Annotated in this window: 180 protein-coding genes (2 of these 180 running past the window's edge); 103 read left to right on the top strand and 77 right to left on the bottom strand. The window is 47.7% G+C overall.

Annotated elements, in window-relative coordinates; genetic code table 11:
* Positions 1 to 1,845: the 3' portion of an ATP-binding cassette domain-containing protein gene (locus tag Pan54_RS05090; RefSeq protein WP_146502484.1), read on the top strand. The gene continues 741 nt to the left of window position 1, outside the view; only the last 1,845 of its 2,586 coding nucleotides appear in the window; its start codon lies beyond the left edge, outside the window; its stop codon occupies positions 1,843 to 1,845.
* Positions 1,846 to 1,855: 10 nt separating this feature from the next.
* On the opposite strand, the gene Pan54_RS05085 is transcribed toward Pan54_RS05090, so the two are convergent.
* From Pan54_RS05085 to Pan54_RS05075, 3 genes are all read right to left on the bottom strand, one after another.
* Positions 1,856 to 2,761: a hypothetical protein gene (locus Pan54_RS05085; protein WP_146502483.1), complete on the bottom strand. Its 906-nt coding sequence runs from the start codon at positions 2,759 to 2,761 to the stop codon at positions 1,856 to 1,858.
* Between the two features lie 204 nt (positions 2,762 to 2,965).
* The gene (locus Pan54_RS05080) at positions 2,966 to 3,973 is read right to left on the bottom strand and encodes an aspartate-semialdehyde dehydrogenase (protein ID WP_146502482.1); all 1,008 of its coding nucleotides are present in this window, start codon (positions 3,971 to 3,973) and stop codon (positions 2,966 to 2,968) included.
* Positions 3,974 to 4,650: 677 nt separating this feature from the next.
* Positions 4,651 to 5,892 carry a hypothetical protein gene (locus Pan54_RS05075; protein WP_146502481.1) on the bottom strand — a complete coding sequence of 414 codons (1,242 nt, stop codon included), beginning with the start codon at positions 5,890 to 5,892 and terminating at the stop codon, positions 4,651 to 4,653.
* Between the two features lie 192 nt (positions 5,893 to 6,084).
* Between Pan54_RS05075 and Pan54_RS05070 the strand changes: the two genes are divergently transcribed.
* A complete protein-coding gene (locus Pan54_RS05070; RefSeq protein ID WP_146502480.1) occupies positions 6,085 to 7,731 on the top strand; it encodes a DUF1549 domain-containing protein in 1,647 nt (548 codons plus the stop codon).
* 204 nt (positions 7,732 to 7,935) lie between these two features.
* The gene (locus tag Pan54_RS05065; protein WP_146502479.1) at positions 7,936 to 9,216 is read left to right on the top strand and encodes a DUF1501 domain-containing protein; all 1,281 of its coding nucleotides are present in this window, start codon (positions 7,936 to 7,938) and stop codon (positions 9,214 to 9,216) included.
* A gap of 415 nt (positions 9,217 to 9,631) precedes the next feature.
* On the opposite strand, the gene Pan54_RS05060 is transcribed toward Pan54_RS05065, so the two are convergent.
* Positions 9,632 to 10,240 (bottom strand): hypothetical protein, encoded by a 609-nt coding sequence (locus Pan54_RS05060; RefSeq protein ID WP_146502478.1) that lies wholly within the window; start codon positions 10,238 to 10,240, stop codon positions 9,632 to 9,634.
* Positions 10,241 to 10,630: 390 nt separating this feature from the next.
* On the bottom strand, positions 10,631 to 12,223 hold the full coding sequence (locus Pan54_RS05055; protein ID WP_146502477.1) for a hypothetical protein: 1,593 nt from the start codon (positions 12,221 to 12,223) through the stop codon (positions 10,631 to 10,633).
* A gap of 382 nt (positions 12,224 to 12,605) precedes the next feature.
* Between Pan54_RS05055 and Pan54_RS05050 the strand changes: the two genes are divergently transcribed.
* The 7 genes from Pan54_RS05050 (at position 12,606) to Pan54_RS05020 (ending at position 18,450) form a co-directional block, all read left to right on the top strand.
* Complete coding sequence (locus Pan54_RS05050) at positions 12,606 to 13,238, top strand: 50S ribosomal protein L25 (protein WP_146502476.1); 633 nt, start codon at positions 12,606 to 12,608, stop codon at positions 13,236 to 13,238.
* 258 nt (positions 13,239 to 13,496) lie between these two features.
* Positions 13,497 to 14,066, top strand: coding sequence for an aminoacyl-tRNA hydrolase (gene pth / locus Pan54_RS05045; RefSeq protein ID WP_146502475.1), 570 nt, complete (start codon positions 13,497 to 13,499; stop codon positions 14,064 to 14,066).
* 228 nt (positions 14,067 to 14,294) lie between these two features.
* On the top strand, positions 14,295 to 14,726 hold the full coding sequence (gene rpsF / locus Pan54_RS05040; protein WP_146502474.1) for a 30S ribosomal protein S6: 432 nt from the start codon (positions 14,295 to 14,297) through the stop codon (positions 14,724 to 14,726).
* A 94-nt stretch (positions 14,727 to 14,820) separates the two neighbouring features.
* Positions 14,821 to 15,324, top strand: coding sequence for a single-stranded DNA-binding protein (locus Pan54_RS05035; protein WP_146502473.1), 504 nt, complete (start codon positions 14,821 to 14,823; stop codon positions 15,322 to 15,324).
* A gap of 175 nt (positions 15,325 to 15,499) precedes the next feature.
* Positions 15,500 to 16,009: a 50S ribosomal protein L9 gene (gene rplI, locus Pan54_RS05030; protein ID WP_146502472.1), complete on the top strand. Its 510-nt coding sequence runs from the start codon at positions 15,500 to 15,502 to the stop codon at positions 16,007 to 16,009.
* A gap of 131 nt (positions 16,010 to 16,140) precedes the next feature.
* Positions 16,141 to 17,532, top strand: a complete 1,392-nt coding sequence (gene dnaB, locus Pan54_RS05025) for a replicative DNA helicase (protein WP_146502471.1) — start codon at positions 16,141 to 16,143, stop codon at positions 17,530 to 17,532.
* A gap of 144 nt (positions 17,533 to 17,676) precedes the next feature.
* Positions 17,677 to 18,450, top strand: coding sequence for an SDR family NAD(P)-dependent oxidoreductase (locus tag Pan54_RS05020; protein WP_146502470.1), 774 nt, complete (start codon positions 17,677 to 17,679; stop codon positions 18,448 to 18,450).
* Positions 18,451 to 18,687: 237 nt separating this feature from the next.
* Here Pan54_RS05020 and Pan54_RS05015 read toward each other — a convergent pair whose 3' ends face one another.
* Together Pan54_RS05015 and Pan54_RS05010 are read right to left on the bottom strand one after the other, a co-directional pair.
* A complete protein-coding gene (locus Pan54_RS05015) occupies positions 18,688 to 19,209 on the bottom strand; it encodes a hypothetical protein (RefSeq protein WP_146502469.1) in 522 nt (173 codons plus the stop codon).
* Between the two features lie 229 nt (positions 19,210 to 19,438).
* Complete coding sequence (locus Pan54_RS05010) at positions 19,439 to 19,774, bottom strand: Hpt domain-containing protein (RefSeq protein WP_146502468.1); 336 nt, start codon at positions 19,772 to 19,774, stop codon at positions 19,439 to 19,441.
* A 275-nt stretch (positions 19,775 to 20,049) separates the two neighbouring features.
* Between Pan54_RS05010 and Pan54_RS05005 the strand changes: the two genes are divergently transcribed.
* A complete protein-coding gene (locus tag Pan54_RS05005) occupies positions 20,050 to 21,228 on the top strand; it encodes an LptF/LptG family permease (protein WP_146502467.1) in 1,179 nt (392 codons plus the stop codon).
* A 34-nt stretch (positions 21,229 to 21,262) separates the two neighbouring features.
* Here Pan54_RS05005 and Pan54_RS05000 read toward each other — a convergent pair whose 3' ends face one another.
* Positions 21,263 to 23,323, bottom strand: coding sequence for a glycogen debranching protein (locus tag Pan54_RS05000; protein ID WP_146502466.1), 2,061 nt, complete (start codon positions 23,321 to 23,323; stop codon positions 21,263 to 21,265).
* 175 nt (positions 23,324 to 23,498) lie between these two features.
* Here Pan54_RS05000 and Pan54_RS04995 point away from each other — a divergent pair, with 175 nt between their 5' ends.
* Positions 23,499 to 25,379 carry a sulfatase-like hydrolase/transferase gene (locus tag Pan54_RS04995; protein ID WP_146502465.1) on the top strand — a complete coding sequence of 627 codons (1,881 nt, stop codon included), beginning with the start codon at positions 23,499 to 23,501 and terminating at the stop codon, positions 25,377 to 25,379.
* 143 nt (positions 25,380 to 25,522) lie between these two features.
* On the opposite strand, the gene Pan54_RS04990 is transcribed toward Pan54_RS04995, so the two are convergent.
* The 4 genes from Pan54_RS04990 to Pan54_RS04975 form a co-directional block, all read right to left on the bottom strand.
* Entirely contained in the window at positions 25,523 to 26,545 is a 1,023-nt protein-coding gene (locus tag Pan54_RS04990) for a GspE/PulE/PilB domain-containing protein (RefSeq protein ID WP_146502464.1), read from the bottom strand.
* 226 nt (positions 26,546 to 26,771) lie between these two features.
* Complete coding sequence (locus Pan54_RS04985; protein WP_146502463.1) at positions 26,772 to 28,349, bottom strand: Hsp70 family protein; 1,578 nt, start codon at positions 28,347 to 28,349, stop codon at positions 26,772 to 26,774.
* A gap of 549 nt (positions 28,350 to 28,898) precedes the next feature.
* Positions 28,899 to 29,324: a diacylglycerol kinase gene (locus Pan54_RS04980; protein WP_146502462.1), complete on the bottom strand. Its 426-nt coding sequence runs from the start codon at positions 29,322 to 29,324 to the stop codon at positions 28,899 to 28,901.
* A gap of 104 nt (positions 29,325 to 29,428) precedes the next feature.
* Positions 29,429 to 32,518 carry a hypothetical protein gene (locus Pan54_RS04975; protein ID WP_146502461.1) on the bottom strand — a complete coding sequence of 1,030 codons (3,090 nt, stop codon included), beginning with the start codon at positions 32,516 to 32,518 and terminating at the stop codon, positions 29,429 to 29,431.
* 687 nt (positions 32,519 to 33,205) lie between these two features.
* Between Pan54_RS04975 and Pan54_RS04970 the strand changes: the two genes are divergently transcribed.
* From Pan54_RS04970 to Pan54_RS04960, 3 genes are read left to right on the top strand one after another with little or no spacing between them, the layout of a single operon-like run.
* Positions 33,206 to 33,724: a heme-binding domain-containing protein gene (locus Pan54_RS04970; RefSeq protein ID WP_207310042.1), complete on the top strand. Its 519-nt coding sequence runs from the start codon at positions 33,206 to 33,208 to the stop codon at positions 33,722 to 33,724.
* Positions 33,725 to 33,781: 57 nt separating this feature from the next.
* Complete coding sequence (gene acpS, locus Pan54_RS04965; RefSeq protein WP_146502460.1) at positions 33,782 to 34,165, top strand: holo-ACP synthase; 384 nt, start codon at positions 33,782 to 33,784, stop codon at positions 34,163 to 34,165.
* A gap of 6 nt (positions 34,166 to 34,171) precedes the next feature.
* Positions 34,172 to 34,897, top strand: a complete 726-nt coding sequence (locus Pan54_RS04960) for an ABC transporter ATP-binding protein (protein ID WP_207310041.1) — start codon at positions 34,172 to 34,174, stop codon at positions 34,895 to 34,897.
* Position 34,898: 1 nt separating this feature from the next.
* Here the strand turns inward: Pan54_RS04960 and Pan54_RS04955 are convergent, their stop codons facing one another.
* The 4 genes from Pan54_RS04955 to Pan54_RS04940 form a co-directional block, all read right to left on the bottom strand.
* A complete protein-coding gene (locus Pan54_RS04955) occupies positions 34,899 to 35,759 on the bottom strand; it encodes a metal ABC transporter permease (protein WP_146502458.1) in 861 nt (286 codons plus the stop codon).
* Between the two features lie 456 nt (positions 35,760 to 36,215).
* Positions 36,216 to 37,073, bottom strand: coding sequence for a sigma-70 family RNA polymerase sigma factor (locus Pan54_RS04950; protein WP_207310040.1), 858 nt, complete (start codon positions 37,071 to 37,073; stop codon positions 36,216 to 36,218).
* A 405-nt stretch (positions 37,074 to 37,478) separates the two neighbouring features.
* Positions 37,479 to 38,372, bottom strand: coding sequence for a hypothetical protein (locus tag Pan54_RS04945; RefSeq protein ID WP_146502456.1), 894 nt, complete (start codon positions 38,370 to 38,372; stop codon positions 37,479 to 37,481).
* A 347-nt stretch (positions 38,373 to 38,719) separates the two neighbouring features.
* Positions 38,720 to 39,076: a TraR/DksA family transcriptional regulator gene (locus Pan54_RS04940; protein WP_146502455.1), complete on the bottom strand. Its 357-nt coding sequence runs from the start codon at positions 39,074 to 39,076 to the stop codon at positions 38,720 to 38,722.
* A gap of 371 nt (positions 39,077 to 39,447) precedes the next feature.
* Between Pan54_RS04940 and Pan54_RS04935 the strand changes: the two genes are divergently transcribed.
* The 3 genes from Pan54_RS04935 to Pan54_RS04925 all read left to right on the top strand — a co-directional run bounded on the left by Pan54_RS04935 (position 39,448) and on the right by Pan54_RS04925 (position 44,280).
* On the top strand, positions 39,448 to 41,025 hold the full coding sequence (locus Pan54_RS04935; protein ID WP_390621939.1) for a sulfatase family protein: 1,578 nt from the start codon (positions 39,448 to 39,450) through the stop codon (positions 41,023 to 41,025).
* 28 nt (positions 41,026 to 41,053) lie between these two features.
* Complete coding sequence (locus tag Pan54_RS04930) at positions 41,054 to 42,781, top strand: hypothetical protein (protein ID WP_146502453.1); 1,728 nt, start codon at positions 41,054 to 41,056, stop codon at positions 42,779 to 42,781.
* Between the two features lie 104 nt (positions 42,782 to 42,885).
* On the top strand, positions 42,886 to 44,280 hold the full coding sequence (locus Pan54_RS04925; RefSeq protein WP_146502452.1) for a sulfatase family protein: 1,395 nt from the start codon (positions 42,886 to 42,888) through the stop codon (positions 44,278 to 44,280).
* A 126-nt stretch (positions 44,281 to 44,406) separates the two neighbouring features.
* Here the strand turns inward: Pan54_RS04925 and Pan54_RS04920 are convergent, their stop codons facing one another.
* From Pan54_RS04920 to Pan54_RS04910, 3 genes are all read right to left on the bottom strand, one after another.
* A complete protein-coding gene (locus Pan54_RS04920) occupies positions 44,407 to 49,050 on the bottom strand; it encodes a PVC-type heme-binding CxxCH protein (protein ID WP_146502451.1) in 4,644 nt (1,547 codons plus the stop codon).
* Positions 49,051 to 49,320: 270 nt separating this feature from the next.
* Complete coding sequence (locus Pan54_RS04915) at positions 49,321 to 50,814, bottom strand: OprO/OprP family phosphate-selective porin (protein ID WP_207310039.1); 1,494 nt, start codon at positions 50,812 to 50,814, stop codon at positions 49,321 to 49,323.
* A 304-nt stretch (positions 50,815 to 51,118) separates the two neighbouring features.
* The gene (locus Pan54_RS04910; protein WP_146502450.1) at positions 51,119 to 52,468 is read right to left on the bottom strand and encodes a two-component system sensor histidine kinase NtrB; all 1,350 of its coding nucleotides are present in this window, start codon (positions 52,466 to 52,468) and stop codon (positions 51,119 to 51,121) included.
* A gap of 280 nt (positions 52,469 to 52,748) precedes the next feature.
* Here Pan54_RS04910 and Pan54_RS04905 point away from each other — a divergent pair, with 280 nt between their 5' ends.
* The 4 genes from Pan54_RS04905 to Pan54_RS04890 all read left to right on the top strand — a co-directional run bounded on the left by Pan54_RS04905 (position 52,749) and on the right by Pan54_RS04890 (position 60,858).
* Positions 52,749 to 55,919: a DUF2309 domain-containing protein gene (locus Pan54_RS04905; RefSeq protein WP_146502449.1), complete on the top strand. Its 3,171-nt coding sequence runs from the start codon at positions 52,749 to 52,751 to the stop codon at positions 55,917 to 55,919.
* Positions 55,916 to 57,310 (top strand): proton-conducting transporter transmembrane domain-containing protein, encoded by a 1,395-nt coding sequence (locus tag Pan54_RS04900; protein WP_146502448.1) that lies wholly within the window; start codon positions 55,916 to 55,918, stop codon positions 57,308 to 57,310. The genes Pan54_RS04905 and Pan54_RS04900 overlap by 4 nt, the downstream gene beginning before the upstream one ends.
* Entirely contained in the window at positions 57,310 to 58,767 is a 1,458-nt protein-coding gene (locus Pan54_RS04895) for a proton-conducting transporter transmembrane domain-containing protein (RefSeq protein ID WP_146502447.1), read from the top strand. Before Pan54_RS04900 ends, Pan54_RS04895 begins: the two co-directional genes overlap by 1 nt.
* Positions 58,768 to 58,845: 78 nt before the next feature.
* The gene (locus Pan54_RS04890; RefSeq protein WP_146502446.1) at positions 58,846 to 60,858 is read left to right on the top strand and encodes a SulP family inorganic anion transporter; all 2,013 of its coding nucleotides are present in this window, start codon (positions 58,846 to 58,848) and stop codon (positions 60,856 to 60,858) included.
* A 93-nt stretch (positions 60,859 to 60,951) separates the two neighbouring features.
* Here Pan54_RS04890 and Pan54_RS04885 read toward each other — a convergent pair whose 3' ends face one another.
* Entirely contained in the window at positions 60,952 to 61,995 is a 1,044-nt protein-coding gene (locus tag Pan54_RS04885) for an HD-GYP domain-containing protein (RefSeq protein ID WP_242631220.1), read from the bottom strand.
* 90 nt (positions 61,996 to 62,085) lie between these two features.
* Positions 62,086 to 65,886, bottom strand: a complete 3,801-nt coding sequence (gene amt / locus Pan54_RS04880) for an ammonium transporter (protein WP_146502445.1) — start codon at positions 65,884 to 65,886, stop codon at positions 62,086 to 62,088.
* 300 nt (positions 65,887 to 66,186) lie between these two features.
* On the opposite strand from amt, the gene Pan54_RS04875 reads away from it, so the two are divergent.
* The gene (locus Pan54_RS04875) at positions 66,187 to 67,023 is read left to right on the top strand and encodes an amidohydrolase family protein (RefSeq protein ID WP_207310038.1); all 837 of its coding nucleotides are present in this window, start codon (positions 66,187 to 66,189) and stop codon (positions 67,021 to 67,023) included.
* 147 nt (positions 67,024 to 67,170) lie between these two features.
* Here the strand turns inward: Pan54_RS04875 and Pan54_RS04870 are convergent, their stop codons facing one another.
* The gene (locus tag Pan54_RS04870; RefSeq protein WP_146502443.1) at positions 67,171 to 68,058 is read right to left on the bottom strand and encodes an AraC family transcriptional regulator; all 888 of its coding nucleotides are present in this window, start codon (positions 68,056 to 68,058) and stop codon (positions 67,171 to 67,173) included.
* 125 nt (positions 68,059 to 68,183) lie between these two features.
* Between Pan54_RS04870 and Pan54_RS04865 the strand changes: the two genes are divergently transcribed.
* From Pan54_RS04865 to Pan54_RS04840, 6 genes are all read left to right on the top strand, one after another.
* Complete coding sequence (locus Pan54_RS04865; protein ID WP_146502442.1) at positions 68,184 to 69,116, top strand: aldo/keto reductase; 933 nt, start codon at positions 68,184 to 68,186, stop codon at positions 69,114 to 69,116.
* 104 nt (positions 69,117 to 69,220) lie between these two features.
* The gene (locus Pan54_RS04860) at positions 69,221 to 70,249 is read left to right on the top strand and encodes a zinc-binding alcohol dehydrogenase family protein (protein WP_146502441.1); all 1,029 of its coding nucleotides are present in this window, start codon (positions 69,221 to 69,223) and stop codon (positions 70,247 to 70,249) included.
* A gap of 298 nt (positions 70,250 to 70,547) precedes the next feature.
* The gene (locus Pan54_RS04855) at positions 70,548 to 71,825 is read left to right on the top strand and encodes a tagaturonate epimerase family protein (RefSeq protein WP_146502440.1); all 1,278 of its coding nucleotides are present in this window, start codon (positions 70,548 to 70,550) and stop codon (positions 71,823 to 71,825) included.
* A gap of 91 nt (positions 71,826 to 71,916) precedes the next feature.
* Complete coding sequence (locus Pan54_RS04850; RefSeq protein ID WP_242631219.1) at positions 71,917 to 73,467, top strand: sulfatase-like hydrolase/transferase; 1,551 nt, start codon at positions 71,917 to 71,919, stop codon at positions 73,465 to 73,467.
* A 213-nt stretch (positions 73,468 to 73,680) separates the two neighbouring features.
* On the top strand, positions 73,681 to 74,628 hold the full coding sequence (locus tag Pan54_RS04845; RefSeq protein WP_146502439.1) for a DUF1559 domain-containing protein: 948 nt from the start codon (positions 73,681 to 73,683) through the stop codon (positions 74,626 to 74,628).
* 66 nt (positions 74,629 to 74,694) lie between these two features.
* Complete coding sequence (locus Pan54_RS04840; protein ID WP_146502438.1) at positions 74,695 to 75,024, top strand: ArsR/SmtB family transcription factor; 330 nt, start codon at positions 74,695 to 74,697, stop codon at positions 75,022 to 75,024.
* Between the two features lie 106 nt (positions 75,025 to 75,130).
* Here the strand turns inward: Pan54_RS04840 and Pan54_RS04835 are convergent, their stop codons facing one another.
* A complete protein-coding gene (locus Pan54_RS04835) occupies positions 75,131 to 76,141 on the bottom strand; it encodes a DUF1559 domain-containing protein (protein WP_146502437.1) in 1,011 nt (336 codons plus the stop codon).
* A gap of 525 nt (positions 76,142 to 76,666) precedes the next feature.
* Between Pan54_RS04835 and Pan54_RS04830 the strand changes: the two genes are divergently transcribed.
* Both Pan54_RS04830 and Pan54_RS04825 read left to right on the top strand, forming a co-directional pair.
* Positions 76,667 to 77,200 carry a sigma-70 family RNA polymerase sigma factor gene (locus Pan54_RS04830; protein ID WP_242631218.1) on the top strand — a complete coding sequence of 178 codons (534 nt, stop codon included), beginning with the start codon at positions 76,667 to 76,669 and terminating at the stop codon, positions 77,198 to 77,200.
* Positions 77,193 to 78,980, top strand: a complete 1,788-nt coding sequence (locus tag Pan54_RS04825) for a FecR domain-containing protein (RefSeq protein ID WP_146502436.1) — start codon at positions 77,193 to 77,195, stop codon at positions 78,978 to 78,980. The genes Pan54_RS04830 and Pan54_RS04825 overlap by 8 nt, the downstream gene beginning before the upstream one ends.
* Here the strand turns inward: Pan54_RS04825 and Pan54_RS25725 are convergent.
* Positions 78,977 to 79,177, bottom strand: coding sequence for a hypothetical protein (locus tag Pan54_RS25725; RefSeq protein ID WP_165441491.1), 201 nt, complete (start codon positions 79,175 to 79,177; stop codon positions 78,977 to 78,979). The two genes, Pan54_RS04825 and Pan54_RS25725, sit on opposite strands and share 4 nt — an antisense overlap.
* Between Pan54_RS25725 and Pan54_RS04820 the strand changes: the two genes are divergently transcribed.
* From Pan54_RS04820 to Pan54_RS04810, 3 genes are all read left to right on the top strand, one after another.
* Positions 79,176 to 82,865, top strand: a complete 3,690-nt coding sequence (locus Pan54_RS04820; protein WP_242631217.1) for a DUF1553 domain-containing protein — start codon at positions 79,176 to 79,178, stop codon at positions 82,863 to 82,865. The two genes, Pan54_RS25725 and Pan54_RS04820, sit on opposite strands and share 2 nt — an antisense overlap.
* A 63-nt stretch (positions 82,866 to 82,928) precedes the next feature.
* Entirely contained in the window at positions 82,929 to 84,203 is a 1,275-nt protein-coding gene (locus Pan54_RS04815; RefSeq protein WP_146502435.1) for a DUF1501 domain-containing protein, read from the top strand.
* A gap of 64 nt (positions 84,204 to 84,267) precedes the next feature.
* Entirely contained in the window at positions 84,268 to 85,077 is an 810-nt protein-coding gene (locus Pan54_RS04810) for an HpcH/HpaI aldolase family protein (protein WP_146502434.1), read from the top strand.
* Between the two features lie 179 nt (positions 85,078 to 85,256).
* Here the strand turns inward: Pan54_RS04810 and Pan54_RS04805 are convergent, their stop codons facing one another.
* Positions 85,257 to 85,595 (bottom strand): hypothetical protein, encoded by a 339-nt coding sequence (locus Pan54_RS04805; RefSeq protein WP_146502433.1) that lies wholly within the window; start codon positions 85,593 to 85,595, stop codon positions 85,257 to 85,259.
* Positions 85,596 to 86,143: 548 nt separating this feature from the next.
* Here Pan54_RS04805 and Pan54_RS04800 point away from each other — a divergent pair.
* Genes Pan54_RS04800 through Pan54_RS04775 form a run of 6 tightly spaced genes read left to right on the top strand, consistent with a single transcriptional unit; the run spans position 86,144 to position 94,472 of the window.
* A complete protein-coding gene (locus Pan54_RS04800) occupies positions 86,144 to 86,638 on the top strand; it encodes a sigma-70 family RNA polymerase sigma factor (RefSeq protein ID WP_242631216.1) in 495 nt (164 codons plus the stop codon).
* Complete coding sequence (locus tag Pan54_RS04795) at positions 86,635 to 88,422, top strand: FecR domain-containing protein (RefSeq protein WP_165441587.1); 1,788 nt, start codon at positions 86,635 to 86,637, stop codon at positions 88,420 to 88,422. The genes Pan54_RS04800 and Pan54_RS04795 overlap by 4 nt, the downstream gene beginning before the upstream one ends.
* Positions 88,419 to 91,526: a PSD1 and planctomycete cytochrome C domain-containing protein gene (locus Pan54_RS04790; protein WP_146502430.1), complete on the top strand. Its 3,108-nt coding sequence runs from the start codon at positions 88,419 to 88,421 to the stop codon at positions 91,524 to 91,526. Before Pan54_RS04795 ends, Pan54_RS04790 begins: the two co-directional genes overlap by 4 nt.
* Before the next feature lie 60 nt (positions 91,527 to 91,586).
* Entirely contained in the window at positions 91,587 to 93,005 is a 1,419-nt protein-coding gene (locus Pan54_RS04785) for a DUF1501 domain-containing protein (protein WP_242631215.1), read from the top strand.
* Positions 93,006 to 93,045: 40 nt separating this feature from the next.
* Positions 93,046 to 94,029 (top strand): DUF1559 domain-containing protein, encoded by a 984-nt coding sequence (locus Pan54_RS04780; RefSeq protein ID WP_146502429.1) that lies wholly within the window; start codon positions 93,046 to 93,048, stop codon positions 94,027 to 94,029.
* A 50-nt stretch (positions 94,030 to 94,079) separates the two neighbouring features.
* Positions 94,080 to 94,472 carry a hypothetical protein gene (locus Pan54_RS04775; protein WP_146502428.1) on the top strand — a complete coding sequence of 131 codons (393 nt, stop codon included), beginning with the start codon at positions 94,080 to 94,082 and terminating at the stop codon, positions 94,470 to 94,472.
* Between the two features lie 785 nt (positions 94,473 to 95,257).
* Here the strand turns inward: Pan54_RS04775 and Pan54_RS04770 are convergent.
* Positions 95,258 to 95,953, bottom strand: coding sequence for a TIGR03032 family protein (locus Pan54_RS04770; protein ID WP_146502427.1), 696 nt, complete (start codon positions 95,951 to 95,953; stop codon positions 95,258 to 95,260).
* Positions 95,954 to 96,077: 124 nt separating this feature from the next.
* On the opposite strand from Pan54_RS04770, the gene Pan54_RS04765 reads away from it, so the two are divergent.
* Entirely contained in the window at positions 96,078 to 97,217 is a 1,140-nt protein-coding gene (locus Pan54_RS04765) for a hypothetical protein (RefSeq protein WP_146502426.1), read from the top strand.
* Between the two features lie 398 nt (positions 97,218 to 97,615).
* Here Pan54_RS04765 and Pan54_RS04760 read toward each other — a convergent pair whose 3' ends face one another.
* Positions 97,616 to 97,888: a hypothetical protein gene (locus Pan54_RS04760; RefSeq protein ID WP_146502425.1), complete on the bottom strand. Its 273-nt coding sequence runs from the start codon at positions 97,886 to 97,888 to the stop codon at positions 97,616 to 97,618.
* A 118-nt stretch (positions 97,889 to 98,006) separates the two neighbouring features.
* Between Pan54_RS04760 and Pan54_RS04755 the strand changes: the two genes are divergently transcribed.
* Complete coding sequence (locus Pan54_RS04755; protein WP_146502424.1) at positions 98,007 to 99,512, top strand: sulfatase family protein; 1,506 nt, start codon at positions 98,007 to 98,009, stop codon at positions 99,510 to 99,512.
* 113 nt (positions 99,513 to 99,625) lie between these two features.
* Positions 99,626 to 100,075 (top strand): YiiD C-terminal domain-containing protein, encoded by a 450-nt coding sequence (locus tag Pan54_RS04750; protein WP_146502423.1) that lies wholly within the window; start codon positions 99,626 to 99,628, stop codon positions 100,073 to 100,075.
* Between the two features lie 70 nt (positions 100,076 to 100,145).
* On the opposite strand, the gene Pan54_RS04745 is transcribed toward Pan54_RS04750, so the two are convergent.
* Positions 100,146 to 100,826 (bottom strand): hypothetical protein, encoded by a 681-nt coding sequence (locus Pan54_RS04745; protein ID WP_146502422.1) that lies wholly within the window; start codon positions 100,824 to 100,826, stop codon positions 100,146 to 100,148.
* Between the two features lie 359 nt (positions 100,827 to 101,185).
* Complete coding sequence (gene topA, locus Pan54_RS04740; protein WP_146502421.1) at positions 101,186 to 103,843, bottom strand: type I DNA topoisomerase; 2,658 nt, start codon at positions 103,841 to 103,843, stop codon at positions 101,186 to 101,188.
* A 399-nt stretch (positions 103,844 to 104,242) separates the two neighbouring features.
* Between topA and Pan54_RS04735 the strand changes: the two genes are divergently transcribed.
* Together Pan54_RS04735 and Pan54_RS04730 are read left to right on the top strand one after the other, a co-directional pair.
* Positions 104,243 to 106,894, top strand: coding sequence for a hypothetical protein (locus Pan54_RS04735; protein WP_146502420.1), 2,652 nt, complete (start codon positions 104,243 to 104,245; stop codon positions 106,892 to 106,894).
* A gap of 185 nt (positions 106,895 to 107,079) precedes the next feature.
* On the top strand, positions 107,080 to 107,682 hold the full coding sequence (locus Pan54_RS04730; protein ID WP_146502419.1) for an FHA domain-containing protein: 603 nt from the start codon (positions 107,080 to 107,082) through the stop codon (positions 107,680 to 107,682).
* Between the two features lie 30 nt (positions 107,683 to 107,712).
* Here the strand turns inward: Pan54_RS04730 and Pan54_RS04725 are convergent, their stop codons facing one another.
* The 5 genes from Pan54_RS04725 to Pan54_RS04705 form a co-directional block, all read right to left on the bottom strand.
* On the bottom strand, positions 107,713 to 108,177 hold the full coding sequence (locus tag Pan54_RS04725; RefSeq protein ID WP_146502418.1) for a hypothetical protein: 465 nt from the start codon (positions 108,175 to 108,177) through the stop codon (positions 107,713 to 107,715).
* 118 nt (positions 108,178 to 108,295) lie between these two features.
* Positions 108,296 to 108,514 (bottom strand): hypothetical protein, encoded by a 219-nt coding sequence (locus Pan54_RS04720; RefSeq protein WP_146502417.1) that lies wholly within the window; start codon positions 108,512 to 108,514, stop codon positions 108,296 to 108,298.
* Positions 108,515 to 108,640: 126 nt separating this feature from the next.
* Positions 108,641 to 110,071: a phytoene desaturase family protein gene (locus tag Pan54_RS04715; RefSeq protein WP_242631214.1), complete on the bottom strand. Its 1,431-nt coding sequence runs from the start codon at positions 110,069 to 110,071 to the stop codon at positions 108,641 to 108,643.
* Between the two features lie 131 nt (positions 110,072 to 110,202).
* Positions 110,203 to 110,454 (bottom strand): acyl carrier protein, encoded by a 252-nt coding sequence (locus Pan54_RS04710; protein WP_146502415.1) that lies wholly within the window; start codon positions 110,452 to 110,454, stop codon positions 110,203 to 110,205.
* 96 nt (positions 110,455 to 110,550) lie between these two features.
* Positions 110,551 to 111,801, bottom strand: coding sequence for a beta-ketoacyl-[acyl-carrier-protein] synthase family protein (locus Pan54_RS04705; RefSeq protein WP_146502414.1), 1,251 nt, complete (start codon positions 111,799 to 111,801; stop codon positions 110,551 to 110,553).
* 395 nt (positions 111,802 to 112,196) lie between these two features.
* Between Pan54_RS04705 and Pan54_RS04700 the strand changes: the two genes are divergently transcribed.
* The 7 genes from Pan54_RS04700 (at position 112,197) to Pan54_RS04670 (ending at position 118,629) form a co-directional block, all read left to right on the top strand.
* Positions 112,197 to 112,451: a FeoA family protein gene (locus Pan54_RS04700; protein ID WP_146502413.1), complete on the top strand. Its 255-nt coding sequence runs from the start codon at positions 112,197 to 112,199 to the stop codon at positions 112,449 to 112,451.
* A gap of 30 nt (positions 112,452 to 112,481) precedes the next feature.
* Positions 112,482 to 112,715, top strand: a complete 234-nt coding sequence (locus tag Pan54_RS04695; protein WP_146502412.1) for a FeoA family protein — start codon at positions 112,482 to 112,484, stop codon at positions 112,713 to 112,715.
* 47 nt (positions 112,716 to 112,762) lie between these two features.
* A complete protein-coding gene (feoB, locus tag Pan54_RS04690; protein WP_146502411.1) occupies positions 112,763 to 115,006 on the top strand; it encodes a ferrous iron transport protein B in 2,244 nt (747 codons plus the stop codon).
* Between the two features lies 1 nt (position 115,007).
* Positions 115,008 to 115,199, top strand: a complete 192-nt coding sequence (locus Pan54_RS04685; RefSeq protein ID WP_146502410.1) for a hypothetical protein — start codon at positions 115,008 to 115,010, stop codon at positions 115,197 to 115,199.
* A 147-nt stretch (positions 115,200 to 115,346) separates the two neighbouring features.
* Positions 115,347 to 116,453, top strand: coding sequence for an aminopeptidase (locus tag Pan54_RS04680; protein WP_146502409.1), 1,107 nt, complete (start codon positions 115,347 to 115,349; stop codon positions 116,451 to 116,453).
* 237 nt (positions 116,454 to 116,690) lie between these two features.
* Positions 116,691 to 117,821 carry a glycosyltransferase family 4 protein gene (locus Pan54_RS04675; RefSeq protein ID WP_146502408.1) on the top strand — a complete coding sequence of 377 codons (1,131 nt, stop codon included), beginning with the start codon at positions 116,691 to 116,693 and terminating at the stop codon, positions 117,819 to 117,821.
* A gap of 94 nt (positions 117,822 to 117,915) precedes the next feature.
* Complete coding sequence (locus Pan54_RS04670; RefSeq protein ID WP_146502407.1) at positions 117,916 to 118,629, top strand: class I SAM-dependent methyltransferase; 714 nt, start codon at positions 117,916 to 117,918, stop codon at positions 118,627 to 118,629.
* Between the two features lie 3 nt (positions 118,630 to 118,632).
* Here the strand turns inward: Pan54_RS04670 and Pan54_RS04665 are convergent, their stop codons facing one another.
* Entirely contained in the window at positions 118,633 to 119,271 is a 639-nt protein-coding gene (locus Pan54_RS04665; RefSeq protein WP_165441586.1) for a response regulator transcription factor, read from the bottom strand.
* 495 nt (positions 119,272 to 119,766) lie between these two features.
* Between Pan54_RS04665 and Pan54_RS04660 the strand changes: the two genes are divergently transcribed.
* A complete protein-coding gene (locus Pan54_RS04660) occupies positions 119,767 to 121,743 on the top strand; it encodes a redoxin domain-containing protein (protein WP_146502405.1) in 1,977 nt (658 codons plus the stop codon).
* Positions 121,744 to 122,004: 261 nt separating this feature from the next.
* Here Pan54_RS04660 and Pan54_RS04655 read toward each other — a convergent pair whose 3' ends face one another.
* The 9 genes from Pan54_RS04655 to Pan54_RS04615 all read right to left on the bottom strand — a co-directional run bounded on the left by Pan54_RS04655 (position 122,005) and on the right by Pan54_RS04615 (position 130,801).
* Complete coding sequence (locus tag Pan54_RS04655) at positions 122,005 to 123,144, bottom strand: FAD-binding oxidoreductase (RefSeq protein ID WP_146502404.1); 1,140 nt, start codon at positions 123,142 to 123,144, stop codon at positions 122,005 to 122,007.
* A gap of 226 nt (positions 123,145 to 123,370) precedes the next feature.
* Complete coding sequence (gene ilvD / locus Pan54_RS04650; protein WP_146502403.1) at positions 123,371 to 125,053, bottom strand: dihydroxy-acid dehydratase; 1,683 nt, start codon at positions 125,051 to 125,053, stop codon at positions 123,371 to 123,373.
* Between the two features lie 234 nt (positions 125,054 to 125,287).
* On the bottom strand, positions 125,288 to 125,989 hold the full coding sequence (locus Pan54_RS04645) for a PTS sugar transporter subunit IIA (protein WP_146502402.1): 702 nt from the start codon (positions 125,987 to 125,989) through the stop codon (positions 125,288 to 125,290).
* A 39-nt stretch (positions 125,990 to 126,028) separates the two neighbouring features.
* On the bottom strand, positions 126,029 to 126,964 hold the full coding sequence (locus Pan54_RS04640; protein WP_146502401.1) for a sugar phosphate isomerase/epimerase family protein: 936 nt from the start codon (positions 126,962 to 126,964) through the stop codon (positions 126,029 to 126,031).
* Positions 126,965 to 127,250: 286 nt separating this feature from the next.
* Complete coding sequence (locus Pan54_RS04635; RefSeq protein ID WP_146502400.1) at positions 127,251 to 127,865, bottom strand: hypothetical protein; 615 nt, start codon at positions 127,863 to 127,865, stop codon at positions 127,251 to 127,253.
* A gap of 72 nt (positions 127,866 to 127,937) precedes the next feature.
* Positions 127,938 to 128,951, bottom strand: a complete 1,014-nt coding sequence (gene obgE, locus Pan54_RS04630; protein ID WP_146502399.1) for a GTPase ObgE — start codon at positions 128,949 to 128,951, stop codon at positions 127,938 to 127,940.
* A 66-nt stretch (positions 128,952 to 129,017) separates the two neighbouring features.
* Positions 129,018 to 129,641 carry a hypothetical protein gene (locus Pan54_RS04625; RefSeq protein WP_146502398.1) on the bottom strand — a complete coding sequence of 208 codons (624 nt, stop codon included), beginning with the start codon at positions 129,639 to 129,641 and terminating at the stop codon, positions 129,018 to 129,020.
* A 19-nt stretch (positions 129,642 to 129,660) separates the two neighbouring features.
* The gene (locus Pan54_RS04620) at positions 129,661 to 130,032 is read right to left on the bottom strand and encodes a hypothetical protein (protein ID WP_146502397.1); all 372 of its coding nucleotides are present in this window, start codon (positions 130,030 to 130,032) and stop codon (positions 129,661 to 129,663) included.
* A gap of 61 nt (positions 130,033 to 130,093) precedes the next feature.
* On the bottom strand, positions 130,094 to 130,801 hold the full coding sequence (locus Pan54_RS04615) for a 3-keto-disaccharide hydrolase (RefSeq protein WP_207310037.1): 708 nt from the start codon (positions 130,799 to 130,801) through the stop codon (positions 130,094 to 130,096).
* A 192-nt stretch (positions 130,802 to 130,993) separates the two neighbouring features.
* On the opposite strand from Pan54_RS04615, the gene Pan54_RS04610 reads away from it, so the two are divergent.
* From Pan54_RS04610 to Pan54_RS04585, 6 genes are all read left to right on the top strand, one after another.
* Positions 130,994 to 131,599: a DUF447 domain-containing protein gene (locus Pan54_RS04610; protein ID WP_165441585.1), complete on the top strand. Its 606-nt coding sequence runs from the start codon at positions 130,994 to 130,996 to the stop codon at positions 131,597 to 131,599.
* On the top strand, positions 131,593 to 132,630 hold the full coding sequence (locus tag Pan54_RS04605; RefSeq protein WP_146502394.1) for a hypothetical protein: 1,038 nt from the start codon (positions 131,593 to 131,595) through the stop codon (positions 132,628 to 132,630). Before Pan54_RS04610 ends, Pan54_RS04605 begins: the two co-directional genes overlap by 7 nt.
* A gap of 91 nt (positions 132,631 to 132,721) precedes the next feature.
* The gene (locus Pan54_RS04600) at positions 132,722 to 134,230 is read left to right on the top strand and encodes an AAA family ATPase (protein ID WP_146502393.1); all 1,509 of its coding nucleotides are present in this window, start codon (positions 132,722 to 132,724) and stop codon (positions 134,228 to 134,230) included.
* A gap of 501 nt (positions 134,231 to 134,731) precedes the next feature.
* A complete protein-coding gene (gene aroE, locus Pan54_RS04595; RefSeq protein ID WP_146502392.1) occupies positions 134,732 to 136,222 on the top strand; it encodes a shikimate dehydrogenase in 1,491 nt (496 codons plus the stop codon).
* Between the two features lie 234 nt (positions 136,223 to 136,456).
* Positions 136,457 to 136,780: a YciI family protein gene (locus Pan54_RS04590; protein WP_165441584.1), complete on the top strand. Its 324-nt coding sequence runs from the start codon at positions 136,457 to 136,459 to the stop codon at positions 136,778 to 136,780.
* A gap of 16 nt (positions 136,781 to 136,796) precedes the next feature.
* A complete protein-coding gene (locus Pan54_RS04585) occupies positions 136,797 to 137,213 on the top strand; it encodes a DoxX family protein (protein WP_146502390.1) in 417 nt (138 codons plus the stop codon).
* A gap of 242 nt (positions 137,214 to 137,455) precedes the next feature.
* On the opposite strand, the gene Pan54_RS04580 is transcribed toward Pan54_RS04585, so the two are convergent.
* The 6 genes from Pan54_RS04580 to Pan54_RS04550 form a co-directional block, all read right to left on the bottom strand.
* On the bottom strand, positions 137,456 to 139,180 hold the full coding sequence (locus tag Pan54_RS04580; RefSeq protein ID WP_207310036.1) for a hypothetical protein: 1,725 nt from the start codon (positions 139,178 to 139,180) through the stop codon (positions 137,456 to 137,458).
* Complete coding sequence (locus Pan54_RS04570; protein ID WP_146502388.1) at positions 139,180 to 140,103, bottom strand: YybH family protein; 924 nt, start codon at positions 140,101 to 140,103, stop codon at positions 139,180 to 139,182. Before Pan54_RS04570 ends, Pan54_RS04580 begins: the two co-directional genes overlap by 1 nt.
* 292 nt (positions 140,104 to 140,395) lie before the next feature.
* Positions 140,396 to 141,139, bottom strand: coding sequence for a 1-(5-phosphoribosyl)-5-[(5-phosphoribosylamino)methylideneamino]imidazole-4-carboxamide isomerase (hisA, locus tag Pan54_RS04565; protein ID WP_146502387.1), 744 nt, complete (start codon positions 141,137 to 141,139; stop codon positions 140,396 to 140,398).
* Between the two features lie 83 nt (positions 141,140 to 141,222).
* A complete protein-coding gene (hisH, locus tag Pan54_RS04560) occupies positions 141,223 to 141,831 on the bottom strand; it encodes an imidazole glycerol phosphate synthase subunit HisH (RefSeq protein ID WP_146502386.1) in 609 nt (202 codons plus the stop codon).
* A 57-nt stretch (positions 141,832 to 141,888) separates the two neighbouring features.
* The gene (locus tag Pan54_RS04555) at positions 141,889 to 143,187 is read right to left on the bottom strand and encodes a prepilin peptidase (protein WP_165441582.1); all 1,299 of its coding nucleotides are present in this window, start codon (positions 143,185 to 143,187) and stop codon (positions 141,889 to 141,891) included.
* Entirely contained in the window at positions 143,187 to 143,744 is a 558-nt protein-coding gene (locus Pan54_RS04550) for a shikimate kinase (RefSeq protein WP_146502384.1), read from the bottom strand. Before Pan54_RS04550 ends, Pan54_RS04555 begins: the two co-directional genes overlap by 1 nt.
* A 412-nt stretch (positions 143,745 to 144,156) precedes the next feature.
* Between Pan54_RS04550 and Pan54_RS04545 the strand changes: the two genes are divergently transcribed.
* Positions 144,157 to 145,668 carry an arylsulfatase gene (locus tag Pan54_RS04545; protein WP_146506296.1) on the top strand — a complete coding sequence of 504 codons (1,512 nt, stop codon included), beginning with the start codon at positions 144,157 to 144,159 and terminating at the stop codon, positions 145,666 to 145,668.
* A gap of 34 nt (positions 145,669 to 145,702) precedes the next feature.
* Here the strand turns inward: Pan54_RS04545 and Pan54_RS04540 are convergent, their stop codons facing one another.
* From Pan54_RS04540 to Pan54_RS04515, 6 genes are all read right to left on the bottom strand, one after another.
* Positions 145,703 to 146,146 carry an ATP-binding protein gene (locus Pan54_RS04540; RefSeq protein WP_165441581.1) on the bottom strand — a complete coding sequence of 148 codons (444 nt, stop codon included), beginning with the start codon at positions 146,144 to 146,146 and terminating at the stop codon, positions 145,703 to 145,705.
* Positions 146,147 to 146,469: 323 nt separating this feature from the next.
* Positions 146,470 to 146,910 carry an ATP-binding protein gene (locus Pan54_RS04535; protein WP_146502382.1) on the bottom strand — a complete coding sequence of 147 codons (441 nt, stop codon included), beginning with the start codon at positions 146,908 to 146,910 and terminating at the stop codon, positions 146,470 to 146,472.
* A 298-nt stretch (positions 146,911 to 147,208) separates the two neighbouring features.
* Positions 147,209 to 147,562 carry an STAS domain-containing protein gene (locus Pan54_RS04530; RefSeq protein WP_146502381.1) on the bottom strand — a complete coding sequence of 118 codons (354 nt, stop codon included), beginning with the start codon at positions 147,560 to 147,562 and terminating at the stop codon, positions 147,209 to 147,211.
* Positions 147,563 to 148,007: 445 nt separating this feature from the next.
* On the bottom strand, positions 148,008 to 149,063 hold the full coding sequence (locus tag Pan54_RS04525; RefSeq protein ID WP_146502380.1) for a phosphatidate phosphatase App1 family protein: 1,056 nt from the start codon (positions 149,061 to 149,063) through the stop codon (positions 148,008 to 148,010).
* A 57-nt stretch (positions 149,064 to 149,120) separates the two neighbouring features.
* Positions 149,121 to 150,047: a hydroxypyruvate isomerase family protein gene (locus Pan54_RS04520; protein WP_146502379.1), complete on the bottom strand. Its 927-nt coding sequence runs from the start codon at positions 150,045 to 150,047 to the stop codon at positions 149,121 to 149,123.
* 126 nt (positions 150,048 to 150,173) lie between these two features.
* Entirely contained in the window at positions 150,174 to 151,103 is a 930-nt protein-coding gene (locus Pan54_RS04515) for an aminotransferase class IV (protein ID WP_146502378.1), read from the bottom strand.
* Between the two features lie 356 nt (positions 151,104 to 151,459).
* On the opposite strand from Pan54_RS04515, the gene Pan54_RS04510 reads away from it, so the two are divergent.
* Positions 151,460 to 152,005, top strand: coding sequence for an FHA domain-containing protein (locus tag Pan54_RS04510; protein ID WP_146502377.1), 546 nt, complete (start codon positions 151,460 to 151,462; stop codon positions 152,003 to 152,005).
* Between the two features lie 117 nt (positions 152,006 to 152,122).
* Here the strand turns inward: Pan54_RS04510 and Pan54_RS04505 are convergent, their stop codons facing one another.
* The 4 genes from Pan54_RS04505 to Pan54_RS04490 all read right to left on the bottom strand — a co-directional run bounded on the left by Pan54_RS04505 (position 152,123) and on the right by Pan54_RS04490 (position 157,977).
* Positions 152,123 to 155,137, bottom strand: coding sequence for a M28 family peptidase (locus tag Pan54_RS04505; protein WP_146502376.1), 3,015 nt, complete (start codon positions 155,135 to 155,137; stop codon positions 152,123 to 152,125).
* Positions 155,138 to 155,281: 144 nt separating this feature from the next.
* Positions 155,282 to 156,196 (bottom strand): squalene synthase HpnC, encoded by a 915-nt coding sequence (gene hpnC / locus Pan54_RS04500; protein WP_146502375.1) that lies wholly within the window; start codon positions 156,194 to 156,196, stop codon positions 155,282 to 155,284.
* 35 nt (positions 156,197 to 156,231) lie between these two features.
* Positions 156,232 to 156,681, bottom strand: a complete 450-nt coding sequence (locus Pan54_RS04495) for a TIGR03067 domain-containing protein (protein ID WP_146502374.1) — start codon at positions 156,679 to 156,681, stop codon at positions 156,232 to 156,234.
* A gap of 111 nt (positions 156,682 to 156,792) precedes the next feature.
* Positions 156,793 to 157,977 (bottom strand): poly(ethylene terephthalate) hydrolase family protein, encoded by a 1,185-nt coding sequence (locus Pan54_RS04490; protein WP_165441580.1) that lies wholly within the window; start codon positions 157,975 to 157,977, stop codon positions 156,793 to 156,795.
* Positions 157,978 to 158,209: 232 nt separating this feature from the next.
* Here Pan54_RS04490 and Pan54_RS04485 point away from each other — a divergent pair, with 232 nt between their 5' ends.
* The gene (locus tag Pan54_RS04485) at positions 158,210 to 159,811 is read left to right on the top strand and encodes a sulfatase family protein (protein WP_146502372.1); all 1,602 of its coding nucleotides are present in this window, start codon (positions 158,210 to 158,212) and stop codon (positions 159,809 to 159,811) included.
* A 52-nt stretch (positions 159,812 to 159,863) separates the two neighbouring features.
* Here Pan54_RS04485 and Pan54_RS04480 read toward each other — a convergent pair whose 3' ends face one another.
* Positions 159,864 to 161,957, bottom strand: coding sequence for an ATP-binding protein (locus Pan54_RS04480; RefSeq protein WP_165441579.1), 2,094 nt, complete (start codon positions 161,955 to 161,957; stop codon positions 159,864 to 159,866).
* A gap of 435 nt (positions 161,958 to 162,392) precedes the next feature.
* On the opposite strand from Pan54_RS04480, the gene Pan54_RS04475 reads away from it, so the two are divergent.
* From Pan54_RS04475 to Pan54_RS04450, 6 genes are all read left to right on the top strand, one after another.
* Positions 162,393 to 166,013, top strand: a complete 3,621-nt coding sequence (locus tag Pan54_RS04475; RefSeq protein ID WP_146502370.1) for a class I tRNA ligase family protein — start codon at positions 162,393 to 162,395, stop codon at positions 166,011 to 166,013.
* A 644-nt stretch (positions 166,014 to 166,657) separates the two neighbouring features.
* The gene (gene nusA / locus Pan54_RS04470) at positions 166,658 to 168,130 is read left to right on the top strand and encodes a transcription termination factor NusA (RefSeq protein WP_146502369.1); all 1,473 of its coding nucleotides are present in this window, start codon (positions 166,658 to 166,660) and stop codon (positions 168,128 to 168,130) included.
* Positions 168,131 to 168,269: 139 nt separating this feature from the next.
* Complete coding sequence (infB, locus tag Pan54_RS04465; RefSeq protein WP_146502368.1) at positions 168,270 to 171,059, top strand: translation initiation factor IF-2; 2,790 nt, start codon at positions 168,270 to 168,272, stop codon at positions 171,057 to 171,059.
* 143 nt (positions 171,060 to 171,202) lie between these two features.
* Complete coding sequence (gene rbfA / locus Pan54_RS04460; RefSeq protein ID WP_146502367.1) at positions 171,203 to 171,649, top strand: 30S ribosome-binding factor RbfA; 447 nt, start codon at positions 171,203 to 171,205, stop codon at positions 171,647 to 171,649.
* 75 nt (positions 171,650 to 171,724) lie between these two features.
* On the top strand, positions 171,725 to 172,618 hold the full coding sequence (locus tag Pan54_RS04455) for a hypothetical protein (protein ID WP_146502366.1): 894 nt from the start codon (positions 171,725 to 171,727) through the stop codon (positions 172,616 to 172,618).
* 285 nt (positions 172,619 to 172,903) lie between these two features.
* Positions 172,904 to 175,489 carry a CehA/McbA family metallohydrolase gene (locus Pan54_RS04450; protein ID WP_146502365.1) on the top strand — a complete coding sequence of 862 codons (2,586 nt, stop codon included), beginning with the start codon at positions 172,904 to 172,906 and terminating at the stop codon, positions 175,487 to 175,489.
* 14 nt (positions 175,490 to 175,503) lie between these two features.
* On the opposite strand, the gene Pan54_RS04445 is transcribed toward Pan54_RS04450, so the two are convergent.
* A complete protein-coding gene (locus Pan54_RS04445) occupies positions 175,504 to 176,325 on the bottom strand; it encodes a metallophosphoesterase (RefSeq protein WP_146502364.1) in 822 nt (273 codons plus the stop codon).
* 284 nt (positions 176,326 to 176,609) lie between these two features.
* On the opposite strand from Pan54_RS04445, the gene Pan54_RS04440 reads away from it, so the two are divergent.
* The 3 genes from Pan54_RS04440 to Pan54_RS04430 all read left to right on the top strand — a co-directional run bounded on the left by Pan54_RS04440 (position 176,610) and on the right by Pan54_RS04430 (position 179,201).
* Complete coding sequence (locus tag Pan54_RS04440; protein WP_146502363.1) at positions 176,610 to 177,326, top strand: zinc ribbon domain-containing protein; 717 nt, start codon at positions 176,610 to 176,612, stop codon at positions 177,324 to 177,326.
* Positions 177,327 to 177,340: 14 nt separating this feature from the next.
* Positions 177,341 to 177,712, top strand: a complete 372-nt coding sequence (locus tag Pan54_RS04435; protein WP_146502362.1) for a DUF5658 family protein — start codon at positions 177,341 to 177,343, stop codon at positions 177,710 to 177,712.
* 82 nt (positions 177,713 to 177,794) lie between these two features.
* Positions 177,795 to 179,201: a UTP--glucose-1-phosphate uridylyltransferase gene (locus Pan54_RS04430; protein WP_146502361.1), complete on the top strand. Its 1,407-nt coding sequence runs from the start codon at positions 177,795 to 177,797 to the stop codon at positions 179,199 to 179,201.
* 211 nt (positions 179,202 to 179,412) lie between these two features.
* Here Pan54_RS04430 and Pan54_RS04425 read toward each other — a convergent pair whose 3' ends face one another.
* Together Pan54_RS04425 and Pan54_RS04420 are read right to left on the bottom strand one after the other, a co-directional pair.
* On the bottom strand, positions 179,413 to 179,880 hold the full coding sequence (locus Pan54_RS04425; RefSeq protein WP_146502360.1) for a DinB family protein: 468 nt from the start codon (positions 179,878 to 179,880) through the stop codon (positions 179,413 to 179,415).
* Positions 179,881 to 180,007: 127 nt separating this feature from the next.
* Positions 180,008 to 180,856: an alcohol dehydrogenase catalytic domain-containing protein gene (locus Pan54_RS04420; RefSeq protein WP_165441578.1), complete on the bottom strand. Its 849-nt coding sequence runs from the start codon at positions 180,854 to 180,856 to the stop codon at positions 180,008 to 180,010.
* Positions 180,857 to 181,119: 263 nt separating this feature from the next.
* Between Pan54_RS04420 and Pan54_RS04415 the strand changes: the two genes are divergently transcribed.
* The 8 genes from Pan54_RS04415 to Pan54_RS04380 all read left to right on the top strand — a co-directional run bounded on the left by Pan54_RS04415 (position 181,120) and on the right by Pan54_RS04380 (position 191,387).
* Positions 181,120 to 182,448 carry an O-antigen ligase family protein gene (locus Pan54_RS04415; RefSeq protein ID WP_146502358.1) on the top strand — a complete coding sequence of 443 codons (1,329 nt, stop codon included), beginning with the start codon at positions 181,120 to 181,122 and terminating at the stop codon, positions 182,446 to 182,448.
* Between the two features lie 56 nt (positions 182,449 to 182,504).
* Entirely contained in the window at positions 182,505 to 184,016 is a 1,512-nt protein-coding gene (locus tag Pan54_RS04410; protein WP_146502357.1) for a lipopolysaccharide biosynthesis protein, read from the top strand.
* A gap of 4 nt (positions 184,017 to 184,020) precedes the next feature.
* Positions 184,021 to 185,244: a GNAT family N-acetyltransferase gene (locus Pan54_RS04405; RefSeq protein WP_146502356.1), complete on the top strand. Its 1,224-nt coding sequence runs from the start codon at positions 184,021 to 184,023 to the stop codon at positions 185,242 to 185,244.
* A gap of 218 nt (positions 185,245 to 185,462) precedes the next feature.
* Positions 185,463 to 186,602: a glycosyltransferase gene (locus Pan54_RS04400; protein ID WP_146502355.1), complete on the top strand. Its 1,140-nt coding sequence runs from the start codon at positions 185,463 to 185,465 to the stop codon at positions 186,600 to 186,602.
* Positions 186,603 to 186,878: 276 nt separating this feature from the next.
* Positions 186,879 to 188,078 carry a glycosyltransferase gene (locus Pan54_RS04395; protein ID WP_146502354.1) on the top strand — a complete coding sequence of 400 codons (1,200 nt, stop codon included), beginning with the start codon at positions 186,879 to 186,881 and terminating at the stop codon, positions 188,076 to 188,078.
* A gap of 90 nt (positions 188,079 to 188,168) precedes the next feature.
* The gene (locus tag Pan54_RS04390) at positions 188,169 to 189,620 is read left to right on the top strand and encodes a glycosyltransferase (RefSeq protein ID WP_146502353.1); all 1,452 of its coding nucleotides are present in this window, start codon (positions 188,169 to 188,171) and stop codon (positions 189,618 to 189,620) included.
* Between the two features lie 63 nt (positions 189,621 to 189,683).
* Positions 189,684 to 190,859 (top strand): hypothetical protein, encoded by a 1,176-nt coding sequence (locus Pan54_RS04385; RefSeq protein WP_207310035.1) that lies wholly within the window; start codon positions 189,684 to 189,686, stop codon positions 190,857 to 190,859.
* A gap of 186 nt (positions 190,860 to 191,045) precedes the next feature.
* Entirely contained in the window at positions 191,046 to 191,387 is a 342-nt protein-coding gene (locus Pan54_RS04380; RefSeq protein ID WP_146502352.1) for a hypothetical protein, read from the top strand.
* 62 nt (positions 191,388 to 191,449) lie between these two features.
* Here the strand turns inward: Pan54_RS04380 and Pan54_RS04375 are convergent, their stop codons facing one another.
* Positions 191,450 to 193,246: an aspartate kinase gene (locus Pan54_RS04375; RefSeq protein WP_146502351.1), complete on the bottom strand. Its 1,797-nt coding sequence runs from the start codon at positions 193,244 to 193,246 to the stop codon at positions 191,450 to 191,452.
* A gap of 191 nt (positions 193,247 to 193,437) precedes the next feature.
* Positions 193,438 to 193,716: a ferredoxin family protein gene (locus Pan54_RS04370; RefSeq protein ID WP_146502350.1), complete on the bottom strand. Its 279-nt coding sequence runs from the start codon at positions 193,714 to 193,716 to the stop codon at positions 193,438 to 193,440.
* Positions 193,717 to 194,101: 385 nt separating this feature from the next.
* On the opposite strand from Pan54_RS04370, the gene Pan54_RS04365 reads away from it, so the two are divergent.
* Together Pan54_RS04365 and Pan54_RS04360 are read left to right on the top strand one after the other, a co-directional pair.
* The gene (locus Pan54_RS04365; protein WP_146502349.1) at positions 194,102 to 195,748 is read left to right on the top strand and encodes an NRAMP family divalent metal transporter; all 1,647 of its coding nucleotides are present in this window, start codon (positions 194,102 to 194,104) and stop codon (positions 195,746 to 195,748) included.
* A 153-nt stretch (positions 195,749 to 195,901) separates the two neighbouring features.
* Entirely contained in the window at positions 195,902 to 196,837 is a 936-nt protein-coding gene (locus tag Pan54_RS04360) for a diacylglycerol/lipid kinase family protein (protein ID WP_146502348.1), read from the top strand.
* Between the two features lie 94 nt (positions 196,838 to 196,931).
* Here the strand turns inward: Pan54_RS04360 and Pan54_RS04355 are convergent, their stop codons facing one another.
* Entirely contained in the window at positions 196,932 to 197,501 is a 570-nt protein-coding gene (locus Pan54_RS04355) for a peroxiredoxin (protein WP_146502347.1), read from the bottom strand.
* Between the two features lie 175 nt (positions 197,502 to 197,676).
* On the opposite strand from Pan54_RS04355, the gene Pan54_RS04350 reads away from it, so the two are divergent.
* Complete coding sequence (locus tag Pan54_RS04350) at positions 197,677 to 199,908, top strand: hypothetical protein (protein ID WP_146502346.1); 2,232 nt, start codon at positions 197,677 to 197,679, stop codon at positions 199,906 to 199,908.
* Positions 199,909 to 200,376: 468 nt separating this feature from the next.
* Positions 200,377 to 201,234, top strand: a complete 858-nt coding sequence (locus tag Pan54_RS04345) for a hypothetical protein (RefSeq protein ID WP_146502345.1) — start codon at positions 200,377 to 200,379, stop codon at positions 201,232 to 201,234.
* 4 nt (positions 201,235 to 201,238) lie between these two features.
* On the opposite strand, the gene Pan54_RS04340 is transcribed toward Pan54_RS04345, so the two are convergent.
* The 3 genes from Pan54_RS04340 to Pan54_RS04330 form a co-directional block, all read right to left on the bottom strand.
* Positions 201,239 to 202,246 (bottom strand): hypothetical protein, encoded by a 1,008-nt coding sequence (locus Pan54_RS04340; protein WP_146502344.1) that lies wholly within the window; start codon positions 202,244 to 202,246, stop codon positions 201,239 to 201,241.
* A 149-nt stretch (positions 202,247 to 202,395) separates the two neighbouring features.
* The gene (gene gatC / locus Pan54_RS04335; RefSeq protein WP_146502343.1) at positions 202,396 to 202,695 is read right to left on the bottom strand and encodes an Asp-tRNA(Asn)/Glu-tRNA(Gln) amidotransferase subunit GatC; all 300 of its coding nucleotides are present in this window, start codon (positions 202,693 to 202,695) and stop codon (positions 202,396 to 202,398) included.
* A 105-nt stretch (positions 202,696 to 202,800) separates the two neighbouring features.
* Positions 202,801 to 203,109, bottom strand: coding sequence for a large ribosomal subunit protein bL28 (locus Pan54_RS04330; protein ID WP_146502342.1), 309 nt, complete (start codon positions 203,107 to 203,109; stop codon positions 202,801 to 202,803).
* A 709-nt stretch (positions 203,110 to 203,818) separates the two neighbouring features.
* Between Pan54_RS04330 and Pan54_RS04325 the strand changes: the two genes are divergently transcribed.
* The 10 genes from Pan54_RS04325 to Pan54_RS04280 all read left to right on the top strand — a co-directional run bounded on the left by Pan54_RS04325 (position 203,819) and on the right by Pan54_RS04280 (position 214,777).
* On the top strand, positions 203,819 to 204,133 hold the full coding sequence (locus tag Pan54_RS04325; protein WP_146502341.1) for a carbon storage regulator: 315 nt from the start codon (positions 203,819 to 203,821) through the stop codon (positions 204,131 to 204,133).
* Between the two features lie 599 nt (positions 204,134 to 204,732).
* Positions 204,733 to 205,491 carry a DUF1559 family PulG-like putative transporter gene (locus Pan54_RS04320; protein ID WP_146502340.1) on the top strand — a complete coding sequence of 253 codons (759 nt, stop codon included), beginning with the start codon at positions 204,733 to 204,735 and terminating at the stop codon, positions 205,489 to 205,491.
* Between the two features lie 281 nt (positions 205,492 to 205,772).
* Complete coding sequence (locus Pan54_RS04315; RefSeq protein ID WP_165441576.1) at positions 205,773 to 206,387, top strand: DUF1559 family PulG-like putative transporter; 615 nt, start codon at positions 205,773 to 205,775, stop codon at positions 206,385 to 206,387.
* Positions 206,388 to 206,598: 211 nt separating this feature from the next.
* Positions 206,599 to 208,629, top strand: a complete 2,031-nt coding sequence (locus Pan54_RS04310; protein WP_146502338.1) for an ABC transporter ATP-binding protein — start codon at positions 206,599 to 206,601, stop codon at positions 208,627 to 208,629.
* A gap of 333 nt (positions 208,630 to 208,962) precedes the next feature.
* Positions 208,963 to 209,910 carry a prenyltransferase/squalene oxidase repeat-containing protein gene (locus Pan54_RS04305; RefSeq protein ID WP_146502337.1) on the top strand — a complete coding sequence of 316 codons (948 nt, stop codon included), beginning with the start codon at positions 208,963 to 208,965 and terminating at the stop codon, positions 209,908 to 209,910.
* A 164-nt stretch (positions 209,911 to 210,074) separates the two neighbouring features.
* Positions 210,075 to 210,659 carry a hypothetical protein gene (locus Pan54_RS04300; protein WP_146502336.1) on the top strand — a complete coding sequence of 195 codons (585 nt, stop codon included), beginning with the start codon at positions 210,075 to 210,077 and terminating at the stop codon, positions 210,657 to 210,659.
* Positions 210,660 to 210,752: 93 nt separating this feature from the next.
* Positions 210,753 to 212,027 (top strand): alpha/beta hydrolase family protein, encoded by a 1,275-nt coding sequence (locus tag Pan54_RS04295; protein ID WP_165441575.1) that lies wholly within the window; start codon positions 210,753 to 210,755, stop codon positions 212,025 to 212,027.
* 36 nt (positions 212,028 to 212,063) lie between these two features.
* A complete protein-coding gene (locus tag Pan54_RS04290; RefSeq protein WP_146502334.1) occupies positions 212,064 to 212,855 on the top strand; it encodes an LssY C-terminal domain-containing protein in 792 nt (263 codons plus the stop codon).
* A 284-nt stretch (positions 212,856 to 213,139) separates the two neighbouring features.
* Positions 213,140 to 214,384: a hemolysin family protein gene (locus Pan54_RS04285; protein WP_165441574.1), complete on the top strand. Its 1,245-nt coding sequence runs from the start codon at positions 213,140 to 213,142 to the stop codon at positions 214,382 to 214,384.
* Between the two features lie 39 nt (positions 214,385 to 214,423).
* Positions 214,424 to 214,777, top strand: coding sequence for a hypothetical protein (locus tag Pan54_RS04280; protein ID WP_146502332.1), 354 nt, complete (start codon positions 214,424 to 214,426; stop codon positions 214,775 to 214,777).
* A 181-nt stretch (positions 214,778 to 214,958) separates the two neighbouring features.
* Here the strand turns inward: Pan54_RS04280 and Pan54_RS04275 are convergent, their stop codons facing one another.
* From Pan54_RS04275 to Pan54_RS04250, 6 genes are all read right to left on the bottom strand, one after another.
* Positions 214,959 to 215,246, bottom strand: a complete 288-nt coding sequence (locus Pan54_RS04275; protein WP_146502331.1) for a hypothetical protein — start codon at positions 215,244 to 215,246, stop codon at positions 214,959 to 214,961.
* A gap of 92 nt (positions 215,247 to 215,338) precedes the next feature.
* On the bottom strand, positions 215,339 to 215,527 hold the full coding sequence (locus Pan54_RS04270; protein ID WP_207310034.1) for a Flp family type IVb pilin: 189 nt from the start codon (positions 215,525 to 215,527) through the stop codon (positions 215,339 to 215,341).
* Positions 215,528 to 215,675: 148 nt separating this feature from the next.
* On the bottom strand, positions 215,676 to 216,161 hold the full coding sequence (bcp, locus tag Pan54_RS04265) for a thioredoxin-dependent thiol peroxidase (protein WP_146502330.1): 486 nt from the start codon (positions 216,159 to 216,161) through the stop codon (positions 215,676 to 215,678).
* 100 nt (positions 216,162 to 216,261) lie between these two features.
* Entirely contained in the window at positions 216,262 to 216,588 is a 327-nt protein-coding gene (gene cutA, locus Pan54_RS04260) for a divalent-cation tolerance protein CutA (protein WP_146502329.1), read from the bottom strand.
* A gap of 184 nt (positions 216,589 to 216,772) precedes the next feature.
* Positions 216,773 to 217,531: a response regulator gene (locus tag Pan54_RS04255; protein ID WP_146502328.1), complete on the bottom strand. Its 759-nt coding sequence runs from the start codon at positions 217,529 to 217,531 to the stop codon at positions 216,773 to 216,775.
* A gap of 396 nt (positions 217,532 to 217,927) precedes the next feature.
* Positions 217,928 to 218,491 (bottom strand): helix-turn-helix domain-containing protein, encoded by a 564-nt coding sequence (locus tag Pan54_RS04250; protein WP_146502327.1) that lies wholly within the window; start codon positions 218,489 to 218,491, stop codon positions 217,928 to 217,930.
* Positions 218,492 to 218,920: 429 nt separating this feature from the next.
* Between Pan54_RS04250 and Pan54_RS04245 the strand changes: the two genes are divergently transcribed.
* The 9 genes from Pan54_RS04245 to Pan54_RS04205 all read left to right on the top strand — a co-directional run bounded on the left by Pan54_RS04245 (position 218,921) and on the right by Pan54_RS04205 (position 227,973).
* The gene (locus Pan54_RS04245) at positions 218,921 to 219,865 is read left to right on the top strand and encodes a DUF1559 domain-containing protein (RefSeq protein ID WP_146502326.1); all 945 of its coding nucleotides are present in this window, start codon (positions 218,921 to 218,923) and stop codon (positions 219,863 to 219,865) included.
* Between the two features lie 93 nt (positions 219,866 to 219,958).
* Positions 219,959 to 220,417, top strand: coding sequence for a carboxypeptidase-like regulatory domain-containing protein (locus Pan54_RS04240; protein WP_146502325.1), 459 nt, complete (start codon positions 219,959 to 219,961; stop codon positions 220,415 to 220,417).
* 45 nt (positions 220,418 to 220,462) lie between these two features.
* Positions 220,463 to 221,548, top strand: coding sequence for a DUF1559 domain-containing protein (locus Pan54_RS04235; RefSeq protein ID WP_146502324.1), 1,086 nt, complete (start codon positions 220,463 to 220,465; stop codon positions 221,546 to 221,548).
* Positions 221,549 to 221,588: 40 nt separating this feature from the next.
* Positions 221,589 to 222,671, top strand: a complete 1,083-nt coding sequence (locus tag Pan54_RS04230; protein WP_146502323.1) for a DUF1559 domain-containing protein — start codon at positions 221,589 to 221,591, stop codon at positions 222,669 to 222,671.
* Between the two features lie 168 nt (positions 222,672 to 222,839).
* On the top strand, positions 222,840 to 223,268 hold the full coding sequence (locus Pan54_RS04225; RefSeq protein ID WP_146502322.1) for a hypothetical protein: 429 nt from the start codon (positions 222,840 to 222,842) through the stop codon (positions 223,266 to 223,268).
* A gap of 48 nt (positions 223,269 to 223,316) precedes the next feature.
* On the top strand, positions 223,317 to 224,483 hold the full coding sequence (locus Pan54_RS04220; protein ID WP_146502321.1) for a multiheme c-type cytochrome: 1,167 nt from the start codon (positions 223,317 to 223,319) through the stop codon (positions 224,481 to 224,483).
* Positions 224,483 to 225,523 (top strand): hypothetical protein, encoded by a 1,041-nt coding sequence (locus Pan54_RS04215; RefSeq protein ID WP_146502320.1) that lies wholly within the window; start codon positions 224,483 to 224,485, stop codon positions 225,521 to 225,523. The genes Pan54_RS04220 and Pan54_RS04215 overlap by 1 nt, the downstream gene beginning before the upstream one ends.
* Before the next feature lie 49 nt (positions 225,524 to 225,572).
* Positions 225,573 to 226,739 carry a tetratricopeptide repeat protein gene (locus Pan54_RS04210; protein WP_165441573.1) on the top strand — a complete coding sequence of 389 codons (1,167 nt, stop codon included), beginning with the start codon at positions 225,573 to 225,575 and terminating at the stop codon, positions 226,737 to 226,739.
* Positions 226,740 to 226,890: 151 nt separating this feature from the next.
* Positions 226,891 to 227,973: a hypothetical protein gene (locus Pan54_RS04205; RefSeq protein WP_146502318.1), complete on the top strand. Its 1,083-nt coding sequence runs from the start codon at positions 226,891 to 226,893 to the stop codon at positions 227,971 to 227,973.
* 48 nt (positions 227,974 to 228,021) lie between these two features.
* On the opposite strand, the gene Pan54_RS04200 is transcribed toward Pan54_RS04205, so the two are convergent.
* Positions 228,022 to 229,989 (bottom strand): ABC transporter ATP-binding protein, encoded by a 1,968-nt coding sequence (locus Pan54_RS04200; RefSeq protein WP_146502317.1) that lies wholly within the window; start codon positions 229,987 to 229,989, stop codon positions 228,022 to 228,024.
* A 241-nt stretch (positions 229,990 to 230,230) separates the two neighbouring features.
* Here Pan54_RS04200 and Pan54_RS04195 point away from each other — a divergent pair, with 241 nt between their 5' ends.
* Positions 230,231 to 230,686 carry the 5' portion of a glycosyltransferase family 2 protein gene (locus Pan54_RS04195; RefSeq protein ID WP_207310033.1) on the top strand. 543 nt of this gene lie beyond the right edge of the window, so only the first 456 of its 999 coding nucleotides appear in the window; its start codon is at positions 230,231 to 230,233; its stop codon lies off the right edge, out of view.

The following is a 230,686-nucleotide window of genomic DNA, read 5'->3' as shown; positions in this document are numbered from 1 at the left end:
ATTCAGTATCGCATCCCGATTTCCGATGAACGTGATCGCGAATGGCAAGGATATTTCTTTTCCAGCGAGCCGGAATGTCCCCAGTGTGGCACGATTTATCCGGAACTCGAACCTCAATTGTTTCGGCCGACTTCTCCCATAGGTGCATGTGCTGAATGTTCTGGACGTGGAATCCAGGTGACAAATAAATCGACACATTTGTGCGAGGGGTGCGAGGGATCAGGATTAAGAGAAGTGGCTCGACTGGCCAGATTTCTCCCAGCTGATTCAACGTCAAACAGTCCTTTGACTTATGCAGAAATTCAAAATTTCACGTTGCAGGAGCTCAACGAGAATTTAAATCGAATTGGTTCCCTGAGTTCTTCAATCTCTCAGTCACTGCGAACTGTTCTGCAGAAGAGGATTGCTCTCCTGCTCGAACTCGGTTTAGGCTCACTACAACTCAATAGATTGATTCGCACATTATCGCAAGGAGAATTTCAGCGGGTTGTGCTGATGTCAGCGTTGAATAACGATTTCGTGAACACTCTTTATCTGTTTGATGAACCAACTAACGGACTGCATCCAGCTGATCGGCTTCCCGTTGTCAAGTTTCTCCGTCAGTTAGTTGAGCATGGCAATACAGTCCTGACGATTGAACATCACAGCGATATTCTTGCCAAAGCAGATAGTGTGATTGAACTGGGACCAGCCGCTGGGAAAGAAGGGGGCACGATAACTTATCAGGGAACAGTCGAGCCTTACCTGCAGCAAATCAAGAAAGAATTTCAGGAGAAAGAGGATTCGAACAATTCCGATTTCAGCAATGATCAACCAGATCTCCTGCAGTTGACTGATATTCATTGTCACAATCTCAAAGGAATGGACGTTCAATTTCCGCTCAAGCGACTGACGGCCGTGACCGGAGTTTGTGGTAGCGGAAAATCTACTCTGATCTGCGAAACGCTTTACCCTGCATTGTCTCTGCAAATTGCAGATCGAGGCGAACAGAAAGAAGCCGTCACATTCGAGAACGATCCCTTCCGACCTGCTGGAAAAGTCGCGAGTATTACGGGAGCAGACTCGATTGACGAATGTGTGCTGATGAATGAAACGCAGTTGACGAAATCATCACGCAGCACGCCAGCGACATATCTCAAGGTTTTTGATGACATTCGCAAACTGTTTGCTGAAACAGTTGATGCACAAGCACGCGGTTATACCCCTTCGCGATTCAGTTTCAATTCGAGCCGTGGGGGGCGCTGTTCACATTGCGAAGGTCTTGGTTTCATTGAAATGGACATGCAGTTTCTGGCGAATCTGACACTTCCCTGCCCCGAATGTCATGGTTCCCGTTTTCAGCCGGAGACGCTGAAAGTCAGTTATCGTAATCGTAACATCCACGATGTTCTCTCGATGACAGCCGATGAGGCGTTTGCCTTTTTCAGGAACCATCAAAGCATTCTGCGCAAACTGCAATTGTTGCGAGATGTCGGCCTCGGGTATTTGACACTTGGACAATCGACCGCCACGCTTTCTCGCGGAGAATCCCAGCGACTCAAGCTCGCTTCGTATCTCAATGCAACATCCGGGCTGCATCAATTATTTCTGTTCGATGAACCCGCCAGCGGATTACATCCCCGGGATATTGAAACCCTGCTGCAATCTCTCAAGCGGTTGGTCGAACAGGGACATACTGTCATTGTGATCGAACACGATTCTCGCATCATTCAGGCAGCTGACTGGGTGATCGATCTGGGGATTGATATGGAGACGGGAGAGAGTTCCGCCGTTTATTCTGGATCACCCAGTGGGTTCAGAGATTGCACAGAATCACTGACAGCTCAATATCTCGATCATGTTTGATGTCGAAGACTTACTTGTCACCGACTTTCGTAATCCTGACCACATAATCCAGATTCACCCAGACAATGTTCCATTCTGTAATCGTTTTTTCCCACTCCTCTAATGCTAAACTCAATTCGAGGTCCTCGTTTTCAAAAGCCATGGAAGCGGGCTTTAATATCGATAGATGCTCATCCCTTTCTTTAGGATATTGAATTTGCACCCAATTCGAATGATCCTCATCAATTGAGATTAGTTTGACTGCGTTGACAGTCATACCACCTCGTTTGAGCAGATCGTTCTCTTTCTCAAAATAGAAATTGTACCAGACCCCCGCATCCAGAAATCCGGTCGATTTCTTCGATTGAGCTATTCGATGGCTCTTTATATCTTCCGATCCAAAATTCTCTCCTGCTGTCTTTTCCGTGCTGGCTTTGTCATGTTCCCCAGGAATAATGCGATAAGTCTGAAGTAAATCGGTCAGTCCCACCAATCGATAATCATTGGCTCCGTTTGGGGTTAGTGCGGAAAGTGTGAAATTGATGGAGAGCCATCTTTGCCCATGTTTTGGAGAATCTTTTGGATAGGAACCTGAAATTTTCGTAACGCCGAATGAAGCATCCTCAGGCACCTGCTCCTCTTCCAGCATGGTTTGCAACAACTTGACCAGTTCATGTCGTTCTGGAAGATCGCTTTCTGCAATTTGATCGATCTCTGTTTGCAAAGCTGATCGGAGCCGAGTGATTGTCAGCGGTTGAATTTCCAGAACGGAGTAATCTGACTCAATCTTTTCGTTCAATTTGAGAACAACCTGAGTCAGGCTTTTTGCTTTATCGCTGGAGGAATCTGCATAAGTGACGGACGTCGAAAAGGTGAATAAACAGATTAAAAATAAGGGGAAGTGAACTCTGTTATTCGAACTATTAAATTGAAACATCGACGTCGTCTTCATGATCAACCTCTGTGCATTCTCGAATAATGTTGTTGAATCCCATTCTTTCAAAGTAATGCATCACAAATAGAAATCCAGTTTAATCTGTGAGAGATTGAACTTCTGACATCAAAGAAGAAATAGCGCAAAGAAAAAAGCCACACTGAATGGAATTCAATGCGGCTCTTTTAATAACGATATCGTTCGAATTTATTTGTAATGCTTATTTAGCAGCTCAGCGATCTGCACCGCATTTGTCGCGGCTCCTTTGCGGAGGTTATCGCTCACGCACCAGAAGGTGAGTCCGTTGGGATGTGAAATATCCTTACGGATGCGGCCGACATACACTTCGTCGGAGCCGTCGCTGTTGTAAGGCATCGGGTATTGACCGGTTTCCAAGTCGTCGATGACTTCAATTCCCGGGAAAGCCGCGAAGGCTTCGCGGGCCTGCTCGGGGCTGATCGGTGTTTCCGTTTCAATGGTGATACTTTCGCTGTGACAATTCCAGACGGGAATACGGACACAGGTGGCGTTGATCATAATATTTGGATCGCCGAGAATTTTGCGGGTCTCGTTGACCATCTTCATTTCTTCGCTGGTGTAGCCATCCTGCTTGTGGCTGCCGATTTGCGGAATCGCATTGAAAGCGATTGGCTGTTTGAAGACTTTGTAGTCGTATTCTTCACCTTGCAGACGTGCCTGTGAAGAATGGATGAGGTCTTCAGTTCCTACCAGCCCTGCTCCGCTCGTGGCTTGGTAAGTACTGACAATCACTCGACGGATTGGAGAAATATCGTAAAGCGGCTTCATCGCCAGAACCATTTGTGTGGTTGAGCAATTCGGACTGGCGATTATGCCTTTGGCATTCAATGCGGCTTCCGGATTAATTTCAGGGACGACCAGCGCGACTTCTTCGTGCATCCGCCAGTAGCCAGATTCATCAATGACTTTCGCTCCGGCTTCAACTGCATAGGGAAGAAATTCAGCAGCGGTATCATCAGGAGTCGAGGCAATGACGAGATCGACACCTTTGAAAGAATCTTTCGTCAACTCTTCAAATACATAATCCTGATTCTTGAATACCAGGTCCGTTCCGGCTGAGCGGGCACTCGACAAAAAGCGAAAGGTTTCCGCAGGAAATTCCCTTTCTTCGAGAAGTTCCAGAATAATTCGACCGACAGCCCCGGAGGCACCGACGACAGCAACAGTTTTGAACACAGATTTCTCCATTAATTGAGCGACTCACATCGTTTTTGGAAATTTCGAACTTCCGCAGATTATATCGTTGATCACATTGTCTCAGTGATTTGTCAGATATCTGCGGTGAGGCCGATAGGTCCTGTCCACTTTCAGACAGAAAGTTCACGGTATCGTTCGCAGACTGCATAGTCAAAATGGATATATTGCCAGCAGGTAATATCCAGCTTGTGACTATTATTCGGTAGGGGATTCAGTGAGGGACCGTTTAATCTGCCGACGCTCATTGGCAAATCTAATCGATCAGTCATTGGCTCCCTAGCACGAATCCAAGTGGGAGAGGTCTATTCTTACAGTTCCGAATAAAGGTTCAATGGACTACAAGCAAAAAATGGTGGCTTCCGTAAAATCAATGTCACTTTGCCCATACGATTGCTAAAAGCTTCATTCCAGCGCACACCCCAAGCTCGATCATTATCACTCCGAACTCGCTCGTCTGCAAATTATTGCGTTTCAAAATCAACTTTTCATACAAAAATTTAAAAATTCAACATAAGTAAAAAAATGCACATGCGTATCTGCTTCATAGATCAGATTCAATATTCTCCAAAACTATACTCACAACAGCATGATCAGAATTTGAATAACTTGTTCAGCCGGGGCATACAAAGCAATGGTAAGGAAAACCTGGAAATGGTCTAAAATGGAGAGGGGATCAATAGAAGCGGTTGCTCAAAGAGAACGAGTTTTCCGTTTGCGCCTATATTACGAGTAAAGAAGAGCATAAACACGTAAAACCCGCAAATCGCAAATGAGACCAGACTCCAAAACCAGCGCCAAACCCTCCAGGGTTCATCCATTTTACGACAGGACCGAGAATATACCCAACCGATATAGATGCGGGCCGGGTAGATAATCGCAATGAAGACTGTCGTCAAAAGCCATAGAGCATCCTGAGGTGGAGCAACAATTTTGAACAGATAGAGTACAATCGTCAGGGCATATCCCAATAGAAATGCCAGGGTCCACAAGAGTGGAGTTCTCCTAAAGAGCTGGCGTCCTCGCTGCAGTTGAGTGTAAAGCGAAAAGCGTTCTTCACAGGCATAGCCTGCCTGCAAAACAGGGACCCAACTGCAAACCAGTGTCAGCAAAATACCACCTGCCAGGGTGATTAGAATTTGCGGCCCCTGGGGAGCATCAGCAACGGCATACAAGCCTGTTGGAATGAGTGTCCACATCAGAATCCCTACTGCGCCCCAGAAGCCGAGAAAGAAAGTTTTGCGGAGCTGCAAGCTTTGAAAAAAGTCGGAAACAGCCACGGAACGATCTGAAAAAAATGTTCGCGAACGAAGTTCGGAAAGCAAAGTGCGCGCATTTTTTATTGGTCTGAAAAAACGTACCAGCCTTCCCCCTGCAGCCAACGCCCCAAGCAAATGCAGGAAGATCGCGATCGCTGCCAGAGATGTGAGAATCCGCAGGAAGCGAGTCAGCCCTGAATTGGGATCGACTAACATTGCATCACTTGTGAAGTCCCCCAAATACCTCAACGGCATAAGGCACAGGAAGATGCCCATTATGCAGCCTCCAATGAAGCGAGCTTGATTAAGCATCGGAAATCCCCGCGTTATCTTTCCGCTGCGGGCGACTTCTCCTTCCGCCTGCAGCAGATATCCCAGTGCCAGCAGATTGACGACAGGAATGGCAGCCAGGATCGCCAGTACAATGACCAGACTTACCAATCCAAATAGACTCGAGAATCCCCAGTATAATCCCATCCAGATCCTATTAATCCAAGATCGGTTTTCTTTCTGGGATCCCTGCGCGACCTGGGAATGTTCGTTCGAGGTCAAAGCTGACGCTTCCACGATAACAGTGGCTTGCGAAATGGGATCGGAAACAACGTTTTGAGTCATATTCTTGGAATTTTCATCTTGAGCCATGAAATTCAGGGATTTCAATTTTGAAATATGATCATTAGGAACCTCAATCGTACCCAAATGATTACAAGATGATTACCTGCCAAAACTGTCAATGGTTTTATCGATTTCTGAAACCGACATGCCATTCTTCAAGGTAACTCCTGTAGCTAACTATCAAATTCTAAAATTCTCCATACGATTGAATTTGCTCAGATGCGTTGGAAATCAATAGCTGTGTATCTTCCTGTAACAGCAGTCGTGCTCGGCTTGCTGCTGATCGTGTTCTCAACGGCGTTTCCCCCTGTTCATGCCCGCGTCGATGATTCTGAACAACATCAAGAAAATGCGGAGCTTGCTTCGAGTGTTGCTCAGGTGAATCAGTGGTTCAGGAATGACTGGAAAGAAGCCAATTTATCGCAGGCGACACAAGCGGAGGAGCCGATTGTCTTACGCCGATTATCGCTGGCTCTGCACGGCACGATTCCCTCCCTGGAAGAACTTCGTCGTTTCGAATCCGACGAACGCCCCGATCGACTTCAACAATGGTGCCGGGAAATGCTCGAAGACCCTCGATTCGCTGATTATTTTGCGGAAAGAATCACGCGAGCATTTGTGGGAACTCAGGGCGAGCCATTTCTGGTGTTTCGACGCGATCGATTTCGCAATTGGATTGTCGAACAACTCAATCAAAACCGCCCGTACAATCAGGTCGTGCAGGAGATTATTTCACAGACCGGTCTGTGGACGGGCGAGCCAGCAACAAATTTCATGACCCATGCCGTGCTGAATGGAAAAGTTGATGAAAACAAACTGGCCGGTAAAACGGTTCGAGCGGTTTTAGGACAGCGGATTGATTGTGCTCAGTGCCACGACCATCCTTTTGCCGACTGGAAGCAGCAGGATTTTGAAGGACTGGCTGCCTATTTTGGGCAGGTGCGTCTGTCAGCCTTTGGTGTTGAGGATCGAAAAAATCAGGATTACAAGGTTGAGGATCGAATCACATTGGAAGAGAGAACAGTCCAACCGGAAGTTCCCTTCCAGGAAAATCTGCTTCCCGATTCTGGAACCAGACGGGAGCAACTGGCAATTTGGAGTACACATCCCGACAATCGTCGATTTTCCCGTGCTGCAGTCAACAGAATCTGGGCGTTAATGTTCGGAAAAGCCTTTTCCGAAGGGGCTCCTTATTATGCGAGAGTGGATGATCTCCCCGACCCAGAAGTTGGTGAGGGAACGGGAACCGCTCTCGATCTACTGGCTGAATCCTTCGTCGCCTCGAACTATAACATCAAACAATTGATCGAGACGATTGCAGCCCTGGAAGTTTACCGGCTCGATTCGACTTCTCATGAAATTGACGATACGGTCGTCAAAAGACAAATCGACCACTGGGCCGTTTTTCCACTGATTCGTTTGCGACCGGAACAGGTTGTCGGCTCAATGCTGCAAGCGACTTCTATAAAAACGATTGATCAGAACTCCCATCTTCTTACACGGACATTCAAACTAATTAATGAAAACGACTTCCTCAAAGAGTACGGCGACTTTGGCGCAGATGAACTGGACGAGAGGGCGGGCACAGTTCCTCAAGCTCTGCTCCGAATGAACGGAAATCTGTTTGAAGAGTCGACCAAACCCAATCCATTCAATGCGACACCTCGCATCGCACTGGCATCAGGTAGCCCGGAACAAATTCTCGATACCTGTTTCCTGACTTGCCTGACTCGTCTTCCCTCGCTGGAAGAAAAACAGTTCTTCCTGAATAAATGGGAAGATGATAAATCGCGTCGCTGGCCGCAACGGACTCACGATTTGTACTGGGCGTTAATCAATTCCCCGGAATTTTCCTGGAATCATTGAGGTTTACGTTCCTTCTCCTTGAGAAGAAGGTGGCCGAAGGCCGGATGAGGGGAGACATTAAACGCTCTTAGTGCCTTCGACATCAATTTTCCCTCCCTCAGAGGGAGAGGGGACTATTTCGGCCTGAGGTTTTATATTATTTCTAATAAAATTCTGCGATCTTTATACCCAATGTGGCTTATCGATTTTAAATGCGAGTGAACTATGAGTATCGATCGAATCGGAAATCTGTTTTCAGGATTATCACGCCGTGATCTTCTCAAAGCCTCTACGGCTCTCGGCGTCTCCTTTCTACTTCCGACACTCTCTGCTCGGGCAGCAGAAAAGCGAGGGAACGAGCGGGCAAAGTCCTTCATTACACTCTGGATGAATGGGGGGCCAAGTCAGTTGGAAACCTGGGATCCCCATCCTGGAACGGCTATAGGTGGGCCGACACAGGAAATCAGTACCACATTTTCGGGTGTGAATATCGCTGCAGATTACCCGATGATGGCAGAGCAACTGCAGCATCTTTCGTTGATTCGCTCGCTGGTGAGTAAAGAGGGAGATCACGAGCGAGGCACCTATTTCATGAAAACAGGTTACCGGCCTGACCCGACTGTCATTCATCCTTCCATTGGAGCATTAATTCCTCACCAACTCGAAACGAAAGGGCTGGAAGTTCCGCCCTATGTTTCACTTGGAGATGGGCAGTGGCCTGGTCGGGGTGGATATCTTGGGGATCAGTTCGATGCCTTCCGTGTTTTTGAACCTGGTCGCAGTGTCCAGAATATGCGTGCTCGCGTCGGAGATAAACGACAAACTGACCGACTTGAAGGTCTGGATATCCTGGCAAAATCGTTCCGAAAAGGACGTCAGTATCAGTCGGAGAAATCATTGCATCAGGATACTGTTGAGCGAGCTTTAACGATGATGTCGTCGGATCAACTCAAAGCCTTTGAGATTGAAGATGAGCCTGAATCCATCCGAAATAAATATGGAGACTCCCGATTCGGAAGAGGCTGCCTCGTCGCTCGTCGCTTGATTGAAACCGGCGTTCGTGTCGTTGAAGTCACCCTGAACGGTTTCGATTCTCATGCCAGTAACTTTGAAGCTCACACAAATCGGGCAGCAGATTTGGATAAGGCCTTCGCAATGCTGGTCCAGGAGCTGAGAGATCGAGATCTTTACGATTCGACCATCGTCCTTTGCATTGGCGAATTTGGACGAACACCAAAAATCAACCCTCTCGATGGTCGCGATCACTGGCCGAACGGCTTCTCCACACTTATTGGCGGAGGCGGTTTGCGATCTGGAGTTCTGATTGGAGAAACCGATCCGACTGGCATGGCCACCGATCCGAAAGATCCCATCAAAGTTCAGGATTTGTACGCAACGATCTTAAATCAATTCGCAATTGATCCCGGTGAAGAACTGATGACCCCGATTGGTCGCCCTCTCCACTTATGCGAAGGGACACCGCTGATGCAATTGCTGGATGCCTGACCTCCCCCCCCTGTTAAAAAGTCGTTTCCTGCTTCAATGGTTTGGTGGCACGCCCAGAACGAAGTGATGGACGTGGGAATTACACACGACCACGCACTTCGCTTTGCTCTCTTGTTTTAAAATAAATCACTTCCCTTCTCCTTGGGGAGCGGTTTGGCAGAAGGCTGCATGAGAGGATTACTTCGACGTTCACTTATTGCAATCAAAATCGATTGCCCCTCATCCTGACACTCTCCCAGATGGAGAGGAGACAAAATCTACTGATTTCTATGGAAGGTCCTGTGAAAACCAAATGGAAAGTTAAGTCTGAACAACAGCGTGTTGCTCAGAACTGCCCCCAACACTGAGGCAATTGCCGAAGGCTTCGAGTGATTACTTCGAATTTGACTGACGGGTGTTTGTACATGCACGAAGTTCATGCCGCATGCTGGCGGTAAGTTTCTGCGAGTGACACCATCACCTCCACAAGAAGTTGATCCGCTCGCTGCAGGATATGCCGTGTACTTTTTTCCCCAGCTCCTGCGATCAGCTTTTCCAGAGCTTGCAGATGCAAAGATAAAATATCACCAGGTGAAACACCGCTGATTTCAAACTCACTCAACATCGACAGCAACATCTGCCGACTTCCCGATAGACCTGAAATCACCATGTTCTTCAGAATCTGATCGTACTTCTGCTTTGCGGCTTCATCGAATACACGTGTGCTCGTCAAAGACGTGACTGTTGCGTTCGAACTTCCTGCGGATACAGAAACGATATCGTTCAATAAGCGATGTTGCTGAGAAAGAATCAACGAGGCTTCTTCTCGCGAACGCTGCTGACGTATCCGCAACTCAGTTTTTGCCTGCCTCAATTCTTCCTGAGTTCGATTCGCTTGAATTTCCCGGAAAATCACCAGGCCGATTCCTGTGCTTCTTTTTCGGAAATCTGCTTCCTGGAATTGGCAATTCCATTCCTGACAGATCTCTGCCAGTGAGTCGTTCAGTTCGGCTGCAATGAGAATAACAGGAATCAAAATCCCCATGTCTCTGACTGCTCTGAGATGGATGTGAATTGCATGGAGTTCTGCGGTATCGAATGAATCTTCAATTGCATATAAAAGGCAATCCCAAGGTTCAGTTCTTAAAAAAGGAAGTGCAGATTTCGGACCCGTAACCCATTGAGCCTCATTCAGCGACAGCCCCAAACGTTGCAGACGTGCATGCAGATAATCCCAATCTGGCGGAAATTGACCTACTGCCAGAAGATTGATTATTTTCGTTTTGTGATCCCGTTCAGCAGACATATCTTACGCTATTCAACAATTTTCATAGTCTCTTTGCCATCGCCTGGACACCAAAGGACCAAGATCGCCGAGTTTGCTCTGGCAGAACGATAGTAATCAAATCCTGGAAACGCTCTCAACGGACAATCCTCACGGAACGGGAGCGAATGTCGGTCCCAAGACAGGTGGTTGAGGAGCGATTAAAGGAGCTTCGGGAATTGGCTTCAACTGAGGTTTGGAGATTTCCAATTTCACAATCAGCCACCCCTTTCCGGAGTCCAAATCGGCCAGCTTGATTTCAGTTCCTTGAAATTTATCGTAGGGAAGTGGTGTGCTGCGGCGAAGACGAATCGGCTTGAGTTGGGAGCGAAGTTGAGTTGCAATGGCTGTTTGTGTCAACCCGGGAGTTCGAGTCGACCCCATCGAATCCTCTTCCAGAACCTCGACATTAACTGTCTTAAACAGCACACTGTCACTCTCAATCAGGGCAGTAATTTTCAGGTTAATTTGCTGCAACTCGGTACTCGGAAGATTGCCCGCCTTGAATTTCCCACGCATCTGCAGATTCAAAAAGCCCTCTTCAAAACGTGCCTGCAGAGGATTTTCCTCTGCGAAAACAAAATCAATTGCAATTGGTAATGCCGGGCTCGGCTCTGTGATTTCCTCGGCAAACAGAGAAAGCAGTTGATCGGTCGCTGCCTGGATTTCATTGATCGAAACCAACTTTCCAGCCAGTGAACGTCTACTTGCGACTGTTGCGAATAAACTTTCATGGATATGAATTTCTACGTCATCGGAAATTGGAGCTGTGATTTGTGGATCAATTGACTGAGAAAGATCGGGCAGGAGTGGTTGATCGGGATACGGAATGTTTGTGCTTCCGATTTGATAATCCCAGTAGAGTCGATCAGCCGAAGACATTGTTTTTTTCTGATGCGGTTCAATATTCCAGTCTCGCAGTCGCGCCCAAACCTGTTGATTGAGAAGTTGATTCGTTTGCGCGAGATTTTTGTCGATCTCGCCATCGAGTTCCGGCTGCAGACGATTGAGCATTTTCTGCCCGGCAGCAACGTTTGATTGTGGTGTCCGATTCACCGCAATATTAAATGCGAGTTGATCAGCCAACCGGCCAAAAATCGGCATGCGGCCTTGAAGAGAACGGGCATTGAGCACGCGTTGATTGGGCATCACCTGAATAATCGCTTTGGAAGTGAGAATCTGCTCGCCATTAAGCATGACAGACTTAGTCGCCTGAAATGGCGACATCCCCTCTTGCAAAATTTCAGCCTGGGCAGTGCGGGCAGTGGTCGTCGATTCAACGTTTCCTGAAATCACAAAGTTGAACTTGGCGTTCTGCTGGTCAGGCTGGACATCGACATCGATCTTGGTTTGTGTCGTTTGTGTTCCATTCACAGTGGCTCCCTGTATGAAATCCTGGACTGGGCCACTGCTGACACTTTCCCTGGCCAGTAGTAATTTCAATGCATTCTCGGCAATTTCCAGGTGGAGTTCCCCCTGATAGCTGTCGCGACAATTGATCACTGGCGCAGCCGCCGGCGGAACGAAATTGGGAGCAAACGGTTGTGCGACTGGCCCCTGAGGCATTCCTCTGGGAGCAATCGGAGGAAGAGGATTGAAGGGAGGCTGTGCTTCGCAAATGAACTGACCAACGAAAATCAGTACAATGCCAGCCGAAAATCTCTGCATCAGTTGGGCCAGAGTGATTTTTCGGTTTTCCAACATGAGAATCCTCAACCCACAATATTTTGCGTATATTTTTGTTAGTCTGGAGAGAAATTCTCCAATATTGACTGGTAGATGCTCCTGAATCCCCTTAACGGGGCGATCAGAACTAAAATCTCAGTTTGATTTGGCCAACATGAGCACTGAAAGGCTTGAACAAACAGAAGAACATCCTTATGCTCTCGAATTCCTTGCTTGGTCAGTAAGTTTAACTCCGCTACAGATGGCGTCGAGATCAATTTACTGATTTGGCCTAGGAATGCTTTCTTACGACTGCGGTATTGGAAACGCAGTCAAATCAGTGAATGGCTCAAATTTGAGCCTCTATGCTGATTGAATTTTGTACACAACGCGTAGATTTTTTGTCAGAAGTAATCGAATCATGTCAGATGATCCCAAATTGACAGCTCAGAGACGTGAATCTCTGGGAACCTCAACTTCCCGTCGCATGCGAAAAGCCGGCCAAATCCCCGGTTGCATCTATGGACACAAGCAGGAAGCCATTTCTTTTGCCGTCAGCGCTGAGGAATTGAATCCGATCATTGCTTCTGGTCACAAAGTTGTCGACTTCGATATCGATGGCAGTGTCGACAAGGCTTTGATTCAGGAAGTTCAGTGGAATACGTTTTCTACATACGTTCAGCATATCGATTTATTGCGAGTTGATGCCAACGAGCGTGTCAGCACGAGCGTCGAAATCGTTGTCCGGGGTATTTCTCCTGGCGTTCTGGCTGGTGGAATTCTGGAACAGACCCATCATGAATTGCCGATTGAGTGCCCTGTCATTCGACTACCAGAACAAATTGTGATTCGCGTAAGCGACCTCAAAATGGGCGGAGCCATTCATGTTAGCGACTTAAAGTTGCCAACGGATTGCACGACAACATTACCACCAGAAGAAGTTCTGGTTCATGTGGTCGAGCCACGCAAAGCACCTGAACCAACAGATGAAGAATTGGCAGCTTCTGCTGAGCCGGAAGTTGTTGGAGCAGCCGATGAAGACGCTGATGAGTAACCTCGATACTCACTTGAGAACCCTTCGAGAATACGACTGATTCTTGGAAATTCTCAAGTGAATCTGGTTAATGAATCGCTGCAGCAAGGTCTTCAATTCGTTTCTGCGGTAGCGATTATTCACAGGTGATCAAGGCAATTGCTGATGATCCGTTTTATCAAAAGAGTGCTAAGCGTTTTTAACGACCGAAAACATCGGGAGTTTTCAGCAGAAAGGCACCATAGAGATAAGCCTGAGACGGCTCATGGAATCGAAGTCATGAAGATTGTTGTCGGCCTGGGAAATCCCGGACGCCAATACATGAACACACGACACAATATCGGTTTCGAAGTTCTGGCTGAACTTGCAAAACGATATCAGGCAGGTTCTTCATCGCTTCGCCATGAGGCAGAAATCAAGGAGATTTTTTTAGAAGGTGAGAAAATACTGTTGTGTGCTCCTCAAACCTACATGAATTTGAGTGGTTCTTCAGTCGCCTCACTTATTAATTTCCACAAACTTCCTCCAGAAGATATACTGATCATCTGCGACGATCTGAACCTGCCATCGGGACAACTCCGCTTGCGAGCCTCGGGTTCGAGCGGGGGGCAGAAAGGACTCAAAGATATTGCAGTGAAATTGAAGACGGAAGAATTTGCGAGATTAAGGTTTGGAATTGGGCGTCCCCCGGGTCGTATGGATGTCTCCAGTTATGTGTTGCAGAAATTTTCGGATGCAGAACTGACTGAGATTCAGATTTCGGTACAACATGCCGCAGATGGAGTAGAAACCTGGGTCAAAGAGGGTGTTGTGAAGGCGATGAATCAAATCAACTCGAATTCTGTCTGAGAACTTCGAGCGGAAATAAGGTAACGAGATTGATTCTTTGTGGATTTTCGTTACCCTACGGTTTGCAATTTGCTTGACTGCATTGCATAGAGAATACAGTATCCTTCACTGCTGAAGCAGTGGTGGTTAAATAAATGATTATCCACAGTGTGGATGGGTTAATGACTTCCCTCTAACAGTTTGCTCTGTAGCATGGGATGTTGCTGAAGTTCGATCGGGAGAGACACGTTGGCCTTACGTAGTTACGAAATTATGTTTCTGTTGGACAGTGGTAAATTTGCCACTGACCCAGATGGCGTTACCGCAGAAGTAAATACAATTTTAGACAAAGTCGGAGCAGAGGTTGTCTCAGCCCGTCCTTGGATGGATGGCAAACTCGCCTATCCGATTGAAGGACAACGTAAGGGATTGCACTACCTGACTTACGTCAAAGCCGATTCAGGACAAATTCAACAGCTGCAGCGTTTGTGCCGCTTGAGCAATGTTGTTTTGCGTCATATGTGCATTGTTCCACCAGAACAACTGTTCGACTTGATGTCGACATCACTCTCTGGTGATCCATCTGCGGAAGACGAAGGGGCAGAAGGAGAAGGAGAAGAATCAAAGGGTGACTCTTCTGAAAAAGCCTCCTCAGACGAAGAAGAAACAGCAAACGCTTAATTCCACCCGGCTGGCAAAAACCAGTTGGCTTGTGGGCAGGATCGATGATCGTTTAGCCGGATTTGTGCCGGATTAACGAAGAATGGGAGTTGCAATGGCCAGTTTTAATCGTGTTATTCTGATGGGAAATCTGACACGCGATCCTCAGGTACGCTATACGTCTGGTGGAACAGCAGTAACCGAAATCGGCCTGGCGGTAAATCGACAGTGGTTCGACAAGCAGACTAATTCTCGCAAGGAAGATACGACGTTTGTCGATGTAACCTTGTGGGGTCGTCAAGCAGAAGTCGCTGGAGAATATCTGGCAAAAGGTCGTCCAGTGATGATTGAAGGTCGACTGCAACTCGATCAGTGGGAAGATAAACAATCAGGAGAAAAACGCAGTAAATTGCGAGTCGTTGGGGAAACGATGCAATTACTGGGTAGTCGCGGTGATGGTGGTAGTGGCGGCGGAGGTGGTCGATCAAGCAGTGGTGGAGCACAATCCCGTCCATCTGCTGGTGGTGGCTCCTCTTCACAGCCTCACGACGATATGCCCCCTTCCCCTGTCGATTCCTTTTACGACAGTGGCCCCGAAGATGATGATGTTCCTTTTTAGGGAAGCGTTCCTGTCACTGGAATAAAAACAGGATATTTGAAACAAAATTAGCTAGAGTCAATGGTGTTGTCTATTCAGGGAAGCACGACAACGGAGTGTTTATTTCGGATTGACAACCTGATCAATAAAGCTCGTAAGAGCAATACTTTTCAAATTCGATGTTCAAGGTATTATTATGGTGCGTCAAGTCAAACGTCGGCCAGTTTATTCACCTCGCACCAGTGGTGCAGTTGAATTGATGCTCGCTGAAAATGTTTCCACATTAGGGAAACAAGGTGATATCGTTCGCGTAAAGCCGGGCTATGCTCGAAACTATCTGCTTCCTCAGGGATTGGCGACTATCGCCACCGAGGAAAATAAGAAGGCTGTCGAAGAGCACCGTGTCAAACTTGGAGAACTTGAGAAGCAACGCAAAGGCGCTGCCAAGAAATTGTCCGAGAATGTTTCGAAATACTCGGTCACCATCGAAGCCAATGCGAACGACGAAGGTCATTTGTATGGCTCAATTCTGGCTGCAGACATCAGTAAGTCTCTGATCAAAGCTGGTTACAAAGTCGAGCCGGAACATATCCGTCTCGATGGACCGCTCAAAGAACTCGGAATGTACACCGTGAAGCTGCAGTTGCACTCTGAGGTCTCTTCGGATGTCAAAGTCTGGGTTGTGCCCATTAGTGGCTCGAAGTAATCCCATCAGTCAAACAGCTCACTGAGTATGTGTTTGACTTGAAGGGTGCCGACCAGGGCGAATCAAACAGGATGTCGAGTTCGGCATCCTGTTTTTGCGTCTACTGTGATAGTCAGTAAAATGGAGTGAACATGTCGACCGATATGAAAAGTGCTGCTGCGGAGGGCTTACTCAGTAAACGTCCGCCAATGAACCTCGATGCGGAAAACAGTGTGCTGGGCTGTTTGATGCTCGTGAATGACACGGTCGATCAAGTTCTGGGCATCTTGAATGCTGATCAGTTTTATGATGATCAGAACCGTCGCATTTTTTCGACGATTGCTGACATGTTTGAACGTGGCGATCGAGGGATCGATGCCGTCACACTGGCTAATGAACTCGAAAAGCTGGGTTCATTGGAAAAAGCGGGAGGCGTGCCCAAGATCCTGGACATCATGGAAACGGTACCTCATGCCGCCCATGCTGAGTATTATGCGAAGATAGTACGGGAAAAATGGCTGCAGCGTCAGCTCATCTATACCTGTAACGAGATTCTGAAAGAGGCCCACCATTCTTCCGATGACATCAACGATATCTTGTCACGCTCTGAACAGAAGATCTTTCAGCTGGCCGAGCAGCAGGAATCGCTGACACGAAGTGATATGAAATCGATCCTGATGGAAACCTGGGATCGAATTAACAGTCGCCGGGACCAAGAAGGAACGGTTAGTGGCCTCAACAGTGGCTTTGTGGGACTTAATGAACTGACGAGTGGCTATCAGAAATCCGAACTCATCATTTTGGCCGCTCGCCCGAGTATGGGAAAAACAGCTTTTGTCTGTAACTCCACCCTGGCGGTTGCGGGACTGGCAAAAAGTGGAGTGTTACTGTTTAGTCTGGAACAGTCGAAAGCAGAATTGGCCGAACGTCTGCTGTGTATCCATTCGAAAGTCGATGGCCACAAAGTTCGACAGGGGGATCTGGATGAAATGGATCATCATGCCCTTCTCGAAGGCTCAACCGAATTGAGTCAGTATCCGATTTTTGTCGATGATCAGCCCGGTCGCACAATGTCGCAAATCGCAGCAGTTTCGAGACGCATGAAACGACAATACGATATCGGCATTGTGATTATCGATTACCTCCAGTTGATTGAAGCCGAAGACAAGAACCAGCCTCGTGAACAGCAGATTGCCTCGATCACAAGACGTCTGAAATTCCTGGCCAAGGATTTGGACATTCCCGTCGTTGCCCTGGCCCAGTTGAACCGAGGAGTTGAACAACGCGAAGATAAACGACCTCGACTTGCGGACCTGCGAGAATCTGGAGCGATCGAACAGGATGCCGACGTTGTGATGTTTCTGCACCGTCCGGAAGCCTACGATCCCGAAGATCGCCCCGGTGAAGCCTTCGTGATTGTCGCCAAAAACCGAAGTGGTCCGATCGGAGATGCACACCTGACTTGGATCAAACAGCAACTCCGCTTTGTCGACTACAGCCCTCTCAGCGCCCCCGAAGGCGGCTGGGTCGACGACGGCTTCTAGTCCCTTTCAGGGGTTTGTTTTAGCCGTCAAATAACTACTTCGCACTCCGTTGTCGTGCTTTTCGTAATTCATTAGTCGATCAGGCTGTGCCTAACCTACAGTTTCTTATAATGACGACTTCCCAATAGAGTGAACTTATCAGCGATGACTTCCAATAAGCCGTTTGCCAGTTTGTATGATCGATGCGCTGTCGTGACAGGTGCATCTTCCGGAATCGGACAGGCCATTGCACTGGAACTGGCCCGTGGTGGTGCAGATTTGATTTTGCACTACAACTGTAATCGAATCGGAATTGAAAAGACGGCTTCCCAAGTTCGTGAATTGGGGCGAGTTGTTCATATCATCCAGGCAGATCTCAGTGATGCCGTGCAGTATGCTCAACTGGTTAATGGAGCATTTGATCTCCATCAAACACTCGATATCTGGGTCAACAATGCCGGCGTCGATTTATTGACTGGGGAAGCACCCGAGTGGCCTTATCTGAAGAAACTCGAAAAGCTCTTTGAAATCGATGTTCGCGGCACGATTGCTCTCTCGAAAGCGGTTGGAACCCGCTTTTATGCTCAGCAAAGTGGTGTCATCCTCAATATTGGTTGGGATCAAGCCGAGCGTGGTATGGAAGGAGATAGCGGAGAATTATTCGCGGCTGCCAAGAATGCGATTATGGGATTTTCCCGTTCGCTGGCTGTCTCACTGGCACCGCATGTTCGTGTGAATTGCGTCGCTCCCGGTTGGATTCGAACGGCTTGGGGTGAAAATGTAGGCGATGCCTGGCAGCAAAGAGTCATGCAGGAAACACCATTGAAACGCTGGGGAACACCGGAAGATATCGCCAACCTGATCCGGTTTCTTGCTTCAGATGAAGCAAGTTATCTCACGGGTCAAATTTATTACGCCAACGGTGGTGCAGAGCGCTAAGTCACCCGATTCAGGTGAAGATCATTAAGAGCACGAAGCCCAAGCGAGTCTGTCCCGGTTGCTTATGGAGCCTATTTAAAAATTACCTGCAGCGTTCAGCAGGAGCAAACACAGCGTATTTAGGACATTATCAGTCCATGCGACTGCAGATACCATTTGAAAATGGTCTAAGACACACTCGCTTGCGCTTTGTGCCTGGAATATTCAACTTCTGCGTAGTTACTTCCGAACTGTGTATTAAGGCAGAACGCGTTTTGAAAGAATCGCCTGATAGGTTTCGTATCGTTTTTTCATACGGTCGACTGAATACATGCGGATGAGTTTGTTTTTGTAAAGCAGGCGATTCTGTTCATCACGTGTGATTTCATCACCAACTTCACGCAATGCCATTCCCGCATATAACTCTGCGAAAGTAATCGGATCAACGCCGATCCCTGCTTCCAGATCTGCAATGGCATCTCCCCCACCGGTTAGGATAAGGTATGGATTCATGCCAGTTGTGGCGGGATTATATTTGCCTTCGATTCGCAACGATTCCATCGCCTGTCCCATTGTGGCATTCGCACCCTGGATTTGCTGAACGGTTTCATTGGCCAGATCGACAGCCTGATTGTTATTGTCGATATCAGCATTTAATGGTGGCTGAGCGACTGAGGTCGCGAGCTGGAAAGTTCCATTGGAACCGAGCATATAACCAGCCCCCAGCAAGAGCAGTGAAAATCCAATTCGACGAATGGTTGGCAATTTTTCTTTACGCATCTTCCCGCACCTTATCTGATCATAATCGAGCTACGATATTGTTCACAATGACGTGATCACTGAACCACTAACGCTTAAAGCATTGTCGCTGATGCGAATAAGAATGCGTTAGAATCAGTTACGGTGGTCAGTACAAACCAGCCGTGTAATGACTATCGTGACATGCAGTCGAACCGGTTGCAAGTCGTTGAGCCTCAACTGATTGGTGTGAAGTCAAATCCGACTGAAACTACCGGCAAATCTGCTCCATATAGGAAACCAATGCCTGCAAAGATTCTGGAATTTCCGCATGATTTTCCATTTTACACATCATTTCCAGATGCTGAGCCCGTTCTGTCAATCCCGGGAAACCATATCCGCCCCCTGCCCCTTTGAGCTGATGGGCAACAGACTTCAATAAGTAGATATCCCCTTCTTCAAGACCAGCCTGTAACTCCAGTTGTCGTTCCGGCAATACCTCAACAAAATACTTTAGTAAGTCCTGAAAATCAGCTTCGTCAGCATAAATCGACTTAATGGGCTGGCCTGCACCAGGAAGTGCCTTATTGTTCACTACAGTTGCCATTCTTCATCCCCTCATGAATATTGACAGTGTTTTCGAGTTGAACACTTTTAGTAATGTGTTCTTTATTAAACATAGTTCAAAATCTTGAAGGAAAACTCGCTAACGCCATTATACTTGAGAGATTTCCGGGCAGAACTGGAAATTTCCTGGGATTTAATCCCGCTAAGTAAAGGATCTCCAACTGGACTGAACGCAATCCATATTGACCCATTATGCTAATATGAGGTATCAAACCGCTGTCAAAAAACCATTTCTGGCTTGGATCTGCCTGCTTTATGCGACTGCTTCAGAGATACATCACTGGTGAACTGCTGCGTGTTTTCGTAATGGTTTTAATAGCCATATCGATTCTGCTGGTTTTTGTTGGTGTCTTTCAACAAGCCACGGAAAATGGTCTGGGACCTGTCGAAGTCCTTCAGATTCTCCCGTATGTCATTTATAGCCTGCTTCCGATTACGATTCCGGCGACCATGCTTCTGACAGTAACTGTGGTTTACGGACGGATGTCTGGTGATCAGGAATTGATTGCCGCTCGAGCCGCTGGAATCAATTTGATTTCCCTGTTATGGCCAGCATTACTGATGGGAGCCAGTCTGAGTGCGGGTGCACTCGTGTTGACTGACCGTGTGATTCCCTGGTCTATCGACAAAATTCAGGAAACGGTGCTTCTGAAGATGGAGAAAATCTTCCTGGATCAACTTCGCAGCGATCATCAATTCATAGATCCTCAAGGGAGTCTGGCAATTACCGTCATTGATGTCGATCAGAAAACACTGATCAAGCCCACCATTCGCTATACACCAAAAAGCGGGCAGACATTCACCATTCAAGCCGAATCCGCCAATATTCATTTCAATCTTTCCGAAGGGGTGGCAACCATCAAAGTCGTTGGTGGTTATATTCATATGTCAGATGGCAGGGGAGCCTGGATACGTGAAGAAGAATATCCTTTCCCGCTCCCTTTAATCGACAAGCAGCGCAAAGCCCGACATATGGCTGCCAATGAGATTTCCAAAGAACTTCAGGAGATCAAGCAGAAAGAAAAAGAGCGGGAATCCCGACAAACCATCGCCACGGCCATGAATTTGATGACGGGCAGATTCGAAGAATTTACAAAACAGGATTTTCTGGAACTGGTGCAAGGATCTGGAACCGACCTCCAACGCAGCAATAAACTAAAAACCGAGTATCACAGCCGCTTTGCGATGGCAGGCAGTTGCTTTTTCTTCGTCCTGGTTGGCAGCCCGATTTCAATCATTCACGCCAAGAAGCAATTTCTGACCACGTTTTTTATGGTGTTTATGCCCATTGTCTTCATCTACTATCCGATCATCATGCTGTCGATGAATCAGGCAAAGAACGGGGCGCTCGAAGCTTACTGGGTGATGTGGGTTGCTAATGTCCTGGCCAGCTTTATTGGCGGATATCTTCTCTGGAAGGTCATGCGAAATTAATCTGAACGGGAAATTCACCCTCCTTCCACCTCCTCTACGTGTCCCGGAACAGAATTACAATTGAACGAGCCGCGACAGGATAGCATGTCGACTGCATGACTGTGCAGCGGCCGAAGTCGATAATATCCTCCGGAGAAGGTAATGAGGTATCGACAATTCGCTTCCATTTGATGGGAGGAGTTTCGACGATTTTAAAGTCGATTTGTTGATCAGAGCCGTTTATCATCACGTATAAATCCTGGCTGTCATTCTGACTGCCGACCAGGCTGAAGGCCAGTGTCTGCGAGTGACCGATCATATCGCAGGGGCCAGAGGGACCATACCAGCTGACTTCATTTCGCCAGTAGCGAGAACGGCAAATCGAGCCGAAGGTTTTGCGAAACGCAATGATCATTTTGAAGAATCGATACACGTCGCTGTGCTTCTCGAGTCTTGACCAATCCAGCCAGCTTGTTTCATTATCCTGATTATAAGCGTTATTGTTTCCGTTTTGAGTCTGCATAAACTCATCCCCCATACGCAGCATGGGGGAACCATTTGAAACCATCAGCAATGTCATATAATTTTTGACTAGCTGTTTGCGAAGCTGAACGACCTCATCGGGGGCTCCCTCCTCGCCTTCATATCCGGCGTTCCATTTGAATTCATGAGAACCATCGCGGTTTTCTTCACCATTGTCCCAATTGTATTTCTGTTCGTAAGTCACCATGTCGTTCAATGTTGAACCATCGTGCGAAGAAATATAATTCACAGACTGCCAGGGACGGCAGGAATGCTGAATGTCGTCAGGGAATAAGTCGGCACTGCCATAGATGCGGGTCATCAATTCGGAGATCATGCCCTGTTCGCCGCTGACGAAACGTTGGAGAGCATCGCGATAACGACCATTCCATTGCATCCACAGCCAACCGGGGAAGGTGTATCCGAGTTGATAGACCCCTGCTGCATCCCAGGGCTCGGCTATCAGTCTCACATTCAAAAAGTCTTCAGCGGTGACAATCTGAGAAAAGATCGGCGGCTGACTGACTGAGATCGAACCATCACTTTGTCGGGCGAAAATCGATGCGAGATCGAATCGAAAACCATCAACGTGCATTTCATGTCGCCAGTAGCGAAGACTGTCGACAATCAGTTTCTTGACCGGGAGTTGATTCGCATCGAGTGTGTTTCCACAGCCGGTATAATTGGCAAACTCCGGCTCTCCTTCCTGGCCTGGTACAGACATGTAATACATGTCGTTCCCGATTCCCTTGAAACTGTAATTGGGACCGTTGTCATCCCCTTCACAAGTATGATTATAAACCACATCGAGAATCACTTCGATACCCGCCAGATGAAGCTCGCGGACCATCATTTTGAATTCATCCTGAACAACCCGACTTTCCTTTCCCATCGCATATTCATGATGCGGTGCAAAGAAATTCAACGGCATGTATCCCCAGTAATTCCCTTCGGCCGGGTCATATTGAAAGACTGGCATCAACTCCACTGCAGTGACACCGAGGTCACGCAGGTAAGGAATTTTCTCGACGATACCTGCGAACGTCCCCCGTTTTGCAGTTGGCACACCGGAACTGGGATCTTTTGTAAATCCACGAACATGCATTTCGTAAATCACCAGATCGGAGTCATGCCTCAAAAACGCATCATCCCGCCAATCGAAGGGGTGGTCCGTATCGAGCACTCCGAGTGGAGCCTTGCCCAGATTTGAGCCAGGATGCTTGGCCAGTTCTCGATCGAATTTTGGAGGAAAGTGAACGGCTTTTGCATAAGGATCGACAAGAATTTTATCGAAATCGAAACGAAAGAACCCGTCTTCATTTTTCTGCGGTCCATTGACCTTATACGCATAATAAAGTGCATCTGGAGCGCGGCTGTTTTCGATGCAGCAATGCCAGACGGGACCTGACTTATTGCGATATTGATCGAACTCGAACTCGAGAATTGGATGATCGAAATCGTCAGCATTAAACAGCAGTAATACAACGCGAGATGCGCGACTGGCATACAAAACAAAATTCCAAGACTGCTGTTCCTCAATCCAGCTGACTCCTGGAGGATCCAGCCAGCCTTCAGTGAGATGCCAATTATTCATTTCAAATTCTCTTCTTTATCACAAGATGTCTATAACTGCTCATAAACTCTAATTGACTTGCAGGGATTTCACCAGTACGCCATGATGAATCCAAAATGATTGATGCGACTGTGACGCAGTCATTCAATTCTCATCAGCAAGCCAATTGATACCACGATAAGCAGGAAACCCAAATATGAGAATTCTGATCTTCGGATTCATTCTATTTTCTATCGTAACCCCTGTGTCAAATGTCTGGGCGGCTGAACTCCCGAACATTTTGTGGATTACCAGTGAAGATAACGGTCCGGAACTCGGCTGTTATGGCGACCAATATGCCGACACCCCAAATATCGATCAGCTGGCAACTCGCGGATTACGATATAATTATTGCTGGTCGAATGCTCCAGTCTGCGCACCAGCAAGAACGACCATTATCTCGGGGATGTATCCGCCCAGTCTGGGTGCTCAGCATATGCGATCAAATTTACCGATGCCAGAACAACTGAAAATGTATCCGGAATATCTCCGTCAGGCTGGCTATTATTGCACGAACAACAGCAAAGAGGATTACAACCTCGAAAAGCCAAAGGACCTATGGGACGATAGCAGTCGGAAAGCCCATTGGAAAAATCGAGATCCGGACCAGCCATTCTTCTCGATTTTCAATCACACCGTCAGCCACGAAAGTCAACTCCGTAAGCGGCCGCATACTGCAGTGCACGACCCTGCCGGTGTGCGAGTGCCTGCGTATCATCCTGACACTCCCGAAGTTCGTCAGGACTGGGCTCAGTATTACGACAAGCTGACTGAAATGGATCAGATCGTCGGAAAGAATATTCAAGAGTTGCAGGAAGCCGGTTTAATGGACGAAACGATCATCTTCTACTACGGCGATCATGGTTCAGGAATGCCACGGCACAAGCGCTGGCCCTATAACAGCGGGTTGCATGTGCCATTAATTGTTGTGATTCCCGAGAAATTTCAACACTTGGCTCCGCCTGAATATAAAGTGAATGGAACTTCTGATCGGCTCGTCAGTTTTGTCGATCTGGCCCCAACGGTACTGAGTCTGGCAGGTGTTGAACCTCCGCAGGAATGGCAGGGATATGCGTTCGCTGGAAAGTATACTGCCCCCGAGCAGGATTTCATTTTCGGTTTTCGTGGTCGCATGGATGAACGTCCCGATTTTGTCCGCAGTGTCCGCAATGAACGATTTATTTATATCCGACATTTCAATCGCCATCGTCCCTATGGTCAGTTCGTGCATTACATGTTCCGCACCCCGACAACCCGCAAATGGTTCGAACTTCACGAACAGGGGAAACTGACTCCCGCTCAGGATTTGTTCTGGCAGAAAAAACCGGTTGAAGAACTGTACGACCTGAAAGCTGATCGAGATGAAGTCAACAATCTGGCAGACGATCCTGCTCATGAAGAAACCTTGCAGGATTTTCGACAGGCTCTGTTTCAATTCATGGTTGAAACAAAAGATCTGGGTATTGTGCCTGAAGCGGAACTGAATCAAAGAACTGCCGGAAAGTCACCGTACGATGTGCAACGCAATGGCGACTTACTCGCTCAATACGATCGTGTCCTCCTGACAGCTGCGGCTGCTTCGCACCTGGATGTCGACAAAATCGATCAGGAAACAATGGAGAATGCTTTCGAAAATGAAGAAGCGACTATTCGCTACTGGGCATGTGAGTGGGCATTGATGAATGAGAAACAGGGAGTCGATAAGGCTCGCAAGCAACTGGTAAAATGCCTGAAAGATTCCTCGTCCAGTGTGCGTGTCGCCGCCGCGGAAGCTCTCGGAAGATACGGCAGTGATGACGATCTGAAACAGGCATTGCCGGTGTTGTTGAAAGCAGCCGATCTGAATGAGAACGATGTTTACACTGCGATTGCGGCACTGAATTCACTCGATTATCTGGATGATCGCGCGAAATCGATTCGGGATGAAATTGAGGCTCTGCCAGATAAAGTGAAGCAGATGCCACCAAGAACGGATTCTTATGTGCCACGATTAAAAGAAAAAATCATGGCGGATCTGGATGGAAAACCGACGCCGTAGTTGATTGACCCCTTACTCTCATTTCCCACAGTTTATAGAAAGAATTTACAAGCAATTTATCTGACAAAATCCATGGTAAACAATAAACGCCACTGCTGACTGACCAGCAGTGGCGTTTTTTATGGATGGCTGCGAGTGATCGATCACTTCTTGAAATGCTTCTCATACAGCAAAAAGAAGGCAATCGGGGGCACGATGAAGATCAAGCCTAGAAAGAATGACCAGCGTGGAAACAGGTAAGGTTTGATCAGAAATTGATCGATCAGAGCCGAGCCGACGACTGCCCAGCACATGAAGATCAAGCCGAGCTGGAAATTCTGCTTCTTCTCATCATCCGTCATTTCAGACTTTGGTTTCTCGGCTTTCACCTTGCCGGAACTCTTGCCAGACTTTTTACCCCGACCGACTGACTTGGAATCAAACTGAGCAGCGATTGCTTCGTCTCTAGCTCCCGGAGCATAGTATTTCGCAATCGACTGATTGATTTGCAGGGGTGTGGCAATCACTGCACGCATCGGTTTGCCAAATCGCAAACGGAATTCATCTTCGAGTTCATGATCCGGCTCATCCATCGCAGCGACCAGAATGACATCCTCATCAACAAACAATGGGAGAATACTATGTGTTTTGACGAGTTTCCGAGGGACCTGATCGAGAACGTTATCGTCTGGTAATGTCGATTCGAGATCGACAAAAGGACGCCCCAGTTCCTGAGCCAGAGCCTCTGCTGCTTTTTGTGGTGTGACCAGTTTCATCTGAACGACTGCGTCTCGATGTGTTAATCCGCGACGGTCAGCAAACTCTTCGACTTCAGAAATCTGACTTTTACCGATTTCCCCTTCTGCAACCAGTATTCGCAGCATCGGTTTGCTGCCACGATCCTTCTCATCACCAAATTCGCGCCCGAGGCTCTCATCATAATCTCGTTTGCGGGATTTGTCGGTCAGGCACAACATTGCCTTGGCTAACTCGTTGAGTAAATCCTGAGACTCAAGCATGTAGTCGCCGGTCGCATACTGGCGAACAAGACCATTGAGTTTTTTGTAATGAGCGCGAATCTTCTCAGGATCGTCCTCGAAATCGATCAGACGCAATAACTGATAATGTGTCGGTGGTCGAAGCTCCTCGGGAATTCCGAGCCACTGTTTATAAACGTCAATCGCCACGAGTCTTCACTCCGTTCTTTAAGAACGCCTAACAATACTCATCATTGAATTGACTTCGAAAGTCATCATGACGAAAGTGGCGGAGGCGCTCTCGAAGAGAAGCCCCCGAATCGTTGAACATCCGGGTCTTCCGCTGAGTGGGACGACCCGGCCGCCCAAGTCATTTCGTCTTCGTTAAGTTTTGTCAGGCGATTTAAGAAAATTCCCGGTCAAACATAAACCGAACTTATTCGACTGTATATTCCAAAGCGAGAGTTTCCATGGCATCGACACCAGCGGTATCCAAACCGGAGTCGCGTACAATTTGAGTGGCCGCTTCGCGATTTCCTGTCAAATCGCGAGCGGTTGCACTAATACGGCCATTGGCATCGTAACTGTACGTCACTTCCACAGGAGAATTCTGAGGGAGATTAGGAGGCAGATCGACGATGCGAAAATCACCGATTAACGTACAGGCCGCTGGATCCTTGGCTTCCCCTTCGAGAATGTGTACATGAATCGAACGCTGATTCGGGGAGTTCGTCACAAAGCGTTGGGACACATTGAATGGGATTTGCGTATTCTTGGGAATCATAATGTGATTGATTTTCTGAACCCGATTATTGGGATCAGTGATCTTAATTCCCAGAGAGTGAGAATTGACATCGGCCGTGCTGACCGAACGGAGTCGATCCAGAGCCGCTTTGGCAATTTTAGATCCCCCACCCGTTGCCCGCGCTTCGAGAATCGCCGCATGAATGGCCGCTCCCTGCGAAACCGCTTCTTCAGGGGAGACATCCCTTGATGGCTTGCGACCAGCAACCTCGATGAGCATCGCTTCAACAACTGGCATGTGAGTCGAACCACCGACAACGACAATATCGTCCAGTTCACCAGCTTTCACGCCCGCTTGTTGCATAACCAGTTCGGTTGTGTCCCGCGTACGTTGCATCAGGTCCGCAGTCATGCGTTCAAAGTCGCCGCGTGTTAACGCAACCGTCAAAGTTTTTCCCTGATAATACAGACTCACTGGAACCTGAGACTTATTACTGAGTTGACGTTTTGCGTCTTCACATTCCTGGGTGAACTGCAGGAGTGTTTCAGGATCTTCACGAGGATCAGTCCCGTGTTTTTGCAGATATTGTTCGGAGACATGATCGACCACGCGTCGGGTCCAGTCGAGACCACCGAGCATCACATCTCCATCGGTCGCGAGGACGCGGAAGTTTGTTGGTGTGTATTCCACAACGGTTACGTCAAACGTACCACCCCCGAGGTCGTAAACGAGAATCGTCTTCTTTTGGAAGTCTGCTTTTTTAATCCCCAACTCCCCTTTGATCCAGGCATAAGCCAGCGTGGCGGCGGTAGGTTCGTTGATAATGTCGACCACGTTCAATCCGGCAATTCGACCAGCATCCTGAGTCGCTTTACGACGAACATCGTTGAAGTAATACGGCACAGTAATAACGGCATTGGCAATTGGCCCGATCCGTTCTTCGGCATCCTGCTTGAGTTTTTTAAGAATCAAAGCCGAGATGAATTCCGGAGTCAGTTTCTTATTTTGAAAGACGACATAGAAATCCTTATTTCCCATCTGACGTTTGATCGCTTCGATAATCCGTTCCGGATCTTCGACCGACATTCGTTCGAAAGTCGGCCCAACAACAACCTGACCTTCCTCGCTGAGTATGACAATCGAAGGAGTAATTGTTCGATCATCCGAATTCAAAAGGGGAGCAGGCTCACCACTTTCGTCCATCATCGAAATTGAGGAAAACGTAGTTCCCAAGTCGATTCCGACAGTATTACCCTCAAGAAACTGCATAGCGTAACCCGTTGTCTTTCACGATCTCTACAAAAACAATGTGCACACCCAATTTGTACATCTCAATACAGGAGGATTCCTGACTCAGTATTCAAACAGGGCAATTGACCAATAGCTCATCAACAGCAGCAAATACGATTACGATAGAATAGTGATTATTGATGTCAGGTTTCAACGAAACGAAACCGAACGAAATCGCCATTTAGCAGAATTCTAAATATTGCAGCTATTGAGAGGATTATTCTGAATGGTACATTGTGGTAGCGACGCAGGGAGGTTGCAAGACATAAGCCGTTTTCTTGCTGGAATTTCAATTGAGCACGGTAGGCCACTCGCGTGAGTCAACGTGCGACTTGTCTGCGATTGCACAATCATCGTGAACTGAATTCCTGGCTGCTGAAGCTGGTCCGTTCAAGCGGTGAACTGCAGACGAAGTCACGGAGGTCTTATTAACTGCTGTTGCAGTCCGGCCCACATCGTATGCATAAAAAACGAAGCCTTGGTTGACTCCGATCAACATAACGTCTTATCTGGAGATTTCGACACAAATCAGAACCAATCCAGTTCAACAATCCTCACCCCCAGAATAAAAACAATCGTGAGGAACGAACCTAATATTTGAACCAGGATAGCTGCGTTAATGACGTTCAAATACTCAAGCGTTTTATTGGAGAGTCGTTCACGGTTCTCGATGGCGAGCTTGAGAATGGCGTCGTAAATTAACTCTCCGGCGAGAATCAGAATGACGCATAAGAAGACAAACGCCCATGTCAGCAAACTCAGTTCGACGACAACCGCAGTACACAGCAGGATGCTAATGGCGAAAAAATCGAAATAGAGCGTACTGCTCATCCTGAAGCATTGCGTAATGCCGCGTTCACCATCAACTAAACGTTGACGCCAGGGTGATCGATTCGAACGGGGTTCTTCGGAAGCATCTTCCGTTGTCATTAAATCGATTAATGAAGTTCTCATTTAATTTCTACAGCCCACAGATTTTAATAATTGTTTCAGGTCCAGTTTCGTTACTTCTGAATGGCCCATCTGATAGTCCCGAAATTCAAAATCACAACCTTCTGTTATGGTGTCCCCAGCAATGAACTGAGACGACCCGAGGATCCGTCGATAGGTCCGAGACGAGGTTCAATCATAAAGCCAACGCCAAAGTTGCCCTTACTGCTATCAACCGACATTCCAACATGAATCAGGAAGTCTGAGCGAATTCCCGTGATCGTAAAAGACTGTCCCCGATCCTGATTTTCAGCGATATCGTATGCGGTTCCAAAGGTGGCAATCCATTTTTGACTCATCGCGTAACTGACGCTGCCAGTGAGCAATTGACTTTCCAGCGGTCCTGCCTGAACGCTGCGATACCCCAGATACATGCTTCCACGAGTACTGCGTTGTGTCAGGAATCCAATGTCCCAGGTCTGAGGAGCCTCTTCAAAGAAATCGAACTGACCATTGGCCAGAAATTTGGTACGGGAACCGACATCCCACATATAGTTGGCGGAGAGCAATCCAAAATCTTCACCGAAGTTATCGTTATCAGCATCCGGGAAGTAAGACACCCCAAGGTCCAAAGTCATCCAGTCTTTAATGCGTTGACGTTCGGGAGGACCAACCTTCGTTTGCAGGCGATGATTCCAATTGAAGCGAGCAACCTGCTGATCGTCAACAAGTTCGAAGTAAGGCGAACTGACGTTGCGAGCTGCCCCCGAGCGAACCGCATAATTTCTTGGATTATACTGATTAGGCAATAAGGCATTATTCATAAAGCCGAACGTGTTAAAAATTAACCGCGTGCGAAATCGTTCTTGCGCGTTTTCATCAAATTCGTTGTACTGCGGCACATCACTCAAATCCTGTGTGGAATCGGCGAAGTAATAGTCGACTCCCAGATTCTGCTTGTGAGCCAATCCATTTAACCCCAGCAACGGGCTGAACAGATGAGGGTAGGTTTTCCAAAGCATCAAATTCGCCCGCACACCAGCAGAACCGTAAAAACGATTCAGGCTCTGATTCGTAAATCCATCATCCTGCCAGTAGGCGGCTTCACCAAGTAAATAAGGATCGACTTTCACCGCTCCTAAGTTGAATGGCATTGAAAGTTCGTGGCGAGTTGAAAGCACGACTCCTTCTGCATCCGGTGTGTAATTGAGCGGAATATATAAATCGTTGGGATCTTCAGGAGCAACACCAGGTTGCAGATGACCATATCCTGCTGAGGTTCTCGATGAGTACACAAGCCGATCCCACAACAACGGTTCGCCCAGAATGGTCAAGTCGGCTTTCGGTAACCAGCTTGCTTCTGTTGAAAATTCATTGAGTCGGTATCGGCCCATGATCGAAGCCGCGACATTGTCTTCCTGATGATTAATGCTGATTAGAGTTTCGTTGTCTTTGCCCTGATCCCATTCCGACTCGTAATATTGTTCGAGGAAGTTACGATCACTTAAGAATCCAAGTTCGCCGGTTATCCACACGGAATCCGATATGTGCTCGCGATGTCGCCATAAAGCGCGACCACGTGTGTTCGAAGGGACATCCAAATCGCGGCGATCCAGCCCCAGATTGTCAGTTCCCCAATCGTTAATCCACACTCCTTCTGCTTCACCGAAATAACTTCCCTCTGTACCGATCGGAGCGGAACTGGAATACGTTGCATCGGTTCCCAGCCAGAATCCACGCTCTGTGTACATATTTGCCTGCAGGTTCCAATCGAGATCAGAATTCCCTTTCAGACCGAGCAACTTTGAGAGATTCCAAACGCTTTTCAACTGCCCGCCAAAAATACGATCCTGGCCGAGTGTCAAACTTTCGATGGGGATATGTGGGTCTTCTGCCGGACCACTCACAAACGGAGCGAAGAAGACTGGAGCTTCACCCACTCGGAATTTATTGTTCAGACTGGTAATCCAAGGTTTAGGGCGGGCAACCTGAAGTCCTGTTTGAGGATCCACTTCGGCATCACCTCGTCCAACCCAGCCCCCGTCGTAGCGATTCTCAATGAAGATATCCCCTGCTTCCATTCGATAAGTTGGCACTCCAAATTCGCTTCCTGTGACCCAGGCATTTTCTGCGTGGAAACTGTCGTGCGAAAGCTGCCGAATTCGGTCAGCTCTGAGTTTAAGATCCCCTTGCATATCGGGAACGTTCACACGCAGTTCACTATCCAGCAGGACGGCTCGATCTTCTCGAATATCGTAATAAGCACGGGAAGCACGCATGACATGATTGCCCTGACGAATTTCAATATCACCCTCCAGGTAAAGTTGCATCGGGGAATTCTGGTCTTGAAACATTTCCGGTGAAAATGTCCCTGAAGCATTTGCTTGCGTCCAGATCACAACCTGATCGGCTGAAATATCCAATGCTCCGACCTGCTCTCCATCAAGAGGCCCCACGCCTTCAACAACAATGTTCACTCCTTGTGAAATCACGGTGATCTGCTCAGGTGGAGAGGACTCCTGAGAGAGATAGCTTTTCACATCGAACCCGATACCAAAACTTCGAGGTGAAATCACGATGTGCCGTTGAGAAACCACAGGAAGCGTTTGTGTCAGACTGTCGAAATCAATCTCTGCAGGACTGAGTGGAATCGCGTTATCTGGTGCGATGAGCCGAGGTTGATTGAGTGCAGTTTGCTGATGTCGTGACCGAGCCAGTTTTGCTCGTTCCAAAAAAGGATCACTGGTTGCAGAGATCAACTGCACTTCGTGACGAGGAACAGTTGTTATCTCAGCTGACGTGACAAGTTCAATCAGAACTGGTTGAGCCGATTCATTTCTTGCATCCGTTTTGAGTAACACATCCTGCTCAGCATAAACGACAATTCGAGTCATCAGGCGATTCTGATCCTGAACTGTCGATTTCCAGATCACAATCTGATTCGCACTCAGTTCCCAATCGCCCTGTTGAATCTGGCAACGGCCCCGCAGCAACGAAACACTTTCGGGAGCAGACCCATTCTCCTGGATTTGATTTGCATCCCCGTACAATCGTGATGTCACATCGACTGCCGCTGTCGACTCTTCATGTAGAAAATCGCAGCTGATGAAAATCGGATCGAGAATCGTTGGGCCTGTTTTTTCAGTGGATTCTGCAAAGGGAGGCTTGAACGCAACTCGGCTTTCGGCCACGTCATCCTGTGCCCAGGAAGTTAACATCAATGCAACCAGCGCGACCAGCACCACGAACGGCAACAGCGTTACCTTTCGTATGGCTCGGCAAAATGGTCGCTCGATGAACACCATTGATCAACGAATTTCAGTCTTCTACAGGGGGGGAAAAACATCGCTTGAGAATTGAAGAAAGGAACTCTGATTGCGACGACTGGAAGGACGGACCATTCAGCAGGCGGAGTGTAGTGGAATTCCTGAAATTTGGTCAACGGGGATCACAGCCATGCAAATCGACGTAAATTTCTAATTCGCAACAAGATGCGACACAATGAAGCCCTCTGCTCAAATGGAAATCCAAGAATCCCTTCTCCGACCCTAATAAAACCGTAACCTATTCTGTAGTTAACACTTACAACAGACACCCAACAATAATACCTGACTGAACTAAAAAAGATTGTGCAAACTATGTCATTCCATGTTCAAAACCCCATATAATCATTACAAATTCTTGTGAGACTTTGAGACTTTTCAGGATGAATCTCTTTACAAATGCACAGTCGCTTGGGGGAACGAACATCTCATCTTTATCAAGCGAAAAGATGAGATTAGTCCGCAAAGTTTACTTAGAAATTCAACAATACTGTTGAATCCATCAGCACAGATCCATATCATCAAAATACCTGCCTCACAAATTAAAAACCTACCCCACTTGCCTTCCAAACGGAGATCATCATGACTGAGCCAGCTCAAAAACCCGATGAAACCACCCCAAAAATGAAGCCAAGTATTCTGCGTCGCATTGCGGTCTTTGGTATTGTTTTATTTCTGGGACTTCAATTAGTCCCCGTCGATCGTCAAAATCCAGAAGTCGTAGCAGACATTAATGCACCTGAAGAAGTGAAACTGATTCTTCGCCGGGCTTGTTACGATTGCCATTCAAACGAAACACATTGGCCGTGGTACAGTTATGTTGCACCCGGGTCGTGGCTGATGGCCAAAGATGTTCGTGAAGGTCGAGACTACCTCAACTTTTCGGAATGGGGCGACTATTACGAACTCGAAGAAACACCAGAATATTTTCTTGATGAATGCTTTGGCTCGATTGAATCCGGAGAGATGCCCCTCTGGTTTTACCTGCCGCTGCATCCTGAAGCGAAGCTTACTGAAGAGGATATGAAGATCCTGAAAGATTGGTGTCAGGCGGAGGAGAGTGTTGTAGCTGAGGAGATTGAAGAGGATCTTGAATCCTGAATCCCGCATGCTGATTTTCAATCAGAATCAGATGTTCTCAAAGAAGATGGCTCGACGATGCGTATTTTAGGTTTGGGAACAGACATTGTTGAAATCAGCCGTGTCACAGACATGATTGAACGGCACGCCGAGAGTTTTACCGAGCGGATTTACAGCTCTTACGAAATCGATTATTGCTCTTCGAAAAAGAATGCCTCTCAACATTATGCAGGTCGCTGGGCTGCAAAAGAAGCGGTTATGAAAGCTTTTGGTACCGGATTCATCAAGGGAATTCACTGGAACGAAATCGAAGTCATTTCCCAACAATCTGGCCAGCCAGAAGTTCGTCTGAGCGGTGAAACCAGTACATTCGCCAGGCAGCGAGGAATCGATCAGATACTGCTTTCCATCTCTCACGGTAAAGAGTACGCAACAGCGACCGCAATTGTCTGTTCAGAATGATGAAAATTGAGTAACTCATCGACAACTACCAGATCATCAACGGCTTCGGAGTTTGCAATTCAAATTTCTGATCTTGTCTATCAGACTAGCCATCGCCAGTTTGAGCTCGTGATCGATCACTTCGAAATGCCCAATTGTTCGACGCTGGCGGTGACTGGTCGGAGTGGCTCGGGAAAGACGACACTGCTCTCTCTCATCACTGGTCAGGTTTCGCCAGTTCAAGGAACCATTGAGGTCCTTAATCGAGATTTGACCTCTCTGACTGGAGCACAAATCCGTCGATTCCGGCTGGAAAATATAGGCATTGTTTTTCAGGATTTTCGCCTGATCGATTACTTGACCGTCTACGACAATATCGGAGTCGCGCGAAATCTGGGCCGCATTCAAAGCTCCGTTAACGTAAAAAGTCGCATCCATCAACTGGCTGAGCAATTTGGAATCGAGAAACTACTCGATCGCTATCCGCGTCAAATTTCTCAGGGAGAAAAACAAAGAACAGCCATTGCCCGTGCGATGTTCACGAAGCCCGCTCTCATTCTGGCCGATGAGCCAACAGGTAATCTTGATCCTCAAAATGCGAATACTGTAGTCAATTTGTTGCTCGATGCCGTTCGTGAGAATCAATCATCTTTAATAGTAGTCACACACGATCATCCGCTACGCGATCGCTTTGACCATCATGTTGATATGTCCCAAATCACAGGGAAAGCCTCCTTGACTCAATCAAGCTGAATCAGTTCGTGATTCGCTCCAAGTCATGAAACGTTCTTGCAAAATGACGGATCACCAGGCTAACCAAATAACAGGCCGTACAAACCAGTACCGTACTGGCACCTGCAGGAATTCGAGTATCGAGCGAAGATAACAAAGCTCCAATCGCAGAGGCTCCCGCTCCGATACCCGCAGATATCAAGAGAATCTGATAAAAGCGATCCGACCACAATCGAGCAGTTACTGCAGGAGTAATGATGAGTGCCACAATCATTACAACGCCAATTGCGGGCAAGCCAACGACGATAGTGGTCGTTAACAGCAACAATTGTAACCAGTCTACTCGATTTGTGGGTAACCCTTGCACCGACAGGAAATCCGCATCAAACGTTACGCCGACGCTTAAGCGAAAAGTTAATGCAATAATCAAAACGGTAAGCAGACAAGCTCCACCAATCAGGTAAACATCCTTAATCAACAAGCTGCCTGGAGAGCCGAACAAAAAAGCATCGAACCCAGCCCGGCCACCAAATTTGCCACTGTTCTGAATCATTCGACTCAAAACAATTCCAGCTCCAAAGAAAACACTTAACACACCTGCAACTGCGGTTTCGGTTCTGGTTTTTGAAATCTGTGGAAGTATGCGAATCAACCACACGGCAAGCAAACCCGATAAAAAAGCTCCGGCAAACTGTAGTGCCAGATTCTGTCCTCCAGCCAGATAATACCCGATGCAAACTCCTGGCAACGAAGCATGAGCCAGTGCATCCCCGGTTAAGGCCCGTCTGCGTAATACTGCAAAGGTTCCAATGATGCCACAGGTGGCACCAACCAACGCTGTTCCGAGTAAAACGACAGCAGTATTATAGGGCAGCCCAAACATGGAGTTTTCGCTTTAACGAGATCATGAAATCCGATTGAGTCATTCGATCATAGCCCAGGTTAAAACAGAAACAAACATTACCACAGGGCAACTCGACAATAGTAAAATCAGACGAGACGAGCCAGCAACATTCGTTGCTCAACAGGTATAATACTCACAGCGCATAAAAAACACCTTCAAAGCTTGCCCCAGCTTTGAAGGTGCGATCCCAAGTTGACCCCAAGGGACAGGAGAGAGTTTCATTGTATGTTACTGCATTAAGAACCGATCAATAATCATTTCACGTGACTCGATTAGACCATTTTCAAATCGTTTCTGCAGTCACATGGACACAAAATGTCCTAAAAACGCTGTGTTTGCTCCAGCCTAACGCTGCAGGTATTTTTTGAATATGCTCTAGACACATTCGCTCTGGTTCAGTGCCTGCTTGATAACTCGTGATTACCTCACGAGAGTTCAGTCACCCATCAAGCCACGGTTCAAACGGTTCAGAGCTTCCTGTTCGATTTGTCGAACTCGTTCACGAGTCAACCCGAGTGACTCACCGATCTGTTTGAGTGTCTTCGGCTCGTCATCATCGAGACCAAATCGCATTCGCAGAATAGTTGCCTGGCGGTCTTCCATTTCATCCAGCATGCGGTAAACGTGTGTCAGATTGTCATTATTGAGAAGTTCAGCTTCCGGTCCATCCTCACGAGTGTCGGCAACCATTTCACCGAGCGACCAACCATTTTCATCATCGTCGGATTGTGGCGTCGTGTTGTAAAGCTGAATCGCTTTCTTGACGATCCCCAGTTTTTTCTTAGGGATCTCCAGCTCTTTAGCGACTTCTTCAGCAGTCGGAGTGCGATTTAATTCGTCTTGAAGTCGAGCAGTCGCTTTTCGCCACTTCGAGAGCAATTCAACCATATAAGCCGGAATACGAATCGTTTTCGCACAATTGACCAATGCCCGCTTGATCGATTGCTTAATCCAGTAACTGGCATAAGTACTGAAGCGAGTATTCATATCGGGATCGAATCCCTCAACAGCTCGCAGCAAGCCGAGATTTCCCTCTTCGATCAAATCCTGTAGCGGCAGCCCCTTGCTTGAGTAACCCCGTGCGATATTGACTACGAGCCGTAAGTTGGCTCGAACCATGCGATCACGTGCCTGTGCATCACCCATGGCGATTCGCCGGGCGAGGTCTTTTTCTTCATCGGCACTCAGGAGCGACGTTTCGTTAATTTCACGCAGATACGTTTCCAGCGGATTCTGCACAGAAGTAGAAATACGACGTCGGCGTGTATGGGGTGTCGTGGTGGTATGAGTCATATCAGGGGCTTTCATTCTACTGGAAATCGATCATCACGATTTCGGGGGGTGAGTCGTCCTTGTTGTCTGACCGCTATCCGGGAACCGTTTCTGTGAACGATCGGTCGACCGCGACTCTTGCGTCCTGCAATGCGTACTCGTAATTAAATTATCGTCGTGACAATTTAAAACCTGCAGTTGCTAGTGACGGAAAACCCCAATCCGCACGAAGCCTCAGGCAATCACAGCAATCGTACCAACCATTCATAATGTTCCGTTGCGGTGTAGCTACGACAGGACTTAGCGAAGTCGTCGATTAATCGTGTTCCCGCTTTGCACGCAATTCACCAGACCTGAGGAATGATCCGATTATGACAGCTTCGACAATCGCAGCAATTTCAGATCGTTTCACACACCCTGAAAACATTAATTTTCATAGAGCGGCTGTATCTTTTTCATGTCTGTCAGGCGAATCGCGACCATGTACCGACGATCTCGCTGACCGTTTTGATTGATAAAAAATTTCCCGGCAATTTGATCCTCTGCGTTTTCATCAGCCGAAAGGATCAGCATCTCACCGACATTCATCGTCACAGTAAAAGATAAGTCACGTAATTGTTCAATCTGCTGCCCACCCTGATATTGAAATTGATTCCCACTGGCAACGGGTCGTAACTGCGATGAGCCATAATGGATTTCTGGAGTCAGATGCAACTTGATCCATCCATCCTGCAGCCGCTCAACTTCAGTATGCAACACCCCGTGTGCATCTGACAAAACAATGGGTTCTTTTGAACCAGTCAACAAGACTTTCATTTCTGGAACAGGCATGCTGGTCTGAATCGACGTGGTTCCACCAGAAGGCAGAAATGTTTGACGCCCTATCAAATCGGTATGACGTGACGTACCGGCAGAATCCGTAATTTCGTTTTTGAGTCCGAGGAGACGCTGCAATGTCCGGGGTGGAGTTAATCCAACAAGCCCAACCCGAAATCCCTGATCACGCAAACGAGACCGAGTTTCTAAATCGACAGTGCCAACCTGGTCGATTTCTTCCCAGACAAACTTGGACAGCAAAGGATCTTCGGCATCTCGCTCCACATACACAATGTCGAGCTGAACCGTTTCCATTCCCGGAGTGATCGGATTCAGCAAGGATTTCCCCTGCTGGGAAGTCCCTTCAAAATCAGTAATTTGACAACCCGCAAAGGCGGCAGCACACACGATCCCCAAGACCAGGCACCAGCGAATTCGCAGCAAAACTGCATTCTTCGATGAAGACGGGCTGTACAGATCGAGATGACTTGCAGAAGCAGTCATAAAAAGTTGAGGCAATCACAAAAATGAAAATAAGATAGACGAATGTCCGTGAGTGGAGTTCAGAGAGTTTTTCGCTACGGGAACGGAGGTGATCTGAGGTATGAAACTTTTATGAGGAAAAGAGAATTTTGTCAACGAGAGCTGAATTCAACCAGAACAACGAAAGAAATACAAAAAGGCCACCTGAATGCCTGAATTGACAAGCACTCACGTGACCTTTTGATTTCACAAAAAGACATTCTCAATTATGAGTCATTCTTCAGTATTATTTGTCAGAGTAGACCAGAGCAAATACTGCCTTTGCAGACTGAACATAACTCTTTCGACGACAAATAACAGTAATTCCTCTAAACCATCGCTTGACGTTCTGATTCCCTTTGAGCTTCAACGGAATAGCGCGTCAAAGGCATGGCTTCGAGGCGGGCAATCGGAATGGGCTTCCCGGTCACTTCGCAAATCCCATAACTGTCATTATGGAATTTCTTGAGAGCGTTCTCAATCTCGGAAAGCTCGTCGGCTTCCATGGAGATCAAATGACTGTTGAGATCACTCATTTCATTATATTGAGCAATATCAGCTGCATCTCCAATAGCCGAGTCGTTGCTCGATTTGGAATCATAAGATCTCCCGGAGCGACGTCTCAATTCATCTCTTCGGGATAGTAAATTGACTTTCAGCTTCTGCAGGCGGTCTGTACGTGTCACTGTTGTCACTTTCTAAATGCAATCCTGTTATGCCTGTCAGCAATTGCCTTGCTGACTCAACCCGTCGCTTGGTTGATTGGCGATACCACAGCTGAATTGTATGATCAACAACCTTCAATGCGATTGCAAGCGCACAGACTACTGTCCATGCGCATTCCGTAAAAAACGACATATCGCGATCACGAACCTCATGAATTAGTCATAACTTTATGTTATTTATAAATTTACAACATTATTGGAATCCCCTTCTTCTGAAGAACGTCTTGGAATCTACATCAAATATTTATCAAAGACACTTGGTTCAGAGACGAAAATCTCCGCACTCTCACGAGGTAAATCCCATGAAATCAAAGACTTTCCTGAGCAATGGCATAAAATTTTCTATATATTTTTTATTAAGGAGAAAATTTTCCAAAATTAAATGCCCAAACTACTCATTTTTTTTCCTGATATTCTCCCTGGTAAATATTGGGACACAATCATTTGCTGCTGAGAATCGGCCTAATATTCTGCTGGCCATCAGTGATGACCAGTCTTGGATTCATACTTCAGCTTCTGGAAGTCCTGCTATTGAAACTCCGGCCTTCGATCATGTCGCCCAAGCTGGAGCATTATTTACGAATGCTTTTGCAGCATCTCCAGGCTGCAGTCCCTGTCGAGCGGCTCTGTTGACGGGTCGTCATACCTGGCAAATTGAGGAAGCGGGAACACATGCCAGTTCATTTCCACTCAAGTATCCAGTATTTCCAAGCCTCTTAGCTGATTCGGGCTACCACACTGGCTACACCGGTAAAGGTTGGGGTCCGGGTAATTATAAGATCTCTGGGAGAACCCAAAATCCCGCTGGTCCCAGTTACTCAAAACACAAACTCAAGAACACACCAGCTGGAATTAGCAAAACAGACTATGCAGCGAACTTTGTTGATTTTCTGGAAGATCGCCAGGAAAATCAGCCATTCCTCTTCTGGTATGGAGGCCATGAACCGCACCGTTCTTATAAAAAAGGATTAGGAGAAAAGAATGGAGCAGATCCCTCACTGGTCGATGTCCCCGGCTTTTTGCCCGATGAACCAGAAATCCGATCTGATATTCTTGATTACTATGCAGAAATCGAATGGTTCGATCAGCACCTCGCCAAAATGCTGAAAACACTGGAAGAAAAAGGCGAACTGGAAAATACAGTTGTGATCGTCACATCCGATAATGGTATGCCTTTTCCTCGCGCCAAGGCCAATTGTTATGAATATGGGATCCACATGCCCCTGGCCATTTGCTGGCCGAAGCAGATGCCTGGTGGGCGGCAAATCGATGACCTGATTGGCTTTGTCGATATTACTGCAACGATTCTGGATCTTGCTCAAGTCACTTACCCAGCCGATCAACCTGGACTCTCCGGCAGAAGTTTTCGAGATCTTCTCATGAGCGATCAGTCGGGAATTTGTGATCCGTTGAGAACCGCAGTCTATTCGGCACGCGAAAGACACTCATCTTCGCGTTATAATAATTGGACCTATCCACAACGTGCGCTTCGCACAGACAATTATTTACTGATCCACAATTTTCGACCAGAACGCTGGCCGGCGGGAGCTCCACAAAAATATGATTCTGATGACAAACTCGGGCCTGCACATGGTGGCTATCACGACATCGACGCCTGCCCTTCGTTGACCTATCTCATCGAAAACCGGGACAATCCGGCAATCGCTCCTTATTTTCACGCTGCTGTTGATAAACGTCCCGAATATGAACTGTTCAATATTAAAACCGATCCTGCTTGTATGAAGAATCTGTCAGGTCAGCAGGAATTTCAATCGATCGAACGGGATTTGATCGTTAAGCTGAATACCTATCTCAAGGAAACTGGTGATCCTCGTGTACTGGATGGGGGAGAGATTTATGAAACCTACAAGCGATACAGTTCCATCCGTAAGTTCCCGGCGCCAGAGTAATCACTTCGACTCATTTTGGATTGATTTCATGAGACTCAGGAAATTCTTATTCCTACTCGGCCTGAGCTTATCGGCTTATGTACCTGGTCAAGTCCAGACAATTCAGGCTGCTGAAGAAAAAGAAATTGCCGATGCAATCCAGAAGGGAGTTTCTGCGCTTAAAACGTTTCCGTTCAACAATAGATTTATAACCGGACTGGTTACTTATACGTTACTTGCTTCGGGAGAATCGGCTGAGTCTCCTGAGGTGAGTCGAGGTCTCAAAATCATCACCGACAAGTGTCGTCAAAGTGAAAATCAGTATCAGCCGACGCAACATCAATATTACGAAGCGACGATTGACATTATGGCCCTGCAGGCAGCTGATCCTGAATTCTATATCAGTGAAATTGAAATGATTGCTCAGTACATCATGGACGGGCAAGAAGATCATGGTGGATGGTTCTACCCAGACCGAGGTATTAACAGTGGCGATACCAGCATCACGCAATATGCCCTGCTGGGGCTGTGGGCTGCCGATCGTGCGGGAGTCTTCATTCCGAACGATGTGTTTGAGCGGGCAGCCGCATGGCACACAAAAACTCAAGCTCAAAACGGGGGGTTTTCTTATCACCCAAAAAATCTTCAACCAAACCCGAGTGAAATTCGTGGAACGATGACACTCGCCGGTTCGGGATCGTTGGCCGTGATTCGCACGATTCTATTTCAACGCCCAGGTGCCCCTGACAGTGATCCCAATTCAAAAAACTCTCTCAATTTTTTAGAGCGACTCTCCCCTGCGTCCAATAAAGACTCTCCAAGACAAGTTCGAGGAACCCCCAAAGCCATTCGTCCACAAATCGACAATGCGGTCAAACTTTCCTATCAATGGATCGAAAAAAATTATTACCTGGCCCCCCCAAAAGAGTCAGAAAATACCTTTTATTATTACTATTACACACTCGAACGGGCAGCAACGCTGAATGGATGGGAGACCATTCAAAATCAAAACTGGTATTCTGATGGTGCGGATATCCTGATCAAACAACAGAGCCCGAGTGGCTTCTGGATTGAAATCCCCAGTTACCAACCGAATGCTCCCTGCAGCACCTGTTTCAGCTTACTGTTTTTAATGCGAGCCACGAAAAAGCTGATCCCAAAACGAACACAGGCCCCTGAAATTGGAGCGGGAACCCTGGCAGGTGGTCGTGGACTGCCTGACGATCTCACCAAGGTGGAATTTAAAGATGGTCAACTCAAAACCGAAGCTTCCAATCGTGGAGAGTTCAATCAACTGATGGCCGGACTCTCCACGATTGAACTCCCTGCGATTCCAGAAGAAAAACAACCAAAGTTGAAAATCGATTTATCGGATCGTGACGCCTTGATTGGAAATATCAGTCTCCTCAAGCAGTTGTCAGTCAACAAATCCCCTCAAGTTCGACAAGTCGCCGCGTGGGCTTTGGGGAAAAGCGATCAGATTGAGCAGGCCGACCTGCTGATTGAATTATTGAAAGATCCCGATTTGACCGTCGCGATTGAGGCGCGGCTAGCGTTGTGCTGGATCGCGAGGTTACCAAATGGCCTGGGCCACGAACTCGATCCGACGGCGAAATACGCCGATATCGATTTACAAATTGACATGAAGCCAATCATAGAAAAATGGCAAACCGAAATTCATAAATCCTGGAAAAAATGGTATCTGGAACAGCGACCTTATGAGCAACGGGACGATTTTGAAGACCCTGCTCAAATCAAATTTCAACGCAAAAACTAACTGAATACGAACAGACAAACGATCATTTAGTTTTGGATCTCTTTAAAAACCGTCTCATGATCCAGACACAATGTGTATTTTGTTGAGTGACTGAGGATAACAGTATGGTTGTTAAAATATTCGCCGTATTGGCACTACTGATTTCTACCTGCATGACAGCCGATGCTGCTCGAAAACCGAATGTGATCATCATCTATTGTGATGATTTGGGCTACGGAGACATCGGTTGCTTCGGAAGCGATAAACATCGAACACCAAACATCGATCAACTCTCTTCCGAAGGATTGACCTTAACAAATTTTTACGTCACGTCGGGAGTCTGCACTCCGTCACGATCCTCTCTGATGACTGGCTGCTATCCCAAAAGAATCGGAATGCATCAGAACGAAAAAGGAGGCTGGGTTTTATTTCCTGGGAACCATCAAGGGTTAAATCCGCAAGAAACGACAATTGCCGAAGTCCTTAAGCAAGCCGGTTATGCGACAAAGATTGTTGGCAAATGGCATCTGGGGGATCAGCCTGAATTTCTACCGACACGGCAAGGATTCGATTCTTACTTCGGCATTCCTTTTTCCAACGATATGGGCTACTGGATTCCCAAACGCAACTACCCTCCCCTACCCTTAATGCGTGATGAATCGGTCATCGAACAGGAGCCGGACCAAAGTCAGTTGACCAAGCGTTATACCGAAGAAGCGATTTCCTTTCTGGAGAATCATCAATCAGATGCATTTTTTCTCTATTGGCCCCATACGTTCCCGCACGTTCCTCTGTATGCTTCTCAAGCCTTTAAAGGCAAAAGTAAGAACGGGGATTACGGAGATGCCGTTGAGGAAATTGACTGGTCCGTCGGCGAATTATCAGAAGCTCTCAAGCGACTCGAACTCGAAAAGAATACACTCGTCATCTTCACTTCCGATAACGGAGCCGCCCAGCGTTGGGGCGGAAGCAATGGCCCTCTCAGGGGCTACAAGGGCTCGACATGGGAAGGAGGGATGCGTGTCCCCTGCATCATGAAATGGCCCGCAACGATACCTGCTGGAACAGTTTCACGAGAGATCGTCAGCACGCTCGATATTCTGCCAACGCTCGCCAGTATTGTCGGTCAGAAACTTCCGGAAAATCGGATCATTGATGGTTTGGACCTGAGCCAGATGCTTGCCAATCCTCTCGAAATCAGCTCGCCCCGCGATACGATGTATTACTATTACAAGTCAGATCTGTGTGCCGTCCGACACGAAAACTGGAAACTGCATGTCCGTCCCTCCAAGGCAAATGCTGGCCAGAACTATCAGCCTGAACTCTACAACCTCAGCAATGACATTGGAGAAACCCGCAGTGTTTATGATGAAAACCCAGAGGTCGTTTACAAGCTGACGGAACTGATCGAATTTTGTCGCAACGATCTCGGTGATGGAAAACATCTCGGCAAAAACACACGCGAACCAGGCTTCGTAAAAAATCCAAAAACACTGACAGAAAAACCAATCACTGAGTAATTCTCTTTTTAATGTTTTACCACAATAAGAATCACGGATAGACACGGATCTTTTTATCTGTGTTTATCCCTGTCCATCCGAGGTTCAAAACAACATAATCGCCAAATTCGTCAGGCAGAGTCTGACTTACGGTTTTGTCGGTATTAATCTGAATTCAATACGATCGATTCCAACCATATACCCGGCTTTTGCCTGCGGGTGCTTGCCGGTCATTTCAATTATCATTTCAAGTGGTTGCTCTTTGGTTATAGCGACCTTTTCAAAGTTGATCGGTTCCCCGGGTAAAACTTGTGTCGTGTATAAGTCTGATTCTCGCACCTGATTTAACCAGGTCACTTTGATTTGACCGTAGTCCACTGCAGTAGTGGTGTAGACCGAGACCTCATATTCACCTGCAGGCTGTGCTGGAATTTTGAGAGTTAAACGATCCCCCGGTTTCCCTCCCGTCCACCAGAGGTGATCGTTATTGGACCACATTGGTCCAAAGCCGGACATGTTCTGATTACGAACATTTCCACCAGTGACCTTTGCTTTTCCAACTAAAGCTTCCCCTTCAATTCTTGTCACTCCGGGTGCTGGTGGAGGAACGGAAGTTCTCTGCGAACCGGGCGCGGGATTCGCTGTTGGGGACATGAGATAACGAAAGAGCTGCAGTACCTGTTCATCCCGCATCGGCTGCAACTGGCCTTCAGGCATCAGTGATTTCTCAGATGCTTTCCGAAGTTCGATATCATCTTGGGCAATGATGATCACTTCATTGGTCGTTTGAATCGTGACCGCTTCAGAATTCTCCGATTTGATCAAACCGTTCACAACACGCCCATCAACAGTCACAAATGTCGTCATGATATAATTGCGACCAATGATCGCGTTAGGATCCAGGATGTTCTCAAGCAGATATTTCACATTGCTGCGATTGGCTCCTGTAATATCGGGACCAATATCGCCCCCTTTACCGAAGAGTTTATGACACTTGCCGCAGTTGGTTTCGTAAAGTTTTCTCCCTTCGCCAAAATTCGAACTTGCGACTAACTTCGGCTGTAACAGCTTTTCATATTTCGCTGTTAATTCAGCGATATTGGTATTGGCAGTGCTGATTTTCCCCCAGACTTTCTCCAAACGTTTCACGAGGTGTTCATCGTCCAGAGTCATCACTTGTCGAACAATGTAAGCTGGCACCTTGGTGGCATCCAAATCCCCTTGTTCCATTGCCTTGATGAAAACCTCGGCAAATGATTTTCGGGATACAAGTGTGCTGAGAACTTCGGCCTGTTCTCCTTCTGTGAGTTGATCAAACATCCCAATCAGTTTGTCGGGAGTTTCGGGAAGCTCGAAACGAGCCAGATTTTGAATGGCTACAATCCGCAGAGATCTGTCCTCCAATAATTTAAGGAGAGCAGGTGCCAGTTCCGGATCACGTGCCTGGGCGAGAAGCTGAAGTGCATTTTGACGAAAAGCCAAAGGCTGCTTCTGATCGAGCAATACCTCTCGATAATAAGGGAACGCGGATTCATCGCCAAATTGAATCGACAGAGAACTGACTAAGAGCTGCAGGTTCTTGTCGTTCAGCGAAAGCAGATTTTCGGAGGCGGCTTTCCAGGATTCCGGCATCTTTGCACCGGCCTGGCTTTTCACACTCGTCTGCATTTCCTGAAGAATGATTCGGCTAAAATCAATGTTCTTTTCTGATTTGAGCAAATCGGTTAAAGCGTTCCGGCCTTGCTCGGTGGTCGATGTTCGTCGGATGACAAATTCCGTCAGTTGTTTCCAACCACTCGATTTCACAATCTGCAGAACGCGTGCTGCATCTTTATCGATGAGTGGCTCGGCTCCATACCAGACGAGCAATGGGAGATTTCGATCTGTCAGATCCTGCTGCGAAGAGATCAGCCCCTGCAAGATCCCCCAACGTTGTTCCTCGGGTAATCGTTGAAGAACTGATGCGAGATAACGTCGCACAGTGACGTTTGTGTCCGACTTTGACATCTGTTCAAGTTGAACCAGAACGTCATCATCAACGGCTGTTGAGGATTCTCCCAGAAACTGAATCGTCCAGGCTCGGACATACGGATCGGGACCCCGCAACAATTCTTTCAACTCTGGTTGACCCAGCAAATTGCAAGACCACGCTGTCCATAACGATCGCAGTCGAACCTTCTGAGCTTTTTCAGTAGCTAACAATCCCTTCAAGAGTTTATTCACTTGAGGCCGATCAAGTCTGTTCTCTGCTGCTCTTTCTTGCAGAATTCGCTGTGCCTGTCTTGCGTAATAGGCATTTTCATCTTTCAACAGTTCAACCAACTCGGAATCACTTTTCTCCCAGAGATTGAAACGTTGAGCTATGATGTTGCCGTAGCGAATACGGAAGAGACGGCCATCTGTTCGATTCCAAATTTCTGGCGTCCGATTGTGGCAAGTCTGGGGATCGTGCCAGTCGGAGGTATAGAGTGCTCCATCAGGTCCCTGCATGATACTGACACCGATTTGCTGATGATCCTGCGACAAGGCAAAGTCGGGCCGATGCCGTCCAATGTAGCCAGAACCTTCCCTCTCGACATGCTCTCGCACAATCCTGTGCCCATGCAAATTATGAAAGAACAATTCGCCATCGTATTGCTTAGGAAACTCGGCAGCCTGATAGATTGTCAGTCCACAATGGGCATGTCCGCCACCAACATCGGACGTAGAACTTTGAGTATTCTTGACAAGTTGCCGATCAACTCCTCCATTGCTGTTTGCCGAATTGAAAGTCCCATCTCCATAATGAAGATGATCTGCAATCGTCGTGATATCTGAATAAGTGTAGGGATTGAAATGATTGCCAGCCTGTCGGAAATAGCGACCTCCCTGAGAAATATGATACAGGTGCGGAATCACACAGGCTGTAATGAACCAGTCCCCCTGTTCATTAAAATCAACTCCCCAGGGATTGCTTGAACCATGGGCGAAGACTTCGAATTCGTGACGGGTAGGATGATAACGCCAAACACCAGCATTGATTTGTGTACGCTGATCTTCCGGCGCCCCAGGCTTGCCAACATTGGAATGCGTAAAGACACCATGACAGCCATACAGCCATCCATCCGGTCCCCAGGTGAAACTGTTGAGCGTTTCATGAGTATCTTGATACCCCCAGCCGTCGAGCAATACGATTGGTTCGGAATCGGGAATGTCATCCTGATCCTGATCGGGATAAAATAATAGATCGGGAGCGGCTCCAACCCAGACACCACCAAAACCGATTTCGAGTCCACTCGCCAGATTGATTCCCTCTGCAAAGACTTTTGTTGATTCAAACGAACCATCCGCATCGGCGTCTTCCAGAATGAGAATGCGATCCTTCCCCTCACCTTCAGGGGCTTTTTGAGGATACGTATGTCCTTCAATCACCCAGATTCTTCCACGGGCATCGAAACACATCGCGATCGGTTGAACGAGGTCGGGCTCGGCTGCGATCAAATCGACGTGAAAGCCTTGAGGGACCAGCATCTTCTCAGCTGCTTCCTGAGGAGAAAACCCATTGACGTAATCTTCCATGGACGGTCGATCAAACTGCCACAGTTCTGGCAGCACCGGTTCCACTACAGTTGACTGAAAGTGCAGAACCAATCCTCCCTTATTTGCAGAGACGACATCCAACAAGCCGTCCGCGTTCAAATCGGCAACCGTAACATCGACACCGACTCCGGAAGCGTCATCAATCAGATGGGGAACGAATTCGATTCCCTCGTCCGTTTTCTGACATCGAAACCAGTATAGAACAGCGGGCTGATTCGAGCCCGGATCGTGACCGTTGTGAGCTTTCCAGCGTTTTCCAGATACAAAATCCATCAAGCCATCGCCATCGACATCTGCCATCGCGACAGCATGCGGTTGACTGAAGGCGACTCCATAAGGATTTTCGACCGAGAATTCGCCCATGATATCGTGGCGAGTCAATCGATCAGCTGATTGACGTTCAAACCAACACAATCCATAACGGTGGGCATTCTGGGAAGTGAGGACATCCTGATCCCCGTCACCATCGAAGTCGTGAACGAACATCTGGGCACCACCACTGCCATATTTTTTGACGGCCCATTGATGCATCGTCCATTTCTCGGAAAGGTCGGATGGCTGTTCCCAATATTTATCTGTCTCGATGATGTCGAGGCGACCATCGTTATTCACATCACCAACTCCCATCCCATGCCCAAATGGTTTTCGGGCCAGACCCGATTCTGAGACAGCGTGCCATGTCCAGGGTTCGAGAGGATTGTCACCAGCCTGATAGTAGCCATACGAGGTTTCGCGCGAACAGACAATCTCCGGCAAGCCGCCGGGGATCAAGTCGATGACTGCAGGTGATTCATGGCCAACCTGATCGGCCAGGATTTTCATCGGCCAGTGTTTTTTCAAACCCTCAGAGCCAGGGTTTAAATAGCATCGGGCTTCGCGTCCCGGAAAGCCCAGGATGATCACATCATTCAAGCCGTCGGTATTCACATCGACAATATGACTGAAAAAGCTGTCACTGTAGCCGTTGATGGAAAAGAGATGAGGTTCGAAGAGTTCAAAACGCTCTTGGAATTCCGGGCCTCGATAGACGAAGGGACCACTTGTGACATCGATATTCCCATCCCCATCTACATCCCCTGCAGCTGCCCCTTCAGCATAAAACTCGTTATGGAGCCGAACGGACTTCCAGCCATTGGGTGCAGAATAAGCGGATGAACTGAGGCAGGATAATGTAATAGAAAATACGATAAGAGAGCGCAGAACATTTAGCACGGGATTGAGTTCCTTTTGTCGTCACTGAGCGATATGGACTGAAGTCCATTTTCACAACGCATCAGGAAGTGTCCATGAGAGATGACGCAAAAGGCATGAGAGATTTCACATATGAGTTAGATCGCCACTGAGAGCCCCGGATGAGAGATTGATCTGTAGATCGGTGCGCCATCATTGAAAACAGTCGGCTGCGATACAATATTTTTCGCAACCGACTGTTATTTAATATGCCCCAATTCACACGTGAATTATGAAGTCAGGTTCATTTCCTTAGAAATCGACCTGAGCTCTCATCGCGAAGATGTCGGCACTGCTGTCACCATTGAGAGGACTGTCGAGCATCGCGTGAATGTAATTCCATTGAAATTTCGTGTAGGGATTCAGATACCAGTTCAGTCCGGCTGTCAAATCGTTGAGTCGACTTCCCTGAATGTTTTCATCATTCAGATCGATGTACGACCAACGACCAGCGATTTCCCAGGCTCCGGTGCCACCACAATCACCAAAGTTCGAATCTGGCTTGACGCGTCCAAAGACACCATTCTTGCGATTATAAGCTCGCTTCTCCCCAGTAAGAAAATATCCGGCATGGGCGTAAGCGCCAGAGAATGTCAACCTGTTGCCGACTTTCTGATTGACGACCGTGTAAAATGCTTCCGACTGAGCATAAAACGAACCTTGTGCCGCTGCTAATTCTACGTTGAACAAATTGACGTTGTCCGTTGGTATCAAACCCGTGTTAACGAAAGGAGGAACATTTGTGGGCACACCAGCAGGAACCAGAGCGGCTCCTCCAGTTTCGCTGACAAACACCTCCGGTTGATTCTGATACTGAACGAGATCGCTCGCAGGATCCACAAAGCTGTATCCCGCGCCGAGATGAAACAAGCCATTGCCATCTTCGCAATCACCCAGAACTTTAGTAATGCGTGTAGCCATTCCAAAGCCACCGTTATCGCCAACGTTTCCACCAAAAGTATCAGTTGGATAGCGAAACCCGGCGATGGCCCAGGTTGCGGAATCATCTTCGTTGGTGCCGTAGTACAACGCTCCAATTTGACGGAAAGGCAGAAATGCAGCTGGCAATGCTCGCTCCAGGAAAGTCAGTTCTTTAACACTGGTTTGCCCATCCATCCCAAAAGGCGTGCGGAATTGTCCAATTCGCAAGTTGTTTGCTCCGTCAACCTCCTCAATCTCCAACCAGACATCCATAAAACTGGGACGACCTGGAAATGCAAAGTCGAACTCGATCATATAATTGATATTGTCCCATACCTCTCCAACCGCAGCCAGTCGAGTACGTCGAAAGTCGGCTCCGTCCTGAACATCGCCCATCGCAGGATTCCCTCCGCCGACGGCAAATTGATTTGCTGGACTCTGATCAAACCACACCGCATCGGCCTGAAAAAAGCCAGTGATTTTCGTAGTGGGATAGGCAGGTTTCTCAGTAGCAAGATCACAACAGCTTTTCCCGGGAGTGCAACTGTATTGAGAGGCCCCCGCTGGAATAATTAGAGAATCGCCAGCGGGCATGACAGAAGCAGCCTTCAATTCGTCGATCTGCCGCTGTAACCGCTGTAATTCTTGTTGAAGCTCATCTGCAATCTCCTCTGCACCTGCCACTGTAATCGTATTGCAGATGAGAATGGTCAGCATCAGCATAAATGGAATTGTCTTTGCCGGACTTTTCCAAAACCAATTCCGGGAGCCGGAAAGCCTTTCTTGCCTAACCGTCACTATCGTATGCTCTTCAACATATTTCATTGCATATTTCCTACGAACCGCATTCCAATTCATCCGGAGGTTAGATCGCAATGACCACTACAACTGTAACAATCCGCTCGAATCCTCCGATTCTTATATCGACTACAATCGGAAATCAGGTTTGCAAAAAAACTAATCTCATCAGCAATTTCCATAATCTATTGAAGTCTAAAATCAGCAACTGCAACATCCTGCACAATTGCAAGATATTGCGTACCAAAACTGCCCGTGTAAGCTCTCTCACTCGACCTAACCGTTAAAGTTTGTCTGACTGTTACAATTGATTTAATCGTAACAGGAGAACTCAATAGGCGCTTACCATTGGTAGCAAAATTGTAAATTCGGTCCCTTCCGAACTGCTTCGAAAATCGATACTGCCTTCATGCTGACGGATGATTTTATCGCACAAGGCAAGTCCCATTCCTGTTCCATCATTACGGGTCGTAAAATAAGGATCAAAGATCTGCGATTGAATTTCAGGGCGTATTCCATTTCCAGTATCTTTGATATCTATTCGCAAAGAACGATTTTGTTCGCTCAATCGAAAACAAAGCTCGCCTCCCTGAGGCATTGCAGCCATCGCATTTAAAGCTAGATTCAACAACACCTGCTCAAGCCGAACCGAGTCGGCTTCGATCGAACTGAGAGGCATTTCCGGCATTTCTACTTTCACAATAATGTTCAACGCTTTTGTCTGAGGACGCAATAAGCGAACCAGTTTTTCGATTAATGTCGAAACATCGACCCACGAATGCCCCAGTTGTGTCGTAGACGCATAATTTCGGAAACCATCCAGAACATCATTGATCCGTCTGACTTCGGTTTGCAGCACATCAAGGAGTTCATCTACTTCTGCATCAAATTTTTCCTGATTGAGTTTTTCATACAGGAGCTGAATATGTAATGAAAGTGCACTGAGCGGATTCTTAATTTCATGCTGCAATCCAGCCGCCAGTGAGCCCAGCCCCATATAACGTTCCATCCGCCTCAATCTCGCTTCCATTAAGGCTTTCTCAGTGACATCACGAACATGAATCACAGTACCGATTTCTTCCTGACGCTGATTTTTCAGTAATGTGCAGCCTGCTCGCAAAGTTAAATCATGCCCGTTAGAAGTCACACAATAATCGAGATCTCGAATCCCATCGTGACATTGACTGACTTCTTCACATATTGTCTTGAGCAATTCATGTTCAGGACTGATTTCATCCAAGGTGCGACCAACTCCATCATCTGATAATCCCAACAGTTTTATACCGCGTGGATTGATGCTGGTAATCACTCCTTTGTGATTTGTTGTGATCACACCCGCATCCATACTGGCAAGAATGTCTGTTGCCAGAACTTTGACATCTCGTAGCGACTGCTCACTCGACATATAGCCGCGAACGACAAACGCAATGGCAATCGCAGTTCCAATACTGTTCAATACCAGTAAGACCGAAAGTCTCGTCTGAAGACGTAAATCTCCGGAAAGTTCTTCAGCGACTTCGACGTAGCCTTCGGGCAGGTGCTTAATAATCCGCGCGACAATTTCCTGCTCTCGTGCAAAATCATGCAGAATCCAGGCTGTGACAGTCAATGCGATCAGGCTCAGGACCGCCAAGCCCAGTGCGAGCCGATGAATACCGCGTTTATCATGAGTATCAAACATAACCCGACCTTTATGATGTCGAACGAAATTTTTTAGAGCCAACAGCGATTTGCATATCCACGCAGATGTTTGCACTGAAAGTGCAACTTTCTGCACGCTCAATATTAAATTCAATCCCTTTTAAATGTGAATACACTGAAAAATAGCTTCACATTCTCTGAAAACTGTCCAGTGAATTCACACTTTAACTGCTTGGCACGCAGGTTGCATTACATTGCATGATGTGAGTTTTCCTTCCTTATGATCCTACTGGATTTTTCCATCACAGATTGAGAAACTAATGCACGAGACGACGGCCGAAAGCGTTCCTTCGCAGGATCAGGCGATTAAGTCGAACGAAAACCTGCACGCGGATCTGGAATCTGCAATTCATCATGCAATACACTACTTGCCTTCGCAGGGGCCGATTACTGTCTTCGTCCATCACAATACACTGCATTCTTTTGAACATTTGCCTTTTGATCAAGCCGTTGTTGTCGGTGGCGAATTATATGGTTGCGAGCCCTATTTGTCGGAAGATCGTTATCGCAGTGAACTGAAACGCGGCCGAATTACACTTGATGACCTGCGTCAGGTTCTGATGGATGATCTCGATGAAGGAGCTGACGAGTTGATTGCCAGCTTCGGCACTCGATATACGTTGCGATTATCGATGCTTCAAATGACGCTGCATAATGCACCAGACGCCGAACTACGTTGGTTGCTCGCTGAAACCGATCTGTTGCTTAGATTTAATGAGGAACTCTCTCCTCAGCGTGCTGATCAGATGATCCAACAGACTCGCAGTTGGATTTTACGACAACAAAAAACCCCCGATTCCAGCGCTGCTGGCAGTGAAAGCTCTCCGAATCTGCCACCACTTGTGAATGCCCTGCTGAGCGAGTCTCCTGCTCAATCAATCACTTCCTGGCCGGAAGCTCAGTGGGAGTCGTTTGTTTTGCAGTTGATGTGGAGAATTTGTCAGCAAGGCGTTCAAGCCTCCAATAAACCGGCTCCATCTGCATCCTCTTTCGCTCGGCTGCATGACTTGCTGCTTGAAGTCACAGGCGAAAACACTGACGTTCAGGTCAATGAAGTATTAATTCGTTTTTGCGGTGCATTTCTGGATCAGGGTTTTGCAAGTTTTCAATTACCGGATCGTGAACTGGGGTTTGCCAAGTCTTTCGCCAAGCTGTTTCTGCATCGCCTGACGATTAAACCGGTATGGATGAAAGGCTTACGTGAAGAATTGCAGGCGATTTTAACTGGAGATTTCGATCCATTGACCTCTATTGCCAATTCCCTTGAAATGCTGGGAGTTGAAAAACAGGATCTTGAAAAAAACGTCTGCTCTTCTTTACTTGCCCTGCGTGGCTGGACTGGCATGATCTGGCAAATGGAATCGGAAGCTCCGTGGCTTCCCTATCCGGCTCCTGAAGGAACCCTGAATGAGTACTTAGCAATTCGTTTAATTCTTGAGCGTTACGCTATTTCTCATTTTGGACAACTCCAATTCGGCACAAAAGATTTGCAGAAAATTCGACAAAAGGCAGAATTGTTATCTGCACGAGTGAAAGGACCAACCCTCAAACAACGGACTTACACCGTCTTCCAACTCGCTCAGGTGAATGGCTGGACACCCGAGCAACTTCTCAGCATGACTCAACCGCAGTGGGCTTGTCTGATTGAGGAACTCGAAGCGTTCTCCTCTCAGGAACGTCGGCGAATCCTGCATCTGGCTTATGAGCGGCATTATCGCGTCAGCACACTCGATGCGGTCGCCATTCATTCCAAACGTCGACATGAATTGCCAAGAAAACCGAACACAAAACCAGCGTTCATGGCAATCTTCTGTATTGATGATCGTGAAGAATCGTTTCGACGTCACCTCGAAGAAGTTGATCCGGAATGCGAAACAGCCTCTGCAGCAGGCTTTTTTGCGGTCGCGATGTATTATCAGGGAGCTGATCACGCACATTATCGGCCACTTTGTCCAAATATTATTACGCCTAAACACTATGTTCGTGAAGAACCATTGTTCTCTGCGATCGATGTCAGCGAACGTCGCGCGCAACGTCGTCGGAACATCGGTCGGTTCAATCATCGCGTTCACGCCAGTTCCCGGACAATGATTGGGGGCTGGTTCACCGGAGTATTTGGTGCGATTGCAACGTTCCCAATGGTCGCCCGCATCATGGCTCCTCGACTGACCTCCAAAATTCGTCAGTCGATGGAATCTTTTGTCCGTCCTCCTGCAACCGAGTTGCATATTGAACGTTCCGCACCAGAACCTGGTTCGGATCCGGAATCACTCGGTTACAGTCTCGATGAAATGGCTGGAATTGTCATTCGCATTCTGCAGGACATCGGACTGATCAAAGACTTCCCACCGCTTATCGTCTTCTTTGGACATGGTTCGAGCAGTCTGAATAATCCCCATGAATCCGCATACAACTGCGGAGCCTGCAGTGGCGGTCGAGGCGGTCCGAATGCACGAGCATTTGCCACAATGGCGAATGATCCCCGTGTCCGTAAACGGATTGCCGAGAAAGGGATTCTTCTTCCGGATGATGTCCGGTTCGTGGGCGCTTACCACAATACGTGTAATGATAATGTCGAGTATTACGATCTGGATTTATTGCCTCGCTCCCTCCGCCCGTTGTTTCGTCGTATTGAAAAAAGTGTCAACGAAACTCGTGCCCGGAATGCCCACGAACGTGCCAGAAGATTCGAATCGGCACCGCTCGACTTATCCCCCGCAGCAGCCCTGGAGCACGTCGAACAAAGAGCAGAAGACCTTTCACAAGCCCGTCCCGAATACAATCATGCGACCAATGCCCTGGTTTTTGTAGGAAGACGGGAATGGAGCCGAGGCTTATTTATTGATCGCCGAGTCTTTTTAACATCTTACGATCCTGGAATCGATGACGAAAACGTATCGATTCTTACTCGAATACTGCAGGCGGCAATCCCGGTTTGTGCAGGAATCAGTCTGGAATACTACTTCTCGACAGTCGACACGGAAGGCTACGGCTGCGGTTCCAAACTACCACACAATGTCGCTTCGATGCTCGGTGTGATGACAGGAGCAGCCAGTGATTTAAGGCCAGGTTTGTCTCAGCAGATGGTTGAAATTCATGAGCCAATGAGAATTTTGTTTGTCATTGAAACGACTCCCGAAAAAATGCTCGGCATCATCGCTGCAAATCCTGGAATTGCCCTTCTTGTTCAAGGAAACTGGGTCCAGTTGGCGGTGTTGGATGCTGAAACTTCGACCATTCAAAAATATGTGAATGGACAGTTTGAACCTTATCTGATGGAGTCTCATCAGTTACCAGAAGTGAAAACCTCCATGGAATGGTATCGCGGGCATCGTGACCATCTTGGATTTGCATCGATTGCAGAAGGAACGCCTCAAACAATGACCACTGACAATGCAGTACCTCACCTCGAGAAGGGAGGCCCGTCATGAGTTGGTTAGACTCGACATTTTACATCTTAGGGACAGCGGTCGTGGCAAGTCCGGCAATCCTGCTGGCATTACTGGGGCTCTCGACTTTAGTTGGACGTCCATTAAGTGAAGCCTCCACTTCCCGCTTAACACAAGCCGCTGTTTTATTTTCCTTGATCCCCGCACTGGGAATTCTGGTTCTAATGCTGACGTTTGGAATTCGATATGTCCCTGTTGAACTGGGAAATTGGGTTAACATTCCTGAGCAGGAATTTCACTTTCATTTAAAATTCGTATTCGATCGCCTCAGCATTCCGTTTCTGCTGCTATCGTGCATTTTGTGTGGAGTCGTTGGCGAATTCACCCGTCGCTATCTGCATCGAGAAGAAGGGTATGGACGATTCTTCCTGTTCTATGCGGTCTTCTTTTGCGGAATGGTCATCTCATCTCTAGCCGGCACAATTGAAACGTTGTTTCTAGGCTGGGAAATGGTCGGGCTCTCTTCTGCGTTGCTGGTTGCGTATTTTCATGAACGTGAAAATCCGGTTCGTAACGGCCAGCGGGTCTGGTCGATTTACCGACTTTCCGATGCCGCGTTTCTGATAGCCGCCATTACGATGCACCACTTAACTGGCGAAGGTGACTTTGGGGGTTTGATGAGTTCCGGAGTCTGGCCAGCGGGAACCTCAGCAATTAATGCAAGTCAGGCTCTACTTGTCGGCTCGTTATTATTAGTTGCGGTTGCCGGCAAGTCAGCGCTGTTTCCATTTTCTGGCTGGCTTCCCCGTGCCATGGAAGGGCCAACTCCCTCGAGTGCCATTTTTTACGGAGCTCTTTCCGTGCACCTGGGAGTTTATCTGCTGTTACGTGTCAGCCCGATTCTCGAAAGTTCATTCACCTTGAAAATTATGGTCATTGTTCTGGGGATTATCTCAGCCACTTGCGGTGCATTAATGTCTCGCGTTCAGAGCGATATCAAAGTTTCATTGGCTTACGCCTCCTTGACACAGGTCGGAATTATCGTTGTTGAAATCGGACTGGGACTTCGCTATCTGGCTCTGATCCACATTCTTGGTCATGCCAGTTTGCGAACGATGCAACTTCTACGAGCTCCAACGCTATTGCGGGATTACAACGAACTGGAAAATCAAATGGGATCCCGCTTGCCCCAAAGGAAATCGATCTGGTCAAGAATGGTGCCTGGCAGTGTAAAGAAATGGCTTTATCGCTTCGGCTTCGACCGCGGTTTTATGGATGTCGCTCTCGATAAATGGGTCGTTCAGCCGTTTATATCACTGTTTCGCTGGTTTGATCGTCTGGAACATCGAACCACGGACATAATTTCCAAGGAATCTTCACGAGAATCTGACAACATTGATCTTCATCCCGAATCAACTGGGAGGGCTGCGTGATGTCGGAATTACATTTTCCCTGGATGGAAACATCGATTCTGGTTCCTCTGATCGGTGCAATCTGGATGCAATTGCGTGGTGAAACCGCAAGCGCCATCAAAGGAACTATCGCCATTTGTGCGGTCACCTTTTTGCTGACAGTGGCAGAACTGGTCGACTTCGTGCTCCTCAATTCATTCGAGGCTCACGAACACTGGCCATTCATGAATACGATCTTCAACAATGAAATCTTTGTCGTTGATGAACTGAGCGCTTTCCTGCTCCCACTTGGCGCATTGATATTTTTGGTCACGGTCATGTCCACGCTGCGGACAAAAACTCCACGTTTTTCGATGAAGTGGGCACTAATATCCGAGGCACTCGTGTTGGCAACATTTAGCTGCCGAGCCTCCTGGACTCTGGTCATTCTATTGTCGATTTCCACAATACCTCCTTATCTGGAGTTAAAGAGACGGCATCGTTGCACGCGGATTTATAACCTGCACATGGCATTTTTTGTTGGACTCTTATTGATCGGTTATGCCTGGTTGAGTTTCGTTGATGCAAAATCTTCGGCAGCACTGATTCCAGGTGCCCTCCTTTCCGGAGCCGCATTACTTCGTAGCGGCATCATTCCATTCCACCTTTGGATGGCAGACTTATATGAAAAAGGGACCTTCGGCTCGGCATTATTATTCACGACTCCACTCGTCGGTGCATACGCCGTAATGCGACTCGTATTGCCGATCGCCCCATCCTGGGCCTTACATGCGATCGCGATTCTGTCTCTGATCACTGCTGTTTATGCAGGGGGGATGGCTCTGGTTCAAAAAGAAGCCCGCCGAATGTTCTGTTATCTGTTACTCAGTCAATCGTCGCTCGTACTGGTTGGATTGGAATTAGTCACACCGATTGGCTTGACGGGGGCACTTTGCCTGTGGATTTCTGTCGGACTGGCCCTGACTGGATTTGGAATCACTCTGCGATGCATTGAAGCTCGGATTTCCCGAGTTTCCCTGGCAGATTTCCATGGGCTTTATCGACAGATGCCAATCTTTGCCGGTTTCTTCTTGCTTACGGGATTAGCTTCAATTGGATTCCCGGCAACAGTCGGATTTGTCGGAATGGAATTACTGATTGAAGGAGCCGTCCACATTTACCCACTTGTCGGCACGATGGTCGTTCTGGCTGCTGCTCTCAACGGGATTGTCGTCTTGTGGGCCTATTTTCGCATCTTTACAGGGCGTCATAATCGCACACTGATTCCGATGCAGGCAAGAGTCACTGAGCGAATTGCCATTCTCATGTTAACACTTCTAATTTTAGGGGGCGGTCTCGTTCCTCAACCTGGTGTCGCTTCGCGATATCATGCCGCCAAAGAATTGATGCGATTGAGACAAAGTAATCCCATCACAAAGGATATAGAAGAGCTCTCAGAGGAGCATCATCATGCCCCTTCAGAGCATAAACAGGAATGAAATTTTCAGTTTGTCATCTGATTCAAGCCGATCCAAAATAAATGCAGACCAATCCACCATCTACAAAGTGATAAAACCATGAACACATCTGCTGCGGTAGACATTGATAAAGAAAAACCAAAGGGAGATCTGGATGGATTCACCAAATACTTCAAGTACGATTTCATTTCAGGATTACTGGTATTTCTAATCGCCTTGCCTTTGTGTCTGGGGATTTCGATTGCCAGTGGTTATCCACCGATTGCCGGGATTTTCACCGCGATTGTTGGTTCAGTGGTGGCGACACTTATCAGTAACTCAGAATTGACAATCAAAGGCCCTGCTGCCGGTTTGATTGTCATTGCGATTGGATGTATCGAAGCCTTTGGTGGTGATGGCATGGTCGGTGGCTGGACCGCCAGCGATACGACTGCTTATCGGGCTGCTCTGGCCGTTGGAGTTGCCGCGGCGATTTTGCAAATCTTCTTTGGAATCTTTCGAGCCGGGATCCTTGGAGAATTCTTTCCAATTTCCGCTGTGCATGGCATGCTGGCTGCCATCGGGGTCATAATTATTGCCAAGCAAATTCCTGTTGCACTCGGAGTGAGTGCCTCAGGAGAACCACTTGAATTACTTCGGGAAATTCCAAAATTTGTGGCAGAGGCGAACCCGGCAATTGCGACGATTGGTGTCGTCAGTGTGCTGATTATGTTCTTATGGCCGCTCATGAGAAGTCGATACCGTTGGGCCAAAGTTCTACCTGGTCCACTGATTGTTTTGATAGTCGCCATACCCATGGGAATTGGATTCGATTTATTACATCCACACTCCTACACCTTACAGAATCATCAATATCAATTAGGCGAACAGTACCTGGTTGCGATGCCAGATCATGTCTTTGGAATGTTTGAAGAAATCACTACTCCCGACTTCACGGCTTTATCTCAACCCAAAGCCTGGTCATGGGTCTTCATGTTTTTCATCATTGGAAGTCTCGAATCTTTACTGAGTGCCAAAGCGGTCGATTTGATCGATCCCTGGAAACGTAAAAGCAGTATGGACCGCGATATGGTCGCCGTGGGAGCGGGTAACCTTTGCGTGGCCTTCATTGGTGGGTTACCAATGATTTCAGAAATTGTGCGTAGTAAGGCCAACATCGACAACGGAGCCCGCACCCGCTTTGCGGACTTCTGGCATGGTATGTTCCTGCTGGTTTGTGTCGCGTTAATTCCCATGGTCCTGCATCTGATTCCCATGGCCGCGTTGGCTGCCATGCTGATTTACACGGGTTTCCGACTGGCACACCCCAGTGAATTCATGAACGTCTGGCGAATCGGTCGCGAACAGCTGATTATTTTTGCCGTGACCCTGGTCGCAGTACTGGCGACTGATCTGCTGATCGGAATTGGTCTTGGTATTGCCACAAAAGTGATCATCCATCTTGTTAATGGAGTCCCTTTGCGATCGATGTTCTACCCGGATATTGAAGTCATTGATGATGATGGGCAGACGGTTCGATTTGTTATGTATAAATCAGCGGTTTTCAGTAACTGGATTCCGATTCGTCGACAGATTGAACGACTGGGATTGCTGGAGCGTAAGAATGTCGAACTGGACTTGTCGGAAACAATGCTCGTTGACCATAGCGTGATGGATAAGCTGCATGAGCTGGAAAACGATTTTGAACAACAGGGACTTTCTTTCAATGTCCGGGGGCTCGATTCGCATCAACCATTTGCTGAGCATCAATATGCAGCTCGACGCAAGGGACTGTGTACTGTAAAACGACTGACTATCATTACCGAACCGGAACACGAGCAAATGCTCGAAGCAGAACTCGTTCGGCTGGGAGCGACAGGTTACACAGCGATGGCCTGCCATGGAGCAGGAAGACGACAGTTAGAAATTGATGCGACAGAACCGAATATTCAGGTTCGAATTGAAGTCATCGTTCCTCCGAAAGAATGCTCGCAGATCATGCTCTACCTGCGTCGCGATATCCAACCGCTCTATCCCTTAACGTTCACTGTCGAAGATGTGCAAGTTGCTCGTCTGGATGCATTTGTCAGTACACCAACTCAAACCGTACAGGATGAGATCGCTCACACTTAACTAAAACCATTCATCAATCTCAATAAAACAGGCTGATCATTTTGACCAGCCTGTTTTTCTTCTTTTTAATAAGAATGCACACTCTGTCCAGCTTTAATGATGAGCCAGCATCCGTTCGAAATCTAAAGCCATGTCACCCTGAAACTTCTCGGCGATCATCATAAACTGATCCTGAATTTCGACGAAGGCCTGAACGATATCAGGATCAAAATGAGTTCCATCAGACTCCATGATGATGTCGAAAGTTTTCTCGTGTGAGAACGCATCTTTATAGACACGTTTGGTTGTCAGAGCATCGTAGACATCTGCAAGGGCGACGATACGAGCCGCAAAGGGAATCTCATCGCCTTTGAGACCTTGAGGATATCCCGTCCCATCATAGCGCTCATGATGACTGAGCGCGATATCATAAGCCATCTTCAAATAGCCAACTTCCGGATTCCGCTGCACTGCATCTTTAAGCGTATCAGCCCCAATCAGAGTATGAGTTTTCATAATCTCAAACTCTACCGGAGTTAATCGTCCAGGTTTGAGCAGGATATTATCTGATACCCCCACCTTACCAATATCGTGCAGTGGGCTAGTCAGAAAAATATTCCGGATAAATCCGGAATCAATGACGTCCCGATACTTATGATTTTGCGAAAGTTTCATCGCGATGGCCCGCGAATATTGCTGGACCCGTTCGAGATGCTGCCCGGTATCGGGATCACGAGACTCGGCTAACTTGGCCAGAGTAAAAATCAAAGTATCTCGGGTTTCGAGAGAGAGGATTCGCTCTCCGGCTCGAATTCGCTGATTCATCTCGGCTGAGTTAAACGGCTTCGTCACAAAGTCATCTGCGCCCGCAGAGAGACCTTCCACAATTTCTTTCGAACTGCTGTGAGAGGTCAGCATGATTGTGTAGAGATATCTTCCAAAATTGTGCTGACGTATGCGCCGACAAAGTTCCAGTCCATCCATACCTGGCATTTCCCAATCCAGGATGACCATGTGGAAATCACCATCGAGAAGCAACTGAAAAGCATCATCACCGCGACTGCAGATTGTCGGTTCATGACCGCTCTTTTGAATCAGATACTCGAGAATATCGCGAGTAATTTCATCATCATCGACTGCTAATATTTTCATTTTCATTGCAAGCTCCGTTGCAAATTGTTCTCTTACATCTTGGTCAGCGAAAGATATTCGCTTAAAATTTCTGTTCTGATAAATGAATTCATTGAATTATGTTTTCAGAGCTTGCTCCAGTTGAACTTCGATCGTTCTCAGGCAACTCGTTACCCGCGACTTAAGTTCCTCAAGTGGCTCGAAACAAGCTGTTTCCTCAGGTTGAGACCGGACGATTGTTTCCAGCTTCAACGCCGCTTCAGAAACTTCGACTGCAGAAACATTTCCTGCGGCTCCCTTAAGAGTATGCACGATTCGACCTGTACTCTCCCAATCCTGGTTCTCAATCGCGTTCTCCAACTCTCGTATATCATCCGGGAGTCGATCGTGAAATTTCTTCAGCACTTTGAAGGCGATCTCATCATTTCCACCACAACGTTCGATTAGCGTTGGCCAGTCAATCGCGTCGTTATCCAGTTCCGACTCCACGTCGGCCAGATGTGTCTCCACTTGAAACTCTATTGCGGAATCCTTTTGCACTTGTCCATTCGAATCCTGATTCATTTTCCCCTGAATCAGCGATAACATTTTCTGCAGAAGATTCTGAGGATTAATTGGTTTTGAGACATACTCATCCATCCCCGCTGCCAGACATCGATCGCGATCCCCTTTCACGGCATTGGCGGTCAATGCAATCACAGGGAGATATTCAGGAAGTTCGCCAGCTGCCTGCATTTTTCGAATTTCACCAGTTGCCGTGAATCCATCCATAACTGGCATCTGACAGTCCATCAAGACTAGATCGAACGCCCTTCGCTTCAAGAGATCAATCGCTTCCTGGCCATTACTGGCAACACGACACCGCCAACCATACTGCTCGACAATTTCCTGCGTCACAATTTGATTGATTTCATTATCGTCAACAATCAAAACACGACCTTCAACTTTTTTATTGATTTCAGGGACGACAATTTCCTCAGCCACTTCTTCTTCAATCAATTCTTGAGAAGAATTGTGATACAGCGTTGTGATCAATGCATCAAACAAACGGGAGGATCGAATCGGTTTCGAGAAGCAGGATTTTATTCCAATCGTTTTCAGTTCCTCGCGACTGATTTCGCAATCTGAGGACGTCAGCATCATTAACTCAATATCCGAAATCTGTGGATCGCTTTTAATCATCCGTGCCAGTCCGATCCCATCCGTTTCCGGCATCCGATAGTCGAGCACACCAATTTGAAATGGTCGGTTATCCGACTGGGCCTTTTTGAGGCATTCCGCTGCCTTGGCCGCACTTTCAGCCGTCTCCACTTCAGCGCCCCAACTTTGCAGAAGTGACTGCAGAATTGTGCGATTGGTTTCATTATCATCAACCGCCAGAATTCTCATGCCTTGAATTCGGGCATCGATTTTATGTCCGAGGCGTGTCCCCTTGCTCAAATCGAAGGGAATACGACAGATGAATTTGGAGCCTTCTCCCAAAGCACTTTCAATCGTGATCGTGCCGCCCATCAATTCGATAAGTTGACGACAAATCGCAAGACCTAAACCTGTGCCACCAAACTTGCGAGTTGTGGAACCATCGGCTTGCTCAAATGGCAGGAACAGTCGTTCCTGTATCTCTTCAGGCATTCCGATTCCGGTATCCTGAACACTCAGCGAAATCATCTGTCGATTATCGGCAACGTCATCGGCTTGCACCTCGACACTGACCTGTCCAGATTCCGTGAATTTGAGTGCGTTACCAATCAGATTCACAAGAACCTGACGAAGACGCTCGGAATCACCAATCACTCGATTCTCGACATTAGGCCACACGTGGCAGGTCAACTCGATTCCCTTCTGCTCTGCTCGTATATTGAACATATCGGCAACGTCTTCAACCATCGATTCCAAATCGAATTCAGCAGGATCCAGTTCCAGCTTGCCGGCTTCAATTTTGGAGAAATCTAAGATATCGTTGATTAGACTCAGTAAAGAATCAGCTGATGACTTTGCGATATTGGCGTAATGAGTCTGTTTCGAGTTCATTTCGGTATCGTTCAGCAATTCCAGCATCCCGATAACACCATTGAGTGGTGTCCGAATTTCGTGACTCATCGTCGCCAGGAATGCACTTTTGGCATGACTGGCAGCTTCTGCAGACTCCTTCTGTTTCCGCAACTCTTCGGTTTGAATCCGCTCGCTGATATCAGTCACGCTGCCTTCGATAAACGCAGAACTTTGCTCAGTCTCAGGAAAGTGACGAGCATTGACCACGACATCCAGTACAGTACCATCTCGCCTGCGTAGAGCAATTTGATATTCTTTGACGCTTCCATCCTGCTTCAACCGCTCAAGCAAAACTTTACGGGAATCAGGGTCTACATAATATTGCGAGCAAATATCCTGTGAATCTTCCATTAATTCGATAACGGAGGAATAGCCAAGCATATTCGCCAAAGCCGGGTTGGCTTCGAGAAGTTTCCCGGAAAATGTTGAACGATAAATCCCTTCAATCGCATTTTCAAAAATGGACCGATAATTCTCTTCAGCCACTTTGAGCTGCTTAAGAAGATTCTCCCGATTCTCAATTTCTTCGACAACTTTATGCAGAACTTTATTGTATTCTGCAGCGATCTGGCCGACTTCAGTATGTGGTTCGACTGAGACTGGAGTCGAAAAATCACCTTTAATGCTTTGAACCTTCATATCATCGAGCAGATCGATGATCTCTGTACTCGCACCGTGCTCGTGAATATTTAGTCCCTGGATTTCTGCTTCTTCAGACACACGCAATGAGAAAAACAGTCGCAGTATTCCCAGGGAAAGCAATGTAACTCCACTGGCCCAGACAAAGCAGGTCCCAACACCCAACGCCTGAATCTGAAGTTGTTCGAGACGACTCATTCCATTGCTGAAATTCTCTGAATTTCCAAATATCGCAACGGCAAGTGTTCCCCAGGCTCCAGCGAATGCGTGAGCGGGAACGGCTCCGATCACATCATCGATTTTCAGTTTCTCCAGCAAAAGAACACCGAACATACATATCGCCGAGGAGATAACTCCAATGATAATCGCGTACATCGGAGTAACCATATGACAGGCAGCTGTGATGCCAACCAGACCGGCTATCACGCCGTTCATAATATCGCCGACTTCCACTCGACCATGCACAAGGCGGGAAAGCAGAAGACCTGCAACGCCTCCTGCAGCCGCGGAAAGATTCGTATTCACAAGAATCAGTGGAATCGAACCATCAATGGCGAGCGTGCTACCGCCGTTGAATCCGAACCAGCCAAACCACAGCAGCAAAGTTCCCAGAGCTGCCATCGGATAATTATGACCGTGAATTTTCTTCTGTTTTGATGTAAAACGACCCAGACGTGGCCCGACGACTAACACGGTCATCAAGGCCGTCCAACCACCGACGGAATGTACGACGGTTGAACCGGCGAAGTCGATGAAGCCCATTTCACAAAGCCAGCCAGTGCCGGTTCCTTCAACAAGTCCGCCCCAGGCCCAATGCCCAAACACGGGATAAACCAGGGCAGAAACGACTGCACTGAGGAGCAGGTATCCCGAGAATCGCATCCGTTCCGCAACAGCTCCCGAGATGATTGTGGTCGCAGTGCCACAGAAAACGAGCTGGAATAAAAAGAAGGCGAGCAGCCAGGTGCTGTTTGTCTCATCGACAAAAAAGTACGAGGTTCCGATCAGCCCTGAATAATCCTGGCCGAACATCATGCCGAATCCGACCATCCAGAATAAGACCCCAGCGATACAAAAGTCCGCCAGATTTTTCATGGCGACATTGATGCTGTTCTTGGCCCGGACAAGCCCAGTTTCCAAAAAACAAAAACCACCCTGCATTAGCATAACTAAAGCAGCGGCGATAAGAATCCAAATGAGATTCGCAAGCTCCATTGAAAGTGCCATCTTCTTGATCTATCCATTGTTAAGAATGTCACATTTATCCAGCGCTGAATAAAAGTTACGGCCAACGCTCAAAACTAGGTTGAAATGCAAGTCCTGTCGGGCAATTACTATTTTGAAATTTACTTTTTTACAGGATCGCATGTCCCATTCGTTAGTGTCGGTACAATCGGACTAACTTTTCAGGGCATCCCCTCACTTGACACACTCCTTCCTCACGAACAGTATTTGACCAACGAAACGGCTATGCCTTTGACATGTTTTCACAATCCCCCTGTCTTCCATCAATTCCTGGATCTGCTCATGATTGACTCCCATCATCACTTCTGGAATTACTCGTCCGACCAATATCCCTGGATTGGAGAAGGGATGCAGAAAATTGCCCATAGTTTTCTGCCTCAGAACCTTATAGATGTCGCTCAACCATCCGGTATCTCGGGAGTCATTTCTGTCCAGGCCAGACAAACTCTCGACGAAACAAGCTGGTTACTGGAACTCGCTGAGGATTCCGATTTCATTCGAGGTGTTGTCGGCTGGGTGCCATTGAAGTCTAAAGATCTCACATCGACTCTCGACCAGTATGCTCACCATCCCAAACTGGTCGGCGTCAGGCATGTGGTGCAGGATGAGACCGATGGTTTCTTATTAGATTCTGTTTTCAATCGAGGAATTGACGCACTGCTTGAAACGGGCCTCGTATATGACCTGCTCATGTTTCCTCATCAATTGAAAGAGTCGATTCAATTTGTCGATCTGCATCCCGAACAAGTCTTTGTGCTGGATCATCTGGCGAAGCCTCGAATACACAAAGATCACTATGATTCAGATTGGGCACGCGATATTAAGGATCTCGCAAAGAGACAGAATGTCTCCGTCAAATTTTCTGGACTCACGACCGAAGTGAAATCACAACCCTGGTCGGTTGCTATGTTGAAGCCATATTGGGATATGGCAATTGAAGCATTTGGTCCGCAACGCATAATGTATGGCAGCGACTGGCCTGTCTGCCTCTTGGAAACAGAATACAACCAGTGGGTCGATGCCGTGAAAGAATTCGCTGGGGAATTATCTCAGGCAGAACATAATCAGTTCTTTAGAGAGAACTGTGAAAAAGCTTATGAACTGAAAACCACTTCGTAGTTCAGACATCGTCAGAAGAATCTAACTCACTGCTTCATTGTTCTCAATCTTCATCGGGGACTACTGTGGAGTTCAAGCATGAAGCTTAAATGTGAGCCCTGAGTTCAATTGACACACTCGTTTGCGCTTCGTGCTTGTACTATGTTGCTATCTCAAATGGCGTGAATCGAGTAACTGTTTCGGAGGAACGCCGTAAATTCTTTTGAACGCTCGGGAAAACTGAAAGGCGTCTGGATAACCCAAATGAGCGGCCACTTGTTTCACAAGCAGGCCTTCATCGAGCAGTAACTCGGCAGCAGAATTCATTTTCAGCCGGAGCAGAAATTGATATGCCCCGGCTCCTGCGAACTTCTTAAACAATCGAGAGAGATAAATCGAACTGACATGACATTCCTGCGCGGCTTCTTCAATCGTGTTTAATCGCAGGTAATGTTTTTCCAGATGTGTTCGTATTCTTTGATAAGTCTCAAAGGAACGCGGCAAGTTCCCACCATTCGCGACAGTTCGCTGTGTGATCTTCAGCAGTAACAATCGAGCCAGGGTCTCGCAAACTGCGTATGAAACAGAACTGTCTTCTCTGGCTTCCCGATCAAGCATTTCAAACAGATCGATGAACTCGTGAATTGCAAAAATCTTCATCACTCTCCAAGGTATCAATCCCGTTTCCTGAAGTAGCGTCTCGACCTGTTTTCCTGACAGATCGACGTAATATTTCCGCATCCGGTTCTGTGGATCGTTTTGAATGGTATGCTGCACGCCGGGACCATATGCAAAGACTGAGCCCGGCCCCAACGGAGACATTTTCCCATTCAGATTCAGACTCCCCTCCCCTTCCACAACAATTTCAATTGCATAAAAGGGAAAATCGACACGCTTCACCACGTACTCTGGCCGCATCCGTTCAACACCACCACAAACGACCGACAACGGTCTGTTAGGATCGGGATTCAAATTGAGATAGTACCGACGCGCATCAGTCACCTGTTGAGAGACAAATGTGGGTTCGACCTGTGATTCCTGATTCTGTTTTGCCATTCAGACAGGTTAAGAATTGACATGCAGGAGTCAAGTCCTGCTATTCACATCGGAAAGTATTGCTCCATAATTCAATGAGAATCAATACTTACTAACAAACTCCAACATAAACAGGATTGGCTCAGATGCAGACGCGAAAACTCGGACAGACCGATCTCGAACTTCCCATCCTCAGTTTTGGAGCCTCTTCGCTCGGACAGGAATTTCGCAGTGTTCAACTCGATCAGGCGATCGAAAGTGTTCACACCGCTTTGGATTGTGAAATCAATTTTCTGGACACCTCGCCATTTTACGGACGCGGCATGTCGGAAGTCCTGCTCGGCATCGCCTTGCGAGGTGTTCCTCGCGATGAATACCTGCTCTGTACAAAACTGGGACGATACGACCTGCAACATTTTGACTTCTCTGCTAAACGCGTGGCGGAAAGTGTCGATGTCAGTCTACATCGATTAGGGACAGATCATCTTGATATCGTATTGTGTCACGACATTGAATTCGTACCACTCGATCAGATTGTTGAAGAAACCATACCCGCTTTGAAAAAGATCAAAGAGTCTGGAAAAGTGCGGTACTTCGGGATCAGCGGATATCCCATGAAAATTTTCCGAGAGATTACTGCCCAATGTGATATTGATTGTGTGCTTTCTTATAACCAGTACACACTCCAAAACCGACGCTTTGCTGAAGAGATGGTGCCTGAATTAAAATCCAAAGGCATCGGCATCATGAATGCCGGGCCTTTCTCAGCAAGACTGTTAACGCAAACCGCTCCCCCAGACTGGTTAAAAGAACCAGAAGAAGTGAAAGCAGCTGCTCGCAATGCAGCCGAGTTTTGTCAGAAACAGGGAGTCGATATCGCACAACTGGCACTGCAGTTTTCCTGTGCCAATCCCGATATGGCGACCACCGTTGCTGGCAGTGCCAATCCAGACAACATCCGCAAATGGAAAAAATGGCTGGAGGAACCGCTCGATCAGCAATTGCTCAAAGACGTAGAAGCAATTTTCGAACCCGTCATGAACATCGGTCACAAAGAGGGATTACCGGAAAATAATTAACTAATTCTACAGGCGAGCCGAGTCAGTCAGGACTCGGGTACGTTCAGTTCAGCGTGGCTCTATTTATTACTACCACATAGCGGTCTCTTCATAAAGAATAAATCATGAAAGCACTTCAACTGGAAAATCCGAAAGTCTGGCGGATGATTGACATTCCGGAACCGAAAGCACCTGGCGACGGCGAAGCTCTGGTGCGAGTACATCGTGTCGGCATTTGTGGAACTGACGTCGGCGGATATCTCGGCAAAATGCCTTTCTTTTCTTATCCCCGCATTCCCGGTCACGAACTTGGCGTCGAAGTTCTGGAAGTGGGTAGCGATGTTACAAACATCAAAGTCGGCGACCACTGTGCAGTCGAGCCATATTTGAATTGCCAGAAGTGTTATTCCTGTCAAAGAGGGTTCACGAACTGTTGTGAACATCACAAAACCTTGGGAGTTATGTGCGATGGAGGATTAACTGATCGGATTATTCTTCCCGCCAGAAAATTACACCCGGCAAACAATCTCAAATATGAACAAGCCGCTCTGGTAGAAACTCTAGCTATCGGATGCCACGCCGTTGACCGTGCTGCTCCCAAGAAAGGGGAAACGGTTTTGATTATCGGAGCCGGGCCGATTGGATTGTCTGCTCTGGAATTCGTCAAAATCTCAGGAGCACGACCGATTGTTGCCGATTTGAGTGATTCGCGACTCGAATTCGTCCGTGAAAAAATGGGAGTGCCCGACACCATTCTGATTCAGAATAATGAAAGTGATCTTTCTACACTCGAAGAAATGACGAATGGTCAACGAGCCGATGTGGTGATCGATGCGACCGGACACAACGGATCGATGGTTCGATCACTGGAACTGGCGGCTTTTGCCGGGCGTGTCGTCTATGTTGGCATCAGTCAGCAAAACCTGGAATTCCCGCATGCCCCGGTGATGCACCGCCGCGAATTGACGCTGATGGCCAGTCGAAATGCGTTATCGTCTGACTTCGCCCGCATCATCAGTCTGATCGAAGACGGCACGATCAACACGACCCCCTGGATCACACACCGGACAACCTTTGATAAAGTGATTGACGAGTTTGAGACCTTCACACGACCGGAGTCGGGTGTGATCAAAGCGGTGATCGAATTACCTTGAATGATATCTATCCGAGTAAACATTTATCGATTCAGTACATACGGGTCATCTCTCCCTCAGGGAGAGGGCAATCGGTGTTGATTGCAGCAAGAACGTCGAAGGAATCCCCTCATCCGGCCTTCGGCCACCTTCTCCCCTGGGAAAAGGATAGTTCACCGTTCCCGTGGGAGAAGGAAACTTAATTGTTTTCAAAGAGATGGGAAGACGGTCGCATCCCTTATTCTTTTGACGCCTCACGATACACCCCGCAAAGATATTTCAATAAAAAAGACGTACTTCTTTAGGAAAGCAAAATAGAATGCCCGAACAAAACAAACACCACTGCGTCACACTCGGACTGGCTCCCAGCTTTGGATTTGGCGATCGAATTGGCCTGGCAACTCCCGGTCATGTCGAAGCAATGAAACGTGCCGGGGGCAGTATCGAGCCGATTTTTCCTCAGCAGTCAATTCGAGAAATGACTCGCACCAAACGAACGGCCACTCAGGTGATGTGTGATGCGATGAATGGAGCGATCAGTTCAGGCTGGACAGGGCGAATTGGAGCCGACGCCGATCATTTGAAAACACCGGACGATGTGAATGTCACTGCCGAAGCTGGCTTCACGTTTTTCACGCTCGATCCGTCCGGCGAAGTCGATCAGAAAGCGGACGACTACTCCGAAGCTCAGGTGAAAGAAAAATTCGAACAAGTCAAAAACTCAGCTCCCTGGTACGACTCTTATGTCGGAAAGTCTTTGCAATTATCCACAGGAACAAAAATTGATCTGACGGAAGAAGTTTGTATGCGGGCAGCCGTGAAATATGGTGCTGCCATTCAGAAAGCATTAAGTTTGGCAGATCACATTCGCAATGTCCACGAGAAATTACTGCGTGAATATGAGATAGAATTGTCTGTCGATGAAACCGATCAGCCAACCACTTTGGCAGAGCACTACATCATTGCGGATCAGTGCCTTAAAGGTGAAATGAAACTCGTCAGTCTGGCCCCTCGATTCATCGGCGAGTTGGAAAAAGGTGTCGATTACAAAGGAGATGTCGACGCATTGGAGTCGTCATTGAACGATCATGCCGCCATCGCAGAATTGCTTGGGCCTTATAAATTGAGCCTGCATTCCGGCTCCGACAAAATCTCCATGTACCCGGCTCTGGCACGAGCGACGAAGGGACGGTTTCATGTCAAGACGGCTGGAACCAGTTATCTGGAAGCACTTCGTGTTGTCGCCCGGCACGATGAAGCCCTGTTTCGCAGCATCGTTCGCTTTGGGCGCGAACGTTACGATACCGACAAAGCGACCTACCACGTTTCTGCTACGAATGCAGAGGTACCTGATGAAAGCGATCTGAATGTGACTAAACTCGAACAAGTCTATCTCGAACGCTGGTGCGATGTACCACAAGGGAAAGGCTTCACCGAACCGGGACGACAAATTCTGCATTGCACATTCGGCTCAACCTTAACCGATGCCGATCTGGGTCCTGCTATCCGATCCGTTCTGGAGTCACATCCAGACACGTACAAAGAAGTTCTGGCCGATCATTTCGCACGTCATTTAGAAGCACTTAATGAATATTAACAGGTTTTCTAACGACAACACTTCACATAACTGTTAACTTATCTATTCCTCGATCATTTTCTATTCATCAGAGCCGAGAGAGATTTAGACAATGCTTCAACCAAAACGCGATTTGTTTTCTTTCCAAAACTGGACACTGTTTCCCAGTCTTGTTATCGCCTGTCTGCTGGTTCTGCCAAACATGACCTTTGGAGAAAAGGCCGTTTCTAAAAGCCCTAATATTCTATTCATTATTGTCGATGATCAATCTCCGTTTGACTTGAGAGTATATAATGAAAGCACGTCATTAGAAACGCCGACGATTGATCGGCTGGCAGCAGAAGGCGTTGTTGTTGATCGAGCCTATCAAATGGGATCCTGGTCGGGAGCAGTCTGCACGCCATCGCGTCACATGGTGATGAGCGGTCGTACTGTCTGGCATATTCCTGATCGGAGCAAGAGAACGCAAAACAATCCTCACATTGGTAAAGATCAACTAGTCCCTCCGGATCTGGCAGATTACACGATGGCTGCCGTTTTCAATCGAGCTGGTTACGACACAATGCGAACCTGTAAAAACGGAAACAGTTATGAAGCAGCCAATAAAAAGTTTTCCATTAGACACGATGCCACCAAACGAGGCGGCACTGCAGAGTCGGGAAGTGCCTGGCATGCCAAGCAGGTGCTCGAATATCTGGGCGATCGAGAGTCCAGTAAAGATGAAGATCCTTTTCTAATTTACTTCGGCTTTTCACATCCTCACGATACGCGCGATGGTCGCCCCGATTTGCTGGAGAAATATGGAGCAGTCAACCACAGCGACCCGAACACTTATCCCCCAAAAAACGATAAGCAACCTGCTCTGCCGATCAATTATCTTCCTGAACATCCTTTCCATCACGGCCATCCTAATTTGCGTGATGAAGTTGCCGTGAGTGGTGTCTGGAAACGACGTGACCCGCTCACGATCCGCAATGAACTGGGACGCGAATTTGCCTGCAGCGAAAATATTGATCAGCAAATCGACCGAGTTCTCAAAAAGCTGGAAGCGATGGGAGAACTCGAAAACACATATATCGTCTACACCTCTGACCACGGCATGGCTATTGGACGACATGGACTTCAGGGGAAACAAAATCTATACGAACATACCTGGCGTGTTCCCTACATTGTGAAAGGTCCAGGTCTGCCAGCAGGGAAACGAGTTCAAGGAAATATTTATCTGCTGGACACCCTGGCCACTTTGTGTGACTTCGCTGGCATTACCCCTCCAGAGTCCAATGAAGGAATCAGTTTTCGAAAAGTGCTCGAAGGACAGGAATCAACAGTCCGCGACACACTCTTCGGCGTCTATTGTGGCGGCACAAAACCGGGAATGCGAAGTGTTCGAAAGGGAGACTGGAAGCTGATCAAGTACGATGTCCTGGATGGAACCGTTCGCGAGACTCAACTGATCAATCTGAAAGAGAATCCGCATGAATTCCTGCAGGAACATCATTCTCAAAAGCTTCAGGAACTCACTGGAGCGAAGCCAGAAGAACATCAGATCAATCTGGCAGACGATCCTAAGTACGCCAAAAAACTCGCCGAGATGGAAGCTCTGCTGGCAAAAGAAATGCAACGCCTGGATGACCCCTACCGGTTGTGGGATCAAGCTCAATAGATTTAGTTAACGGTCTCGATACGGAATCATTAAGCAAGTGGGTGTTAACCAAACACTCGCTTGCTTTTTGCATTAGCATCGAAATCGTGCTCTCTCGCACTGAAGAAATTTACTCATTGCCTTGACGACCCTCTTACAGACTGATAATTTATTATTCTTAAGTTCATAAGAGTATCCTGCCCCTGCACGCCCCACTTTCCACGGATATATGCAATGCCTAAACAAATCCGCCACGCCTTCACGTTAATCGAACTTCTCGTTGTGATAGCAATCATTGCGATACTGGTTGCCTTGTTACTTCCAGCTGTTCAACAAGCCCGGGAAGCGGCTCGTCGAACGTCCTGCAAAAACAATATGAAGCAAATCGGACTGGCACTGCATAATTATCAAAGCACACACAATGTTTTTCCTCCCAGCAGTACGAGTGGATTTGGACAGGGAGTCTGGGGATATCCGACGGCATCGGCCGTGAGTCTGTCTGATCCCACCATTCATTTGCATAGTTTTGCCAGCTTGATTCTTCCCTTCCTGGAAGCCGGGAATCTGCAGGATTCGATCAATTACAATGTCTCTGCGCTGGCTCCTGCAAATCAGGGAGCCGCTTCGCAGTTTCTACCGTTTTATCGCTGCCCCAGTTATTCCGGTCAAGAATTCAGCAATGATGCGTTGTATACGACGGGAGTTGGATACGATAAATTTGCGATTCGTAATTATGTGGCTTTGGGAGCCAAAACTGTTTACGGGCTATCGGGTGCCCCGGGAACCTCGGCTGAAGGCGTCATGTATCCTGGTTCAAAAACCAGTTTTCGAGATATCGCCGATGGCACCTCCAATACGATTATGATCGCCGAGACACGTGAACAGAGTGCTTCTGTCTGGATTGATGGAACCAGCGCGACCGTAGCAGCACGCTGGGCGGATTTCTCACTTCCGACACTGGCGGGAAATTCAAGTTCGATCAATCACGAAAATTACTACTACACTGGTGGCACAATTCCAAATTCAATCGACCAGATCTGGGGCCCTTCAAGTTTACATCAAGGAGGAGCTCAGCATTTACTCGGCGATGGATCGGTTAGATTCATCTCTGAGAATATCGACTATATCGTCTACGAATCTCTCGCATCCCGGGCTGGGGGAGAAGTGATTGGCGAATATTAAGATTTTATGTTCTAATTGGCATTCGACTTCCACTAAAAATGATCTCGGTTTGGGATAGCTGATATTATGGATAACTTGACTGAAGATACTTTTCAGGCAGAGTATTGTGCCGAAAGGCTGAAAGCGTTAAGTGATCCACTGCGTTTGAAAATCGTAGGGTTGCTACGGCATGGAGAATTAACCGTCACTGATATTTCCCAATTCCTCGAAACTGAAATCGTGACCGTTTCGCATCACCTCAAAATTTTAAAGCATAGTCAGTTTGTTACGCCTCGCCGTCAGGGGCGTTTCATTTATTACAGCCTCAATAAAAATCTCATTCAGGAATCGATAGAATCTCTCAACCTGGGATGCTGTAAAATTCAAATTGGAGAAGAGGACGAGCGGCTAGTCTGAACTCGATTTCTTAGATCCGCCACCACCAAGTGAAGACTTGAATCAAACCTCAGCCTGTTCTGGCAGACGATGCTTTTTTATATTCTGGATACTCTCAGGATACGATCTAAAATTCCCCAATGACCTGTCCGTCATCGCGGATTGCAAGATATTGCAATGTGGGAATATTGATATTTTCGCTGATAAAATGGATGGAGCCATCGACCGCGCCGAAATGACATCCTCCTTGATGGGCACTCCCGAAGGCACGTCCCTGAAGGTTCTGTGATGACGCCACGCCGTTGACCGAGCCTCTGAAATTAGCATCGTTGGAATTGACTCCCACTTCAAACAGCGTGTCATCCTTATTGCCATCCCCAATATACGAATTGACGGGGACATCGGTAACTGCAGCTGTCACACCGGGAGTTGCATTGACACACCCGCGAACTGTTGAAGCCCAACCAGTGCGGACTCCATCTGTTCGACCATTGGGGCCGAGCTGGTACTTTGTTTCTCCGATAAAGAAAGTGTTGCTCGTACCATCAGTGATATCTCGCATTTTCGTTTTGGAATTCAGATAAAATGTTCCATTGTTCCAGAATGCACGTCCGAACCGACTGGTGTGAGCCCAATCTGCCAGATTTTCTCCTCCGCCCATCACACCAAAATAATTCGTGTGCAGTCCATCAGCAGCCGGAAAGGAGGGACAATGAAAGGCATTTACACTGACGTTTGAAGCATCATGATTGTTTCCAGAAGTGGGAGTTTCGGTGTATAGACTCAGAAATCTCTGGCTGAAATCGAACTTTTCATACAGGGCAGATGCTTCCAGATAGGGAAGACTTAACACCGTCCAGGGAGCGCGTCGAGGTGCGGCGTCGCAGCTAGCCCCTTGATCAACAGCAGAATAGCCAAAACCTTCCCCAATTGGGAAAACAGTATGGGTATCGTGGTAATTGTGAAGTGCCAGACATAATTGCTTCAGATTATTTTTACAGGAACTGCGGCGAGCGGCTTCACGCGCCTGTTGGACTGCTGGTAGTAGCAACGCCACCAATATGGCGATGATCGCGATAACAACCAATAACTCAATCAGTGTGAAACCCAGCCTGTTTTGACGATCCAATTTGAACATGGAGCGAGCCTTCCTGCAACAAAACGTGAAAAAAACAAATCATGCAAAGCTATGGCTCATCGCAGGTTATGAAGAAACGAACAAATCCAATTTGAATGAATAAGGCCTAAGACGTTACGGTACCTGGCATTGCCATATAAACATATGACGTATATTCATCTGTTCTCTCGACAATTTTTTCATAATTTTTTAACACTGTCCATTTCATGGGTATATCTACTGTATTCGAATGAATACATACCATCCGTCACCGCGGGTGCTACAGAGACGCGGACTCCCGCTTGAATTTTCATTAACACTCTGCAAGACGCACCTTCCTCTACGAAATGTCTGGCAAGATCATCGAAGCCTGTCCGTTTTCTTTCGAAGCAAAACACTTACTGGGTTGAATCACTTCCAGAAGTGATCTCACAAAAATATGGTGGCATCAGCGAAACAATTCTGTACTAGCGAGTGGGAAATTGTCGAGAGAACCGTGACTCCATCGTTATTACTTTGAGATGATCAATTAGAAGGAATGATTCTTTGCTGACTCGAGAAGAAGCGACGGCGATTTTACTTGAAGAGCGATTAGCTATGACTGCATTTGTCGTCACGATTGTGCGGAGCTTTCACATGGCTGAAGATATTTTTCAGGATACGTGTGTTAAGACATTGTTGCGAGAAGAACACTTTGAATCGCGAGATCATCTGTTGAAGTGGGCCAGAGTTCTGAGTAAGAACCGAGCGATTGATGTCATCCGTTCGCGCGACGGTAAGTACTATGGACTTTCCGAAGAGGCCTTAAGTTCGCTCTCGGAAGACTGGCCTGGAAGTCAGGATGAGTGCATGTCGGAAACACGTGATGCGATGGCCTACTGCCTGGAAGAGTTGACTCCCAATAATCGCAGGATCTTGCAATTGCGATACTTTGAAGGTCGTTCGGGAATTGATGTTGCAAATATCCTAGGCCGAAAACCAGCCACTGTTTATCAGGCATTAGCTCGAATATACAGCTTGCTTGAGAAATGCATTCAGACACGATTGGCCATTGCTGGCGGAGAGAGTAGTTATGAATGATTCTAAAATGAAACCCTCCCCGGAAGACGATGATCATTTTGAATTTCTGGAAACAATCATGCGTTTCCAGGATGGTTCATTAAATCCTGCCGAAGTTCAAGAATTTGAGGACGCGATATGTAGTGATCCCGCCAAGAAAAAACTGTTTCAACAAGTGCAGGTCCGCACTGCTGCCATTCACGATCTTTTTCGACTGGATGCCTATGGCCGTTCTGGGAAATTTCAAGAAGAAAACGTGGCTGATACTAAATCCATGCCCACCTCACCCCATGCGACAAATCAGTCATTTGCCACCCTCTTTTCTTCAGGCCGATCTGACATTTCGGTTTCTCGAAAACTCATTTTTGCATCACTGGGTTTTGCGGTCGCTTCACTATTAATCGCACTTGGACTGTTTGTCAGAAATGAGGTGAGAGTCGATACGATTGCGAAGCAGGATTCCACATCATTACCAAAAAAATCAAATGTGATTCTTACTGGAGAAGTCCGGGCAAGATTTTTTGATCAGTCGGTTCTAGCCACTGGAACCGGTGTGGAGCTGAGTCGAGACTACATGCTGCAAAGCGGCATCGTAAAATTGAAATTCCCCTCGGGAGCCACAACAATTATCGAGGGGCCTTCTATTTTTCAGGTCACAACAGAAAATTGCCTGGTCCTGAACACGGGTGCTTGCTCAGTTCATGCTCCTCCAGGAGCTGAGGGGTTTGAAGTGATTACGCCGGTCACCAAAGTGATTGACCGCGGCACGCGTTTCTATGTGAATGTCCAGGATAATAATGAGGCGGAAGTACATGTCCTTGAAGGAGCAGCCGATCTCTATTCAACTCCTCAAAGTTCGGATGACCAGTCATCTTCTGACTTTCCTGAGGCTGCACAAAAAGAACACGCCGATTTTATTCAGTTAACTGATGGCGAAGCAGCTCGTATTGGTGGGTTTCATGATCATACAGGACAAAAAGCGGGATTTAATCCACAACCTTATCGTTTCCAGCTTCCCGATCGACTGGTGAGTTATCAGGCATCATCAACAGTGGAGTCCTCTGTCGATGAACTGATTTCGCTTAAAGTGCAACGAAATGGGCTCCTTCAGCATTATTCCTCTGAGGAATTGGTACCGATTGAAGTCACCTGGTTTCGGTCTGATCCCGAACCAGAACCCAATGGATATTTATCAGGGACTCGGACTCCGCCAAGTCGCCCGGCTGAGTGGCTGGAAGATCGCAACCTGACAACCGGACTGATTAATTTTGGTGGTCAGCCACTTCCACTGGACCCTATACCTGTATTTGACTCCCAATCCAATGTGGACTCCGAACGTCCTCCCGGATTGGGAATCCGATTTCGAAATCCAGTCGTAAATCACGCGGGGCCAGATGTCGTTCTCTTTGAAGTCCAGCTGTACACCAATCCCCCGGACGGCGACCCTTTTCATGTATATCCGGTTTCAAACCGAACGGATTTAAATCCATTGACCGTCACAAAGTTCGACTTAACAATGAATTCCCCATCATTACGGGAATTGACGATGCTCTGGTCTCACCGATATCCCAACACGGCAGTTTCTCTTGAAGATCTGAAATCCTATAAAGATTCCCTCAAAGTGGATGTGAGCCATTTACACTTTCGTGTGATTGGAGTGGGAATTGATCTTTCTGAAATGGGTTATGCGGAGGGAGAGCAAGTGGAAGAACTTTTCTTTCAACATGCGGCTTCAGGAACAGCATCGAAAGTCGACCCTGTGTTCATAGCTGGTCTACCGCCGTTGAGTCCTAATAATTAGCCCTGAATTAACCGATCCTGATCAATTGATCGCGTCAGCCCAACTGGCCCGTTCAATCCCGCCTGAACCAGCATCTCGATTTGATGCCACAAATAGCTCGGAGAAGTCATGAAGCGTTCGTCACCTTTCAATTTCAAATGGCCCTGTTCTCTAATTGAACAATCCGTGCGAGCAATGCCGTTATTAGTTTTGCTCATGTTTGCATCAGCGCAGTCGCTTCTGGCAGATGCCACTGCGCCAGTCGCTTATTGGGGATTCGGAAATGAGGAATCGACTCGTCTGGAATCGCACGGCGGAGTTCACCGGGATGTCGCGGGACCACGGGCACCGGAGTATCCCGGCTTCTCAGAAAACAATACCGCTGTGCAACTCGACGGCAAAGGCGCCCGCTTTACTTTCGATGACCCGGGAACGAAGAGCTCATTCGACTTCACCAATGGCGATGAAATCACGATGGAAGCGTGGGTGAAGGTTGATCAGATTAACAATGGGGAAAATGTGTACGTGATAGGGAAAGGCCGTACGGGAAATCCTGGTTTTGGGGTGAACAATCAAAACTGGTCGCTACGCATTTGCATGATTGAAGGAAGAGCCCGCATCAGTTTTCTGTTTTCAACAGTCCCTCAGCCCGACGGTGCTGCGTCCAGTGATGCTAACTGGCATCGATGGATTTCAGAACATGGATTCGCTCGCGGAAAAGAATGGCATCATATTGCGATAGCTTATCGATTTGGTGAGCCGGAGAGTCTCCTGGGCGTGATTGATGGTCAGCAAGTTACAGGAAACTGGGACGTCGGGGGGCCAACCCGAAATATTCCGACAACCGATAATGATGCCATCTGGATTGGCTCTGCCCTAAAAGGATCGGCTTCGAATAGTTTTCGGGGAGGACTGGATGAAGTCTCAATCCATCGCCAGGCACTTTCCGCTGAGACTTTGAAATCTCGCTATCAGGGACCGAATCAGAAACTGCTCGCAGGACCACTTCCCGCTGTGATGCCGGAGTTGGGTGATCTGCCTAAAGATGTCGTCCAACTTTCGTTCCATGAAGGAATGCCGTCCCATCTCCGCTGGCTCAATGAAGGCGAATCCATTCCACAAGAAACATTGCGATGGCAAACGAACTCCTTTCTACTTGATCAGTTTCCTCAACGGTATGACTCATGGGGAATTCGAGAAAACTGGAAAGCTCCCGTTCTGGTGAGAATGGCTGCCGATGTTCCACTTACCCAAGGGGAACACCGATTGCTGATGCGTGTTCGGGGACTGAGCCGTCTTTGGGTGGAGGGAGAGCTGATTGCGAAGTCGGTCCCCATCAAGCGGGCTCAAAATGGCTTTGAGGAGATAACTCCACCAGCCGAACCCCCGAAACCGGGGTTGCGAATAGCTGAGCATCGTCAGCAGGAGATTTTTGGAGAATTCATTGCCAGCGATGAAAGAAAATATCGTGTTGTTCTGGAGATGTTGATTGGGGGCAGCAATTTTCGCACAGACCCAGGCGAAACATGCGTCGCCATCGAAACTGCTGATGGATCATCCTATGTTCTTCTCCAATCAGATTCTGAACAAGAACGACATCTCGACGATCAAACCGTGAAATCAATGTTGGCTCAGCAAAATATAGAACGAATAAAGTTTGACGATCAACGACGTCGAATTGCCGCGAAGAGTCAAGAAGACTTCTGGAATAAAAGACACGAACAAGCCAGTCTGTGGGCGGAGCAAAATCCTGCACCAGCAATCCCGGAACCGTTCAAAGAACATCATCCGATCGACGCATTCCTTAAGGCCAAATCTCAGTCCGCTCTGGAAGCTTCGTCTAAGACACCACTCAAAGAGGCTGAGCAATTTCATAGCAATGTTTTGCCAATTCTGAGTGATCACTGTTTTCGGTGTCATGGTGAAAAAACTCAGGGAGGTCTAAAACTCAATTCTCTGGAAGTGGCTCAGGCTGGAGGAGATTCCGGACTGCCTGCGATTGAACCAGGGGATTCTCACGAGAGTGAAATGCTGAGACGCATCCGATCGGATTCCCCGGAGGAACGCATGCCGCCGGGGGGAGCAGGTCTCAGTGATGAGCAGATTTCAACACTGGAAAACTGGATCAATCGCGGTGCGAACTGGCCAGCCCCTCCCGTCTCGCCAAAGGATGTGGCAACTCTCCCGCTTGTTTCCGATGCCGCGTTTATCAGACGTGTTTACCTTGATACCGTGGGAGTGATCCCCAGTGACAATGAGGTCCGTATTTTTCTCAAAGATGAGTCCAGCGACAAGAGAACTCAGCTCATTGATCGGTTGCTGACTGATGACCGCTGGGCTGATCATTGGACGAGTTACTGGCAGGATCTGCTGGCGGAAAATCCGACTCTGATCAATGCGAGCCTGAATACGACAGGGCCATTTCGCTGGTACATCTACGACTCCTTTCGCGACAACAAACCGTTTGATCGTTTTGTCACGGAGCTGATTCTATTACGTGGGAGTGCCCATGAAGGCGGGAGTGCCGGATTCGGAATTGCTTCTAATAATGATGCCCCTTTCGCCGCGAAAGGCCAGATCGTTTCGACCGCATTTTTAGGAATCGAGTTGCAGTGTGCGCGATGTCACGATTCTCCTTATCACGAGACCACTCAGCAGGACTTATACGCCCTGGCGGCGATGTTTGAACAGAAGTCGGTGACTGTTCCCTCCAGCAGCCGCGTCCCGCCCGCATTCTTTGAAGACAAGCTACGCGAATCTCTGATTCAGGTCACACTCAAACCGGGAGAACCCGTAAAACCAGTCTGGCCTTTTGCGGAGGTGACGGGCTCTTACGATGATGAGTCGTTGGCCAAGTTGATGTATCACCCGGAAGACTCCCGTGAAAAGCTGGCAGCTCTGATCACCTCACCCCAAAATCTGCGCTTTGCAGAAGTGATTGTGAATCGTGTTTGGCGACGGTTCATTGGTGCTGGAATCGTAGAACCTCCACATGACTGGGAAGGACAAACTCCGAGTCATCCTGAATTACTGAAATGGCTCGCTCGGGATTTCATCACCCATGGCTATGACATTAAGCATCTTGCCAAACTGATTCTGACTTCCCAGGTTTATCAGCGGGAAGCGATTGGATATCCGAATACGATATCCCCGGCGAAACAATTTTTTGTTGCTCCGAATCGTCGACGAATGTCGGCTGAGCAAGTGGTCGATTCCTTGTGCGTAGCGGCCGGTAAACCGCTGGATGTTGAGGAAATCACGTTTGCTCCAGAAGCTGGTGATCTCTCAAAACGTCGGCTAACGCTCGGAGTTGCTGATCGTGCCTGGAAGTTTGCCAATCTGGCCAATGAGCGGGATCGACCGAGTTTAAGTCTGCCACGCGCCAGAGCAATCGCCGATATCATGGAAGCCTTCGGCTGGAAAGGGGCCAGACAAAGTCCAATTACAGATCGTGAATCCGATCCGAATGTTCTACAGCCGGGAGTTCTGCAAAATAGCGATGCTTCGGTTCTACTGACCCGTGCTTCAATCGATAGTGGACTGGCAGAAGCTGCGGTCACTGCGACTTCACCAGATCAACTCGTGGAAACTCTGTTTTTGAAAATCCTCAGCCGAGAACCGACAGAAGCAGAACGAGCACCACTCGCGTCTTTATTAACAGAGGGATTTCAAAATCGACTGTTACCAAAAGAGGAATGGAAAGAAGTGAAACCGCTCGAACCATTGCCGGTTGTCACCTGGTCCAATCATGTCCAACCGGAATCGAATTCGATTGCCTTGGAGATGGAAAAACGAGCCAAAGCGGGCCCACCTCCAGATCCTCGACTGCGAGTAGAATGGAGAGAAGTCTATGAAGATGTCGTCTGGAGTATTGTGAATGTCAGCGAATTTGTTTGGATTCCATAACATTGATGAATTAAGAGAACTCTTCAGTATCAAATATTGTTTCATTGATTGTCAGGAGAAACTATGTATCGTCGCGATTTCCTAAAAACATCCGCAGTGGTTGCTGCTGCTTCCTCAGCTCCATTTTCGCAAACAACCCAAGCGGACACTCTCGTCAAAGGCGGTGCAGAGCATGTCATCTCCATCTGGCTCGGTGGAGGCATGGGAGCAATGGATACGTTTGACCCGAAACGGTTAGGGGATCCTGCTCTAGGAAAGCCTGGCTCTTACTATCCCAGCATTGAAACTTCAGTTCCCGGAGTTCGACTTTGCGAGCATCTGAAACAGATGGCCCCCCTCATGGAACGGGTGACCGCTGTTCGCACGGTGAATCATCATGTGATCGACGAACATGCAGCCGCGACAAACTTCATGCATACCGGACGTCCTGTCAGTGGAACCGTTCTTTACCCTTCACTTGGCTCCATCATCTCCCATGAGCGAGGAGTCGTTCAAGAGGATGCTCCGCCTTATGTTCTGATTGGTTACCCGAATGTCACTCGAGGTCCGGGATTTCTGGGAGCTCGGCACAACTACTTGTATCTCACAGACACGAGTCAGGGGCCTGCCGGTTTATCACGCCCGGATTCAATTTCTCCGAAGCGACAGTCCAGACGAGAATCAATTCTCGCCACATTGCGAGAAGCTCAGGGGCTTCACTCAGAGGATTCGTTGCAAGAGTACGAAGAAGCGATCGACATGAGCCAAAAGCTCAGTGGTCCCAGCTTCAACAAAAGCTTTCAGCTCGATGAAGAACCTGGAGAACTCCGTAACAGTTATGGCGGTGAGTTTGGCCAACGCTGTCTGTTGGCTCGAAGACTTGTTGAGCGGGGAGTCCGGTTTATTGAAGTGTCGCACAATCTGAACTTTCTGAACGGAACAGGTTGGGACGCTCATAATGCCGGGATCCTTCAGCAACATGCTCTGATTCAAGAACTGGACTCGGCTGTCAGTACATTAATGATTGACCTCGAAAAGAAAAACCTTCTCGACAAAACACTCATTGTCATCACGACAGAATTCGGCCGACCTCCTGAATTTGATGCCGGCGGAGGACGAGGACATCAGGGAACAGCCTTCACCTGTGTCCTTGCCGGCGGAGGCTTAAACCATTGCGGAGCTTATGGCGAAACTGATAATTTAGCGAAAAAAGTTGTCAGCAATCCGATCAGCGTTCCCGACTTTTTTGCGACGATACATGCATCGCTGGGGATCGATTATTCGAAGTATCTTTACGATGGTGACCGGCCTGTCCCCGTCACAGATCGAGGACAACCGATCGCGTCCTTGTTTAATTAACCATGTAACTTTTTCAGAATAGTTCACATTCACAAAGACTGTCCCCTTAAGGATCATAAGCTCAATGTCCAATACCTCCTCCGCTCCGGCCTCTTTGAAATCGCGGCTTGCTAATGGAGAACGCGTTAATGTTTTTGCCGTGGGACGCTCTTTCCACCCGAATCAAATTGAGATGTACGGCTTGCAGGGAGGTTTTGCTGGCTTCTGGATCGATCATGAACATTCTGGATTTACAATTGATCAAATCGAAACAGCGACGCGCGCCGGACGGGCTTGTGGATTGGATTCCTTTGTTCGTGTGGCTCCGACCGATTACGCACTTGTGACACGCTGCCTGGAATCTGGCGCTGGCGGTGTGATGGCTGCTCAGATTTCTTCACCAGAGCAGGCAGAAGAATTTGTGCAATGGGCAAAGTTCGCTCCGAGAGGACATCGAGGACTCAACGGCGGTGGACACGATGGAAAGTTCGGTATGACACCGGCTGCTGAGTTCTGCAATCAAGCGAATGAAAACTCCTTTGTCGCCATCCAAATTGAAACCGTCGCAGCTGTCGAATGTTGTGAAGAGATTGCTGCGATTGATGGAGTCGACCATCTCTTCATCGGCCCTGCCGATTTGAGCCAGGCTTACGGAATCACAGGCCAGTCAATGCATCCCACTTTGATTGAAGCCGTCACACGTGTTTCCGCTGCCTGCGAAGCCAACAACAAAACGTTTGGAGCCGTCACCTTCACTCCGGAACATGCTTCCCTGTTGTTGGAAAAAGGATGTCGCCTCATTTCCATGACATCAGACGTCTACACATTCCAGGCAGGAATCAGAGCGACCAAAGAAAAATTTCAAGGATTGTTTTCTGAAGATTCTTCAAAATGATCCTTGATTGCATGAATGCCTCTTCCAGACCAAGCTATAAATCATTTGCCGCGATATGCCTGTGCAAAAACAGAATTCACGTGGTCGGTCTGTGAAAAGTTTTATCTGCCAATGCGCGCAATGCCCAACCCTTGTGCAATCCAATGTTATTCACGCGACTCAGACAAACCTCGTCCAGATTAATTGTCAGTCGCAATACGTTCTGCATTAAGTTCTGCGTCGGTCACGAGCGGTTTCGATGGATAAGCAAGTAGTGGATTATTCGCAACACGATTGTATTTTTTTGCGATCACCGACATCGTAAGAGCAGAATTTTCAAAGGCATTGGCATCATTAAGTCGTTTTTCTGCAATGGCAAGCAATTGTTCATTCCGAAGGTCGAGGGCACACTGTTCGTAATGAGTGGCCCATCCTCTACAGAAATCAGCTTTGTTCCACAGTGAAATACCAAACACTCCAGCAATCGTGAGTATCCCGAGGATGGTGCACCTCATCGCATATCGACGAATCGTTTTCATTTTGCCTACCTCAGCAACAGTGAATAACTAATTGATAGTGAGAAGATCACTTCTGTCCAATAAAGTTTGATATCCCTTGTTGAATTTTACCTCATTATCGACTGATGGACAATTACCTGTATACAAGCGGAAAGAAAGCGAATTCCTCCCTGACCATTTTCAAATGGTTTCTGCAGCCGCTTGGACACCAAATGTCCTGAAACACTGTGTTTGCTCCTGCTGAAGGCTGCAGATAATTTTTGAATGTGCTCTAGAAATGGGAGTCCGAAGGTGAATCCCCCCTCTCGACTCTATTTTCAAGATTTCATGGAAAAATAAAGATTACGCCGTGAGATTTCGCTTACTAAAGATAAGTCTAAATAGATATCATCATTTATAGTAGTTCGTGTCGACGCACTTTGATGTAATTTTCCTGTTTTCATCGACGAAAATGGTAAAAGTTATCAGTCTGTACTTCTGAAGGCATTTCCATTCCCGAGTTTCATATACAAGAAAACGTCTCCTCTGGAATTGACCAGCAGGTTGCATCCGATGAGAAATTTGTCAGCTTGATTGCTTCGCACCAACTGACTCTAACGGCCTTTTTACGGACATTGCTTCGACATCACACCGACCTTGAGGATGTGCTCCAGGAAACGAATCTTGTGTTGTGGCGAAAGCGTAAGGAATTTGATACCAGCCGAACCTTTGCTTCGTGGGCCTGCAAATTTGCTCATTTGCAAACACTGTCATATTTGAAGACGAAAGGCCGCAAGAGTTGCTACTCGCTGAGTGATGAGGCTCTGGAACAAATGGCCGAGCTCTCGATGCGGGAAGCCGAGAAGATCGATCGCAAAGGAGAAGAGCTGCAGCGTTGCCTGAAAAAACTTTCTCCATCGCAGAGAGAATTATTGCGGTCTCGTTACCAGTCAAATGTAGCCGTTAATGAGATTGCCGAAACTTTGGGACGGACGCCTCATGCAATTTCAATGTCGCTGTATCGATTACGGAGTTTACTCAGAGAATGTGTAGAGCGGGCCCTGCAACCGGAGGTGATCTCGTGACCGAATCTGATAACTTACATTCGCTACCTCGTTTTCAGGCATTACTTGGTAAACGACTTTCGGAATCGCTCGATGATTCTGAGGGGCAGGAACTGGATCAGTTGCTGAATTCCTCTGCCGAATGTCGAGAACTTTACGTGCAACAAATCTGGACAGACAGTTTATTGAAGTGGGAGCTTACGGAAAGTAACACAACTTCCTCAGAGTTCCTGGAAATCCCCTTGTCAGTTGATGCTGATCCAGTCATTAAGTTGTCGTCGACAGTAAAAGGCAATCGCTTTACCCGTTTCTGGCAAGCCTGTCTGGTGCTTCTAGTTTTTGGTACACAAGCGATCTACTGGATAACAAGCGATCCGACTAAAGATCAGCAACCCCCTCAGCAAATCGCTGTAACCGATACCGTTGAGCCCCATCAAGTGGTCGCGGTTTTACTCGACAGTGAGGATGTCGTCTGGAGTGATGGTCGTGCTTCGGTCGAGTACGGAACATCGTTTCATAAAAACGAGATACTCAAGCTGGAATCGGGATTAATTCGAATAGCGTTCGATTGCGGAGCCGGCGTTGTCCTCGAGGGACCGGCCGAGTTAAAGCTCTGCTCTGCCTGGCAAGCTTGTCTGCATCAGGGCAAGCTGGCTGCGGTTGTTCCTGAAGGTGCGGAAGGCTTTACAGTATTGACGCCGCAAAAACGGATTGTCGATCTGGGAACGAAGTTTGGGGCATCAGTTGATGAGTCCGGACAGGCGAATGTTCAGGTTTACGAAGGAGAAGTAAAAGTCGAATCGCGGAATGAGGTCGCCGCTTCAGAGAGTCTACTGTTAACGGCAAAAGAACACTCTCGATATTCTGAAAACAATTCTCAGACTCCTGAAATCAAATTGCAGGGTGTCGATTCTGAAGATCAGATTTCGGTTCCCTCTTTTGAACAGTTAGCAGTCGCTCGCACAGGGGTTTACCCGCCTTCTGAAAAAACGCCACATCATCAAGACAGCGAATACCCAATACCAAATCCAGAAACTCAGGCTCCCATGGAGACGTTTCCAGCCAGTGTAATCCTGGGTGAAGATTTTTATCCTCGTTCCCACCTCTCCCCTGCTTTCACAGGGAAGCCGAATGCCTTGAATCTGGATTCGGCTTTCGCACGTGTGGTGTTTTTGCAGAAACCTCTGCAATGGCAAGACTTAAATGGCGGACATTTCGCTCTTGAAATGAATGGTCGTAACCCGGCATATCCTTCCATTGCCAATCGGATGCACATCAAACTGGAATCGCCAATCAAAGAGGAAGTCTACTTCAGTTTTCTCGGGCATTATCAGGGTCTCGATGAGAACGATTTTTTCTCATTGTGGTTCGATAACCATTTCGGCGAAGGGACAAGTCATTCCATGTCGCCCAACGCAGGGATTCGATTCGGCGAATATTTTGCTCGCATGACCGTCAATGAAGCAGGATATTTCAGCGTCCCGGCTGATGATATCGTTTTTTGCCTGGTCGGACATCTTCGTAAGAATCAACAAGGGAAATTTCACGCCATCGATTTGTGGGTGAATCCACAACAGATTTCGCCAAGCGAACCAGACATTCATGTGGAATTTAATGACATGCGCAAGCAGTCTTTCACTGTGGTCGGAATTCGCATGGGGAAAGATACCGAACCTGACGATCGATTTTTGTTTGATCGCCTGGTGATTGCCAGATCACTTCAAGAGGTTCTCGAATCGACGGGCACGATCGTTCCTGCCTCACCTCCCCCTACTTCAACCTTCCCTCAGAAAGTTGCAGAATGATTCATGCTGCCGATTGCAAACGAATAACTTATTGTTCGTTTCTGCTGATTTTATTTACATTCAGTTGCTTAAATGAAGTCCGTTCATTATCTGCAGCCGAGCAGACAGATCGGATTGCCGCTGAACGCTTTCAGGATCTGGATTTGTTCAGACTCTCCTCGAATTCCGTAGATTCGAAAGGCTGGCTCGGCCCGTGGATCACTTCTCGAATTCTGCCTCCTCAAATCGTGGAGTCTACATTTAATACTCCTGAAACTTCACGGCAGGATGTCTTAATCATGGGAACGGGAGATCGAAATAATCCCCTGCGACGACAACTGGCTGAAACTTTTACGGATGAAGAACTGTTTGTCGGGTATCGCTTTTTGTATGAGCCAGACGAAATCGCTGCGACTCAAACAGATCCTGAGTTTTTTATTCTCTGGCTCGACAGAATTGATGGCAGTGATCGCGCTGTCCACAATTCACAGGTACCAAATATCGGAGTACATCTGGCTGACCGTGGTCCCAGTCGCGGCAAGAATGTGTTTATGGTTCGCTTTGGTTCTCAACAGACCGCCTGGAGTCACCGTGAACTGGAACCTGGAAAAACTTATCACGTCATAGCACGTGTCTCCAAAGAACAACCAGGCGAACGTAACGATTACAGTCAACTCCAGTTGTGGGTGAATCCCACAGCTGAGGATGTCGATCAGCCTCTGCTCACACTCAATAAACAGCAGGGTATCAATCAAATCCGCTGGGCTGGTTTTGCCACGGGAGTGAAAACAGAAAGCGAGGATCGAATTCGTATCGGCGATTTGATTCTGTCCCGTTCATGGGACGATGTCTACAACTTTCTGCAGTCAGATTCGAATCATTCCCCCGGCCAAGCGTCGCCACAGATGCCTCAGCAACTCGTCTGGAAAGAGCCGATTCATTTCCGGGATGATATTTATCCTATTCTGAAAGAACGCTGTTATGATTGCCATGCGGGAGAGTTTCCGGATTCCGGATATCGACTGGATGTACGGAATGAATTTCTAGGTTACAGCACTGGCGAAGCGTTTGTACTACCGGGGAATAGCAGGCGGAGTCATCTGATTGATATTTTGACATCGAAAGCAGATGACGGACGAATGCCTCCCGATGACGAACCACTTTCCGAAATTCAAATTGCTAAATTTCGAGCCTGGATTGATCAAGGTCTCGCGTGGGATGATGAGTTGCTGCCTGCACCACGGTTGGAATCCGATCATTGGGCCTTCCAGAAAATCTCTCGACCCGAAGTCCCTCGCACGCTCCCAGCCACTCAGCAGGCTCACCCGATCGATGCCTTCATCGCAACCCGTCAACACGAGCATGGCATCCAGTCATCCGAACCCGCATCCCGGCGAATTTTAATTCGTAGGCTGTATCTGGATTTACTCGGTCTCCCTCCCACGACTGAAGAAACCGAAAGCTTTCTCAATGACGATTCACCGGATGCTTACGAAGAACTTGTAGAACAGGTTCTCAACTCGCCCCACTACGGCGAGCGCATGGGACGTTTCTGGCTCGATCTGGCACGCTGGGGAGAAAGTCAGGGATTTCAGCACGATATTCCCCGTCCCTTCGCATGGCGATATCGCGATTATGTCATCAACAGTTTTAACAGCGACAAACCTTATGACCAATTCCTGAAAGAACAACTGGCTGGTGATGAACTCGAAAACCAGTCTGATGAAACTCTGGTGGCGACCGGTTTTCTGGCAGCTGCCAGGATCAGCGGAAATCAGATGGATAAGGAAATTCAGCGAACCGAAGTGATGTTCGACATCGTCGATAACACCGCCAGTTCTCTGCTCGGCTTAACACTCGAATGTGCACAGTGCCACAATCATAAATTCGAGCCACTCTCACAACGAGATTACTATCGCTTTCTCGCCTTCTTTTCCAAAGGTCAGATGGGAAATCTGAAACTTCAACAAGCCGAACAGATTTCGGCTGAAGAAATCAAAAACTGGTTTTCAAAATCTTCTTACAATTTTTACATGTCGGAAGCGAAGAAACTGAAAATCAACCCAGCTGACTATGCGCCTCATACCTGGGGATACTATTCCCCCGTGACGGGAAATCCCGATGTCGAATTTTTGCGAGTCGTGAATCGCTCTCCGCTCCCCTATTCCCCTGAGTTTTTGAAACGCCAGCAAACCAGCATACTTGTCCGTGGAGTTCCAGGAAGTCCGGGACTTCCTGTCGAACCGGGCTGGCCTGCGGTGTTGGGAACGGTTCCTTCCGAACTTTCACCAACACCACGTCAGGCATTATCCGACTGGCTTTCCAGTCCTGATAATCCTCTAGTCGCTCGGGTGTGGGCGAATCGAATCTGGCAATCACATTTTGGTCGCGGGATTGTCTCAACACCGAGCAACTTCGGCACTCACGGTTCTTTGCCGAGCCACCCTCAACTGCTCGACTGGCTGGCATCCGAATTATTGTCGAACGGCTGGAGTACAAAACATCTCCACCGTTTAATTGTCACTTCGAACACCTACAAGCAATCCAGCCATTTAATTCCGAAATCACTAGAGCAGGATCCCGAGAACAAATACTTATGGCGCTGGCCCCAAAGACGTCTGGAAGCCGAGGCGATCCGGGATTCCGTGCTGGTAGCAACTGGTGAATTGAATCGCAAAATCGGTGGCCCAAGCATCCCGCCTCAACACGTCGAAGAACAACTGAGACGGACAATCTATCTCACTCAGAGACGCAGCAAACTTCCCGATGTGATGACCATGTTTGATGCCCCGGATGGCATCAAGAGTTGTTCTCGCCGGGATGTCTCCACGGTAGCCTTACAACCGCTCTATCTACTGAACAGTCCTTTTGTGGTCAGTCGAGCAAAGAAGCTAGCGGAACTGGTTCAGGCGGACGCAGGCAATCAGCGATCCGACCAGATTAATGATGTATTTATCAGAACATTAGGTCGCGAACCGACTGAAGTTGAGAAGCGACAGGCCGTCTCGCTTTTTTCAGATCCGTCTTCTCCAGTTGACATAAGTGAGGAGAAATCTGAAGACATGCAACTCATTCAGTTTTGTCATGCGATGCTCAATCTGAATGAATTTGTCTATCTACCCTGAGTCTGACTCTGGTTCGACTCAATCCCAAACACATTATTTTATATTTATTTCAGGTGACATGTGAATCCATTTCAATTCAACCGTCGAGTTCTATTAGGCGAAGCTGGTGTCGGATTAGGAGCGATTGCTCTGAACGCAATGCTCCAGGGTGATTCTGTTGCTTGTGCTGATCATTCTCTGGCTCGTCATCTGCAGGGAGCTCATTTTCCATCAAACGTGAAGAGTGTTATCTTCCTCTTTATGTCGGGTGGCCCCAGCCATGTCGACACTTTTGATCCGAAACCGACCCTCACCAAACTGGAAGGAGAACCGGTTCCCGCCAGTATCGTCGGGAATGTTCCTAACATTCCACGATCAGGTGTCAATTCGAAACTGATGGCTTCTCCGTTTTCTTTTCAGAAGTACGGAAAAAGTGGAATCGAAGTTTCCGATCTGCTTCCACATACGGCCAAGCATGTCGATGATCTGTGTGTAATTCGTTCGCTGAATCATCGGATTCCAGTCCATGGTCCGGGAGAATGTGTGACGTTAACCGGTTCAGGATTGGGAGATCGTCCCAGCTTGGGCTCGTGGTTCACGTATGGTTTGGGAAGCGAAGCAGAAAACCTTCCCGGCTTTGTCGTCATGTCTTCCAACACGACCGGCCCCGCTCCACAACGCCCGGGATGGGGAACCGGCTTTCTGCCTGCTCGATACCAGGGAACACTCATTGATGATCAACGTGGTGTCCCCTATTCGAAACTCCCCGATCTATATTCGACAGCCGACCGCAGAAAGCAACTCAATTTCATTCACTGGATGAATCAGCAACACCTGACTCAGCAGGCCAGCAATTCTGAGTTGGAAGCCAGGATTGAATCTTATGAACTCGGATTCCGAATGCAGATGACCGCCCCCGAAGTCCTCGATCTGTCGACCGAAACTGCTGAAACACAACAGATGTATGGAATCGATCAAAAACCAACAGCAGAGTTTGGTCGACACTGCCTGCTGGCCCGCCGTCTGGTTGAGCAGGGAGTGCGATTTATCCAACTCCGAAACGGTGGATGGGATGCCCATGGAGCTCTCAAAGGAAATCATACCAATCGTGCGAAAGCGACCGATCTGCCGGTGGCTGGCTTACTTCAGGACTTGAAACAACGAGGATTACTCGATCAGACGCTCGTCCTCTGGGGTGGGGAATTCGGTCGGACTCCAACAACAGAAGGAAATCGCACGGGGGATAGCCGCGGTCGCGATCATTCTCCAGCTGGATACACCATGTGGCTAGCCGGTGGCGGTGTTCGTGGTGGACAGGTGATTGGCACCACTGATGAGCTGGGCTATGTTCCTGTTGAACGTCCCCTTTCCCCTCACGATCTGCATGCCACACTGCTCCATAGCTTGGGGCTGGATCAGCACAAACTGACTTATCTGCATAACAATCGAGAAGAAATCCCGACCGTTCTTGGTGGGGAAGTTATTCAAGAGGTGTTCTAAATCATATTTCTCCTTTCCTAATTCTTTCAGGAGTTTCCAGATGATGATTCGAAATAGACATTTACATTCACCGCGGGGGTTCACGCTAATCGAGCTGCTCGTTGTGATCGCAATCATTGCCATACTGGTCGCCCTGCTCCTCCCCGCAGTGCAGCAAGCCAGAGAAGCCGCCCGCCGTTCTGCCTGCAAAAACAATATGAAGCAAATCGGACTGGCCCTGCACAATTATCACGATGTCTATTCCGTTTTCCCGCCGGGAGGGTTCAAAGCGACCGGTCCAATTACTTCCAGCAGCAATGAAAACACTGCCTTTGGGGAAGTAAATCACAGTTATCTCGTGGCGATTCTTCCCTTTGTGGAAGCCTCCGCGTTATATGACCAGTTCAATCCGATTCAAGGCTGGAGAGGAAGACCTAATCGTCGAGCAGTCAATTCCGTCCCCGCGGTTTATCAATGTCCCAGTTCGAGTAAAACTCATTCCGATCATGTCAACGAAACGATCATCGACAGCAGCGATGTCGTATTAGGCCAGATGTTTGCTGGTCATTATGTGGGCAATATGGGACCAGTTGGGACAGGCTATCAGTTGCAATGCGAAAATCCATCCGCAGGAACCTCCATTCCCAATTGCAGTTCCGGAAATGAATGCTCTGGTCAGGGAGTCCTCGGAGCCAATACGAAAATACGCTTTCGTGATATTATCGATGGAACCTCAAATACCATTATGGTCGGAGAGATGTCTGCGAATGAATATCTCACTGGTGCGGTCGCACCGCGTGCCTGGTCTCGCGGATGTGCTCAACATTCCTGCGGCATGACAAAGAACGTCAAGTTCGGCATTAATATTCAAGGATTTGTTTCCGGCAATTTCAACAGCATGAGCTTCAGCAGTCCTCATCAAGGGGGAGCCCAGCTATTGATGTCAGATGGAGGCGTCAAATTCACCTCCGAAAATGTCGACATCGATCTCTATCTGGCGACCGCAAGCCGGGATGGCAACGAAGCGAAAACTCTGGAGTTTTAAACTTAAATCTCCGTCATTCCCAGCAACTCCACTTTCGTGAAAACGGGCCCATGAATTCTGCGATTTCCATACAAAAGTTACTACTGCTGATCCCCTTATTCATTCTGGCAGGTTGCTCCGGCAACGATGGGCCCCAGCGTTTTGATGTCTCCGGAACTGTCACATTCGAAGATCAACCTGCTCCCAGAGGTTCTATCGTCTTTACTCCCGATAAATCGAAAGGCAATTCCGGTCCGCAGGGAACAGCAAAAATCATTAATGGTGTGTACAACACAGCCAAGCAGGGACGTGGTATTGTAGGTGGACCTCATGAGGTCCTGATCATTGTCACCAATGGCGATGACGCGACGGAAGATGCCGAATTAAGTGGCCCCTTAGCCGAACACACTGAGCAATTCGATTTTCCGAAAGAAACATCCGAGCACAATTTTGCCATTCAATAAGATTCTCTCTTATCAGTGGCATTCTCGGCTTCGATATTCTCCAACATAATTGGTGGAATATTCACTATTCTCATCAAAAATGAGAGGGATTCGCTTTCTTCTGCCAGACTGGGATTAATTCCAGTCATCGTTTTTGCTTACAACGCCAACCCGAAACATAACCTTGATGACGCTTTTATACTTTGCCTTTTCCAGATGGAGCAGGGCGAATTGAAAACAGAGACTCATCGCGTTTGATTGAAAAGTTGAAGCATGTCTCTGAATAATAACCGACTTCCCTTCTCACATCCTGAACTCAAAAGCCGCCGAGGATTCGACAAGTAGCACTCGATCCAGCCCAATATCAAAAACCAGCGAGAAGACTGCGGAATAATCGAGTATTTCTGTTTTTGGAATTGCTGGCGATCCATACTAATTCAGTTGCATTCAGGACGGTTATCTACATTCTACTACAACTACACATTCATTGACGTGCTATCTCTCGCAGGCCAAGCGAGGCCAGAGCGTTAGCAGTTGCATCAATCCTGCATCATTTGCACTGTATTTTGCAGCGCCTGTTTCTACTTTTGATGGATGAATAGCGGAAATTTGAGTTCGTTCGTGTCCTACCGGGGAAGGGATGATTGCGTTGACCAAGCTTCGTTGTTTGAACAGTGTGAAAACAGAGAGAGGTTTGATTCGAAAAGTAATCGTAAAGATTAGAATGAAGATTGGAGATCTTTACGAGACCGTTCACAAGAAACCTGGCAAGTCGAAAAAAGTCTTCCAGGCAGACACAGTCTATTTCAGGACGTTGAACGCATATCGTCCGGGACATCTTTGAGGGCTTCGTCGGGCAGGACATAACTGAGGCCGATAAGTTCGGGATCGTCGTTAATCAGGTCGGGCCAGATTCGATTGGGCAGGATACTGGCCGCAAAGACTTCCTGAACGGCATCTTCAAATCGCAGCCAGGCGATGGTTTCGCCACGAACCAGGTCCACTACTGCGACACCCGACCAGCATTCGGACTCAGGACGCTGTGCAATTTCAATTCCACTGAAGATTGCGGACTCTCTCACCTGCGATAATCCGATAAACGCAAACCGACCCTGGATCGAAAAGCCACGTGTGAAGCCAGGGAGTTTAGCGACCGATTCGTAATTGCCCGTTGCCTGATCGATGAAGCCGATCCCCCCTGCTCCTGAATTCAATACCCAGAGCTTTCCCTCATGAAAGCGTGGAGAATGCGGCATCGAAAGTCCGCGTGCAATCACTTCATTGCTCTCAATATCCATAACAACCCCGCCGCTGGCTTTGTTATCGCGCCAGCCTGCCGGCTCGTCACTTTTGCCCAACGCGGTTACATATTTCGGCTTCCCGTCAACAACACACAACCCGTTCAAGTGGCAACGATCCTGAGGAGCGATTGCAGTGACAAACGAAGGTCGCCACTGGGGATAGAAACTGTGATCGGCACTGCACGTCTTCCAGGGACCCAGCCTGTTTTCTTTTAACCCAGTAACTTGCGAAGTTACAGAAACATTTTATCCGGGACTGAGTACAGTTGGGAATTTGACGTATGGAGCAATCACTGCCTACGGGGATTATCTCTTCATTGCTGACATGCAAACTGCAAATGAAGGAGCCCCCAGTGGTGGTGTTCGAGTGAATATTAATGATCTTTCCGACTATGAAAGATTTAATATCGGAAGTCCTATCGACATTAATGTTGGGCTCGATGGATTCCTTTATACGTTTACGCGAGGCAACGCGACTGGTGCCGATGGAACCCGCGTTACGAAATACGATCCAAAGACAATGTTATCGTTGGGAAGTATCGATCTATTCTATGTTGCCCGCGCGATTGCAATCGATGCTGATGGCAATTTCTTCGCAGCTCATCACGAAATTCTTCGCCAACACAATCCCGCTGGAAATATCATCAACGAATTGGCTGTTCCCGGATTCGGTGGTGAAGCAGATCTGGATATCAGCAAAGATGGCAGCACCCTGTTATTCACTTCGCATGGAGGAGAGTTCATCGTCTTTGATCATGCAATGACTTCATTCTCAAGATACAATTCTCAACCTTCCATCAATGTTGCATTCGGAACATTCGTGCAAACTCCTGTCGGTTCAGACACGGGCAATCAACTCTCGTTGACCGGTGCTGATGCTGACCTGTTTGAAATCATTGGCAGTGAGTTGTATCTCAGAGCGGGTGTTACTCTCCAATTTGAAACGAATCCTGCGTTGGATGTAAGAGTTCAGGTCGACGACACTGCAGTGGGCATGACCCCTGACGACACGGCTTCGTTGACCATCAGCCTGACAGATGCGGTGCCAAGCACAAGAGTTGACATTTCCCCATCCAGCCTGGGTTATGGGATTCCCGGCCAGGATAACGCGAAGGGCGAAGGATATATTCTCTACAGCTATCTAAGCGTTCAAACGCGGTTTGCCGGAGAGGTTATCGCCAATGGTGCGGAACATTTTCTGGCCGTTCGTTTTATCAATAATCAATGGCAATACGCCCACAACGATGTCTGGGTCAATTTCACTCCGATCACGGGAGATCGACTGATCGCTACGATCGATTTCAGCAGCAGTCAGGTGCAGATGCTGCAGGGAAGTAGCGGGACCTTGAATGGGATCGACCAGGGATATGTCGAGAGTGATCTGGTAATTACCCCCAACCAGTGGAGAAACACCTATAACGCGGGGGAATTTGGTATCACGGGGACTTACTTCACTATTGTGTAGACTCTATTCTCCATACAAAATAAGGCGGGCTTTGCTCTTATGTAATAACGGAATGCGCGACTCACGCCAATAACTCTTCAGCAGTCCGCCGAGACGTGTGTCTCACACAACATCTTGCTCCCGGCCCCATCTCAGGAACGACTCGTACTTCACAATCGACATCATCTCTCGCAACTTGGGACCGATCTTCCTTCCGGCTTTGAGCAGCTTTTTGCGTTCCACGATTTCTGTTAACCATTGGGTTCCAGGTTCGAAAGAATGTCAACAAGTGACGAGGTCACCATCATGGACTCGAACTATTGCGAAGGCATAACAATCAACGACTTATGGATTTACACACGAGCATTGTAGTTCGTTCGGGTGTAAAATGGGGAATCGGAAGATAGTCGCTGGTGGCACTATTTGATGTACCGGGAACAAATTTCTGCCACACAGGGTGCTTTGGCTTCAACTCGCTCTGGAGTCGGCTGCCATTCACCGTCAACGTTGATGCGTGCCATTGAGAGTTCGGCTGCTGGGCCATTTTGCTGACTGCGGATCGGCCCCCCCCTGCTCGCTGAACAGTCGGATGCGTTTTTTGATTCCAGAGTCCGTGCAATACCAACAGTCCGCTTGCTCTCAGATCCACACCGATCCATAAGAGTGGCGACGCCATAATTGTTACGTTTCATGTATCTTCTGTATTAATACCAGAAACTCGCGGCGTTTGATTGACCGACTGATGCCTGTCCCTGATACTCCATGAAAGCCCCCAGCGTCATTGATCAAGTCCCACTCTAAGGAGATAATATGCTTTGGAAACTGACTCTGCCTCGTAACGATCGAAACGAGTCTTCTCAATACTTACTACAAAGAATAGCGACACTCATACTGGCTGCATGGACATTGTATCCAACAATTGGTTCGGTAAATTCAGTATTTTCTGCAGAAATCACCAGCGTACCTAATATCGTCCTCATCCTTGCCGACGACATGGGGTATGGGGACCCTCAATGCTACAACTCTCAATCAAAGTGCGTTACACCCAATATTGATCGATTGGCAAAAGAAGGAATGCGCTTTACCGATGCTCACGCGGCTGGAGGAGTTTGTCATCCTTCACGTTACGGCTTACTGACAGGCAGATACCCTTTTCGACATCATCGAGACTGGCGGAAGGAACCATTGATTTCAACAGAGGAAGATACGGTTCCCAAACTCCTGGTGAGAGCCGGCTATCAAACTCGAATGATTGGCAAATGGCACCTCGGTTTTGAAGATGGTTACGACTACGACTTCGCCGCGGGGTTGCAAGGTGGACCGGTTGATCGTGGCTTTCAATCGTATTTTGGAATGCCTGCATCTCTGGATATCCCCCCTTATTATTACATCGAAAATAAAATGGCTTCACCTCCCCCTACAATTCCCATCGATGCAAGTTCCTCTCCCGGATGGAGCCCGATTCAGGGAGCGTTCTGGCGGGAAGGCTTGCGGGCGGGGAATTTTATCATGGAAGATGTTCTGGATGTTTTCGCGACGAAAGCGATTGAAACAATTCAGCAGGACTTCAACGATACTGAAAAACCTCAGTTCCTGTATCTGGCCTTGCCTGCTCCGCATACTCCCTGGTTACCGGCTGATAAATTTCGTGGTCTTGGTGAAGCCGGCCTTTACAGCGAATTTGTCGCCCATGTCGACGACGTTGTCGGACGCGTACTCAATGCAATCGATAAAACGAATTCCGCCGAAAACACGCTGGTTATTTTTTCCAGTGACAACGGTCCCACCTGGTACGATGTTGATGAAGAACGCTACCACCACAACAGCGCAGGACCATTTCGGGGTATGAAAGGAGATGCCTGGGAAGGTGGTCATCGCGTTCCCTTCATCATGCGCTGGCCCAATCAGATTCCCGCCTGGTCGGAATGTGATGAGACGATCGGATTTATTGATTTGCTACCAACGGTCTCAGAAATAACCGGAGTGGCCAGCGACCATTCTTCAGCGTTGGACGGACGCAGTTTCGCACAGCTCATCGAATTGCCAACGGATTCGCCCTGGCCACGTGGTGAGCGTGTGATGCTGCAGCATCACTCCGGGAATGTGATTCGCAGTGGTCAATGGAAATTGATCACCAATTTAGGATCCAGTGGTTTCACCAAGCCAAGTAAAGTTGCTCCCGTCTCTGGCGGCCCCAAAGGTCAACTGTATGATCTCGGCTACGACAAAGGTGAGCAGGATAACCTCTGGCTTGAGCATCCTGAGATTGTCGAAAAACTATCCGCAATACGGAAAGAGATTCTCAACAAAGAATAAGCAGCAGGACCATACTTGTCGCCAATGATTTTTGATTAACAAATTGCCGATCGAGTAATGTTGATCACCAAGTCGTATTTCTCTCAATCGCCTCGCAAAATCAAATAATCTCAATGAGCAAATTGAATCCCGAACAGTGGACCGAGTACCTGCATAATAATATTCCCGTCTGTAAAGCGATGGGAATTGAAGTGCTGGAAGCGACCTGGGAAGGGGCCAGGATTCTTCTGCCCTTGGGCGAAAATGTCAATCATCGAGAGACCGCATTCGGCGGCAGCATTTCGACAGCAGGAATTCTTGCTTGCTGGTTATTGATCAATCTACGAATGCGAGAATTGCAGGAATCTCCTAAAATCGTAGTACAAACGAGCGAAACTACGTTTCTAACCCCAATCGCAGATGCGTTTGAAGCCGAGTGTCGAACTGAAGACGATGCTCAATGGGATCGCTTTCTGAAGATCTACCAGAAGAAAGGAAGAGGTCGACTGCAGTTGACCTCAACAATTTTCTGTGGAGAGAAAATCGCCGCTCAACATTCCGGATCCTTTGTCTCCATCAAATAAAAAAAACGCACAACAGGAAGTCGTGCGTCTGTGAGATTCATTGAAATTTTCGAAATCGATAATCTACAACTTATCGAATATGATTATGGTGCATATGGCCGGGTGAACGGTTGTAATAGTATCGATCTCGACTGTCGTAGCGACTAGGATATCGATCGTGATATTCTTCTGAAGGACGACGATGATTATGCAGATGATCATCGACATCAGGTCGATATCGGGCATTTCGATAAGAAGGATCCATCTCTGTAAGATCCTCTTCTAAGTGATGCAAAATGGCAATCATTGCATCAACAATTCGTCGAGTCTGGCGAACTCCCCCATCGAAATCGCGTGCTCGAACTCCTTTGCGAGCGATATCCGTAATGACTCCATCTGCGTGGTGTACTTCTTCATCGAGTTCAATCACATCTTCGCGGAGGTGCCTGATATTTCCACCTTCGTGAGCCAGGTCGTGGATATGCTCGGAGAGTTCTTCAATTTTCTCAGCATGACCATCAATGTGCCGAAAATACTGATGCCCTTCCAGATGCACATGCACTTCGTCATGCAAATCCTGGGCCAGGTTGGCAAGGTCCACGGCCAACTCATCCACATGATCCCATGTTCCCGGACGGGCTCGGTCTTCTTGCCTCAGATCTTTCCCGCGATTCATTTTTCCTTGAGCTTCCACATTCGTCGCCATGGCTGCAATCAAGCAAAAACCCATGCTTAATAATGCCCCCTGATAAACCGCTTTTGAATTTCGCATTGTCCTAATCCTTCTGGCCGACTCTTCCTCAGCCTGCAAATGTAAACTCCCCTCTGCGTGGTAAACATATTTCCACACATCTTCAGTATGTGATGAAACACATTGCAACTTTGAATGCAAAGGAATCTCAGATTAATCAATAAATAATCGATAAACCCGCACACTATACCTGATAAGCGTAAAGCGAGTGCCTTATGGGACATGCAGAGCGAAAGAAATCATAGAATTTGGGGGATTATTATAGCCGGAAGCCAACATTCTTATTTGAATGCTGGCTTCGTTCGCACATACAATAATAGAGTTGCCAATGGGATTATCAGCAGATGCAACCCGCCGGAATTTTCCAATTGCTACTCAACTCAAGTGGATTTTTTCTTGGTTGACTTCTTCTTGGCCGCTTTCTTTTTTGCAGACTTCTTTTTAGCTTTCTTTTTAGTCGCTTTCTTTTTAGCCGACTTTTTCTTTACACCCTTCTTGGCGGCTTTCGCTTCAATCCACTCCAGCGCCTGAGCAAGCGTGATCGATTCCAGGTCGGTATCTTTCGGAATCGTCGCGTTGATTTTTCCGTGTTTTACATACGCACCATAGCGTCCTTCGAAGATGCCAATCATTTCTTCATCTTCGGGGTGCTTGCCAATTTCCCGAATCGGCTTAGGGGCTTCTTTAGTTCGTGCAAGTTTGAGCAGTTCGACGGCTGTGTGCAAATCGACATACAGCACATCGACATCCTTGGGCAGACCTTTGTATTTGCCAGAATGTTGCACGTAAGGACCAAAGCGTCCAATCCCCGCTTTGACGACCTTGCCATCTTCAGGATGTTGACCGACGGTTCTGGGCAATTCGATCAGTTTAAGAGCCGTTTCGAGTTCAATTTTTGTGGGATCGATATTCTTGGGAATCGAAACTCGTTTTGGCTTCTTCTCCGCGTCTGGATCATTCTCTCCCAATTGCAGATACGGACCAAAAGGACCGCTCAACACAAAAATTGGTAAGCCCTCTTCGGGATGGATTCCCAGAGATTGTGGGCCTCGCTCCTTCAGTTCAAATAGCTTTGCCGCAAGCTCTTCATTCACATCGGCTGGTGAAATTTCCTGAGGCAACGAAGCCGTTTTCTGTTCGCCCCCCTCCTCTTTTTCCAGATAAGGACCGTAGCGACCAACGCGGACGGCAGAGTTCAAACCTGTAAATTCGAGCGTGCAGGCTTTTCGGGGATCAATCTGTTCTTCACGTGCTTTTACACGCAATTCGAGTCCATTATCTCCGCCATAAAATTGTCCAAGATACGGCAATCGTTCTGCCTGACCATTGGAAATATCGTCGAGAGTCTGCTCCATTCCGGCTGTGAATTGCGTATCCACCAGATTGGGAAAATTCTCTTCGAGCAGGCGAGTGACCGCCATCGCGGTAAACGTTGGAATCAACTGATTGCTGTCTTTCCGGACATAACCGCGATCCTGAATTGTGCTCAAAATACTCGCATAAGTACTCGGGCGCCCGACGCCCTCTTCTTCGAGTTTTCGGACCAGCGACGCTTCCGTGAAGCGGGCGGGCGGCTTGGTTTCGTGTCCGACAGGATCGAGTTGACTGCACTTGAGCGACTCGTTTTCGTGCACTTCGGGCAGCATAGAATCGCTGTCATCCAGAGCAGCTTCGGGATCATCGCTCCCCTCAACGTAGGCTCGGAAAAACCCTGGAAAGACGACCTGACGGCCCGTCGCACGAAATTTGGCTTCGTCGGCTGTTATTGTGAGCGTTAAAAATTTCAGACGGGCTTCTGCCATCTGACAAGCCATCGTCCGCTTCCAGATCAAGCTGTAGAGTTTAAATTCCTGACCCGAAAGTCCGATTTCTTCCGGGGTTTTCATTTCTGTTCCGGCTGGTCGAATCGCTTCGTGAGCCTCCTGAGCATTCTTAGATTTTCCAGTATATTGCCGCGGCGAATCGCTCAAATAATCATCGCCGTACAAATCTTTAATTCGACCACGAGCCGCATTGATGGCTTCGCTGGAAAGCGAAACACTGTCTGTTCGCATATAAGTAATATTACCATTTTCATACAGTCGCTGCGCAATCTGCATCGTTTGACGAGCCGTCATTCCCAGCTTACGGTTGGCCTCTTGTTGCAGAGAACTCGTAATAAATGGAGCGGGCGGCTTACGGTTTGAAAAACGCTCTTCAATTTCAGAGACCGACCAGGGAGCCTCCAGCAATCGTTTCTGCAACGCATTCGCCTGCTCTTCATTGAGCAGCAGGACCTTGGCATTCTCTTTGAGCTTGCCGGTCGTTTCATCGAAATCCTTACCAGATGCCAGTTTCTGGTCGTCGAGCGAGTACAGAGTCGCCTCGAATCGCCCTTCTTTTTCGGTTTGCAATTCGGCTTTCAAATCCCAATAACTGGCTGACTTGAAGGCCAGACGCTCCAATTCCCGCTGCACGAGCAGACGGACGGCGACCGATTGCACACGTCCTGCAGAAAGTCCCCGGGCAATCTTCTTCCACAACAAAGGACTCAAAGTATAGCCATACAATCGATCGAGGACCCGTCGTGTTTCCTGAGCCTCAACCAGATCTTCGTTAATCTGACGAGTATTCTGGATCGCCTCCTGAATTGCAGTTTTCGTAATTTCCGAAAACACCATCCGTTTGACGGTAACTTTCGGTTCGAGTAACTGCACCAGATGCCAGCCGATGCTTTCCCCTTCGCGGTCTTCATCGGTCGCGATGATCAACTCTTGAGCATCACTTAATAAATCTTTGAGTTCTTTGACCAGTTTTTTCTTATCCGGATGCACCACATAAAGAGGTTCAAAATTCTTTTCTGTGTTCACACCAAGGGTGGCCCAGCTCTCTTTTTTAAATTTTGCGGGGATGTCGGCCGCTTTGGCGGGCAGGTCGCGAACATGCCCGACACTGGCACGAACCATATAATCACTGCCGAGAAATCCGCCAATTTTTTTGGCTTTGGCAGGTGATTCCACGATCACTAAGGCTTTATATTTACTGTTTTTTGCGACCATTTATGTCCAACTATCCTTGCTGATTGACGTATTTCTATTACGAAAATTAGCCAGTCAACTCCCGAAAGATGTTCGCAACACCGGTCCTGATCTCTCATGTGACCATGTAAACGAATGGTGAAGTTCCGACAAAGGGTTAAATGATGAGAGGGTCGACTGTCAAGAGTGGACAACCAGAACAAGTTCCGGGAAACTCGCTTGTCGGGGAGAGTGAAAATCAATTACAGTCCCAGTTCACTTGTTGGAAACCACTGATTATCATCCGCTGATAGCGGATTCTGCCAACTCGGCTGGTCACTATCAGACACTATAAATCATAATACAAAGTTTTCTCTTTTCTGGATTTGCGAACAGAGAACTGACTTTGGACCTTCTAGAAGCAGTTTGTAAGGATACACAATGAAATCTCCGTTCGCGGTATTTCGTAAGCACCAAAAAGTTTTGATGGTCGTTTTAACCGGCCTGGCCATGTTCGCATTTGTCGTGCTCGACTCGCTGACGCAAAACATGGCTGCATTCCCACCGATTTTCGGTTGCCTGGTTGGCCTGGGACTGGCCTGGTGGCTTTCCGGGAAAGCGAAGCATAGTTGGGTCTGGTTGCTGGTCGGCGGAGTCGCTGGAGGTATTCTGGGAAATCAATTTCAAATTGATTACACCGCAAATGCAGCCGTCAAAACATCATTTGGTGAGATTTCTGAGACGGAACTCAACAGCACAATTCAACGCCGAGGAGCCGTCAATGAGTTCCTGACACGTGCGTTTCAGGCTGCCAATTCCAATGAAGAGCAACCGAATTACCAAATGCTGCGAAGTTTTCAGTTCGGCGGCAATGGAGATCCTGCTCAGGAAGCCTTGATGCATATCCTGATGCTCAAAGAAGCGGAAAAAATCAATTTCGCCGTGTCAAACGACCAAATTTCGATGCATATTGATCAAGCCACCAATAACAAATTGAGCGAAGCCGATTACAAACGCATCTTGCGGGAAATGAATTTGAGCGATACCGAACTGTACGATTTGTTTCGCGAACAGATGATTACCCAATCGATTCGACGGCAGTTAATGCCACAATATGTTGCCTCTCCTCAGAACTACTGGGATGCTTACCAGAAAATTAATGTCAGCGAGGAACTGGCGGTGGTCCCGATTTCTGTCGAATCATTTAAGGATCAGGTCGGAACTCCCAAAGAAGATGAACTCAAAGAGCTCTTTGAAAAATACAAAGATCAATTTCCCGGCGGCCCTGAACCAGGCTTCCGCCAACCGGGACGGATTAAGCTCGGGTATATCGAAATTGATTACGACACAGTCGCCAAGACAATCCCCGAAGTGACCGAGGAAGATGTCACCGCGTTTTATGAAGCGAATAAAGATCTTTACCGCAATAACGTTCCCGGTGAATTTCCTAATCAGACAGAAGGGATGAATCTGTCTGGCGAGAATCCATTCGATAGTCCACCTCTTGATGGTCCACTCCTCGGTCCTGGAATGACTGCTCCGGAATCAACCAGTGTACCGATCCCATCTCCCGAGAAGACTTCGTCCGAGGCTCCCAAACCAGCGGAATCCATTTCTCCTAAGCCAGAAATGACAACCAGCCCGGCTCCTGAATCTACACCATCGGCAACGCCAGCACCTGAGACAGGGACATCTACCCCAGAAAAGCCAGCTGTCCCGGAAGGAACCAGCGAGCCACAATCTTCTCTGATCCGTAAGCCATTCGGTGACGCTTTCGCAAGAATCCAGGATGAACCGACAGAGACTCAACCACCAGTTGAAACCCCAAAGCCGGCTGAAACTACTGCACCAGCTGAAACTCCACCAAAACCGGCAGAAACTCCAGCACCGAAGGAAACTCCAAAACCTGCTGAGTCTCTGCCACCTGTTGAAGCATCTACTTCAGAGCCACCTGCTCCTGCAGGAACCACTGAAACGCCAGCTGAGCCTGTCAAAGAAGAGATGAAAGCTGAAGTTCCCCCTAAAGCAGCGGAACCACTTCCGGAGTTTCAACCACTCGACGACAACCTCAAAGAGCAAATCCGCACTCAGCTGAAAACTGATCGTGTCCTTGAAAAAATGGAGTCGATTGCAGCAGAAGCACGTGGCGAACTGTTCAAAATCAATTCCAGATACGCATCCGCTGATGACTCCAACCGAGCTGAAATCGTTGTCGAAGTTCAAAAAGCAGCCGACGAATATGCGAAAAAGAATAACTTACGTTATGTAGAAACTCCCTATTACTCGGCTGAAGAGCTTGGCGAATCTGAGGATCACCCCATTGGAAGCTCCACAGAGCCGGCTGCCAATCGTTTTCAACGAACAGAAGCCGTAACTGTTGTCGAACAGCATTTCAATGTTTCAGACCTGCAATCGCTGGAACGACAGAGATACATTGTCTTCGACGCTGAAGATCCGAGAACATTCAATCGATTCCTGCACTGGCAAATTGATTTCATGGCAACACATACCCCAACCTGGGATGAAGAAGGTGTCCAGGAATTGGTCAAAGAAGCCTGGATCAGTATTCAGGCTCAGAAGTTAGCTGAAGAACGGGCAACTGAAGTTGCAGAAATGTTACGCACCAGTGACAAAACCTGGGGGGAAACTCTGGAATCTCAAACGGAAAGCGGAAAAGAAGGCTCACAATCGCTTGTTGTCAGCTATACCGGCCCGTTTACGTGGTTGACTCGATCTTCTGCACCGAACCCGAACCCATTTATGCCACCTGCACTGGAAATCTCAGATATCCCGATCATTTTTGGTGGAGTCACCAATGATTTTATGGAAAATGTTTTCAGAGATATGAAAGACGGAGACATCGGCCTGGCCTGGGGAGGTGACCGCAGGTACATTAACGTTGTACGTGTCGATAATCGCAGTGAAATTGAGAAAGTTCGACGGGAATTCCTAGCTTCTCAGGGAAGTCTTTTTTCTCCATTAGCCCCTTACATGATGATGAATTACGACGAAGGCCGAAATTTACTGATTCGCTGGAATTCAGAAATTTACAAACAATATGAAGTAAAATGGATCAACCGGGAGGAAGAATAGGTCTATCTGAGCGATTCCTGGAGACCAATTCCTATTCTGGCTTGAAATCTCCGACTGAACTCGAAAAATAGGGATTAAAATTACTTTCAAAAAATGGTATTGAAAGCATGTCTATTTATTGATAGGCTTTTGAAAGCACTCCTCAGAATATTATCCCATCTGAAACTCCCTGCCGGAATACACTTATGTATATCGAACTCGAAGTCAGCAATAAGCGATCAAACGTGAAGCGTTTGATAATTCGAGAACGAGCAATCATCGGTCGTCAGAATCATTGTGATATTCGAGTCGTCTCCAATGAACTGAGTCGAGAGCATTGTCGTATCGAAGTCGATCATGACGAAGCTCATCTCATCGATCTGGGGAGCACAAACGGGACTTATCTCAATCAGAATAAGCTGGAACCTCATCAACCTTATCAGTTGAATGAAGGAGACATTATTCGTCTTGGTCCTGCTGCCTTTTCGATTCGAATTCACGATTTGAACGAATCTGCGGCTATGGATGAAACGCTCTCATCTGTCTCTGAAGACACCATCAATGGTGACGTGGAATTAACATCAACGGTTCCCCCAATTTCACACGATGAAGAAACGATCTCGGTTGGTGAACTTGAGTCTTCTGACGACGATTCTCCAATTCAGTTCACAGAAGATGAACTTGACGATCTCATCGATGAAGAAGCCGAGGAAGATGATTCGTTCATGGCAGGTGTCTCCTCTGATGCCGATGTAAAAACGGTTTCCGATGAGGACGATGCTTACGACCGCTTCCTGAGTGACCTCTAAGCCAACCGCTAAGATTCAAATCTGTTCACACTAATATCGCTGAATAACAATTCCCTGGGTCCCACCGAAAGCCGTCTTCAATTCCTGGTTCAGGGAATGATCAAACTGCTGAGCTGGGTTGGCTTTATGAGTATTAACGGCAGGAAAGTCTGCTGAACTCAGGCCCAATACTCCTCTGACTTGCCATCCACTGGCATCTTGACGAGTGAGTTGCAATTCAGTTCTTAACCAGGACTGCTGCTGAGAAATTTTCACCGTGGCGATGGCTTGATCGTCATTAATAGCGATTTTCTCAGTGACGACTCGTAATCCCTGAGAATTTTGAAATTCCTCTGGAAAATCACGCTGAATGATTTTCCGCAGATAGATCTGTGAGCGGACCGAAATCTGACTTCTCTGGTAGCCAATGATAATCAGGAGAAATAGCATCACGATCCCAGCAGAGATCAGGCTGGAAGCCAGCAAGCGTCTCAGAAACGGTCTGCTGATGATCATGGGAAGTTCTTATAATTAAGCGTAAACGGTACAAGCACGAAGTGCAAGAGAGTGTGATATTCACTGACTCACTCGCTTGCGCTTCGTGCTTGTAAGTTGATACTTATTTTGAGCGATATCAGGCACCGGGACGGAGTTGGCGATAAGCTGAGATCACTTCGTACAGGTCTTCTGAAACCTGAATTTCTTCACCTTCGAAGTCAGAAAGCCAGGTTCGACGGAATCGGGAAGCTTCGATGAGGATATCGCACACTTCGTCCAGGCGAACCTTAACCTGAGGTGCTTCGGCGTAGCCGGTATCTTCTTCGCCCGTATAGAGTTTAAGTCGTGTTCGCATCGACAACCTTCCCTGGAGCCGTAATCGAAATGGATGATTTCCTCATGAAACCATTATCAGTATTTCTGTTCATCGACTTTTCAGACAGGGAAACTTGAAGAGAAATCTGTCCCAAGCGAACTGGAATTACCCCATCAAACAATGGTTATTGGCCATAGTAATTCCAGAAAGCATTGAGCCAATGATCCCCAGAAACCCCTGATCGGTGCCACATAGGTACAAATGGTCAATGCCCGTTGTGCCATCGAGTCGTTTTACCGGGGCGCCGTAAACGCAGCCGTTTTCGTGCCAGGTGAAGCGTTTAATCGTTCGAGGTGTGAAGGAATCGGTATCGAGAATGTGAGACCGATAATCGGGTAGATACTTCAACGATGTTTCCCGAATTTTATCGGCCCACACCTGCTTAGCGGCCTGATAAGCATCATCTTCCAGTCCCAGCCAGTAGTCATGATTGGCTAGAGCCGTGATGCGAACAATCCCTTCTTCGAGCCGTTCTCCGTACTGAAAGTTATTCGGAGAACAGATAATTCCACTGCGCAAATCGCAGGGTTGATCAGGCTTCTGGTAATGAAACTCTTCGGTTTCACTGAAAAAGATGATTGTTTGATCGTGCCCCAGGTCAGCCGGCTCGGTATCGATCACATCAATCATTTCATTGAACGTCACAACTCCGGGCTGACGCTCTGAAGGTTCGATCGGAAGCTGGTCTTTGCACAGGTTCGATGTTTCTGCCAGCCCAGCAGAGGAAAGGACACGATCCGCAGCAATTTCGGTCCCGTCATCGAGTCGAACACCGACGGCTCGATTGCCATCCAGCAGTATCTCCTGCACACCGGCTCTCAGCTTGAGGATACCGCCCGATTCTTTGTATTTTCGAACGAGAGCCTTCATAATCGGCCGCACGCCTTTGAAAGGACGTCCGAAGCCCTCCATGTAGATGCTCTTGTACATGACCACGAACTGATTCAGGTCCATGTCGTCTGCGCGAGCACTGCCATAAAACATGAGCGGACAGAACAGCATATCAAGTAATAAGGGATCCGTAATAAATTCAGCAACCGCTTTCCGGGCAGAGACCGCTTCTTGAGACAGATCGAGTTCGTTGAATTCAAGCAGAAATTGATGCAGACGTCTGAAATTGTCGATTTGCTGAGGAAAACTCTCTGCAACTTCCGACTCCAGCAGCGAGAAATCGTTATCGAACTTAAGTGAAGCCCCCGGAAATACAACCGATGAGCCATTCTGTTCACACAGGGAAAAGTCATCCCAGGACAGACGTAACTGACGCAGCAATTTACTCAAAGGACCGGACTTGGTTCCCGGTTTTGCAAAATTCGTTACGGCGTGCAGGCCAACATCGTGATTGCGACCACGGAGACGATAAAACGAATTCAGGCCGCCGATGGTCGTGTGACGCTCTAAAATGCAGACGCTCTGATCGAAATACGCCAAACGAATCCCGGCTGCCAAGCCCGACAACCCGGCTCCGATGATAATCGTTTCATAATGCAAGAATCCGAACTCCGACAGTATCCGTAAGATAATGAGCAGCCACAAGTTAATCTTCTGGGTGGCGGGGGCGCTCCGCGTTAGCGGATGCCCCCGGATGTTTTGAGCTCGGGGACTTCTCTTCGAGAGCGCCCCCGCCACCCTCATAAAATAACTCGTTCAGGCAGACTGAATTCAACTCACGCGTCTTTGAGCCGTGGCGTCAAGTAGGTGACCGTACTGTTCATTGAGACCAGATTGTGATAATCCTCTTCCGGAATCTGAATACGATAGAGCTTTCGCAACTCCATCACGATGTCGAGAAAGTCCATTGAATCGAGTTCCATTTGCTCACGAAATGGCTTTTCATCATCCAGATTGGACAGGTCTTCATCGGGTGCGATTTTGGCGAGAATATCAATAATAACCTGCCGGATTTCTGCCGGTGACATGCGGGAACTCTCCATTAAGTTGTGTAACTATTCACCTGATTAACAGCCGAAATCGTTCGATCTCAGGTGACTGATGCCCTCTGAAAATAAGACACTTTATTCAGTGTATTTTTTGACTATCACTACCGAATTGATACCGAGCATCCCAAACGAATTGTTGAGAATGCACTGAATGTTCGGTTTTTTCAGAGGATGATTGACCACGAGTTGATCCAGAGCACACTCAGGATCGATGTTGTCGAGGTTGATTGTAGCGTGAACGGTATTGTCTTCAAATGATGGGATGTTTCCCAGAAGCTCCAAGGCTCCGGCTGCTCCCATCGCATGACCAATAAAACTCTTTGTATTATTGATCGCAACATTCTCGCAACCACCGAAAACATTTCTCAATGCGCGAGATTCTTCAATATCGCCCTGCTCGGTCGCGGTCGCATGACTGCTCACAATATCGATATCATCCGGTGTAATACCCGCTCGTTTCAGAGCCAGGCGAATACATTGTTCCTGCCGATTCGAATCTGGCAACACGAAATCTTTGGCATCCGAATTCATCGCGTAACCGATGATTTCCCCGTATATTTTAGCCCCGCGAGCCAGAGCATCGTCGAGTCGTTCGACAGTGCAGATGCCGCCCCCTTCAGCCACAACGATACCATTTCGATCTTTATCAAATGGCCGGCTGGCTTTTGTAGGATCCTCATGCCGAGCCAAAGCTCCCTGGCTTTGGAAACTGGCGAAAATCCCGAAGGTATGAATACTCTCGGAAACACCTCCGGCGATAGCAAGATCGACTTCGCGTAATCGCAGCATTTGAGCAGCTTGAATAAATCCGGCATTTCCAGCGGCACAGGCCGCTCCGATCGTCAAATGGGGGCCAGTAATGCCCAGATTGATCGTCACTTCCCCTGCAGCATTATTGGCGACCGTGCGGGGATTGTGATGATGCGTCCAGACAGACGTGTCGTAATCGAACTGAGAAATTTCGTAGACTTCGTTTTCCGTCTCGACATTGCCGTGTTCAGTGATTCCCAGATAAACGCCAACACGATCTTTTTCAACATTCGGCCAGTCGAGACCAGAATCGATAATCGCTTCATTTGCACAATAAACGGAAACCGACCCTACACGCGTCCCACGTCGTAAGTCTTTCCGTTTCTGATACTTGAGTGTATCGAAATCACAGACTCCAGCCAGAACGTCTCCCATGTAGCGAGTCTGATAAGGAACAACGCCTGATTTTCCGCTCAGAAGATTCTGACGAAATTCCGAAAGCGAATTGCCATTCGGAGAGGTCAAGCCTACTCCGGTAATGACGATCCGATCCGTATATGAATTTCCATCGACCATAAGGGTAACTATCCACACTGCCTCGAAAACAGAGGCAAATTTTTTGCAATGCCTACAGACGTAAAATGATCACACAAACAACACGTGTTCGCTTTCAGGAAAGTAACCGCAAAAGACTCGTCGAACAAGCCAGCAGGCGAGTCAAAAACAGAGTTCGCATGCAAATTACCCAAATGTCGCAGGTCAATTTGTTCAGCAGACAGGATTTTGATCCCTCCCATTCCCACATAGTTTCCCTGTGCAGAAAAATTTGATTACTTATAGCGTTGCAATGGACGGATTGACGATCTAACATAAGAGCATTGAGATTGAGTCTCACTTTCGACATCCTGAATAAAGTGAAACTATTAAATCCAAAAGCAGATTGAATCTCGAGTTCAACGAAAGTCAATCCTATGAGTTGCGGACTGAGTGTAATCCCGGTCGAATGCCTTCAACGTGGAGAGCGCGGCACAATTGTCGACATTTCCGGCGACGAACGGACCGTTCATCGCCTCAACGAGATGGGCATTTGCTGTGGCTGCAAAATTACACTCAAGCGAAATGACTCACCGATTCTCGTGAATATCGATGGTCGTGATTTATTGCTGCGTTGTGGTCAGGCGGCCATGATTCTGGTTTCTGTCGGCTCGACGACTCAGTTGATTTAAGAATTCTAAATAGCTGATAACGGAACTTTCATGCCCCTGCTGAGCGAACTGCGAGAAGGAGATCAAGCGATTATTGAATCGGTCGATGGAACGGATTCAATCGCAATGCGACTCATGGAAATGGGTCTGCTCCCCGAAGAACCAATTGAAATGATCGGACGGGCTCCTCTGGGCGATCCCTTGGAATATCGCGTTTCAGGTTGCCAGATCTCTCTGCGAAAAGTTGAAGCCTCACGCATTTCCGTGCGACTCCCCACCCAATAATTCTGCCTACCAGCTGTAAAATAGCTCTCTGATGAGGATTTTTCACGATGACTGTTCCGGGTTCCAAGTCAGAAACGACCGGGAAACCTGCAGTTTCCGGCAAAAAAACACATACCTCCCATGCCATTGCAGTCATTGGTAACCCTAATACCGGCAAGAGCACACTATTTAATGCTCTGGCTGGTATGAATGCTCAGGTCGGAAACTATCCCGGCGTGACCGTCGAAAAGAAGGTGGGACGCTTCCGTTTCCAAGGTCGCGAAATTCAGCTGATCGATCTTCCTGGTACCTACAGCCTTTCTCCGCGAACAGCCGATGAAATGGTTTCGGTTCGCGTGCTTCTGGGAACACAAAAAAAAGCAGAGCCAATTGATGGTGTGATCTGCATAGTCGATGCCACAAATCTGGATCGAAATCTGTATTTGTTCAGCCAGATTCTCGACCTGGGAATCCCCGCAATTCTTGTCCTCAACATGTGGGACGAAGTTTTGAAGCGGGACATCGCGATTGATGTTCAGGAACTGGAAAATCGGCTCGGCGTAAAAGTCGTTCCGACCTCAGCTCGAAAAGGGATTGGCCTCGATAAGCTCAAATCAGAAATTGTTTCACTGGTTGAAAACTGTTCGAAAGCCGATTTCATCCCTCCGAAATTATTCCCGGACAGCTTTCGTGAAGCGAAAGAACAACTTCAGGAAGAAGTCGAAAAACGAACCGGGCTTCCCCTGCCCCATTTTCTAGCCGAGCGATTGCTGCTCGATGTGCACGGCGAAACCGAACGGGAAGTTTTGAAGGAAGACCAGTCGCTTAATTCCTTCATTGCAAATTTGAGAACAGAGCTTGCCTCCAAAGATTGCCCAATCCCGGCAATTGAACCTCGCGTGCGATATCAATGGGTCAAACAGACTCTTGACGGCTTGGTCACAAAGCCTGAACAGGTATTGAAAACCAAGAAAGACACCCTCGACCAATGGTTAACCCATCGCTTCTGGGGACCTGTCTTTTTTGCAGCGATTATGTTCTTAATGTTCCAGGCGATTTACACGTGGGCTGGCCCCTTGATGGACGCGATTGAATCGCTGCAGGAAATGTCCGCAGATTTCGTGATGGATTTGATGGCTCCCGGTGCCTTAAGAAGTTTGATTATTGATGGACTGATTGGAGGCGTGGGATCAGTCGTTGTCTTCCTGCCCCAAATTGCCATCCTGTTTTTATTCATTGCCATTCTTGAAGACTGCGGCTACATGTCCCGCGCGGCTTACATTATGGATCGTCTGATGACACGGGTCGGCCTGAGCGGGAAATCTTTTGTGCCGCTGATGTCTTCCTACGCCTGTGCGATTCCCGGCATCATGGCAACACGAACCATTGAAGATCGCAAAGATCGATTCGTCACAATTCTGGTGGCTCCGCTCATGAGTTGCTCGGCTCGATTGCCCGTTTATCTGCTGATGATCAATGCGTTTATTCCGAACGATTCCCTATTCGGAACATGGATCAAGACACAAGCCATTGTGCTGTTCATCTTCTACATTCTGGGAGCCGTTGTTGCGGTACCAATTGCCTGGCTGCTCAAGAAAACCTGGTTCAAAGGGGAACCCGCTCCCTTTGTGATGGAATTGCCAAGCTTCAAACTTCCTTCAATTCGGGTAGTGTTCGACCGCGTTTACGATCGCTCGAAAGCGTTTGTGATGCGAGCAGGGACTTTGATTTTCCTGACAACAGTCGTCGTCTGGGCAGCCGGCTATTTCCCTGGCGACCACCAGAAGCTTGATCAGGTTGACGCACAGCTGGAAGGTGGAACAATTGAAGAAGGGAGTCCCGCGGAAGATCAGCTTCAGGAACAACGCAGAGTTTTGGCTGCCTCATTGCTGAATGAAAGTTTTCTGGGACGAGCTGGCCATGCGATTGAACCTGTCGTCCGCCCGCTCGGATGGGACTGGCGGATTGGCGTTGGAGTGTTGGCATCGTTCCCGGCACGTGAAGTGATTGTGGGAACATTGGGCACCATTTACAGCCTTGGAGGAGATGTTGACGAAGAAGATCCTCAATTGAGAGATCGGCTGAAATCAGCTCGTCACAGCAATGGAGAACCTGTTTTCAATATTCCGGTCGCGTTATCGGTGATGGTTTTCTTCGCCTTATGTGCCCAGTGCGGAGCGACGCTAATGGTGATGCGACGCGAGACAAATTCTTGGAAATGGCCGATTTTCTCCTTCACTTACATGACCACCCTCGCCTATTTGGGAGCACTGCTGACATACCAGATTGGGATGCTTTTCATAAAGGGATAAAATGTGGAATGACTGGCAAACCTACGTTGCTCTGGGCTTTGTGCTAATCGCCATCGGCCTCTTAGTCCGCCGCCTCACCAGCAAAGAATCCGCCTGCATGTCCTGCGATCATCGACCAAGCAGCCGGGATAAGCAGGGGAATGTCGAGATTGTTCAATTGGATCTCGGAAAAAGGCCAGTGCCCAAAGGCTAGTGATGAGAAGGCTTCGAAACATTTCTAAAATTTCACTGGCCACTAGCCATTCAACACTGGCCTCTACACCCTTCCGCCTTCAAAAAATCCTCCTCCTCCGCTAACTTAGAGACTTCCCCAAACACCAGTCTCGGAAGGTTATTGTCGATGGATCCTCGTCAGGAAAAATTAGCGGAGATTTTGATTAGTCACAGTTGTCGCCTTGAAGCAGGCGAGAATGTTTTGATTGAGGCGTTCGATCTGCCCGATCCCCGATTGATACAACTGCTGGTTAAAAAATCTCTGGCCGTGGGAGCGATTCCGCATGTGCAATTGCGAAATAATCAAATCACCCGCACTTGGGTTGTGGAAGCGGATGATGCCGCTCTCACTGCTGCCGCAGAAATCGATGCTGCCCGCATGAAGCAGATGCAGGCCTATATTGGAATTCGAGCCGCCGAGAATTCTGCCGAGTTTTCCGATCTCCCCGCTCAGAAGATGGAAAAATATTCTCAGCTGTATATGAAGCCGGTCCATTTTGAAATTCGTGTGCCTCACACGCGTTGGGTTGTCCTACGATATCCAACAGGTTCAATGGCTCAATCAGCTAATATGAGTACAGAAGCTTTTGAAGACTTTTACTATCAAGTCACAACAGCCGATTATGCTGCGATGGAAATCGCAGAAAAACCGCTGGTGGATCGCATGCTCGCGACAGATCAGGTCAGAATTGTTGCTCCCGGAACGGATTTGTCGTTTTCGATCAAAGAAATTCCGGTCGTTCCCTGTTTCGGTCGACGAAATATTCCTGATGGTGAAGTCTTTACCGCTCCTGTTCGTGATTCGGTTAACGGAACAATCCACTACAACGTCCCGAGCCGATATCAGGGGACACTCTTTCAGGATATTCAATTCACCTTCGAGAACGGGAAAATCATCAAGGCCGACTGCAACGGCCAGGCCGAGCGATTAAATCAGATTCTCGATTCCGATGAGGGAGCCCGCTACATCGGCGAGTTCTCACTGGGCGTGAACTACAACGTCAAACAGCCGATTCTGGATACACTCTTCGATGAAAAAATCGGCGGATCCCTGCATTTCACTCCCGGCAACGCCTACACCACAGCCGACAACAGCAACCGCAGCAGCGTCCACTGGGACCTGATTCTCAACCAGATGCCCCACGCTGGTGGAGGTGAAGTCTGGTTTGACGGGGAAATGATCCGCAAAGACGGGATGTTTGTTGTCGACGATCTGAAATGCCTGAATCCGTGAATTTAGTCGTTAGTTAATAGTGAATAGTTAATAGTATTCAGCATGGAACGAATTGTGTGACCGATGTTTCACTTCCTATTCACTATTAACTAACGACTATTCACTAAAAAACTGCCATTGCTGGATTATTGCTGATCTGAGATAGTTCGCCTCATATCGTTGCCTGATAAGGATTTCAGGATTTTCCGATACCTCAAATGATATATTTCGCTACGCGTGACAGATCAAGGGATTGAGATGGCTCGGAATCAACCACTTAACATTGTCCACTCGGAAAGCTCCTGGGGCTGGGGTGGGCAGGAAGTGAGAATTCTCACGGAATCACGGGGCATGCTTGAACGTGGGCATCAGGTACGGGTGCTCTGCACGCCGGAATCGACCATTTTTCAGCGAGCCTGTGAATTTGGCGTGCCTGTCGAACCTGTTTCACTGCAGAAAAAGAACTTTAGTTGCTTGAATGCCGTTCGAAAATGGCTGAATGACAATCGAGATGTCAATGTCGTCAATACGCACAGTTCGATCGACAGCTGGTTGTTTGGAGTCGCTTCACGAACAATCGCAAACCGACCTCGACTAGTCCGCACTCGGCACGTCGGCATTCCCGTCCCTAAAAATATGGCTTCGAACTGGCTATATCGCAGTGGTTCGGATTTTGTTGTGACCTGCGGGGTAGAAATCGTCAAATCACTCTCGGAACGCAATGGAGTTTCCCTCAATCGATTACGCTCCATTCCAACCGGCGTCGATACTCAAAAGTTTGTGCCGGGAGATCGCCTGAAAGCTCGCCAGGAGTTAGGCCTGCCGACTGATCGCAAGCTTGTCGGGATCGTTGCGGCTCTGCGTCGCGAAAAAGGACATGCTGTTGCCTGCGAAGCATTAGCCCAAATGCCACGTGACGATTTTGATTTTGTGTTTGTGGGTGATGGCCTCTCCAAGGAGAACATTGAAAATAAAATCAAGGAACTCAATATTTCCGATCGGATTCATCGGGTGGGACATCAGCAGAATGTTGTTCCGTGGCTGCAGGCTCTCGATCTGTTCGTACTTCCTTCGTACGGTTCCGTGGAAGGTGTCCCCCAAAGTATTATGCAGGCGATGAGTTGCCGACTGCCGGTGATCTCCACAACTGCAGGTAGTATTTGCGAAGCAGTCGATCACGAAGAAACCGGCTTAATCGTGGCTCCCGAAGACTCGCGAGCTTTGGCCGATGCAATCAATCTCCTACTCGACCGTGATGAACTTCGCGAACAATATGCCGAGGCTGGTTACCAGAAAGCGATCCAGAAATTTCCTATCGACTTCATGCTGGATCGGATGGAGGACGTCTTTTATTCGGTTCAGGACAGTCAACTCGTTCGAGCCGCTTAAGACCGTATGCCAGGCTGTGCCTGACGAAATTCAATGTCAACAATTACACATGTCAGGCAGTGCCTGACCTACTCCTAAATCGGGCTGTTATTCCATGGAATCTGGTAAATCGAATCGCCCTGTCGCGGTAAAAATCCTCAATGAAAAACGACCGGCGACAATTCTCGATGCCCCTTCGGGAGATGGATGGTTGCTGAGGGATCTCGATTACCAGCCGGAAGTGACCGGGCTGGATCTGTTTGAAGAAAAGCCCGATGGCTACAAAGACTTTCAGAAAGCCGACCTCGATTACGGCTTGCCGGAAGACCTCGGAAAGTTCGATGCATTCGTGACTTGTGAAGGGATTGAGCATGTCGGAAATCCACTTTTACTCGTCGAACATGCGAGCAGGCATCTCAATGATGGTGGTTTAATTGTAATCACCACACCCAATATCTGGTTCCCTGCTGCCCGAATGCAATTTTTCTTACGCGGCTTTTTCCCGAGTTTCCCCTGCCTGGTGGGAAAAATCAAACGGGGCACACACATGCACATCATGCCGTGGTCGTTTCCGCAGTTGTATCTGTATTTAAAGTTGGCGGGATTTTCAGACGTGCAACTGCATGATGTCGATGAGAAAAAGCCAAAGCATTTCTTCGAGAGAATCCTGGGAATTCCACAACGAGCTTATTGCCGCAAGAAAATCCGTAAGGCAAAGAATGCAGAAGAGAAGCAGTTCTGGACTCACACCGGGTCAGATCAGTCGACCTATGGACGAAGACTGGTTGTCTCGGCCGTTTATCAGCCTAAAACCAAGAATGCAACATAATAACTACAAAGACTGAGAGATTTTATCGACCTGCGACCAGCGGATATAAGAGAGAAGCAAATCCGCCAGTGAATCAACTTTTAATTTTTCGAACAGTGCCCGTTTGCGACGATCGATCGTTCGGGAACTGACATCAAGCCGATGAGCCATTTGCTTGTTTCCTTCACCATTCACTAACGCTTCGAGAATCCCTAACTCATCGTCAGTCAATGATCGAAACTTCCGCATCAACTCCAATAATTCTTTACGCTTCGATAATTCTGCTGCCGATTTGGCGATTGTTTCCCTAACAGTGTTCAACAGAATTACATTCGAGCAGGGTAATTCAACAACTGCGTAGGCACCTTCTCTAATAACTTCGACGGCCAACTCGATTCCAATCTCTTCAGCAACGAACACAATCTGCTGTAGTATTTTTCGCTTTTTGAATTCTCGAATTAACTGAAAAATCAGTTCTTTATTCTGCTTCGAACAGACGAGCACACATCCCGGTTCTTCCACAATGATCTCGCGCAGTAAACTCTCAACCGAGGAATGCATTTGGATGTGATATCCCTGCTTTTCCAGGATTTCATTCTCAGCCGAACTGAAATCGCCTGAGCAGTTTATTGCGTATACGGTTGCAATGGCCCTCGCCCCCATAGTCACGCATCCCATCATTTAGAATTCTAAATTGGACTCGTCATGCAACTCCATCAGATAAATGAAACAGATCGCATCGATCTAGTTAAACTACAGACAATCAGTTAGAAGATCTTGAACCAGAAACAGTTCGTAAGAATTGAGCAGCTGAATCAATAAGAAGAGACTTATATTTAGATTAAGTATTTTCGGACATCTGTCAATAGGAATGGAATCAAAATTTTGTACCTTGCCAAAATAGGCACTGATTTTTATTTCCTGATTTTAGAATTCTGGTTTTAGTACAAAAAGTTAAATCCTGATGTGCTATTTTTGAGTACTCTATGTTATCCAGAGCACATTCAAAAATTATCTGCAGCGTTCAGCAGGAGCGAACACGGTGTTTCAGGACATTTGGTGTCCAAGCGACTGCAGAAACCATTTGAAAATGGTCCAGGATGTCTCTTGATGAGTTTTGGCTTTCTTTTTCGAATATCTTTCTCCGTTGATAAGCAAATGATCCATTCCCAAATTTCTCCGATCAAATTCAATCCATTCGTGCTGTTTACGACCTGTCTCCTTTCATTGATTTTCCTTTACGAGAGTCAAGCCGAAGAAGGAAATCAACAGCCTGTCCCTGCACAATTGGGCAATTTCGTGTTAAAGGATCAGACAGGCACAACTCAATCACTGTATGACAATAATATGAAAGCGTCTGTCATTGTGTTTATGGGGACTGAGTGTCCTTTGGCAAAATTGTATGCTGAGCGTCTTCAGGAGATGTCAGCCTCTCCTGCCTATCAGAATGTCAATTTCTATGGAATCATGTCAAATCAGCACGATTCCATCGAGAATATTGCAGAGTACGCCAGCCTGCATGAGATTTCATTTCCCCTGCTCAAAGACATCCATAATCGAGTTGCGGATCAATTCTCCGCCGAACGGACACCAGAAGCTTTTCTGCTGGATGACGAGTATCGTATCCGCTATCGCGGTCGAATTGATGATCAGTTTGGAATTGGCACGCTTCTAAAGGAACCGCGTACAAACGACCTTAAGAACGCACTGGATGAGTTACTGGCAGGGCATAAAATCACAGTTCCAGTCACAAAAGCGGTCGGCTGTATTATTGGTCGTGAACCAAAGATGAAATCGACCAAAGAGATTACTTTCTCCCGAGAAATCATTCGTATCTTCCAGGAGAAATGTATTGATTGTCATCGAGAGGGCCAAGTCGCCCCATTTGCTCTTTCGGATTATGAGGAAGTCAAAGGTTGGGCAGGCATGATCGAGGAAGTCGTGCGTGAAGGTCGCATGCCTCCGTGGCATGCAGATCCTCGTTTTGGAGAATTTAAAAATGACTGTTCCCTGGAAGAGTCGCAAAAACAGATGATTTTCGACTGGGTCGCCGCTGGGGCTCCTGAAGGAAATCAGGCCGATTATCCGCCGGCTAAAACATTCTCGACTCTCTGGCAGTTGCCACGAGAGCCGGATCTGATTCTTCCCATCACTCAAAAGCCTGTTGCCGTTCCAGCGACGGGGGAAGTCAAATACCAGTATTACAAAGTCGACCCCGGTTTGACCGAGGACAAATGGCTGCAGGCTGCTGAAATCCGTCCGGGTAATTACGCGGTCGTGCATCACATTCTTGTGTTTGCTCGCGACAAAAACAGCAAAGGTCGCGGAGCGGGCGGTGAAGAAGGTGGATTTCTGGCCGCTTATGTTCCGGGTTTGATTCCTCAACCGTTTCCCAAAGGCATGGCTAAGAAAATCCCTGCTAATTCGGAGCTTATTTTTCAGGTGCATTACACCCCAATCGGCTCACCCCAGGAAGACCTCAGTCAATTCGCATTGATTTTTGCAGACCCGGAGCAAGTGACGCATCAGGTGATGACAACAAGTGCAACAAATCGACACTTTGAAATCCCACCCGGTGAGAACAATCACGAAGTGACTGCTTATTCACCCCGAGCCAAAACCGATGTTCAACTCCTGACCATGATGCCTCACATGCACCTGCGAGGAAAATCGTTTGACTACGAAGTGCAATATCCTGACGGCAAAAAACAGAAGCTTCTCTCAGTCCCTTATTATGATTTTAACTGGCAGACATCCTACCGCTTGAGCGAACCACTCACATTACCAAAGGGAACCCGACTCTTCTGCACGGCTCATTTCGATAATTCCACAGAGAATGCTTTCAATCCTGATCCGACATTGACCGTTCGGTGGGGAGATCAGACCTGGGAAGAAATGATGATCGGCTATTGCGACATTGTCGTGCCGCTCGAAAACTCACAGGCGACCAACGGCGGGTTGGGTGGAAGAGCGGATCAGATCATTGCGAGACTCGATCAAAATGGAGATGGACATATCTCCAAAGACGAAACCCCTGCCAAATGGTGGGCAATTTTCCTGCTGGTGGATACGGATCGAAATGGCGAAGTAACGGCAGAAGAACTGGAAATCGCGGGGAAGAAGTTTGAGCGTTAAGAGTGAACAGTCGCTGGTTGATATTTGTTAGTGGTTTTTGTTCAATCGCAAGTAAAGGCCAGAGACGAGTGCCCAGAGGGCAGAGTGATAAAGGTGGAGTGTTTTTGGATCAGGGTGGCTGGGGTCTCAGCAAAGCGTAACCCCAAGGGTTCGAAAACGGAGGACGGAAAGCCGAAAAAGGTGACGTTGTCCCTGCGGTTCCGAACTCCCCGGCTTTCCGCACTCGGCTTTCAATTCCCTAGCCAAAGAACACTGGCCTCTTCAACCTTCAACCATGACCGCATTGGATTTGAGGAGACGTTGAGGGTCGAAGACGTTGCGGATTTTTTCGCTCAGTGGTGACAGTTTCGTTTGCTCAAAGTTTTTATGGATTAAATCGTAGAGTGATTTTGAGGATTCGAGGCATTCGACATTGGCATTGAGTTCCGACAGTTGTATTAGAAGTTTGTTTTGTACGCTCGTGACAACATTTAATGAACCGGTGACCACAATTACTCCTTGGCTGGCGTGGCCTATCGCTATGAGACCGCAATCTGCTGCGAGTTTAAGAACCTCAACAGTCTGTGAAGGCCGAACGCCCACCCGGATCGCGAAATATCGATCCTGAGGATGAGTGATCGACTCTAAAAGCGTCTTCCAACTATCTATTTCATTAGTATTGTCAGCAAACTGAATTGCATTCATCTCTGCAAAAGAAGTCAGTGTTGATTGAATCTGATCCTTCAGTGCCTTATTGGACTGAGGTAATCCAGAAACGGAAATCTCCAATAGACCTGAACTCGTCAGATCAAAGATATTGAAATCAAATGGCAAATTCCGCAGGGCTTGCCAGGCTTCCTGAAGGAGCGAGAAATCATCGGTTTGATAAACGCAGTTCAAATAAGCTTCGGGAACCGGAATAACCTTGAAAGAGGCTTCGAGCGGAATCGCCAGTTCACCACGGGATCCGATTAGAAATTTCTGAACATCATACCCAGCAACATTTTTCACCACTCGTCCACCCGAGTGGATTATGCGACCACGACCATCAATGGCCGTCACGCCGAGCAGCCAGTCACGGAGTGTGCCATGACCAGCACAGCGGGAGCCGAACCAGTTCCCGCAAATCATTTCGGCAATCGTCATGCGGTCCGGTTCGGGAACATCAATCGGTAATACCTGATGATGTCCTTTCAGGATTTGATCCAATTCCGCAACCGTCATTCCCGTTTGTACGGTCACCGTCATATCCCGATGCGGATAATCAATCACACGATTCAATTGGGTGATCGATAAATCCCGATTGGCTCGCTCAGTCGAATCAGCCGACCTCCAGCGATGACGCCAGCGAATTGGCACCTGCTGATCAACTTGCGTTGACCACCATGTTTTTAATTCATCAATGGAGTCGGGTTGGAACATTCAAAAATTCTGTGAAAGTATTATTGGAATTTTATCAAACTGCAGGTTACGCCGTCCCCTTGCTTACGCTTCGGGTTAAATTTGAGGCCAAACTGTATAAGTTTCTCTACCGTTAATTATCATTTGTCATGTTCCAATGCTGGCTTGCCCGGCAGTGTTTAAGACGACCTTGAATTCAGTATTAATTGAATCAACACACTCGCTTGCGTTTCATGCCTGTATTCAATTACTCATCAGTCACGCAGCCTTCGCTGGCGCTTTTGACGTTTTTGATGTACTTGTAGAGGGTACCGCGATTGAACTTGTAAGCCGGAGCATTCCAGTTCTTTCGACGATTTTCCAATTCTTCATCGGAGAGATCGACATCAATTCGATTCTTTTCCGCATCAATCGTAATCTGGTCGCCATTTTGCAGCAGACCGATTGTGCCCCCCTCCTGAGCTTCGGGTGTCACGTGACCAATGATGAAGCCGTGCGATCCGCCTGAAAAGCGACCATCGGTCATTAAGGCGACTTTATCTCCCAACCCTGCTCCGACGATGGCTGAAGTCGGGGTGAGCATCTCAGGCATCCCCGGGCCGCCTTTGGGGCCTTCATAGCGAATGACGATGACTTCACCACCTTTGATTTCCTTATTTTCGAGGCCAGTGAGCATCTCCTCTTCGCTGTCGTAGCAGAGAGCCGGGCCGGAGAAGACGAGACCTTCTTTGCCGGTGATCTTTGCAACCGCTCCTTCCGTGGCCACGTTGCCGCGTAAGATGCGGATGTGTCCAGTTTTCTTGATCGGATCAGAAATCGGTCGTACGATTTTCTGGCCTTCTTTCAGTCCAGGCAAATCAGCGACATTCTCAGCCAGCGTTTTGCCTGTGACCGTCATGCAGTCGCCAGTGATGAATCCCTCTTCCATCAGATATTTTAGAACTGCTGGCGTACCGCCGATGCTGTGTAAGTCTTCCTGCACAAAGAAGCCGGAAGGTTTCAAGTCGGCCAGGAATGGTGTCCGGTCGCTGACGGATTGAAAATCATCAATCGTCAACGGAACATCGACGGCTCGTGCCATTGCGATCAAGTGCAGCACTGCATTTGTAGAACCTCCCAAGGCCATTACGATGACGAGAGCATTTTCAAAAGCTTCACGGGTCATGATATCCCGTGGCTTGATATCCTGTTCGAGTAAATACTTAACAGCGGCTCCAGCAGCCAGGCATTCCTGATACTTATCTGGATCGACCGCAGGAATCGAAGAACTGTAAGGCAACGACATGCCGAGGGCTTCAATGGCTGAGGCCATTGTGTTGGCGGTGTACATTCCACCGCAAGCCCCTGCTCCAGGACAACTTCGCTTCACAATTTCTTTTCGCTCTTCTTCGGTAATTGTGCCAGCCAGATACTGCCCGTAAGACTGAAAAGCGGAAACGATGTCGAGCTTTTCTTTCTGCAACCCACAACCGGCTTTAATGGTTCCACCATAAACCATCAGAGAAGGACGATTCAATCGTCCCATCGCCATCATGCAACCAGGCATGTTTTTGTCGCACCCTGGCAAAGTGACCAGACCATCGTACCATTGTGCTCCCATAATAGTTTCGATGGAGTCTGCAATCAAATCGCGGGATTGCAGTGAGTATGACATCCCGTCGGTCCCCATAGAAATCCCATCACTCACGCCGATGGTATTAAAACGCATACCGACGAGACCGGCTGCCTGCACACCTTCTTTAACTTTTGCGGCAAGATCGAGCAGGTGCATATTACAGGTATTGCCTTCGTACCACACGCTGCCAATACCGACCTGTGCCCGATTCATGTCCTCTTCGCTCATGCCGGTGCCGTAAAGCATGGCCTGAGACGCTCCCTGACTTCGCGGCTGGGTGATATGGGCACTGTACTTATTCAATGGAGCGGACATGGATACTCTTTCTCAAGCTATGAACTATTGTTTGCGGGGTCCGCTGTGCGGACCGATTTTTGAGTGTCAGGGTTCGGTAATATCAATTGAATCGTCGAGTAGATAAATAGTCCGCACCGCGGACCCTACGAAGGAATCAGAGTTTGCTAATGGAATACGAATCAATTGTTTCCAAGTTCTTACGCTTTTCAGGCAGCTGACGCAAGCGTACGTGTGCATAGGGCAGCAATTCGATTAGCCGAGCGTTTTTTCAGCATCGGCGATTACCTGCCAGGCATCCTCTGGAGTTTCCGCCTCGCGAAGTTGTGCTACAAAGCCGGGGATTAGAAACAGGCGGCCCAGACGGGCTAGAATTTGGAGATGTGTCGTGTTATCCCGGCACAAAATCAGAAAAAAGAGGTCCGTTAATCCTCGAGTCCCACCAAAAGGAATGCCGTTGATGGATCGTCCAAAAGAAATAACTGATTCCCCAACAGCTTCCGGCATCGGTTTTCCCGGGTGAGGAATGGCAATTCCCCCTTCCAAAGCCGTGCTTTGGGTATTTTCCCGCTCGACGACCGCTTTCAGAACTTCGTCGGGAGACCAGACCTGCCAGGTTTTTCCAGCTAAATGAACCAGTCGTTCCAGTACAGATCGCTTTGTTCGAGCTTGGATGGGAATTTCGATATTGGCGGGTGTGAGCAGACTACTGACAGGAAAATCCTGATCGACATCTTCAGATTGTTGCGAGACCTCCAGATTTGCCCACTCGTCCGGAGAATAATTGTCAAATTCCCCTTCGATCCACGTGCGGATTTCATTGAGTTGGAAAGTCCATTTCCCGTCAACTTTTCGCCCTGGAATTAAATTCTTGGCTGCCATTTTTTCGACTTCACGAAGATCTCTTCCCATATAACGGGCAAGATCTTCTATCGTCATCATTTGAGGGGTAGACATCTGAAGAGAACTTTGGGGTAACAGGCATCCGAATTGGCGTCATTGATCCGAAGCGGGGGGGAAATTGGTAATAATATCCTGCAGGCATTTCTGGAACGGTTCAATCTGTTCACATTGCCAGACATCATCGCTCCACGTATCGATTTCGTACAGATTACGGTACCCATTCGATTCCAGGAATTCCAGCATCGCCACCAGATTCATTTTCCCGCTGAACGGTAAACATTGCTTACGGGGTTTGCTGGCAGTCAAACCGTCACTCAGTCTGACCAGTTTCAACTTGGAGAGCAGGGGCCGCAACTCCGCTTTCCAATGACGTTCCTGCAGTGAATGAAATCCATGCAGACACAGACCAATATGCTCATGATTACACTGTTCCAGTAATTCTCGACATTTTCGCAAGGATGTGATGAATGTCCAGCCATGGGCAGTCGATGGGGACATTGGAGAGATTGCCAAATGAATATCAAACTCAGCGGCAAAATCAGCAAGTTCCAGAAGAGACTCCCGAACGACCCGCATGACATGTTTGTGGATGTGTGTTCCACGCTCCCCAGTTGAAACGACAATCGTTCGGGCACCAATCCAGCTGGCAAACCGAATGACTTTTTTAGACTCTTCTAGAATATCTTCCAGCAAATACCCATTGGTTCCGGTAAAGCCTCCAATCCAGGAAATGCTTGAAACATTTAAACAATAGTCTTCGAGCAAATCGGCAGTGCGCTGCTCCGACTCCTCCTCATATTTCCACCGCCACAAACCGACATGCTTCAGACCGAGTTCACGGGTCATATCAAGTTCATCCCGGAACGACCACTTCTTGGTAGTCATTTGACTGACCGCCAGACGTAAAGCAACTGGTGACATCGCATCAACCTGTGGCCGCGACTTAGGGTTCGTCTGCTCCTGGTTTTTATGAGATTTTCCCCGAGGACTTCGGGGTAAGAAATCATCAGCATTCATCCGATTCGGCACGAGGTTATTCCTTGAGAACTTATTCGCATGTTCAAATAATATTGAAAACCGTCATGGACCGCGTAAATCATTTCCCCTTAGTTCTTCGTACATTTCTGAAAAATGAAGATACGAATTTCAATAAGGTGAAAAAGATCACTTTTCAGCCGGATGGAAGTATCTCTATCTACCGACTTGGAGTAAACAGAATCTTGATCGTTTTTTATGACTTTAACAAATGTTCCAGAAAGTCGCAAAATCACTCTTGCAGAAAAATGATTATTCATTTCAGCAAGAAAAAGTTACCTCAGTGCTTGTCGATTTCGATCTGCACATCATCCAGCAGCAGATCTTCACCACCGACACGAAAAACAATGGCTGGTTTTTGAACAGCAAACGTCGGATCTGATGCGGTCAACTGTTGTTGATTGTCGAGATTTACCGTAACAGTACTCCCTTGTGTTTTCAGGCTGATCGTATGCCAACCCGACATAGGCTTGTCAAATTTCATTGTCGACATTGTCTGATCTTTAGAGTTGGGATCTGCTTTATCCTTATGCTTTTTGATGCTGGCAGAATCCGGCGTGATTACCAATGAATACAAATGACCTTTTTTGTCGAGCGTACCGCGAGCAGGATCGAATCCAATGTGGAAGAATGTTGCCCCATCAAACTGATAGCGACATGTTACAGTTCCATCGGTCATAGGAATTTGCCAGCGTGATGCAGCCGGATGATTATCGACTTTCATCTGACGACAGACCAGCACCCCATCCTGGGGTTCCCAGTGTCCATAATTCACAGCCCATTTCTCCGGGCGTTTCTCCGCATCAAATGTGCTCGATTCGCCAGCTTCTACGAAAGCAGAAAGCATTGAACCTTGAAGGACGATAAAAAAAAGAAACAGCGATACGCGAGTCATGAGTCACAGTCTCCAGTGATTTATTAATAGATATTTGCAGGTCACACTGTGCCTGCTCCCCTTCTTATCGATTCACTCAGCTGCCGCTTCAACTTCTTTAATTTCATCCAGTTTTTTAACGATCAGTCTCTTGAGAGTGTCCAACCCCTGTCCTGTTACTGCTGAGATTAAATGCACCGGTTGATTGACCGTTTCCTGCAGCAATTCGACCGCAGCTTCTGCATCTGGCAATTCACTTTTTGTGATGACAATAATTTCTGGACGCTTATCCAGTTCCAAATCATACAGCCGAAGTTCTTCTCGAATCTGATGATAGTTCTCAACCGGATCTGTTTGATCCATCGGCATCGGTTCAATCAGATGCACGAGTAAACGTGTCCGTTCGACGTGCCTTAGAAACTCATGTCCCAGACCGATCCCTGCATGGGCGCCCTCAATTAAACCGGGAATATCGGCGACAACAAAATCCTGATCCCAGCCGACTTCAACAACACCCAGATTGGGATGCTTGGTCGTAAAAGGATAATTCGCGATTTCCGGTGTTGCACGTGTAATACGACTGAGCAAAGTCGATTTGCCAGCATTTGGTTTCCCAACGAGACCGACATCGGCAATCATTTTCAATTCCAGAGAAACGCGACGCTCTTCTCCCGCCTCACCCGGCTCGACTTCGCGCGGTGCCCGGTTGGTGGCAGTCGCAAAGCGTTTGTTTCCACGTCCACCCCGCCCACCTTTGGCGACGACAACACGATCTCCCGGATGAGCAAGATCTTTTAGCACATGCCCACGCTCGGCATCTTTTATCAACGTGCCGGCTGGAACTTCAATGATTGTATCCTTCCCGCTTTTACCACGGCACAAATCCCCTTCACCATGACTCCCCCGATCAGCATTCCAGTGGATATGTCCTGCCAGATGTCCCAGGCTGTTCATGTGCTCGCTGGCGACCATGATAATATCGCCACCATCGCCGCCATCCCCACCATCGGGTCCGCCACGTGGGACGTGGGCTTCCCGCCGAAAGCTCATGCAGCCTCGTCCACCATCCCCGGCTCGACAGATCAGCGTAATTTCATCAATAAACATCGGACTCGCTCAACTTTCTCAATACATTCAGAATTTTGTTCAGCTTAACGAAATCCAACAAAAAAATCATTCACTGAGAGGTAACGCGTTCGCGAGCGAAAATTCCCCACTGGCGTAGCGATCGTACAAATCAAAGAGAGCCTGCCGGAGATCGCCGCGATGTTTCAGCCAGATTTCACCGATCTCTGATGAATCTATCTGTATATCAGAGATCGGAAGTCGAGCGATGATTTCACTTAAAAGCACCTGGTCAGTGGCACAATCATGCAGCGTTGGAAACCAGCCTGGAGTGTGGGTCGTAATCAAACACGCCTGACCGGGTTTCAATGTGCGTCGAAATCGCCACCAGGCAAGACGGCTGATTTGCTCAACACCATCGAACAGAATCAAATCTTCTGGAGCAGTCTGTTCGGCCAATTGCTTAAAGATACCTTTAGGCAAATGAGGAGTATCACGGCTTACGCGAATCCAGTGAGTTTTTACGCCACGACGTTCATATTCTGCAGCCATAGTTTCTTGCAATGTCGTTTTACCATGCCCCTCGGGACCGACAAGTGCAGCACGAGATCCCATTTGTTCAAAGCGTTCAATTAACTCATTGAGAGATGTGTCCTGATAGAGATAGGGAATACTCAGTAAATGCTCTGTTGCGAAAGGATTTTTTCTAGCCGGTTGAAAAAATTGAGACATACGGTCTGCTCCTGAAGTCTCAAACAATCTCCGATTTATGCAAAGTTAGCTCACCAGCATTCGGAGCAATGAAGAATTCCTCGCGGGTTGACTCCCCGCTTGGCAAAGCGATTAATTCAAATGCCCAAACCAGAGAAAGTAACTTCCCCGAAAAACTATAGGGAGCCTCCGGGAGAGTCACTTCTTCCAATTGATGTCCATTCATTGAGGTCGCGTCGTAACTCCAGGTGGAGACGACACTCAAATCACGATCCCCTTTCCCAACCGTATTCCAGACGAGTCGCAACTCCACACGGTCGACCGGCTCGTCAAATGCCCAGTGGGCATCGACACCAATCGTTTCGCCCGGCGAATAATTCCGCTCGTTCTGGGGGAATTCTATTTTCAACATCGTGGTGATACCTGAATGATGAGTCTCATAAATTTGCCAGGATGTTTAGATTCATCCCAAATTACGGCAACTCTTTCACATAAATATTGCGAAAGTAAAGTGTGTTGCCATGGTTTTGGAGTTCGATGGCTTCTTTAGGATAAATCGGTTTGTCGCGTTCCCAGTAGTTTTCCATCACGACATTATCGACAACAAGTTTATCGTTCAGTTTGACAGTGACCCGATCGCCGACCATTTTAATGTAAAAGGTATTCCACTCTCCGATCGGGTTATCAGCACACTCTGTCGGTGAACTTGGGTGAATTTTGTTGTTGAAGATACCTCCCGATCCAACAGCATTTCTTTCTTCTTCAGTCGGATCCCAAATCTGAATTTGTGGCGAGCCTCGCAAATAGATGCCGCTATCTCCTTTGGGTTCAATTTTCCAATCGACGTACATTTCAAAGTTGCCGTAATCCTTAATGGTGCAGAGATTTTTCCCTTTGCCATCAAAAACGATCACACCATCTTTGACTTTCCAATGCTCGTGTGCGTCTTCATCGGCGATTTTTTGAGCTTTCGCAAGATCTTCGGCAGACATTTCAGCTCTTGTTTTGGGATTTCCAACCAAGCCTTCCCAGCCGGATAAATCTTTCCCGTTAAATAAAGCGGTAAAGCCTTCTGGGGGAGTGTTCAGTTTTTCTTCAGCCTGTAAAGAAATCCCGATTAAAAACGTGACGCAAACTCCAAGCACGGTCGTCAATTTGAAAAGTGAATTCCTGGGGTTCATGGTGTGGCTCCTGTTGCGGATTCGATGGAGAACAGTCAACATAGCATCAGACGTTGAAATATTCATTGCCTGAACGATTACACCATAACACTACGTGAACTGTCATCACAACTGATTGAACGGTCTTTCTTCGGGTGACAGAAATCCTCACACTTTTTTAAATTGACTTACGATTTGTTTCAGGATAGCCCCGTGCCGTACGTTCTTGAAGGTCTGATTACAACACTCGATGACGATTCGAAAATCAACCTGGCCCCAATGGGCTTGATTCCAACACTCAATGCAGCCGGGGAGATTGAACAGTTCACGTTGCGTCCTTATCCCGAATCGCAAACTTACCGTAATTTGCTCGATCATCCTGAAGGTGTTTTTCATCTGACCGATCGTGTCTTACTGTTAGCGCAAGCCATTGCCAAAAGACTTGATTATTCAAACCTGGAATTGACGCCCGCAGAAAGCATCCGTGGTTTTCAATTGAAAAACGCGTGTCAGGCGTATGAGTTTCAAATCACGGAAATTGACGATTCCTCATTGCGAAAAGTAATGCGGGCGGAAGTAGTTAGCATTACCAATTTTCGCCCTTTTCATGGATTCAATCGTGGGTGTCATGCAGTCATAGAAGCGGCCATTCTCGCTTCACGCGTTCACATGCAGAATCCATCCAGCATTCTCGCAGAGCTTGAGGGTTTGAAAGTTATCGTTGAGAAAACCGGGACTTCAGAAACGATGGAGGCCTTTGAATTACTGGTCGAATATGTCCAATCTTTTCATAAAATGGCAAAGGAATCTTCGTGTTGAGCCCTGAATTCCCAACTCTACAGATCCGCACGGGAGCCCGCTTGCATTGTGGATTGTTTTCCAATCCACAACCGGGAGGGAAACTGCATCAGGGTTTAGGCATCATGATCGACCATCCGGGTGTCCATTTGCAGGCTCAGACAATTGCTGACTCCGGTTCCGATGTCAGTTATCAACAAGAAATGGAAACCTCTTCAGGTCAGACTTGCGAAATCATTCGAACACGTATTCAAAAAACAATTCAAAAATGCGAGTCCAACTGGCCTGATATCCGTCTGCAATTGAGCATAGCGGTCCTGTCGATCATTCCCCCTCATATTGGCCTCGGCTCGGGAACACAACTCGATCTGGCGACAGCGACTCTCTGGACAAAATCCGCTGGCATCGATTGTTCGCCTTTGAAAATTGCACAAGTCATCAACCGCGGCAAACGTTCGACAATTGGAACCTATGGTTTCATGCAGGGAGGAATTCTGATTGACGAAGGTGTTGTACATGAGCAGGATTTGGGACGCTGCCGATTTCATCGAGAATTACCTGAAGACTGGCGGATCGTTCTGGTAACACCTCGCAAACTTTTCGGCTATTCCGGGGCAGAAGAAATTCGGGCGTTTGACAAGTTAACGAGCATTTCACCGCGCGATTTGTCAACTTTGGAAAATTATTTACAGATTATCGAGAACCGGGAGTCTGATTTTCACGTTCTCTCAGAGACAATTCGCCAGTACGGAAATTTGATTGGTGACACGTTCTCTCAGGCCCAGGGAGGCCGATATCGCGATCCGATCTGTCAGCAGATTTATGACATTATGCTGGCAAACGGAATCAGGGGAATTGCACAAACCTCGTGGGGACCGACAATGTTCGGGCTTTGCGAAAATCAGAAACAAGCTGATGAGATTTCCGAAATTCTGGGAGAGTCACTATCGGAAATTGATCTGTCTATTACCCGACCGATGAATACGGGAGTTACTGTGGAATGGGTTCATCCCGAACATGAGAAAAAGAAACCCATCGGTCGGTTGGGTTAACAGAGTGTTATCCAATACTCAAGAAAGTCGAGTCCGTCAGGTACAGCCTGATCTACGCCTGTATAAACGCAAATCGCTTCAAGGAGTTTTCATGCCCAAAGAGTTGAAACTGTTAATCCAGGTAGGTCACCCCTTGATTTTTATTGAATCCTCCGATGAGATTCGAGCGCTCAAACTCATCAGCCAAGTGAGCGAAGAATTAACTCGTTCAAATCTCTGCTGGTCGATGACGGAAGGCTTGACCAGAATTCCTGACTACGTGAAAGACAATCGAGAGCTGATTCGCCCCGATCAGGTTCTCCCGCCCGGCAAAGCTCAGGATGTGTTGCAGCATTTGATTAAGAATCCGCAAAAGGGGATTTATGTCTTTAAAGATCTCGGGCCTCACTGCAAAGACGCACTTGTGCATCGGCTGATGCGCGATTTGATGCAAATTGCCAGCAAAGAAAAAATGACTCTTATTATGCTGGATGCGTTAGCCGTTCCTGATGAAATCAAACGTTTTGCATTTCGCTACGAAATCGGCTGGCCGAGTGTGCAGGAACTGGAAGATGTTGTCCGCGAAACTTACCAGAAGATTCGCGAAGAAAGTTACGTGGAAGTGAATTCCAATTTGCGACGACGCGATATGGATCAACTCGTGCAAAGTTTACGAGGCTTGAGTTGCTGCCAGGCTTCGCGGGTCGTTGCCTCAGTGATCTATGATGATCATCATCTTGATGGGGCCGATTTGCCGCGTATCATTGAAGGAAAACGTCAACTCCTCAGTTCTACGGGTTGCCTGGAATCGATTGCGGCGGATTTCTCGCCCGATGATATCGGCGGATTGACGAATCTGAAAACATGGCTGGCTCAACGACGGGATGGCTTTTCTCCCAAAGCAGTGGAAGATGGCCTGGAATCGCCTCGTGGCGTACTAATGCTGGGGATTCCCGGCTGCGGAAAGAGTTTATGTGCGAAAGTGGTCGCCGCAGACTGGGGTATGCCTCTGCTGCGTCTCGATCCGGGTGTGCTCTATCAGAAATTTATAGGGGAATCGGAAAGCCAGTTACGACAGGCTCTGCGTCAAGCAGAAGCGATGGCTCCGGTAGTTTTGTGGATTGATGAAATCGAAAAGGCATTTGCCTCCGCCAGTGCCTCCTCAGCTGATGGCGGTCTTTCCAAGCGGATGTTCGGCTCCCTGCTCTCCTGGATGCAGGATCATCGGCATCCCATTTTTCTCGTCGCCACCGCCAACGATATCTCAGCATTGCCACCTGAGTTAATGCGTAAAGGCCGGTTTGATGAAGTCTTCTTTGTCGACCTACCCGATAAAGAGGCCCGTAAACACGTTCTGAAAATCCATCTGAAACGACGGAAAATGAATCCAAAAGGCTTCGACCTCGATCAACTGGCAGACCACTGCGAAGAATTTAGCGGGTCAGAATTGGAACAGGTGGTCATCTCCGCAAAATTCGCTGCTCATCAGGAAAACACTCCTCTGGCGGACAAACATCTCATTCAGGAAATGCAAAATACTCGACCGCTCGCCATGCTGTCCGCAGAAAAAGTGAGACATTTGCGACAATGGGCAGTTGATCGCTGTGTTTCTGCAGATTAAGTATGAAATCAGATTTATTGAAATTCAGGCACTTCCTCATCTCTGTTTGAATAAAATCCATCAAACTCAATCCTGTGAGTCTTGCAATCACGCCACAGATCAGACAAATATGTCACACATGATTTTTCTCCAGCAACGCTTAACGAAATCGACTTGAGATTTTGCGATTCGAAATTGATAATCAAGATTCAAATGGGTTATTTTAATCTGGTCAATTAGTTGCATTCTTCATTTTTTAATACGGGTCTTGAATGTTTGCACCACAGAGAACACTGAGAAATTTTGAATATGAATGCTTATTCAAACTCCGAGTGTTTTAATCATTTCAGATCGAACTAACTAAAAATCTCTGTGACCTCTGTGTCTCTGTGGTTTTAATCTTTCATAATATCGGATTGTCGACTTTGAAATCCGATCCAGTTTAAGTGTGTCGATCAGTCTGTGCCTGATTACCATATAAGTTACTCGGAATTACCTCTCATATTTTCAGGCTGAAACTCAATGATTTGTGTCAGTATTGGTCGCACCCGTTTAAAAATGATGCGTGCAGAACATGAAGCGTTGGCGAAGGCTGGTGCTCAGTTGGTTGAACTTCGGCTGGACTGGTTGAAGCATGTTTCCGATATCTCCCCCCTCTTGAAAGATCGTCCTACGCCGACTGTGATTACCTGTCGGCGCGCGGAGGATCGGGGAAAATGGAAAGGATCCGAACAGGAACGCATGATGCTTTTGCGTTCTGCCATTGTCGATGGCGTCGATTTTGTCGATCTGGAAGTTGATATCGCAAAATCAGTGCCGCGTTACGGGAAAACAAAACGTCTGGTGAGTTATCACAATTTCGAGGAAACTCCAGATACATTATCTGATATTTACGAGAGCCTGATCGATCAGGATGCGGATGTCGTGAAGATTGTCACGATGGCAAACAGCCCGGCCGATGGCGTGCGAATGCTGGAACTGGTCGCCTCTGCCAAGAAGCCGACGGTTGGATTTTGTATGGGCGAATTCGGGCTGTTCACGCGTATTTTGTGTGGGAAGTACGGATCCCCCTTCACCTATGCCAGTTTCAGCAGCGAGCGGGAACTGGCTCCGGGGCAAATTTCCTATCGAGACATGATCCAACTTTATCGTCATCATGAAATCAAGGAGACGACAAAAGTTTACGGCGTCCTCGGCGATCCCATTGCACACAGTTACAGCCCCAGAATTCACAACGATGCGTTCGCTGATCAGGGAATCGATGCTGTCTATGTTCCGTTCCGCATTTCTGAACAGCATTTTGAGGAGTCTTTAAAAGCATTGCGACGCATCAATGTCGAAGGATACAGTGTGACCATTCCCCACAAACAGCGGGCGATGCAAGCGGTCGATCATGTCGATGAAGAAGTCAAAACGATTGGAGCAACGAACACATTGTATCGAAACAATCGTGGCATCTGGTTTGCAGCCAATACGGATCTGGAAGCCGCAATGACGACATTGCGTGAAGCGTGTAAGAAGGCAGGCTGGCCAGAAGGAGGATTCAATAACCGCAAGGTTCTTATACTGGGATCCGGTGGCGTGGCAAGAGCGATTGGACTGGGCGTTGTGAGTGGTGGTGGCCAGTTGACGATTGCAGGACGGACCAAGGCCAAAGCGAAAGAGCTTTCCGAGCAGTTGAAATGTCAGTATTGCACGTGGGAAAATCGGGGGTCACAAACTCCCGATGTTCTCATCAACTGTACTCCCATTGGCATGTTCCCGAATATGAATGAATCGCCATTCGAGCAGAACTGGATGAAAGAGGGCATGGTTGTCTTCGATACGATTTATAATCCTGAAAACACATTGCTCATCAAATATGCAAAACAGAGAAATTGTTTTGTGGGAAGCGGGCTGGAGATGTTCGTGCAACAGGCAGCCGCTCAGTACGAATGCTTTACGGGTCAAAAAGCTCCAATGAAAACGATGAAAGAATCTCTGCGGACAGCCATTTCACCGATTCGAAAATAGCGATACGGAATCTGTAATGAGTGCTGATCCTCCATTTGAGCATGAAAACAGATTGAAGATCTCTATCAAACAGAGTCCCGTCGCATCTTCGCGACACTTGCAAAGCTCGTTCGAGATTTTGATCTGGCTGAAGAAGAGATTCACGAAGCATTAGCGGCTGCTTTGAAACAATGGTCCGAGTCAGGCATTCCTCACAATCCGGTTTCCTGACTGGTTTCGACCGGACGATTTGAGGTGGCTCTTGAGGAATTGGTCCAGTTGTGTCATAAACTGCCCACAAAACAGCAATATCTGGGTGCGGCTCAACTACACGCTGCAAAGACCGCGACTTGTGTTCAAGTCAGAAACGGTCAGCAGATTGTTTCCGACGGGCCTTATGTAGAAACCAAAGTACAACTCGGTGGTTACTTTCTGATCGATGTGAAAGATCGCGAAGCCGCCATTGCGATCGTGGCTCAAATCCCTGGCTCTCGTTGCGGAACCACTGAAATCCGACCTGTAATAGAAGTCTTCAACTTGCCCGATCTGCTTCCTTCACCCCAACAAACACAACAATAACTCCTGAGGATATAAAATGGCGATCTCTCCAAAACGTAAAATTGCAGGCTGGATACTGAGTGGACTTCTGGCTGTCATGCTGATCGGACTAAGTGCCAGCGGAAAGTTTACCGAATGGGAAGGTAAAGCTGAGATGATGGACAAACTTGGCTATCCGATGGATGTCATTAAGGCCATCGGAGTTGTTGAGGTTGTTGTCACGCTATTGTTTTTGATCCCACAAACCAGTTTTGTGGGAGCGATACTGTTAACGGGATATCTTGGTGGAGCGACGGCAACTCATGTTCGCATCGGTGATCCATTTTTCATGCCGATCATTATTGGTGTCCTCGTGTGGATTGCATTGGGACTGAGAACGCCCGGTATTTTCGCCTTAGCGATAGGCAAAAGTCCTATCGATTCCACGAACTCCAAAGTCCAAATTACAGAGTAGTTCTCACATGAATCGTATCTATTAACACAAGAGCAGATTCAAAAAATACCTGCAGTGTTCAGCAGGAGCAAAAACAGGGTTATGAGGACATTTGGTGTCCATGCGACAGCAGATACCATTTGAAAATGGTCTAATCTATAATTGGACCAATGCACGACAAGGTCAGTTAAATATCAAAAGGACACTGCCGATTCGCCAGCAGTGTCCTTTTTGATGATCATATCAATGTGCAGTTCAATCAGTTATTGAGCTGTGTCTCCATCAGCGGGTTCATCCAGTCGAATCAGTAAGTAGTTCTCGACTTTCTCAGTTCCAAAGTGGACCAGCAGAGGAACTTCGTCCTGAGTCAGGTTATAAAGTCCTGTCTCTGCGACAATGGTTTCGCTCTCTCCGATGCGGAAGGCAACACGCTGGGTTTGCTCATCGACCTGCCCCTGAATGGTTTGAGTCTGATCGGTTTGCGTATTGTAAAGCGTGCCACTGATAATCCCGTTACGATCGACCGCTAACTGTACGACCCGAGAAGGATCAGTATCATTTTGCCCAGTTGAAAGTGCGAACGTCCCGAGTGGCATCCAATCCGCGTCCTGATCTGCAGCTTCTTGATTGGCTGGTGGAGCGACCGTAGCCAGCTCAGCAGCCGACATCGCAAAATCATCGGCGGTTGCGACCTGTTGTCCATCGATATAAACATTGTTGTCCTGATAGACAACATTCCCGCCGCTGCCATAGTCATAATAAACGGGCTGCTGCCAGACCTGAGGATATCGATTGGCCCAGACAAACCACGTGCTGTATGCCCCCCATGCAGGTCGCCTCCACCAGTAATTCCAGGGATACCTGTCGTAGTGATTGCAGTAATGCCAACCGGCAACTCCATGATAGTGGTTCGACCACCAGCGATTATTAAAACAGTTATCATAGTGGCCATGATTCCAATGATGGCGAACATTATTTCCCCAATTATTCCAGTATGGCCTTGTCGTCGCGGGAAGAGTCGTCGGACGGCCAGGACGATAGATGGATTTCGACCAGCGGTTGTTAATATTCACATTCGTGCTGTTATCGATATTCACCCAACTCGGTTTGTTATTGATGATATTGTTATTCGACCCCGGTTTATTCACCCAGTCTGGGCGGTTTCCATTGCCCGGACGATTTCCATTACCTGGTCGTCGGTTCGGCAATTGGGTAATATTTCCAGGACGGTTATCGCCTCCACCTGGCCGATTCGGTATATTTCCCGGCAATGTTTGTGGCTTGAGTGGTTTATCCATTCCGAGAAAATCACCTAATCCTCCGGGAGTCGGACGAGGTCCAACGCCACTGGGACGATTTCCGGGATTAGGAATATTGCCAGGTAAATTTGGACGATTGCCATTTCCGGGTAAGGTCGGACGATTTCCATTCCCAGGTAAAGCAGGTCTGTTTCCATTTCCGGGCAACGAAGGTCGATTATTTCCAGCATTTGGAAGATTGCCGGGAAGTGTGCTCGGACGATTTCCAGGCATGGAAGGTAAAGTCGAAGGACGGTTCGGAAAATTAGGAATGCTTGTGTTTGGACGTTGAATATTCGGTTTTTGAATGTTCGGCATTGAAGGACGACTACTCGGGATGTTGCCGGGCAGCGTCGATGGTTTCAAACCTCCACTCGGTCGACTGATGTTTGGTCGTGAACTAGGAGCCGAAGGAATTGAAGGTCGAGAAATCGGCTGTGATGGTCTCTGAATATTCAGTTTAGAAATATTCGGCTTGGGAGCACTGATATTCGGCCGGGAGATATTACCACTGGGACGAGCCCCACCACCTCCACTCGGACGACTGATTCCTCCGCCACCTCCACCGCCTCGAAATCCACCGCCGCCACCACCACCTCGGCCACCAAATCCTGCCTGAGAAATATCTGCTGAGATCAACGAGCAGGACATCAATACTGCACAGTATTTAATGAGTAAGAAATGTCTCATTATTCCTGTCCTCCTTCAACAGTTTTTGTTGTGGCTTTGGGAACACGACGCACTCTGACTGGTTCACGTGAAGGCTGAAGTTCTCCATCAATCGAGGAACTTGTCAAGGTGACTTGAAGCGATTCCTCTGTGATCTCGCTGAGTTCGCGAATGCTTTCTGCAAGTTGACCTGTTGGAAGTGTGTGAACACTTTTTATCACCCAGCTGTCTCCATTTTTCGACCAGAACCCCGAGCCGAACGTGCCGTCTGAAAAGAACGACCAGGATCGAATTTGCTGAAACTGCGGGTCCCATCCAATCACTTCTGTTCCCTGAGAGGTCCCGTCTTCTGTTTCAATAACAAATGTACGCAGCAGAAAAACCTCGGTGGCAGACCACTTGCAGGAAGTCGTCGCAATCACCTGATCGGAATCGTCCTGCCAGGTTCCTACCAGCCAGTCGAGTTGTTTCAAGCTCTCTTTGGCTGAAGCAGCTACCTGTGCAGATTCTGTGATCGATGCAATTTTCCAGTTCTTGTTTTCTTTCGTAAATAGAACTTCGAAGTTAGTTGATTCCACAGTTCCATCATTGAGTTGCAAACGGGTGTTACCAGTAACTTGAATTACACTCTCACCAAGTTGTTTAAAGCTGGAAGTTTCTGCAGTTAGTAATGCATTTTCATTGTCTGCAAAGAATTGTTTCAGATCAGAAATAATTTGCTCGCGACCTTCTGTTTTTTCTCCAGTAGAGAGATTTGTAAAAACACTATTTTGTGACCACAAGCTGGCAATTTTTTTGGAATCTTCATCGTTGAATGCTGTCAGATACTCACTTAATTGTTGCCGCACGAGATCTTGTGGAGTGGATTTTTCAGGTTCGTCTCCTGAAACTGTGATTGCAGAAAGTGTCAGCAGACACGTGAGAGACAGGAGCAGAGATCTCATTGGAAGTTTCCTTTTTTAGATGACCATGTGCAGAAAGGGTGTCAATGTGAAGATGGCCCAGAATTGTTCACATATTGATTATGTGGTGTCCAGTTAAAATGAAAAGTATGTAACCATTGAGAATTGGAAATACTTTGATTTTTTATGTATTCAGATCAAAAGCGTAGCCAATAATTACCCAATCGAATTCGAAAAATAAAAGTGCGGAAAACATTGGACCAGACTTAAAAAACGCCTTTGCATAACAGGGTGCAAAGGCGTTTATGAAATTAGATACGATTATAAACCATAGTCAATTTTCACCAATCCGCTCCAATGCTTCCGGCAGCGAGATCGTTCCTTCGTACAACGCTCGACCGATAATCGCAGCTGAGACGTAAGGAGATTCTTTTTCAATTTCGAGCAGATTATCAATATCTTTGATCGTAGTCACACCACCTGAGGCGACGATTGGAATCTTGAACTGAGCCAGTTCTCTGAAATCGTTGAGCGTTCCCGGATCAATTCCCTGCATCATGCCATCGTTGGCGATGTTCGTATAAATGATGGCCGCCAGTTCGGTCCCTTCGAACTGCTTTGCCAGATCAATGGCCGATGTTTGCGAAACATCAAGCCAGCCAGCAGTCGCCACCATCGAATCTTTCGCATCCAGCCCCAGCGCCATGTGACCGGGAAATCGTTCAATCATCTGGTGAAACCATTCGGGTTCCTTCAATGCCTGTGTTCCAATGATGGCACGGTCAATGCCGACGTTATTCAGAATATCTTCAATCGTTTCCAGGGTTCGTAATCCCCCTCCTAACTGACAGGGCACATCGACAGCAGCTACAATGCTTTTGATAACTTCACGATTCTGAACTGCTCCTGCTTTGGCCCCATCCAGATCGACGAGATGAATTCGCGTGGCTCCCTGCTCTGCCCACAGTTTTGCGACCGCAACGGGATCGTCGTTGAAGATCGTTTCCTGATTGTAATCGCCCTGACGCAAACGGACGCAACGGCCTCCTCGTAAATCGATCGCGGGAATAAGTTCCATGTGTGATGTCTTTTATGATCTGTGATAAATGAAAAAATTAATTTTAGAAGTAGTTCAGGCAATTCCTGACCTACCGTTTTGAATTACAACTCTGAGAAATTCTTCAGGATTTGCAAGCCGTGTTCCTGGCTTTTTTCCGGATGGAACTGAGCGGCATGCAGATTGCCCCGACGTATCATGGCGACCACGTTTTCGCCATGCTCAGTGCATGCGGCAATCACCCCTTTATTCTCTGGAACAACGTGATAGCTGTGCACAAAGTAAAACCAGGCCTCGGCAGGGATGTCTTTTAATAGAGGATTATTTTCCTGGATATCATTCAACTGATTCCATCCCATGTGAGGAATTTTCAGCGTCTTACTTTTTTTGAAACGAACAACTTCGCCAGGCAATACGCCGAGACCCTCATAGTTGCCATCTTCGTAACTGCGATCAAACAGGAGTTGCAAACCGAGGCAAATCCCCAGTAAGGGACGATCGGCTTCGATGTGTTTGAGCAACGGTTCGATAAAACCGAGTTCTCGCAGATGCTGCATCGCATCCCGGAAGGCACCAACGCCGGGCAGAACGAGCCGGTCGACATTTTCGATTTCTGCAGGTGTCGTGCAGATTTTTGTCTCAACCCCAACGCGTTCAAACCCTTTGGCAACCGATCTCAAGTTGCCCATTCCGTAATCGATAATGTGAATCATAATTATATTGTCTTAGTAAATTATTTTCGCAGGTCATACTGAGGCCATCTGACTCTTTTAACGACACGGCCCCCGCCAGTTCTGTTCATGGAATTTCCCTCGACTGGTCGATAATCCCGACCAGTTCTTATGAGACCATTGATCGTTTTGAGGATCGATCTTGCTGCCCATGTGGTAGTGTAGCTGGTCGGCTGATCGCCATCCGCCTTCCTCTTCTTCCCACTCAGGAATCCCAATCAGTCGTTTCAGGATTTGAAGTAACCAGAGTGTGACCACTAGAAAAACGAGCATCATAGCAGCAAATGCAATGAGCAGCGGACCAACTGCGAAAATACGAATCAAGCCAGGCCAGAGGGTATTCCAGCCAAATATGACCACGAGAGTCGCCAGTGACAGGTAGGGTCCGTAAGGCAATTCCTTGGGAAAATTTGCCAGTGATAACGTACGAAGGATTGTCACGACAGCAATCACACATAAGGCCATCACCGGAGCCAGAAAGAAGACAACCACAACCGGCTGCCAGCCGATGAAACTGCCGATCATCGCCATGAGAATGACATCGCCAAAGCCCATCGCTTCACGCTTCAGGACAAAATGACCAATAATCCGAACTGACCAAACGATTCCGCCCCCAACAATAAATCCAGCTGTAGAGACCGCCAGCGCATGCCAGTGATGATTGTAGTGAACCCACTGAGGCATAATTCCCGTAACCGGCCACCAACTCAACATAGGGAAGAGTTGCTGAGAAAACTCAACCATACTGGGATCTTGAAGCCAGATCGGAACCAGAAAAAAACCGACCCCCAAAAACTGTCCCAGGAATCCGACAATCATGGCTGGAAAGGTGGAGCCATCCGGAATAATCCACAGATCGAAATCGATAAATGTGGCAACGAAAAGTGTTTCCACCAGGAAGAGGAAATACAGAAACCGTCCCCAGACAAATAATGGCGATAACGTCTTCCAATCAAAAATCGGCTTGGCCCAATAGGAACTGACAACTGTGGCATGCTCTGCACCACCCCACTGTTCCGGTGGAATCATGCAGAGAAATGTCAGTACAACCAGAAAGCCGTTGAGCAGTTCGAGCCATGGTTCACGTCTGCGGATGCGTCGTCCACTATAAGGAGATCGTCCCACAATCTGAGAAGTACCAATGACCGGTAAAATATGATACCAGCGCGTCTGAGGATATTGTCCCAGACGCTTTTCCTGACGGAATACTTTCTTCCAGGCCGGGAAGACATAAAATTCATCAGGTAGACGATGAATGCAGCGATTTAAAAACCGGCCCAGAAATAAGCCCGCAATGAAGAGGATGCCGCATGTGATCAAATAAGAAGCTGGCAACATCAGGAGGTATGTTCCTTGATGGCAGTTCGGCTTTGTGGAGTCCATCCCTGAATCAGCTGAAGAATGTCATCAACCAGATCAGTCAGTGTGCGTCCCGCTGTCGAAACTTCAAAGTCACTTACGGCCTGATAAACAGGAATACGATTCTGTAGTACGGTGCGAATTTCTTCTTCAAATTTCAAATCGGTCAATGCGGGACGAGTTTCTGTGGTAGATACATCCTGCGTGAGCCTGCGGATCAGTTCCTCAGTCGGAGCAGATAACCAGAAAACAGGGCCAGCGTGTCGCATCAGTTCGCAGGTTTGAGAATTGAGTATCGCACCGCCTCCCGTTGCGATCACGAGTTGATCCTCATTAAACAATTGTGCCAGAATTTCAGCTTCAATTTTACGAAATTCGGGTTCTCCGTGGCTCTTGAAGATGTCGGCAATTGTGCAGCCCGCCTGTTCTTCAATGAGACGATCGGAATCAACTGCTCGCCAATGCAGACGTTCAGCGATCAATGGAGCAAGTGAACTCTTGCCGCAGCCTCGATATCCGATTAAAGAAACAATCATGGTGTACTATTTAACATTGGCAGTGTTCATGCGACAGTTCCAGAATTCTAGATTGTGCACAATCGAATTCGACTGAAGACCGTTTTTGCTTTTGAATGATACTCGCATGTGAGAGAGATCTCAATCAGACAGAACTGCTCAGCTGACTCGTAAGGGTTCTCAAAACTTCATTCAGTTCAGTGTGATGCATTAAATAATTGTGCACAGACCAGCATGATTAGCATTGATCGAGCCAAGTTACAATCAAATATTGTTCGATCAGTGGCAAATATTGTTCGATCAGTGGCAAATATTGTTCGATCGGTGGTTGAGAATTGACCTGAGCTCTTATTGCCAAGACAATCGATGCTTACAACCCAATCCTGAACATTTCATCAAAATATCAGACTGATAAGGATTTAACATGCAATCAATGATCGAGAATGAGTCCAGCTTCACTCACACTCAAGTCAATTCTTGTCAAGTTCTGTTTATCATGTGCCTGACAGTTGTGGCATTCCTATCCCAAACGCTCTCCTCGCATTTTCTTTTTGCTGAACAGTCCAGTCAGCCGAATATTGTTTTGATTATGGCCGATGACCTCGGTTATCAGGAACTCGGCTGTTACGGTCAGAAATGGATTAAGACGCCTCATATCGACAAACTGGCAGCTGAGGGAATGAAGTTCACGAATTTTTATGCGGGAAACGCGGTCTGTGCTCCGTCTCGTTGTTGTTTACTAACAGGAAAACATCCCGGACATGCCTGGGTTCGAAACAACGGTGATCCTAAACTTCCTGAAGAATTACGAGCAAAATATGGCTGGGAATTTCCTGGTCAAAATCCGATTCCTGCTGCTGAGGTGACAATTGCCGAGATGCTCAAGCAGAAAGAGTATGCCACGGCTGCCATTGGGAAATGGGGATTGGGACATTTCGGAACCAGCGGAGATCCCAATAAGCAGGGTTTTGATCTCTTTTATGGCTTCAATTGCCAGCGACACGCCCACAATCATTACCCCAAATTTCTGTGGCGGAATGATGTCAAAGAAATTCAGCCGGGGAATGATCGGACCCTCAATGGAGAGACTTACTCTCAGGATCAATTCACCAAAGTTGCACTGGAATTTATTCGCGAAAACCAGAAACGCCCTTTCTTTTTATATCTCCCGTTTGCAATTCCGCACCTTTCGATTCAAGTCACAGAGGAATCCCTGGCAGAGTACAAAGACGTTATCCCCGAAGAGGATTACGTTCATAAAGGTTACTTGAAACATCCGTATCCCCGAGCAGGATATGCAGCCATGATTACCCATATGGATCGTGATATTGGAAAAATCATGACTCTGCTCGAAGAATTAGAACTGGATGAGAACACCGTTGTGATGTTCACTTCAGATAACGGACCGACTTACGACAGACTGGGAGGTTCTGATTCGGATTTCTTTGGGTCAGCCAACGGGTTCAGTGGCCTAAAAGGAAGTCTTTATGAGGGTGGGATCCGTGTCCCGCTGGTTGCTCGCTGGCCGGGAAAAATTCCCGCTGGAACAACCACCGATCTCATCTCGGCTTCCTGGGACTTTTTACCAACTATCGCCGATTTGACTGGGACAAAACCTCCAAAGACAATTGATGGCATCAGCATGACTCCGACTCTACTTGGAGATGCAGATCATCAAATCGAGCACGAATTCCTGTATTGGGAATTTGCGGCTTACAGCGGTCAACAGGCCGTCCGGATGGGGCCTTGGAAAGGGATTCGCCAGAACCTGCTTAAGAAAAATGCGGAATTGAAAACAGAACTTTATAACCTGGAAAGCGATCCCTCAGAGAGCAGGGATGTTGCTGCTGAACATCCAGAGGTCGTCAAGCGAATCGAGCAACTCTTTTACGAGCAGCACACGAACTCGGAAGTCTTTCGTTTTCCGGCCATCGATACGAAGTAATCTCCTGGCCTGATAGAAGTATAAAAGAACGTCTTTATTCCGAGACGCTCATCTGTTTGATCATTGTCAGGGAGTTGCCTTGCGCGTTGTAGATCACTTCGTCCATAAAATTTCGAATCAATAAGACGCCCCGTCCACCGGGACGTTCCAGATTCTCTTCTTCAGTAGGATCAATGAGCGATGCAGGATCGAATCCTGTGCCTTCATCGGTAATGTTGACCGAAATTCGCTGGGCTGTAACTGCCCATTTAAAGGTTACCGTTTTAGATGGATCCATCCGGTTACCATGACGAATTGCATTCGTTATCGCTTCGGCTAACGCCAGACGTATGCTAAATAGATCTCGATCTGAAAAGGAAAAGGATTCGAGCAATTCGATAATCTGATCCTGTACATCGAGAGCCGCAGCTTCGTCACTCGGGATAACAGCACTTCCGGATTTTGTGTTGGAAGAATTTGAAAGGTTAGTAGGAGGCATAAGTAAGCACATTCCCAGCCCGCGGAATTGCGTTGTCAACTCAACAGAATCGAATCACTCTGAATTCAGATTACGCTGATTTCAGGCATATTGGAAGCTTATTTTGAGTCTCTCGAATGAGATATTAGATTTAATAAGAATTGAGAATATCGATACATTAAGTGAACTTCAGACAAAGACTATGCCGCAGTTCATTCATGATGATGGATGATGCACTAATTAATAATAGTGCCTTGAATTTCCTCGGGAAATGCCCAATACAAATTTTCACGACTCTTCAGTCCCCACTGGTACTGACGAACTCACAGGAACTTAAGAACTAATTATTCTGTTGACTCTTCCGAACTTTTTTTCTTTTCAATCGTGAGGACATTTCCGACTTCGTTGTACTCGATAGTGTCCATAAACGCGCGCATGAGCATAATTCCACGCCCACAAGGCCGCTCTAAATTTTCATCATCAGTGGGATCGGGGACGTCTTCCGGTTCAAAGCCCTCCCCCTCGTCAGCAATTATAACCTTTACTAATTCAGAACTGATTCCCCACTGTATTTTGACGGACTTTGAAGCATCCATCCGATTGCCATGCTTGATCGCATTGATGATTCCTTCTTCCAAAGCGAGTCGCGTACTGAAGACATCTCGCATTGTGAATTCATACTTTTCCATCAATGCAACAATACGTTCCTGCACCTCCTGCCCGCGAGCAGTTTCGCTGGGGATCGTTTCATCGAAATATTCGTCGAATCGTTCGGCAAAAATCATTGCACCACATAACGCGTCAAACGCTATCCAGGAAGAAAAGCTCACGTAAAAACAGTACGAGTCACATGAATTTTAATTCATTTCCCCGTAAGACTCAAAGAATCTCATCAACCCTGTTGTCCCAGCCATGATTCCAGAACTGAAACAATACCATCCGGTCATTTCAAAATAGCAACCGTTCCTGAATGGGAGAACTTCAGGTTTCTATGCTTCAACCTGCTTTGAATTCTGACTGTTTCAAAATGAACTGATGGTTGAATTCTTTTCAATAACATTCAATCAGAAATTGAATACGATTTTAGAAACCCTGCAAGGCATCTTCCTGGGTGTCTTTAATATCAAAAAGCTTATTGAGTTTTGTGATCGCAAAGACTTCATAAATATCTGGCCGAATGGAGCACAATCGAAGCTTGCCTCCACTGGCTTTGACTTTTTTGTCCATAGTGATCAACTTTCCAAGTGCAGCACTGGAGAGGTACTCTACATTTGAGAAGTCAAGGACGATCCGTTTCCGACCATCTTCTTCCACCAGGGCAAATAACTGGCTACCGATTTGTTGGATGTTGTTCTCATCGAGAATCTTTTTATCGACAAAGGTAGCAATTGTTACCTCACCGACTTCTTCGACATCAATGCGTCGGCTTGTTGCCATATTCACTTTCCTAACACGATTAAGGTAACGAACCTATAATTCATCGGACGCTCAACGTCTGTGCTGACCATCACGATAACAATGACAAATAACGAGGGTTTAACTGGAAGTACCAACAACTGATGGGAAATGCCATCTGGTAAGACCTGCAAATGACCACGGAAAAATAATAACACTTCTATGCGAATGATGACAGTCAAGAGCAACATTGAAACAGTAATCGAGAAGATCGATCAGGAAAATATTTGACTCGATCGAGTCGTGAAGCTCTAACCACATGAACATCAACGAGCACTTATATTGAGTGACTTTGCCTGACTTGTCAACTCGATTTCTACAAGTTGAACATGGATTTGACAAGAGTTCTGCTGATTTTGCTGACAACTCAATCTTGATAAACTGTAACACGCTAACGTTGAATTTCGTCATGCGTGATTAAATAGGGTTAATTGTTGTCAATCTGATTTTGGTAGGTGCCTAACATCTCAGGAAGAAACTGAGACTCGAGTCGTAAAACATCTTCAAAAATGATCCACTTTCGAGGCGAAACGTTCGTAAAAGCCTTACGAAAGCGAATTGATCCAGGCAGATCCGGGCTGACATTCCGTAGACAAATTCCGAGTGTCTGATCCGGAAATCGCCGTGCAATATCTCCGTAAATTTCAGGATCTTTTTCACCGGTATCTCCAAATAGTAAAAACCGTCGATTGGGAAATCGGAACATCATGTCTTCAACGACTTTTCGTTTCTTCTTGTAAGCCGGAAAGATCTTTTTGAGAAACGTTACATCCTTCAAAGCGAACTTGCGTAAATGAACCGAACCTTCCGGAAAGTTGTGTTCACTCAAAAACTGCGAGACTGATCGAACCATCTGCCAGGGTGTCGCGGAAATGTAATGAAAACTTCTCTCAGGAGCAGCCAGATGGTTGAATAATTCAGGCATCCCTTCGATGGGACGAAATGGTCGCAAAAATGTATTGGCGAGTAACTCTTCGCGATTGCCAACATTTGAAAATTTGATTGTATCATCGATATCGGAAATGATGGATAGCCCCTGATCGGGAATCAGATAGCATCCTCCCACCTGATCAATCTGACAATCTTTGCGGATAGCCGTCAGAGAGACTTTTTTTGCCCCAAACGTGGTCGTTGCCATCGGGGAGTCGTCACTTATGGTGAGGTTAATTTTCGTCTGGAAATGACCGTTTCGCTTTGTCTTGACTGCCAGTAAGTTCGTCCGATCATAAGCGACTTCAATCACCACTTTTTTGCGATTTTCAACGACAAAACCACCCGCCCGTTCCCGAAAGAAAGGAGGATCGGGTTGATTCCGGTCGATTTTCAAGGCCCGTCTCAAAAATGAGGCCGCCGTCCTTTGAAAATGAAAATCGTCAGCTCCATCAAAGCACCAGCCATGAACGTCAGCAGACCAAGTCCCTGAGGCCTTGTGTTGATGGGCAATTGTCGGAAACAGGACGAGATTTTCTCCACCTGCGCTCATAGGAATCTCCACGTCGGCTCCAGTCTTCTGGACTTTATCACGTCTGTTTGTAAAGCCTTAAACGTCACACAAAGCGACGGCTTCCTGCAATCCGGTTAAGGCATCACGTGTCGGGATATATTCCTGTCCGACATAACCGTTGTAGCCCACGTCCAGCAATGCCTGCATGATTGGCGGGTAATTGATCTCCTGAGTATTATCCAATTCGCCACGACCAGGATTGCCAGCGGTGTGAATGTGTCCCAGATAATCCTTATGCTGATTTATTCGACGAATGACGTCGCCATCCATAATCTGCACATGATAAATGTCGAAAAGAAGTTTAACCCGATCCGACCCGACTCGTTTGATAATATCAATACAGTAGTCGGTATGATTTCCCTGATAACCGGGATGCCCCTTCATTCGATGAGTGTCATCTCGCGTATTGAGCATTTCGATACAAATCGTCACATTATGCTTTTCGGCAAACGGGGCAATCTGCTTGAAAAACTTCACACAGTTCTCTGCCCCTTCTTCAGGCGTCAGATTGCCACTCATGCCTGTGAAGGAAATGACACTGGGGCAACCGAAGTCTGCTGCCTGCTGGATGCGAGTTTTCAGTTTCTCTTCGCACATCTCCCAGTTCTCAGGGTGATTCGGGCCGTCAGTAAATCCATGGCTCCCTGCAATAGCACATGTCAGACCATGTTTTTTCAATGTGGGCCAGTGCTCGGGGTCAATCAGTTCGATACTGGGTACGCCCAGGCTGACTGCCAGCTGACACATTTCATCCACGTTCCAGTAAGGTTTGTAGCACCAGTGAACCAGAGATTGCTTGATGCGGCCATTCTGGGCCACTTTTTCTGAGGTTTTCTCATTCGCCTGAACAATACCACCGGCAACCAATCCAGCCGAAGCGGCTATTGCGCCCTGCAACAATGCACGTCGACTCGTTCCGGAAAACTGCCCCAGCTTGGAAATATGATCGAATTTCTGACTCATCTGAATTACTCCTGAACGATACGATACGCTGCAACAAATGCAGAACACAATAGTTGTGAAAAGCCTCATCAACAGCATACGTTCGACAATTGAAACTGTCGAGTTATGAAAGAGAATTGATTGATTTCATACGTTTGATTGCCTCCCAAAGGCAATTCTTCGAAGTTGCTCATGAATATCGAGGCCCACGTATTGATTCCATTTTTCAATGAGAGCCCGCGTGATTTCTCCAGGAAAATCTAAGCCAGCCGAGGCACTGTTCAACCGTGAAACGCCCATCAAACAATAGGGAGTCGAAGTCGTAAAGATTTCCTGAGCCTGCAGAAGATCATCAACGGTCATATTCGTTTCTCTCACCTCCGCTCCCAGTTGATGGAGCAAGCGAATGGTAATCGCTCGGCAGATTCCCGGGAGAACGGTTTCTTCAGGAGCAGTCAGTACATAACCGTCTCGGACTGCAAATAAATTTGCGGTACTCGTTTCCCGCACAAATCCGTATTCATCGAGCACAATTGGTCGGGAACCGGGATATCTTTTCGAAACGTCCCGTTCAGCCAAATACCAGTTCATACGGCTGCGAACTTTAGCGGCTGGTGGCACACTGCGTGGAGAAATTTGTGGAATGGAGGAGATCGCCAGATGCTGGCCTAACTCTGTGGCATTCGCCCACAATTCTCCCGGCAATTCAAATGTATGCGCAAAAAACGTCGGCTGAATCTCAGCGGATTGCCCCAGATAAGTGCGATTAGGGCCTGCAGTTGCCGAGATGATAACCCCCAGTTCATTTCCTTCAGGGAGGAATTGAATATTGTGTATTACCATCTGCTCAATTATTTCCAGAATATCAAATTCCGGGAGGGGAATGTCTGTCAACTCTGCAGATTTTTGAAATCGGCCCCAGTGAGCCTTCCATTCAAACAGTGCTCCGCGAAACGTTCGCAACATTTCTGTCACTGCGATGCCGTGAACGATTCCCATATCGGTCACGGGTAGTCGCAAATCACTCGCTTTCACGATCTGCCCATTCAAACAGGCAATGGGCTCAGAAAACTTCATTGAACATCAATCTGTTATAAAAAAAGACACGCCATGCAACTATACAAAAAAACAACAATTGAATAGGCATAGGGTCTATCCGAATATTGCCAGCCCGTGCACCAAGTGTCAGAAGGAATAATCGTTACAAACGCTAATTCTCCAAATCTTCTAAACAACCGGTTTCATTGCATACAATTTACCGATATAATGCATGGGGCCATGATATGCATCTCATTCGTAGAATTTATTATTCACAGGCGTTTCAAAAATTGGAACAGTTTCGTTTTCCAGAACTTTCCTGAATGACATTCTACTCTCGTTCTGCGACGCATTCGTCCGTCAACAATTGATCTTCCATTCCGAAGGGACATGCCATGCCGGCTCGTTTAGAACCACATGACGATCGACGCACAGTCAATATCGACAAACCCATCCTGTTTGTTGGTCGGCACCCGGAATGTGATTTAGTGATCAACGACAGCCGAAAAGTCTCTCGAAAACATTGTTGTCTGGCTGAAATCAACGGTAATTTTCTGGTTCGCGATCTTGGCAGTACGAATGGTATTCAGATCAATGGACGCCGGGTCACTGGCACACGAGAGTTAAATTCTGGAGATGAATTAACCATTGGCGATGTAGCCTATACGTTTCTGGATTCGAAGGCTCGCAAGCAAAAACCAGTTCCTCAGGAACAGGAAACACCTTCCCTGTCCGATGATGGCATCCCCTATAAAAGTGAATACGATTCCAAAGCCGATGTTCACGAACTGGTCGATCATGAATTGAGCAGCGAAGTTCCCATTATGCTGGACGAACCAGACGGCGACGGTTTTGAACTCTTCGATGGACCACGCTCATCTCTTTCGAGCAACCGGGGACTGGCTGGCAGCGACTCCCGACCAGAACTCATCGCCGACTAGAGCATTCTGCTCTACCAGATGCGGTCGCATGTGCGTTTCAATCACTAATAGCGATGCATTTTGCTCCCACAGATCGCGTCTATTCTTATTAGTCGATGCTCTCTCCTGCAGGCACTATTACTCCCGAGATCCCGGGATCAGTTCAAGTGTTTTCTTTTCGCCATCTCGCTGAATGACGATGTTCACTTTCTCGCCGATTTTCAACGCTTCGATGGCATAGGTGTAATCGTAGATATTTTCGATCTTCTTACCGGCCAGTTCGACAATCACATCGCCTCCTTTGATCCCCGCCTTGTCTGCTGGTCCCCCTTTGCCAACTCCTGAGAGTTGCACGCCTTTCACATCGGAGGCTCCATAATCGGGGATCGTTCCGAGATAAGCCCGCAAGTTAGCACGGCGTAGTTCTTCCGGGCGAGCCTGATCGACATAATCGAGTGTGTCGGGACTGACGGCCAAGCCACGAGTAATCAATCCCATCAAGTGAGCGATTTCGGAAGCCGCTTGGTAGTTAATCTTTTCGGGAGTATCTCGCGGAGTGTGATAGTCGGTATGTGTGCCAGTGAAAGCTGATAGAATCGGCACGCCATGCATGAAGAAGACGCTCGCATCGGTTGGGATGTAACTGTCGTTCTGCAAAGTGATCGGCATGCCGACTGGCACATTTCGTTGCTCGATAATGGATTTCCATGCTGTGGACGAACCGACTCCCTGCAGGATTAACGCTTTATCGAACCGTCCGATCATGTCCATGTTGAGGCAGGCTCCAATCACAAATCGCAGTGGAAGTTCATTGTTTTGCGATTCGGCTTTTTCCTCTTCATCGGACTCGGCTTTCTCTTTTTCCGGAGGTCCCCCCAAACTTTCCATCACAGAGTTCAGCTCGGCTTCAAGCTCTTTGACGAAGTGGTTGGCACCATACAAGCCAAGTTCCTCACCCGACCAGGCGACAAAAATCACATCGCGAGTCAATTCAATTTTCTTATCCGCGACCAGACTCGACATATACTCGGCAATTTCGAGCATGCCACCCGTGCCGGAGGCGTTGTCATCGGCTCCAAAATGAATCTGATCGGCTTCTTTCTCATTAGCCAGGGAAGATGAAGAGCCTCCACGACCAAGATGATCCACATGCGCTCCCACAAGAATCGCCGGTAATGGGTGATAAGACTGTTTGGCAGGCAGTACACCGATGACGTTACGGCCAGTCCGCTTCACCTGCTTAATATCGACTTGCACGTTCAATGCAGGTCCTGCAGTGACAAATCCCATTACTGGCTCGCCAGCATCAAGTTTCGTCTGCCATTCGAGCAACGTTTTTTTTGTACTGGTTAATAATTTCCCAGCAAGGTCGTCGTTCAAACTGATGACGGGAATACTTGTTCCAGCCAGAGAGCCATCGTATCGCAGCGGAACGAGTTGATTTCGAACTTTTGAAGTGGGGCCGGAAACAACGATCAATCCTTTAGCACCGTGATCGCGGGCCACCATCGCTTTGTATCGGAGCGAAGAATATCTCGCCCAATGCTGACGCAACTCTGGTGTGATTCCCTCCGGCAAAAACCGAAACACAACAACCCATTTGTCTTTGACATCCAGATGCACATAGGAATCATATTCTTCGAATCCTTCAATCGCCGGTGCGACAATTCCGTATCCTGCATAGGCGTATTCATTGCCGGAAAATTCTCCGTTGGCAGAAAAGGAAACCGGATTCCAGTCTTTATCGAGTTCCTCACTTTCTTCCCCCAGAGACAATAAATTATTTTCGCCTAGATCAATTCCAGCAGTAAACTCAAATTCCTGAAACCAGGTCTCGTCATCTCCTCCTGGCTTCAGTCCCAGTTCATCAAAATAGGTGGCCACGTATTGAGTCGCCAGATGTTCTCCTTCGGTTCCGGTCAAACGTCCTGCGAGTTCTTCGCGACACAGAAAATTGACGTGCCGGGCGATGTCGGCTGGTTCGAAACTGTCGGCTGATTCCCGGGCATTCAAAGCGGCTGACTGTTCGACATCCTCATCTGAAAAACCAGTTAACGAAAGCAGTTCGAGAGCTGCCTCATGGTTCCAGTCTGCCAGATATAATTGCGACTGTTTCGAACCGGAGCGATTCGAGGTCCACGCAAGTTGTTTTCCATCGGGACTGAACGCTGGCAAGCCATCGAACCCTTCGGTGTGAGTGACACGAATCGGATCGGACTTCCCATTGGTAGCAACCATATACAATTCGAAATTGGCAAATCCGTGACGGTTGGTCGTAAAAATGATGTAGCGTCCTGAGGGATGGTAGTAAGGAGCCCAGGACATCACTTTCCAGTCGGTCAATTGACGAACATCGCTGCCATCGATGTTCATGGTCATAATTTCCGCAGTGGCTCCATCTTCCTTGAACCTGCGCCAGCAGATACGTTTGCCATCTGGCGAGAAAAATGGACCGCCATCGTAGCCGAGTGTGTCGGTCAGCTTGCGGACATTGGATCCATCCGCTTCCATGACATAAATTTCCATGAAGACCGCAGGATCTCGTTCCAGCATCGCTTGCTCTTCTTCGGTCAACTCTCGTTGATAGGCCTGCCGATTTGAAGCAAAGGCAATCAGTTTGCCATCGGGCGAGTAAGAACCTTCCGCATCATAGCCACGCTCTTTTGTCAGTGGCTGATACTCTTTGGATTTCAGATCGTATTGAAAGAGATTGTATTCAGGATCGTAATCCCAGGAATAACGACGTTCTTTACCAGACTCCCGTAACTCCAGTTCCGATTTCTGTTTTTCAAGAGCTTGAGGATCATCCTGTGTGGACGCAAAGAGAACACGATTCCCGTCCGGATGAATCCAGGCGCAGGTGGTTTTCCCGGTGCCGGGAGAAATGCGTGTTTCGTCGCCGGTTTCCAGATCGAGCAGGTAAATCTGAAAGAACGGATTGCCTGCTTCTCGTTCACTTTGGAAAACCAGCTTGGAGCCGTCTGCACTGAAGTAGCCTTCTCCCGAACGGCGCCCGGCAAATGTCAGCTGACGAGTATTTGAAAGCAGAACAGATTCACTCTCTGTATTCGAGCCCTCGGGTGTTTCTGCCAGAAGAACATTGGTAGATATGGATAAAATGAACAGTGTGAGCAATAGTGTTAGACGCTGCATTCGAGAAGCCCTTCCGGTTGCATGCGGTGTTTGTCGTGATTTCCTATCCTATTATCATCACTGGAAAAGTTTTGACAACAGTGAGCGACAAACTTGCCCTCAGTAGACAGGCTGGAAGCCTGCCCTACATTTTACTTGCTAGCATCATTTGAACTTGCCGAGGAATGCTTTGACCAGTAATCCTGGAGCATCCCATTTGGATAATTTGGGGCGGATTTCCAAAACGCAATAATCGATCTGGCGGATTTTTTTGCAGATTGTCAGTCCGCCAAGAGCAAATAAGCGAATATCCAGCCGAATGCTGCGCGGGACCTGACAAGCGAGTTCTCGCCCGCTCATCAATAACTTCTCGGCTCGATCGACTTCAAAAGCAATCAGTTTCTGAAAATTCTGCGTGGAGACATTATCCCGCAACTCTTTTTCTGTCACACCAAATTGATGCAGATCTTCCTTCGGAAGATAAATCCGGTTCATTTGCAAATCTCGGGCAACATCCTGCCAGAAATTAATCAACTGCAACCCTGTGCAAACATTATCGGAAAGCTGAAGGTTTGAGGGAGTTGCAGATTCGGCCAGATGCAATAACAGCCGCCCAACAGGATTGGCACTTTGCTGGCAATAAGAAAGCAGATCGGAGTAAGTTTTGTAACGATTTTGAATTTGATCCCGTTCAAAAGCGGAGATTAAATCGTGAAATGGTTCTGCCGGTAATGAGAACTGCTGAATTGTCTCAGCCAGAGCAATTGTAATCGGATGTCTGGCTGATCCCTTCAGGCAAAGGTCCAGTTCTCCTCTCCACCATTGGAGATGTCGCAGCGATTCCTCGGTTGAGGGAAGTTCATCTCCAAGATCATCCGACCAGCGACAGAATGAATAAATATCATAAAACGGTTGGCGAAGAAGCCGGGGCAGAAAAAACGAAACGACCGGAAAGTTTTCGTAATGCCCCAATGCGATCGATTTGGTGAACTGTCGAGCATCCCCCAATGACATCGCAGAGGGTTGAACGGTCGCATCCGGTCCCCAGGTCGAAAGTAACTGACGAAAATCGTATTCCATTTCGCTAATCGCCGCCGTCCGAATTGAGAGCGTGTTCAGTCTTTAAATCGCTCAAATACCATGTAATCCGCTTTATTCTGAGCAGTCGATTTGAAATCTTCTGGAGCTCGTCCCTCTCCGGGCTGCGATGTTGCGATGTGGAGTTTCTTACCTTTTAACTTGAGAATCCCGTAGATCCAGCTAGATTTTTTCTCTGAAGAACTCGGCTTGAGGATAATACTCCAAGGATCGCTGGAGTCATCTAACTCCAGTTTGGAAGATTTGGAATGTGCAAAGTCATCCTGAATGTAGGTTAACTTCATCTTTTGATTTTCAATGACCATTACCAGTTCATAAATGTCTGTATCGAGAGGCTTACCTGACATTGTCATGGAACCCGCCTGCCATTTTCCCTGAATCTCTTTTGCACTAAACGCCAGCAGATTCTGTGAAAGCAGCGATTGAAGTAGTCCACAGACAAGTATCGATGTGATTGAAATTCTCATGAAGAGTACCTTTGAAAATCAATTTCAAATTGAGTGTACGCATTGTCTTAATTCAGGATAAGTGATGAGCCCCCCAGTGTCTCGCAGTAATTCTGAATTTTTGTGTTTTTGTTACTTCCTGTTCATTCGGGCCAAACCGCGTGCGTTTTTCTGTAAGGCATCGGATTTCAAATACTCCTGAGCTTCTGGAATTTGTTTAAGATATGCATCGAAAAAAGCGATCACCGTACTGTTAATGAGTAAAACCTGATCAGGGGCAGAAGGGCCTGCTCCCGACCAACTGCTGCCGGAAATTCCACCAAAATTGTGATAGGCGTCGTTAATCCAAAGCAGATATTTATCTCCCGGCTCCAGCCCATCGTAAGCCTGCTTCCGCCACTCCCCTTTCAAATCTGATTTCCCCGGCTGGGGGGTGCCGTCGTTGTCGCCTGTGACCATCAGCGTTGGGGGTGAAATTGTCGAATAGGACTTTGCCTGAATTGCGTTTCCGGGTCCCTGGGGGCTGATCATCACCGCTGCACGAACACGGTCATCTTTTAAGCTGATTGTTTTGATGGCTGGCAGAATCATTGTCATACCGCTGAGTAACATTGTTGTATGTGCCCCGTAAGAGTGGCCACTGACTCCAATTTTCGTCGTGTCGATCCTCTCTTTGAGTTCTGGAAAAGTCTTCTCAAGCGAATCCAGAGAATCAAGAACAGCTTTCACATCATCCGGACGGTTTTTCCACTCCAGAGTCACCTTGGCTGAACTGACAAAATCGCCAATCGATTCAAACTGCTGACGCTCCTGTGGACTCAGTTTCGAAATGGAATCACCGAAAGTAGGTTGAATAACAACATAACCATGACTGACCCAATGCGTGACCAGGGGCTGACCATTCTCTTTTGAGCCGCCCGCTCCATGACAGTGCACGATCAGAGGATAACTCCCGGTCTCTGCGGGATAAGAAATTCGCAGCGGAATGACTTTGCCGCGACTTTCATCGGGCAGGTCATAATTTTCGATCACTTTCGGTGTGAATCGTCCCGGAACATCTCCATAAAGTCCTGTTTTGCCGGGAATCAAACTCGCAGGAATATCTTCACTCTGCGGATTTTGCCGCAAGCCCTGGAGAAACTTCTGTAAATTGGCCCGCTCTTCAGAGGACAGTCGACCATCCCCATCGGTATCGAATCGATCTCGAAGCTGCTTCAATTTTTCAAAACGTTCCCCCTGTGAATACCCCGTATTTGAAAGTGTCAGTAAGGATACGATTAGCAGGAAGAGCGTTCTCCAGCAGATTCGATTTCGCATGATGATGATCTCCATTTGAGAGAATTTGTTGCTACTTTTACTTCATAAGTAACCTCAGATAAAGCGCTGAGGTTTCGCAAACCCGCCTGTCTATTCGAGAATTTCAGCAGATGACCGAATTAACGTACACCTGGAACTTCAGTTGCATCCCGCACGCATCTCGATATGTTTAAGTGTTAATCAGAATATTATTGAACCAACTTTGAAACATAATGAATGAGGGAGAATTCCCGTGCGGACTTTATTTCGAGTTTTAACAATCCTGCTTCTGACGAACCTCACTCAACTCTCAGCTGCCGAGCGCCCCAACATTCTCTTCATCTTCACCGATGATCATGCTCCCCATGCGATTGGAGCGTATGAGGGCTGGTTACAGAATGTGAATCCGACACCCAACATCGACAAGCTTGCTGAACAGGGGATGCTGTTCAGCAATAGTTTTTGCACGAATTCAATTTGTGGTCCCTCTCGGGCTGTCATTCAGACAGGATTGCACAGTCATTTGAATGGATTCCGGACCAATAGGGACCGTTTCAATGGCGATCAGCAGACGTTTCCGAAACTACTTCAGAAAGTGGGCTATCAAACGGCGATGCTCGGCAAATGGCACTTAGGGACCGATCCGCAAGGCTTCGATCACTGGAAAGTCCTTCCCGGCCAAGGCGATTACTACAACCCGGCATTTAAAACTCCTCAAGGACGCGAGGAAGTCGAAGGTTACTGTACCGATCTCGTGACCGACATGGCTTTGGACTGGTTGAAGAATCAGCGAGATTCCAGCAAACCGTTCATGATGATGTGTCAGCACAAAGCTCCGCATCGCACCTGGATGCCGCCGCTAAGATATCTGACATTGTACGATGATGTCGATATTCCCGAGCCAGCCACTTTGTTTGATCGATGGGAAGACAATGCCAGCCCGGCTCGTCATCAGGAAATGGAAATCGATGGGCACCTCAATATCGTCTTCGATTGCTTTGGCCCGCCGATCCATAACTGGGATCCCTACTCGGGAAAATCGGTCGATCGTTCGGGAGCGAAGAATCTGGAAAGAATGACTTCCGAACAGTTGCAGGCGTGGAATGCCGCGTTCGATGTCAAAAACAATGAACTGAAGAAACTGAATCTGACTGGCAAGGATCTCGTTCGCTGGAAATATCATCGCTACATCCGCAACTATTTACGATGTGTCAAAGGTGTTGATGACAGTGTCGGCCGGATGATGGATTATTTGAAAGAATCAGGACTCGATGAGAACACCATCGTAATTTACTCATCTGATCAAGGATTTTATCTCGGGGATCATGGCTGGTACGACAAACGCTGGATGTACGAAGAGTCGTTGAAAATGCCTTTCATCGCCAAATGGCCCGGCACAATCAAACCGGGGAGCGTTAATACCGATCTGATTCAAAATCTTGATTATGCCGAAACCTTCCTCGATATCGCCGGAGCTCCCATTCCGGAAAACATGCAGGGGAAATCGCTCGTCCCATTAATGAAAGGCGAGACGCCTGACGACTGGCGGGACGCGATTTATTATCACTACCACGAATTCCCCAGCGTGCACATGGTCGCCAAACATAATGGGATCAGGAACGATCGATACAAGTTGATCAACTTTTATCAGTTCGGTGAGTGGGAATTTTACGATCTGGAAACTGATCCTGATGAACTGAACAATCTTTATAACGATCCCGCCCAGAGCGAGCGAATCGCAAAAATGAAGGAACAGCTCCAAGAACTCGAGCAGCAATATCAGGACAATTCCGAGATGGCGGAAATGTCTGAAGAATGGAAAGTGAAAGTCCAGGCAGGTGAAAGAAAGCCATAGTCGTCCTCACAATCCTTTGTGAACTCATATCAGGCAAATGAGTTCCTGAATTTCAAGTTGCAATCAGGTTGTTTTCTTCAATCAATTCAAAGATATCGGTAATGAGTTGATCTCGATCAATCGGCTTGGAGGCAAAGCGGTTACACCCTGCACTCATACATCGATTAATCTCTTCCGGCAGTGCATGCGCGGTCAATGCGAGGATTGGTATTTTCAGCCCATTCTTTCGCAATTGTCTGGTTGCTTCGTAGCCATCGACGACTGGCATCTGCATATCCATTAGAATGACATCGGGTAGAGAATTTGCAGAATTCGTCAGCCAGTCAATAGCTTCCTGACCATTATTTAATGTAATGACTTCAGCTCCCCGTCCTTCCAGAATAAAGCAAATCAGCTTTCGATTGTCAGGACCATCCTCGACGAGCAATATTTTAGATTCCTCTAAGAGTGTCTGATGCTCCCTTTTTCTCTTACCCGAATCCGATTCATTGACTATCTGAGCTGTTGAAATCAAGTGATTTCGACTCCTGCGTCCTGATGTAACTTCGGCTACAATGCTTGCCGAAAATTCACTGCCGACACCTAAAGTACTCGAAACGGAAATATCTCCCCCCATCAGCCGACAAAGGTTTCTGGAAATCACTAATCCCAATCCCGTTCCTCCATGCCGTCTATTGGAACCCGAATCGACCTGACAGAAAGGTTCGAATATTCGTTCCAGATCATCTGATTCAATCCCAATTCCAGAATCTCGAACTCTGAAAATCAGCTCGACTTCCTTTTCTGCGTATCTGCCTGATTCGGTCGAAATTTGAATTGTTCCCGACTCTGTAAATTTGACGGCATTTTGAACTAGATTGACCAATACCTGCTTTAATCTGATGGGATCTGAAACAATACTCTGCGGAGTTTTCTCATCGATCTGAACTTCCAGTGTCAGGTTTTTCTCATCGACCTGATGCTGCAAAGTCTGTTGTACATCTTTGACGAGTTCGCGAGGATTAAAACTGACGTGCCTTAAACTGATCCGCTGAGCTTCAATACGGGTGACATCGAGAATGTCTCCCACAATCCAAGTGAGATGGGCGCAGTTTTTAGAGATAATATCGAGAAATTCTGTGGCACGTTTGCCCTGGACCAGTGGCCGAAGTTCATTGGAAAATCCACTGATTGCCGCAAGCGGTGTACGAATTTCATGGCTCATACGCCCCAAAAATTGAGACTTGGCTTCAGAGGCTTCTTTTGCCAGACGCAAGGCACTTCGATTACGCATCATGGCTGCAATTAATCCCCAGACTAAGCTGGCAAAAGCCAATGAAAACAGGAAACCCAGAATTCCGATTCTTGCCGCCAGTGGAGAAGACGCTTCCCAACCTTTGCGAGGAGTCCCGAGAAATTGCCAGGTTCCTCCCATAGAAATTATCGAAAGTGTCATGGGATCGCGACTCAGGATTTCAGGATCACCAAAAATGAACTCCCCCTTTTCGCCGCGACTATCTTTCCCTCGAATTGCAACTTCCAAATCATCCGGGATATCGCTCAGGAATTCTTGCAGAAGTGAATCTTTATCAATGACCACTGCTGCCATTCCGAGAAATTCTCCCTGGTCCGGCTTATTGACATCATCGGTCTTATAGATCGCAACACGATTGATAAACCCCTGCCCTCCCTGTATCAATTCAACAGGTCCTGCCAAAACTGGATGTCTTGTTTTGATTGTCTCTGATATCGCATCAATCTGTGTCGGAATTTGAGCTAAATCTACCCCCAGTACGCTTTTATTGAGTTCATATGGCCAGACATTTTTTACTGTCGTTCCTTCTGTCAGCGCAATATTCCGGATCCCCGTAGAAGTCTTTTGCATAGAAGCGGCGATTTTGGCAAACCAGCTGCGATCATTAATCAAACTGGGATTTGCTGAAGCGATGGCTTTCAGTCCCATGGTTAAAGCCATTCGCGTATTGATCGCTTGCTCGGCCTTAGCATGAATGACACTCATTTCCTGAAGAACATCCGACCGGATTTGCTGTTGGTAACGGCCATTTTCAAAAGACCCCATCAGTCGAACCGCTGAGATACTGATAAAAAAAACGAAGACGCCTCCCAGCCAGGGAGCATATTTTGAATTGGAAAGTTTTAAGGGCATGACACACTTTTCAGAGAGGTAGAGACCGGAACTCATTCCCAGCTAAATAAAATGTGTGTCAAAATTCGATATTTTGACCAATTTTCTCCTATCAAGTTCATGGATAGCAGGCATCTCCCTTAGAAGTAGGAATCTTGGGGGATTCGTCGATATTGACAATTCTGTGACCTGCAACTGTTGTAAGGAGAAAATGAACTTGGTCAGGCGTAAATGGATTGAAATTCGAAGTGAAGACTCAATTCGCTCATACTCCAACACTTCAATGGGGGATGCACTTTCATTTTCTATGAGTATCTCTTACCGTTCTCAAATTACCGATGAGGTTAACTCTGTAGTGATATTCGCTGACAGAATGCCACAATGTGAACCAATCACTGAACACATTGTCACAATTACACACAGTTTTGCATTACGCTGTAGAGGATGCTGATTTCGATGTTTCAAAAAGTTTCTGACTCCAATTTTATTCAAGGCGAACATGGTGCTCTTTCCTTCTGGTCGAGTCGCGATGTGTTTGCCAAATTGAGGAAGAAAAATGCTAACAGGGCGAAATGGTCATTTCTGGATGGGCCGATCACAGCGAACAATCCAATGGGCGTGCACCACGCATGGGGACGCACTTATAAGGATGCTTTCCAGCGTTATTTCGCGATGACGGGACATGAACTCCGCTATCAGAATGGATTTGACTGCCAGGGATTGTGGGTCGAAGTCGAGGTTGAAAAAGAGCTGGGACTCGGCACCAAGAATGCAATTCATGAATTTGGGATCGATAAATTCGTCAATCAGTGCAAGCGCCGCGTGCTAAAATTTGCGGCTCGGCAGACCGAACAGTCTCAACGTCTCGGCTACTGGATGGAATGGGACGAGCCGGCAGAACTCCGTAAACTGTCCGCAGCAGTCGGCTCCTCGGAGGAAATCGAATACACCAATGCCCGCGGCGAAAAAGTGAAAGATGTGCCGCATCAAATTGTGGCAAAACTGGGCAATCCCGACTGGGGCGGCTCTTATTTCACCTTCTCCACCGAGAATAACGAAACGATCTGGACCTTCCTCAAGAAGTGTTTCGATCGCAAAAAAATCTATCGCGGGCACGATGTCATGCCTTGGTCCGGCCGCAGCGGTTCGGCTTATTCGCAGATGGAAATTGCCGATGGACGCAAGCTGGCTGTCCATCGATCACTGTTTGTTCGCTTTCCCTTGCTCGATCGTGAAAATGAAAATCTGCTCATCTGGACGACAACTCCCTGGACATTAACCAGCAATGTCGCGGCTGCGGTCAATCCTGAACTCGATTATGTGAAAATCAAATCGAAACGGGACGGACAGATTTACTACTTTGCGAAAGAGAATCTGAACTACAAACGCCTGGAAAAAGAATCTAAAGAAGGCTTCGGACGCCCTGAATGGAGTTGGCCGAATGGCGTGCCGAAGTTAAAAACTCTCGCGCAAATCTTCAAGGAAAAAGGGGGCTTTGAAGAAATTGGCACCATTAAGGGTGCTGAGATGGTCGGCTGGAAATACCAGGGACCATTTGATGAACTGCCTGCTCAATCACAAAAAGGGGGTTATCCTTTTGATGAGCGAGTTGGGAATAAAACCGCAGTCGAATGCCACCTCGTTGTTGATGGCGGTCGCGATTCCAAAGGGTCTGCGCATGTGGTCGCTGGTGAAGGAACAGGGATCGTTCACACCGCTCCCGGCTGTGGAGATGTCGACCACAAAATCGGTTTGGAGTTGGGAATCGTCGGCATCGCTCCTCTGGGAGAAGATGGTCGTTATCAGGAAGGTTTCGGCGAATTCACAGGGCGTGAAGCCATCGATCCCGCTACGGCCGATCTTGTCATTCAAAAGCTGGAAGAAAAAGATCTGCTGTTTGCCAGCGAAAGATATCCGCACATTTATCCGCATTGCTGGCGAACTGGGGATGAACTCGTTTTTCGACTCGTCGACGAGTGGTTCATCAATATGGACTGGCGGGATGAGATTAAAGATGTCACAAGACAAATCGACTGGTTGCCGGAAAGTATTGATGGGCAGAACCGGGAAATTGAGTGGTTGACGAACATGCGGGACTGGATGATTTCCAAGAAGCGTTTCTGGGGACTGGCGCTGCCGATCTGGATCAATCCTGATGATCCGACTGATTTCGAAGTGATTGGCTCGCTGGCGGAACTCAAAGAGAAGTGTGTCGAAGGTTGGGACGGTTTTGAAGGGAATACGCCGCACCGTCCGTGGATCGATAACGTCAAAATCAAGAGTTCCACGACGGGTGCGACACTGTCTCGTATTGAAGATGTCGGTAATCCCTGGCTCGATGCGGGGATCACTCCGTTTTCGACGATGGGTTACAACACGCATCGCGACATGTGGGAAAAATGGTATCCTGCTGACCTCGTCACGGAATGTTTCCCCGGTCAGTTCCGCAACTGGTTCTATTCGATGCTATCGCTCTCAACAATGATGCGGTATGACGAGACGGATGATCCAAAAGAAAAGCAGCCTTTCAAAACATTACTCGGGCACCGCCTGGTGATGAATGAAGAAGGTCAGCCGATGCACAAGTCGGATGGGACTGCCATTTGGTTTGAAGAAGCCGCCGAGCAGATTGGCGTCGATACCCTTCGCTGGTTGTATCTGGCACAAAACCCGGCTTCCGACTTACGCTTCGGCACACGGCATCCCGATCAGCCGGTCACACTGGAAACTCCAGAAGGTCCAATTTCCGAAACGAAAGAGGGCGCGCCGACTTGCAAGGTCACCAGTGGGCCGGCCGATGAAGTTCGCCGTCAGTTTTTGATTCCGCTCTGGAATTCCTACGCATTCTTCGTGAATTACGCCAGGCTGGACGAGTTCGATCCGACTGCTCAGAAAATCCCTTATGCGGAACGTCAGGAAATCGACCGCTGGATTCTTTCTCGACTGCAATCGCTCATCGGTTTGGCTCACGAAAGTTTTCAGGCTTATGACACATCCCGTTTTGTCACTGCTGCCGGTCAGTTTATCGATGACCTGTCCAACTGGTACATCCGACGCAATCGCCGACGGTTTTGGCGCAGTAAAGATGCCAACGATGCCGACAAGACAGCCGCGTATCAGACTTTGCATGAAGTGATGGTGACGCTGAGTCAGTTGCTCGCCCCCGTGGTTCCGTTTTTAGCGGAGCGGATTTACCAGAATCTGGTTTTCGGACGCGACCTGCTGGAAACATCATCATCAGAAGCAGAATCTTCCGACTGGCCGGAGTCGGTGCACTTGTGCGAATACCCAACTGTCAATGAGGACTTGTTGGACGAAGACTTGAATGCTCGTACCGCACTGGCCCAGGCTGTGGTAAGACTGGGGCATCAGGTGCGAGATCAATCGAATTTACGCGTCCGGCAACCATTGGCTGAGATTCGTGTCGCCTGCAGTGTCGCCTGCAGTACTGCGGCTCAGCGAGATGCGATTGAGCAGTTGGCCTCAGTGATTCAGGATGAATTGAACGTTAAAACGATAACGACGGTCGATAATCTCGATGGCATCGTGCAGTACGCTTACAAACCGAATTTGAAAACACTCGGCCCGAAATACGGCAAGTTGCTCGGCATGTTACGGAAAGATCTGCCGAATCTGGCTCCGGAAATTCTCGCTCCTTTGCGATCTGGCTCCAATGTCAGCATCGAAATGGGCGGCGAAACGATTGAGCTGGAACCAAATGATGTACTCGTCAGTACGGAACAGTCGAGCGAATGGGGGACGGCTGACGATGCAGGAGTTCAGGTCGCCATTTCGACGAAACTTTCGCCGAAATTAATTGAGGAAGGCATGGCTCGCGATTTTGTTCGTCATGTCCAACAGTTGCGTAAAGATGCAGATCTGGAAATTGAAAATCGAATTCATATAAAATATCGCTCAGATGCCTCCGAAATCAAACAGATGCTGAACGTCTGGTCGGATTACATTTCAACCGAAACTCTCGCAGATTCGATTGAGTCCGTACAGGAAATGGCCGATGGCAAAAGTGTCTCGGTTGGGGAATTTGCAACAGTTTTGTCGATTGGCATTGCTGAGTGACTGGCATTTGTGCAATTCTGAAGTGAATTCTGCGATTCCCTACAAAAGGCTGCGGGCTGATGATTGACAGTTTGGCCTGAGCCGGATAATTTTAATGCAGACGAAGGTCCATCCTTTAAAATGTTCCTTCAATGTCTGTTGATAATGTATTGATGAGTCTGGATTTTTCGCAAATTATTGTGATAATTCAGTCGAATTCGTAAATTAATATCCACTGCCCTCCCTTCCTTTTGGTCGGGAATCAGGTTGTTGGACCGTTTTTTTAGCGTTATGGGAGTTGGTGATGCGGAGCATATTGAGATGAGAACCGATCGAGGTACAAGATGATCGGGTTGAGAAGTCTCAAGATGCAGCATTCCAATGCATTCCTTTACGTTGAGCAAGTCAGCAGAAAGGCAACTCTTATGTGAGCGCCTAATGAGGGATTATCCCCATTCAGTCATCGCATAGGGTTCCTTTTGAACTGCAGATGACCAAAGACGGTTTTTCAAAGTGGGTCTTGACCCACTTTTTTTTATTGACGGGCGAAAATCGTCCATTTGATTGACATAATCCCGTAATTGACTGGAATCAGTCGTAAACGGTTCCGAGTAACCGTCGGAATGACGAAAGCACATTACGTGCATTCGTTCGGAAGGAGAACTATGAACGCCAGCGAAGTCCTTAGAATCGTCGATGCCATCCACCGTGACAAAGGCATCGACAAGGAAATCGTTTTTGAAGGAATCGAACAGGCGATCCTGACGGCGCTGCGTAAATATTACGGTGACGAAGATGAATTGACGGTGACCGTTGTCCGAACCACTGGTGAGCCAGAGGTTATCCATAATGGTGAAACTCTCGATCCCGATATTCTCGGACGTATTGCTGCACAAACTGCCAAGCAGGTCATGATTCAAAAGATTCGCGAAGCCGAACGCGATTCGATGTATGACGAATTTATCGAATTAAAAAGTCAACTTGTAACAGGGACAATTACACGCCTTGAATATGGCGTAGCTACTGTTAATATTGGAAAATCGGAAGCGATACTGCCTCGAAGCGAACAAATCCCCGGCGAAAGTCATCGGGTGAATGAACGAATCCGAGCAGTCATCATGGATGTGAAAAAAGCTGGCAGTCGTCTTAAAATCGTACTGTCTCGTGTCCATCCGGATTTTGTCCGTCGATTATTTGAAATCGAAATTCCAGAAGTCGCAGAGAATGTGATTGAAGTTCGCTCCCTGGCTCGCGAAGCCGGCTATCGAACCAAAGTTGCGGTTTCCTGTTACGACACAAGTGTCGATGCTGTCGGAGCTTGCGTTGGTGTTCGCGGTGCTCGAATTCGCAGTATTGTCGATGAACTCAGCGGTGAACGCATCGATATTGTTCGCTGGAACGATTCCCTACAAATTTTGATCCCGAACGCACTGCAGCCAGCAGAGGTTGAAGACGTGATTCTCTGCCCGATGCTTGGCCGCGTGATCGTTCTCGTTCGCGATGATCAGTTATCGCTTGCGATCGGGAAGAAGGGTCAGAATGTTCGGCTCGCCTCTAAGCTTGTCGGCTGGGATATCGAAGTGATGACCCGCGACGAACTGGACGAACAACTCGAACGTTCTGTCACCGCGTTCTGCGAAGTGCCACACATTCAAGAGGAACTGGCTGAGTCATTGGTCTCTCAAGGATTCTTCAGTTTTGATGACCTGTCAGTCATTGAGCCAGAGCACCTGAAAGAATTGAGTGGCTTCGGAGATGAAGAGTGCGAAGCGATTGTCGATTATGCCGATGTCGAAAGTTTGCGACTGGAAGAGGAAGAGAAGATTGCCAAGGCAGCCGCACGTGCCACAAAACAATATCAAGATCATACGGGCACTAAAACGACTGCAGTCACAGAACCAAGCGTTAAAACCATGACTGCCGAACCCGAAGCTGATTTAAAAGCGGAAGATGTTCAAGCAGAAGCTGAATCCGTCGCAGAAGAAGCCGCCGCAGAAACTGATACAGTAGACACGGAGCAGGCTGAAGTCGATGGACAGCCTGCAGACGAACCGGAATCGGTAGAAGAAGCAGGGATCGAGGAAGAGTCACCAGCTGTCACTGAAGAAACAAAAGGTCAATCAGACGAAAATACATAATCCCGGAAGTTTCTGAATAAGAAATTTTCGGGCAGACAAATCCTGAGCGTCAGGATGAGACAAAGCAGGGCTAAGATTCTGAAGTGGATTGAATGACCTGGATTCAGAATCTCAATAGGTTTATCAGAGGGGTTGCGTTTTGAAGATACGGATTTTCGCTTTAGCGAAAGAGCTCGACTACGATAGTAAAGAGCTTATCAATCACTGCAACGACGCTGGAATTCCAGTGAAAAGTTCTGCGTTGGCGAGCATTTCTCCCGACGAACGGGATCGTCTTCTGGAATATCTTGATTCACTCAAGGCCAGCAATACTCCTGCGAGTCAGCAAGCCCCCGATTCGACACCTTCTGCGCCTGAGTTCGATCCTGACAAGACGATCGGAAAAGTCCGGACCATTCGAAAAATGACGCCACGTGCGACTCCCGACCCGCGCGTCGAACAACGTCAGGATGCTCCCGCTTCTAAACCTGTTCGCGAAGAAACAATTGCAGAAACTCAAACGCCATCCCCTGAAGACGTCGAAGAGGTTGATGAACCCGAGGTCAAACAGGAGCCGGTTGAGACCTTAACGTCGGACGTCGAAACCGTCGCTGTTGACGATGCTGTTGACGATGACGAGATTCCTGCTGAGACAGAACCTGAAGAACCGGTTATAGCCGAGTCAGGTGAAGAGAATCTGGAAGTAGAAAACTCCGATCAATATATTCCTCCGATTGGAAATATGGGATCACGGATTCGCGACATGAAGCCCCGGGCCAGCATTCCCGATGCGGCTCCTCGAAAAGCGAAGCCTAAGCAAAAGCCGAAACCTTCGCTTCCAAACCTGGCCATACCTCCCAAATTTAAAGCAGAAGCCCCCGTCAAGAAAAAAGACGAAGCTCCTGCTCAAAAGCCCGATGTTAAGTTGACGGCTGAAATCCTGGATGGTCAAAGCCCGCTGGCTGCTCATATCCGCAAGCACGATGAGCGGGATCGAAATCGAAAATCTGCCGATACTGAAGCGGATCGCCCTTCACGCCGAGGCCGATTGAGCGGTTTATCGGAACAGCGGGAGGAACGTCGTCAGCAACGAAAGCGGACGCAGTCTCCATCGGATTACGATCGGGATGATCGCGGTAATCGACGTCGAAATCGTCAACGACGATCCAAAAATATTGAATATAAATCTCAGGCTATTGTTGAGCAGCCGATTACTGTTAGAAGTCTTTCTGAGGCGATGGGACGACCAGCCAAAGACTTAATGACGATCCTGTTCAAGCAGGGCAAAATGGCCAAAATCAACGATGCCCTCGATGACGATCTGGCAACGGAATTGGCCATCGAACTGGGAGTTGACCTGGAAATTAAGCGTCCAGTCAATCTAGAAGATGCACTGACTGAACGACTTGAGGTGGAACTGCATAAGGATAATATCGAACTGATTCCTCGCGCTCCAATTGTGACAATTCTTGGACATGTCGATCACGGGAAAACAACACTGGTCGATACATTGCGGTCTTCGAATGTCGTCGGCGGAGAAGCAGGCGGAATTACGCAACACATCGCGGCTTATCAAGTTGAAAAGAACGGAAATAAAATCACATTCGTCGATACGCCTGGTCACGCTGCCTTCGGGGAAATGCGTAGCCGGGGTGCGAATGTGACTGATATGATCATTCTGGTGGTTGCAGCCAACGATGGTGTGAAACCGCAAACGGTCGAGTGTATCAGCCACGCCAAAGCGGCTGGTGTACCGATGATTGTTGCTCTGAACAAAATCGATTTACCCGATATTAACGAACAAAAAGTTCTCCAGGAACTGGCCTCTCACAACGTCCTCGTTTCCGAATGGGGCGGCGATATCGAACTGGTGAGAACATCGGGATTGAACAACATTGGTATCGATGATCTGCTCGAAACGATTTTGCTGACCGCAGAACTGCAGGAATTCAAAGCAGCCAAGAATGTCAAACCATATGGCGTCTGCCTGGAAGCGTTCCGCGATGAAGGGCGTGGCCCGATTGCATGGATGATTGTCCAGCAGGGAACGCTTCATGTTGGAGATATTGTCGTCTGCGGGAATGCATACGGACGTATCCGGGCCATGTTCAATGAACATGATATGGAATTGACTGAAGCCCCTCCTTCAACACCTGTTAAGGTTGCCGGGTTGGACATTGTGCCAAATGCCGGCAGTCACTTCTTTGTGATGTCTGATGTTGAAGAAGCTCGTTCGGTTGCTGAAGAGCGTATTCATCAGGGACGCACAGAAAATCTGGCCAACCGTGGTGGCCCCAAAACACTCGAACAGATTTTGGGAGGCACAGGCCCGAAAGATCTGCCTGTCATCCTCAAGGCCGACTCTCCGGGTTCAATCGAAGCTTTGCGTGGTGAAATCGAGAAGTTCGATCATCCCGAAGTTCGTGTTGAAGTTCTGCATACAGGCATCGGTGGAGTCAACGAGAGCGATGTTTCGCTGGCTGCAGCCTCAGGAGCAATTATCGTTGCCTTCCATGTGATTGCCGAGGAGCGCGCAGAGTTGCTCGCCCAGAATGAGGGTGTCAACATTCGCCGCTACAGAATCATCTATGAAGTGACTGAGGATATTAAACGGGCACTGGAAGGCTTACTTGCACCTGAAGCCTTTGAAGTGACAACAGGCCGCGCCATCGTACTGCAGACCTTCAGTATTTCACGTATGGGAACGATTGCAGGGTGCCGAATTCTGAACGGGACAATCAGCCGTAACGATCGCGTGCATGTGATTCGGGATCAAACCATCATCAACAACTATGCCATCAATTCCCTGAAACGGGAAAAAGAAGATGCGAAGACTGTACGTGAGGGGATGGAATGCGGTATTCGACTGGAAGGATTTAACGACATCAAAGAAGGCGATTTGCTTGAGGCTTACCGAATTGATGAGAAACAGCGAACTCTCGATGATTAACCAATCGAGCAGGGAAATCGAAAGTTGTTCAAGCAGTGCTGAAGCGTCTGGCATGCTGACCCTTTGGTTCCCAACGAACTCGTCAGCGGAATGCTATCATTATCACTACTATCCCCATCGCCCTTTGAAGGAGTCTGCCCTGCATGTCAACACGACGAACAGCTAAAGCCTCTCGAGCTGTGCGCGAGGTCCTCAGCTCCGCAATTCTGTTCGAATTGAACGATCCCCGCATCAAGAATGTGACAGTCCTGAGCGTCGATGTCGCACAGGATATGAGATCTGCCAAAGTCTATGTGAGTGTGCTGGGCGATAAAAAAACCCAAACCCGCTGCATTCATGGACTGGAATCTGCTCGTGGTTTTTTGCAGAAGAAAGTTGCCGATCGAATCGACACACGCTACACCCCCATCTTAAACTTTGTCCTTGATGATGGTGTGAAAAAGAGTATCGAAGCTTCTCGCATTCTTGAGGAATTGGCTCGAGAACGGGGAGAACTTGAGGGCAACGAAGAAGTTGAAGATGAATTCCATGAACCCGATGAATCTACTGAAGATCTATCTGATTTGGATGACTCCGAGCTAACAAATTAAATAGTCAACGATAACTCCGGTTTTTACTCACACTCCCAAGAGAGATCACTCACAGAGTCTGGTGGATTAGCAAAGATGTCAACAACACGGATCAAAGCTTCCGACCGCACGAAGGTTTGTCAGCAAATCGTTACAGAATTGAAAAAGAAGTACGGCTCGCGCGTTCCAAAATCGGACCGCACTGTGCTCGATTCCCTGCTGTTTGCGATCTGTCTGGAAGGGGCTCCTCACAACGATGCCGAAGCGGCTTTGGTGAATTTCCAGGAGTCATTTTTCGATTATAACGAAGCTCGCGTGAGTTCGATTACCGAACTGCAAAAAGCATTCGTCGAACTTTCCGAACCGGAATGGCGTGCCATGCGGGTGCGTGAATCTCTTCAGATTATTTTTGAAGGCCGATATAGCTACGATATCGAGGATTTCAGAAAGAAAAATCTGGATGCGGCAGAGAAGTATCTCAATAACATCAAATCTCTCACACCATTTGTCATCGATTACACGATGATGTCGACTTTGGGAAGCCACATCGTTCCCGTAAATGATTCAATTCTGAAGTGCAGCATTGTCCTGGGGCTGTTACCTGCAGAGACCGATATGGCTTCCGCGGGCGATCAACTCAAAGCCGCAGTCCGAAAAGCAGATTCCCCTCTGTTTTTTCATCTGATCAATGAACTGGCTAACGATCCTGAATACACCACATTGACCGCCGAACTCGATCCCCCTGAACAGGAGGATCAGATGGCCGTTCTAAAACATTCTGTTTCAAGACTGAAAGAACTGCTGACAGGCAAATTAAAACCCTCTCCCAAATTAGCTAAAAAATCAGCGTCCTCTTCAAAAGCAGACGCGAGTGCTGCAAAGGCTCCGAAAAAGAAGACTACGAAAAAGTCAACGAAGACTTCTACAAAGAAGAAAACGGCAAGTCGCTCAAGCAAGAAAACCGCTAAGAAGTCGACGAAGAAAAAATAACTCTGCTGTCGCTTTCTAAAAAGTACAGCTCTGGTTTATTCGACTAAATTGCAGCCTGAGTAGAATTCCGCTAGCCTCATATCAATAAGATTACATGCGGCTTGTGTAGCATTGGGTTCTCATGTCGCTTCTTCAGGCATAATTTTTAAGCATTTCATAAACTAATGATCCGCAATCTGCCAGTTCAGACAGAATGTTTGAGGGCATAAAGCGTTCATTAGATGGCAGATTATTGCAATTCGAAATGCACGAAATTCAATCTTCCGAAAAGTGAGGCTGACTCGCATGCGATATTACCTTGGTTGTTCAAAGCACTGGCTCACTTCAATTGTGGGTCTGATCATTCTGTTGAATGCATTGCCACTCTTCTCAGATGAGGGAGTCAGCGTCACTCGTATCACCGCTGAGAATTGGAAAACTCTTGTTCCTGGAGGCAAAGAGATCGATGCGATTTACGGCGATCTCATTTTAAAGAATCGTCACGTGACGGCTGTCATCGCCCAACCACTCGCAACACGAAATGCGAACATGACGGTACGCGAAGTCGCAGGTTGCTTGATCGATTACACAACGACGCAATCTCCCAATGACCAACTCAGTGCTTACTACCCCGGAAGCCGGGTCTATCCGTTTCGAAGTTGGACCATTATCAATTCCGATCAGGAAGCTGTTGAACTGGATAATCAGTCTACTTACAGTGACGAAGACGCAATCGAAATCCAGGTTACTGCAGACTCAGCCGAGAATCGAGCTGAGCTTGTTGTCTGTTACCGCTTGGAGGCGGATTCACAATTTCTGCAAGTTCAACACATCTTTAGTAATCCCGGCAAAGCTGATGTCGAAGTATCCTTGAGCGATGATCTGCGATTCGACTCGGGCAAAGAAGATGCTCATAAGAGTGAGAACGGTCGATCAGAACTCCTGCATTTAGACGATCGCTACTGGGGACAGGCGTACGGCATTGCTTCACCGGGACGCATGGTCACATCGAGAAGCGACAGCCGACTCACAGTCGCTCGATACGGTCGAGGGAGTCGTCAGGCAGATATAATTCTAAAGTCCGGCGAACAATTCCGCTTCGATGTCAACCTGTATGTCGCAGATAACCTCTGTACGGTTGAGGCAATTCATGCACAGTTGAATTCTGATCGTGTCGCGATTCCCTGCACACTCACAGTGATCGCTAATGGCAGCCGACTTCCGAACGCCCGGTTGGAATTAACTCGCGACAATCAATATGCCGGCACTCTGTGGACAGATGGCAGTGGTCGCGTCGATCAGAAACTGTTTCCCGGTGAGTATCGGCTGGATGTTTCGTTCTGTGGGATCCCCGTGGGAGACTCCTTCACTGCCAGTGTGAGTGAATCGAATAGCCTGTTTGATCTGGATGTTCCCCTCAAAACAGGAACCTTAGAAATCCAAATTGACGATGCAGCAAACGCTCCTCTTCCGTGTAAAGTGGAATTGATTCGTAAGGGAGAAAAAACTTCACTTGACCTCGGACCAGAAACCGCAACGACCCGTGTTAAGAATTTGCTTTACCTGGTAAATGGTCGCGACCGAATTCTTTTGCCTGCTGGCGCGTACGAAGCGATCATCAGTCACGGACCAGAATTCGATGCGTTGTTTCAAGAGGTTACTGTCGAACCTCAAAAGTTGGTCCGTTTAACTGGGGTGCTCAAGCAGACGGTTCATACGCCAGGTTGGGTCAGCACGGAATATCATAGTCACAGCTCCCCTTCCGGCGATAACACTGGTCATCAGCTAGGCCGAGTTTTGAATCTGGTTTGTGAGCAACTCGAATTCGCGCCCTGTACAGAACACAATAGAATCGATACTTATGAACCTCATCTGCAATCTCTAAACATTGCAGATCGTCTGGCGACTTGTACTGGTATGGAATTGACGGGAAGTCCACTCCCGTTGAATCATCAAAATGTCTTCCCGCTCATTCATAAACCGGGACAGCAGGATGGTGGCGGACCAGTGACCGATGTCAGTCCTGAAACACAGATTCAACGTGTCGCTTTGTGGGACAATCGCAGTGAAAAACTAGTCCAGCAGAATCATCCAGATATCGGTTGGTTATTCTACGACAAAAATGGAGATGGTGAACAGGATGAAGGTTTTTCGGAATCGTTTCCCTTCATCCATGCCATGGAAATCCATCCGCTGGCCAGCGTTCTGAAATTTGGAAAGGAAACCAACTCGGAATCTCATGTCACGAAAAACCGTATTTTCAACTGGCTTCAGTTATTAAATCAGGGAATTCGCATCACCGGTGTGGTCAACACCGATGCTCACTACAATTATCACGGCTCGGGTGGGCTGCGGAACTGGGTGAAGTCTTCGACCGATGATCCCAACCTGATTGAGACCATGGAGATGGTGCGTGAAACGAAAGCCGGCCATGTCATTATGTCGAATGGCCCCTATTTATCGGTTTCGGCTCGAACAAATTCATCTGACCAGCAATTTCTGCCAGGTGATGACATGACCTGCCCAGAAGGAAAAGTACAACTCGACATTCAAGTTCAATGTCCGAACTGGTTTGATATTGATCGTGTCTTTGTCCTGGTTAATGGTGAGCACGTTTCCGAATTAGATTTCAATCGAACTGATCAGCCACAGATGTTCCAGGACGGTGTGATCAAATTCGATAATCGAGTGATTCATCAACTCGAGACCGACGCACATCTGATTGTGGTTGCTGCAGGTGAAAAATCAAAACTCGGTCCAGTGCAGGGACCAGGTTGGGGAAGTCAGCAACCGATCGCGATCAGCAATCCTATTTTTGTCGATGTCGACAGCGATGGATTTCAAGCCAACGGAAACCTATTGGATGATGGCCTGCCAGTCAAAGGTGACTGATCACGGCAATTTATCTACCAGAATTTCCACCAGCTACGAGAAGTTTCCGTATCCGTTGGTCCTGAATGAGTTGGCATCGGCAGTGGAGCAGCAGATCGTCTTTGTCTTCCAGAGGTAATCACTTTACGCTCGGGCATCAAGACCGCGCTCAAATCCCCTTCTCGACCGCCGGTGGTATCGCATAGAATTTTCTGTGGAGCAAAAATCACATCCCGAAACCAGACATGACCTGAGATAACCGTCTGGCGGCAATCCTCAGGGACTGGATCTTCTGCAAATTTTTTATCGCACAGCCATTGCGGCCGATTCAGAGAAAAATCCTTCTGCCTCAATATTCTTAATTGCATTTCGGTCGGCGAATTCGGATCGAGGCCAGCATGGACGATCAGATAATCAGGATGTTCGATGACCCAGGGCAGATTGGCCAGAAAATCCTGATGGGACTGAGGGACTGCCGCTTTCAATTCTTTTAATTCTCCGAATGGTACTCCATATGAGGCGAATGTCGTCTGGGCATCGTAATGATCCAGCCAGCGTTCGGCCCAATTGGAGTATTCGGGGGTGTCGATCAATCCGAGTGAGGCACACATGGCAAAATCATGATTGCCTGCGACTGCAGTCGTTTTCGGGTGGTAATCGATAAACTCCAGAACCATGTCCAGAGTCTCTCGCGTTTCCGGGCCTCGATCCACAAAATCGCCGACAAAGACCACCCAGCGATTATCAAAATCGGGAGCATCCTGAATCCGATCCAACACGATCCCCAGTTTCTCGACCTGCCCGTGCAGGTCTCCAATAACCGCAATCGATCCTTCGATTTCCGTTAACAACTGCATAAGTATTCACGTTCTGAATATGATGACATGATTTTAAATCGAGCAATGATTTCCCTGTTTCTATTCTCGCATTTCATGCCTGAAACGACAAGCCGAATGAAAACATGGAGAAATTCCTATTCATGGGAATACGATGAAATGCTGATATCTGTTCTGAAACCGATTGGCCTATTTGATCGGACGCGGGTACAATTCATTCAGGTTTAGTTGACAGTCTGTTAGACTAAGCTAATGATCATTCAATTCAAATCCCTTCGCGCACAGGCAAATGGAGTTAACGGGGCATGACATCTGCCACAAATTCGCTCAAAGAGTTACATCAAGTTCTTCTCCAATTGGAAGACTGTCGGTCACAACTGGAACGAGGGCCGAGTCAAATCAAGGCTCGAGAAAATATTGTTCGGAAGCGTGAAGCAGAACAAGTTGAGTTTCTCGATCGCCTCAAACATCTCCGAATGTCAGCAGACTCCAAATCGCTTGAATTGAAAACCGTTGAAAAGAAAATTGAGGACTTGAAAGGAAAATTGAACTCTGCCAGTTCCAATCGGGAGTTTGATATTTTCAAAGCCCAGATCAAAGCCGATGAAATGGCAATGTCTGTTCTGGAAGATGAGATCCTGGAAGCCTTCGATCAGACGGAAACCGAATCGAATCGTAAGTCGGAATTTGAAGAGAATGTGAAATCCGCGAAACAGCAACTGGCAGATTTCAAATCCAAGTTTGATTCCGACTCCATCAAGAACAATGAAATCATTGCCCGTCTCGAAGAAGAATTGAAAGTTTTGGAGAAAGATCTCCCGAAAGAGCCAGCCGAACAATATCGACGATTAGTGAATAGTCGTGGTGCAAAGTCCATGGCTGCAGTTCTCAATGGTGCTTGCGGCAACTGCTATGTGAATCTGACACCGCAACAGAGAATTCAGATCAAATCCGGACCCGTACAATTCTGCTCAAACTGCGGCTCCATCCTGTATATCGATGAAAACCCCGAAGCTGATTAATCAGGAGTAAGTCTGTGAAAGGACCTGAAGAACTCAACAACTCGCTGTTTCATCGTCTTTTCCGCAAACAGTTGCCTCTCGAATCGGAAACGACGCTCTTCATACTCGTCAGTGCGCTCGATATTTTCATGACCTGGATCCTGCTTTCCGGGGGAGGCTTTATCGAATCGAATCCGGTCGCCAGGTTCTTTCTGGATCACTGGGGGCGCAAAGGATTTGTCGGCTTCAAATTCGCTTGCGTAGCACTCGTCTGCATTATTGCTCAAATCGTCGCTACACAAAAACCGCATCTCGCACGACTGATCCTGCTGGTCGGTATCACGGTTGTTTCATTCGTCGTCATTTATAGTTTGACACTCTGGATGCGGGCAAATGGTCTTGCGTGAAAATCGTATTCCATTAACTTTGATGACACTCTAGTGTTCAATAAGTTAATTCATCCAGCATCGAAGGTCTGCTACATCAACCATGGATTCCAATCTCAAAAATCTGCTCTCCCGATACGATCAATCTCAAGTTCTGAATTTCTGGGAACAACTTTCAGCCGATCAGCAACGCGGTTTGGAAGCGCAGCTTCAATCTATTGATTTTGAAGAATTGAAAGGTTTAATCAATCAGGCCTTTCATAAAACAGAGTCCACAATCAATCCCGATTCCATCAGTCCCTTAAAGAATTCCATCTGTCTTCCCGAGAATGAAAAGGATCGGGAAGAATGGGCACGTGCTCGAGAGCGTGGTCATAAAATTCTGGATGCCGGTAAAGTCGCTGCGGTGCTTGTGGCGGGTGGTCAGGGAAGTCGACTCGGGTTTGATCATCCCAAAGGCATGTTCCCAATCGGTCCCGTGACAGATCGAACTCTGTTCCAGATTTTCTTTGAACAATTGCTTGCGCTGTCAAATCGTCACGGTGTGCGAATTCCGTACTTCATTATGACAAGCGATGCCACGCATGACGAAACTGAATCTTTTCTTCAGGAACATTCCTTGTTCGGATACCCTCAGGAGGATGTGTTCCTGTTTAAACAGGGAACGATGCCAGCTGTTGACGACAAGACAGGCAAAATCCTGTTAAAAGATCCCTCGACAATTGCCATGAGTCCTGACGGTCATGGGGGGATGCTCAAAGCGATGCAGCGTGCCAACTTGTTTGAAGAAATGCAGCAGCGAGGAATCGATTATCTTTTCTATCATCAAGTCGACAATCCCTGCGTCAGCATGTGCGATCCAGCCATGCTTGGTTTTCACGTCGAACAGAGTGCGGAAATCAGTACGAAAGTTGTCGCGAAGCGGGAACCTGGTGAAAAAGTGGGGGTATTGGCTGAATTCGATGGCAAACAGAGCATCATTGAATACAGTGATTTGCTGGAAGAGATGGCTCAGGATTACGATGAAACCGGCCGGCTGAAATACTGGGCGGGCAATATCGCAATTCATATCATGAATCGCAGCTTACTTGAACAACTCGCGACTGGAGATTCCCGATTGCCAGTACATGTGGCTCACAAGAAAGTTCCCTTTGTCGACGCAGCGGGCCAACAGCATTCACCCGATGAGCCCAATGCCTATAAATTTGAACGATTCATTTTCGATGCGATCCCGCGAGCCAAGAATCCGCTGGTCATTGAGACCTCACGCGAAGAGGAATTTAATCCCGTCAAAAATGCAGAAGGGAACGATTCCCCTGCCTCCTCTCAGGCAGCTCTGTTGGCAAGAGCGCAGCGCTGGATGAAAATCGCTCGATACAGTTGCGACAAAAAATCGAAAATTGAAATCAGTCCACTGATTGCGTTAGAGCCGAAAGATCTGGAAAAACAGTTCTCTGAAGGTGATTTGGAGGGAGCAAGAATCGTTCTCTCACCAAATTCAGAAGAGTAAGAGGATTAATTTTCTGATCAGACGATGACCAGAATTGCAATCAATATATAGAACCGCAGATAACCGCGGATGGACGCAGATCGTTTTTATCCGCGATAATCTGTGTTCATCTGCGGTTCCTTTTTTTGGATTTTTATAAGTCATCTACTTATCTGGGGGCTTCGCTACGACCCCAGCCACCCGGTTGAGAAGTAGCAGTTTTAGTGGATTCTTAGACTCCAAGGGCCTGCTTCTTTTCCTCGATGGTTTTGATGTGGTGAGGAATATGGCCTGTGATTCTCTTCAGCAATGTTTCGATGGTGAGATCGCCATCGCGGGAATGCTGTCCTGTTCTTTGAAATGCTGCATCATCGCAGTTTTCGAGAACAGTCAACAGTTGTTGACGAGTGGTGCGAATAATGTTCAATTCATTGTTTAAATCCCGGACTTCATAACCCAGGCCGTTGGCGAATACATCGGGATCGCCGCCCATTAATGTGGGATTGTCTTCAACAAGGGCCCGCTTAATGCGGTCGGCATAGATCGGTTCGAAATCGGTAAGATGACAGACGACCTGCCGGGTTGACCATTTTCCTGGGATCGGGCTGGCGTCGAGTTGTTCAGATGTCATGCTGGAAATCGCGTTGGCCAGCAAATCTGCTCCCTGAGCATATTCTTCCAGTAACTGTTGATAGGGCATTGAATGATGCTTTCTTATCAGGATTTTTTATCGACGGAGATTAAAACTTTGTGTTGATCTTTTTGACTCGCGGCTTCTAATGCGGCTCTTGCCTCTGCGAGTGGATATCGGGAAGTGATTAACGATTCTACTTCGATTTCGTTTTAGAAAGTGCATCAATCGCTCTCGGAAATGGACCACAACGAGAGCCGATGACCTTCAGTTCGTCGATGATAACTTGTGACAGATCAATCTGGTAAGGCTCGGCAACAGTTGTCTTCATCACTATGGTTCCCTGAGGACGAACAAGCTGTAACGCCAGCGGTAAACCCGTCACAGAACCAGTGCAGTCAATCACGAAATCGGAACTTCGAGTTCTCTCAAGATTCTCTAACGAGACTGTTTCGATTTTACGATCCTGAAATCGCCGCAGCTTTTCTGTGTGTTTTCCGACGACGAGAAGTTTGGCGCCGGTCAAGGCAACAACCTGTGCGGTTAAATAGCCCAACCGTCCGTCGCCCAGCACTACAACGTGAGAGTTCTCTGAAATGTCTGTCTGTTCAAGAACCTGGAACGCGGCTGCCAGTGGTTCAATAAACACCGCTCTTTCATCCGAAATACTCTCAGGGACGACATAAAGATTTTCTTCTGGAACACTCAGATATTCCGCAAATGCTCCCGGTCGATTCAAAATGCCAATCACACTCCTCCGGGGACAATGATGTCGATTCTCTGGACAATACGGACAATGTTCGAGCGTACAACAATTGATATCCGCAGCGACTCTCCGTCCAGCGAATTTCCCAGTCGCAGGCACTCCGACAAATTCATGTCCGAGAATTCCTTCATAATTCATATACCCTTGGACGAGTTGCAAATCGGTCTCGCAGACGCCGGCCATCCGCACCTTAACGAGGACTTCTTTATCGGGAGGCTGTGGGAGATGTAAATCGGTTTGAACTTCCAGCTTGCCATTCTGCAGCATGAGTCCAGTCATCTTAGAACCATCAGAAATCATCAGATCCTCTTCATCATTGAAATCGGATTAAACATCAGAATCGTTTTCTTTATTGTGATCTGCTTATCGTAACGGCCTGGTAGTCGGTTTCAATTCAAACTCATCATTTCTTAAGACGTACTTTCCGTTGAGGATGGAATTATTGACCTATGTTTACAGAAAGGAACATCGGTTTTGTGCCGTCGTTCTGCGCACAGATTGAACATAGCCGATTCCCATGGAATGAATGAACTGACGAAGCGATGAAAGTGACACCCTCCCAAATAGGGTTCATCCTGTTCTTACTTGCCAATGCGACAATTTACGTTCGTCCATGGGAAGTCTTCCCTCAGCTTGAGGGGGTGCAGATCTACGTCTTTTTGATTCTGGCTGCGGTCGCGGTTTGTCACAAACAGATTCAAAATCATCTGGCCCCGGCCAATCTGTTTGCTCAGCCAATCATGCTTTGTGTCATGGGCTTACTGCTCGCAGTTCCGCTTTCACATATTACAAATGGCTACCTGGGTGGTGCATTACGCGGCACCGTAATGATGTTCAAGACAGTCGTCTACTTCGTTGTGCTGGTAGCGGTTATCGATTCTACCCGTCGCTTTCGGATGTTTATCATTTCACTGGCGTTATGCGGCATCTTCTGCATTGGTGTCAGTGTCGCCGATTATCATGGCGTGATTCCGATTGAGTCACTCACCCATATCAAAGAACGAACCGGTTATACCACAACTGGAGTAGATATCTTTCTGATTCGATTATGCGGATTGGGTATGTTTCACGACCCGAATGATATGTCGTTATTAATTATCACGACTGGATTTCTGTGTCTGTCTCAGTTATTCGATAAACAATGGGGAATCGCAAGGATCTTCTGGATTTTCCCCTTCCCACTGCTGGCGCTTGCCATGTGGGACACTCACTCTCGCGGAGGCTTAATTGCTGCCGGTGCCGGGATGATGGCCTATCTCGCAATGAAACATGGGCGCGCATTCGCAATGACGGCTATCGGACTGGGAGTACTTGCTGCTCCGCTGGCATTGGGGCGAATGGCGAATCTGGATTTGTCCGGCGGAACGGGTCAGCAGCGAATCCGATTGTGGGCCGAAGGCTTTGCCGCGATTCAATCTCCCAAAATTCTGTTCGGCATTGGCGAAGGGATGTACGAAGCACTGGCCAACTATGTCGCTCATAATTCCTATGTGCATGCCTTTGTCGAGTTAGGATTATTCGGCGGGACGATGTTCGTCGGTTGCTTATTCTTTGCCGCTTATGGCTTGTACTCGCTCAAAAGAGATAACGATGTCATCTACGATGAGCGTCTCAAGTATTATCAGCCGTATGTCGCGGCCATCCTGGCCGCCTGGTGTGCCGGCTTTCTGTCACTTTCCCGCTGCTATACTCCGCCAACTTACTCAATCATCGGAATGGCAACCGCCTTTATCAATGTTACGGGAATTCATCTGTTCCCAATTCGTCCGGTGTTATGGTTAAACAAACCACTGGCACAACGCTGGCTCGCCAGCAGTGCATTGGTGTTTGCCACTATGTTTTTAGCGACAAAATTACTGGCGAAGTTTTGATCATAAAGTGCCTGACCTACAAATTTAACTCTATGACTGTGAATAACGAGTAACCTGTGTCCCTTAAATTTAATGTCCTGATCAGCTGGCTCGCTCATGCAGTGACGCTCGGTATCGGCTTCCTCTTGATGCCGTATATCCTGCACACAGTTGGGGACAATACGTACGGAACCTGGTTGCTGCTCAACTCCATCGCCGGTCAAACAGGATTATTATACTTGGGATTCGGCGAAGCGATTTCTCGCTTCACTTCAAAATACCACACCGAGAAGAAATGGATCGAACTGAACCGGACATTCAGTTGCATCACGTCCGTTTATTTCGGATCAGCTGCAGTCGCGATCGGAATAGGAATCGTGTGTGCAATCGCCGCCCCCTGGGTGAATGAATGGCCGGGTCAATCGCTCTGGGAAATTCGAGCGGTGATTCTGATTCTGGGCCTAAATGCAGCAATCTCGATAGCCGGGAGCTCATTCGGGGGTGTGCTGATGGGCATTCAAAGGTTCGATGTCGAACGCAGCATCATCATTACGATTAACCTGTTGCGACTCGGACTGACAGTTCTTTTTCTGCAACAGTCCCAGGGACTGATTACGCTGGCTTTGATTTTCCTGGCAGTGACAATCATCGAAAATGCAGCCACCTGCTGCATGGCCTTTCGGCTCATTCCAACTCTGCAACTGCGATTTCGACATCTAAGAAAGCGAGTTTACAAACGCTGCTTTTCTTTCAGCATGTTTACATTTCTATCGCTGATCGCAGAACATCTCATCTACATGACCGATACCATTTTGATCGGTTTTTTATTGGGACCGGCTGCAGTTGTTCCTTATTTCATCGCGTCTCGTGTCTGCGATATGATCCGTGCCCCCGTCATGCAGATTGGTTATGTCTTCATGCCGAAAGCAGGACAATTGCAGTCATCCAGACAGAACACTGAACTGCAAACGCTGGTCTGTCGAGGCTTTGGACTCACGGTTGTGCTGGCTGGTTCTGCTCTGATAGGTGTGTTCTATTTCAGCCCGCAATTTATTGAAGTCTGGATTGGCCCGGGTTATCAGCAGAGTTCCTGGCTGTTAATGATTCTGCTCGCAGGTCAATTGATCGCATTGCCAACTCAACTGATTCGCCATGTCTTAACTGGAACAGGATATGTGCGTTTACCAGCCTTATTGTTTTTAACCGAAGCTATCTGCAATCTGATCCTCTCTTTAATCCTGCTCCCTTATCTTGGCTTGTACGGAGTGGCGATTGGCACACTGGTTCCTCTCGTTATTTTTGAAGGAGGAGTCCTGCTGCCGATGGGAATGAAGCAGTTGGGATTGACGGTTCCCCAATTGTTCAAACAGGGTGTGCTGACACAATGGATTCCACTCTCGTTGATCCTGGTTTACTCCTATTTTGTCCACAACCTGAATATTCAACCCGAGTGGACACAGATCCTAGGCGTGTTTACCGGAGCAATTATTGTCCTGGTCGGTGGGATTGGATTATCGGAACGCATCCGCTCTCAAGCTCGAACACAAAGCACTCAATTGAGTCAAAACATCATCTCCACGGGGAATTGATATCATGATTGAAGCCATTTCTCAAACAGATCAACAGAGTTCTTCGACTGAATACTCAGAGCGAATAGACGGCTTGATGCCCGCAGAGATCGTTCATCATCCTTTGCATCTCAAAATGTATGGGATGAACGATCGTGCTAAGGTCCTGCTCTCCTGGCGTGAACTTGAACAGCGGTTGCCATCAGTGCCTATTGCCTGTTCTGCAGCATGGACAGAAAACTGGCTTCAGCAATATGGAGACATTGTTCGTCCCTGGTTTGTGGTCGCGACTGCGAATGGTGTTATTGAAGGGGTCTGTTTACTTTCGGAATCGAACAGTAAACTGTTCGGTATATTTCCGGTGAAGACATTGAATATGGGGACAGCCGGAGAACCTCATGGGCAGAGTGTCTGCGTTGAATACAACGAATTACTTGTGAGCGATCATTATCGAGAAAAGTTCGTCTACCAACTCCAGAAACTGATTGCCTCAGAACGAGGTTGGGATCAGTTTGTTCTGAGTGGTATTTCAGCGAAAGAAGGCACGAGCTGGCCGATACTTAGTGATCAGTACTCTGACATGCGCGATACATCGACTCGTATTCGTGAGTGTCGCTACTTCGATCTGAAAGCCTGCCGGGATGCGGGTGAGGAAATTCTGCAACGCCTCGGCAAAAGTACAAAATCAAATTTGAAACGACGCAGCAATCAGCTCGACCCCCTTGCCATCGACTGGGCAGAATCGACCGAACAGGCTTTGGAAATCTTCGAAGAACTGATCAAACTCCACCAGGCCCGCTGGCAAGCCGTGGGAATGCCGGGAGCCTTTGCCAGTGATCGTTTCAAGCAGTTTCTAAGGACTTTAATTGAAAAAACATTCGCCAATAAAGGTGTTGTGCTCGCTCGAATTACCTCCAAAGGAAAGACAATTGGCTGCCTGTATTTACTGAACGATCGCAACCGACTTCTAGATTATGTTTCTGGTTTTGTCTCGTTTGAAGAAGCCCCCAGTCCTGGTTTGATGTCGCATTACGTCTGCATGCAGGAAGCAATGAAGCGAGGCTATGATGCTTACGATTTTCTGGTCGGCGAAAAACAGCATAAAGCGAACCTGGGAAAATCGGCTCAGCAACTGCAGTGGATTATCTGTGAACGAAGGCGTTTGAAATACTGCCTGCGAGATGCCGTTCAGTATTCGAAGCAGATCGTTAAGAAATTTTTAAAGCGAGATACAAATAAAAAGCCGTAGGGCAGGCTGCGTCTGAAGTCAATAAATACAAGTCCTCTCTCCCTCTGGGAGAGGGTTAGTGTGAGGGGAAACGGTGTGATAATTTTAAGAGCGTCAAAGGAATCCCCTCAACCTACCGTTGGCCACCTTCTCCCCAAGGAGAAGTAAATAAATATTAAATAAACAGGCACCGCCTGTCCTACAGATACAATTAAAAAGTTTCACGGAAAGTCGTTCTCATGCAGATCACTTCACCAATTTCTTCGATTCCGAAATCGGGCACATCTCCCAAGATTCGTGTTTGTCATGTCAGCATGTGCCTGACGACGGGCGGGCTGGAACGTCTGCTTGTTGAATTTGCGAAACGTAGCAATCGCGATCAGTTTGAAACGATGTTTGTAGCCTTGAGCGATCTTGGACAACCGGCTGAAGAAATCCGAAACTTGGGATGCCCGGTACTCAGTCTGAAATCCGATCAATTCGGACGATTGAAACAAGGCAAAGCTCTGCGAAATTTGTTTGCCGAACAACAGATTGATGTTGTGCATTCTCATAATACGTATGCTCACTTCTATGCTAGTCTGGCAGCGAAAGCTGCTGGAGTGCCTGTGGTGATCAATACGCAACATGGCAGAGGTTGTGGAAATCATTGGAAACAACGGGCTCACTTTTTCATGGCGAATCGGTATGCGGATCGAATTCTGGCAGTTTCGGAAGACTCAGCGAGAATCTGTCGTAAGCAGGATCCCTTAAGCAAATCAAAAATTGAACCGCTCTGGAACGGGATTGATGTTGATCGTTTTGCCTATTCGGGACCTGTACAGGAACGTCGCGCGATCAGTGTGGCCCGACTCTCTCCCGAAAAAGATTTTCCAACACTCTTAAATGCAACTCGTCTGGTCGTCGATCAGTATCCCGATTTCCAATTGACCCTGGTTGGAGATGGAGTCGAACGTCAAAAGCTGGAAACTTTGACACGGGAGTTAAAGCTGACTCAAAATGTAACATTCCTTGGGGAACGTCGTGACATTCCCGATCTGCTTGCTCAATCGGCGATGTTTGTTTCGTCCTCTTCAACGGAGGGAATTTCGCTCACATTGCTCGAAGCAATGGCGGTGGGTCTGCCAATCATTACGACGGCTGTCGGCGGAAATCCGGAAATTGTGCAGCCGGAAGCGACCGGATATCTCGTCCCAGCCGGGGACGCCAATTCACTGGCCGAGGCAATTTGCAATCATTTGAGTCAACCGGATACCTGGAGTGCAATGGGAACAGTTGCCCGGCATTTTGTCGAGCAGAAATTCCACATTGATCGAATGGTCAAAGAATACGAACTGTTATATCGGAGCCTCGTTTCGGAATCGTGGGGGAAGATTTGATCACAAAGTTCCCTCTCTCTCAGGGAGAGGGTTAGGGTGAGGGGGAATCGGTGTTATTTGTAATAAGAACGTCAAAAAACTCCCTTCATCCGGCCTTTGGCCCTTCTCCCCAAGGAGATGGAAAGAAGACCGCACTTCATGCTGATGTTAATCTGGCTTACTCAAATGAAAATACTCTAACAATTCGTTCAACAGCATCATTACAATAATACAAATCTCAATAATACTCTCACTGATTTCAAACTCATTTCAGATATAGGTGAGCGGGCCAACTCAATGAAAATTCTTTTTCTCAGTTCGATATTTCCGGATGTCCAGAATCCATCGCGGGGAACATTTAATTACGAAACCTGTTGTGCACTCAAACGAGCAGGTGCGGATGTTCGTGTGATTTCGCCTCAAGCCTGGACCGAGGTGATGAAATCGCGAACGCCAGCAGAGCCAACCGAGGGATTGGTGCGTCACCAGATCCCAGTTGAATATCCAACCTACTGGTATCCTCCAAAAATCATGCGTTCTCAGTATGGTCGGTTTTACTGGAAGTCGATTCAGAAATCGCTCGAAAAAGTGCTCACCAACTGGGATCCCGATTTTATTCTTTCGTACTGGGCTCATCCCGATGGTGATGCGGGCTTGCGACTGGCTGAGGCCATCAACAAACCGTGCGGTGTGATCATCGGTGGGTCTGATGTCCTCATCCTTCCCAAAGAGAGTGGACGTCGAAAGCCGATTGTTCGCGTCTTGCAAAACTCTGATCTTGTGTTGACTGTGAGTCAGGGATTGGCCAATGTCGTCGAAAGCTTTGATGTGCCTGGCGAGCGGGTTGTGCCCGTTTATCAGGGTGTCGATCTTGAACATTTCAAACCAGCCGACAAAGAACAGGCGCGGGCCTGGCTGGGCATGGATCCATCTCGTCCACTCCTGTTGTGGGTCGGTCGGATGGTTGGTGTAAAAAATCTGGACATGCTGATCGCTGCTGCGGAAATGAAGGCGAATCGAGGGGACGATTTTGTTTTGTGCCTCGCTGGAGATGGGCCTTTGCGTGGACATGTCGAACAGATGATTCAGCGGAAAGATCTTGAAGGAATTGTTTCGCTGGTCGGCTCGGTGGGGCATCAGGATTTACCGACCTGGTACCAAGCTGCTGATATCACTCTGTTATGCAGTCATTCTGAAGGGTTGCCGAATGTGTTTCGAGAATCCCTCGCTTGCGGCACACCGTTTGTCAGTACCGATGTTGGTAGCATTTCGGAGATAGCGAATCCAAAATATTCGATGCTCGTCGACTCGGGCGATGTCGGCGCATTTGTGCATGCTATTGACCAGGTTCTTCAGGGACCACATCAGGAGAATGCCGAACAAGCCCCTGTTCGATCCTGGGATGATATGGCTGAGGAAATTCTTGAACTTGCAGAGTCATTGCCCGATTCGCATGGAGTCTCAGACTCCGTTTCAGTGACTTCAGACATTGACTGACGTTGGAATGAATTTCGGCCTGATGTGATTTTCTGATCTATAATAGAGTGTTTTCTCTATTTTCAGACGTAATTTCAGCGGGTTTTCCAAGTGTCAGAAATTAAACGAGCGCTTTTTGTAGCTTATCAGTTCCCACCGGCTGGGGGAATTGGTGTGCATCGCGCGGTGAAATTCACGAAATTCCTGCCCGAATATGGCTGGGAAACCTCCGTGCTGACCGTTTCCAATCCTTCGGTTCCTCTGACCGACAATTCCCTGCTGGCTGATATCCCCGAGTCCACTGAAGTTGTCCGGACGAAAACCTGGGAGCCGAGTTACGCTTTCAAAGAGAAGTTTGGCGGAAAGCGTCCAAGCAATTCAACATCTTCAAAGCATATTGAATCACAAACTAAGCCCTCTCTCATTCGACAATTGGCTTCCGTGGCAAAACGCTCGCTGCGAAGTGCCGTGAATTTGACTTTTCAACCAGATATGCAGGTCTTGTGGGGCCCAAATGCCTATCGAGCCGGTTGTGAATTATTGCGTCGGAAACAACATGATGTTGTGATCGCCACAGCTCCCCCGTTCTCTTCGTTTCTGGTTGGCAGCAAATTGGCCAAACAATTTCGATTGCCGCTCGTGCTCGATTACCGTGACGAGTGGGGGATCAGCAATACATACTGGGAAAATAAACAACAGAGTCGAATGATTCAAAAAATTCAGCAGCGAATGCAGGCTCGCTTACTCAAAGCAGCCGACCTGGCTATTGCGACAACGCCATCAAGTTGCGAATCAGTCGCCGATTCCGCACGACTGGCAGGTGCTGAAACACGCTGTGAATACATTTACAACGGCTTCGACCCCAATGATTTTTCAATCACTCCTGCACCTCGAGTCGATTACGGAAACGGTATCGATCGATTTCGTCTGGCTTATGTGGGAACACTCTGGAATTTGAATTCCATTGAACCGCTCGTGAGAGCCATTGAACAACTGGCAATACGATCACCCTCCTTGATGGAAAAGCTCGAATTTGTCGTCGCCGGTCGTAGAACATCCGAACAGGAAGCGATCTTGTCTCGATTGGAGAAAACCAGTTGCCGACTTGTTCGACTACCGTTTATCAGTCATTCCGAAGCGATCTCGCTGATGCAGGATGCCGACTGTTTAACGCTGTTAAACTCGCCTGTGCCGGGAGCGGAGCGGATTGTGAATGGAAAAATCTTCGAGTACCTCGCCACAGGCAAGCCATTTCTGCTAATCTCCCCTCCGGGAGATATGTGGTCACTGACTGAAGACTGTCCATTTTCTTTGCCATGCGATCCTCAGTATCCCGAGCAAATTGAAACTCGCCTGGCTGAGGAACTGGAAAAGCATCGGCTGGGAATGAAACTGGATCGGGATCTCTGGTCGCCAAAACTGCACGAACGTCGCTCGCGAACCGCAGAACTGGCGCAACTCCTCAATGAGACATGTGGTTTTCAGGATCATGAATATACAAATAGGGATGATTTGAATCCGCTCGTAGGTCAGGCTGTGCCTGACGAGACTGGACGTCTATGATAAATTGCGTCAGGCACAGCCTGACTTACGGGTCGATGAATAGCAGGAAGTTTGCAAGTTCACATGTGGTATCTTATTTTTCTAGTCCCAGTTTTAATAGTCGCCTTCGCGGTCGTTTATGGCTATGCATTGCGACGTAAAAACATGCATTACTGGCTCGGAAGCTATTACTTCCCAACGGACCGTGAAGCCCCGCAGGATCAATCTGAGGAACCAATCGATCTCTTTATTGCGATTTGCGATCACTACGAACCTCAACGCGGCAACCTTCCCAAACCGCAAGCGATGGAACTGGTGAATCGCTGGTGCGAGCAGTATCCGAAACTGTTTGATCGTTTTCAGGATGTGAATGGCCGCAAGCCGCAACATACATTCTTTTTTCCTCAGGATGAATACCAGCCCGAATATCTTGATGCGTTAAAAACATTGTGCGATGCTGGCTATGGCGATGTCGATATTCACCTGCATCACCGCGACGATACCCCTGAAGGTTTGACGGAAAAGCTGGTGACATTTCGGGATGAGTTGTTTCACCGTCACGGGTTATTGCGACGGCATCCAATCACAGAAGAAATTGTTTACGGCTTTATTCATGGCAACTGGTCGTTGTGCAATTCGCATCCCGGAGGGTACGACTGCGGCGTCGATCAGGAATTGAGTATTCTGAAAGAAACCGGCTGTTATGCCGATTTCACGCTTCCGTCAGCTCCGTCGCCAACTCAGGTTTGCACAATCAACAGCATTTATTATGCGTGGGATCGACCGGGGATCACGAAATCTCACGATACTGGTCAACGCGCCAAAGTTGGACGCAAGCCCCCCGAAGATGCTCTATTAATGATTCAGGGGCCACTCGTGCCTGACTGGAAAAATCGGAAGCTGGGAATATTTCCCAGCATCGAAAACAGCGATTTGCATGGCAACCGTCCACCAACGATGGATCGATTCGATTTGTGGCAATCAGCCAATGTTCATGTGCTCGGTAAACCGAACTGGAAGTTCATCAAACTCCACACGCACGGCTGCAAGGAGGGTAATATCGATATGCTGCTCGGGCCGGAGATGGTGAAATTTCACGAGCAACTCGCAGAGCGTCATGCAAAAAATCCTCAGTTTCGCTATCACTATGTGACGGCATGGGACATGTATCAACTGGTGAAACAAGCTGAGGGCAATGCAGAGACTCGACTCAAAATTGCTGACCAGTCCGATCAACTGTTTACCGCTCAAACCCCTTAGAACAGGTATATTCGTTACCACCTCGCCGTCCCCCCTGCTTTTCCGCTTCATTAAGGGGAACCTGATTTGCGTAACTTCCAAAATGTGGGATGGTTGAAGTGTGCTGTCGCTGATTAAGAATGGGATACTCTGTACTTGCTCGGCGCAGGAGGACGCATACGAACTCTGACCACAATGAGGTGGACAATGCTGAAGGAAGTTACGAGCAACGAACTCGTCGCCGATCGCCGATCAAAATTACGCCGGGCCATGGCGGAACGTCGAGGGACTGAAAGCAAAAAACAAATTCGCGAGGAAACCGAAGACCGAGGAGAAGACCGCCGCAAAGTCGAACGACGACGTCAGATTGATCCCACAACCTGCGAACGCGATTACTCTGGTGACGAAGTGGAATTCATGCGAGCGATCGATGATTACAAACGTCGCAGCGGCCGTCAGTTCCCCACCTGGAGCGAAGTACTGGAAGTGATTCGTGACCTCGGCTATCGTAAAGTCGCCGAACCGACCACAACATTTATTCCTGAATAATCAGAGTGATTTCAATTACTTGATAAGGCGACCCGAGCCATGACTGGCTCGGCTCGCCTTTTTTATATTTCAGGCCCCAAAAACATTTCACACAATGCTTTTTCGGCTGCATTGGCCTGCGATTTATTGATGACAGCCGTCATCCGCATTTCACTTGCGCCAACCAGTAAGATGTTGATGTCATGATCGGACAATGTGCGGAACATTTTTTCGCCAACGCCGGTGTGACTGCGAAGCCCAATGCCTGCGACTGAAATTTTCGCAATTTCAGCATCGTGGGTTAAAGTCACTTCGCCATCCATCTCAACCGCATTTTTCACCAGCTTCAGGCATTTTTCCAAATCGTTAGCTGGAATTGTGAAGGTGATATTCGTTCGGCCCTTCTGACTCACGTTCTGGACGATCATATCGACCATCACGCCCCCTTCTGCCACCACAGAAAACAGGTTCGCTGCTATTCCAGCTTTATCGACGAGATTCTTAATTGTCACTCGTGCCTGAGTTGTATCGACGATCACATCGCTGACGACTATATCTTCCATGTTTGCCAGTCGCAACACGACTTCCCGTTCCCGCTTTTCGTCAAGTGGATGAGTTTCGACCGAAACACCTTTTAAAGATTCCCCAACATGCGGTTTCGGAATTTCCAGCTTGTCCAATCCGAAATCATTGTGAATTGCTTTGACGGCATCGAGTGCTCGATCGGCATCGATCAGAACAGAGATTTTGATATCCCCAGTTGAAATCATCAGCACATTGATTCCATGACTGGCCAATGTTTGAAATAACTGAGCCGCGACACCGGTGTGAGTCTGCATTCCGCTGCCGACAATCGATACTTTCGCCAACTGTGTGCCGTGACGGACTTTGCCCTGCCCCAGTATTTCCACAGCTTCCTCAGCTGCAGTAACAGCCTCTGCAAAATCATCCTTTGGAACAGTGAAGGAGATTTCGGCAGTCCCTCCTTCAGCGATATCCTGAACAACCAGATCGATGGGGATTTTTCGAGCGGCCATCTTCTCAAAGATGAGGCTCATCACACCGGGACGATCTGGCACATTGTACAGACTGACCCTCAGCTCATTTTTCACCAGAGCGACTCCGGTCACAACAGGTGTCGGATCCAGTGGTTGCAGGCTGATGAGAGTTCCGCTTCCCTCATTAAACGAAGGTCGGACACGTAACGGAACTCGATATTTTTTGGCAAATTCAATCGAACGGGAATGCATCACCCCTGCACCGAGACTGGCGAGTTCAAGCATTTCGTCGTAAGAAATCTGATGAACCTGCCGAGCTTCAGCGACAATGCGGGGATCGGTCGTGAAAACTCCTTCAACATCCGTGTAGATTTCACACAGCGAAGCATTCAGCACAGCAGCCAGGGCAGTTGCTGTTGTATCACTTCCGCCACGGCCCAAAGTTGTGATATTACCGATTTGATCATGCCCCTGAAATCCGGCTGCGACAATGATATTGCCGGCATCGAGCAAATCGTGAATTCGACCTGTCTTGATTTGACGGATACGGGCTTTCGTGCTTGCTTCATCAGTCATAATGCCGATTTGCGGGCCGGTCAGACTGACTGCTTTTTCACCCAGAGTGTGAATCGCCATCGCCATCAGGGCAATCGTTTCCTGCTCTCCCGTGCTGAGGAGAACGTCCATTTCGCGCGGAGAGGGTGTGCCGGTAATTTCCGTGGCCAGATCAACCAGTTCATCGGTCTTTTTGCCTCGGGCACTCACCACAACAACAACTTGATGACCAGCTTTTTTCGCGGCAATGGCTCGGCTGGCGGCATTACGGATCTTTTCCGCTGTCGCCACACTCGTTCCCCCAAACTTCTGCACAATAATCGACACAAATGACTCCAATGGACTCGGTCAAGTTTTTCATTATTAATAGTTCATTCCAATCACAAGCACGAAGAATATCAGATGCTCACCTTAACTTCATCCATCCAGAAATATGCAGTTGGCTTCGAACACAAAAAAAATCAGCCCCCCAAAGCTGGAGAGCTGACCTTGCGTGAATTATTGAACTCAAAACCGGCTTAACTGTCGGCCAGTGGTTCTTTCTTCTCAGTAATCACAGGAGCATCCTGAGATTTTTCTGCGTTAATCTCGATATAGTTTTTCCATTCGTCAGGGATGTTGTCCTCGTGGAAAATCGCTTCAACGGGACATTCTGGCACGCAGGCTTCGCAATCGATACATTCATCTGGATGAATGTAAAGCATCGTTTCACCTTCATAGAAACACTCGACCGGGCAGACCACGACGCAGTCTGTATATTTGCAGTTATTACATGGTTCGCAGACGATATGTGGCATGACTGTTCCTTCAATGAACAACAGGTCCGTTAAACAATACTTCAAACCCTACTTACGTAAATACTGCAAGGGGTCGGACTTGAGATGATGGGAGTGCAAATGGAACACTCTCTTACTACATCGTTCGTAATGCTAGTCTCCACTTCAATGGAATTCAAGATGAGCTGGAAGAACTGTACCAACTGACATTCAATCTCAAAAAATGGTTCACTTTCTGACCATTTTCGCCACGAATCTGAAGCGAATTTGCGTTCAGGTCGGAGTCTCGCTATAAGCAAGACATCGATTTATGTTTATGCAATTCCTGAGTGAGAAATTCCCGTTCTGAGAATTGGATCCTCACTCTCAAATTCCCTTGTCCCTGGCCTTAGACCACAAACCACCAATGAAATCTGTCGAAGACCTGCCGCCCGTTGATATCCGTCCTGAATCGTGTATTCGCGATGCTCCTACGACGTTCTGGAAAACCCTGCTCCAGTTAGGTCCTGGATTGATTATTGCGGGCAGTATTGTCGGATCTGGGGAATTGATTGCAACGACGAAAACCGGAGCACAAGCCGGCATCACACTGCTCTGGCTGATCATTCTCGGCTGTGTGATCAAAGTCTTCGTTCAAATCGAACTGGGACGGCACACAATTATTCATGGCCAAACTGCTCTGCAAGCTTTAAATCAGGTCCCCGGTCGTTTTCTCTCACTGAACTGGATCGTCTGGTTCTGGCTGGCAATGATGATTTCCGGCATTGTTCAATTAGGTGGAATTGTCGGCGGCGTTGGACAGGCAGCCGCGATTGCGATGCCGTTAACGGGAGATTACCGAGCCGCGATCGAAATTCCTTCCGAAAAAGAAATCCGCTGGATGCTCGACTGGGAAGAGACTCGAGAAAACAATCCGGAAGCGTTTACCTCATTGCCTGAAGGGGAACGACAACGGATTATTGAAGGCGGAAAACTGCTTCGTGCTCGACTTTCTGAACTAGGCGAACGTGGTTCCAATGCTGTCACCCAGGTCGAAAACAATGAAAAGTTAATTGATCCCTATACCTACGACGACAAATACTGGGCCCTCGCGGCTGCTTTAATCACCGTTGGTCTACTTTACAACGGACGTTACGGGCTGATTCAAAACCTGACGACTGTGCTTGTTGTGATGTTTACCTTTATCACAATCGGCAACTTTGTCGCACTGCAGTCGACGGTCGAATGGCATCTCTCCAGCACAGAAATCCTGAACGGACTTTCCTTCGGACTTCCCAGTGCAACTAAGGATGGAAGAGCACTTGCAACCGCGCTCGCGGCATTTGGAATTATCGGTGTCGGAGCAGCGGAACTGGTTTCGTATCCCTACTGGTGCCTGGAAAAAGGATACGCTTTGCATACGGGTCCCCACGATGGCACCGATGCGTGGTACAAACGCGCCAAAGGCTGGCTCAGGGTGATGCACGTCGATGTTTTTCTTTCGATGATTGTCTACACCGTTGCGACTGTTGCCTTTTATTTAATCGGCGTCGCCGTTCTCTATCGCTTCGGACGTGACCCGGAAGGGATGCGAATGACGAGCACACTTGCAGAGGCTTACGATCCGATGTTCGGTGAATACGCCTCCTGGATGTTCCTGATTGGTGCGATCGCCGTGCTCTACTCGACCTTCCTGGTTGCCAATGCGGGCCACACGCGAACTTATACAGACCTCTTCAAGCTCCTTGGCTGGATACCGCGAGGTGACCGTGTCAAACACTGGCGATCCATCTCAACACTCGGCTGCATCCTGCCGATCCTCTGCCTGATTATTTTCTGTACGAACATCAAGCCCGATGTCGCAGTTCTGGCAGCAGGCATCATGCAGGCGTTATTGCTTCCCATGCTGGGAGTCGGAGCCCTGTTCTTCCGTTACTGGCAAACCGAAGACCGATTAAAGCCTTCAATATGGTTCGATATCTGCCTGCTCGTCTCCTGCGTCAGTTTCTTCATCACAGGTGCCTGGGGTGCATATGAAAACTTCGGCTCACTGATCAGCAAATACTTTATGTAAAATTCAGGGAATAATTATTTTCAAAAACATTACAAGCACGAAGCGCAAGCGAGTGTGTTTATAACGAACCCAACACACTCGCTTGCGCTTCGTGCTTGTAGTCCTGTTAGCCACTTGTCACAATTTTGCTTCATACCCTGCAGAAAATGTGACATGAATACTCAACCTCGAAAAGTTGTTATCCAGAAGAATCCGATGTCCGGGTCCGGGCTGCGTGAGCCGCAATTGCAGCGACTGACTCAACGGCTGGAAGAGCTGGGGTACGCCCCCTGTGTCTACGGCAATCGCGAAATGATGGCTGAGGACTTAAAGCAGGAATCCTTTCGCGCACAAACCCGGTGTCTCGTCGCGGCTGGTGGAGATGGGACGGTCGATGATCTGATCAATCGCTTTCCCGGAATCCCATTAACGATTCTGGCAATGGGAACGGAAAATTTACTTGCTAAGCAATATGAAATCCCCCGAAATGGGGCGCTGGTTGCTGAGATGATTGCTGCCGGGCATACACGCAATATCGACCTCGGACTAGCCGGTCAAAAACGTTTTGCGGTCATGGCCAGTTGTGGATTCGACGCCACGGTTGTTAAAAAAGCTCACGAAGCCCGGCAAGGTCGAATTACAAAACTGCACTACATCCGACCGATTCTGGAAACAATTTTCCATCGAAAACGCATCGAACTGGTTGCAACATCACCCGATCTGCCAAAACCCTTCTCCTGTGAACTGGCCGTGGTTTCGAATGTCTCACGCTATGCTTCGAACCTGCCAGTCAATCCCGATGCGATTGATAATGATGGGCTGCTCGACATTTGCCTCTTTCGAAACATCACTGCCCTGCGCCTCATCCGCCATTCCCTACAAGGCTTTCTGTCTGGCGAAATCACCTCGACCAATATTCATCGCTTCAGTTCACAAATGGTAAAACTGACTTCTTCCAGTGCAGTTCCGATTCAAGCTGATGGCGACCCCATCGCGGAAACCCCGCTCGAATTCCGAGTGCTCCCAAAGGCTCTTGAACTGATCGTTCCTGAACAAGCGGCGAATTCAAAACTTGTACAAATTTATGTGCAAAATTTCGCAGCTGAGTAATCAAATAAAATAACCGCAGTAAAAACAGATCAACACAGTACTTAACATCTGCGTCCATCCGTGTTCATCTGCGGTTCTTATTTTATTTTTGCAATTACTGAAGTTTATTGACTGTCTCAATAATTGTCTTGCTGTCTTCTGCGGCATTTACAGAAGTATCTTTATAAGCAATCTTTCCAGACTGATCGATGACGAACGTCCAGCGGGAGGCGGTCACGCCTCGTGTCAAAACATGATTGATCCCTTCAACTTCTCGTTCGATGCTGCCACCGGATTTTGTCGGCACTCCAAATGCCTCGGCGACACTGCCATCGGTATCGGCGAGCAGAGTAAAGTTCAAGTCGTGTACTTTCTTGAAGAGTTGATGCGATTCGACAGTATCGCCACTCACGCCGACAACTTCGACATCGGCATCGTTCAGCTTGGCCATGTCATCACGAAAGCCACAAGCCTGTTTTGTACAGCCGCCAGTCATGTCAGCCGGGTAGAAGTAAACGACAAGAATTTTTTTGCCGACATGATCGGTCGACTTCCATTCTTTTCCCTGATCATCCTTGGATGAAAATTTGGGAGCAGCATCGCCAACATTTGGAGAAGCTGCCTGAGCAATACCTGAAAAACAAATCATACCGCTGAAAACCATCGCAGTGAATAAACGAAGCATCGTACCTGTTCCTTTGGAAATTGGTTGGAAGTAACTTCCACCACAAATAACAACTGCAGAGGAAGGATTCAAATTCAGATCGATTATCACTCTACCATTTCTAATGTCTTCGTTGTAACTTGCAGACAGAGGACTTCTGTAGTTTTATTCAAAGATTTTCCAATCAGGATTCCGAATGTTTTTCCGCTTCACTTACATCTTCTCGGCCTGCACGCTTTGCATTGCTGTGGGCATTCTGATTGCGCGAGGTATTGCTGGATCATTTTCATTGGATCTGATCACGATTGGATTGCTCTTAGTCGCGTTCGTTCAGTGTGGATTTCTGCTGTTTCTGTATCGCTCTCGCGATCGAATCATCGATCTCTCCCGCACTCCCGAACTCAAAGATTTTCAACAGGCGAAGACCGATTTCGAATCCTATCGCCGTGAAATCCAGCGGGACCTCGAAGTCGAAGCAACACGAGTCGACAATATGTCCCGAAAACTGGCGGACCGTTATCGCGTCATCCACGAGTGGCTGGACACACCGGAGTTTATCGATATTCGCGATGGCCAGATCGATGCACGCGATCCACTCGATATGATGGGCGTGATCGGAAAAAAAAATCGCGCTCAGTACATTCAGCTTGATCGCGAAGTCGCGAAAATACTGGATAAGCAGGCCGAAGTCGTTTATGAGCGGATTCGTAAAAATTATTACGCACCCCAGGGGCAATTCGAAACGCAACTGTTTCGCGATGATATGATGACATTGGTCACTGACATCGCTCATGTCTATCAGCCCAACCTTAAAAATCCACTACTAAGTACTTCGCCCGAGCAACTTGCCAGAGCGATCAACCGAATTGGACTGCACTTACTGGTCGTTATGGATCAACTCCCGATTGATCTCAAAGCGTATAACATTCAGCAAACTTACGACACCGTACGACATGCGGTCAAAGTTTACGGCAACTACGTGAAAGCTTCGCCGTATATCGACTGGGCTTCTAAAGGTTTGCTGTTTGGACGAGTCGTGACGAGCATCAACCCTGTCACATTAGGCTTATGGTGGGGAGCGGCTGAGTTGGGAAAATTTGGGGCGAAGAAAATCGCCTCTCGCATCATCGATCAACAGGCGATCGGCATGCTGCAAAGTCTGATTCGAGTCATCGGCTATGAAGTCGCAGGGATTTATGGCGGAGACTTCCGACATCGCGACGCCAACTGGTGTTACGGTGTTGAAGTGACGCAAATGGCAGCCACGTTGCCAGCTTCGCGGGCGAGTATTCAATCGGCGATGAAAGAAATCACCCGGCTCGAACTTCGGAATGAATACGATCGGCTCGCCCTGTATCGAGCAATCTCTGCAGGCAAAGCGATTTCCAGAAGTCATGTGCATACCGAGTTATTGACGGAAGAAGAACGGCGACAGATTCTCGAGTTGCTCGAAAAGCATTTTCACGAGTCTGCTCATGGACAAAAAACATCAGAGGCAGACAAATGGCGGAAAGCAGTCCAGGAACATCTCGGATTGCAGTTCTCCACTCTCTCAAAAACGGGCACTTCACGGAAATCGAAACCAGAACAGCAGGATCGCGAAATTCTGCAGTCAATGACGGCCTTTTTAATTAATGTTCGACAACAAACTCCAACCGAAGCCCAGCAGCGTCTCTCCGAATCTGGATTAAGAAATTCGATTCCACTTTCTCTCTCAGAAGAAGATTTTCAAAAAGAATTGCAGGAGCTGACCAGCGAATCCCGCCAAGCCTTACTGAAAGAATTCGCACCACCTGACCTGGATCCAACCGATCCTCGCGTCAACGAAATGCTGAAAGTGCTCTATCGCTGGAACGCACAAATTTCTCCGCTAGTCCCCGAAGCAGAAGAACTGCTCATTGAGCTTGCTTTGTATTACCGCAAAGACTCTCAAAAATCTGTTGAGCTGCAACAGGAGGCCTTTCGCTTGCGGTTGCTGGAAAATTTCCCGGCAGAAGCCGAAGCCATTGCCAATTTTACCGGACGTAATTGCCGGGCTTTGGCTTATCTGAACGATTCCAGCGAAAAACCTCAAATCCCCGAACAGATTTACGAGCGTATTACCGTCAAATGGGAACGTCCCTGGGGGGTGAAAGAGATCGGTTACCCAACCGATGCCGAACTCGTCATTTATGCCATGCCCGATTCCATCTTGCTCGTCGACGTAGGCCAGTCGCTGGATCTTCCAGAAATACTCTGGAAAGCCGATGACAAGTCCTTCATCGAAAATAAGTCAGGAGTCATGACAGCCATGGCAGAGATGACTGGCGGACAAATGTCTCCCAGTTTAACAGGTAACGCTGTTCAATCTCTCTCTCTCGAAGCCCCGATGACCGCCCGCTTCCAAAGCTATTTCGCCCCCCTGCTCGATAAACTAAGCGTGGAATAGTTAAAATAAAATGCTTAAACCCCGTTCCAAATGGAAACCGGATTTCCGATAACCTATTGAATCAGGATCTCACGGGTGGCGGGGGCGCTCCGCTTTAGCGGAAGCCCCCGAAAGTCCAACGATTCGGGGGCTTCTCTTCGAGAGCGCCCCCGCCACCCGGGTTCAATTGTTTTTTTAGTCGTTCAACGGTTGCGTACCGGTCTCTTTGCAGCTTGATGAATTTCTCCGGTTTTCAAATTGAACCTGGTTTAGTTCCGGCATAAGTGTATTCGAATATATCCCATACAAGAATGATCTGGACTCATTTTACTGGAAAGCATATAAGCCCAAAACTCATTTTCATTCACTTCCTCTGACGGAAGAGCTTTATGCTCTACCACTTGCGGTCGCATGGACGCTTAAAATACTGATAGCGATCTGTTTGCTCCCGCAGATCGCCTCAATTTCATTACAGAAATGCACGAAACGATGGAACGTACCGTAAAACCTCGACCGGCTGTCTTGCGGGCATTAGGAAATCAGGATCCTCCAGGAGAACTTCTGATTGATGGAGAGATTTTCAAGCGTGATGAAGTTTTCAAACACGATTCTTGGGCCGCGACGGCTCTTTATCGGGGCAATGAATTCGATGCGGTTTGTAAAATGAACCGTTCCCAGTCGATTTACGGCTTTCCAATGAAATGGCTGGGACGCTTTCTCGCCAATCGAGAAGCTTTTGCTTATAGCACACTGGCAGGAATTGAGGGGATAGCCTCCGGCTGTGATAAAATTGCTCGGAACGGCAGAACCCTGCCCAATGTGGTCGCCCATCAATTTGTTCCGGGTCATCCTTTGGGGAACAATGAAGAAGTCAACGAAGACTTCTTTCCGGGATTGCTCCGAATCCTCAAAGCGGTCCACAAAAAAGGCTTTGCTTATGTCGATCTTCACAAACGGGAAAATATTCTCGTGGGCGATGATGCCAAACCGTACCTGATCGACTTCCAGATCAGCTATTATTCCGCTCCAGATCGCATTTTCAGAATGCCGTTCTCAAGAACCTTGCTGAGGTTGCTGCAAAATTCCGATCTCTACCACCTGACCAAGCACGTCAAACGGCACCGCCCGGAACAGGTTAAAGAACTTGGCTTAACGAAATTCGCGACTCAACCCTGGTGGATTCGAGCCCATCGAAAAGTAGCCGTGCCATTCCGCCAAACACGTCGTCGTTTATTAACACTGATAGGCGTACGAGGCAAAAGCGGTCGCTCTGCGACAGAAGTCTTCGCCGAACATGCCTTCCGCTGTGAGAATGAACAGGGCGAGAACACCCAGAAAGCCGCCTGATCAATTACTGCGTTCCACTGATCACACCCATGAAGGATTTTTTCGCATTTCCTTCTCGGACTTTCGACTGAATTGTATTGATCACACGTTGAGCTTTTCGTTCGCCATTTTGCATCGCATATTGCACGGCTGACTTCATGCTGCTGTTGAGATTCTGCAGCGACTTGTGATAAATCTGGTAATCCCGAAAAGCCTGCTCCATCCCATCGAAAGGCAGCTTTTTCTCGACAAACTGTTCGTAAGTCTCTTCAAACCAGGTTCGTTGCCCAGCCGAACTGGTAAAGCCGATGTCGTAATCTTTCAGGCAACGAGCCAGCTTAGTGCCGCAGTCTCGCAGCCAGCGGCGGGCATCCTGCCAGTCTTTCTTGTCCTGAGAACTTGAATAAGTCCGCTCATCCGTATTCAAATCCCGATTGAGCGATTTCAGGCGGGCAGAGACATCGACGATCTTTTTACGTTGACGCAGTAAATCAGCTTCAATCATCACACTGGAATTCCACTCGGCATGCATCCCTTCCAGCCACTCCAATTCAATCACCGAGGGCACCCGATTAATTCCCTGAGAGAGTGCTCGCGTCGTGCCGAACGCAGGCATTGTCATATTCGCTTCGGGCTGCATCATTTGAGGAGCCACAGGCATCATCGGGGCCACTGGAACATGACAGGCGATGTATACTTGAGGATCACCCCCGGGAATCGCAGGCGGCAATGATTGATCCAGCAGAGGATTTGATCCTTGAGCCGCCTCGAATGTCATTCCATTCAATGCCCAGGACGTGACCTGCTGAAAATTGAGGCCGATCGCCTGTAGGATGGCTCGCATTGTCAGATTAGGAATTTGACTGCGATCGATTTCTTGTGGAAATAAAACGACCACCCCATGCGGAAAATTGACCGGCTTGAACCAGCACCAGAAAATCAGATTTGGTGCAGCAGGGCAGACAATCTGTTCCCACACAGTTGAAGCAGGTCTTGCAGTGAAATCAATCAATGGCGATTGACCATCCGTCATCTGATTGGCTCCCGGAGGTGAAGAATTGCAATGAGCGTAAATAAGTTCGCTATTTAAATTCTAAACTGATGCCACCCTGAATCCAAGATCACGTCTACAGAATTCATAATTCCACAGCAGCTTCGTCGGAAAAAAGTATTGACGCTGAATTATTCGCCAGCATCCAGAATAGCCGGAACGACGAAGTACTGACCGTCGGTCTTGGGAGCATTTTGCAGAGCCTCTTCCCGGGAAAGCATGGGGGTGAGGACATCGTCGCGAAAAACATCGACCACATCAATTGGATGAGCCATTGGAGCTACGTTTTCGGTCTCAACCTGATTGAGGATTTCGACGTAGCCAATCGTCTTCGCCAGATGAGCCTGCATTTCGACAAGCTCATCTTCGTTGAAGGTCAAATTCGCCAACTGGGCGACTTTGCGGACATCATCGAGTGAAATATTCGACATAGTTGATACTAATTCCTGAAAGAAGGTTCCCTCACGACGCTCAATTGCGTGTGCCACTGGCTCTGCCAGTGCAGCGTATCGTAACGGCTTCCTCTAAGGAATAATTCAGGAATCGCCTTCGAGTTCCGGCAAAGTGAACGGCTCGCGGACGACTGGCTTTTGAATCAGGCCAGCACGAATCATGCTGACTGGAACCCAGCGTCGAACAGTGACACCATTTTCGACCAGTCGCACCCGCTGCAAGTTTTTACGGAAGTATCGTTTAGTAATTCCAGTCGTTTTACGGCCGTTACCACCGAGATACTTCGGTTTACCACGCTGTGAGAGACTATTGCCCACAGCTGGAGTATTGTCGCCATAAAGCTCTCGCAAGGCGTCCCGCTTGGCATGTTTGTGTTTTTTGTGAGTACTCATATCCAAAACTTTCTCGAACCGCTGCTAATGCACACGTAATTTCCGTAATTCCGTTTGGGCCACAGAATATATGAGAATGGCATAAAGATTCAAGGCTGGAGTGCTCCTAATTTTTAGAGGTTCCTCTCAACAGAACTCCGCAGGTTGGGTTAGCGGAACCCGTAACCCAACATAAGACAACACCGGTAGCCAAAAAGAGAACGAAAGGACACCACTTTTGTGCAACTATTAGAAATACAAGCACGAAGCGCAAGCGAGTGTGTCAAAATCAGGCCTGAACACACTCGCTTGCGCTTCGTGCTTGTAATTTCGCTTACTTAAACGATGGGAAAACTTGCGGCTGGTATCAAATCGAACGATTGCAGGAATTTTAACTGCCAGGTCGTCGTGCGAGACTCCCGTTTGTCATTTTCGGTGTCCCAATTCTGCAATTTCTTCGCTGAGACTTGTAATGACTACATTCCCGACAGACTTACCAACAATCTTTTCGACACTAAAAATAAACCATAAACCACTAAATATAAAACACTTACAACCACAAACCAAACACAAAGCACAATTATCCCGAAGAGTTTGGCACGCAGTCTGCATTATGTCATTTTCGTTCAGACGGGAAGTAAGGAGCCCAACTGAGCCTTAGACGAGAGAAACCAATTAAACAGGAAGTGCACTGCTGAGAAAGCAGTTGCCATCGAAAAGGAGACGAAAGATGTTAGTTCTCACACGAAAAAAATCTCAACTGATTCAAATCGGCGAAAATATCGTGATCAAAGTGATCCGTACCGGGCCTGGTTCTGTGAAAATCGGAATTGATGCCCCGAGCGATGTCCGCGTCATGCGTGGCGAACTCGATCCGAAACTTGCCGAGAATTATAAGATGGAAGAATCGGAATCGAGCGATTCCGATACCAACGCCGTCGCGGACGCCTCTCCCGAGTGCCGCCGTAACGAGCGTGTTGAAGACGAGGAACCTGTCAGTGTGAAAACTGTCAGCCGTCGGACTTCAAAAGCGTCGGCTCTCTAACCGACACGGGAAACGTCGTGTGCCAGAAACGGCTCTGTGAGAAATTGATCCGGATCCTCACGGCCAAATCGAGTGCACGACACAATTCCCAAAAAACCACGCAATCTGACATTAAGGAGCGTCCGACATCTTTTTCAAAGACTGTCGAGCGAATACGAGCCAGGCTGCCCACTTGGCCCGTCGGCGTGTGCGACTCCTTTTGAACTGGATGATTTCCTGCCGAAGATATACTTCTTTGCGGCTCGATTCCCGACCCTGAATTCCAGCCGTATTCTTGACCCGAAGGCAGGAGTCTCCAGTTCAACGCACCGCCGACTTTTTTCCTCATCATGATGTTGTGCCCTTTCAGGGCTTAATCAGGTTCGTCAAAAATCTGTCACGTACTCCATTGTCGTACTTGATCAAAACATCAGCTCAGCATGTCTGGGCAGACACTGCAGTTGTTCATTAAAGATGCCAAGCCGCGACTGGTTTTTCGTCTCTCTTCTGATACGAATAATCATGAGGCTTGGCTTCTTTGCGTTTGGGGATGTGGAATTTTCACGATAGAATCAATACTCCACATCCTCAATACCAAGGGCTGGTGACAGGAGATCCTGATGAATAACTCCAAATCAATAAAAACTCAGTCGATTAAGAATTGGAGAATTTTAACCCTCTGCCTCGTTGCGTTAGTAGTTTTCGCAGTTGGAATTAGTCTCTTTTTGCCTGAAAGTGGTCACAGACGAGATGTACGCAGGCTTCAATGCATGAACAACATCAGAAATCTGGGAATTGCTAACCATAATTACGCAAGTCAAAATCATGGGGCTCTACCGATCAGCTATTCACTGGACGCACAGGGAAACAGATTGCTCAGTTGGAGATACTCGTTACTCGATCTCCTGGACAACGCAGCCCTGAAGCGGTTAATCGATCCAGAAAAACCGTGGGATTCAGAAACAAACAGGGATTACTCTGAAACTCAAATCACGGTTTTCATTTGCCCAACAGATTCAGAAATCCCCGAAAATGGATCATCATATTTTACAATCACTGGTGATGAAACACTCTTCCCGGAAGGGCCATCGGTCACGCTTGATCAAATTTCCGAAGCAGATGGTATGACCAATACTCTTATGCTGACTGAAGCTGCGGACATGGATATCTCATGGCTGGAACCACGTGATATTCCCTTTTCAGCCGTCAATAAGTCCCCTCAAGATATGAAGGGAATCGGTCCTTCAAGTCACCATGAAGGCTTCAATATTTTTTATACAGATGGCCATGCTAAGCTAACAAGCAAAGACATCGATCCAAAAGTCCTGCGAGCTTTGATCACCTGGAATGGTGGAGAAAAAGTTCCTGAGGAGTTTTGAGTCGTCATTTTTCAAATATGCCAACGGTCTGATCACGATCAATTGAATGAGAAATTAACGTGACATAGTTCGGATCATTGATTCTGGAAACCTGACGATCAGAGTACTGGGGGAAAGAAACCATGAGAAATGTCAATGAAAACGAACTCCCAGAATATGAACCTTGGAATTATAAATTCCTCTTTTTCCTGCTCGTCCTTCCTAATCTTGTAGCCTTAATTCCCTTAATTTTGTATCTCCCAATGGGAGCTCGCAGTACTGGTGGTACGAGATATACATGCATGAATAACCTCAGAATTATTGGTTATGCCACCTATAATTACACGAGCATGAGCGGTGGTACTCTTCCTATCAGTTATACAATGGATGCCGAGGGAAACAGATTATTAAGTTGGCGTTATTCTCTTCTCGATTTATTGAATAAATTCAACATTAAACAAAAGATAAACTCCGAACAAACCTGGGATTCAGCCGAAAATCTTCCCTTCGCTGCTACCCAGATTCTTGAGTTCGCCTGTCCTGACGAAGACAACTATCCGAACAATGGGATTTCGTATTTCACCATCACAGGTGAAGAAACGCTCTTCCCGGATGGCTCATCAGTCACTCTCGACCAAATAAATGCAGCTGACGGGACAGCTAATACCATCATGCTGACAGAAGCAGCCGATATGGATATTGCCTGGCTCGAACCGCGGGATATTCCCTTTTCCAATGTCAATAAGCCCCCTCGTGAGATGCTGGGGACTGGACCATCGAGTCATCACCAAGAGGGCTTCAATGTCTTTTACGCTGATGGTCACGCTCAGGAATTGAGCAAAGATATCGATCCAATAGTCTTACGCGCCTTGATTACGTGGAATGGTGGTGAAGAAATCACAGAGGAAGAGTTCTGAGACTTTCATCCCATCCTACCATACCCGCCCATTTGCAAATTTAACCTCTCAGAACACTCTCCCGAGATGATCTGGACTCGATTCGGCTTTCACTTTTATAATCCCCAGAACTTTCAGATTACCATTCAGTCGAATACTCACCAGAAACAGACCATGAGGGTCTGAACTGGGTGGGAATGACTTCAACATTATCGCAGGGAAGCGGGAACTCATGTCGGTTATTGAGGGATTTTTTAAAGTTTGGCCGTATCTGCGTCGCTATCGGGCTCGAATTTTTCTCTCGTTTTTCTTCGCCTTCATGATTGGCGTTTTCTGGGGAGCGAATCTTTCGGTCGTTTATCCTGTTACGACTGTTCTGATGGACGGAAATCTGCAGGATTATGTCGACAATCAGTTGGTTGAAATTCAACAGTCAAATAAAGCCACGCTTTCTCTGATTGAAGAAATCGATCAGGAACTCGAATCAGGGGAATTGTCGGAAAATCAGAGTCTGAGTCGGCTGGAAACCCGAGCAGAACATCAGGAGCGGATCTCCAAAGCAACGCGCAGCATTCTCTGGCTGAACTGGTCCAAAGCCCATGTTCTGCCCTGGCTGCCAAGTGATCAATTCAATACGGTGGCATTACTGTTCGGCCTGCTGGTCCTGGCGACCGTACTAAAGGGTTTCTGTATATTCGGACAGAGTGTTCTGGTCGGCAGCGTTGTCGAATTGACAACCATCGATATCCGCAAAGCGATGTTCCGCAAATGTCTGAAGCAGGATTACCAGACACTGAACCTCGAAGGCACGCCCGCGCTGATGTCGCGGTTTACGTTTGATTTGAATGAACTTTCCCATGGATTATCGCTGGTCGGCGGACGGATGGCTCGGGAGCCGTTGAAAGCGGTTGTCTGTCTCTTCCTCGCCTTTATGGTGAACTGGCGATTGACGCTGATGTCGCTGCTGTTTGTCCCTATTGCAGGCTTCATGTTTGTCCGATTTGGCAAGCTGCTGAAAAAAGCCAGCCATCGGATGATGGAAAGCATGTCGCGAATTTATCAGGTTCTCGAAGAGACCCTGAGTGCGATGCGTGTTGTCATTGCGTTCGGCAATCAACGTCAGCACCGCCGTCAATTCCATAAGGAAAATCGCGTTTACTACAGCAAAGCGATGAGAATCCATATGATCGATTCCATCACGAATCCTTCCGTGGAACTGATGGGCATCTGTGCGATCTTTGTCACCGTGTTGCCATGTATGTATCTGCTGCTGAGAAAATCGACCTCGATCTGGGGTGTGCAACTGGCGGATGTTCCTCCCGATATTCCAACTCTGATGCTCCTCTACACCTTCCTGGTAGGAGCGGTCGATCCAGTGCGGAAAATTACAACCGTCTATTCCAAAATCAAACGCTCAGTCGCAGCTGCTGATCGACTGACTCAAATGCTGGAATCGGAATCCCGTATCAGAGAGAAAGATAATCCTCGAGTTCTGCCACGTCATTCGAAACAGATTGCTTTCGAAAATATTTATTTTGCGTATGCTTCGAAGAATGGATCTCCCCGACCGGATGCCCTGCGGGATGTTTCTCTGCAAGTTGAAGCCGGCGAGTGTGTTGTGGTCGTGGGTGAAAACGGTTCGGGAAAATCGACACTGATCAATCTGCTGCCTCGTTATTACGATGCTGACCATGGTCAGATTCTGATTGACGGAATCAATATCAAGGATGTTCCTTCCAAAGAATTACGATCTCAACTCGGTGTCGTGACTCAGGACACGTTTTTGTTCAACACCTCAATTTACGAGAACATTCGCTATGGCAATCCTCATGCCAGCCGAGAAGAAGTTGAAGAAGCTGCTCGAATTTCCGGCGTGACCCAGTTTCTGGAACAATTGCCAGATGGTTTTGAAACGAATGTCGGCGAGAAAGGGACTGGACTGTCTGGTGGTCAGCGACAACGCGTCGCCCTGGCTCGGGCTTTAGTTCGAAAACCATCAATCCTGATTCTCGACGAAGCGACCTCAGCGATTGACTCCCAAAGTGAATTTGAGATTCAAAGTGGCCTCAAAACTTACGGAAAAGAGTGCACAACCTTCATCGTGACACATGCTGTGAATCGAACTTTGCTCGATGTGGTCACGAAAATCGTCGTAATGCATGAAGGCCAGATGATCGCCTGCGGGAAGCACGAACAACTGCTCGAAACCTGCCCGATCTATCACAATCTGTTCCAGGCTCAGGTCAAACAACGAGCTGCATAATTGATGATGTATTTTCTTGAGTTGGACAGGCTTCCAGCCTGTCTGAAATGGACGTGTTGATCAGATTAAACGCGCCATCGCTCCGTGAGCCGTGTTCTTGAATTACGCGTGTCAAGCACGGCTCACAGAGCCGTGGCAACTTGTCGAAATCGCTCAACTGTCGCATCGCAGTGAATGATCCGGTACAGTAAATGTTCCTCCCGTGAACGACTACACCGCCAGGTCCTCATAGCATTAAACTCAGGTTGAGAATGCTGTCGAGCACGACAACGGAGTGCACTACCGTTATCCGACGACCAAAACAAAACCCTGCAGGGTACCAGAAGCCAATTGATGTCTTTGCCATATCTCATCCAACTCGCTGAGTCTCTGCAAACAGGTTTGCGAAAATATCCGCCTGAACGCTGGGAAAAACACCGCTCATTTCTGCTGGCTCAGCAATGTGAAGATGGCGGCTTCCGGGGACGGGAAGGCGACAGCGATCTTTACTATACGGGTTTTGCAGTACGTGCCCTTTCGCTGATTGGCGAACTGGATGAGGAATTACTCGCAAGACTTGGCACCTATCTACGTCAGGAACAACAGCGAACTTACAGCCCTGTCGATGTCCTCAACTGGATTTCCTGTGCCGTCGCGGTTCAATTGGCAGGTGGCGAAGATGTTCTTTCAGAATCATCGGCTGCCGAATGGTTGGATCGAGTTTTTGCAGACTTGAATTCTCTGCGTCGCGAAGATGGTGGGTTTGCCAAAGGTCCCGAAGGAAAACTGGGAAGTACCTATCAAACGTTTCTGGTGGTGATGACGCACAATCTACTGGGACGCACGATTGAATCTCCTGAACGGATTGTCGATTTCATGTTCGATCGTCAACGCGATGATGGTGGATTTGTCGAGATTGCTCCGATGCGACGCAGCGGCACCAATCCGACTGCGGCTGCAGTGGCCACATTAAAACTTTTTGGTGCAGTCGATGCGGCTTTGATTGCTGATGTTCGGGATTATCTGAAGGATGTCGAGCAGGATGATGGTGGAGTCGCCGCTAATACCCGGATTCCCTTTGGCGATGTCCTGTCGACCTTCACAGCCCTCGTTACCAAAAGAGATTTGGGAATTGAGCTTGGCGGCCTGCAATTTACTGCTCAGGATTTCGTGAAGCAGGGACTTGAATTCCCAACGGGTGGCTTTCGAGCAGCCTTGTGGGATGATCAGGCCGATGTCGAATACACGTATTATGCTCTCGGAGTCCTCGGACTGACCGCTTCAAATGCACAGGATGATTGAGTAGATCGATCAACCACTGTTAAGAGGCGTGCGTGATTGTTAATCACCCTAGCGACGCTGGAGTATGAATTGGCTCGGACCTATTCAATAGGCCTGAACATGAGTATCATATATAACGAAGCAGAGTTAGACCTCGAAGTTATCTCAAACCGTCAGACAGGCTCGTGAAATATTTGCTCATAATGGGAAGTTTTGCCCTCAGTTTAGTTGTGCTGGGAGTGCTCTTGTTTTTTGCTTCGGATACGCTGGCTTCCTGGGTGTCACTGACCTTTGCGATTATCATGCTTGTGGCGATCTGCCTGATGATCTCAGCTCCCTCCCCCAGGCACTCCTTCTGGATCGGTTTTCTAATCCTCTCCCTGGGCATGCACTATCTGGATGATCCCCAACGAAGTTTTATGTCGACACTGCCAAGATTTTCCCATCCGACTGCCGACCTGATTTATGACTATTTCTTGCCGATCAATCCAAACATACCTGGCTTATATTTTTATACAGCGCGAGGCCATTCTGCTGTGTGGTATCAGGAATTCGATCAGCATGGAAAACGAAAGGGGATCGGAGCCATGTCCCCAACAGACAAGAAACTGGGAGGGATCGATGTTTCTACAATCCCCGTTGCTCCAGATAGCGTGGCATTTGAAGTCATCATTCGCGAATATTTTGCGATGTTGTTCGGTATTCTGGGAGGCTGGCTGACCTATCGGCCAGATCGTTCGCGGCAAAACTATGAACCGTTGGATCAATAAGCTATTATGATTGATAGTTATCTGGTCATAAATTCGTACTGTCAACTTTATACTGAGAGAGTAATCGTGATATCAAACGCTCGATGCATTAATATGCTTTCAAGTCTGTTTTGCGTAGTTCTGGCATTCATTTGCTGTTCAACTCTCATTCAGGCCGATGAAAAAATTGGCCCCTGGAACCTGACAAAGCTGAAACAGGTTCCGGAAATGCAGTGGGTGGATCAAACGGGTCCCGTGCATTCTCTTCTGTATTCAGGCGAAGAGTACCAGGGACATGCGACAGAAGCTTTTGCGTTCTATGCTTCTCCGATCACATTGGGGAAAGCTAAGGCTGGCCAAACCTTTCCTGGCGTAGTTTTGATTCATGGTGGTGGCGGAACTGCCTTTGCAGAATGGGCTTATTTGTGGGCTGAGCGGGGCTATGCCGCGATTGCGATGGATCTTTCGGGACATCGACCGCCCGATCCGGTGTACGATGCCACGACCGGTTTGCCGGTGAAGAATCAGGCCTCTAGAAGAGCGGGCCGTACTCGGTTACCCAACGGTGGACCGGATCAAAGTCATAACGAAAAATTTGAAAGCATCGGTGGAGGGACTGATGATGACTGGCCTTATCATGCCGCTGCAAATGTGATTCGGGCGCATTCGTTGCTGCGGTCGTTTCCTGAAGTCAATGCGGAACAAACCGGTGTTACCGGCATCAGCTGGGGTGGATACACAACTTGCCTGGTCGCTTCTCTGGATGATCGATTCAAAGCAGCAGTGCCAGTTTACGGCTGCGGTTTTCTGCATGAAGGGGAATCCGTTCAGAAACCTTCCATCGATCGACTGGGGCAGCGACGTCAAAAATGGGTTGAGGAATACGATCCTTCCAGTCTGCTGGTTCACTGCCACGTTCCCATTCTGTTCGTGAATGGGACGAACGATGTTCATTATGTTCTGGACAGTTACCAGAAGAGTTATGATGTCGTTCCCGGATTCAAACAGATGCGGATTGAAGTTAAAATGAGTCACAGTCACCCGGCTGGCTGGGCCCCGCAGGAGATCGGAATTTTTATTGATTCGTTTTGCCTGAACAAACCCGCCTTGCCAGTGCCGGATCAATTGAAGGACGAGGATGGTAAAATCATTGTCACATATAAAAGTGATCTCCCTCTCAAAGCGGCTGCCCTGCATTACACGACTGACGAAGGTCTCCGTTCAAAACGGGATTGGGTGAGCGTTCCCGCTGAATTTAACAAGAATCAAATCACAGTCGCCTCACCTCCTGGAAATGCAAATACCTGGTTCGTCTCGATGACTGATGAACGGGGGGCGATGGTCACAACGCCAGTTCAGTTTCAGCCAGCTCTTATTAATAATGAATAGAATATAAGTGGCTTTCAGGAAATCTTGATATGCTGAATGGATTCAATAATTTTCCTTAATTACGAAAGCCTCGAATTGGACGAGCCTCTAACTGATAGTCGTGCACCTTCCCGGTGGCCCTATTTCAAAAATCCAGTTGTCAGAGGATTGATTGGATTTTTAATCCTCTATTTTGTCATCGCGTATCTCGTCGCTCCCGGAGTTTGGGTGCACTACGCCCGCAAGCATCCTACATTTGACGACAACCCTCGAATCACCAAAACTCACGATGGTCATCCGGGGGATCCTCTCAACGTCGGCTTGATTGGCTCTGAGGATGACGTGAAAACAATTCTTCAGGCTGCTCAATGGTACCCCGCTGACGCGCTTGGCTTGAAAAGCGACTTGAGGATAGGGTTCGATACCGTGCTTGAAAGGGAATACAACAAAGCCCCGGTCAGTAATTTATATTTGTTCGGCCGCAAGGAAGACCTGGCCTATGAGCAACCTGTCGGAGATAACCCACGCCATCGTCACCATGTTCGTTTGTGGAAGACGGAGGATCTCAGCCAGAATGATCGACATCTCTGGATTGGATCGGCGACTTACGATGAGCGCGTCGGACTGAGTCATACAACCGGTCAGATCACACATCACATCGCAGCCGATGTCGATGCCGAACGGGATCACTTGCTCGAATCACTGCAGCAGACCAATGATTTGCAAGAGATGTATCTTGAGAAGGGATTTCATCAAGAACTCAAAGGAAAGAATGGCGGTGGAGACCCTTGGCATACCGACGGTGACCTTGGTGTCGGCATCATTAAGATTAGACTGCAACGAAACTGAATTCACATCAATAGTTAGACATGTTTCTGAACTTCAGTTGCTAATGACATGATCAAATAAACTGCATGAAATTGAGCATAATTTAGCCAAAACCTTAATCAACAGTCCTGCCTGGTTCCGTAGATTTCTGAGGACATGCTTCCAAGGAACCCTGGATTTTTAAAAAGACTTGTGTTCTAAGGAGTTTAGAGCTAGCCTTTGAATACAAATCCTTTATGACGGAGGGGTGGCTTTGCTGTCGCGTTCTTCCTGAGTTATCCCACATTACGAGGTCAAACACTGCGGTGGTCCCATCGCTCATTATCATTACATTAGGCGTTTGCCTGTTTGTTTTTTCCCTGACGTTCAACAGTCTGCGTGAGTTCAGCCGGAGTCGTCTGGAAGCAATCTGTAAACAGTACGAAAAAGAGAAACGACTAGGGCAAATCCTCAAGCTTGATGAACATGCTACGCTCACGGCCGAGCTGCTGTTTCTGACGAGTCTGTTTGCTTACGTCGTCACCAGTTTTCAACAATCCCCCGATCCACTCGGTGTGACTGTCTGCGCCCTGATTGTACTGATTTTCGGCTTTGCCTTACCTCGTTCTCTGGCCCGCGTCGCCAGTGAAATCTTCCTCTTTTTCGCCTGGCCATTCTTCGCAGCAGCAACATGGATGATGACTCCAGTACTCTATGGAATTGATGCTGCAGATACATTATTCCACCGCATGGCTGGTCGAGTCGACCCCAACGATAATGAGCCCACACTGATCTCTGAAGAAATCCGCACGGTGATTGACGAGGGCGAACGGGAGGGGATTATTGAATCCAGTGCTGGCCGTATTATTCAACGACTGATGGAAATCCAGAAAGAAGACGTCACCGCTGTCATGACACCGCGAACGGAAATGATCTGCATTCAGATCGACACTCCGATCGATGATGTCCGTCAGCAATTGATCGAAGTCGGTCATTCTCGCATCCCAGTCTATCGGGAATCGCCCGATGATTTGGTCGGAATTCTTTACGCGAAAGACCTGCTGCAGCAATTGGGACGGACGCCGGTTGAAGAAATTTCTCTGGTCGATATTCTCCGAGAGCCGCTGTATGTTCCTGAGTCGACAGGAATTGAATCACTTCTGGAACGGATGCGGGGAGAGCATGTGCATCTGGCAATTGTGCTCGATGAATACGGCGGCGTCGTCGGGCTTGTGACCATGGAAGATATTCTGGAAGAAATTGTCGGCGACATTGAAGACGAATACGACAAAATCCAGGAAGAAGAAATCAAGCAAATCAATCCCGGCACAGTCGATGTCGATGCCCGCGTGCATATCGACGATTTGAACGAGCAGTTCTCATTTGCTCTGCCAGAAGATGACGACTACGAAACCGTCGGCGGCTTTGTCTTCACGCAACTCGGGAAAATCCCTCTGCAGGGGGAAACGCTTACTTGGCAGAATATCCGCTTCACGATCCTCGAAGCCGACAAACGACGGCTCATCAAATTGAGAATCGAAAAAGACGAAACAATTCCCGTTTCTGCATAAGGAAAGTTTCTGCCTGCTTTTTAATTCAGGAGAAAACTCTTGCGTATCATCTCATTCGATATCATTCAGTTTGCAATTCTGTATTCTGTTATCGTGACCATCGGATCTTCTCTGAACTGGTTGTTACGATTTTTTCATACTTGGATATTCAACTGGAGCTACGGAACGCGAGGCTTTATTTCATTGACAGAGATCGTGCAGAATCGTGCCGATATGCAAATTGTCCATGATATATTGTGGGTGGTCACGACCTTCGTCATCTCATTTCTTACTGGTCTTTTAATTGCTACCCTCTTCAACATGGTAGCCCCCCTCTACGGAGGATTTAAGATTGGAATCGCGGAACCCAAAATGGTTGGCAATGAAGATCTTATCGCGGGGAAGGATTTCTGATTGAGATTTCATTTCGCCTGAAATGATCGAAAGGCGTCGTTTGTGATTGTGCTGTTCTGTTTGAGTTGTAAGTCGCACTGAATTCGCGTTGAATGACTTATCTGCAGTCACCCACATTCAATGATTTTCAGCGACCACAAACAGAAAGCAAAACGATGCGAATTGTCTCTGTCAGTATCCTTCAGGTATCACTCTTATTTGCGACCCTCTCAAGTTTCGGATCAGCACTGGGATATCTGGCTTGGCCATTGATGGCACAGCTAGTCATGTTGCTGGAAAATTTACACGTGATTTCCAGTGGATCATTTAGTTTCAGCTTCTCAGATATCCAGTGGACAATGTCAATTCTTTTTTCAATCTCTACTTTTTTCACTACATTTTTTGCGTCAGCATTTGTCGCAACTCTTTTCAATTTTCTGGCACCGACTTTTGGCGGATTGAAAATTGGAATCGCAGATCCACAAGGCATGAATTTCCAGAATTTGGAAATTGAATAAGTTTTGTGGGAGTGTATTAAGCAGAGACTTAATCGAGATTCTTAACTCAGTGCTGGAAATGAAATTACTTCATCCCGGCATCTTCCATCTTCTGGTTATTGTCTGTCCAGATACCGCCACTTGTTGAGCCGATTTGTCTTACGGTTCCTATAACAACCAGTAAAATTGCTGCGAGCATAACGGCATATTCAACAGCTGTGGGACCATCTTCATCGCGAAGAAATGAGCGAATTGTTGATAGAATTTTCAGCACAGACGATCCCCAATTTTGAAAGCTTCGTTTAAGCCTAGGTCGGGAAAATCGATTGTCAAATTGTTTATTGTGAATTTTAAGAACAAAAACCGCCACGGAACCTTATGGTTTCCGTGGCGGCTTAATCGCAGTAACACTTATTGGTAAATTACGAATCGAGTTCGCCGAGTTTCTCTGCAACCTCTTCGACATGACCATCAACTTTTACTTTCGGCCAGATCGCCGCGAGCTTCCCTTTTTTGTCAATCAGGAACGTGGCTCGCTGAATACCCATGCTTTTTTTGCCGTAGTTATTCTTTTCGACCCACACGCTATACTTCTCGGCGATTGCATGATCTTCATCAGCCAGAAGCGTAAATGGGAGATCAAACTTCTTACCGAACTTCTCATGCGATTCGACCGAGTCGCCACTGATACCCAGGATGACGGCATCGAGTTTATCAAACTTGGGGAGATTATCTCGAAAGCCACAGGCTTCTTTCGTGCAGCCCGGCGTGTCATCTCGCGGGTAGAAATAGAGAATGACATTCTTTTCGCCTTTGAACTGACTGAGGCGAACTTTGCCGGCAGGATAAGCAGGCAGATTGAAAGCGGGTGCAGCTTTGCCAACACTGAGTGTGCTTGTTTCGCTCATTTGAGGATCTTTCATATCTTGGGTTAGTCTCAAAGATTTGAGTTCTCTTTATGATAGTCACCCAGACCAGAACAGCAATCCTCAGTTGTGTTGTTCTGAATTACTCCTCAACTTGATCCCGCAGCCAATTCAAATAATTGAGGGAACCAGTTGCGATATCGAGAACGACCACAGCCGGGCAATCGTAACTATGCAGGGTTTCAATTCGTGCGATGACTTCACGAGAGTGATCAGTCGTTGTTTTCACCAGTAGAACCGCCTCCTGAGCCATTTCAGTTTGCCCCTGCCACTGATAAATCGACTGCATCCCCGGCAGAATATTGACACAAGCAGCCAGCCGTTCATGGACCAGCGTCTTCCCTATTGAGGTCGCTTCCTCGACTGAGGACGTTGTGCTGTAGATTAATTGGCAACCCGTTTGAGACATAGCGATTTATTACAGTAGGCGGAGGTCAGGCTGTGCCTGATGAATCCATTGTGACAGCGAATTTCGTCAGGCAGCCTGACCTGCGAATAAAAAAAAGAACCACGGATAGCCACAGATTTGCACGGATATTTCTACCTGTGTCGATCCGCATTCATCCGTGGTTCATTGATAATCTAGTTATACCTTAAATGGTCGTCGTTGTATTCGGACTATCCTTAGTCATTGCGGAGATCAGACGCTCAGGATCAAGCGGTTTGGGGAACCAGGCTTCGATACCAGAGTCAACACCCAGGTCTCGTGGAGAGGTTCCACTGACAGCGAAGACTTTCACATTATTAAAGCGGGAGTCGCCACGGATTTGACGAATCGTACTCGGCCCATCCGCGTTGGGCATTTTCATGTCCAGCAAAACGAACTCAGGCAATTCGCCATTGGAAAGCTGGTCAAGAGCTTCAACGCCGTCGGCTGCGGTAACGACATCAAAACCGTGCATTTTCAGTAAGCCAGAGAGCAGAGTCCGTTCGTTTTCATCATCGTCGACAACAAGTAAACGCGGAGCCTTTGAGGAACTGGCTGGCTTGACTTTCGATTTCGCCTGACCAATTGAGGAATCCAGCTTCTGCAATTCATCAATGACACGCTGCATCGTTTTCTCGGCATCACCTTCCATACCGACTTCGGTCTGCTTCTGGAAGAGCTTCAAGCCAAGATTGATGGCGTTCAAGTGATTGCGGAGTTGGTGACGGTCGACACCAGATTCGATATTATTCTGGAGTGCAGTAAAGTCGAAATCATCGCAGGATTCCGGACGCAAAATCGGAACATCCCGGGGAGCTTCAATCCCAAGCTTGACGACTTTCCCCTTGATTTGCAGTACATTGACTTTAATATCAAGGTTTGGGAAAACGATTTGTTGATCTGCACGGCGTGATAATACGAGCATGCGAGCATCCTTTCTCGAATGGAATTAGATCGCTTTTAAAAAATCAGGCGGCCCCACCCTGGCAGTCGCTGTTCCTATACGCGACCAGAGGAAAGCTTGTGGAATTCACTTATAAACTGGATATTTTTCATCCACAAAACTGACCACATCGTATGGTGTAACAACCAAATTTCACTTTGGCAAGCACAATTTTAATAAAATGTCAAGTTGACCTCAGGAATCGCTCAGGGCTAGTCATTTTTACAATTCACTCAATTGGAATGCCCCACAGGAATTCATTGATCCCCTGCTGCTTAGACGGAATTTAAACACGAAGTCCAATGACTCTACTTGCATGCAAACATAGTCAATATCAATTGGAGTACCTGCAACAGGGAGAATCAACGGGTTACTCAATCAGCCGGAGTTGTCAAGAAAAACACAGAGTACGATGGCGGTTCGTTTGAACGAATTAATAATACGATGGGGGAGATTGCTGTCGAAATAGAGGCTGTCTCCGGCACGAAGAATGAGACGCTGTGAATCAATTTCAAACTCAATCATTCCCTGCTGAACCATAAGAAACTCTTCACCATCATGTGCGAGCAGTTCGTCTCTGGCGACTCCTGGCGGAACAGTGAGCAAAAACGGATCCATCATCCTGCTCGGTCGTTTATGAGCCAATGACTCATAAACCGTGGTATTACCCTCACTGTTATTTCGCTCCACGACCTGGCGTTCATCTTTGCGAACCAGCGCGATGGGCGGTTTCTCATCCAGCCCTTTAACCAAATCAGACATAGACACATTTAAGGCAGAACAAATCTGCCCAAGGGCGGGCAACGACGGAGTAACTCGAAAGTTCTCGACCTTGGATAACCAACTGCGGGTCAGGCCGGTCCGCGAGGCAACCTCTTCAAGTGTTAACCTCCGATCCAGTCGTAATGTTCTGATTCTTTGGGCAAGTTCGACGATATTCATTTGAAAATAATATACAAATAACACATGCCGATGCGACTATAAGTCATGCGTTTTCTGTCGTTTCTTTGTAAATTAACATCGCAAAGGCAGCACACTCACCGCACTTGCCAGCAGGGTCGAATCCATAAGTAAACCCCGATCAGCGGAGCAATTCCCCACGTCAACATGTGCTTAAAACGTCACGAATTTGATAGCTGATACCAAAGCCAAAATCGATACGAATTCCTTTCAAATTTATCACCAAGTCTTTGTCATTTCTTAACATGACACCTGTAGATTCTGAGTCACCAATGTTTCTTAGGTGGTTTAAAGACATTATTGTTAACGGGCCTTAATCTTTTCAGTCGATGTCCACTCGTGAAACATATTTATGCATGACCTCAAGTCCACCTCATTTTGCTTTACGGAAGCAACCTACCGGAGAATCTGATGAATTCAACCCGACCTTCACTCAAATTAAGATCTGCATTCACACTTATCGAACTTTTAGTTGTAATAGCGATCATCGCTATACTGGTGGCGCTATTACTACCTGCTGTACAACAGGCACGCGAGGCAGCCCGAAGAAGTTCCTGCAAAAACAATTTGAAACAACTCGGGCTGGCACTTCATAATTATCACGATACGCATAATGTCCTTCCATTTGGATGGGATGAACGAGAGACTGCCTGGTCGGCCATGATCCTGCCGCAAATTGAACAGGGTAATATTTACGACACTCTGATCTGGGCGGAATCGGGAGCTGGTAACTGGTCGTCAGGTTCTGCTAACCAGACGGCAACTGAAACAGTGATTCCCACATATCGTTGCCCAAGCATAGCCGTAAAAGAACATATGGATTTTAATGGAATCGCCCGTCGCGTTCCTGCCAGTTATCGCGGCGTCGCTTCTTCTGTTGCAGCCTCGGACGATGCAACATCTTTGCCGCCTGGAGCTACTGTTGCTTTAGAGATGGCTAATCTGGACGGTGCATTTTATGGCATCAGTTCTACGTCATTCAAAGACATTGTCGACGGACTTTCGAACACAATTCTGATCGGTGAATCTTTCACCGATCCAGAATTTGGCCGAGATGGCCAGGCAATGGATTTCTGGCAAATTGGCGCCCCTCAAACGGGTGGCTGGGTCGCCGGTGGTACAGGTGGGTCAGAGTTTACTGAAATCTGCGGATCGACCTGGGCACCGATTAATGCTCATCTCAATGCCAGTTATACAGGGCATGAAATCGAGACCTCTTTCGGAAGTTATCACTCTGGAGGAGCCCAGTTCAGCATTGGAGATGGGTCTGTCAGATTCATTTCAGAGAACGTCGATCTGGGGCTTTATCGTGGATTGGCTACGCTCAAGGGTGGCGAAGTCAACGGTGATTTCTAATTTCAACTGAGAGTCATTCACTGTCGGGCAATGGTTGGCTAAACATTTTTATCACAAGTTTAACTTTACCGCAGATAGGTTTTGATAAGAGCGATGAGAACAATTATTTGCACTCTATTCTGTTCACTGTTCGTTTGCATTTCAGGTTGTGGTTATGGTCAGGCGACTCCCAACTATGACATGATCGATCTGATTGACGTCAGTGGAAAAGTCACATTTGACGGTCAGCCACTCGCAGGAGCCGTTGTCAGTTTTATCGATGAAGCGAACTCGCGAATGTCTTACGGCATCACGAATGCTGACGGTAAGTATCAACTACGGTTTGACCGTCAGAAAAATGGAGTCACTCCCGGGAGCAAAATTGTAAAAGTGAGCACTTCAACAGTCATCGAGGGAGTCAACGATTCTGATGTGGTGATTGATGAAGAGACGGGAGAGCCGAAAGCCAAAGAACTTATTCCTCCGCAATACAATGTGCAATCGGAACTGAGAGCCTTAGTGGAAGAAGGCAAAGATGAGTTTAATTTTACACTGATGAGCTCTGCTCAATAATTTTCGATTCCGCAATGATTTAAATTCTAGAGATAATGAAAGCTGATGATGTCTGTAAAGAAGCTGGAAGTTTATACGAGAAGAGCTTTTACCTTAATCGAGCTTTTGGTCGTCATAGCGATCATCGCCATCTTGGTGGCATTACTGTTACCGGCAGTTCAGCAAGCCCGCGAAGCGGCACGGCGAACGTCTTGCAAGAACAATCTGAAACAGCTGGGTACCGCCATGCACAATCATCTCGATACTCATGGTTCGTTCCCTCCCGGTTACGTTTCTTTTACTCCAAGTGCAGATCGATTCCGTACAGGAGGCTGGCAAACCGGGATTAATAAAATTGGATTCCACTGGGTTTGCAATATTTTCCCATTCATGGAGCAGCCAGCTCTTTACGATCAGGTTTCAGCCTGCAATAGCGATTTGCTTGGTGACCCGACCGATGAGACTTCCAATCCGAGCGACCATTGCGAAAGCAATACAAACTTTGGAAATATCGGGCGCAATCAGTTGAAATTTATGCTCTGCCCTTCTCATCCCAAAATCAGAAATAATTTTTCCAATGGCTCCTACGGTCTTGAATCTTTGGCTAAGGGAACTTACGCGGTCAGCTGGGGAACGGGGAATATGCTTTCCTGGGAAAATTCACAGACTCGTGGTGCATTCGGTTGTTACTTTGTGAGCGAAAATGAAATCGCGCCACTGCATGGTGGATCAGGTGATGGATTTCAAGCCAGACATGGGAATTCCGATGCTGATTTTGTTGATGGCATGAGCAATACGGTCATTATTTCAGAGCTGAACGTTGTAGATGACACCAGAGACCTGAGAGGTGTCTGGATGAATCCGGGCATGGGAGCTTCGATCTTCTCTGCGGCTAATAACCCCAACTCAACAATCAATGACATCATCGCCTCCTGCGATACCACCCTTGACTCCGATGACATCATGTACTGTGGTTCAACTCAAATCACAGATGATGAAACAGTGACGGCCGCGGCTCGGAGTTATCATCAGGGAGGTGTGAATGCCACACTGGGGGATGCTTCTGTCCGATTCATTTCCGAAAATATCGACCTTGGGATCTGGCAGGCGTTGAACACGATTAAAGGCAATGAAGTCATTGGCGACTATTAATTGATTTACTGGATTTCTATTTTTATCGAGGAGAAAGAAAATGAATACAAGAAAACTACACACTTATACGAGAAGGGCGTTCACCTTGATCGAACTATTGGTCGTTATCGCGATCATCGCCATTTTGGTGGCTTTATTGCTGCCAGCCGTTCAGCAGGCTCGTGAAGCGGCTCGAAGAACGTCCTGCAAGAACAATATGAAGCAACTGGCAACAGCTCTGCACAATCATCTCGACACTCATGGTTCTTTTCCTCCGGGATACGTGAACTATGATGAAAGCGGAAATCGCTACCGCACGGGAGGGTGGCAGGTCAGCGTTAACGAGATGGGATTCAACTGGGTTTGCAATCTGTTTCCATTTATGGAACAACCCGGTCTACATGATCAGATTACATCCTGTAATGAAGATATGCTGGGTGATGCAACAGATCATACCGCAAACCCAAGTGATCACTGTGAAGCTTCTGCTACATTTGGAAATATTGGTCGCGATCAATTGAAGTTTATGCTCTGCCCCTCACATCCTGCGATTCGGGAAAACTTTTCCAACGGGACTTACGGTTTGGAGGCGTTGGCCAAGGGAACGTACGCTGCAAGTTGGGGAACCAGCAATATGCTATCCTGGGAAGACAAGGACACCCGTGGAGCATTTGGGTGTCATTATGTGGATCAAACAGAGATTGCCCCAGCAGTTGGTGGATCGGGAGATGGTTTTCAATCAGGAAAAGGGAATTCTGATGCCGATTTTGTAGATGGGATGTCGAATACGGTCATTCTTTCCGAGTTGAAAGTTGTTGACGATGCGACAGACCTGAGGGGTGTCTGGATAAATCCCGGCATGGGAGCCTCGATTTTCTCAGCTGCTAATACACCAAACTCAAAAATCAATGATATTATCGCCTCCTGTGATACGACTCTGAACTCCAACGACATTATGTACTGCGGATCTACAGAGATCACCGACAATGAAACCGTCACTGCTTCAGCACGCAGCTATCACCAAGGGGGTGTTAATGCGGCTCTGGGAGATGCGTCAATTCGATTTATTTCAGAAAATATCGATTTGGGAGTCTGGCAAGCTTTGAACACAATTCGTGGAAAAGAAGTCGTTGGAGAATATTAAGATCTCCTGCTCACTCCAGTAATGGCTAAATTTTTTCCTTAGTAATAAATCGATACCTTAGTCCCTTTCAATGGGCGGGGCTGCTAAGAGAATGCGAGCCTCGCCCTCGTTGCTGTTTATTTTTTTCTCACGTCAGTATTCAAATTTATTTCCATGAGAATCGAAATCATGCATTCGACAATTATTAATTTCAAAACATTTTTCGTGACCTGCGGCTTTGTTAGTATGCTCTTTTCAGTCGGTTGCGGTAGTAATTATCGCGATTCCTTAAGTGCCTCTCAGGAAGTCAATGCGACCATCGCCGCGCTGGGCGATGCGGCTATGGAAGACAGCTCTTTTGCCAGTGTCTTTGTCGCTGGGACATCTCCAGCCAATCGTAAAGATTATGCAACCTGTAATTATGAAGTGGTCGGTGAGCCATCTATTTCTGGCGACGAAGCAACCGCAGAAGTCCAGGTGACCACAGGTGTCAGTGACGGGAGCAATTCGGACAAGCCAGCCAAAGTAGATTCGGGTAAGCAAGAAACCCGGAACGTCACCTGGAGTCTGTCCAAAGAAGGCGACGAGTGGAAAATCAAGGATGCTCCTCTCGAATAATTGAGGCTCCTTTCGAAGACGCATTCTCTCATTGAGCAATTTGTGGCGATGTTAAAATCATTCCAGCAGAGAATCCTCCGGTTGATATTGCTAGTCGTTGTACTGACCGGTACGGGTATCCTCTGGCTTTCTCGCAGCTCTCCTCAGGGTGCTGATTCGGAAAAACCACATCAGAATGCGGGCTCTGTAAATCGTGCTCGCGAGCAATGGGAAACATTGCTTGCGACACAATTTGCAGGGGATGCGGCATGTGTTTCCTGCCATCCGAACGAGTCGGCTGCTCATCAGCGTTCCGGACATTCGCACACTGCGTTTCGAATGGATGAGTCTGAGCTGGCTCGACGTCTCATGGGAACGACTTATCAAGATGCCAGCGATGGCCGAAAAGTTGACTTCGCTTTAGAGGACAAAGGCTTTGTTGCGAAGGTGTCTGGTCAGGAAGAAACGGTCATCAATCGCGTTGACTGGCTGTTAGGATCGGCCACTCATGCGCAAACTGCGGTCAGTATTTTAGAAGACGAGAACGCAGGCCTGGAACATTGCTGGACCTGGTTTACGAATCACAACAAACTGGGACGAACGCCGGGGCAATCGGATTATAAGCCGCATGGAGCTTCGATTGATTCTTGTGGTGGCCGAGACATGTCTGCGCAGGAAGTGACTGAGTGTTTCGGCTGCCACATGACATTCGGCCCTGCTCCCGGTCAAACACTCTCGGAGGTCAACTGGCAGCCGAATATCAGTTGCGAACGCTGCCATGGCCCGCGTCGGTTTCACTCCGAGGCGGCTTTGGTTGGTCAAGCTGAACAGTATAAACCGATGGTGAATCTCAAAGATCCTCAAGTGGAAATGAAGTTGTGTGCCCAGTGCCATCGTGATCAGGTGGATGCGAGTACGCCAGAAAAAGACCAGATCCGTTTTCAACCTTTTCGGCTAAAAAAGGCACGCTGCTATCAGGCAGGTCCCAGTTCGCTCACATGTACTACTTGCCATGACCCTCACGATCAAACTTCGCATAATATCGAGAGATATCAGAAAACTTGCCTGAATTGTCATTCACAACCTCATCAGAGCCAGTGCGACAGAGATCAACAGTTGGATCTCGCGACGGACAATTGCATCAGTTGTCACATGCCCAAACGGGAATGGAATAACGGGATTGAATTTGTCGATCATTGGATTCGCGTTGTCCAACAGAAAGAAGGAGAGAAATAATGGCGACCGCAGTGGCCTCTCCTGATTTGACTTCTCCAGAATATCAGAATCTCGAAAACTCATCTCGCACCAGTGATCAACAAAAATCAAAATACCTGGTTGGCTCCTGGTTTGATCTGATTTTCATCTGCAATTTGTACTGGCCTTTGATCTTATTGATTGATGGTTGGGGAGGATTGCGTGCCCATGAATCTTTATTGTTCTGGCAAGTTTTTTTCGTCACAACTCCACATCGATGGATCACTCTGTTTCTTGTCTTTGGAGATCGGGAAAAGTATGCCCAGGGAATCAATAAATATCTGATCGTGACTCTGCTAATTGTGGGAAGTATGTCCTTGCTGTGGCTATCTGTCGGATCGTTATTGTGTCTGATGGCTGTCGATTATGTTTGGAATGCCTGGCATTTCGCTGCTCAACATCATGGAATCTATCGGATTTATTCTAGAGGGCAGTCCTCAAGTAATTCGATCTGGCCACGTTGCGAGAAATGGTTGTACCGCAGCTTTATCCTGTATGCCATTGCCCGGGTTGCAGGCTGGAGTTGGAGTAACGAACAAACTTCCGAATGGTTATTCCAGCTTGATTATCTCATGCTTGCCATTCCAGTACTGATCGTGATGCAGCAGTGGATTGCAAGCATTGGTCACCGCTGGGCAGAAAGCTGGACTGGGGCATTGTACACAACAAGTGTGATGACTCTCTTTACCTGTTTGCTGCTTGCCGTCCACATTCAATCCGAAAAACTGGTACTGCAACTGGCACTGGCTTCGGCACTCTTTCATGCGGTGGAATATCTCGGCATCGTCAGTTGGTCGATGCAGTCCACTCGCGTTGTCAAAAGAAAAGATCTCTTCGGGTATGTCGGCTCTCGTTGGATTGGCTATCTGGTGGTCTTCGTGATCGTGCTGGGTGCAGGAGCCTGGGTGATGGAGCATGGAGCCGTCAAAATCTGGGCGGCGATCAATCTCATGGTTGCGTTTTTGCATTACAGTTTTGATGGCATGATCTGGAAAAAACCACGTCAGGCAAAGGTCCTTTAATTTCCTCCGAATCATGATAAGTTTGCTACTCAACATATTGATTCTCAGCGTGGCTGGACTCAGCATTGCGACGTTGCCCCAAAGCATTGGAGCAATCGTTTTTGTCAGCTTGGATCATTTTCTAGTCACACTCATTGCTGTCTGCCCGCTCGCTTTATTCAGCTTGAATGCCTTGCCTAAGAATTTTCGCCATTGGTTCAACTGGCTTTTCACCGTTCTGGCTTTGATTGCGTCATTGTGCATGATGAACAAAGTGACTGTTTCATCTGAGAATGGCCTGAATCAAGCCTCTCTCTTATTCGTACAGATGTTGATCGCCTGTATCCTGGCTGGCTCACTGGGAAGAAATCTGCCGTCGCTCATCAAAAGGCTTCAATGGCAATCAACAGATAATGAGAACACAGCAATCAAACTGAAGACACGGCTTGGAATTTTTTTACTTGCAGCGACTGTGATTCCATTCATTCACTCCCAGTTTCTGGTGACTTATCATCAAACTCAATTTCAGGAGGCGATGAATCATCAGCGAATTGAGAAAGCGAGAGTCTACGCTCGCGACTGGAGTCGACTCGCTCCACAGGCAAAGTGGAATTCTCTGAAGGTTATTACTTTTTACAAGGATCTACAAAAACAGTGTGATGCTCTGAAGCAGCAATTATCGCGTTTTGGCTCAGAAGTTCGACCCGACCAGATTGGTGCACGAATTCAGATGCATCTTCATTTAGATCAGCATGAAAATGCGATCGAGCTCATCCAACCACTTCTCAATTCTTCGCAGGCTGCACTGGCTTGGGACACATACGGTTTAATCTTACAGCGAGAAGGAGAATGGGGGGAAAGTCTGGATGCGTATTCGATTGCTTTAAAACTCTGGCAAAACAAAGCAGGCAATTCGCAAGCAAGCGCGGGACAGACCAGTGCTTATCGAGGAATTGCCCTGGCCGAGAAACAGATCGGAAAAACGGAGAAAGCCGAGGCTGCTTATCAGAAATTGATCGCCCTCGCCCCTACAGCAGAAAATCATTTTCTCCTGGCTCGCTTCTATGAAGAAAAGCAGCGCAGCGAGTTGGCAATGAAACATGCCACTCGAGCAGCAGCACTGGCTCCCGACCAGTTTACTGAACCCGCTCAAAAATTAATCGACATGATGAAAACCTCTCATTTCGGATGTTTCAGAATTTATAGAAGTTCTCAGCCAGGAACATCTTTACAATAGCTACTCGACAAGGTTGACGAAGATGACATGCAATCTGTCTTGTCGAAAACCTTTCCTGTTAGTTATCGTTATTTTGAAATCAGGATGGAAAAGTATGTCATAAGTTGGATGGTCTCGGATGACTTTTCGAACTTCCGGGAGGATCCAGCGCGTGTTGAAATTTGTCTTGCTTGGTAGTGATTACTGTCATCGAAAAGGTGGCCTGAGAAGTTCTCCATTGTTTCAATTTTTACTAACCTTCTATTCAGATCGGGAAGTGTGCACACTTCAACAGCAGCAACTGGATCCTCGACGGATTATCTCTACTGAATTCCTGTTGATTGAAACTCCAAGTTCGCTCAGTCAGGAAAAATTACGTGGGATCCGCTATCAAAAAGCGATTGTTTTTGATGATTCTGACAGCTGGTGGTTAAACGAGAGTGAAGAACAGCAGGAGTTTTTAAGTTCACTCACAGATTTCGCCGTGAAATCACATGTCGATCGGACCTGCCAATACCCGTTTCGCATGGGAACTTTGCCGCTGTATCGCAAGAAGAAACTGCAACAGTGTCTGAAATACAAAGCCTGGAGAGATGCACTCTTTGGAAAGCATAACAGAAAAGATACAGACCTCTTCTTTATAGGTGCCCCAACAAGGCTGCAGAGAGTCCTAGACGGTCCCAATCAGGATTACAATCAGCGTTTGGAATGGCTCTCTCAAGTGATGACGGAGAATTTCCCTTATCGTTTTGTTGGCGGACTTGAGTGCTCCAACCAGGAGCTCATCAAACAATTTGGAAACGATGACGGAGATTTGAGTCCGTATCTTGTTTCTCAAAGATATAACTTTTACTCGTACTTCCGTCAGCTTTGTCGTTCCAAAATTGCGTTAGTGCCAACTGGCTTTTCCCGCTGGACTTATCGGCATTATGAAGCCGCGTATGCAAAATCGGTAATGCTCTCAACTGACATGTCGAACATCGAATTATTCGTGCCGCTGCCTCCGCATCTGATCAACGTGCCCGACCATGCTCCACTCTTACCTTATGTTGAGCAGGGCCTGAAGATTTATCATGATCATCCGGAATTGCTGGAAAGCAACATTCAATTCCTGGAACAATATTACGAGCAGGGTCGATTCTCTAAACGCCGTCCCAAAGCTCTCGAACGATTTCTTGATCAACTGAACCCCGGTTTTAATGCCTGTCTGACAAATGCACAACGTTCTCCAGAGCAGCATCAGAAAACCAGTTGAGAACGCACTTGTTGAACACAAGAGGAATTGTCGATTCTTACATCTCACTCAAGCGGCTTGATTTTTCTCCTGAGGCATCACAGGACGCTGCGTGACGGTTCCGTGCTGAACTTCAATGACGGTGTCGACGATAGCGAGCACAGAGGTTCGGTGAGTGATAAAGAGCACTGTGCAATTATGGGTATGTTCGCGAATAGCCTGCAGGATGAGATTTTCACTCGGCAGGTCAATCTGACTTGTCGCTTCATCCAGAATCATGATTTCCGGATTTTTGAGAAAAGCCCGCGCCAAGGCAATTCGCTGACGTTGACCACCACTCAGCTTCTGACCATTTTGTCCGACCTGAGTATTGTATGCTTCTGGAAGTGAAGCAATAAAGTCGTGGGCAAAGGCTTTGCGAGCAGCATCTTCAATTTGCTCCTGAGTCGCGTTGTCCTTGCCGTAAGCGATGTTGTAGGAAATCGTTTCGTTGAACAATTCGGTTTGCTGAGTCACCAGTCCAATACGCCCCCGCAAATCGTGCAGGGAGACTTCTCGAACATCGAGATCATCAATCTTCACGGCTCCAATTTGGGGATCGTAAAATCGACAAAGCAGACTCGTTAATGTGGATTTCCCTCCACCGTTCGGCCCGATAATACCCACCTTCTGCCGATAGGGAATTCTCAGATTCACATCTCGAATCACATATTCTTCACCATGATACGCAAAATGAGTCTTCTCGAAGACAATTTCCTGATGTGTTTGCGGGAGTAGTTTGGGTTGAGCAGGATTCTGTATGATTGATTTCTTATCAAGCAAGCTCTGCAATGCGTCCGCTGCGACGATACCATTTCCGACAACACCAAAAAGGCCGGAGATTTTGCGAATCGGGTCGCTGGCTCCAATTAACAGGCAAAAGAAGACGAGCATTGCGGAAATACTCATCGGCCGATCCAACAATTGAATTCCCCACAAATGGGTTTCCTGCTCGAGCACCAGATACGAACCGGCCAGCATCGCAATGGAAACCATGCTCAGCCCGAAAAACTCAATCACTGGCTTGGCAAGTTCGTTATAAAATGTAACGCGCATACTGACTTGCATCATATTTTTCGTCGATGCCTGGAATCGTCTTCGCTCTGCTTCTTCCATGCAATAAGACTGGACGGATTGAATACAATTCAATGATTCAAGAATCACATGATGCATCCCCGTCGATTCCGTAACGAGTTGTTGTGCAACTTTACGAACCGATTTAATAATGGCGACAATCAGGAAGACAACCAGAGGAGTGACGATAATGCACACTAACAGCAATCGCCAGGAAATGAAGCAGGCGGCCGTCAGACAGGAGATGATTTTAAGTGGTTCACGAACGACACCACTATAAAACCCGATGATCCCCTGCCCCATCATTTCCGACATATGCGTGATATGCGCCATGATTCCGGCACTACCGTAAGTCGCAAACGTTCCCCGATCCAACTCCAAAGCATGGTTAAATACTTTGAGACGTAGACTTCGTGTGACTTCATTAGAGACATAGGAAATGAGCATCATATTTGACATCAGAAATAGATGCTTCAAAGCCGTACTAAGCAGCAACAGCACCACAAACATACCAATGGTCGAAAACGCGGTTTTCGGGCAATACGCTTCAATATAAGGCTGCAGCTTTTTGTGATATGCCAGCGATTTGACTTCAGCCGCTTTGAGTGAATCTAAGCGAGACTGATTCAACCGATATTCTTTAAGACTGTCTTCATTCTGATTGGCCTGCTCAGCCGCTTGCAGAGACTTATTATTCTCCGCGATTTCAAGTTCATAATTCGTGATCGCAAGCTCTGACGCGTCAATTTTATTCGCAGACCATTCCCGCAATGATTGGCCATTCAGCGTGACTTCCAGAATCGGAAAGAAGGCACCGATATTAGCACTCCAGAGGGAGGCCACGCATATTGAGCAGATGAGACTGAGCGCCAGTAACCATTTGTACCGGAATGCCTCTTTGAGGCCATTACCAAAATTTTGCATCCTGCAAAGCTCCAATTGGCGACACAAGAAATGTGAAGCCAAAACCACCGAATCCTTCGGTATTATTAACTATTTTAACATACTCGAAAACGTTACTTCAGTGAACAAATCTCGCTCACCAGAAAGTGAATCTCTGCCTTCAATAGCACGGAAATCATCTAGTATCGATTTTAGATTTATATTAGCATTCATTTCGTTCACGCCCAAGATCAAAATTAATCAGTCTCCAAAGGTCGCCGAGTTGATTTCTCATACCCACTCCCATGAAGATGCTTCCCTAAAGAATCCGCAGGTAAGCATCCTGATTCCTTCATGGAACAACCTGAACCAGCTCAAAATATGCCTGCAAAGTATCGCTGAGCATAGCCGGTTGTCATATCAGGTGATAATTCATGTTAATGAAGGTATCGACGGAACTCTCGAATGGCTTATGGAAAATGGAGTTCAATACACTCATTCCCAGGAAAATATAGGAATTTGTTCAGCAATCAATCGAGCATATGAAAAAGCCACTGCGGATTACATTATCTATCTCAATGATGATATGTATGTTTTGCCCGCGTGGGACCTTCATTTAGTCGAGGCTCTCGAACAGGCAGATCCAACAAAGCCAGCTTATGCATCGGGAACAATGATTCAATCCTATGCAATTTCTGCAAGTACAATCGTTGCGGACTATGGAACCAAAGTCGAATCG

The organism is Rubinisphaera italica, from assembly GCF_007859715.1.
Lineage (GTDB): Bacteria > Planctomycetota > Planctomycetia > Planctomycetales > Planctomycetaceae > Rubinisphaera > Rubinisphaera italica.
Note: the sequence above shows the minus strand (reverse complement) of the source record. Positions and strands in the feature narration are given on the sequence as shown.

Bases quoted from the DNA above. Each gene is read 5' to 3' on its own strand.
- Pan54_RS04490 (WP_165441580.1), bottom strand. From the start codon at position 157,977: ATGCGAAATCGAATCTGCTGGAGAACGCTCTTCCTGCTAATCGTATCC.
- Pan54_RS04290 (WP_146502334.1), top strand. From the start codon at position 212,064: ATGGATTCAATAATTTTCCTTAATTACGAAAGCCTCGAATTGGACGAG.
- Pan54_RS04340 (WP_146502344.1), bottom strand. From the start codon at position 202,246: ATGACGGATGGTCAATCGCCATTGATTGATTTCACTGCAAGACCTGCT.
- Pan54_RS04900 (WP_146502448.1), top strand. From the start codon at position 55,916: ATGAGTTGGTTAGACTCGACATTTTACATCTTAGGGACAGCGGTCGTG.
- Pan54_RS04330 (WP_146502342.1), bottom strand. From the start codon at position 203,109: ATGAGTACTCACAAAAAACACAAACATGCCAAGCGGGACGCCTTGCGA.
- Pan54_RS04215 (WP_146502320.1), top strand. From the start codon at position 224,483: ATGGCGACCGCAGTGGCCTCTCCTGATTTGACTTCTCCAGAATATCAG.
- Pan54_RS04395 (WP_146502354.1), top strand. From the start codon at position 186,879: ATGAAAATTCTTTTTCTCAGTTCGATATTTCCGGATGTCCAGAATCCA.
- Pan54_RS04975 (WP_146502461.1), bottom strand. From the start codon at position 32,518: ATGTTAACTTCCTGGGCACAGGATGACGTGGCCGAAAGCCGAGTTGCG.
- Pan54_RS04760 (WP_146502425.1), bottom strand. From the start codon at position 97,888: ATGAAACGTAACAATTATGGCGTCGCCACTCTTATGGATCGGTGTGGA.
- Pan54_RS04325 (WP_146502341.1), top strand. From the start codon at position 203,819: ATGTTAGTTCTCACACGAAAAAAATCTCAACTGATTCAAATCGGCGAA.
- Pan54_RS04700 (WP_146502413.1), top strand. From the start codon at position 112,197: ATGAGTTGCGGACTGAGTGTAATCCCGGTCGAATGCCTTCAACGTGGA.
- Pan54_RS04655 (WP_146502404.1), bottom strand. From the start codon at position 123,144: ATGTTCCAACCCGACTCCATTGATGAATTAAAAACATGGTGGTCAACG.
- Pan54_RS05060 (WP_146502478.1), bottom strand. From the start codon at position 10,240: ATGGGGATTTTGATTCCTGTTATTCTCATTGCAGCCGAACTGAACGAC.
- Pan54_RS04660 (WP_146502405.1), top strand. From the start codon at position 119,767: ATGATCCATTCCCAAATTTCTCCGATCAAATTCAATCCATTCGTGCTG.
- Pan54_RS04535 (WP_146502382.1), bottom strand. From the start codon at position 146,910: ATGATTTTTGCCGAACGATTCGACGAATATTTCGATGAAACGATCCCC.
- Pan54_RS04775 (WP_146502428.1), top strand. From the start codon at position 94,080: ATGAATTCTGCGATTTCCATACAAAAGTTACTACTGCTGATCCCCTTA.
- Pan54_RS04625 (WP_146502398.1), bottom strand. From the start codon at position 129,641: ATGTCTCAATTTTTTCAACCGGCTAGAAAAAATCCTTTCGCAACAGAG.
- Pan54_RS04525 (WP_146502380.1), bottom strand. From the start codon at position 149,063: ATGAGCGCAGGTGGAGAAAATCTCGTCCTGTTTCCGACAATTGCCCAT.
- Pan54_RS04345 (WP_146502345.1), top strand. From the start codon at position 200,377: ATGGAACGTACCGTAAAACCTCGACCGGCTGTCTTGCGGGCATTAGGA.
- cutA (WP_146502329.1), bottom strand. From the start codon at position 216,588: ATGTCTCAAACGGGTTGCCAATTAATCTACAGCACAACGTCCTCAGTC.
- Pan54_RS05010 (WP_146502468.1), bottom strand. From the start codon at position 19,774: ATGGCAACTGTAGTGAACAATAAGGCACTTCCTGGTGCAGGCCAGCCC.
- Pan54_RS04440 (WP_146502363.1), top strand. From the start codon at position 176,610: ATGACATCTGCCACAAATTCGCTCAAAGAGTTACATCAAGTTCTTCTC.
- Pan54_RS04585 (WP_146502390.1), top strand. From the start codon at position 136,797: ATGGCGATCTCTCCAAAACGTAAAATTGCAGGCTGGATACTGAGTGGA.
- Pan54_RS04240 (WP_146502325.1), top strand. From the start codon at position 219,959: ATGAGAACAATTATTTGCACTCTATTCTGTTCACTGTTCGTTTGCATT.
- Pan54_RS04720 (WP_146502417.1), bottom strand. From the start codon at position 108,514: ATGCGAACACGACTTAAACTCTATACGGGCGAAGAAGATACCGGCTAC.
- Pan54_RS04845 (WP_146502439.1), top strand. From the start codon at position 73,681: ATGCCTAAACAAATCCGCCACGCCTTCACGTTAATCGAACTTCTCGTT.
- Pan54_RS04495 (WP_146502374.1), bottom strand. From the start codon at position 156,681: ATGAGAATTTCAATCACATCGATACTTGTCTGTGGACTACTTCAATCG.
- Pan54_RS04365 (WP_146502349.1), top strand. From the start codon at position 194,102: ATGAAATCTGTCGAAGACCTGCCGCCCGTTGATATCCGTCCTGAATCG.
- Pan54_RS05075 (WP_146502481.1), bottom strand. From the start codon at position 5,892: ATGGCTCAAGATGAAAATTCCAAGAATATGACTCAAAACGTTGTTTCC.
- Pan54_RS04905 (WP_146502449.1), top strand. From the start codon at position 52,749: ATGCACGAGACGACGGCCGAAAGCGTTCCTTCGCAGGATCAGGCGATT.
- nusA (WP_146502369.1), top strand. From the start codon at position 166,658: ATGAACGCCAGCGAAGTCCTTAGAATCGTCGATGCCATCCACCGTGAC.
- hisH (WP_146502386.1), bottom strand. From the start codon at position 141,831: ATGATTCACATTATCGATTACGGAATGGGCAACTTGAGATCGGTTGCC.
- Pan54_RS04385 (WP_207310035.1), top strand. From the start codon at position 189,684: ATGTGGTATCTTATTTTTCTAGTCCCAGTTTTAATAGTCGCCTTCGCG.
- Pan54_RS04310 (WP_146502338.1), top strand. From the start codon at position 206,599: ATGTCGGTTATTGAGGGATTTTTTAAAGTTTGGCCGTATCTGCGTCGC.
- aroE (WP_146502392.1), top strand. From the start codon at position 134,732: ATGATTTGTGTCAGTATTGGTCGCACCCGTTTAAAAATGATGCGTGCA.
- Pan54_RS04295 (WP_165441575.1), top strand. From the start codon at position 210,753: ATGCTTTCAAGTCTGTTTTGCGTAGTTCTGGCATTCATTTGCTGTTCA.
- Pan54_RS04515 (WP_146502378.1), bottom strand. From the start codon at position 151,103: ATGAAGTTTTCTGAGCCCATTGCCTGTTTGAATGGGCAGATCGTGAAA.
- Pan54_RS04825 (WP_146502436.1), top strand. From the start codon at position 77,193: ATGAATGATTCTAAAATGAAACCCTCCCCGGAAGACGATGATCATTTT.
- Pan54_RS04360 (WP_146502348.1), top strand. From the start codon at position 195,902: ATGAATACTCAACCTCGAAAAGTTGTTATCCAGAAGAATCCGATGTCC.
- Pan54_RS04765 (WP_146502426.1), top strand. From the start codon at position 96,078: ATGCAAACTGCAAATGAAGGAGCCCCCAGTGGTGGTGTTCGAGTGAAT.
- Pan54_RS04530 (WP_146502381.1), bottom strand. From the start codon at position 147,562: ATGGCAACAAGCCGACGCATTGATGTCGAAGAAGTCGGTGAGGTAACA.
- hpnC (WP_146502375.1), bottom strand. From the start codon at position 156,196: ATGGAATACGATTTTCGTCAGTTACTTTCGACCTGGGGACCGGATGCG.
- Pan54_RS04870 (WP_146502443.1), bottom strand. From the start codon at position 68,058: ATGGCAAAACAGAATCAGGAATCACAGGTCGAACCCACATTTGTCTCT.
- Pan54_RS05065 (WP_146502479.1), top strand. From the start codon at position 7,936: ATGAGTATCGATCGAATCGGAAATCTGTTTTCAGGATTATCACGCCGT.
- Pan54_RS04930 (WP_146502453.1), top strand. From the start codon at position 41,054: ATGAGACTCAGGAAATTCTTATTCCTACTCGGCCTGAGCTTATCGGCT.
- Pan54_RS04755 (WP_146502424.1), top strand. From the start codon at position 98,007: ATGCTTTGGAAACTGACTCTGCCTCGTAACGATCGAAACGAGTCTTCT.
- Pan54_RS04555 (WP_165441582.1), bottom strand. From the start codon at position 143,187: ATGTTGCCAGCTTCTTATTTGATCACATGCGGCATCCTCTTCATTGCG.
- Pan54_RS04710 (WP_146502415.1), bottom strand. From the start codon at position 110,454: ATGTCACCGGCAGAAATCCGGCAGGTTATTATTGATATTCTCGCCAAA.
- Pan54_RS04510 (WP_146502377.1), top strand. From the start codon at position 151,460: ATGCCGGCTCGTTTAGAACCACATGACGATCGACGCACAGTCAATATC.
- acpS (WP_146502460.1), top strand. From the start codon at position 33,782: ATGCGTATTTTAGGTTTGGGAACAGACATTGTTGAAATCAGCCGTGTC.
- Pan54_RS04315 (WP_165441576.1), top strand. From the start codon at position 205,773: ATGAATAACCTCAGAATTATTGGTTATGCCACCTATAATTACACGAGC.
- Pan54_RS04670 (WP_146502407.1), top strand. From the start codon at position 117,916: ATGGAATCTGGTAAATCGAATCGCCCTGTCGCGGTAAAAATCCTCAAT.
- Pan54_RS04860 (WP_146502441.1), top strand. From the start codon at position 69,221: ATGAAAGCACTTCAACTGGAAAATCCGAAAGTCTGGCGGATGATTGAC.
- Pan54_RS04820 (WP_242631217.1), top strand. From the start codon at position 79,176: ATGTTTGCATCAGCGCAGTCGCTTCTGGCAGATGCCACTGCGCCAGTC.
- Pan54_RS04950 (WP_207310040.1), bottom strand. From the start codon at position 37,073: ATGACTCATACCACCACGACACCCCATACACGCCGACGTCGTATTTCT.
- Pan54_RS04790 (WP_146502430.1), top strand. From the start codon at position 88,419: ATGATTCATGCTGCCGATTGCAAACGAATAACTTATTGTTCGTTTCTG.
- Pan54_RS04945 (WP_146502456.1), bottom strand. From the start codon at position 38,372: ATGACTGCTTCTGCAAGTCATCTCGATCTGTACAGCCCGTCTTCATCG.
- Pan54_RS04420 (WP_165441578.1), bottom strand. From the start codon at position 180,856: ATGACTGGACTCATGCTGCAGAATGGCAAGCTGGAAGTTCAAACCGAT.
- Pan54_RS04895 (WP_146502447.1), top strand. From the start codon at position 57,310: ATGTCGGAATTACATTTTCCCTGGATGGAAACATCGATTCTGGTTCCT.
- Pan54_RS04850 (WP_242631219.1), top strand. From the start codon at position 71,917: ATGCTTCAACCAAAACGCGATTTGTTTTCTTTCCAAAACTGGACACTG.
- Pan54_RS04235 (WP_146502324.1), top strand. From the start codon at position 220,463: ATGATGTCTGTAAAGAAGCTGGAAGTTTATACGAGAAGAGCTTTTACC.
- Pan54_RS04250 (WP_146502327.1), bottom strand. From the start codon at position 218,491: ATGAATATCGTCGAACTTGCCCAAAGAATCAGAACATTACGACTGGAT.
- Pan54_RS04835 (WP_146502437.1), bottom strand. From the start codon at position 76,141: ATGTTCAAATTGGATCGTCAAAACAGGCTGGGTTTCACACTGATTGAG.
- gatC (WP_146502343.1), bottom strand. From the start codon at position 202,695: ATGTCGAATATTTCACTCGATGATGTCCGCAAAGTCGCCCAGTTGGCG.
- Pan54_RS04245 (WP_146502326.1), top strand. From the start codon at position 218,921: ATGAATTCAACCCGACCTTCACTCAAATTAAGATCTGCATTCACACTT.
- Pan54_RS04750 (WP_146502423.1), top strand. From the start codon at position 99,626: ATGAGCAAATTGAATCCCGAACAGTGGACCGAGTACCTGCATAATAAT.
- Pan54_RS04230 (WP_146502323.1), top strand. From the start codon at position 221,589: ATGAATACAAGAAAACTACACACTTATACGAGAAGGGCGTTCACCTTG.
- Pan54_RS04570 (WP_146502388.1), bottom strand. From the start codon at position 140,103: ATGAGATCTCTGCTCCTGTCTCTCACGTGTCTGCTGACACTTTCTGCA.
- Pan54_RS04955 (WP_146502458.1), bottom strand. From the start codon at position 35,759: ATGTTTGGGCTGCCCTATAATACTGCTGTCGTTTTACTCGGAACAGCG.
- Pan54_RS04445 (WP_146502364.1), bottom strand. From the start codon at position 176,325: ATGCAGTTGTTAACGGAAATCGAAGGATCGATTGCGGTTATTGGAGAC.
- Pan54_RS04220 (WP_146502321.1), top strand. From the start codon at position 223,317: ATGTTAAAATCATTCCAGCAGAGAATCCTCCGGTTGATATTGCTAGTC.
- Pan54_RS04430 (WP_146502361.1), top strand. From the start codon at position 177,795: ATGGATTCCAATCTCAAAAATCTGCTCTCCCGATACGATCAATCTCAA.
- Pan54_RS04925 (WP_146502452.1), top strand. From the start codon at position 42,886: ATGGTTGTTAAAATATTCGCCGTATTGGCACTACTGATTTCTACCTGC.
- Pan54_RS25725 (WP_165441491.1), bottom strand. From the start codon at position 79,177: ATGAGCAAAACTAATAACGGCATTGCTCGCACGGATTGTTCAATTAGA.
- Pan54_RS04255 (WP_146502328.1), bottom strand. From the start codon at position 217,531: ATGCTCGTATTATCACGCCGTGCAGATCAACAAATCGTTTTCCCAAAC.
- Pan54_RS04225 (WP_146502322.1), top strand. From the start codon at position 222,840: ATGCATTCGACAATTATTAATTTCAAAACATTTTTCGTGACCTGCGGC.
- Pan54_RS04350 (WP_146502346.1), top strand. From the start codon at position 197,677: ATGTTTTTCCGCTTCACTTACATCTTCTCGGCCTGCACGCTTTGCATT.
- Pan54_RS04805 (WP_146502433.1), bottom strand. From the start codon at position 85,595: ATGAAAACGATTCGTCGATATGCGATGAGGTGCACCATCCTCGGGATA.
- Pan54_RS04620 (WP_146502397.1), bottom strand. From the start codon at position 130,032: ATGTTGAAAATAGAATTCCCCCAGAACGAGCGGAATTATTCGCCGGGC.
- dnaB (WP_146502471.1), top strand. From the start codon at position 16,141: ATGTCGACCGATATGAAAAGTGCTGCTGCGGAGGGCTTACTCAGTAAA.
- ilvD (WP_146502403.1), bottom strand. From the start codon at position 125,053: ATGTCCGCTCCATTGAATAAGTACAGTGCCCATATCACCCAGCCGCGA.
- rbfA (WP_146502367.1), top strand. From the start codon at position 171,203: ATGTCAACACGACGAACAGCTAAAGCCTCTCGAGCTGTGCGCGAGGTC.
- feoB (WP_146502411.1), top strand. From the start codon at position 112,763: ATGACTGTTCCGGGTTCCAAGTCAGAAACGACCGGGAAACCTGCAGTT.
- rplI (WP_146502472.1), top strand. From the start codon at position 15,500: ATGGTGCGTCAAGTCAAACGTCGGCCAGTTTATTCACCTCGCACCAGT.
- Pan54_RS04695 (WP_146502412.1), top strand. From the start codon at position 112,482: ATGCCCCTGCTGAGCGAACTGCGAGAAGGAGATCAAGCGATTATTGAA.
- Pan54_RS04745 (WP_146502422.1), bottom strand. From the start codon at position 100,826: ATGCGAAATTCAAAAGCGGTTTATCAGGGGGCATTATTAAGCATGGGT.
- Pan54_RS04475 (WP_146502370.1), top strand. From the start codon at position 162,393: ATGTTTCAAAAAGTTTCTGACTCCAATTTTATTCAAGGCGAACATGGT.
- Pan54_RS04415 (WP_146502358.1), top strand. From the start codon at position 181,120: ATGAAAGTGACACCCTCCCAAATAGGGTTCATCCTGTTCTTACTTGCC.
- Pan54_RS04505 (WP_146502376.1), bottom strand. From the start codon at position 155,137: ATGCAGCGTCTAACACTATTGCTCACACTGTTCATTTTATCCATATCT.
- Pan54_RS04425 (WP_146502360.1), bottom strand. From the start codon at position 179,880: ATGCCCTATCAACAGTTACTGGAAGAATATGCTCAGGGAGCAGATTTG.
- Pan54_RS04355 (WP_146502347.1), bottom strand. From the start codon at position 197,501: ATGCTTCGTTTATTCACTGCGATGGTTTTCAGCGGTATGATTTGTTTT.
- Pan54_RS05085 (WP_146502483.1), bottom strand. From the start codon at position 2,761: ATGTTTCAATTTAATAGTTCGAATAACAGAGTTCACTTCCCCTTATTT.
- hisA (WP_146502387.1), bottom strand. From the start codon at position 141,139: ATGGAACTTATTCCCGCGATCGATTTACGAGGAGGCCGTTGCGTCCGT.
- Pan54_RS04540 (WP_165441581.1), bottom strand. From the start codon at position 146,146: ATGCCTCCTACTAACCTTTCAAATTCTTCCAACACAAAATCCGGAAGT.
- Pan54_RS04885 (WP_242631220.1), bottom strand. From the start codon at position 61,995: ATGAAAATGAAAATATTAGCAGTCGATGATGATGAAATTACTCGCGAT.
- Pan54_RS04985 (WP_146502463.1), bottom strand. From the start codon at position 28,349: ATGCAGTTTCTTGAGGGTAATACTGTCGGAATCGACTTGGGAACTACG.
- Pan54_RS04840 (WP_146502438.1), top strand. From the start codon at position 74,695: ATGGATAACTTGACTGAAGATACTTTTCAGGCAGAGTATTGTGCCGAA.
- Pan54_RS04890 (WP_146502446.1), top strand. From the start codon at position 58,846: ATGAACACATCTGCTGCGGTAGACATTGATAAAGAAAAACCAAAGGGA.
- Pan54_RS04855 (WP_146502440.1), top strand. From the start codon at position 70,548: ATGCCCGAACAAAACAAACACCACTGCGTCACACTCGGACTGGCTCCC.
- Pan54_RS04915 (WP_207310039.1), bottom strand. From the start codon at position 50,814: ATGAAATATGTTGAAGAGCATACGATAGTGACGGTTAGGCAAGAAAGG.
- Pan54_RS05055 (WP_146502477.1), bottom strand. From the start codon at position 12,223: ATGTTGGAAAACCGAAAAATCACTCTGGCCCAACTGATGCAGAGATTT.
- Pan54_RS04970 (WP_207310042.1), top strand. From the start codon at position 33,206: ATGACTGAGCCAGCTCAAAAACCCGATGAAACCACCCCAAAAATGAAG.
- Pan54_RS04200 (WP_146502317.1), bottom strand. From the start codon at position 229,989: ATGCAAAATTTTGGTAATGGCCTCAAAGAGGCATTCCGGTACAAATGG.
- Pan54_RS05035 (WP_146502473.1), top strand. From the start codon at position 14,821: ATGGCCAGTTTTAATCGTGTTATTCTGATGGGAAATCTGACACGCGAT.
- Pan54_RS04675 (WP_146502408.1), top strand. From the start codon at position 116,691: ATGGCTCGGAATCAACCACTTAACATTGTCCACTCGGAAAGCTCCTGG.
- Pan54_RS04685 (WP_146502410.1), top strand. From the start codon at position 115,008: ATGTGGAATGACTGGCAAACCTACGTTGCTCTGGGCTTTGTGCTAATC.
- Pan54_RS04380 (WP_146502352.1), top strand. From the start codon at position 191,046: ATGCTGAAGGAAGTTACGAGCAACGAACTCGTCGCCGATCGCCGATCA.
- Pan54_RS04810 (WP_146502434.1), top strand. From the start codon at position 84,268: ATGTCCAATACCTCCTCCGCTCCGGCCTCTTTGAAATCGCGGCTTGCT.
- Pan54_RS04545 (WP_146506296.1), top strand. From the start codon at position 144,157: ATGATCGAGAATGAGTCCAGCTTCACTCACACTCAAGTCAATTCTTGT.
- Pan54_RS04305 (WP_146502337.1), top strand. From the start codon at position 208,963: ATGTCTTTGCCATATCTCATCCAACTCGCTGAGTCTCTGCAAACAGGT.
- Pan54_RS04665 (WP_165441586.1), bottom strand. From the start codon at position 119,271: ATGGGGGCGAGGGCCATTGCAACCGTATACGCAATAAACTGCTCAGGC.
- Pan54_RS04455 (WP_146502366.1), top strand. From the start codon at position 171,725: ATGTCAACAACACGGATCAAAGCTTCCGACCGCACGAAGGTTTGTCAG.
- Pan54_RS04635 (WP_146502400.1), bottom strand. From the start codon at position 127,865: ATGACTCGCGTATCGCTGTTTCTTTTTTTTATCGTCCTTCAAGGTTCA.
- Pan54_RS05015 (WP_146502469.1), bottom strand. From the start codon at position 19,209: ATGCGTAAAGAAAAATTGCCAACCATTCGTCGAATTGGATTTTCACTG.
- Pan54_RS04400 (WP_146502355.1), top strand. From the start codon at position 185,463: ATGCAGATCACTTCACCAATTTCTTCGATTCCGAAATCGGGCACATCT.
- Pan54_RS04275 (WP_146502331.1), bottom strand. From the start codon at position 215,246: ATGCCTTGTGGATCTGCGATTCCAATTTTCAATCCGCCAAAAGTCGGT.
- Pan54_RS04645 (WP_146502402.1), bottom strand. From the start codon at position 125,989: ATGTCTACCCCTCAAATGATGACGATAGAAGATCTTGCCCGTTATATG.
- Pan54_RS05050 (WP_146502476.1), top strand. From the start codon at position 12,606: ATGTCAGATGATCCCAAATTGACAGCTCAGAGACGTGAATCTCTGGGA.
- Pan54_RS04580 (WP_207310036.1), bottom strand. From the start codon at position 139,180: ATGAGACATTTCTTACTCATTAAATACTGTGCAGTATTGATGTCCTGC.
- Pan54_RS04615 (WP_207310037.1), bottom strand. From the start codon at position 130,801: ATGAACCCCAGGAATTCACTTTTCAAATTGACGACCGTGCTTGGAGTT.
- Pan54_RS04450 (WP_146502365.1), top strand. From the start codon at position 172,904: ATGCGATATTACCTTGGTTGTTCAAAGCACTGGCTCACTTCAATTGTG.
- Pan54_RS04480 (WP_165441579.1), bottom strand. From the start codon at position 161,957: ATGCCCTTAAAACTTTCCAATTCAAAATATGCTCCCTGGCTGGGAGGC.
- Pan54_RS04995 (WP_146502465.1), top strand. From the start codon at position 23,499: ATGAGAATTCTGATCTTCGGATTCATTCTATTTTCTATCGTAACCCCT.
- Pan54_RS04865 (WP_146502442.1), top strand. From the start codon at position 68,184: ATGCAGACGCGAAAACTCGGACAGACCGATCTCGAACTTCCCATCCTC.
- bcp (WP_146502330.1), bottom strand. From the start codon at position 216,161: ATGAGCGAAACAAGCACACTCAGTGTTGGCAAAGCTGCACCCGCTTTC.
- Pan54_RS04730 (WP_146502419.1), top strand. From the start codon at position 107,080: ATGTATATCGAACTCGAAGTCAGCAATAAGCGATCAAACGTGAAGCGT.
- Pan54_RS04725 (WP_146502418.1), bottom strand. From the start codon at position 108,177: ATGATCATCAGCAGACCGTTTCTGAGACGCTTGCTGGCTTCCAGCCTG.
- Pan54_RS04735 (WP_146502420.1), top strand. From the start codon at position 104,243: ATGAAATCTCCGTTCGCGGTATTTCGTAAGCACCAAAAAGTTTTGATG.
- topA (WP_146502421.1), bottom strand. From the start codon at position 103,843: ATGGTCGCAAAAAACAGTAAATATAAAGCCTTAGTGATCGTGGAATCA.
- Pan54_RS04705 (WP_146502414.1), bottom strand. From the start codon at position 111,801: ATGGTCGATGGAAATTCATATACGGATCGGATCGTCATTACCGGAGTA.
- Pan54_RS04780 (WP_146502429.1), top strand. From the start codon at position 93,046: ATGATGATTCGAAATAGACATTTACATTCACCGCGGGGGTTCACGCTA.
- Pan54_RS04520 (WP_146502379.1), bottom strand. From the start codon at position 150,047: ATGAGTCAGAAATTCGATCATATTTCCAAGCTGGGGCAGTTTTCCGGA.
- Pan54_RS04370 (WP_146502350.1), bottom strand. From the start codon at position 193,716: ATGCCACATATCGTCTGCGAACCATGTAATAACTGCAAATATACAGAC.
- Pan54_RS05020 (WP_146502470.1), top strand. From the start codon at position 17,677: ATGACTTCCAATAAGCCGTTTGCCAGTTTGTATGATCGATGCGCTGTC.
- Pan54_RS04980 (WP_146502462.1), bottom strand. From the start codon at position 29,324: ATGAGAACTTCATTAATCGATTTAATGACAACGGAAGATGCTTCCGAA.
- Pan54_RS05005 (WP_146502467.1), top strand. From the start codon at position 20,050: ATGCGACTGCTTCAGAGATACATCACTGGTGAACTGCTGCGTGTTTTC.
- Pan54_RS04550 (WP_146502384.1), bottom strand. From the start codon at position 143,744: ATGATTGTTTCTTTAATCGGATATCGAGGCTGCGGCAAGAGTTCACTT.
- amt (WP_146502445.1), bottom strand. From the start codon at position 65,886: ATGGCACTTTCAATGGAGCTTGCGAATCTCATTTGGATTCTTATCGCC.
- Pan54_RS05000 (WP_146502466.1), bottom strand. From the start codon at position 23,323: ATGAATAATTGGCATCTCACTGAAGGCTGGCTGGATCCTCCAGGAGTC.
- obgE (WP_146502399.1), bottom strand. From the start codon at position 128,951: ATGTTTATTGATGAAATTACGCTGATCTGTCGAGCCGGGGATGGTGGA.
- Pan54_RS04600 (WP_146502393.1), top strand. From the start codon at position 132,722: ATGCCCAAAGAGTTGAAACTGTTAATCCAGGTAGGTCACCCCTTGATT.
- pth (WP_146502475.1), top strand. From the start codon at position 13,497: ATGAAGATTGTTGTCGGCCTGGGAAATCCCGGACGCCAATACATGAAC.
- Pan54_RS04910 (WP_146502450.1), bottom strand. From the start codon at position 52,468: ATGTTTGATACTCATGATAAACGCGGTATTCATCGGCTCGCACTGGGC.
- Pan54_RS04875 (WP_207310038.1), top strand. From the start codon at position 66,187: ATGATTGACTCCCATCATCACTTCTGGAATTACTCGTCCGACCAATAT.
- Pan54_RS05070 (WP_146502480.1), top strand. From the start codon at position 6,085: ATGCGTTGGAAATCAATAGCTGTGTATCTTCCTGTAACAGCAGTCGTG.
- Pan54_RS04680 (WP_146502409.1), top strand. From the start codon at position 115,347: ATGGATCCTCGTCAGGAAAAATTAGCGGAGATTTTGATTAGTCACAGT.
- Pan54_RS04815 (WP_146502435.1), top strand. From the start codon at position 82,929: ATGTATCGTCGCGATTTCCTAAAAACATCCGCAGTGGTTGCTGCTGCT.
- Pan54_RS04320 (WP_146502340.1), top strand. From the start codon at position 204,733: ATGAATAACTCCAAATCAATAAAAACTCAGTCGATTAAGAATTGGAGA.
- Pan54_RS04405 (WP_146502356.1), top strand. From the start codon at position 184,021: ATGATTGAAGCCATTTCTCAAACAGATCAACAGAGTTCTTCGACTGAA.